This window comes from Streptomyces sp. NPDC048442 (genome assembly GCF_040651475.1).
Taxonomy (GTDB): Bacteria; Actinomycetota; Actinomycetes; order Streptomycetales; family Streptomycetaceae; genus Streptomyces.
On record NZ_JBEZKB010000006.1, the window covers coordinates 56,643 to 281,230 of the forward strand.

At 71.4% G+C, this 224,588-nt stretch carries 194 protein-coding genes, 3 pseudogenes and 1 riboswitch (1 of these 198 only partly in view); of the genes and pseudogenes, 97 read left to right on the forward strand and 100 right to left on the reverse strand.

The features are described from left to right. A protein-coding gene (locus tag AB0D18_RS11415; protein ID WP_362415932.1) for a helix-turn-helix domain-containing protein crosses the window boundary here: on the reverse strand, positions 1-749 show its 5' portion. 52 nt of this gene lie to the left of the window's left edge; the window shows 749 of its 801 coding nt (coding positions 1-749); the start codon lies at positions 747-749; its stop codon lies beyond the left edge, outside the window. A gap of 247 nt (positions 750-996) precedes the next feature. On the opposite strand from AB0D18_RS11415, the gene AB0D18_RS11420 reads away from it, so the two are divergent. Beyond that, positions 997-1,776, forward strand: coding sequence for an alpha/beta fold hydrolase (locus AB0D18_RS11420; protein ID WP_362415432.1), 780 nt, complete (start codon positions 997-999; stop codon positions 1,774-1,776). 71 nt (positions 1,777-1,847) lie between these two features. Here AB0D18_RS11420 and AB0D18_RS11425 read toward each other — a convergent pair whose 3' ends face one another. The 4 genes from AB0D18_RS11425 to AB0D18_RS11440 form a co-directional block, all read right to left on the reverse strand. Further along, positions 1,848-3,032, reverse strand: a complete 1,185-nt coding sequence (locus tag AB0D18_RS11425; protein ID WP_362415434.1) for a thiolase domain-containing protein — start codon at positions 3,030-3,032, stop codon at positions 1,848-1,850. Then, a complete protein-coding gene (locus AB0D18_RS11430) occupies positions 3,025-4,107 on the reverse strand; it encodes a thiolase domain-containing protein (protein ID WP_362415436.1) in 1,083 nt (360 codons plus the stop codon). Before AB0D18_RS11430 ends, AB0D18_RS11425 begins: the two co-directional genes overlap by 8 nt. 1 nt (position 4,108) lies before the next feature. After that, complete coding sequence (locus tag AB0D18_RS11435) at positions 4,109-5,071, reverse strand: OB-fold domain-containing protein (RefSeq protein WP_362415438.1); 963 nt, start codon at positions 5,069-5,071, stop codon at positions 4,109-4,111. Between the two features lie 319 nt (positions 5,072-5,390). Continuing rightward, positions 5,391-6,218, reverse strand: a complete 828-nt coding sequence (locus AB0D18_RS11440; protein ID WP_362415440.1) for a crotonase/enoyl-CoA hydratase family protein — start codon at positions 6,216-6,218, stop codon at positions 5,391-5,393. 175 nt (positions 6,219-6,393) lie between these two features. Between AB0D18_RS11440 and AB0D18_RS11445 the strand changes: the two genes are divergently transcribed. Continuing rightward, positions 6,394-8,010, forward strand: a complete 1,617-nt coding sequence (locus AB0D18_RS11445; RefSeq protein WP_362415442.1) for an acyl-CoA synthetase — start codon at positions 6,394-6,396, stop codon at positions 8,008-8,010. 159 nt (positions 8,011-8,169) lie between these two features. Here the strand turns inward: AB0D18_RS11445 and aroQ are convergent, their stop codons facing one another. Then, the gene (aroQ, locus tag AB0D18_RS11450; RefSeq protein ID WP_362415444.1) at positions 8,170-8,784 is read right to left on the reverse strand and encodes a gamma subclass chorismate mutase AroQ; all 615 of its coding nucleotides are present in this window, start codon (positions 8,782-8,784) and stop codon (positions 8,170-8,172) included. A gap of 35 nt (positions 8,785-8,819) precedes the next feature. Then, positions 8,820-9,260, reverse strand: a complete 441-nt coding sequence (locus AB0D18_RS11455; protein WP_362415446.1) for an SRPBCC family protein — start codon at positions 9,258-9,260, stop codon at positions 8,820-8,822. 86 nt (positions 9,261-9,346) lie between these two features. Between AB0D18_RS11455 and AB0D18_RS11460 the strand changes: the two genes are divergently transcribed. Both AB0D18_RS11460 and AB0D18_RS11465 read left to right on the forward strand, forming a co-directional pair. After that, positions 9,347-10,894, forward strand: coding sequence for an ATP-dependent DNA ligase (locus tag AB0D18_RS11460; RefSeq protein ID WP_362415448.1), 1,548 nt, complete (start codon positions 9,347-9,349; stop codon positions 10,892-10,894). A 4-nt stretch (positions 10,895-10,898) separates the two neighbouring features. After that, on the forward strand, positions 10,899-11,438 hold the full coding sequence (locus AB0D18_RS11465) for a DUF4232 domain-containing protein (protein WP_362415450.1): 540 nt from the start codon (positions 10,899-10,901) through the stop codon (positions 11,436-11,438). Here AB0D18_RS11465 and AB0D18_RS11470 read toward each other — a convergent pair. From AB0D18_RS11470 to AB0D18_RS11485, 4 genes are all read right to left on the reverse strand, one after another. Continuing rightward, positions 11,435-12,397, reverse strand: coding sequence for a 2-dehydropantoate 2-reductase (locus AB0D18_RS11470; protein ID WP_362415452.1), 963 nt, complete (start codon positions 12,395-12,397; stop codon positions 11,435-11,437). The two genes, AB0D18_RS11465 and AB0D18_RS11470, sit on opposite strands and share 4 nt — an antisense overlap. Before the next feature lie 72 nt (positions 12,398-12,469). Then, positions 12,470-12,844, reverse strand: a complete 375-nt coding sequence (locus AB0D18_RS11475; protein ID WP_362415454.1) for a hypothetical protein — start codon at positions 12,842-12,844, stop codon at positions 12,470-12,472. Positions 12,845-12,894: 50 nt separating this feature from the next. Further along, complete coding sequence (locus tag AB0D18_RS11480; RefSeq protein ID WP_362415934.1) at positions 12,895-14,424, reverse strand: alpha/beta fold hydrolase; 1,530 nt, start codon at positions 14,422-14,424, stop codon at positions 12,895-12,897. Between the two features lie 70 nt (positions 14,425-14,494). Then, the gene (locus AB0D18_RS11485) at positions 14,495-14,941 is read right to left on the reverse strand and encodes a hypothetical protein (RefSeq protein WP_362415455.1); all 447 of its coding nucleotides are present in this window, start codon (positions 14,939-14,941) and stop codon (positions 14,495-14,497) included. Positions 14,942-15,192: 251 nt separating this feature from the next. Here AB0D18_RS11485 and paaK point away from each other — a divergent pair, with 251 nt between their 5' ends. Beyond that, positions 15,193-16,479, forward strand: a complete 1,287-nt coding sequence (paaK, locus tag AB0D18_RS11490; RefSeq protein ID WP_362415457.1) for a phenylacetate--CoA ligase PaaK — start codon at positions 15,193-15,195, stop codon at positions 16,477-16,479. A gap of 132 nt (positions 16,480-16,611) precedes the next feature. Here the strand turns inward: paaK and AB0D18_RS11495 are convergent, their stop codons facing one another. Continuing rightward, a complete protein-coding gene (locus AB0D18_RS11495; protein ID WP_362415459.1) occupies positions 16,612-18,132 on the reverse strand; it encodes a fatty acyl-CoA synthetase in 1,521 nt (506 codons plus the stop codon). A 151-nt stretch (positions 18,133-18,283) separates the two neighbouring features. Here AB0D18_RS11495 and AB0D18_RS11500 point away from each other — a divergent pair, with 151 nt between their 5' ends. Together AB0D18_RS11500 and AB0D18_RS11505 are read left to right on the forward strand one after the other, a co-directional pair. Beyond that, complete coding sequence (locus AB0D18_RS11500) at positions 18,284-20,668, forward strand: penicillin acylase family protein (protein WP_362415461.1); 2,385 nt, start codon at positions 18,284-18,286, stop codon at positions 20,666-20,668. A 175-nt stretch (positions 20,669-20,843) separates the two neighbouring features. Beyond that, positions 20,844-23,114 carry a terpene synthase family protein gene (locus AB0D18_RS11505; protein ID WP_362415463.1) on the forward strand — a complete coding sequence of 757 codons (2,271 nt, stop codon included), beginning with the start codon at positions 20,844-20,846 and terminating at the stop codon, positions 23,112-23,114. A 193-nt stretch (positions 23,115-23,307) separates the two neighbouring features. On the opposite strand, the gene AB0D18_RS11510 is transcribed toward AB0D18_RS11505, so the two are convergent. Continuing rightward, positions 23,308-24,864 (reverse strand): acyl-CoA synthetase, encoded by a 1,557-nt coding sequence (locus tag AB0D18_RS11510; RefSeq protein ID WP_362415465.1) that lies wholly within the window; start codon positions 24,862-24,864, stop codon positions 23,308-23,310. Continuing rightward, positions 24,861-25,973: a nitronate monooxygenase family protein gene (locus AB0D18_RS11515; protein WP_362415467.1), complete on the reverse strand. Its 1,113-nt coding sequence runs from the start codon at positions 25,971-25,973 to the stop codon at positions 24,861-24,863. Before AB0D18_RS11515 ends, AB0D18_RS11510 begins: the two co-directional genes overlap by 4 nt. Before the next feature lie 118 nt (positions 25,974-26,091). Here AB0D18_RS11515 and AB0D18_RS11520 point away from each other — a divergent pair, with 118 nt between their 5' ends. Further along, entirely contained in the window at positions 26,092-27,939 is a 1,848-nt protein-coding gene (locus tag AB0D18_RS11520) for a serine hydrolase (RefSeq protein WP_362415469.1), read from the forward strand. Between the two features lie 15 nt (positions 27,940-27,954). On the opposite strand, the gene AB0D18_RS11525 is transcribed toward AB0D18_RS11520, so the two are convergent. Together AB0D18_RS11525 and AB0D18_RS11530 are read right to left on the reverse strand one after the other, a co-directional pair. After that, positions 27,955-28,425 (reverse strand): hypothetical protein, encoded by a 471-nt coding sequence (locus AB0D18_RS11525; RefSeq protein ID WP_362415471.1) that lies wholly within the window; start codon positions 28,423-28,425, stop codon positions 27,955-27,957. A 26-nt stretch (positions 28,426-28,451) separates the two neighbouring features. Next, positions 28,452-29,996, reverse strand: coding sequence for an NAD(P)/FAD-dependent oxidoreductase (locus AB0D18_RS11530; protein WP_362415472.1), 1,545 nt, complete (start codon positions 29,994-29,996; stop codon positions 28,452-28,454). A gap of 189 nt (positions 29,997-30,185) precedes the next feature. Between AB0D18_RS11530 and AB0D18_RS11535 the strand changes: the two genes are divergently transcribed. Further along, positions 30,186-31,283, forward strand: coding sequence for a CopD family protein (locus tag AB0D18_RS11535; protein WP_362415474.1), 1,098 nt, complete (start codon positions 30,186-30,188; stop codon positions 31,281-31,283). A gap of 111 nt (positions 31,284-31,394) precedes the next feature. Here the strand turns inward: AB0D18_RS11535 and AB0D18_RS11540 are convergent, their stop codons facing one another. Genes AB0D18_RS11540 through AB0D18_RS11550 form a run of 3 tightly spaced genes read right to left on the reverse strand, consistent with a single transcriptional unit; the run spans position 31,395 to position 35,744 of the window. Then, positions 31,395-33,671, reverse strand: a complete 2,277-nt coding sequence (locus tag AB0D18_RS11540; protein ID WP_362415476.1) for a tetratricopeptide repeat protein — start codon at positions 33,669-33,671, stop codon at positions 31,395-31,397. Further along, complete coding sequence (locus AB0D18_RS11545; protein WP_362415478.1) at positions 33,653-34,555, reverse strand: oxygenase MpaB family protein; 903 nt, start codon at positions 34,553-34,555, stop codon at positions 33,653-33,655. The genes AB0D18_RS11540 and AB0D18_RS11545 overlap by 19 nt, the downstream gene beginning before the upstream one ends. A gap of 10 nt (positions 34,556-34,565) precedes the next feature. After that, positions 34,566-35,744, reverse strand: a complete 1,179-nt coding sequence (locus AB0D18_RS11550; RefSeq protein WP_362415480.1) for an acyl-CoA dehydrogenase family protein — start codon at positions 35,742-35,744, stop codon at positions 34,566-34,568. Between the two features lie 1,103 nt (positions 35,745-36,847). On the opposite strand from AB0D18_RS11550, the gene AB0D18_RS11555 reads away from it, so the two are divergent. Beyond that, positions 36,848-37,267 (forward strand): CBS domain-containing protein, encoded by a 420-nt coding sequence (locus AB0D18_RS11555; protein ID WP_362415482.1) that lies wholly within the window; start codon positions 36,848-36,850, stop codon positions 37,265-37,267. A gap of 88 nt (positions 37,268-37,355) precedes the next feature. Here AB0D18_RS11555 and AB0D18_RS11560 read toward each other — a convergent pair whose 3' ends face one another. Continuing rightward, on the reverse strand, positions 37,356-37,547 hold the full coding sequence (locus tag AB0D18_RS11560) for a hypothetical protein (protein ID WP_362415484.1): 192 nt from the start codon (positions 37,545-37,547) through the stop codon (positions 37,356-37,358). A gap of 126 nt (positions 37,548-37,673) precedes the next feature. Between AB0D18_RS11560 and AB0D18_RS11565 the strand changes: the two genes are divergently transcribed. Then, positions 37,674-37,970: a hypothetical protein gene (locus AB0D18_RS11565; protein WP_362415486.1), complete on the forward strand. Its 297-nt coding sequence runs from the start codon at positions 37,674-37,676 to the stop codon at positions 37,968-37,970. Between the two features lie 153 nt (positions 37,971-38,123). Here the strand turns inward: AB0D18_RS11565 and metE are convergent, their stop codons facing one another. Continuing rightward, a complete protein-coding gene (gene metE, locus AB0D18_RS11570) occupies positions 38,124-40,481 on the reverse strand; it encodes a 5-methyltetrahydropteroyltriglutamate--homocysteine S-methyltransferase (protein ID WP_362415488.1) in 2,358 nt (785 codons plus the stop codon). A 176-nt stretch (positions 40,482-40,657) separates the two neighbouring features. Continuing rightward, positions 40,658-40,892: riboswitch (cobalamin riboswitch) on the reverse strand. 183 nt (positions 40,893-41,075) lie between these two features. Between metE and AB0D18_RS11575 the strand changes: the two genes are divergently transcribed. Next, a complete protein-coding gene (locus AB0D18_RS11575) occupies positions 41,076-41,477 on the forward strand; it encodes a hypothetical protein (protein ID WP_362415490.1) in 402 nt (133 codons plus the stop codon). A 95-nt stretch (positions 41,478-41,572) separates the two neighbouring features. Beyond that, complete coding sequence (locus AB0D18_RS11580; protein ID WP_362415492.1) at positions 41,573-41,761, forward strand: hypothetical protein; 189 nt, start codon at positions 41,573-41,575, stop codon at positions 41,759-41,761. A gap of 51 nt (positions 41,762-41,812) precedes the next feature. Here the strand turns inward: AB0D18_RS11580 and AB0D18_RS11585 are convergent, their stop codons facing one another. After that, a complete protein-coding gene (locus AB0D18_RS11585; RefSeq protein ID WP_362415494.1) occupies positions 41,813-44,299 on the reverse strand; it encodes an FtsX-like permease family protein in 2,487 nt (828 codons plus the stop codon). A 224-nt stretch (positions 44,300-44,523) separates the two neighbouring features. Then, positions 44,524-45,012 carry a GNAT family N-acetyltransferase gene (locus AB0D18_RS11590; RefSeq protein WP_362415496.1) on the reverse strand — a complete coding sequence of 163 codons (489 nt, stop codon included), beginning with the start codon at positions 45,010-45,012 and terminating at the stop codon, positions 44,524-44,526. Between the two features lie 146 nt (positions 45,013-45,158). Here AB0D18_RS11590 and AB0D18_RS11595 point away from each other — a divergent pair, with 146 nt between their 5' ends. Together AB0D18_RS11595 and AB0D18_RS11600 are read left to right on the forward strand one after the other, a co-directional pair. Beyond that, complete coding sequence (locus tag AB0D18_RS11595; protein ID WP_362415498.1) at positions 45,159-46,718, forward strand: MFS transporter; 1,560 nt, start codon at positions 45,159-45,161, stop codon at positions 46,716-46,718. A gap of 213 nt (positions 46,719-46,931) precedes the next feature. After that, positions 46,932-48,107 carry an enoyl-CoA hydratase/isomerase family protein gene (locus tag AB0D18_RS11600; RefSeq protein ID WP_362415500.1) on the forward strand — a complete coding sequence of 392 codons (1,176 nt, stop codon included), beginning with the start codon at positions 46,932-46,934 and terminating at the stop codon, positions 48,105-48,107. On the opposite strand, the gene AB0D18_RS11605 is transcribed toward AB0D18_RS11600, so the two are convergent. Next, on the reverse strand, positions 48,092-49,021 hold the full coding sequence (locus AB0D18_RS11605; RefSeq protein ID WP_362415502.1) for a LysR substrate-binding domain-containing protein: 930 nt from the start codon (positions 49,019-49,021) through the stop codon (positions 48,092-48,094). The two genes, AB0D18_RS11600 and AB0D18_RS11605, sit on opposite strands and share 16 nt — an antisense overlap. Positions 49,022-49,092: 71 nt before the next feature. Between AB0D18_RS11605 and AB0D18_RS11610 the strand changes: the two genes are divergently transcribed. Together AB0D18_RS11610 and AB0D18_RS11615 are read left to right on the forward strand one after the other, a co-directional pair. Continuing rightward, positions 49,093-49,740, forward strand: coding sequence for a maleylpyruvate isomerase family mycothiol-dependent enzyme (locus tag AB0D18_RS11610; RefSeq protein WP_362415504.1), 648 nt, complete (start codon positions 49,093-49,095; stop codon positions 49,738-49,740). 156 nt (positions 49,741-49,896) lie between these two features. Next, positions 49,897-50,325 (forward strand): VOC family protein, encoded by a 429-nt coding sequence (locus tag AB0D18_RS11615; RefSeq protein WP_362415506.1) that lies wholly within the window; start codon positions 49,897-49,899, stop codon positions 50,323-50,325. A gap of 121 nt (positions 50,326-50,446) precedes the next feature. Here AB0D18_RS11615 and AB0D18_RS11620 read toward each other — a convergent pair whose 3' ends face one another. Continuing rightward, on the reverse strand, positions 50,447-51,049 hold the full coding sequence (locus AB0D18_RS11620) for a hypothetical protein (protein ID WP_362415508.1): 603 nt from the start codon (positions 51,047-51,049) through the stop codon (positions 50,447-50,449). 157 nt (positions 51,050-51,206) lie between these two features. On the opposite strand from AB0D18_RS11620, the gene mutA reads away from it, so the two are divergent. Genes mutA through meaB form a run of 3 tightly spaced genes read left to right on the forward strand, consistent with a single transcriptional unit; the run spans position 51,207 to position 56,389 of the window. Beyond that, complete coding sequence (gene mutA / locus AB0D18_RS11625; protein WP_362415510.1) at positions 51,207-53,090, forward strand: methylmalonyl-CoA mutase small subunit; 1,884 nt, start codon at positions 51,207-51,209, stop codon at positions 53,088-53,090. After that, entirely contained in the window at positions 53,090-55,399 is a 2,310-nt protein-coding gene (scpA, locus tag AB0D18_RS11630) for a methylmalonyl-CoA mutase (protein ID WP_362415512.1), read from the forward strand. The genes mutA and scpA overlap by 1 nt, the downstream gene beginning before the upstream one ends. 6 nt (positions 55,400-55,405) lie before the next feature. Beyond that, positions 55,406-56,389 carry a methylmalonyl Co-A mutase-associated GTPase MeaB gene (meaB, locus tag AB0D18_RS11635; protein ID WP_362415514.1) on the forward strand — a complete coding sequence of 328 codons (984 nt, stop codon included), beginning with the start codon at positions 55,406-55,408 and terminating at the stop codon, positions 56,387-56,389. 211 nt (positions 56,390-56,600) lie between these two features. Here the strand turns inward: meaB and AB0D18_RS11640 are convergent, their stop codons facing one another. Together AB0D18_RS11640 and AB0D18_RS11645 are read right to left on the reverse strand one after the other, a co-directional pair. Then, positions 56,601-57,059, reverse strand: a complete 459-nt coding sequence (locus AB0D18_RS11640) for a PPOX class F420-dependent oxidoreductase (protein ID WP_362415516.1) — start codon at positions 57,057-57,059, stop codon at positions 56,601-56,603. A 137-nt stretch (positions 57,060-57,196) separates the two neighbouring features. Next, positions 57,197-58,207, reverse strand: coding sequence for an alpha/beta hydrolase (locus AB0D18_RS11645; protein ID WP_362415518.1), 1,011 nt, complete (start codon positions 58,205-58,207; stop codon positions 57,197-57,199). A gap of 263 nt (positions 58,208-58,470) precedes the next feature. On the opposite strand from AB0D18_RS11645, the gene AB0D18_RS11650 reads away from it, so the two are divergent. After that, positions 58,471-58,764 carry a hypothetical protein gene (locus AB0D18_RS11650; RefSeq protein WP_362415520.1) on the forward strand — a complete coding sequence of 98 codons (294 nt, stop codon included), beginning with the start codon at positions 58,471-58,473 and terminating at the stop codon, positions 58,762-58,764. Positions 58,765-58,862: 98 nt separating this feature from the next. Here AB0D18_RS11650 and xdhC read toward each other — a convergent pair whose 3' ends face one another. From xdhC to AB0D18_RS11665, 3 genes are read right to left on the reverse strand one after another with little or no spacing between them, the layout of a single operon-like run. Beyond that, positions 58,863-59,672, reverse strand: coding sequence for a xanthine dehydrogenase accessory protein XdhC (gene xdhC, locus AB0D18_RS11655; RefSeq protein WP_362415522.1), 810 nt, complete (start codon positions 59,670-59,672; stop codon positions 58,863-58,865). Between the two features lies 1 nt (position 59,673). Then, complete coding sequence (gene xdhB, locus AB0D18_RS11660; protein WP_362415524.1) at positions 59,674-62,115, reverse strand: xanthine dehydrogenase molybdopterin binding subunit; 2,442 nt, start codon at positions 62,113-62,115, stop codon at positions 59,674-59,676. Then, entirely contained in the window at positions 62,112-63,593 is a 1,482-nt protein-coding gene (locus AB0D18_RS11665) for an FAD binding domain-containing protein (RefSeq protein WP_362415526.1), read from the reverse strand. Before AB0D18_RS11665 ends, xdhB begins: the two co-directional genes overlap by 4 nt. Before the next feature lie 502 nt (positions 63,594-64,095). On the opposite strand from AB0D18_RS11665, the gene dhaK reads away from it, so the two are divergent. The 3 genes from dhaK to AB0D18_RS11680 all read left to right on the forward strand — a co-directional run bounded on the left by dhaK (position 64,096) and on the right by AB0D18_RS11680 (position 66,240). Beyond that, on the forward strand, positions 64,096-65,088 hold the full coding sequence (gene dhaK, locus AB0D18_RS11670) for a dihydroxyacetone kinase subunit DhaK (protein ID WP_362415528.1): 993 nt from the start codon (positions 64,096-64,098) through the stop codon (positions 65,086-65,088). 79 nt (positions 65,089-65,167) lie between these two features. After that, complete coding sequence (dhaL, locus tag AB0D18_RS11675; RefSeq protein WP_362415530.1) at positions 65,168-65,779, forward strand: dihydroxyacetone kinase subunit DhaL; 612 nt, start codon at positions 65,168-65,170, stop codon at positions 65,777-65,779. Next, a complete protein-coding gene (locus AB0D18_RS11680; protein ID WP_362415532.1) occupies positions 65,776-66,240 on the forward strand; it encodes a PTS fructose transporter subunit IIA in 465 nt (154 codons plus the stop codon). The genes dhaL and AB0D18_RS11680 overlap by 4 nt, the downstream gene beginning before the upstream one ends. Positions 66,241-66,303: 63 nt before the next feature. On the opposite strand, the gene AB0D18_RS11685 is transcribed toward AB0D18_RS11680, so the two are convergent. Both AB0D18_RS11685 and lnt read right to left on the reverse strand, forming a co-directional pair. Then, entirely contained in the window at positions 66,304-66,825 is a 522-nt protein-coding gene (locus AB0D18_RS11685; RefSeq protein WP_362415534.1) for an NUDIX domain-containing protein, read from the reverse strand. Between the two features lie 17 nt (positions 66,826-66,842). Continuing rightward, positions 66,843-68,447, reverse strand: coding sequence for an apolipoprotein N-acyltransferase (gene lnt, locus AB0D18_RS11690; protein WP_362415536.1), 1,605 nt, complete (start codon positions 68,445-68,447; stop codon positions 66,843-66,845). 272 nt (positions 68,448-68,719) lie between these two features. Between lnt and AB0D18_RS11695 the strand changes: the two genes are divergently transcribed. Further along, positions 68,720-69,799, forward strand: a complete 1,080-nt coding sequence (locus tag AB0D18_RS11695) for an O-antigen ligase family protein (protein ID WP_362415538.1) — start codon at positions 68,720-68,722, stop codon at positions 69,797-69,799. 223 nt (positions 69,800-70,022) lie between these two features. Here the strand turns inward: AB0D18_RS11695 and AB0D18_RS11700 are convergent, their stop codons facing one another. Both AB0D18_RS11700 and AB0D18_RS11705 read right to left on the reverse strand, forming a co-directional pair. After that, positions 70,023-70,589 carry a hypothetical protein gene (locus tag AB0D18_RS11700; RefSeq protein WP_362415540.1) on the reverse strand — a complete coding sequence of 189 codons (567 nt, stop codon included), beginning with the start codon at positions 70,587-70,589 and terminating at the stop codon, positions 70,023-70,025. Further along, the gene (locus tag AB0D18_RS11705) at positions 70,567-71,394 is read right to left on the reverse strand and encodes an aspartate/glutamate racemase family protein (RefSeq protein ID WP_362415542.1); all 828 of its coding nucleotides are present in this window, start codon (positions 71,392-71,394) and stop codon (positions 70,567-70,569) included. The genes AB0D18_RS11700 and AB0D18_RS11705 overlap by 23 nt, the downstream gene beginning before the upstream one ends. Before the next feature lie 75 nt (positions 71,395-71,469). Between AB0D18_RS11705 and AB0D18_RS11710 the strand changes: the two genes are divergently transcribed. Next, positions 71,470-72,648, forward strand: a complete 1,179-nt coding sequence (locus tag AB0D18_RS11710) for a glycosyltransferase (RefSeq protein WP_362415544.1) — start codon at positions 71,470-71,472, stop codon at positions 72,646-72,648. 7 nt (positions 72,649-72,655) lie between these two features. Here the strand turns inward: AB0D18_RS11710 and AB0D18_RS11715 are convergent, their stop codons facing one another. Then, positions 72,656-74,029 (reverse strand): TerD family protein, encoded by a 1,374-nt coding sequence (locus AB0D18_RS11715; RefSeq protein WP_362415936.1) that lies wholly within the window; start codon positions 74,027-74,029, stop codon positions 72,656-72,658. A gap of 161 nt (positions 74,030-74,190) precedes the next feature. Between AB0D18_RS11715 and AB0D18_RS11720 the strand changes: the two genes are divergently transcribed. The 4 genes from AB0D18_RS11720 (at position 74,191) to AB0D18_RS11735 (ending at position 78,928) form a co-directional block, all read left to right on the forward strand. After that, the gene (locus AB0D18_RS11720; protein WP_362415546.1) at positions 74,191-74,739 is read left to right on the forward strand and encodes a DUF6643 family protein; all 549 of its coding nucleotides are present in this window, start codon (positions 74,191-74,193) and stop codon (positions 74,737-74,739) included. A gap of 89 nt (positions 74,740-74,828) precedes the next feature. Beyond that, positions 74,829-75,665, forward strand: a complete 837-nt coding sequence (locus AB0D18_RS11725) for an MOSC N-terminal beta barrel domain-containing protein (RefSeq protein WP_362415548.1) — start codon at positions 74,829-74,831, stop codon at positions 75,663-75,665. Between the two features lie 95 nt (positions 75,666-75,760). Beyond that, positions 75,761-76,417, forward strand: a complete 657-nt coding sequence (locus AB0D18_RS11730; RefSeq protein ID WP_362415550.1) for a hypothetical protein — start codon at positions 75,761-75,763, stop codon at positions 76,415-76,417. 102 nt (positions 76,418-76,519) lie between these two features. Next, positions 76,520-78,928, forward strand: coding sequence for a right-handed parallel beta-helix repeat-containing protein (locus AB0D18_RS11735; RefSeq protein ID WP_362415552.1), 2,409 nt, complete (start codon positions 76,520-76,522; stop codon positions 78,926-78,928). Here the strand turns inward: AB0D18_RS11735 and AB0D18_RS11740 are convergent. Further along, complete coding sequence (locus AB0D18_RS11740) at positions 78,898-81,228, reverse strand: hypothetical protein (protein WP_362415938.1); 2,331 nt, start codon at positions 81,226-81,228, stop codon at positions 78,898-78,900. The two genes, AB0D18_RS11735 and AB0D18_RS11740, sit on opposite strands and share 31 nt — an antisense overlap. Before the next feature lie 424 nt (positions 81,229-81,652). On the opposite strand from AB0D18_RS11740, the gene AB0D18_RS11745 reads away from it, so the two are divergent. Beyond that, entirely contained in the window at positions 81,653-82,492 is an 840-nt protein-coding gene (locus AB0D18_RS11745; protein WP_362415553.1) for a DeoR/GlpR family DNA-binding transcription regulator, read from the forward strand. A 58-nt stretch (positions 82,493-82,550) separates the two neighbouring features. Then, positions 82,551-83,027, forward strand: a complete 477-nt coding sequence (locus AB0D18_RS11750; protein WP_362415554.1) for an SRPBCC family protein — start codon at positions 82,551-82,553, stop codon at positions 83,025-83,027. A gap of 79 nt (positions 83,028-83,106) precedes the next feature. Here the strand turns inward: AB0D18_RS11750 and AB0D18_RS11755 are convergent, their stop codons facing one another. Continuing rightward, positions 83,107-84,261: a PLP-dependent cysteine synthase family protein gene (locus AB0D18_RS11755; protein ID WP_362415556.1), complete on the reverse strand. Its 1,155-nt coding sequence runs from the start codon at positions 84,259-84,261 to the stop codon at positions 83,107-83,109. 320 nt (positions 84,262-84,581) lie between these two features. Here AB0D18_RS11755 and AB0D18_RS11760 point away from each other — a divergent pair, with 320 nt between their 5' ends. Further along, positions 84,582-84,863, forward strand: a complete 282-nt coding sequence (locus AB0D18_RS11760) for a hypothetical protein (RefSeq protein WP_362415558.1) — start codon at positions 84,582-84,584, stop codon at positions 84,861-84,863. 160 nt (positions 84,864-85,023) lie between these two features. Further along, complete coding sequence (locus tag AB0D18_RS11765; RefSeq protein ID WP_362415560.1) at positions 85,024-85,500, forward strand: ATP-binding protein; 477 nt, start codon at positions 85,024-85,026, stop codon at positions 85,498-85,500. A 96-nt stretch (positions 85,501-85,596) separates the two neighbouring features. Here AB0D18_RS11765 and AB0D18_RS11770 read toward each other — a convergent pair whose 3' ends face one another. From AB0D18_RS11770 to AB0D18_RS11780, 3 genes are all read right to left on the reverse strand, one after another. Beyond that, positions 85,597-85,908, reverse strand: coding sequence for an SHOCT domain-containing protein (locus AB0D18_RS11770; RefSeq protein ID WP_362415562.1), 312 nt, complete (start codon positions 85,906-85,908; stop codon positions 85,597-85,599). 175 nt (positions 85,909-86,083) lie between these two features. Further along, positions 86,084-86,701, reverse strand: a complete 618-nt coding sequence (locus tag AB0D18_RS11775) for a hypothetical protein (RefSeq protein ID WP_362415564.1) — start codon at positions 86,699-86,701, stop codon at positions 86,084-86,086. Between the two features lie 37 nt (positions 86,702-86,738). Continuing rightward, positions 86,739-87,977 (reverse strand): ROK family protein, encoded by a 1,239-nt coding sequence (locus tag AB0D18_RS11780; protein WP_362415566.1) that lies wholly within the window; start codon positions 87,975-87,977, stop codon positions 86,739-86,741. A gap of 66 nt (positions 87,978-88,043) precedes the next feature. On the opposite strand from AB0D18_RS11780, the gene AB0D18_RS11785 reads away from it, so the two are divergent. The 3 genes from AB0D18_RS11785 to AB0D18_RS11795 all read left to right on the forward strand — a co-directional run bounded on the left by AB0D18_RS11785 (position 88,044) and on the right by AB0D18_RS11795 (position 90,625). Beyond that, entirely contained in the window at positions 88,044-89,405 is a 1,362-nt protein-coding gene (locus AB0D18_RS11785) for an MFS transporter (protein ID WP_362415568.1), read from the forward strand. 81 nt (positions 89,406-89,486) lie between these two features. Beyond that, positions 89,487-89,846 carry a hypothetical protein gene (locus tag AB0D18_RS11790; RefSeq protein ID WP_362415570.1) on the forward strand — a complete coding sequence of 120 codons (360 nt, stop codon included), beginning with the start codon at positions 89,487-89,489 and terminating at the stop codon, positions 89,844-89,846. After that, complete coding sequence (locus AB0D18_RS11795; protein ID WP_362415572.1) at positions 89,843-90,625, forward strand: maleylpyruvate isomerase family mycothiol-dependent enzyme; 783 nt, start codon at positions 89,843-89,845, stop codon at positions 90,623-90,625. Before AB0D18_RS11790 ends, AB0D18_RS11795 begins: the two co-directional genes overlap by 4 nt. 32 nt (positions 90,626-90,657) lie before the next feature. Here AB0D18_RS11795 and AB0D18_RS11800 read toward each other — a convergent pair whose 3' ends face one another. Next, positions 90,658-91,110, reverse strand: coding sequence for a MarR family transcriptional regulator (locus AB0D18_RS11800; RefSeq protein ID WP_362415574.1), 453 nt, complete (start codon positions 91,108-91,110; stop codon positions 90,658-90,660). 88 nt (positions 91,111-91,198) lie between these two features. Between AB0D18_RS11800 and AB0D18_RS11805 the strand changes: the two genes are divergently transcribed. Both AB0D18_RS11805 and AB0D18_RS11810 read left to right on the forward strand, forming a co-directional pair. After that, positions 91,199-92,737, forward strand: coding sequence for an MFS transporter (locus tag AB0D18_RS11805; protein WP_362415576.1), 1,539 nt, complete (start codon positions 91,199-91,201; stop codon positions 92,735-92,737). A 154-nt stretch (positions 92,738-92,891) separates the two neighbouring features. Beyond that, positions 92,892-93,137, forward strand: a complete 246-nt coding sequence (locus AB0D18_RS11810) for a DUF6332 family protein (RefSeq protein WP_362415578.1) — start codon at positions 92,892-92,894, stop codon at positions 93,135-93,137. Here the strand turns inward: AB0D18_RS11810 and AB0D18_RS11815 are convergent. From AB0D18_RS11815 to AB0D18_RS11825, 3 genes are all read right to left on the reverse strand, one after another. After that, positions 93,098-93,763 carry a response regulator transcription factor gene (locus AB0D18_RS11815; RefSeq protein WP_362415580.1) on the reverse strand — a complete coding sequence of 222 codons (666 nt, stop codon included), beginning with the start codon at positions 93,761-93,763 and terminating at the stop codon, positions 93,098-93,100. The two genes, AB0D18_RS11810 and AB0D18_RS11815, sit on opposite strands and share 40 nt — an antisense overlap. Beyond that, complete coding sequence (locus AB0D18_RS11820; protein ID WP_362415582.1) at positions 93,760-95,127, reverse strand: sensor histidine kinase; 1,368 nt, start codon at positions 95,125-95,127, stop codon at positions 93,760-93,762. Before AB0D18_RS11820 ends, AB0D18_RS11815 begins: the two co-directional genes overlap by 4 nt. Before the next feature lie 163 nt (positions 95,128-95,290). Next, on the reverse strand, positions 95,291-95,989 hold the full coding sequence (locus AB0D18_RS11825; RefSeq protein WP_362415584.1) for a TetR/AcrR family transcriptional regulator: 699 nt from the start codon (positions 95,987-95,989) through the stop codon (positions 95,291-95,293). Between the two features lie 202 nt (positions 95,990-96,191). Here AB0D18_RS11825 and AB0D18_RS11830 point away from each other — a divergent pair, with 202 nt between their 5' ends. Then, positions 96,192-96,641 (forward strand): nitroreductase family deazaflavin-dependent oxidoreductase, encoded by a 450-nt coding sequence (locus tag AB0D18_RS11830; protein WP_362415586.1) that lies wholly within the window; start codon positions 96,192-96,194, stop codon positions 96,639-96,641. 75 nt (positions 96,642-96,716) lie between these two features. Here AB0D18_RS11830 and AB0D18_RS11835 read toward each other — a convergent pair whose 3' ends face one another. Then, the gene (locus AB0D18_RS11835) at positions 96,717-98,096 is read right to left on the reverse strand and encodes a geranylgeranyl reductase family protein (protein ID WP_362415588.1); all 1,380 of its coding nucleotides are present in this window, start codon (positions 98,094-98,096) and stop codon (positions 96,717-96,719) included. A 180-nt stretch (positions 98,097-98,276) separates the two neighbouring features. Between AB0D18_RS11835 and AB0D18_RS11840 the strand changes: the two genes are divergently transcribed. Continuing rightward, positions 98,277-99,644, forward strand: coding sequence for a dipeptidase (locus AB0D18_RS11840; protein WP_362415590.1), 1,368 nt, complete (start codon positions 98,277-98,279; stop codon positions 99,642-99,644). Between the two features lie 95 nt (positions 99,645-99,739). Further along, complete coding sequence (locus AB0D18_RS11845; RefSeq protein ID WP_362415592.1) at positions 99,740-100,438, forward strand: MBL fold metallo-hydrolase; 699 nt, start codon at positions 99,740-99,742, stop codon at positions 100,436-100,438. Positions 100,439-100,535: 97 nt separating this feature from the next. Here AB0D18_RS11845 and AB0D18_RS11850 read toward each other — a convergent pair whose 3' ends face one another. Further along, positions 100,536-101,576 (reverse strand): NUDIX domain-containing protein, encoded by a 1,041-nt coding sequence (locus AB0D18_RS11850; protein ID WP_362415594.1) that lies wholly within the window; start codon positions 101,574-101,576, stop codon positions 100,536-100,538. Between the two features lie 261 nt (positions 101,577-101,837). Here AB0D18_RS11850 and AB0D18_RS11855 point away from each other — a divergent pair, with 261 nt between their 5' ends. Then, the gene (locus tag AB0D18_RS11855; RefSeq protein ID WP_362415595.1) at positions 101,838-102,020 is read left to right on the forward strand and encodes a hypothetical protein; all 183 of its coding nucleotides are present in this window, start codon (positions 101,838-101,840) and stop codon (positions 102,018-102,020) included. A 105-nt stretch (positions 102,021-102,125) separates the two neighbouring features. Here AB0D18_RS11855 and AB0D18_RS11860 read toward each other — a convergent pair whose 3' ends face one another. Both AB0D18_RS11860 and AB0D18_RS11865 read right to left on the reverse strand, forming a co-directional pair. Beyond that, complete coding sequence (locus AB0D18_RS11860; RefSeq protein ID WP_362415597.1) at positions 102,126-102,944, reverse strand: SDR family NAD(P)-dependent oxidoreductase; 819 nt, start codon at positions 102,942-102,944, stop codon at positions 102,126-102,128. Beyond that, positions 102,937-103,470 carry a cupin domain-containing protein gene (locus AB0D18_RS11865; RefSeq protein WP_362415940.1) on the reverse strand — a complete coding sequence of 178 codons (534 nt, stop codon included), beginning with the start codon at positions 103,468-103,470 and terminating at the stop codon, positions 102,937-102,939. Before AB0D18_RS11865 ends, AB0D18_RS11860 begins: the two co-directional genes overlap by 8 nt. Positions 103,471-103,706: 236 nt before the next feature. On the opposite strand from AB0D18_RS11865, the gene AB0D18_RS11870 reads away from it, so the two are divergent. Then, the gene (locus AB0D18_RS11870) at positions 103,707-105,818 is read left to right on the forward strand and encodes an NPCBM/NEW2 domain-containing protein (protein ID WP_362415599.1); all 2,112 of its coding nucleotides are present in this window, start codon (positions 103,707-103,709) and stop codon (positions 105,816-105,818) included. Positions 105,819-105,940: 122 nt separating this feature from the next. Here AB0D18_RS11870 and AB0D18_RS11875 read toward each other — a convergent pair whose 3' ends face one another. Then, positions 105,941-106,912, reverse strand: a complete 972-nt coding sequence (locus AB0D18_RS11875) for an ROK family protein (protein ID WP_362415601.1) — start codon at positions 106,910-106,912, stop codon at positions 105,941-105,943. Between the two features lie 270 nt (positions 106,913-107,182). Here AB0D18_RS11875 and AB0D18_RS11880 point away from each other — a divergent pair, with 270 nt between their 5' ends. Continuing rightward, positions 107,183-108,187 carry a LacI family DNA-binding transcriptional regulator gene (locus AB0D18_RS11880; protein WP_362415942.1) on the forward strand — a complete coding sequence of 335 codons (1,005 nt, stop codon included), beginning with the start codon at positions 107,183-107,185 and terminating at the stop codon, positions 108,185-108,187. A 6-nt stretch (positions 108,188-108,193) separates the two neighbouring features. Here the strand turns inward: AB0D18_RS11880 and AB0D18_RS11885 are convergent, their stop codons facing one another. From AB0D18_RS11885 to AB0D18_RS11910, 6 genes are all read right to left on the reverse strand, one after another. Next, a complete protein-coding gene (locus AB0D18_RS11885) occupies positions 108,194-110,095 on the reverse strand; it encodes a protein kinase (protein WP_362415603.1) in 1,902 nt (633 codons plus the stop codon). A 128-nt stretch (positions 110,096-110,223) separates the two neighbouring features. Further along, positions 110,224-111,522, reverse strand: coding sequence for an aldolase/citrate lyase family protein (locus tag AB0D18_RS11890; RefSeq protein WP_362415605.1), 1,299 nt, complete (start codon positions 111,520-111,522; stop codon positions 110,224-110,226). A 163-nt stretch (positions 111,523-111,685) separates the two neighbouring features. After that, the gene (locus tag AB0D18_RS11895; RefSeq protein WP_362415607.1) at positions 111,686-112,648 is read right to left on the reverse strand and encodes an electron transfer flavoprotein subunit alpha/FixB family protein; all 963 of its coding nucleotides are present in this window, start codon (positions 112,646-112,648) and stop codon (positions 111,686-111,688) included. Positions 112,649-112,745: 97 nt separating this feature from the next. After that, a complete protein-coding gene (locus tag AB0D18_RS11900) occupies positions 112,746-113,531 on the reverse strand; it encodes an electron transfer flavoprotein subunit beta/FixA family protein (RefSeq protein WP_362415609.1) in 786 nt (261 codons plus the stop codon). 211 nt (positions 113,532-113,742) lie between these two features. Further along, complete coding sequence (locus tag AB0D18_RS11905; protein ID WP_362415611.1) at positions 113,743-114,255, reverse strand: flavin reductase family protein; 513 nt, start codon at positions 114,253-114,255, stop codon at positions 113,743-113,745. Positions 114,256-114,467: 212 nt separating this feature from the next. Further along, complete coding sequence (locus AB0D18_RS11910) at positions 114,468-114,797, reverse strand: thioredoxin family protein (RefSeq protein WP_362415613.1); 330 nt, start codon at positions 114,795-114,797, stop codon at positions 114,468-114,470. 282 nt (positions 114,798-115,079) lie between these two features. Between AB0D18_RS11910 and AB0D18_RS11915 the strand changes: the two genes are divergently transcribed. Further along, positions 115,080-115,802 carry a lysophospholipid acyltransferase family protein gene (locus AB0D18_RS11915; RefSeq protein WP_362415615.1) on the forward strand — a complete coding sequence of 241 codons (723 nt, stop codon included), beginning with the start codon at positions 115,080-115,082 and terminating at the stop codon, positions 115,800-115,802. Between the two features lie 9 nt (positions 115,803-115,811). Here AB0D18_RS11915 and AB0D18_RS11920 read toward each other — a convergent pair whose 3' ends face one another. The 6 genes from AB0D18_RS11920 to AB0D18_RS11945 form a co-directional block, all read right to left on the reverse strand. Continuing rightward, positions 115,812-116,405 carry a transglutaminase domain-containing protein gene (locus AB0D18_RS11920; protein ID WP_362415617.1) on the reverse strand — a complete coding sequence of 198 codons (594 nt, stop codon included), beginning with the start codon at positions 116,403-116,405 and terminating at the stop codon, positions 115,812-115,814. A gap of 84 nt (positions 116,406-116,489) precedes the next feature. Then, a complete protein-coding gene (locus tag AB0D18_RS11925) occupies positions 116,490-117,578 on the reverse strand; it encodes a low specificity L-threonine aldolase (protein WP_362415944.1) in 1,089 nt (362 codons plus the stop codon). Between the two features lie 137 nt (positions 117,579-117,715). Continuing rightward, on the reverse strand, positions 117,716-118,477 hold the full coding sequence (locus AB0D18_RS11930) for an SDR family NAD(P)-dependent oxidoreductase (RefSeq protein WP_362415619.1): 762 nt from the start codon (positions 118,475-118,477) through the stop codon (positions 117,716-117,718). A gap of 26 nt (positions 118,478-118,503) precedes the next feature. Beyond that, positions 118,504-119,901, reverse strand: a complete 1,398-nt coding sequence (locus AB0D18_RS11935) for a DUF6421 family protein (RefSeq protein WP_362415621.1) — start codon at positions 119,899-119,901, stop codon at positions 118,504-118,506. Between the two features lie 81 nt (positions 119,902-119,982). Next, positions 119,983-120,993 carry an alpha/beta hydrolase gene (locus AB0D18_RS11940; protein WP_362415623.1) on the reverse strand — a complete coding sequence of 337 codons (1,011 nt, stop codon included), beginning with the start codon at positions 120,991-120,993 and terminating at the stop codon, positions 119,983-119,985. Positions 120,994-121,005: 12 nt separating this feature from the next. Next, positions 121,006-122,127, reverse strand: coding sequence for an LLM class flavin-dependent oxidoreductase (locus AB0D18_RS11945; RefSeq protein ID WP_362415625.1), 1,122 nt, complete (start codon positions 122,125-122,127; stop codon positions 121,006-121,008). Between the two features lie 52 nt (positions 122,128-122,179). Here AB0D18_RS11945 and AB0D18_RS11950 point away from each other — a divergent pair, with 52 nt between their 5' ends. From AB0D18_RS11950 to AB0D18_RS11960, 3 genes are all read left to right on the forward strand, one after another. Beyond that, the gene (locus AB0D18_RS11950) at positions 122,180-122,920 is read left to right on the forward strand and encodes a PadR family transcriptional regulator (RefSeq protein ID WP_362415627.1); all 741 of its coding nucleotides are present in this window, start codon (positions 122,180-122,182) and stop codon (positions 122,918-122,920) included. Between the two features lie 105 nt (positions 122,921-123,025). Next, positions 123,026-123,151: a hypothetical protein gene (locus tag AB0D18_RS11955; protein ID WP_362415629.1), complete on the forward strand. Its 126-nt coding sequence runs from the start codon at positions 123,026-123,028 to the stop codon at positions 123,149-123,151. Between the two features lie 38 nt (positions 123,152-123,189). Continuing rightward, positions 123,190-123,873 carry a glycerophosphodiester phosphodiesterase family protein gene (locus AB0D18_RS11960; RefSeq protein ID WP_362415631.1) on the forward strand — a complete coding sequence of 228 codons (684 nt, stop codon included), beginning with the start codon at positions 123,190-123,192 and terminating at the stop codon, positions 123,871-123,873. A gap of 40 nt (positions 123,874-123,913) precedes the next feature. Here the strand turns inward: AB0D18_RS11960 and AB0D18_RS11965 are convergent, their stop codons facing one another. Beyond that, positions 123,914-124,462 (reverse strand): GNAT family N-acetyltransferase, encoded by a 549-nt coding sequence (locus tag AB0D18_RS11965; RefSeq protein ID WP_362415633.1) that lies wholly within the window; start codon positions 124,460-124,462, stop codon positions 123,914-123,916. 178 nt (positions 124,463-124,640) lie between these two features. Here AB0D18_RS11965 and AB0D18_RS11970 point away from each other — a divergent pair, with 178 nt between their 5' ends. The 5 genes from AB0D18_RS11970 (at position 124,641) to AB0D18_RS11990 (ending at position 128,544) form a co-directional block, all read left to right on the forward strand. Next, complete coding sequence (locus AB0D18_RS11970) at positions 124,641-125,204, forward strand: DUF5134 domain-containing protein (RefSeq protein ID WP_362415635.1); 564 nt, start codon at positions 124,641-124,643, stop codon at positions 125,202-125,204. 170 nt (positions 125,205-125,374) lie between these two features. After that, complete coding sequence (locus tag AB0D18_RS11975) at positions 125,375-126,328, forward strand: M56 family metallopeptidase (RefSeq protein WP_362415637.1); 954 nt, start codon at positions 125,375-125,377, stop codon at positions 126,326-126,328. Positions 126,329-126,361: 33 nt separating this feature from the next. Then, on the forward strand, positions 126,362-127,027 hold the full coding sequence (locus AB0D18_RS11980) for a phosphatase PAP2 family protein (protein WP_362415639.1): 666 nt from the start codon (positions 126,362-126,364) through the stop codon (positions 127,025-127,027). A gap of 7 nt (positions 127,028-127,034) precedes the next feature. Then, positions 127,035-127,730 carry an HAD-IA family hydrolase gene (locus tag AB0D18_RS11985; protein WP_362415641.1) on the forward strand — a complete coding sequence of 232 codons (696 nt, stop codon included), beginning with the start codon at positions 127,035-127,037 and terminating at the stop codon, positions 127,728-127,730. Between the two features lie 190 nt (positions 127,731-127,920). Further along, positions 127,921-128,544 carry a helix-turn-helix domain-containing protein gene (locus AB0D18_RS11990; RefSeq protein WP_362415643.1) on the forward strand — a complete coding sequence of 208 codons (624 nt, stop codon included), beginning with the start codon at positions 127,921-127,923 and terminating at the stop codon, positions 128,542-128,544. 36 nt (positions 128,545-128,580) lie between these two features. Here the strand turns inward: AB0D18_RS11990 and AB0D18_RS11995 are convergent, their stop codons facing one another. Further along, positions 128,581-130,071, reverse strand: a complete 1,491-nt coding sequence (locus AB0D18_RS11995) for a hypothetical protein (protein ID WP_362415645.1) — start codon at positions 130,069-130,071, stop codon at positions 128,581-128,583. Between the two features lie 176 nt (positions 130,072-130,247). On the opposite strand from AB0D18_RS11995, the gene AB0D18_RS12000 reads away from it, so the two are divergent. Next, complete coding sequence (locus AB0D18_RS12000; RefSeq protein WP_362415647.1) at positions 130,248-130,925, forward strand: DUF305 domain-containing protein; 678 nt, start codon at positions 130,248-130,250, stop codon at positions 130,923-130,925. A 151-nt stretch (positions 130,926-131,076) separates the two neighbouring features. Next, on the forward strand, positions 131,077-132,426 hold the full coding sequence (locus AB0D18_RS12005; RefSeq protein WP_362415649.1) for an FAD-dependent oxidoreductase: 1,350 nt from the start codon (positions 131,077-131,079) through the stop codon (positions 132,424-132,426). A 114-nt stretch (positions 132,427-132,540) separates the two neighbouring features. Here the strand turns inward: AB0D18_RS12005 and AB0D18_RS12010 are convergent, their stop codons facing one another. The 3 genes and pseudogenes from AB0D18_RS12010 to AB0D18_RS12020 all read right to left on the reverse strand — a co-directional run bounded on the left by AB0D18_RS12010 (position 132,541) and on the right by AB0D18_RS12020 (position 136,170). Further along, positions 132,541-134,439: a neutral/alkaline non-lysosomal ceramidase N-terminal domain-containing protein gene (locus AB0D18_RS12010; protein ID WP_362415651.1), complete on the reverse strand. Its 1,899-nt coding sequence runs from the start codon at positions 134,437-134,439 to the stop codon at positions 132,541-132,543. Beyond that, positions 134,436-135,341 (reverse strand): annotated as a pseudogene (locus tag AB0D18_RS12015) (bile acid:sodium symporter family protein); the annotation flags it as partial. The pseudogene AB0D18_RS12015 and the gene AB0D18_RS12010, both read right to left, overlap by 4 nt. 16 nt (positions 135,342-135,357) lie before the next feature. Further along, entirely contained in the window at positions 135,358-136,170 is an 813-nt protein-coding gene (locus AB0D18_RS12020; protein ID WP_362415653.1) for a class II aldolase/adducin family protein, read from the reverse strand. Positions 136,171-136,441: 271 nt separating this feature from the next. Between AB0D18_RS12020 and AB0D18_RS12025 the strand changes: the two genes are divergently transcribed. Then, positions 136,442-137,530: an exo-alpha-sialidase gene (locus tag AB0D18_RS12025; protein ID WP_362415655.1), complete on the forward strand. Its 1,089-nt coding sequence runs from the start codon at positions 136,442-136,444 to the stop codon at positions 137,528-137,530. A 63-nt stretch (positions 137,531-137,593) separates the two neighbouring features. Further along, a complete protein-coding gene (locus AB0D18_RS12030) occupies positions 137,594-138,271 on the forward strand; it encodes a uracil-DNA glycosylase (protein WP_362415657.1) in 678 nt (225 codons plus the stop codon). A gap of 673 nt (positions 138,272-138,944) precedes the next feature. Here AB0D18_RS12030 and AB0D18_RS12035 read toward each other — a convergent pair. Further along, positions 138,945-139,358: a recombinase family protein gene (locus tag AB0D18_RS12035; RefSeq protein ID WP_362415659.1), complete on the reverse strand. Its 414-nt coding sequence runs from the start codon at positions 139,356-139,358 to the stop codon at positions 138,945-138,947. Between AB0D18_RS12035 and AB0D18_RS12040 the strand changes: the two genes are divergently transcribed. Further along, the gene (locus tag AB0D18_RS12040) at positions 139,333-139,575 is read left to right on the forward strand and encodes a hypothetical protein (protein WP_362415972.1); all 243 of its coding nucleotides are present in this window, start codon (positions 139,333-139,335) and stop codon (positions 139,573-139,575) included. The two genes, AB0D18_RS12035 and AB0D18_RS12040, sit on opposite strands and share 26 nt — an antisense overlap. Here AB0D18_RS12040 and AB0D18_RS12045 read toward each other — a convergent pair. Beyond that, entirely contained in the window at positions 139,495-139,695 is a 201-nt protein-coding gene (locus AB0D18_RS12045) for a hypothetical protein (RefSeq protein ID WP_362415946.1), read from the reverse strand. The genes AB0D18_RS12040 and AB0D18_RS12045 overlap by 81 nt on opposite strands. Positions 139,696-139,921: 226 nt before the next feature. Between AB0D18_RS12045 and AB0D18_RS12050 the strand changes: the two genes are divergently transcribed. Next, the gene (locus tag AB0D18_RS12050) at positions 139,922-140,572 is read left to right on the forward strand and encodes a class I SAM-dependent methyltransferase (protein ID WP_362415948.1); all 651 of its coding nucleotides are present in this window, start codon (positions 139,922-139,924) and stop codon (positions 140,570-140,572) included. A gap of 8 nt (positions 140,573-140,580) precedes the next feature. Here AB0D18_RS12050 and AB0D18_RS12055 read toward each other — a convergent pair whose 3' ends face one another. Both AB0D18_RS12055 and AB0D18_RS12060 read right to left on the reverse strand, forming a co-directional pair. After that, positions 140,581-141,516, reverse strand: a complete 936-nt coding sequence (locus tag AB0D18_RS12055) for an LnmK family bifunctional acyltransferase/decarboxylase (RefSeq protein WP_362415661.1) — start codon at positions 141,514-141,516, stop codon at positions 140,581-140,583. A 699-nt stretch (positions 141,517-142,215) separates the two neighbouring features. Beyond that, positions 142,216-142,893, reverse strand: coding sequence for a uracil-DNA glycosylase (locus AB0D18_RS12060; protein WP_362415663.1), 678 nt, complete (start codon positions 142,891-142,893; stop codon positions 142,216-142,218). Between the two features lie 222 nt (positions 142,894-143,115). Here AB0D18_RS12060 and AB0D18_RS12065 point away from each other — a divergent pair. The 3 genes and pseudogenes from AB0D18_RS12065 to AB0D18_RS12075 all read left to right on the forward strand — a co-directional run. Next, positions 143,116-143,580 (forward strand): annotated as a pseudogene (locus AB0D18_RS12065) (uracil-DNA glycosylase); the annotation flags it as partial. A gap of 2 nt (positions 143,581-143,582) precedes the next feature. Beyond that, complete coding sequence (locus AB0D18_RS12070; protein ID WP_362415665.1) at positions 143,583-144,623, forward strand: BadF/BadG/BcrA/BcrD ATPase family protein; 1,041 nt, start codon at positions 143,583-143,585, stop codon at positions 144,621-144,623. Between the two features lie 115 nt (positions 144,624-144,738). Continuing rightward, positions 144,739-145,659: a hypothetical protein gene (locus AB0D18_RS12075; protein ID WP_362415667.1), complete on the forward strand. Its 921-nt coding sequence runs from the start codon at positions 144,739-144,741 to the stop codon at positions 145,657-145,659. A gap of 87 nt (positions 145,660-145,746) precedes the next feature. Here the strand turns inward: AB0D18_RS12075 and AB0D18_RS12080 are convergent, their stop codons facing one another. The 3 genes from AB0D18_RS12080 to AB0D18_RS12090 all read right to left on the reverse strand — a co-directional run bounded on the left by AB0D18_RS12080 (position 145,747) and on the right by AB0D18_RS12090 (position 150,471). Further along, the gene (locus AB0D18_RS12080) at positions 145,747-146,760 is read right to left on the reverse strand and encodes a lactonase family protein (protein ID WP_362415950.1); all 1,014 of its coding nucleotides are present in this window, start codon (positions 146,758-146,760) and stop codon (positions 145,747-145,749) included. 146 nt (positions 146,761-146,906) lie between these two features. Next, on the reverse strand, positions 146,907-148,001 hold the full coding sequence (locus tag AB0D18_RS12085) for a nitric oxide synthase oxygenase (protein ID WP_362415952.1): 1,095 nt from the start codon (positions 147,999-148,001) through the stop codon (positions 146,907-146,909). A gap of 952 nt (positions 148,002-148,953) precedes the next feature. Beyond that, positions 148,954-150,471, reverse strand: a complete 1,518-nt coding sequence (locus AB0D18_RS12090) for an FUSC family protein (RefSeq protein ID WP_362415669.1) — start codon at positions 150,469-150,471, stop codon at positions 148,954-148,956. A 484-nt stretch (positions 150,472-150,955) separates the two neighbouring features. Between AB0D18_RS12090 and AB0D18_RS12095 the strand changes: the two genes are divergently transcribed. Continuing rightward, the gene (locus tag AB0D18_RS12095; protein WP_362415954.1) at positions 150,956-151,333 is read left to right on the forward strand and encodes an NUDIX domain-containing protein; all 378 of its coding nucleotides are present in this window, start codon (positions 150,956-150,958) and stop codon (positions 151,331-151,333) included. An 82-nt stretch (positions 151,334-151,415) separates the two neighbouring features. Here the strand turns inward: AB0D18_RS12095 and AB0D18_RS12100 are convergent, their stop codons facing one another. Together AB0D18_RS12100 and AB0D18_RS12105 are read right to left on the reverse strand one after the other, a co-directional pair. After that, the gene (locus AB0D18_RS12100; RefSeq protein WP_362415670.1) at positions 151,416-152,045 is read right to left on the reverse strand and encodes a Fic family protein; all 630 of its coding nucleotides are present in this window, start codon (positions 152,043-152,045) and stop codon (positions 151,416-151,418) included. Beyond that, positions 152,035-152,682, reverse strand: coding sequence for a hypothetical protein (locus AB0D18_RS12105; protein ID WP_362415672.1), 648 nt, complete (start codon positions 152,680-152,682; stop codon positions 152,035-152,037). Before AB0D18_RS12105 ends, AB0D18_RS12100 begins: the two co-directional genes overlap by 11 nt. Positions 152,683-153,119: 437 nt before the next feature. Between AB0D18_RS12105 and AB0D18_RS12110 the strand changes: the two genes are divergently transcribed. The 5 genes from AB0D18_RS12110 (at position 153,120) to AB0D18_RS12130 (ending at position 160,557) form a co-directional block, all read left to right on the forward strand. Continuing rightward, positions 153,120-153,599 carry an Lrp/AsnC family transcriptional regulator gene (locus AB0D18_RS12110; protein WP_362415956.1) on the forward strand — a complete coding sequence of 160 codons (480 nt, stop codon included), beginning with the start codon at positions 153,120-153,122 and terminating at the stop codon, positions 153,597-153,599. 23 nt (positions 153,600-153,622) lie between these two features. Beyond that, the gene (locus AB0D18_RS12115; protein WP_362415674.1) at positions 153,623-154,318 is read left to right on the forward strand and encodes an HAD family phosphatase; all 696 of its coding nucleotides are present in this window, start codon (positions 153,623-153,625) and stop codon (positions 154,316-154,318) included. Positions 154,319-154,507: 189 nt separating this feature from the next. Next, positions 154,508-155,632 carry an alpha/beta hydrolase gene (locus AB0D18_RS12120; RefSeq protein ID WP_362415676.1) on the forward strand — a complete coding sequence of 375 codons (1,125 nt, stop codon included), beginning with the start codon at positions 154,508-154,510 and terminating at the stop codon, positions 155,630-155,632. Positions 155,633-155,837: 205 nt separating this feature from the next. After that, positions 155,838-159,344 (forward strand): M28 family peptidase, encoded by a 3,507-nt coding sequence (locus tag AB0D18_RS12125; protein ID WP_362415678.1) that lies wholly within the window; start codon positions 155,838-155,840, stop codon positions 159,342-159,344. Between the two features lie 157 nt (positions 159,345-159,501). Further along, complete coding sequence (locus tag AB0D18_RS12130; protein ID WP_362415680.1) at positions 159,502-160,557, forward strand: YncE family protein; 1,056 nt, start codon at positions 159,502-159,504, stop codon at positions 160,555-160,557. 257 nt (positions 160,558-160,814) lie between these two features. Here the strand turns inward: AB0D18_RS12130 and AB0D18_RS12135 are convergent, their stop codons facing one another. Continuing rightward, positions 160,815-162,179 (reverse strand): FAD-dependent oxidoreductase, encoded by a 1,365-nt coding sequence (locus AB0D18_RS12135; RefSeq protein WP_362415682.1) that lies wholly within the window; start codon positions 162,177-162,179, stop codon positions 160,815-160,817. 248 nt (positions 162,180-162,427) lie between these two features. On the opposite strand from AB0D18_RS12135, the gene AB0D18_RS12140 reads away from it, so the two are divergent. Together AB0D18_RS12140 and AB0D18_RS12145 are read left to right on the forward strand one after the other, a co-directional pair. Next, positions 162,428-163,420: a hypothetical protein gene (locus AB0D18_RS12140; RefSeq protein WP_362415684.1), complete on the forward strand. Its 993-nt coding sequence runs from the start codon at positions 162,428-162,430 to the stop codon at positions 163,418-163,420. Between the two features lie 310 nt (positions 163,421-163,730). Then, a complete protein-coding gene (locus AB0D18_RS12145) occupies positions 163,731-164,327 on the forward strand; it encodes a maleylpyruvate isomerase family mycothiol-dependent enzyme (protein ID WP_362415958.1) in 597 nt (198 codons plus the stop codon). Between the two features lie 66 nt (positions 164,328-164,393). On the opposite strand, the gene AB0D18_RS12150 is transcribed toward AB0D18_RS12145, so the two are convergent. Continuing rightward, the gene (locus AB0D18_RS12150) at positions 164,394-164,816 is read right to left on the reverse strand and encodes a secondary thiamine-phosphate synthase enzyme YjbQ (protein WP_362415686.1); all 423 of its coding nucleotides are present in this window, start codon (positions 164,814-164,816) and stop codon (positions 164,394-164,396) included. A 110-nt stretch (positions 164,817-164,926) separates the two neighbouring features. Between AB0D18_RS12150 and AB0D18_RS12155 the strand changes: the two genes are divergently transcribed. The 6 genes from AB0D18_RS12155 to AB0D18_RS12180 all read left to right on the forward strand — a co-directional run bounded on the left by AB0D18_RS12155 (position 164,927) and on the right by AB0D18_RS12180 (position 170,282). Further along, a complete protein-coding gene (locus tag AB0D18_RS12155) occupies positions 164,927-165,010 on the forward strand; it encodes a putative leader peptide (protein WP_362415960.1) in 84 nt (27 codons plus the stop codon). Between the two features lie 167 nt (positions 165,011-165,177). Continuing rightward, a complete protein-coding gene (locus tag AB0D18_RS12160; protein ID WP_362415688.1) occupies positions 165,178-166,074 on the forward strand; it encodes an ABC transporter permease in 897 nt (298 codons plus the stop codon). Continuing rightward, on the forward strand, positions 166,047-166,823 hold the full coding sequence (locus AB0D18_RS12165; protein WP_362415690.1) for an ABC transporter ATP-binding protein: 777 nt from the start codon (positions 166,047-166,049) through the stop codon (positions 166,821-166,823). The genes AB0D18_RS12160 and AB0D18_RS12165 overlap by 28 nt, the downstream gene beginning before the upstream one ends. Before the next feature lie 96 nt (positions 166,824-166,919). Further along, positions 166,920-167,957, forward strand: coding sequence for an ABC transporter substrate-binding protein (locus AB0D18_RS12170; RefSeq protein WP_362415691.1), 1,038 nt, complete (start codon positions 166,920-166,922; stop codon positions 167,955-167,957). Next, positions 167,957-169,093 (forward strand): LLM class flavin-dependent oxidoreductase, encoded by a 1,137-nt coding sequence (locus AB0D18_RS12175; RefSeq protein WP_362415693.1) that lies wholly within the window; start codon positions 167,957-167,959, stop codon positions 169,091-169,093. Before AB0D18_RS12170 ends, AB0D18_RS12175 begins: the two co-directional genes overlap by 1 nt. 79 nt (positions 169,094-169,172) lie before the next feature. Beyond that, positions 169,173-170,282 (forward strand): NAD(P)-binding domain-containing protein, encoded by a 1,110-nt coding sequence (locus AB0D18_RS12180; RefSeq protein WP_362415695.1) that lies wholly within the window; start codon positions 169,173-169,175, stop codon positions 170,280-170,282. A gap of 223 nt (positions 170,283-170,505) precedes the next feature. Here AB0D18_RS12180 and mltG read toward each other — a convergent pair whose 3' ends face one another. From mltG to AB0D18_RS12195, 3 genes are all read right to left on the reverse strand, one after another. Beyond that, positions 170,506-171,330, reverse strand: coding sequence for an endolytic transglycosylase MltG (mltG, locus tag AB0D18_RS12185; RefSeq protein WP_362415697.1), 825 nt, complete (start codon positions 171,328-171,330; stop codon positions 170,506-170,508). 386 nt (positions 171,331-171,716) lie between these two features. Beyond that, entirely contained in the window at positions 171,717-172,331 is a 615-nt protein-coding gene (locus AB0D18_RS12190; RefSeq protein WP_362415699.1) for a hypothetical protein, read from the reverse strand. A gap of 39 nt (positions 172,332-172,370) precedes the next feature. After that, on the reverse strand, positions 172,371-174,260 hold the full coding sequence (locus AB0D18_RS12195) for an ABC transporter ATP-binding protein (protein ID WP_362415701.1): 1,890 nt from the start codon (positions 174,258-174,260) through the stop codon (positions 172,371-172,373). Positions 174,261-174,484: 224 nt separating this feature from the next. On the opposite strand from AB0D18_RS12195, the gene AB0D18_RS12200 reads away from it, so the two are divergent. From AB0D18_RS12200 to AB0D18_RS12210, 3 genes are all read left to right on the forward strand, one after another. Then, positions 174,485-174,913, forward strand: a complete 429-nt coding sequence (locus AB0D18_RS12200) for a MarR family transcriptional regulator (RefSeq protein WP_362415962.1) — start codon at positions 174,485-174,487, stop codon at positions 174,911-174,913. A gap of 54 nt (positions 174,914-174,967) precedes the next feature. Beyond that, positions 174,968-177,892 (forward strand): FAD-binding and (Fe-S)-binding domain-containing protein, encoded by a 2,925-nt coding sequence (locus tag AB0D18_RS12205; RefSeq protein ID WP_362415703.1) that lies wholly within the window; start codon positions 174,968-174,970, stop codon positions 177,890-177,892. 162 nt (positions 177,893-178,054) lie between these two features. After that, entirely contained in the window at positions 178,055-179,518 is a 1,464-nt protein-coding gene (locus tag AB0D18_RS12210) for a Gfo/Idh/MocA family oxidoreductase (RefSeq protein WP_362415705.1), read from the forward strand. A 47-nt stretch (positions 179,519-179,565) separates the two neighbouring features. Here the strand turns inward: AB0D18_RS12210 and AB0D18_RS12215 are convergent, their stop codons facing one another. Further along, complete coding sequence (locus AB0D18_RS12215; RefSeq protein ID WP_362415707.1) at positions 179,566-180,330, reverse strand: L,D-transpeptidase family protein; 765 nt, start codon at positions 180,328-180,330, stop codon at positions 179,566-179,568. Between the two features lie 50 nt (positions 180,331-180,380). Next, positions 180,381-182,033 carry a peptide-N4-asparagine amidase gene (locus AB0D18_RS12220; protein ID WP_362415709.1) on the reverse strand — a complete coding sequence of 551 codons (1,653 nt, stop codon included), beginning with the start codon at positions 182,031-182,033 and terminating at the stop codon, positions 180,381-180,383. 183 nt (positions 182,034-182,216) lie between these two features. On the opposite strand from AB0D18_RS12220, the gene AB0D18_RS12225 reads away from it, so the two are divergent. Together AB0D18_RS12225 and AB0D18_RS12230 are read left to right on the forward strand one after the other, a co-directional pair. Beyond that, a complete protein-coding gene (locus tag AB0D18_RS12225; protein WP_362415711.1) occupies positions 182,217-184,061 on the forward strand; it encodes an ABC transporter ATP-binding protein in 1,845 nt (614 codons plus the stop codon). Beyond that, positions 184,058-185,875, forward strand: a complete 1,818-nt coding sequence (locus AB0D18_RS12230) for an ABC transporter ATP-binding protein (RefSeq protein WP_362415713.1) — start codon at positions 184,058-184,060, stop codon at positions 185,873-185,875. Before AB0D18_RS12225 ends, AB0D18_RS12230 begins: the two co-directional genes overlap by 4 nt. A 257-nt stretch (positions 185,876-186,132) precedes the next feature. On the opposite strand, the gene pip is transcribed toward AB0D18_RS12230, so the two are convergent. The 3 genes from pip to AB0D18_RS12245 all read right to left on the reverse strand — a co-directional run bounded on the left by pip (position 186,133) and on the right by AB0D18_RS12245 (position 189,660). Next, the gene (pip, locus tag AB0D18_RS12235; RefSeq protein ID WP_362415715.1) at positions 186,133-187,089 is read right to left on the reverse strand and encodes a prolyl aminopeptidase; all 957 of its coding nucleotides are present in this window, start codon (positions 187,087-187,089) and stop codon (positions 186,133-186,135) included. Between the two features lie 133 nt (positions 187,090-187,222). Then, complete coding sequence (locus AB0D18_RS12240; RefSeq protein ID WP_362415717.1) at positions 187,223-188,764, reverse strand: carboxylesterase family protein; 1,542 nt, start codon at positions 188,762-188,764, stop codon at positions 187,223-187,225. A 104-nt stretch (positions 188,765-188,868) separates the two neighbouring features. Beyond that, on the reverse strand, positions 188,869-189,660 hold the full coding sequence (locus tag AB0D18_RS12245; protein ID WP_362415719.1) for a metal-dependent hydrolase: 792 nt from the start codon (positions 189,658-189,660) through the stop codon (positions 188,869-188,871). Positions 189,661-189,820: 160 nt separating this feature from the next. On the opposite strand from AB0D18_RS12245, the gene AB0D18_RS12250 reads away from it, so the two are divergent. The 4 genes from AB0D18_RS12250 to AB0D18_RS12265 are packed head-to-tail and all read left to right on the forward strand — an operon-like array spanning position 189,821 to position 193,958. Continuing rightward, the gene (locus AB0D18_RS12250; RefSeq protein ID WP_362415721.1) at positions 189,821-192,343 is read left to right on the forward strand and encodes a DUF3516 domain-containing protein; all 2,523 of its coding nucleotides are present in this window, start codon (positions 189,821-189,823) and stop codon (positions 192,341-192,343) included. 33 nt (positions 192,344-192,376) lie between these two features. After that, entirely contained in the window at positions 192,377-193,255 is an 879-nt protein-coding gene (locus AB0D18_RS12255; RefSeq protein ID WP_362415723.1) for an acyl-CoA thioesterase II, read from the forward strand. Further along, positions 193,252-193,548: a hypothetical protein gene (locus tag AB0D18_RS12260; protein ID WP_362415725.1), complete on the forward strand. Its 297-nt coding sequence runs from the start codon at positions 193,252-193,254 to the stop codon at positions 193,546-193,548. The genes AB0D18_RS12255 and AB0D18_RS12260 overlap by 4 nt, the downstream gene beginning before the upstream one ends. After that, complete coding sequence (locus tag AB0D18_RS12265) at positions 193,545-193,958, forward strand: DUF2809 domain-containing protein (protein ID WP_362415727.1); 414 nt, start codon at positions 193,545-193,547, stop codon at positions 193,956-193,958. The genes AB0D18_RS12260 and AB0D18_RS12265 overlap by 4 nt, the downstream gene beginning before the upstream one ends. Before the next feature lie 54 nt (positions 193,959-194,012). On the opposite strand, the gene AB0D18_RS12270 is transcribed toward AB0D18_RS12265, so the two are convergent. After that, positions 194,013-194,519 carry a MarR family winged helix-turn-helix transcriptional regulator gene (locus AB0D18_RS12270; protein ID WP_362415729.1) on the reverse strand — a complete coding sequence of 169 codons (507 nt, stop codon included), beginning with the start codon at positions 194,517-194,519 and terminating at the stop codon, positions 194,013-194,015. A gap of 28 nt (positions 194,520-194,547) precedes the next feature. Then, complete coding sequence (gene asnB / locus AB0D18_RS12275) at positions 194,548-196,392, reverse strand: asparagine synthase (glutamine-hydrolyzing) (RefSeq protein WP_362415731.1); 1,845 nt, start codon at positions 196,390-196,392, stop codon at positions 194,548-194,550. Positions 196,393-196,621: 229 nt separating this feature from the next. Between asnB and AB0D18_RS12280 the strand changes: the two genes are divergently transcribed. Continuing rightward, positions 196,622-197,137: a VOC family protein gene (locus AB0D18_RS12280; RefSeq protein WP_362415733.1), complete on the forward strand. Its 516-nt coding sequence runs from the start codon at positions 196,622-196,624 to the stop codon at positions 197,135-197,137. A 141-nt stretch (positions 197,138-197,278) separates the two neighbouring features. Here AB0D18_RS12280 and AB0D18_RS12285 read toward each other — a convergent pair whose 3' ends face one another. Then, the gene (locus AB0D18_RS12285; RefSeq protein WP_362415735.1) at positions 197,279-198,382 is read right to left on the reverse strand and encodes a hypothetical protein; all 1,104 of its coding nucleotides are present in this window, start codon (positions 198,380-198,382) and stop codon (positions 197,279-197,281) included. 225 nt (positions 198,383-198,607) lie between these two features. Between AB0D18_RS12285 and AB0D18_RS12290 the strand changes: the two are divergent. Beyond that, a pseudogene (locus tag AB0D18_RS12290) lies at positions 198,608-199,144 on the forward strand (SIS domain-containing protein); the annotation flags it as partial. A gap of 110 nt (positions 199,145-199,254) precedes the next feature. Then, the gene (locus AB0D18_RS12295) at positions 199,255-199,743 is read left to right on the forward strand and encodes a glutathione peroxidase (protein WP_362415737.1); all 489 of its coding nucleotides are present in this window, start codon (positions 199,255-199,257) and stop codon (positions 199,741-199,743) included. A 231-nt stretch (positions 199,744-199,974) separates the two neighbouring features. Here the strand turns inward: AB0D18_RS12295 and AB0D18_RS12300 are convergent, their stop codons facing one another. Next, complete coding sequence (locus AB0D18_RS12300; RefSeq protein WP_362415739.1) at positions 199,975-200,634, reverse strand: helix-turn-helix domain-containing protein; 660 nt, start codon at positions 200,632-200,634, stop codon at positions 199,975-199,977. A 155-nt stretch (positions 200,635-200,789) separates the two neighbouring features. Here AB0D18_RS12300 and AB0D18_RS12305 point away from each other — a divergent pair, with 155 nt between their 5' ends. Next, complete coding sequence (locus tag AB0D18_RS12305) at positions 200,790-201,908, forward strand: serine hydrolase domain-containing protein (protein ID WP_362415741.1); 1,119 nt, start codon at positions 200,790-200,792, stop codon at positions 201,906-201,908. A 181-nt stretch (positions 201,909-202,089) separates the two neighbouring features. Here the strand turns inward: AB0D18_RS12305 and AB0D18_RS12310 are convergent, their stop codons facing one another. Next, positions 202,090-203,319 carry an acyl-CoA dehydrogenase family protein gene (locus AB0D18_RS12310; protein ID WP_362415743.1) on the reverse strand — a complete coding sequence of 410 codons (1,230 nt, stop codon included), beginning with the start codon at positions 203,317-203,319 and terminating at the stop codon, positions 202,090-202,092. A 145-nt stretch (positions 203,320-203,464) separates the two neighbouring features. Here AB0D18_RS12310 and AB0D18_RS12315 point away from each other — a divergent pair, with 145 nt between their 5' ends. Further along, positions 203,465-204,118, forward strand: coding sequence for a TetR family transcriptional regulator (locus tag AB0D18_RS12315; protein ID WP_362415745.1), 654 nt, complete (start codon positions 203,465-203,467; stop codon positions 204,116-204,118). Positions 204,119-204,213: 95 nt separating this feature from the next. Here AB0D18_RS12315 and def read toward each other — a convergent pair whose 3' ends face one another. Beyond that, a complete protein-coding gene (gene def / locus AB0D18_RS12320) occupies positions 204,214-204,759 on the reverse strand; it encodes a peptide deformylase (RefSeq protein ID WP_362415747.1) in 546 nt (181 codons plus the stop codon). A 172-nt stretch (positions 204,760-204,931) separates the two neighbouring features. On the opposite strand from def, the gene AB0D18_RS12325 reads away from it, so the two are divergent. The 5 genes from AB0D18_RS12325 to AB0D18_RS12345 all read left to right on the forward strand — a co-directional run bounded on the left by AB0D18_RS12325 (position 204,932) and on the right by AB0D18_RS12345 (position 209,487). Continuing rightward, positions 204,932-206,170 (forward strand): MurT ligase domain-containing protein, encoded by a 1,239-nt coding sequence (locus tag AB0D18_RS12325; protein ID WP_362415749.1) that lies wholly within the window; start codon positions 204,932-204,934, stop codon positions 206,168-206,170. A gap of 26 nt (positions 206,171-206,196) precedes the next feature. Beyond that, a complete protein-coding gene (locus AB0D18_RS12330) occupies positions 206,197-206,925 on the forward strand; it encodes a glutamine amidotransferase (RefSeq protein ID WP_362415751.1) in 729 nt (242 codons plus the stop codon). A 188-nt stretch (positions 206,926-207,113) separates the two neighbouring features. After that, positions 207,114-208,139 (forward strand): 6-phosphofructokinase, encoded by a 1,026-nt coding sequence (locus tag AB0D18_RS12335; protein WP_362415753.1) that lies wholly within the window; start codon positions 207,114-207,116, stop codon positions 208,137-208,139. Positions 208,140-208,254: 115 nt separating this feature from the next. Continuing rightward, the gene (locus AB0D18_RS12340) at positions 208,255-209,220 is read left to right on the forward strand and encodes a cytochrome c oxidase assembly protein (protein WP_362415755.1); all 966 of its coding nucleotides are present in this window, start codon (positions 208,255-208,257) and stop codon (positions 209,218-209,220) included. A gap of 105 nt (positions 209,221-209,325) precedes the next feature. Then, positions 209,326-209,487 (forward strand): hypothetical protein, encoded by a 162-nt coding sequence (locus AB0D18_RS12345; RefSeq protein ID WP_362415757.1) that lies wholly within the window; start codon positions 209,326-209,328, stop codon positions 209,485-209,487. A 41-nt stretch (positions 209,488-209,528) separates the two neighbouring features. On the opposite strand, the gene AB0D18_RS12350 is transcribed toward AB0D18_RS12345, so the two are convergent. Then, positions 209,529-209,921, reverse strand: a complete 393-nt coding sequence (locus tag AB0D18_RS12350) for an SSI family serine proteinase inhibitor (RefSeq protein ID WP_362415759.1) — start codon at positions 209,919-209,921, stop codon at positions 209,529-209,531. A 223-nt stretch (positions 209,922-210,144) separates the two neighbouring features. Here AB0D18_RS12350 and AB0D18_RS12355 point away from each other — a divergent pair, with 223 nt between their 5' ends. Next, a complete protein-coding gene (locus AB0D18_RS12355) occupies positions 210,145-211,143 on the forward strand; it encodes a YdcF family protein (RefSeq protein ID WP_362415761.1) in 999 nt (332 codons plus the stop codon). Positions 211,144-211,263: 120 nt separating this feature from the next. Here the strand turns inward: AB0D18_RS12355 and AB0D18_RS12360 are convergent, their stop codons facing one another. The 8 genes from AB0D18_RS12360 to AB0D18_RS12395 are packed head-to-tail and all read right to left on the reverse strand — an operon-like array spanning position 211,264 to position 223,961. Continuing rightward, positions 211,264-213,792: an ATP-grasp domain-containing protein gene (locus tag AB0D18_RS12360; RefSeq protein ID WP_362415762.1), complete on the reverse strand. Its 2,529-nt coding sequence runs from the start codon at positions 213,790-213,792 to the stop codon at positions 211,264-211,266. Between the two features lie 20 nt (positions 213,793-213,812). Continuing rightward, positions 213,813-214,334, reverse strand: coding sequence for a flavin reductase family protein (locus tag AB0D18_RS12365; protein ID WP_362415764.1), 522 nt, complete (start codon positions 214,332-214,334; stop codon positions 213,813-213,815). Then, positions 214,331-215,758 carry an LLM class flavin-dependent oxidoreductase gene (locus AB0D18_RS12370; protein ID WP_362415766.1) on the reverse strand — a complete coding sequence of 476 codons (1,428 nt, stop codon included), beginning with the start codon at positions 215,756-215,758 and terminating at the stop codon, positions 214,331-214,333. The genes AB0D18_RS12365 and AB0D18_RS12370 overlap by 4 nt, the downstream gene beginning before the upstream one ends. Further along, positions 215,755-216,807 carry a dipeptide epimerase gene (locus AB0D18_RS12375; protein ID WP_362415768.1) on the reverse strand — a complete coding sequence of 351 codons (1,053 nt, stop codon included), beginning with the start codon at positions 216,805-216,807 and terminating at the stop codon, positions 215,755-215,757. Before AB0D18_RS12375 ends, AB0D18_RS12370 begins: the two co-directional genes overlap by 4 nt. Further along, positions 216,804-218,180 carry a DUF6025 family protein gene (locus AB0D18_RS12380; RefSeq protein WP_362415770.1) on the reverse strand — a complete coding sequence of 459 codons (1,377 nt, stop codon included), beginning with the start codon at positions 218,178-218,180 and terminating at the stop codon, positions 216,804-216,806. The genes AB0D18_RS12375 and AB0D18_RS12380 overlap by 4 nt, the downstream gene beginning before the upstream one ends. 14 nt (positions 218,181-218,194) lie before the next feature. Then, positions 218,195-220,834, reverse strand: a complete 2,640-nt coding sequence (gene acnA / locus AB0D18_RS12385) for an aconitate hydratase AcnA (RefSeq protein WP_362415772.1) — start codon at positions 220,832-220,834, stop codon at positions 218,195-218,197. After that, entirely contained in the window at positions 220,831-222,348 is a 1,518-nt protein-coding gene (locus tag AB0D18_RS12390; RefSeq protein ID WP_362415774.1) for a citrate/2-methylcitrate synthase, read from the reverse strand. Before AB0D18_RS12390 ends, acnA begins: the two co-directional genes overlap by 4 nt. Further along, positions 222,345-223,961, reverse strand: coding sequence for an amino acid adenylation domain-containing protein (locus tag AB0D18_RS12395; protein WP_362415776.1), 1,617 nt, complete (start codon positions 223,959-223,961; stop codon positions 222,345-222,347). Before AB0D18_RS12395 ends, AB0D18_RS12390 begins: the two co-directional genes overlap by 4 nt. Between the last annotated feature and the right edge of the window lie 627 nt (positions 223,962-224,588).

Sequence of the window (224,588 nt, forward strand, 5' to 3'; positions counted from 1 at the left end):
GGCCATGCGCGGTCGTCCACCGTCAGGAAGGGCTCGCCCCGCACGGTCGCCGGGGTCGCACCGGTGAACTCCATGACGTCGCGATGCAGATGGGACTGGTCGCAGTAGCCGCCGTCCGCCGCGACCTGGGCTGCGCCTTCACCCGCGACCAGACGGTGCACGGCATGGTCGAAGCGGACCAGCTTCGCGGCGCTCTTCGGCGGAATGCCGAGGTGGGAGTGGAACCGGGACCACAGACGCTTGCGGCTCCATCCGATTTCGGCCGCCAGGTGGTCGACCCGGACGAGGCCCCTGCCGACGAGGATCCGGTTCCATGCCCAGGCCACCGCCGGGTCCACCGGCGACCGCGCCTCAAGCCGGCGGGCGAGCAACGCGTCGATGAACGCGAAGCGGTCCTGCCACAAGGGGATTTCGCCCAGCTGCTCACGTATCCGAGCGGCCTCCCTGCCCCACACCTCGTCGAGCGACACCGGCGAACCGGCCAGATCGGCCGGACTGACGCCCAGCACCGCACCCGCGACCACGGGCGACAGACGCACCTGCACGCACTCCACACGTTCGCCCCACGCCCGAACCCCGCCTCCGGAGCCGAACCCCGGCCCGGCGACGAGACTTCCCCGATGAAGCCGCCCGGTGCCGTCCTCCACGCCGGACGGGTTCTCTCCGAACTCCAGGATCAGCATCACGGCCGGGTGCGGAACCATCCGCAGGCCGCCGACGAGCGGGCCGGGCACCCGGAACCCGGCCATGTCCACACCAGCCACCCGGCTGGGCCGCTGCGGACGTGCGACGTCCCACACAGCTGGATCGTCACGTTCACTCGTGGTGGACCCCATCACCAAAGGCTACGCGCCCAAGGGCGGCCCGAGGAAGGAACATTCGTCCAAGCCACCGGTGCGCACCACCGTCGACAGTGGACTCATGACTCCTCCCAGCAGTCACCCCCCAACAGACGCCGCCTCTGCGGATTCGCCCCTCTCCCTGAAACACGGCGACATGTACGTCCGCCAGGACGGCCCTCGCGACGCCCCCGTACTCCTGCTCCTCCATGGATCCGCCACGTCGAGCCGGTCGTGGGACGCCCTGGTTCCGCTCCTGACCACGCACCATCGGGTCATCCGGATCGACCTGCCGGGCCACGGCCGCTCCGCCGAACCGGCCGACGGCGATTACGCGATCCCGGAGCTGGGACGCAGGATCGGCACGGCACTGGACCGGCTCGGCATCGAGCACGCCGTGGTCGCCGGCCACTCCAGCGGAGGCTACGCCGCCACCGCGCTCGCCGAGCAACGCCCCGACCTGGTGACCGCGCTCGCACTCATCAACACCGGCCCCCACCTGGCAGCCTTCATCCCCTCGGGACCCACCTCGTTCCACCCCGACCAGTGGCCACCGACCGACGAACAGCTCCGCCAGTTCGCGAGCACCGGATTCCGCGCGGGCTTCCAGGTCCCCCAAGAACTCGTCGACGAGCTGCGCCGCATGACCTTCCACGCGGTCACCACAGCGATGCAGGCGTCCACCACCTATCTCAGCCAGCAGTCGCTCCCGGACCGGCTGAAGACCCTCGGCAAACCGCTACAGGTGATCTTCGGCGACCAGGACGGCAGGTGGCACCCCTCGTCCGCGGCGGACTACCGCGTCGTACCGGGCGCGAAGGTCGACTTGCTGCCCGGCTCCGGACACACACCCATCCTGGAGGACCCGCCTCGGACGGCCGCACTGCTCCTGTCCTTCACGGGGGCCCACACCGTGCGGGCACCCAGGGCCACTTGACGATCTCGCCCCACATCGCAGGTCTGCACATCCGACCTCCAGGATGCGGCGCCAATTACCCCCCTCACGGGTCATCCGGTGGGCGGCTGCGCTCCCACCACCCACATCGCGAAGAACTGCGATCCGCCGCCGTAGGCGTGGCCCAGGGCCGTGCGGGCTCCGTCGATTTGATGTTCGCCGGCCTGGCCGCGTACCTGGAGGGCGGCTTCGGCGAAGCGGATCATGCCGGAGGCGCCGATGGGGTTGGTGGAGAGGACGCCGCCGGAGGGGTTGACGGGGAGGTCGCCGTCGAGTTCGGTGACGCCGGACTCGGTGAGTTTCCAGCCTTCGCCCTCGGCGGCGAAGCCCAGGTTCTCCAGCCACATGGGTTCGTACCAGGAGAAGGGGACGTACATCTCGACCGCGTCGATCTCGCGGCGCGGGTCGGTGATGCCGGCCTGGTGGTAGACGTCGGCGGCGCAGTCCTTACCGGCCTGGGGGGAGACGAAGTCCTTGCCCGCGAAGAGGGTGGGTTCGCTGCGCATGGCGCCGCCGTGCACCCAGGCGGGCGTGTGCGGTGAACGGGCAGCGCCGCCGCGGTCGGTGAGGATCATCGCGCAGGCACCGTCGGAGGACGGGCAGGTCTCGGAGTAGCGGATCGGGTCCCAGAGCATGGGGGCCGCCTGGACCTTCTCCAGGGTGAGGGTGGGGTCCTGGAGGTGTGCGTAGGGGTTTTTGAGGGCGTTGCGGCGGTCCTTGTACGCGACCAGGGAGCCGATGGTTTCTGGGGCGCCGGTGCGGCGCATGTACGCGCGGATGTGCGGGGCGAAGAAGCCGCCCGCTCCGGCGAGGAGGGGTTGCTGGAAGGGGACAGGGAGGGAGAGGCCCCACATGGCGTTGGACTCGGACTGCTTCTCGAAGGCCAGGGTGAGGACGGTGGTGTGGACACGGGCGGCGATCAGATTGGCGGCGACCAGGGCGGTGGAGCCGCCGACGGAACCGGCGGTGTGTACCCGGAGCATGGGTTTGCCGACGGCGCCGAGCGCGTCGGCGAGGTAGAGCTCCGGCATCATGACGCCCTCGAAGAAGTCGGGGGCCTTTCCGATGACGACGGCGTCGATGTCCTGCCAGGTCAACTGGGCGTCAGCTAGGGCTCGTTGGGCTGCTTCGCGGACGAGTCCGGCGATCGAGACGTCGTGGCGGGCGGAGACGTGCTTGGTCTGGCCGATGCCGACGACTGCCACGGGCTCCTTGCCGTGCACGGTGCTGCTACTCACTCTGCTCTCCCTCCAGGACTGCTACGAGGTTCTGCTGCAGGCACGGGCCGGACGTGGCGTGCGCCAGTGCCCGGTCCGACTCGCCCCGGTGGATACGGGCGGCCGCCTCACCGATCCTGATCAGCCCGGCGGCCATCATCGGGTTGGCGGCGAGCGCGCCGCCCGACGGGTTGACCGTGACCTCGTCGCCGAGTCGTAGCGCCTTGCGCAGTACGACCTCCTGGGAGGTGAAGGGGGCATGCAACTCGGCGGTGTCGACGGGGAGTTCGTACGCTCCGGCCCGTTCGGCCGCCAGTCGAGCGGACAGGGAGTCGGTGAGGTCGCGTACGCCGAGGGAGTGCGCCTCGATGCGGTGGTCCATGCCGCGGATCCAGGCGGGCCGTGCACAGAGCTCGCGGGCCAGGTCGCCCGCGGCGAGAATCACGGCGGCGGCGCCGTCGCCGATCGGCGGGCAGTCGCCGGTGCGGAGGGGATGCACCAGATAGTTACCTGATGGCACGTCACCTTGTAGCTGTGCGTGGGGATTTGAGGCGGCGCTGGTACGGCTGCGGGCCGCGACTGCGGCGAGTGCGGGCTCGTCCGTGTCGCCCGCGTCGATGAGGGCCTGCGCCTGGAGCGCGGCCAGGGAGACCGAATCGGGCCAGAGCGGGGCGACGTAGTACGGGTCGAGCTGGCGGGTCAGGACGTCGCGGATCTCGCCGGGCGAGGACTTTCCGTACGCGTAGACGAGCGCGGTGTCCGCCTCGCCGGTGAGGATCTTCACCCAGGCCTCGTACAGCGCCCAGGCACCGTCCATCTCGACGTGCGACTCGGAGATCGGCGGCCAGGCACCGACGCCGTCCAGGGCCATGGTGAAAGAGAAGGCGCGGCCCGCGAGGTAGTCGCTGGAGCCCGAGCAGGTGAAGCCGATGTCGCTGGTCTTCAGCCCGGTGTCGGCCAGCACCCGGTGCAGGACGGGCATCAGCATCTCGACCTCGGACAGTTCGTCCGTACGTCGCCGGGTCTCGCTCTGTGCGAAGGCGACGACGGCGATGTCACGGACGGGCCGCACGTGCCGCGAGGGTGGGGGTGCCATGTCAGATCAGCTCCTTGTACACGTCGTAGTCGGCGTCCGGCTCGCCGGTGGGCCGGTAGTGGTCGGGGTAGCGGGCGCTGTCGGTCCACACCGGTTCGACGCGCAGGCCCATCCGGACCTGGTCGTACGGGATGCCCGCGATGCGGCCGTGCAGGGCGAGGTCGGCGCCGTCGAGGGCGATGTGCGCGTAGACGTACGGCACTTCGATGTCCAGGTTCTTCGCCTTGATGTTGACGATGCAGAAGGTGGTGACGGTGCCGCGCGGCCCGACCTCGACCTGTTCGGCGGTGGCGACCCCGCAGGTGGGGCAGGCGCCGCGGGGCGGCACGTACACCTTGCGGCAGGACGGGCAGCGCTCGCCGACGATGCGTTGGCCCGCGAGGGCGGTGAGGTAGTCGGTGGGTGCGCGGCCGGGGGTGTAGGTGTAGTCGAGGCGGGCGGGAGCGGTGAGGGAGGTGACCATGTCGTCGAACTGGCCGGTATGCGGGGTGAGTTCATGCCTGTCGTTGCCTTCGTGCGGTTCAAAGCAGGCGATGTCGGTGATCGCGCCGGTACGTTCCTCGGCCCAGCGGACCCGGACACGCATCCCCGTACGGACGTGGTCGGGGCCAGGGGCGTCGAGGGCGTGCAGGAGGGCGGTGTCGGCGCCGTCGAGTTTGACGAGGACCCAGGCGAAGGGGGTGTCCAGGGGTTGGTACGGGCGGGGGGCGGGGTTCCACGCCCAGGTGGTCACCGTCCCGGTGGACCCGACCTCGACGAGGTCCCGGATTTCTTCGGCGGTGAGGGGGTCGTACTCGGTGGGCGGCACGAGGACCTTGCGGTCGGCGGTCCGGACACCGAGGAGTGTGCGGTGGCGGAGACCAGTGAGAAAGGCGGACTGGACGGGGCCGAGGGAACGGGTGAAGGGGAACTCGACGGTGAGGGGGGCGTGGAGGGTTTCGGGGGTGGGAGAGGGGGTGGGCATGGGTGGGGCTCCTTCTCTTGGGACGGGGTCGAGTTCGGGTCCGGGGGGGGGCAGGGCGGTCGCGAGCGTGGGCCGAGGCGGCGGGGGGTGCACTCCGCGTGGGTCCGCCCCCTTGCCCACCCGTCCCGCCCCCCCGGGGGGGGGCGGCCCCGCTGCCCAAGAGGGCTAGCGGGCTTAAAGGGGCTAGGGGCCAAGGGGCAATCTTTTAGGGGCGCGGGGAACTGCGCGATCAGCCACGACGGACCCGCACGATGCCCACCGCCCCGCACCCCAAGCGGCCCGCACCAGCCCACCCCGCCCCGCGCCCCCAGCGGCCTGCTTACAACCTCCGATAAACTGCCGCCCGCCTCTCGCCGAAGGCCCTCGCCCCCTCTCTCGCGTCCTCCGTGTCGAAAATCGGCCAGCCGCGCTTCAGTTCCGCCGCCAGTCCGTCCTCCTCCGACATCTCCAGGGCTTCGTACACGGACGCCTTCACCGCCTCCACCGCCAACGGCCCACAGGCATTGACCTGTTCGGCGAGCGAGAGCGCCTTCTCCAGGGCCGTGCCGTCCGGCACCACGTGCCCGATCAGCCCGATCCGTGCCGCCTCTTGCGCCCCGTACGCCCGCCCCGTCAACAGCATCTCCAGCGCGTGCGTACGCGCGATCTGCCGCGGCAGCCGTACCGTCGAGCCGCCGATCGGGAAGAGTCCCCGCCGCACCTCGAAGAGCCCGAAGGTCGCCGAGGCGCCGGCCACCCGGATGTCGGTCCCCTGCAGGATCTCCGTACCGCCCGCCACGCAGTGGCCCTCGACCGCCGCGATCACCGGTTTGCGCGGCCGGTGGTGGCGCAGCATCGCCTTCCAGTGCAGGTCGGGGTCGGCCTTCATACGGGCCCGGCAGGCATCCTCCGAACTGCCGCCCATCCCCCGCTCACCGGCCAGAGCCTTGAGGTCCATCCCGGCGCAGAACGACCCGCCCGCCCCGGTCAGCACGACCGAGCGCACCGAATCGTCCGCGTCCGCCGCCAGCCAGCCGTCGTACAGCCCGACCAGCATCGGCAGCGACAGGGCGTTCTTCGCCTCGGGCCTGTTCAGGGTGAGCACCAGCGTGGCGCCCTCGCGCCGCACGGCGAGATGCTCCGTACCCCACTCCGTACCACCGTCCATGACCGTCCTCCCGTCGTCAGACGGGAACAGGTTGCAGGAGAGCCCTCACCACTTCAAGAGTTTTCTGACAGTCAGTCAGATTTCTTCGGCGCGCACCCTTCCCACTTGACGCCACCTTTGCTGTGATGGCCGACACACCAACTGGGGCCCCCGCACCCGAGGTTCAGGAGGAACGGTGGAGTACAACCTTGCCGACCTTTTCGAGTCGGTCGTCGACGCGGTCCCGGACCGCGAGGCGCTCGTGTACATCGACCATCCCGGTACGGGCGCCGAGCGCCGCCTCACCTACTCCGGACTCGACGCGGCCGCCAACCGCATCGCCCACCACCTGATCGACGCCGGACTGAAGCCCGGCGAACACCTGGGCCTGCACCTCTACAACGGCATCGAGTACCTCCAGACGGTGCTGGCCTGTCTGAAGGCACGCATCGTCCCGGTCAATGTGAACTACCGCTACGTGGAAGAGGAGTTGGTCTACCTCTACCGCGACGCAGACCTCGCGGCGCTCGTCTTCGACGCCGAATTCACCGAGCGGGTGGCGGCCGCGCTGCCGCGCACCGAGAAGCTGCGGCACCTGGTGCGGGTGGGCACGCCTCCCGGCCGGGCGCCCGCTCTCGACTGCGTGGAGTTCGCGGACGCGGAGGCCGCCGCTCCGGCCGTCCGGGGTTTCGGCCCCCGGTCCGCCGACGACCTGTTCATCATCTACACCGGTGGCACGACCGGCATGCCCAAGGGTGTGATGTGGCGTCAGGAGGACTTATTCTTCGCGGGGTTGTTCGGTGGCGACCCGGCCGGTCAGCCGGTTCAGCGGCCCGAGGAGCTGGCCGCGCGGGTCGCGGCGGGCGGCGGCGGGCTCACCTTCTTCCCCACTCCCCCACTGATGCACGGCACTTCGACACTAACCTCGTTCATCGCGTTCAACTACGGCCAGCGGGTGGTGATCCACCGCAAGTACGCACCGGAGGAGGTGCTGCGGACGATCGAGAAGGAGAAGGTGTCCAGTGTGTCCCTGGTCGGCGACGCGATGCTCCGGCCACTGGTCGACGCACTGAACGGGCCCCTGAAGGGGACCGACCTCTCCTCCCTGTTCAGTGTCTCCTCGTCGGGCGCGATCATGTCGGAAACGGTGCGCACCCAGTTCCAGGAGCTGGTGCCGAACGTGCTGCTGCTGAACAACTTCGGTTCCTCCGAGTCCGGTTCCAACGGCAAGGCCACCGACGACTCGGGCCCCGAGAAGGGGTTCCGCCTGGAGGTCAACGAGCGCACCCGGGTGGTCGACCCGGCGACGTACGCCCCGGTGGCGGTCGGCGAGATCGGCCGGCTCGCCCAGTGCGGTCACGTACCGCTCGGCTACTACAACGACCCGAAGAAGTCGGCCGAGACCTTCTTCCAGCGCGACGGCCAGCGCTGGGTCCTGCTCGGCGACATGGCGACCGTCGACGAGTTGGGCATCGTCACCGTCCTCGGCCGCGGTTCGCAGTGCATCAACACCGGGGGCGAGAAGGTCTATCCGGAAGAGGTCGAGCAGGCGCTGAAGTCCCACCCCGAGGTGTACGACGCGCTGGTCGCAGGGGTGCCGGACGCCAAGTGGGGCAACCGGGTGGCGGCGGTGGTCCAGGTGCGCGAGGGCGGCACCGCGCCCGATCTGGCCACCGTTCAGGAGCACTGCCGGACCCTGCTCGCGGGCTACAAGATCCCCCGGAAGCTGGTCGTCGCCGACCGGATACGGCGCTCGCCGAGCGGCAAGGCGGACTACCGGTGGGCGAAGGCGACGGCCGCACAGGAGGACTGAGGGCGGGCCGGCAGAATCCCCACAGACCGGCCCGCCCTCACCGCGTACGCCCGAACGGGCTCGTGCTGCCCGTCATCAGCCGCAGACCGTCCGCCACCGACACTCAGCCGCAGACTGTCGGCCACCGACCCTCAGCCGCAGACCGTCCGCCACCGGCCCTCAACCGCAGACCGTCCGTAGCGACCGCGCCAACGCCTTCGTGTGCAGCGCGTCGAGGTGCCGCGCACGGGCGACCCGGGCCGCCGACACCAGGGTTACGGGCGCGCAGTACGCGGCGCCCCGCGCCTGCGCCGAGTCCCTGATGCCCCGCACGAGCCCGGTGTTGATGCGGTTGATCTCCTTACGCACCTCGCCCAGGTCGGGGCTCCCGGCCGGCGCCTCGGCGGGGTGCGCGTCCCAGCGTCGGTGCAGGGCCCGCTGCACGTCCTTGTTGGCCTCGATCTGGTCGCGGAAGATCCGTACCGTCGCCACGGGGTCGGCGCCGGTCTCCTCCGCCTGCTGCTCCACCGCCTCCAGGACGGCCTTCTCGCGGGCCGGGTCGTCGAGGGGACTGCCGGTGCCGTACTTGGCTGCGGCGACCAGGTCGGCGGTGGCCAGTCGCTGCGCGGACCAGTCGGCGAGGGGACCGAGCCGGGCGAGCGGGCCCGAGGCGTGGGCTGTCGAGGCCGGCGACGCGACCGGCGCGGCGCCCGCCGTCCCCGCTCCGGTGCTCAGTACGGCGACGACCGCCGCAGCCGCAAGCAGCCGGCGGCGGGCGGGTGAACCCTGCTGCACAGTGATTCCTTCGATCGATGGTCGGGGCACAGGCTTCAACGCCTCTTCGGCCCCCTCAGCAACGCACGCATCGCCCGCCCGAAGACCAGCCGCCCCGCCGCGGCCAGCACCGGGTCGCACACCCGGGGCAGCCCGCGCAGCCGCAGGTCCTCCGTCCACATCACCTGCGCCCCGCTTCCGCCGCCGGGCTCTTCCCGTACGTCGATCTCGGCCCAGCCCGTCACCACCCGGCCGTGCTTCTCCAGCCTGCAACGGTTCGGCGGCTGCCAGACGGTCACCTCCATCGGGTCGTCGAACCCGAGCCGCCCCAGCCCGGTGCGGGCCACGAACCGGGTGCCCTGCCGGGTCGGCGGCGCGGTGGTGACGTTGATGCGGGTGAACGGGACCTGAGCGGCGTGCCGCTCCCAGGCGGTGAGCCTGCGCCAGGCCTCGGCGGGTGCGAGCGGCGTACGGTCTGCGATACGGAAGAGGGCCACGGGGCCACCGTACGAAACGCCGCACGGTAGGAAGTGGCGCCCCGCATGAAGTGCCGCCCCGCCCCATGCACTGCAAGATGGAACGCATGCTCCTTGACGCCCTCGCCCGCGTGTCGCGGGACGTCGCCGCCACCTCCGCGCGCTCGAAGAAGACGGCCCTGCTCGCGGAGCTGTTCCGGGCCGCCGCCCCCGAGGACGTGCCGATCGTCGTCCCGTACCTCTCCGGCCGCCTCCCGCAGGGCCGGATCGGCATCGGCTGGAACCTGTTGCGCGAGACCGTGCCGCCCGCCGCGCAGCCGACGCTCACCGTGGCGGGGGTCGACGCCGCGCTCACCGCCTTCGCGACGGTCGCCGGGCGCGGTGCGCAGACCGAGCGGGCCGGGCTCGTACGAGAGCTGATGGCCGCCGCCACCGAGGAGGAGCAGCGCTTCCTGAGGGGCCTGCTCACCGGTGAGGTCCGCCAGGGGGCGCTGGACGCCCTGGCCGCGGAGGGGCTCGCCGTGGCGGCGGGCGCCGCGCCCGCGGACGTACGGCGGGCGGTGATGCTCGGGGGTTCGCTGACCGCGGTGGGCCGGGCGCTGCTGGCCGAGGGGCCGGGGGCGCTCACACGGTTCACACTGCGGGTGGGACGGGCGGTGCCGCCGATGCTCGCGAGTCCGGGCAAGTCCCTCGACGAGGCCCTGGCGAAGCTGGGGCCGTGCGCGGTGGAGGAGAAGCTGGACGGCATCCGGGTGCAGGTGCACCGGGACGGGGACGAGGTGCGGGTGTTCACCAGGACGCTGGAGGACATCACCGACCGGATTCCCGAACTCATCGATCTCGCAAGGGAGTTGGAGGGCGACCGGTTTGTTCTTGACGGTGAGGTGATCGCCCTCGGGGCCGACGGGCGGCCGCTGCCGTTCCAGGACGTGGCGGGCCGGGTGGGTTCCCGGCTGGACGTCGCGGCGGCCAGGGAGGCGCTGCCGCTGTCCCCGGTGTTCTTCGACGTACTGGCCGCCGACGGCGAGTCCACTCTCGATCTTCCCTACCGGGAGCGGCGGCTGCGGCTGGAGCGGCTGGTGCCGGGACCCCAGTGCGTACGCCGGGCCGAAGAGGGCACGGACGATACGGAGACCGCGGTGGCCGCGCGGGCGTTCCTCGCGCGGACCCTGGAGCGCGGACACGAGGGCGTCGTGCTCAAGGCCCTGGACGCCCCGTACCAGACGGGGCGGCGTGGTGCCTCGTGGCTGAAGGTGAAGCCGGTGCACACCCTGGACCTGGTGGTGCTCGCCGCCGAGTGGGGGCATGGGCGGCGCACCGGCAAGCTGTCGAACCTGCATCTGGGGGCGCTCAGGCCGGACGGCTCGTTCGCGATGCTCGGCAAGACCTTCAAGGGGCTCACCGACGCGATGCTGGAGTGGCAGACGGAGCGGCTGGGAGCACTGAAGGTGTCCGAGGAGGGGTACGTGGTGCACGTGCGGCCGGAACTGGTGGTGGAGATCGCCTTCGACGGGATCCAGCGGTCCACCCGCTACCCGGAGGGCGTGACGCTGCGGTTCGCGCGGGTGGTGCGTTACCGGGAGGACAAACGTGCGTCGGACGCCAACACGGTCGCCGACGTACTCGCGTCCGGGCCTCTGCGGGCGGACGATTGACCGTATGCACACGCACCGGATGCACACGCACCAGCGTCTCGCCGCCGCGGCAGCCGTCGCCGCCGCGCTCCTGCTCACCGCCTCGACCACCGCCGCCGCCTGTGACCTGCCCGCACCCGGCGGCAGCCCGCTGCCGCGCTGCGCGGAACGGAACCTGTCCGTCAAGGTGACCGCCGCACCGACCCCGGACATCCTCAAGCTCCGGTTCACCAACAACGGGCGGCACGCCTGCACCGTGGACCGCATCCCCACGGTCACCTTCGGCGACCTGGACGGTGCGGCCCGCCCTGAGCCGCCGGTCGGGAGCGCCCCCTACCGGGTGGCGGCGGGTGCCACCGCGTACGCCACGGTGCGTACGGTCCTCGCGCCGCCCACCCCCGGCGACGTACGCACCGTGCGGGACATCGTGGTGGCGGCGGACCCCGCGCACCACGGACTGCGCATCAAGGCCACCGAGCTGGGGCTGCCGAGGGGGGTCAGGGTGTACGACCCGGTGACCTCCCTCTGGCAGCACAAGGCCCCCCGAGCCGACCGAACCATCTAGTTCTTGCTGACCAACTTCCGTTCCTGCACGCGGAGTTGGAGCGCTGCGACATCGAGCAGCGGGGTGGCCACCCCCAGGGTGCGGGCCCGGTCGGTCAGGTCGCCGAAGAGGTGCTCGGCCTCCGACGGGAGCCCTGCCCTCACGTCCCGGTAGAGGGAGGTGGTGAGCGGCGAATCCGCCCCGGTGGCGGTCTCCGTGGCGAAGGCGAGCAGATCGTCCGGCAGCGGATGGCCTGCCGCCGTCGCCACCGCGGCGGCCTCGGCCAGTACGGCGGGGCCCAGTCCGGCGCCGCCGGGTGCGGCGGCGACCTCGCCGACGGTGCCGCGACCGAGGAGGTTCACCGCGCTCACCGTCACGATGAACGCCCACTTGGCCCACATCGCGCCGAGGATGTCCGGCGACACGTCCGCGTCGATGCCCGGGACGCCGTTGAGGAGTGCGCCCATCTCGTCGGCGCGGGGCGAGGTGCCGCCGCCGGTCTCGCCGAGGGTCAGGTCGGCGAACGGGGCCAGCCGGACAATGTCGCCGTCGTCGTTCAGGGCCGTGACGACCTTGGCGACGCCGCCCCACACCCGCTCCGTACCGAAACGCCCGGCGAGGGTGTCGAGGTGGGCGAGGCCGTTGAGGACGGGAACGATCACGGTGCCGGGGCCGACGGCGGGTGCGAAGTCGTCGACGGCGGGCGCGAGGGCGGTGGCCTTCACAGTGAGCAGGATCAGGTCGTACGGAGCCGGGGCGGGCGCGCCGTCAGAGGATCCGGCGGAAGCCAGCTCGGCAGCGGTGACCAGTTGCGGGGCCAGTCGCAGGTCCTCGCCGAGGCCGGTCAGGCGCAGGCCCCGGCGGCGCAGGGCGTCGGCCCGCTGCGGCCGCACCAGGAAGGTGACGTCCTGCCCCGCCAGGGCGAGGCGGGCACCGAAGTAGCCGCCGGTCGCTCCGGCGCCGACTACCAGGATTCTCATGACGGATGGACCTCTCGACGGACGGGCTCGACGTACGGACTTGAAGGAGGGGCTCGAAGGGCTGCCGCCTGCTCAGCGCGCCGCGTCGCGCGCCACCTTCGCCGCCCACAGCACCAGCGGGACCTGCAGCGGAATGCGCGCGTACGCCCCGGCACGCAAAGCGTTCGACTTGTTCCGCCAGTCGTACGCCATCTTCAGGTGCGCCGGGAGGACGCCGGCGAAGAACCCGGCCGCCGCCAGCCCGCCCGCCTTCCTCGTCTGCGGTACGGCGATGGCCGCGGCCAGCAGCAGTTCGGCGACGCCGCTGGCGTGCGTCCAGGTGCGCTGCTTGCCCGGCAGGAACTCGGGAACCAGGCCGTCGAAGAACTTCGGCGCCACGACGTGAGCGGCACCGGCTCCTGCGAGCAGGCCCACGAGAAGGCGGGCAGGACGGTCGTTCGCGGTCAACTCGAACCTCCGGAGAAAGAGTTACGGGAAAACGGTCAACAACTGCGAGGTCAGTAGATCCCGAAGCCCTTGAGCTCCGCCAGGAAACCGTCCAGGTCGTTCCGGTGGATCAGGTGCCCCGCCGGAACCGTCACCGCACGGCCGCCGGGAATCAGCTCCGCCAGCCGCCGCAGGTTCGCCTCGGGCAGGAAGCTCGCGGGCCCGCCCGAGAGCACCAGCGTCGGCGCCGTGACCGCTCCGAGCCGCGAGGTCCACGCCGGGTCGGGGTGGTTGGCGCCCTCGTCGGTCGCCGGGATCACCTCCCAGTCGTAGCCGAGCGCACGCACCTCCTCCGGTGCGGGGCGCACCGCCGGTGGGAGCGGCGGGTCCACCGGGAACGGCGGCAGCGAGTCCTCCAGGAGCAGCCTGCCCACCCGGCCCGGCTCCGCTCCGGCGACCTGGAGCGCGACCGCCCCGCCCATCGAGTGGCCCACCAGGTCGACCCGGTCGAGCCCGAGGGCGTCGAGGAACTCCCGTACGTCCTCGATCAGTTGGCCGTACTCGTAACCGCCGGGCCAGTCGCTCAGCCCGTGCCCCCGGAAGTCCGGTACGTACACCCGGCGGGTGAAGGACAGGGCCTCGGCCACGGCGGTCCAGTCGGTGCTGTCCATGGTGCGCCCGTGCAGCAGGACGACGGGCGGGGCGGCCGGGTCGCCCCAGGTGCGGTACGCGATTCTGTTGCCGCCCGGCAGGCGTACGCCGTGCACCGAGGGGTCGAGGAAGGCGGCGACCGTACGGACGAAGGCGCCCGGGTCGTCGAGCCAGGGGAAGTGTCCGGCGGCGGGCTGGATCGCGACCTCGCCGCGCGGGAAGAGGGCGGCGATCTCGGCGGCCTTCGCCGGAGCGGGCACGCCGTCGAGCGCGCCGGCGAGCACCAGCACGGGGGCGTCGAGCGTGGCCAGTGCGATGCGGACGGCGGGTGCGTCGACCTTGGCGGGGTCGATGTAGCGGGCGGCCGCGGCCTCGTTGATCTGCTCGGCGGCCGGCGCGGCGTGCGCGCGGGCCGTATCGTCCCAACGGCCGTAGAAGAACGGCTCGATGGAGGCCGCGGGCTCCTGGCCGGCGAACACTGCCTCGTAGGCGGCGTACGCCTCCTCGAACCAGGGCTCGCCCTTGCGCAGCCGGGCCGCGGCGAGCCTCTCCGCCCGCTCGATCGGGACGCCCGCCTCCCAGGCGGTCGGGGTGATCAGCGCGAGGCTGCGGATGCGCTCCGGGTGGGCGGCGGCGTACAGCAGGGCCAGATTGCCGCCCGCCGAGTGGGCGAGCACGTCGATGCGGTCCAGTTTGAGGTGGGCGCGCAGCGCCTCGACGTCGGCGACCTGGCGGGCGCAGTGGTAGGAGTCCTCGTCGTCCGGGACAGCGGACTCCCCGGTGCCGCGCAGGTCGAGGAGGACGAGCTGCCGGCGGGCGGTCAGCCCGCCGAGGTCTCCGAGGTACGCACTGGCCCGCATCGCGCCTCCCGGCAGGCAGATCAGCGGTTCGCCCTCCCCCGCCAGGTGGTAGGCGAGTCGGGTTCCGTCGGGCGCGGTGAAGATCGGCATGAGGGTCATCCAAACAGGTGAACGATCCTCATGCACGCCTGCATCGTGGCCCGCCCCGGCTCTGGGCCTCCTAGAGCTCCGGGCCTCCGTTGTTGGCCGCCTCCACCGCCGCCTCGCCTGCCGGGGTCCAGCCGCCGCCCGGGGCGATGTACCCCTTGCCCAGCCACCTGTCGAACTGCTGGAGCGCGGTCACCGGGTCGTCCGCGTACTCGATCTTGTCGGGGTTCCACCAGCCGGTCTTCTTCAGCCGCTGCAGCTCCTTGCCCGCCGCGTCCGGGTCCCCGGTCAGTACGACGTCGGGCCTGCCGGCGCCCTGCGCGGGCGCGGTCGGGGTCGGGGTGGGAGCAGGGGTCGCGGCCAGGGGCGGGCTCGCCGTCACGGTGACGGTCGGGGCGGGTGCGGTCACGGTGGTGGTGACGGCGGGCGCGGGCTCGTCGCCGTTGCACGCGGCCAGCGCCGCCGAGCCGGTCACCGTCAGCAACACGCCCAGTGTGGTCCTGCGGATTCGACGCTGCATTCTGAGGTACTCGCCTTCGATCCGGTTCTTCCTCGATCAACCGATACTCTGCATTTTGGGGTGCTTCTCGGCGTCAGGGCCGCCGGGACACCCTGGAGTCCGTCATTGCGCACCGTCCACCCCTTGTCAGAGACCCGTCCGTCCTGAATTACTGGCCCGGACGCACCACGACCGAATGATCGGTCGTCCGCTTTGGGGGTGCGTCAAGCACCGTGCACGAGTGCTGTGCGCGAGGAACGGGAGAGTGATCCATGACGGCTCTGCTCGACGCGGCGGAGCGGCTCGGCCGCGAGGAGCTCCAGGTCCTGCAACTGGAGCGATTGCAGAGCACCCTGCGGCACGCCTACGCGAACGTGCCGCACTACAGGGCGGCCTTCGACGCGGCGGGCCTGACTCCCGAGGACTGCCGTTCGCTCGACGACCTGGCCCGCTTCCCCTTCACCACCAAGGCGGACCTGCGCGACAACTACCCCTTCGGGATGTTCGCCGTCCCCCAGAGCGACGTCCGCCGCATCCACGCCTCCAGCGGTACCACGGGCCGCCCGACGGTCGTCGGCTACACCGAGAACGACCTCTCGATGTGGGCCGACATGGTGGCCCGCTCGATCCGGGCCGCCGGGGGGCGGCCCGGCCACAAGGTCCATGTGGCGTACGGCTACGGCCTGTTCACCGGCGGACTCGGCGCGCACTACGGCGCCGAGCGGCTCGGCTGCACGGTCATCCCGGCGTCCGGCGGGATGACCGCGCGCCAGGTCCAGCTGATCCAGGACTTCGGGCCCGAGATCATCATGGTGACGCCGACGTACATGCTGACGCTGCTCGACGAATTCGAGCGCCAGGGCATCGACCCGCGCTCCACCTCCCTCAAGGTGGGCATCTTCGGCGCGGAGCCGTGGACGCAGGAGATGCGCGCGGAGATCGAGGAGCGGTTCGCGATCGACGCCGTCGACATATACGGGCTGTCGGAGGTGATCGGCCCCGGCGTCGCCCAGGAGTGCGTGGAGACCAAGGACGGACTGCACATCTGGGAGGACCACTTCTTCCCGGAGGTCGTCGACCCGCTGACCGGCGAGGTGCTGCCGGACGGCGAGGAGGGCGAGCTGGTCTTCACCTCGCTCACCAAGGAGGCGATGCCCGTGATCCGTTACCGGACCCGGGACCTGACCCGCCTGATGCCCGGTACGGCGCGCAACTTCCGCCGTATGGAACGGATCACCGGCCGCAGCGACGACCTGATCATCCTGCGCGGAGTGAACCTCTTCCCCACGCAGGTCGAGGAGATCGTCCTGCGCACCCCCGCGCTGGCCCCGCACTTCCAGCTGCTGCTGACCCGCGAGGGCCGGATGGACGAGCTGACGGTACGGGCGGAGGCGCGCGCGGACGCGACGGCGGAGGCGCGGGCGGCCGCCGCGCAGGCGGTGGCGACGGCCGTGAAGGACGGCATCGGGGTGTCGGTCCACGTGGAGGTGGTGGACCCGGAGACGCTGGAGCGGTCCGTCGGCAAGTTCAAGCGGATCGTGGACCGGCGGCCGAAGTGAGACCGGCCCGCCTCACACCGACCCCTCTCATACCGGCCCGCCTCACACCGATCCGCCTCACGCCGACCCACCTCACACCGACCCGTCTCACACCGGCCCACCTCACACCGGCCCGTCTCACGCCGATCCGCCTCACGCCGAGAACCGGTCCCGCAGCTCCCGCTTGAGGATCTTCCCGCTCGCGTTGCGCGGCAGCTCGTCCACGAAGAGGATCCGCTTGGGCGCCTTGAAGTGGGCGAGCTTCTCGCGTGCGTACGCCAGAAGTTGAGCCTCCGTCAGCTCCTTGTCGCGCGGTACGACGACGGCCGTGACCGCCTCGATCCACCGCTCGTCCGCCAGCCCGACCACGGCCGCCTCGGCGACGCCGGGGTGGGTGTAGAGGGCGTCCTCGACCTGTCGGGACGCGACCAGCACTCCGCCGGAGTTGATGACGTCCTTCACCCGGTCGACGATGGTGAAGTACCCCTCGCCGTCGCGCACCGCCAGGTCGCCGGAGCGGAACCAGCCGTCCTGGAAGACGCCCTCCTCCGGCAGCCCCCAGTAGCCGAGGCACAACTGCGGTGACCGGTAGGCGATTTCGCCCGCCGTGCCGTCCGGTACCTCGCTGCCCTCCTCGTCGACGACGCGCGCCTCGACGTGCCGCACCGGCCGACCGCACGAGTCCATCCGCCCCTCGTGCTCCTCGGGGCGCAGCACAGTGGCGAGCGGGCCGATCTCGCTCTGCCCGAAGCAGTTGTAGAAGGCCAGGGCGGGGAGGCGGGCGCGCAGCCGTTCCAGTACCGGTACGGGCATGATCGACGCGCCGTAGAACGCCTTGCGCAGTCCGCCCAGGTCGCGGGTGGCGAATTCGGGGTGGTCGGCGAGGGAGATCCACACCGTCGGCGGCGCGAAGAAACTGTCGGCCAGGCCCGCCTCCACCAGGTCGAAGAGCGCCCCCGCGTCCGGCCCGTCGAGGAGGGTGCTCTCGGCGCCGACCGCCAGATAGGGCAGCAGGAAGACGTGCATCTGGGCGGAGTGGTAGAGCGGCAGCGCGTGCACGGGCCGGTCGGTCCCGGCGAGGTCAAGGGCCTCGATGGCGCTGGCGTACTCGTGCACCAGGGCGCGGTGCGTCATGATCGCGCCCTTCGGGTCGGCGGTGGCGCCGGAGGTGTAGAGGAGCTGCACGGGCTCGTTCGGGTCGCGCTGCGCCTCGTACGGCACCGGCGTGTCCAGGACCTCCAGGAGTGAGCCCGGTGCGTCGCGCAGCAAGGCCGCCTCGTAGCCCTTCGGCACGCGGTCCGAGAGGTCCGGGTCCGCCAGCACCAGGGACGTACCGGACTGGTCGAGGATGTACGCCAGGTCGTCGCCGGTGAGGTTCTGATTGACGGGGACATGGATCAGTCCGGCGCGGGCGCACGCCAGGTAGGTGATCAGGTACGTGTCGGAGTTGTGGCCGTACGTGGCGACCCGGTCGCCGTCCTCCAGACCCCGGAAGTGACGCAGGTACCCGGCGGCCGTACTGACCGCCTCGTCCAGCCGCGCGTACGTCCAGGTGCGGTCGCGGTAGCGCAGGGCGGTGGAGCCGGGAACGCGCAGGGCGGTGCGGCGCAGGACGCCGTCGACGGTGCCGTCCCGGAGGGCGTCGAGGAGGGCAAAGGCCCCTGGTGTCGTCATGGCGCGATCCTGCGGCCCGGTGCGCGGCAAATCAAGGGCGACGCATACCGCTCGGGATGTTGACAGATACCGGGCGGTAATGACTGAGTGGCACCCGGCATCACGATGCACGCCACAACTAGCTCTTGCTGACGCACAGTTGGGAGGCACGTTGTCCCGCCGGACCCGTACGAGAACGCTCGCCGTCACCGCAATCGCCCTGCTCACCGCCGCCGGTACGCTCGCCCCGGCCTCTGCCGCCGACCCCCGGGGAGCGGAGAAACGTCCCTCGGGCGGCGGTCTGTCGGCCGTCATCAGGTACACCGAGTACGGCATCCCGCACATCCTGGCCAAGGACTACGCCAACCTCGGCTTCGGCAACGGCTGGGCGCAGGCCAACGACCAGGCGTGCAACCTGGCCGAGGGCTTCGCGACCGTACGCGCCGAGCGCTCGCGGTACTTCGGTGCGGACGGGAAGCCGGACGGCTCGCTGTCGTCCGCCTCCACCAACCTGGCCAGCGACCTCTACTTCCAGGGGGTGCGCGACAGCGGGACGGTCGCGAAGCTGGTGGCACGGCCCGCCCCGGTGGGACCGAGCAGGCAGATCAAGGACCTGATGCGCGGCTGGGCAGCCGGGTACAACGCATGGCTGAAGAAGAACAAGGTCAGCGACCCGTCCTGCAAGGGCGCCGACTGGGTGCGCCCGGTGTCGGTCGAGGACGTGCACACGCTGAACTACGCGTTCTCGGTGCTCGGCGGGCAGGGGCGCGGCGTGGACGGCATCACGGCCGCGCAGCCGCCGGCATCTGCGACAGCCCCTCGCGGCACCGCTACCCGGCCCGTGGACCCGGGCGAGGCCGCGAGGAAGTTCTTCGACACCTCGGAAGCGGCGATGGGCTCCAACGCCGTTGCGTTCAGCGGGCGTTCGACGGCGAACGGGCGCGGGCTGCTGCTCGGCAATCCGCACTACCCGTGGTCGGGCGGGCGGCGTTTCTGGCAGTCGCAGCAGACCATCCCCGGCGAGCTCAACGTGATGGGCGGCTCCCTGCTCGGCTCGGCGACGACGTCGATCGGGCACACCTCGCGCATCGCGTGGAGCCACACCGTCGCCACCGGCGTCCCGATGAACCTGCACCAGCTCACCCTCGCACCGGACGACCCGACGGTGTACGTCGTGGACGGCAGGCGGGAGCGGATGACGAAGCGGACCGTGACCGTGCCCGTCAAGGGTGGCGAGCCGGCGACCCGTAACCAGTGGTGGACCCGGTACGGGCCGGTCGTCACCGGTCTCGGGGCGCAGCTCCCGCTGCCCTGGACGGCGACGACGGCTTACGCGCTGAACGACCCCAACGCGACGAACCTGCGCGCCGGTGACACCGCTCTCGGCTTCAGCAGGGCGCGCGACGTCGCCGGGATCCAGGACTCGCTGCGCCGCACCCAGGGCCTGCCATGGGTGAACACGATCGCCGCGGACTCCTCGGGCGGCTCCCTCTTCACCCAGTCGCAGGTGCTGCCACGCATCACCGGCGACCTGGCGCAGCGCTGCTCGACCCCGCTCGGCAGAGCCACGTACCCGTCGTCGGGCCTGGCGGTCCTGGACGGCTCGCGCGGCGACTGCACGCTGGGCCGGGACAAGGACGCGGTGGAGCCGGGGATCTTCGGCCCGTCGAAAATGCCGACGCTGCGGGACGCACCATACGCGGAGAACTCCAACGACAGTGCCTGGCTGGCCAATGCGGACCGGCCGATCACCGGGTACGAGCGGGTCTTCGGCTCCTTCGGCACGCAGCGTTCGATGCGCACCCGGGGCGCGGTCGAGGACGTGGCGGCGATGGCGAAGAAGGGGCGGCTCACCGTCGCCGACCTCCAGAAGCAGCAGTTCGCGAACCGGGCTCCGGCAGCCGATCTGGCACTTCCGGAGATCCTGAAGGCGTGTACGGGCCCCGAACTGGCCGATGCCTGCGCCGTGTTGAAGAAGTGGGACCGGAAGATGGACACCGGGAGCCGGGGCGCTCTGCTCTTCGACCGGTTCTGGCGCAAGCTTCTGGTGGCCGTCCCTGCGGCGCAGCTGTGGAAGGTTCCGTTCGACCCTGCCGACCCGGTGCGCACACCGAACACCTTCAACACCGCTTCTCCCGGTTTCACTTCGGCACTGACGGGCGCGGTCGCCGAGCTGAAGGCGGCGGGGATCGCGCTCGACGCACCCCTGGGCGAGAACCAGTTCGTCGTACGCAACGGGCAGCGCATCCCGATCCACGGCGGCACCGAGTCCCTCGGCGTGTGGAACAAGGTCGAGCCGGTGTGGAACGCGGCGGGCGGGGGCTACCCGGAGGTGACGACCGGGTCCAGCTACATCCAGGCGGTGGGCTGGGACGGCGGGCGCTGCCCGGTGGCGAAGACCCTGCTGACGTACAGCCAGTCCTCGAATCCCTCCTCCCCCCACTACAAGGACCAGACCGAGCTGTACTCGGGCGAGAAGTGGGTGAACTCGCGGTTCTGCGAGCGGGACATCCTCACCTCGCCGAAGCTGAAGGTGGTGTGGGCCAGGGAGCGCTGAGCCGCCCCGCACGCACGGGCGGGCCTCTGAACCACGTACAAGATCGTTAACCGGCCCCGGGCGGAGATTCACCACTTCGGTGGTGATCGCCCGGGGCCGCAGCCATGCGCGGGGCCTTGTGCCTAGCGTGAAGCGGATCAAACGCTGTCGATCAAGAGAGGCGATCCCCTCCGCCATGCCCCAACCTTTCAGGCTGCCCGAGTTCTACATGCCGCATCCGGCCCGGCTCAATCCCCATCTGGAGCATGCGCGGGAGCACTCCAAGGCGTGGGCGCGCGAGATGGCCATGATCGAGGGCTCGGACATCTGGGACGAGCACGACTTCGACAGCCACGACTACGCGCTGCTGTGCGCGTACACCCATCCCGACTGCACGGCCGAGCAGTTGGCGCTGGTCACCGACTGGTACGTATGGGTGTTCTTCTTCGACGACCACTTCGTGGAGCTGTACAAGCGCAGCCCCGACATGAAGGGGGCGAAGGCGTATCTGGACCGGCTGCCGATGTTCATGCCGGTGCGGGCGGGCGCGTCGGCGCCCGAGCCGACGAACGCGGTCGAGGCGGGACTCGCCGACCTGTGGAGCCGGACCTGCCCGTCCATGTCCGAGGACTGGCGGCGGCGCTTCGCCGTCTCCACGGAACACCTCCTCGAAGAGTCGATGTGGGAGCTGATGAACATCAGCGAGGGCCGCGTCTCCAACCCCATCGAGTACATCGAGATGCGCCGCAAGGTGGGCGGTGCACCGTGGTCGGCGGGGCTCGTCGAGTACGCGGCAGGGGCGGAGGTCCCTGCGCAGATCGCGGCGTCACGGCCGATGTGCGTGCTGCGGGACTCCTTCTCGGACGGCGTGCATCTGCGCAACGACCTGTTCAGTTACGAGCGCGAGATCCTCGACGAGGGTGAACTCTCCAACGGTGTCCTGGTGATGGAGACCTTCCTGGGCTGCCCGACGCAGGAGGCGGCCGAGACCGTCAACGACCTGCTGACGTCGCGGCTCCAGCAGTTCGAGACGACGTTCTTCACCGAACTGGAGCCGCTTTTCACCGAGTTCGGATTGGGCCCGCAGGAACGTCTCGCCGTCCTCGCGTACGCGAAGGGCCTGCAGGACTGGCAGGCGGGCGGCCACGAGTGGCACATGCGCTCCAGCCGGTACATGAACGGTGCGGGCGCCGATGCCCACGACCCGGCCTCGTACGCACTGGCCGGGCCGAACGGCCTGGGCACCGCCGCCTCCCAACTCCTCTCCTCTCTGGCCCTCGGCATTCCGGCCCGGTTGAAGAACGTGGCGGTGCGCCGCTTCGAGAAGGTCGGGCATCTCGAACTCCCCGATCTGGGCATGCCGTTCACCGCCCGGCTGAGCCCGCACCTGGACTCCGCCCGGGAGAACGTCGTGGAGTGGGCGCACCGGATGGGCATCCTGGAGGGGGTGCCGGGGATCGAAGGCGCGGGCCTCTGGGACGAGCGGAAACTGCGGGACTACGACCTGCCGCTGTGCGCCGCCGGTCTGCACCCGGACGCCACGCCCGACGACCTGGACATCGGTTCCGGGTGGCTGGCCTGGGGAACGTACGGTGACGATCTCTTCCCGGTGATCTACGGGCGGACCCTGGATCTGGCGGGAGCCAAGGCCGCCAACGACCGGCTGTCACTGTTCATGCCGGTCGAGGGCGAGCCGACGCCAGAGCCGCTCACCCCGCTGGAGCGGGGGCTCGACGACCTGTGGCAGCGGACCGCAGGGCCGATGGCGGTGCCCGCGCGGCGGCAGTTCCGCAAGGCGATCGAGGACATGCAGGCGAGCTGGCTGTGGGAGCTGACCAACCAGGCGCAGGACCGGGTGCCGGACCCGGTCGACTACTTCGAGATGCGCCGCTTCACCTTCGGCTCGGACCTGACGATGAGCCTGTCGCGGCTCTCCCACGGGAACACGTTGCCGCCGGAGATCTACCGGTCGCGCCCGGTCCTGACGATGGAGCGCTCCGCGATGGACTACGCGGCGCTGATGAACGACCTCTTCTCGTACCAGAAGGAGGTCGAGTTCGAGGGCGAGGTGCACAACGGGGTGCTGGTGGTGCAGCACTTCCGCCAGTGCAGCGTGGAGCAGGCCCGGGACGTGGTGGTCGATCTGATGAAGGCGCGCATGGCCGAGTTCCAGCACGTGCTCAGTGGTGAGATCCCGGAACTCTGCGAGGAGTTCGAGCTCGACGCGGAGGCCAGGAAAGTGCTGGCGAACTACGCGGAGGAGCTGAAGAACTGGATGTCCGGCATCCTCACCTGGCACGAGGGCTGCGCCCGCTACAAGGAGTCCGACCTGCTGCGGCACAACGCGCCGCCCGCACCGGCGGTACCCGAGTGGCTGGCACCGACCGGCATCGGCACATCGGCGGCGCGCATCGTCGAACTGTGGCCGCAGCGGTCCGGGGCCGGTTCGACGGCGGTCCTCGGGTAAGAGGTGCGGGCCAGGTAGCGGTCCGGGGTGGCGGGGCGGGAAGCGGCAGACTGCGGTCATGGATTCCGCGCCCCGCTCCCCGCCCTGGACCTACGCATCGAGCGGCTCGGTGCAGCCGGCGGGCGGGGCGCTGGGGATGGGTCGCGCCCAGTGAACTACACGCACAGACCGCCGAGTTCCTGGACCGGGAGAGCTAGAGGGGGCGGTCGTGACCCTCCCAGTAGGGCTCGCGCAGGCGGCGTTTGTAGAGCTTGCCGTTGGGGTCGCGGGGCATGGTATCGATGAAGTCGAGGGTCTTGGGCCTCTTGAATCCCGCAAGTTGACGCTCACAGTGGGCAAGTACCTCTGCCGCTAGCTCATCTGACGGTTCGCGACCCTCGGCCGGTTCGATGACGGCCTTGACCTCCTCGCCCCAGTCGGAGTGCGGGATACCGAAGGCCGCGGCGTCGGCGACGGCTGGGTGGGCGAGGAGGGCGGCCTCGATCTCTGCGGGGTAGATGTTGACGCCGCCCGAGATGATCATGTCGATCTTGCGGTCGCGGAGGAAGAGGTAGCCGTCCTCGTCGAGGATGCCGAGGTCGCCGACGGTGAAGAAGCCGCCGATGCGGTTCTTGCGGGTCTTGGCCTCGTCCTTGTGGTAGCTGAACCCGCCGGTGCTCATCTTCAGGTAGACAGTGCCCAGTTGACCGGGCGGGAGCCGGTTTCCTTCGTCGTCGAAGATCGCGAGTTCGCTGATGGGCCAGGCCTTGCCGACGGTGCCGGGCTTCTTGAGCCAGTCCTCGGCGGTGGCGAACGCGCCGCCGCCCTCGCTGGCCGCGTAGTACTCCTCGACGCAGCTCCCCCACCAGTCGATCATCGCCCGCTTGACGTGTTCGGGGCAGGGCGCGGCGCCGTGGATGGCGTGCCGCATGGGAGTCACGTCGTAGAGCTGCTTCGTCTCGTCGGGGAGGGCGAGGAGCCGGTGGAACTGGGTGGGGACCATGTGGGTGTGGGTGCAGCGGTGGCTGTCGATGAGCCGCAGCATGTCCTGCGGCGTCCACTTGTCCATCAGGACCAGGGGGTGCCCGATGTGCAGGGCGGCGCCCGCGAACTGGAGCACGGCCGTGTGGTAGAGCGGCGAGCACACGAGGTGGACGTTGTCGTCGAAGGGCTTGATCCCGAAGATGCCGAGGAAGCCGCCGAGGTAGGACTCCTCGGGCAGCTTGCCGGAGAGTGGGCGGCGGATGCCACGGGGGCGGCCCGTGGTGCCGGAGGTGTAGTTCATGACCCAGCCGAGCGTGCGGTCGGCCGGCACCGACTCGCTCTGCCCTGCGAGGAGTTGGCGGTACGGGCGGAAGCCGGGCACCTCGCCGACGGCGTAGCGGTGGGAGGCAGGGAGGTGGGCCTCGTCGGCGGCGGCCGTGGCCTGGGCGGCGAAGCGTTCGTGGGCGAGCAGGACCTTGGCGGCGGAGTCGGAGACGATCCAGGAAATCTCGGGTCCGGTGAGGTGGTGGTTGACCGGGACCAGGTAGAAGCCGGCCTGGGAGGCGGCGAGGTAGGCGGTGAGGAACTCGACGCCGTTGGGGAGGACCACGGCGAAGGCGTCGCCCCGTTCGAGGCCGGCCGCGCGCAGTCCGTGCACCAACTGGTTGACCTCTGCGTGGAGTTGACCTGCCGACCACTTCTCGCCTTCGGGGGCGATCAGGATCGTACGGTCGGGGTCGGCGGCGGCCTGGGCCCAGAACCCGTTGGGCGGTTGCTGCTCGGTCATGCTCCCTCGCTCCTTCCGGCGATGCGGTTGATGCGGGTCACGGCGCGCTCGAAGCCCCGGGTGAGGTCGTCGAAGACGGCCTGGACGCTGCGTTCGGAGTTCATCCGGCCGACGATCTGACCTACCGGGGTGCCGAGCAGCGGCCCCACTTCGTGCTTCTGGATACGGGAGTTGGCCTCGGCGACCAGCAGGCCCTGGAGCGGCATGGGGAGGGTGCCGGGGCCGCTGGGGTCGTCCCAGGCGTCGGTCCATTCGGTACGTAGCTGGCGGGCGGGCTTGCCGGTGAGGGCACGGGAGCGGACGGTGTCGCCGGAACCGGCGGCGAGGAGCTTCGCGGTGAGGGCGCGCGAGTGGAGTTCGGCCTCCCGGGTGGTGAGCCAGAGGGAGCCGAGCCAGGCGCCCTGCGCACCGAGGGCGAGCGCGGCGGCGATCTGCTCGCCGCTGCCGATTCCCCCGGCGGCGAGTACGGGCAACTCCCCCACCGTGTCGACGACTTCGGGCACCAGGACCATGGTGGCGATCTCGCCGGTGTGGCCGCCCGCCTCGTACCCCTGGGCGACGACGATGTCGATACCGGCCTCGGCGTGCCGCCGCGCGTGCTTGGCGCTTCCGGCGAGGGCGGCGACGAGGACGTCCTGCGCGTGGGCACGGGCGACGACGTCGGCGGGCGGGGAGCCCAGCGCGTTGGCGAGGAGTTTGATCGGGTAGTCGAAGGCGACGTCGAGCTGGTTGCGGGCGACCTGCTCCATCCACCCCGTGATGCGCCAGCCGGACACCTCGCCCTCGGCGAGTTCGGGCACGCCGTGCTTGGCGAGGATCTCCTGCACGTAACTGCGGTGACCGGCCGGGATCATGGCCTCCACCTCGGCCTCGGTGACGCCCTCGACCTTCTTGGCGGGCATCACCACGTCCAGGCCGTACGGTTTGCCGTCGGTGTGCTCCTGCATCCAGTCGAGGTCGCGGGCGAGGTCGTCGGGGGCGGTGTAGCGGACCGCACCCAGGACGCCGAATCCGCCCGCCCTGGTGAGGGCCGCCGCCACCGCCGGAAACGGCGTGAAGCCGAAGATGGCGTGCTCGACTCCCAGTTTCTGGCTCAGCTCCGTCTTCATGGGCGGCAGGATGCCGCAGGGCGGCTGCGAGGGGAAGAGCTTTTCTGATGCTGCGTCAGATTCTTCGGTGCGGGTGGGGTGGTTGACACGGGCGGTGCGCTTTGGCCTGCTGGTGGCCATGACTGAGGATGCCGAGCACAGAGGTACTGGGCACAGAGGTATCGGCCGGCGGAACTTCGCGGGCGGGGTCGTGGCACTGGGAGGTGCGTTGGTACTGGGTCCGATTCCCGCGGCCGGGGCGGCGGAGGCGGCAGGAGGCGCGGAGGCAGCAGGGGCCGGAGAGGCGGCAGGAGCTGCGGGCGGCGGCAGGCCCCGCCCAACCCTGCGGTACGGGTCCGCCGCGCGGGCCGGGCTGCTCCCCGAGCACCTGGACCGCATCGCGACGGAGGCGAAGCGGTTCCTCGCCCCCTCCCCCAAACACCCTTGGTACGCGGGTGCGGTGCTGCTCGCCGGGCGCGGCGGTACGGTCGCGCTGCACGAGCCGATCGGCATGGCCGTGCGCTACGCCGCGTACGACGAGAAGACCGACACGGCGGTGGAATTCCCGCCGGAGCAGCAGATCGCGACGGCCAGGGACACGGTCTTCGACCTGGCGTCGGTGTCGAAACTGTTCACCTCGCTCCTCGCGGTGCAGCAGATCGAGCGGGGGGCGCTGGAGCTGGAGGCGAAGGTCGCCTCCTACCTGCCGGAGTTCGGGGCCGCGGGCAAGGCGGACATCACGGTGCGTCAGCTGCTGACGCACACCTCCGGCTTCCGCGCCTGGATTCCGCTGTACTCGCAGCCGACCCGGGAGGGGAAGCTGAAGATGCTGTGGAACGAGCCACCGGCCAGCCCGCCGGGCACGGCGTACCTCTACTCGGACCTGAATCTGATCTCCCTCCAGCTCGTCCTGGAGAAGATCACCGCTCGCACTCTGGATGCACTGCTCCACGACGAGATCACTGCTCCGCTCGGGATGCACCGCACTCGCTACAACCCGCCCGCCTCCTGGAAGCCGAAGACCGCGGCCACCGAGGACGCCCGCAAGCCGTGGTCGGGGATCGACCGCGGACTGGTCTGGGGCGAGGTGCACGACGAGAACGCGTACGGGTTCGACGGCGTCGCCGGTCACGCCGGGGTCTTCTCCACCGCCTGGGACCTCGCGGTCCTCGCGCGCACCCTGCTCAACGGCGGCGTGTACGGGCGCGCCCGCATCCTGGCCCCGGAGTCGGTGGAGCTGCTGTTCACGGACTTCAACACCGCCTTCCCCGGCGACGAGCACGGTCTCGGCTTCGAGCTCTACCAGCACTGGTACATGGGCGCGATGGCCACGCCGCGCTCCGCGGGCCACACCGGCTTCACCGGCACCAGCCTGGTCATCGACCCTTCGACGGACTCATTCCTGATCGTGCTGGGCAACTCCGTTCACCCGGTGCGGAGTTGGCGCGCCGGGTCCGCGCCGCGCGTGGCGACGGCGGATGCCATGGCGCGGGCGGTCGCGGTGCGGCCCGCCCGGGGCCCTGCCGCGTGGTTCTCCGGCATGGCCTCGGCGACGACGGCGACACTCGCGCTCCCCGCGCTGCCGCTCTCCTCCGACCGGGGTCTGTTCCGCTGCGACCTGTGGTGGGACGTCGAACCGGCGGCGGACACGCTGACACTGGAGGTGTCGGCGGACGCGGGGGCGACCTGGCAGCCGGTGCCGTTCACGACCGTACGCAAGGGTGCGGCGCCGGAGCCGCACCCGGGCGGGACGGTCACCGGGTGGTCCGGGCGGGTCTGGCACCGCGCGGGCGCCGACCTCGCACCGTACGAGGGCAGGAGCGTCGCCCTGCGATGGCGGTACACGACCGATGTGCGCTACGTCGGCCGCGGGGTGTACGTCGACGGGCTCCGGGTGACGGACGGGCACCGGACGCTCTTCGACGAGTCGCGGCCGAAGGACGCGGCCCGCATCGAGGCACGGGGCTGGGCGGCGTCCCGGGACTGATCCCGGTCCCGTCCGTCAGCGGCGGCGGCGGTGCAGGAGCAGCGCAGAGGCTCCGACGACCGCCGCCGCACCCACCGCACCCAGCGCCCCCTTGCCGCCGATCGCCCAGAAGCCGCCCCGGGACTGGATGGCGAGCGCCGCACCGCGCGACTGCACGGACAGCAGCGAGCCGACGCTCTGGTACGAGCCGATGGACAGGCAGGAGAGGGCAGAACCGATCGACCCGACCGACAGCGCGCTGCCGACCGAGCCGATGGACAGTACGGAGCCGACCGACCCGATGGAGAGCAGGGAGCCTTCGGAGCCGATCGACAGCAGTGAATCCCTCGACCAGGCGGAGAGCACGGCGGACTGCGACGGCTTGCGCGTCATCAAAGGCTTGCGCGTCATCGACGGCTTGCGCGTCATCGACGACTTGCACACCTTCGACGGCTTGCGCATCTTCGACGGTTTCGACGGCTTCAGAGTTTTCGACGGTTTCGACATGCCGTCATCCTGCCCCGGAAGCCCGGCTACCGCCCCAGGACTGCCATCGCCGCACTGTGCCCGCCGATCCCGCTGACCCCGCCGCCGCGCACCGAGCCCGCCCCGCACAGCAGGACGTTCGGGTGTCCGGTCGCGACCCCCCAACGCCCGTGCGGGCCCTCCTCGTCCTGGTACGGAAAGGCCAGATCGCCGTGGAAGATGTGGCCGCCTGGCAGCCTCAGCTCGCGCTCCAGGTCGAGCGGGGTCTTGGCCTCGATGCAGGGATCGCCGTCCGCGTCGAGCGCGAGGCAGTCGGCGATCGGCTCCGCGAGGTGGGCGTCCAGGCGGGCGAGGGTGGTGCGCAGGAGTGCGGCGCGCGCGGCGTCGTTGTCGGCGGCGAAGAGCCGGGCCGGGGTGTGCAGGCCGAAGAGGGTGAGGGTGTGGTGGCCGCGCGCGGCGAGGTCGGCCCCGAGGATCGAGGGGTCGGTCAGCGAGTGGCAGTAGATCTCCGAGGGCGGCGCGCCCGGCAGCCGCCCGGCTGCGGCCTCCCGGTAGGCGGTCGCCAGCTCCTGGTACCCCTCGGCCACGTGGAAGGTTCCGGCGAACGCCTGCTCCGGGGTGACGACGCTGTCGCGCAGTCGCGGCAGCCGGCGCAGCAGCATGTTGACCTTGAACTGGGCGCCCTCGGGGGCGGGCGCGGGCGGCTCCTCGCCGAGGAGGGCGGCGAGCGCGTGCGGGGAGGCGTTGACGAGGACGTGGCGGGCCGAGACGGTCCGCTCGCCGCCCGTTTCCGTACGGTACGCAACGTCGGCGCGTGCTCCGTCGGTGTCGATCCGGGTCACCTCGTGGCCGGTGGCGAGGTGTGCGCCCGCCGTGCGGGCGGCGAGGGCGAGGGCGTCGGTGAGGGCGCCCATGCCGCCGACGGGCACGTCCCAGTCACCGGTGGAGCCGCCGATGACGTGGTAGAGGAAGCAGCGGTTGTGGAGCAGTGACGGGTCGTGGGCGTCGGCGAACGTGCCGATCAGGGCGTCGGTGAGGACCACGCCCCGGACGAGGTCGTGGCCGAAGGTCTCCTCGATCGCGACGCCGATCGGCTCCTCGAAGAGCATCCGCCAGGCCGCTTCGTCGTCGATGCGGCGGCGGAGGGCGTCGCGGGTGGGGAGGGGCTCGGTGAGCGTGGGGAAGACGCGTTCCGCGACCTGCCGCAGGGTTCCGTAGAAGCGCTCCCAGGCCCGGAACTCCTTCTCGCCCCCGGTCAGTTCGGCGAAGGAGGCGGCGGTGCCGGGGCCGCCGACGAGCAGACCGCCGGCCCCGTTGGGGGTGTACGAGGAGATTGTCCGCTTCCGTACGGCGAAGGACAGCCCGAGGTCGCGGACAATGGCTCCGGGGAGGAGCGAGACGAGATACGAGTAGCGCGAAAGCCTGGCGTCGGTGCCGGCGAAGGGGCGGGTGGACACCGCGGCCCCTCCGGTGGCGGGGAGCCGTTCGAGCAGGAGCACCGAGCGGCCGGCCCGCGCGAGGTAGGCGGCGGCGACCAGCCCGTTGTGACCGCCGCCGACGATGACCACGTCGTACGAGGAACGTATCGGCATGACGGGACCCTATGCGGTGGGTCGCGTGTCCGACAGGGGGGAGCGAGCGTGACGGTGGATCGGACGGAGCTGAGACGGGAGCGGGAGCCGGACCGGAAGCAGGGTTCGGGCCCGGGTCCTGACCCGGGTCGGGAGTGGCAGGAGGGGGGTCGCTTTGTGCCACCTCGTCCGCATAGGGAAAATCAGGAGGTGACCTACCCGGAGCCTTCGACCCCGACCCGCGCAGACGAGCCCGCCGGCCTGCGGGTCGACATGCCCGCCGACATGCCCGCCGATGCACCCGCCGATGCGGATGCCGGTGCAGCCGCCGGTGCGCCCGATGCCTGGCGGCAGCGTGCAAAAACGTTCGCCCTGCCCGCGGCTGCCGTTGCGGTGCTCGTCGTCGTGGCTCTGCTCGGCATGGGCATCGTGTCCCGCGACACGGGTGAGCTGCACATACCCGGGGCCGGAACCACGACGCTGCTGCGTTCGGTGTTCCTGGCCGCGCTGTTCCTGCACCTCGGCGAGATCGCCGGACACCGGCTGGCGCGTACGGTGCCCGGTGCGCCGGAGATCAGGCCACCCGTGTGGGGGATCGCGCTGTCGCTGGCCGGGGCGGCGGCCTCGTTCGGCCAGATCGTGCAGATGGCCGATCTGGGCGGCATGACCTTCACCGAGACGTACGCGACGGATCCCGGCGGCATGCTCCTCCTCCAGGCCAACGCGTTTCTCGCCGCCGCCGCGTGCGTGTGGCTGAAGCGGCCGGCGTGGGCGGTGCTCCCACTGGTGGCGGTGATCTTCTCGGAGGCGGTACGGGCACACCCCGAACTGGACACTCCGGAGATCGGGATCGCACTGACGACGGTGCATCTGACGGCGTCGGCGCTGTGGACGGGAGGGCTGGTGTACGCGCTGCGGGCGATGCACTTGTGGCGGCAGGGGGCGGGGCCGGATTCTGGAACCGGCGCCGGTCCCGGGCGCACGCTGCTCGGGCGGTACGCGCGCATGGCCGCCTTCCTGTACGTGGCACTGGCCGTCACCGGCACGTTCAGCACACTGCGGCGGCTGCCGCTCGACGACATCTTCAGCACGGCGTACGGGCGGACGCTGCTCGTGAAGCTGGCCCTCTTCGCGGTGGTGAGCGTGCTGGCGCTGGTGGCGAGGGCACGGCTGCACCGTCGGCAGACGGCCCACCGGAAGGTGGACCCGGAGGCGGCGGTGCGGCCCGCGCGGGCGGAGGTCGTGATGCTGGTGGGGGTGGTGGCGGTGTCGGCGCTGCTGACTGTGGTGCCGACTCCCAGTTGGTAGGGGTGGGGATGGAGCCGGGGCCGGTGCGTCGTGCGGGTGCGTCGTGGCTGGTCGCGCCCACGCGGCGGAGCCGCAGATCCGGTACGGCCCCGCACCCCTGAAGGAGCACCCCTAGCCCCGTCCCCTCCTCAGGGCTGCCACTCTTCGGTAGATTTCTGCGGCCTCCGCGCCGCGGCCCAGTTGTTCCAGGCACTGTGCTTCGTCGTTGCGGCTGGCCAGGGCGTCCGGGTGGTCGGCGCCCAGGACCTGTTCGCGGGCCAGGGCCACCTGCCGGTAGACCGCGAGGGCGTCCGACCAGCGGCCCAGCCAGCCCAGGCCCACCGCCACCTCGCGGCGCGAGACCAGCGTGTCGGGGTGGCCGGGGCCGAGCACCCGTTCCCGGATCGCGCACACGTCGCGGGCCTCCGCCAGGGCCTCCTCCCAGCGGGCGAGCCGGCCGAGGTTGACGCCGAGGCCGTGCCGGGCGCGGAGGGTTTCGGCGTCGGCCGGGCCTCCGGTGCGGGTGCGGTCGTCGACCAGGTCCCGGTAGAGCTCCAGGGCCTCCGCGCTTCGGCCGAGGCGGCCCAGGCAGATGCCCACCTCGTAGCGGGCGGAGAGGGTGTCGGGGTGGTCCGCGCCGAGCGCCTGGGCGCGGGCCGCCGCGACTTCCCGGTACGTCTGGAGGGCCTCCGTCCAGCGGCCCAGCTGCCCGAGCGCGTACGCCACTTCGTAGCGGGTGACGAGCGTGTCCGGGTGGGTGGCGCCGAGCACCCGGCCCCGGGCCCCCGCCACGTCGCGGGCCATCCGGTAGGAGTCCTCCAGGCGGCCCAGTCTGCTCAGGTTGAAGGCGAGGTTGTGGCGGCAGCGCAGGGTGTCCACGTGCTCGGCGCCCATGCTGCGTTCGCGGGCCGCGAGGACCGCCGAGTACACCTGGTGGGCGTCGAAGTGCCGGCCGAGCTGGCCCAGTACGTAGGCGGTTTCCTGGCGGGCCGCGAGGGTTTCGGGGTGCTCGGCGCCCATGGTGCGGGAGCGTCCTTCGGCGACCCTGGTGAATTCGCGCAGCGCGTCCGACGCCCGTCCCGTACGGCTGAGGGTGAAGCCGACCTCGTAGTGGCTGGCGAGGGTGTCGGGGTGGTCGGGGCCCAGCGCGTGCTCCCGTTCGGCGGCGACCGCGCGGTGCACCTCGCCCGCCTCCTCCCAGCGGCCGAGCCGGCCGAGGCTGAGGCCCGCGTTGTGCCGGTTGTCGAGTACGTCCAGCACCTCGGGCGGCGGCGTGGGGCGTTCCGCGTGCACGGAGGCGACTCCCGGCGCGGAGGCGCGCAGTCCGCCGCCGCTGGTCCACTCTCCGGTGAGCCCGGCGGCCGGGTCGCCGTGCGCCGGGGTGAGGGTGCCGGTGCCGCCCGCCTTGTGGCCCGTGGTCATGCCGCGGGTCCAGGACGGCAGCCGGGGCGCCCGGGACGGCGGCTGCTCGGGCCGCTTGGCGGGCGGCCGGAGTACGGGTGCGGCGGCCAGCACCGTGGCCGGGTGCCCGGCTGCCCCGAGAGCCGTGCCCGCGGGGGTGAGGCGGCCGTCGGTGAGGCGTCGGCCGAGGTCCTTGGCGTCGGTGGGCCGCCCGTCGGGGGTCTTGGCGAGCAGGTCGAGCACTATCCGGTCGAAGAACTCGGGGAGTTCGGCCCGGTGGGAGCGCGGGGGCTCGGGAGTCGTGTCCCGGTGCCCGACGAGGACCGCCCACGCGTCCTCCAGGTCGAAGGGCGGCACGCCGGTGGCGATTTCGTACAGCACGCAGCCCAGCGAGTAGAGGTCGCTGCGGTGGTCGACGTTGATGCCGCTGATCTGCTCGGGCGACATGTAGTGCGGGGTGCCCATGGCGATGCCGGTGCCCGTGAGCCGGGAGGTGAAGCCGATGTCGTGGCCCAGGCGTGCGATGCCGAAGTCGCAGATCTTCACCGTGCCGTCGCCGAGCCGCATGATGTTGGCGGGCTTCAGGTCGCGGTGGACGATGCCCTGTTCGTGGGTGTAGGCGAGCGCCCAGGCGACCTGTTCGGCGATGTCGACGACGTCGTGGACGGGCAGCGGGTGCTGTTTGTTGTCTTCCAGGAGCTGGCTGAGGTTGCGGCCGTCCAGGAGTTCCATGACCAGGTAGAGCACGCCTTCGTACTCGCCGAAGTCGTGCACGACGGTGACGCCCCGGTGCTGGAGGGCGGCCGCCACCCGCGCCTCGCGCCGGAAGCGCTCGCGCAGCACTCCGGAGATCGCCTGGTCGTGCTGGGTGCCCATCGGCTTGAGGCACTTCACGGCGACCTGCCGGCCCAGCGACTCGTCGCGGGCCCGCCACACCTCGCCCATCCCCCCGCGCCCGATCAGATCGAGCAGCCGGTACCGGCCTTGGATCAGCCTGGTGTCCGCCATCTCGTACTGTCGCCCCCGTCGCTCCGCTGCGCCCTCCCCGGCCCGTCCAGTATGGCCGCCATGCGGTTGAGTTTGTACGGGGCCGGGCGGCTGCCGGGCCCGAGTCGCGCAACTGCTTTCAGAATGTGACCTGGTGGCAGCTGCCAGCGGAGCCGCGAGGGAATGCCGCGCAGGATGTTGCCAGTGGCACGGAGTTGACGGTCCACCGCCTTCGGAGCGGGCGCCGGCCCGCCGTACAGGTCGTGTGCCCAGGGCGGCAGCGAGCCGTACGCGAGGGCGGCGACGCGCCGCCAGACGATCTCCCTGGCCGGTACGAGGGCTGGGTGCACGGGCGGCCTGCGCAGGAAGGCGTACACAGTGCGGGCATCCTCCGCCGCCTCCAGGGCGGGCCGCATCCGGGTGAAGTAGTCCGCCAACTCGCCTGTACCGCACGGGGCTTCGGCCGGGTCGAGGCCGACCAGGCGGGCGCTGACGCGGTGTTCGCCGACGTACCGGTCCGCCTGCCCGTCCGTCATGCGCAGCCCGGAGCGGCGGGCGACGCTCAGATAGGAGTCGATTTCCGCGCAGTGCACCCAGAGCAGCAGTTCGGGGTCGTCGACGCCGAGCAGCCGGTGGATCCTGCGGACCCGGGCGCCTGCCTGCTCGGCGGCCTCGGTGGTGCCGTAGGTGGTGGTGCCGACGAAGCCCGCGGTGCGCATGAGGCGGCCCCAGGCGTCGTCCATGAAGGTGCTGTTGATCATGACGCCGCGGACCGCCCGCGGGTGCAGTGCCTGGAGGTAGAGGGCGCGGACCCCGGCGATCCACATCATCGGGTCACCGTGCACCTGCCAGGTGACGGAGGCGGGCCCGAAGAGGCCGGGGTCGGCGCCGGTGTGGGTGGTCATGTCCTGCACGCTAGCGCCGGACCCTGGGCATCCCCAGTCCGATCCACGCGATGATCTCGCGCTGGATCTCGTTGTTGCCGCCGCCGAAGGTGAAGATGACGGCCGAGCGGTAGCCGCGTTCCAGTTCGCCGTGCAGGACGGCGCCCGCCGAGCCCTCTTTGAGGTGGCCGGCGGCGCCGACGACCTCCATGAGCCAGCCGTAGGCGTCCCGGCGGGCCTCGGAGCCGTACACCTTGACGGCGGAGGCGTCCTGCGGGGTGAGGGTGCCGTGCTGGACGGCGTTCACCATCTGCCAGTTGAGGAGCTTCATCGCGTCGAGTTTGGTGTGGGTACGGGCGAGCCGGCCGCGTACCCAGCCGAGGTCGATGACGCGGCGGCCGTCGGCGAGCTTGGTGTCCATGGCCCAGCGCTGCACGTCGTGCAGGGCGCGTACGGCCATGGTGCCGTGGGCGGCGAGGGTGACGCGCTCGTGGTTGAGCTGGTTGGTGATGAGCCGCCAGCCCTTGTTCTCCTCACCGACACGGCGGGAGACGGGGACCCGGATGTTCTCGTAGTAGCTGGCGGTGGTGTCGTGCGAGGCGAGGGTGTTGATGAGGGTGCAGGAGTATCCGGGGTCGGACGTGGGGACCAGGAGCATGGTGATGCCCTTGTGCGGCGGGGCGTCCGGGTCGGTGCGCACGGCGAGCCAGACCCAGTCGGCGGTGTCGCCGTTGGTGGTCCAGATCTTCTGCCCGTTCACCACGTAGTGGTCGCCGTCGCGGACCGCTTTCGTCTTCAGGGCGGCGAGGTCGGTGCCCGCGTCGGGCTCGCTGTAGCCGATGGCGAAGTCGAGTTCGCCGGAGAGGATCTTCGGCAGGAAGTACGACTTCTGCTCGTCGGTGCCGTACTGCATGATCGTCGGCCCGACGGTGTTGAGCGCCATCAGCGGCAGCGGTACGCCCGCCTGGGCGGCCTCGTCGAAGAAGACGTACTGCTCCATGGGGGTCAGCCCACGCCCGCCGTACTCCTTCGGCCAGCCGACGCCGAGCCAGCCGTCGGCGCCGAGGCGGCGGACGGTCTCGCGGTAGAAGCGCTTCTGGGCGGCCGGGTCGGCGTACCTGGCGTAGACGTGGTCGGGGACGAGCGTGGTGAAGTAGGCGCGCAGCTCGGTGCGCAACTGCTGCTGCTCGGGCGTGTATTCGAGGTGCACGGGCCCTCCAGGCGTCTGGCGGAGCGTCTTGCGTACGGCAGGTCGCTGCGGCGGCGCACACAGTAGAACGTGTTGCAGGAATGCGGAAGGGGTGTGGCCGGGGGCGGGGGGCGTCCCGCAACTCGGTGGGGGCGCCCCGAGACGACGGCCGGGGCGACGTCCCGGCCGGGTGCACCGACTCCGGTCGGTCACCCCCGGGCCGGACACCCGCGCCGGCCGAACGCACACAGCCGGGACGGACACCCCCGGGAACCGGACGCACACCCGGGCCGGACACCCTCGCCACCCGCACCCGCACCCCCGGAACCGACACCCCCGCCGGCCGGACGCACACCCGGGCCGGACACTCCCGCCACCCGGACGGGCACCCCACCAGCCGGACGCGCACCCCCTGGACCGGCACCCCTGGGGACTGGACGCGCGCCCGGGCCGGACACCCCCGCCACCCGCACCCGCACCCCCGGAACCGACACCCCCTCCAGCCGGACGGACACTCCTGGGAACTGGACGCGCACCCGGCCCGGACACCCCCGCCACCCGCACGCGCACCCCCAGGGCGGGCATCCCACCAGCCGAACGGGCACCTCCGGGACCGACACCCTCGGGGCCGGACGCGCTCCTCCCGCCTTCCGGTAGCCCCGTGCCCCGTCCCCACCACCCGCCCCTGACGGCCGCACCCACGGAACTCCAGCCGTCGTACGCACAAGGGCTCCCCCGACAACCGTCCGCACGCGCTCCCTGGTATTCGCCTGCGGACCCCCGGGCTGTCGTCCCGTACTGAGATTCCCGGGCAGCCACCCGCATCCGGCTGTCCGGGAGTCGCCCGCCCGACTCCCGGGCCGCCGCCCCGTACAGGACGCCCCGGGAGCTTTCCCTACGGCACTCCGGCGACCGGTCCGCATGCGGCGCCCCCGGACAGTCGCCTATGCGGAACCCCGGCAGCCACCCGCAGCGGGGCATCGCACGGCACCTCTGCGACCGTCCGTGCCGTCTCTGCGGCCAGTCACCCGTACGACTCACCCGTACGACGGCTTGCGGTCGCCGAGCGGGCCGGGCGCGGACAGCATGACGGTGGCTGCATCCGTCGATACCGGAGGACCCCCATGACCACCGTCCGTGACCTGATGACCCCCGACGTCCGCTCCATCCCGGCGACCGAGACCCTCGACCGGGCCGCCCAGCTGATGCGCGAGCACCACATCGGTGCCCTGCCGGTGACGGGCAGCGACGGCGCCCTGGCCGGCATCGTCACCGACCGCGACATCGTCGTGAAGTGCATCGCCGCCGGTCACGACCCGTCCAAGGCCACCGCAGGCGACCTGGCCGAGGGCACGCCGCTGTCGGTCGACGTGACCGCCGACTCCGACGAGGCCGTTCGCGTGATGAGCGACGCCCGCATCCGCCGCCTGCTGGTGCTCGACGACGGCGCACCGGTCGGCATGGTCACCGAGGCCGACCTGGCACGGGCGCTGCCCGCCGACCAGCTGGTGACGTTCGTGAGCGCCGTGTACGCGGGCCGCTGAGCCCCCGGGCCCGCAGACGGCAACACAGGGGTGTGCCCCGCGCGAGACGCGGGGCACACCCATGTTTCGTACGGCGTCGCGCAGGGGTTCAGGGCAGCGACGACTCGATCGCCGCGCGCCCTTCCTTCTCCAGCCGCTTGCGCGCCCACTCCAGGTTCCCCGGTGTGAGGTCGCGGCCCGAGGCGAGCACCAGGTCCTCGGGGGTCGCGTCGTCGCTGCCGCCACTGTGCAGCAGACTGTCGGGGGTCACTTCCGACGGATCCGGTCCCTGCTCGCTCATGCCGCCTCCTGGGGAATCGTGCGGACACATCCAGCGCATGTCCCTCTTGTCACGCATTCTTCTGCCCTCGCGCGCGGTCCGCACCTCCGGGATGCGTACACCTTCCGAGTGGGGCAGCGTGTGGTCATGAGCGACATGACCGACGACACCGGCGGCCTGCCCGAGGACGACGGCGTCCTGGACGCCCAGGACACGCTGATCAGCGACGACCTCGACTACGACCCCCTGGACGCGGGCATCGATCCACCGGACCGCTGGTCGCCCGCCGAGTCCTTCGGAACGACGGCGGAGGAGGCGCGGCGCGGCGAATCACTGGACCAGCTGCTCGCCGAGGAGGAACCGGACACTCCGCAGCCGGCCGGGGACGAGATCGGCGACGAGTACGCCGACGATCTGGATCTGGATCCGTCGGACGGCCCGTGACACCCGTGGCGCCACCGGGACACCAGTGGTGCCACCGGGACACCAGTGGTCCCGGCGGGACACCCGTGACTCCCGTGTGCCGCCCCCCGACGGGGAGGGCGGCACACGAGCCGCAGGCCGCCGGCAGGCGGACCTGTCAGCGCCCTGTGCCCGTCACCGCGCGGCGTCCGGCGGGAGCTCCGCCCGTACCCGTCGTGCCGCCGCCGTCATCCGCTCCAGTGCCGGGCGCACCTCGTCCCAGCCGCGGGTCTTCAGACCGCAGTCGGGGTTGATCCACAGCCGCTGCGACGGTACGGCGCGCAGCGCGCGGTCGACCAGGTCGGAGACCTCCCGTTCGGCCGGGACGCGCGGCGAGTGGATGTCGTACACGCCGGGTCCGACCTCGCGCGGGTAGCCCACCCGGGCGAGTTCGTCGGCGATCTGCATGTGCGAGCGGGCCGCCTCCAGGCTGATCACGTCGGCGTCGAGGTCGTCGATGGCGCCGATGATCTCGCCGAACTCGGCGTAGCACATGTGGGTGTGGATCTGGGTGGCCGCCCGCACCCCGGAGGTGCTGAGCCGGAACGACTCGGTGGCCCATTCCAGGTAGGCCGCCCGGTCGGCGGCCCGCAGCGGCAGCGTCTCGCGCAGTGCGGGCTCGTCCACCTGGATGACCGAACTGCCCGCCGCCTCAAGGTCGTTGACCTCGTCACGCAGGGCGAGTGCGACCTGCCGGGCGGTGTCGCCGAGCGGCTGGTCGTCCCGTACGAACGACCAGGCGAGCATGGTCACGGGCCCGGTGAGCATGCCCTTGACGGGCTTCGCGGTCAGCGACTGGGCGTACGAGGTCCACGCCACGGTCATCGGCGCGGGCCGCGACACGTCGCCCGCCAGGATCGGCGGCCGGACGTAGCGGGTGCCGTATGACTGGACCCAGCCGTGCCGGGTGGCGAGATAGCCGGTGAGCTGTTCGGCGAAGTACTGGACCATGTCGTTGCGTTCGGGCTCGCCGTGCACCAGTACGTCGAGGCCGGCCTTCTCCTGGAAGGAGATCACCTCGCGGATCTCGGTGGCGATCCGTTCGTCGTACGCGGCCCTGTCGATCCGTCCCGACCTCAAATCCGCGCGGGCGGTGCGCAGTTCGCGGGTCTGCGGGAAGGAGCCGATGGTGGTCGTCGGCAACTGCGGCAGTCCGAGTGCGGCCTGCTGGAGGGCGGCCCGTTCGGGGTACGGGAGGTCGCGGCGGGCGTCGGTGGCGGTGACGGCGGCGGTACGGGCGCGCACCGCCGGGTCGCGGGTCAGCGCGGAGGCCGCCCGGGACTCCCACGCCGCCTTGTTCGCATCGAGTTGGGGGGCGATGGCGTCGGTGCCTTCGCGCAGGGCGCGGGCCAGGGTGACGACCTCGCCGGTCTTCTGGCGGGCGAATGCCAGCCAGCGGGCGATCTCGGGGTCCACCTCGGTTTCGGCGTCCGCGTCGAGCGGGACGTGCAGCAGGGAGCAGGACGGGGCAACGTCGACCCGGTCGGCGAGGCCGAGGAGGGTGGCGAGGGTGGTGAGCGAACGGGCGAGGTCGTTGATCCACACATTGCGCCCGTCGACGACGCCCGCGACGAGCCGCTTGCCGGGCAGTCCGCCCACGGCGGCGAGCGCTTCGACATGGGCGGCGGCGGGCCCGGTGAAGTCCAGCGCCAGCCCTTCCACCGGGCTCTGGGCGAGCACCGGCAGTGCGTCGCCGAGCCGGTCGAAGTACGAGGCGAGAAGGAGCTGCGGCCGGTCGGTGAGCGCACCGAGGTCGCGGTAGACGCGGGCGACGGTGTTCAGGACCGCGGGCGACTGGTCCTGTACGAGGGCGGGTTCGTCGAGCTGCACCCAACTCGCCCCGGCCGCCCGGAGATCGGCGAGCACCTCCGCGTACACGGGCAGCAGCCGGTCCACGAGCGTGAGGGGTTCGAAGCCGTCGGCGACGCCGGGGGCGGGCTTGGCGAGCAGCAGGAAGGTGACCGGGCCGACGAGCACGGGCCGTGGTTCGGCGAGGCCCAGCGCGAGCGCCTCGCGCAGCTGGTCCACGAGCCGCGTCGAGTCGGCGGCGAAGACGGTGTCGGGCCCCAACTCGGGCACCAAATAGTGGTAGTTGGTGTCGAACCACTTGGTCATTTCGAGCGGTGCGACCTCGGCGGTGCCGCGCGCCATGGCGAAGTAGCCGTCGAGCGGGTCGGCGGCGAAGGCGTCCCGGTGCCGTTCGGGAATCGCGCCGAGGGTGACGGCGGCGTCCAGGACGTGGTCGTACAACGAGAAGTCGCCGACGGGGACTTCGGTGATTCCGGCGTCGGCAAGCTGCTGCCAGACGTCGCGGCGCAGGGCTGCCGCGGTGTCGCGCAGCTCGTCCGCGCCGGCGCGGCCGGCCCAGTACGCCTCGGTGGCCTTCTTCAGTTCGCGGTGCGGGCCCTGCCGGGGGTAGCCGTGCACGGTGGCGCAGGCGGGCTGCGGGGTGACGGCACCGGGGGTTGCGGGGGTGGCGGTTCGGTCTGCCACGGAACTCTCCTTCGCGAGTCGCGGGGGATCCCGGGCGGCTCGCGTGAGGAGGATCAAGTCGGCGCAGAAACAGCGGAGTCGGGGATCTGGGGTGCCCTGAGCACCTGGACCCGTACACGTAGCCCGCCTGCTTCCCACCGGCCCTCCCACGAGGCCGCCGAGATCGCCGTACGCACGGGTGGCGTACGGGCAGTGGCAGGTCTTCGGACTCGCGGACACGCCAGGGATCACTCCCCGGCACCTACCGGCCGCCGCTTCCCGGACCGCGAGGTACTCGTTCGTACCGGTCCAGTGCGTATGACGGCTTTCGTTCCCACTCACCGCTGCGGGGCAGTCCCGGATTCACACCGGGTTCCCTCTTGCGACGCTTCCGCCTGGCGGGCGGAGCGAACCAGCTGCGCCGCCACACTAACCCCTCGCGGGGCGGCGGCGCACGTGACGTCCGCCTCCCGGTCCGCCCGGCGTCCCTCCCCCGGTCCGCCCGGCGTCCCTCCCCCGGTGCGCCCGGCCTCCACCGCCAACCGGCCTACCCCGGTGGGGGGAATTCCGGCTCCGCGGGCTGAACCCGGCCCTCCCGTGGGGCACCTGTGCCCCATGGCTGACGCGCCCCGCTCCCACCGGCCGCCGCACCGGCGCCGTGCGCGCGCGGTGCTGCCCGCATGCGTCGCGGCGACCGCCGCGGTGTTCGTCGTGTGCGCCGTGCTTGCCGCGCTGGCGATGTCGGGGCTGCCCGGGGCCGATGCCGCGCCGGACGCGCGTCCGCTGTCCGCCGCCGAGTCCGAGGGCATGTCGGACGGCACGGACACCGAACTGCGGGTGCTCGCCGGGACTCCGCGCAGGAGCACCGGCCGCAGTCCGGTGCTCCGGCCCGTCCGTACGGTACGAACCGCCTTCCGTGCACGCCCTGTTGGGCGGGCGGGAGCGGTTGCCTGGACCTGGGCGCACACCCGGGTTCCGGAGCCGTGTCCGGTGCGCTGCGTGGTGCTGCGCTGCTGAGGAGGCCCCCGCCCGCACACCCGCGCGGGCGACCCGCAGGCCCCCTGGCAATCAGCGCAAATCACCGCAATCACTGCACGAGAGAAGGCTTTGCCATGCCCATCGACCCGTTCCTCGCCCTCAACGCCATGATCCGCGCCGAAGTGACCCGGACCGCCGAACCCGCGGCCGAGCACACGGGCAGGCCCACGGCCGAGCCCACCGCCCGGCCCACCGCCCGGCCCGCCGCACCGCGCGACACCCGTACCGGTGAGGCCGACTCCCCTACCGGCGACGTGGGTTGATCCACCCGGCCGGGGGCGCCGCTCTGCCCCCGGCCCGTACGGGCGGTCGTGTCACTCCGCGTGCAGCGCGTCCACGACCGCCATCCGCCGCACCCGCCTGGCGGGCAGGACCGCGGCGGCCAGGCCGATCAGGACGGTGACCGCCAGGAGTCCGGCGATCATGAGGCCCGGGGTGTGCTGGATTCCGTACTCCTGGGTCACCGAACGGCCCGCGAGCCATCCGTAGACCAGGCCCAGCACGGTTCCGGCGACCGCGCCGGTGAGCGACAGCAGGACGGCCTCCAGGGTGAGCATCCCGCGCAACTGGCCGCCGCTGAGGCCGATCGCGCGCAGCATGCCGATCTCGCGGGTGCGTTCGTCGACGCCGAGCATGAGGGTCGCGGCGACGCCCAGGGCGGCGATCGCCATCGTGAAGGCGAGCAGCACCGCCGCGATCATGACCATGCGGTCGAGCATCGTACGGAAGAACTCGGCCTCGGCTCCCGCGTCGTGGACCCGTACCGTCGGCTGGTCGAGCAGTGCCTTGTCCAGGAGCTTGCGGGCCTCCTCGTGCGAGAGGCCGTCGGCGGGGCTGATCCAGGCGGTGGTGACGGGGGCGCGGGGGGCGATGCGGTCCATGGTGCGGGGGGTGACGAAGTACGAGGCCTCGGGGACGACCGCGAACGGGTAGCCCGAGGCGCCGGGGGCGACGTCCAGGCCGGCCGGGTGGGCGGTGCGGGCGCTGCCGTAGGAGGCCAGGGCCTGGCCGTCGCCGAGCTTGCGGGCCTGGTCGGCGCCCTCCATGCCCGTGTTGAGGAGGGCGGGGTCGGCGCTCGCGACGATCATCTTCCGGCCGGCGCGGGCGCCCGCGTCGATCGTGGCGGTGCGGACCGGGACCGTCCGCAGCCCCTTCTCCTTGCCGAGCACGGCCAGTGCCGCCCCGGGAACCTGCTTCTTGTCGGTGACCAGCGAGAACGATCCCGGCTGCCGGGAGGTGAGCATGTCGCCGAGCGAGCCGCCGGTGGTGGAGACGACGGTCGAGGCGGCGACCATCACGGTCACGCCGACCAGCAGCGCCGAGGCGGCGGCTCCGGTACGGCCCGGGTTGCCCCGCAGCTGCTGGGCGGCGAGCTTCCCCGTCGTACCGGAGAAGCGGCGGGTCGGCAGCGCGAGCAGGGAGACGACGGGCGGCAGCAGCCAGCGGGCGAGGCGCAGCACGCCGAAGAAGCTGAGGATCGCTCCGGCGGTGACCGTAAGGACGCTGAGCGGGACCGGGGCGTACGCGCCGCCGACCAGCAGCAGGGCGCCGAGGCCGAGCAGCAGCACGGAGAAGGTGGTGCGCACGGCCCGGCTGCCGGTGCTGTCGGGGGTCGCGGTGTGCGCGCCACCGAGGGCCGCGACGGGCGGGACCGCGGAAGCGCTCCTGGCCGGTGCGCGGACCGCGAGGACGGTGAGCAGCACGCCGAACAGGAGCGCCAGGAGGAAGACGATCCAGCCGGGCATCAGGTCGACCGACACCGGGCCGAGGTCGAACGTGCCGAGCAGCAGGGTTCCCAGGGCGCTCGCGCCCGCGCCGAGGAGGAGCCCGGTGAGCGAGGCGCCGATGCCGAGCAGCAGGCCCTGGCGGCGGACGTGGGTGCGGATCTCGCCGCGGGTCGCGCCGATGCAGCGCAGCAGGGCGAGCTGGCGGACCTGCTGGGCGAGGACGACCGAGAAGGTGTTGCTGACGACCATGCGGGCCACGGCCATGGCGATCAGTACGAAGCACAGTGCGGCGACGAGCACCAGCACGTACAGGTTTCCGCTGTCCTTCTTCGCCGCGTCGACGGATTCCTCGTGGGTACGGACCCGCGCGTGGTCGCCGAGCGCGGTGCGCACCGCGCCGGCGACGGCGCGCTCGTCGCCCGCCCGGACGGCGAGGTCGAGCTGGGTGGTGTGCGGCTCGGCGGCGTACCTGGCGAGCTGCCCGTCGGGGGCGCCGATCACGGGCTGTCCGGCGAAGCTGGGCGCACCCCTGGTGTCGAGGGTGCCGGTGAGGAGGGCCGTGGTGCGGCCGCCGTCCGCAGTCAGGAGGGCGACCCGTCCGCCGGGACGTACACCGATGCGGTCGGCGGTGCGGCTGTCGAGCATGACCTCGTCGGGGGCGACGGCCCACTTCCCGCCGTCGGCGAGCTGCCAGCGCAGGGCGGGGGCCGCGGCGAGGGAGGTGACGACGGCGGGCTCGTCGAGGGGCCGTCCGGCGGGGGTGAGGACGGTGCCACGCCCGGTCTGCCGGGCCGCGACGGCGTCGACGCCGGGGACCCGGGCGGCTTTCGCAGCGGTGTCCCGGGCCAGTCCCGGATCCTTCGGGGTGCCCGCGTCGCGTGCGCCGGGCGTGACCTGGAGGGCGGCCGGGCCGACCTCGGCGGCGGCGAGCTGGCCGAAGGAGCTGACGAGGGCGTTGCTGCCGCCGACCGCGAGGACGAGGAAGGCGACACCGACGGCCACCGCCGCCCCGGTGAGCAGCAACTGCCGTGCCTGGCCCCGGAATTCCTTCAGTGTGTACTTCAGCGTGGCCATGTCCCCAACTCACCCTCGGCAGTGCCCGGATCTTCTCCGTATGACGCTAAGGGCGGCCCGGGGCCCGGCAGTCAGCTCACCGGACGGACTGCTTCTCCTCCGTCGGGGCTACGGCTGGCGGCGCCGTACGCCCCAGGTCTGATGCTTCACCCCGAGGGTGCCCCGAGAGAGCCCCGAGGCCCTCAAGAAGCCCCGGAGTCCGACGTTCCACTCCGCGGGCCCGCTCAGAGCGGCCGGTGCATGATGTGCAGCCCGACGTACCCCTGCTCCGGGTGCCGGAAGCCCTCCGGGACGGTGCCGATGATGCGGAAACCGAGCTGCTCGTAGAGCCGTACGGCGTGGGTGTTGCTGGCTGCGACCGCGTTGAACTGCATGGACCGGAAGCCCTCGGCGCGCGCCCAGTCGAGGGTGTGCCCGACGAGGGCGCGGCCCACGCCCCGGCCGCCGTGGGCGGGGTCGACCATGTAGCTGGCGCTGGCGACATGGGCGCCGTTGCCGCGCTGGTTGCTGTTCATCTTCGCGGTGCCGAGGATCTCCCCGGTGTCGTCGACGGCGACGACCGTACGGTTCGGGGCGTCCAGCATCCACCAGCCGCGGCCGGTCTCCCTGTCGAGGTCGACGGGGAAGGTGAAGGTGTCACCGGCGGCGGTGATCTTGTGGAAGAAGGGCCAGATCGCGGCCCAGTCGTCGGCGGTGGCTTCTCTGATCAACATCCGGACAGAGTGCGGCTTTCAGCCGTTCCCCACCAGTCCTTTTCGTCGGCCCTTACCGCCCCCTCCCCCCTCAACTGGGACACCAGACATCCGTGTGAGACACTAATGTCTCACTTGAGTCTCACTAGTCTCGGAACGGATGTCCCATGTCCTCCCCCGCCGCCGCCCGGCCCGACACCGGGTCCGCTGCCCCGCACCTGGACCCCCGGCGCTGGGCCGTCCTCGCGATCCTGTCGGGCAGCCTCCTGCTGATCGCCATGGACACCACGATCCTCAACGTGGCGTTCCCCTCGCTGGTCGCCGACCTCCAGCCCGGCTCGGTCGAGCAGCTGTGGATCATCGACGTCTACGCGCTGATCCTGTCCGGGCTGCTGGTGACGGCGGGTGCGCTGGGCGACCGGCTCGGCCGCAAGCGGATGCTGCTGACCGGCTTCGCGATCTTCGCGCTGGCCTCGCTGCTCGCGGTCTTCGCCACCGAGGCGTGGCACGTGATCGCGGCCCGCGCCCTGCTCGGCGTCGGCGGAGCGGCGATCATGCCGTCCACGCTGTCGATCCTGCGGAACGTCTTCCTCGACGCCCGCGAGCGGGCCTTCGCGTACGCCGTGTGGGCGGCCGTCTTCGGTGCCGGCATGGCGCTGGGCCCGGTGGTCGGCGGACTCCTCGTCGAGGACTTCGGCTGGCAGTCCGCGTTCCTGCTCAACCTGCCCGTCGCCGCCCTGGTGATCGCACTGGGCGCCTGGATCCTGCCCGAGTCGCACTCGCCGCGCAGCGGCCGCTGGGACTGGTGGGGCGTGGGTCAGTCGATCGTCGGCATGCTCGCCCTCGCGGGCGGCATCAAGCAGCTCGGCAAGAGCGGCTTCGCGGACCCGCTGCCGTGGGCGCTGCTGGCCCTGGCCGCGGTCGCACTGACGGTGTTCGTACGCCGCCAGCTCCGACTGGAGAGCCCGCTGCTCCAGGTGCGTCTGTTCACCAACAGGTCGTTCTCCATCGCCGCCGTGTCGATCTTCCTCGGCATGGTCGGCATGGGCGCGGTGCTCTTCCTGGTGACGCAGTGGTTCCAGTACGGGCAGGGGTACACGCCTCTTGAGGCGGGCATCCGCCTGCTGCCCGCCTCGCTCGGCCTGGTGCTCACCTCGATGGTGACGCCGTCGCTGATGCAGCGCTTCCAGATCCGGCACATTCTCGGCTCGGGACTGGTCGTCATGACGGTGGGCCTCGCCCTGCCGTGGACGGTGCAGCAGTTCGCCGAGATCGGCTACCCGGCGGTCGCCGTCGCGCTCGCCGTCCTCGGCATGGGCGTCGGCATCGCGACCACGGTCGCCTCGGTGACGCTGATGGCGGCCACCCCGGCCCACGAGGTCGGCGGCGCGGCGGCCGTCGAGGAGACCTGCTACGAGCTGGGCGCCGCGCTCGGCGTCGCCATCCTCGGCAGCCTGGCCACCGCCCTGTACCGCACGAACCTGCCGTCCCTGGACCTGGAAGGACCGACGGCGCAGTCGGTACGGGACTCGGTCGGCGAGGCCGCGCACGTCGCCCAGGGCATCGGCGGCGACGCCGGCCGCACCCTTCTGGACGCGGTCTCGGCGGCGTACACGACGGCCATCACCCCGGCGTTCCTGGTCGGCGCGGTCCTGACACTGGGCGCCGCGGCGGTGGCCTGGGCGTGGATCCCGCGCGACCTGCGGCCGACGGAGAACGAGCACTGATCCGAGCACTGGTACGAGCGCCGATACGAGCACTGAGCGAGCGCCCGCAGTACTGACAGCGCGTTCAGCACCTCGATTAGCCTGTCGATCATGTGGACCGACGAGGTGACCGGCACCCTGCACGAGGCAGCCGCCGGGGCGATCCAGCCCCGGCGGGCCGTACGACAGCTCCCGCTCCCCGCATCCCACGACCCGTCCCCGAAGGGCTGACCCATGCACGCACAGAACGCGGACGATCCCGTCCTCGTACACATCGAGGGCCGCGCCGGACACCTCGTCCTCAACCGTCCCAAGGCCCTCAACTCCCTCACCCACCCCATGGTCCTCACCCTCGACGCGGCCCTCGCCTCCTGGGAGTCCGATCCGGCCGTCGAGACCGTCGTGATCTCCGGTGCGGGCGGGCGCGGGCTGTGTGCGGGCGGTGACATCCGGGCCATTCACGACGACGCACGCGACGGTGACGGCCGGGCGACCGAGACGTTCTGGTGGGACGAGTACCGGCTCAATGCACGCATCGCCCGCTTCCCGAAGCCGTACGTCGCCCTGATGGACGGCATCGTGATGGGCGGCGGCGTCGGGGTGAGCGCACACGGCAGCGTGCGGGTCGTCACGGAGCGCTCCCGGGTCGCCATGCCGGAGACCGGCATCGGCTTCGTCCCCGACGTCGGCGGTACGCACCTCCTCGCGCAGGCACCCGGCGAGCTGGGCACGCACCTCGCGCTGACCGGCTCGGCGGTGGGCGCGGCCGACGCACTGCTGTGCGGCCTCGCCGACCACTTCGTACCGTCGGAGCGCCTCGACGCGCTGATCGCGGATCTCGCCACCGTGCCTGCCGATGAGGCGGTACGGCACTGCGCGACGCAGCCGCCCGGCGGTGAACTCGCGGACGCCCGCGAGTGGATCGACCACTGTTACGCGGCAGCCAGTGTCGAGGAGATCCTGGAGCGGCTGACCGGCAGCGGGGTGCAGGCGGCGAAGGAGGCCGCCGAGACGATCCTCGCCAAGTCGCCCACCTCGGTGAAGGTGACCCTGGAGGCGGTGCGCCGGGCACGTGAACTCGGCTCCCTGGAGCGGGTGTTGGTGCAGGAGTACCGGGTGTCGTGCACGGCACTGCACGAGAGCGACCTGGTGGAGGGGGTACGCGCGCAGATCGTCGACAAGGACCGGAACCCGCGGTGGTCCCCGGCGACTCCGGGCGAGGTGTCCGCCGAGTCGGTGGCCCGGTTCTTCGCACCGCGCGGGGACGGCCGCGAGCTGTCTTTCGCACACTCATCCGACACCGCGCCCTCCTCCGATACCGTGCTCTCCCCCGATACAGCGCTCTCCCCCGACACAGCGCTCTCCCCCGGCATCACGCCCCCGCACGGGCAGGATCACCTGGGCGACTGAGCCTCCGCCAGCCACTCCGGCAATGCGCGGGCGAGGTGTCGCAGGAAGGCGCGGGCCGCCGATCCCGTGGGGCCGCCCGCCCGGCGGGCGAGGGCGATGCGGGCGCGCGGGCAGGGGCCGGCGAGCGCGAGCACGCGCAGGTGCGGGCCGGCCCGTGCCACCGTTCCGGCCGGGAGCACCGCGACGCCGAGGCCGCGCGAGGCCAGTTGGAGGAGGACTTGCGGGGCCGATGCCTCGAAGGCGACGACGGGGCGGAAACCCGCTTCCGTACAGCTGCGTTCGAGCACGCCGCGCACTCCGGTGCCCGCCGGAAGGCTGATCAGCGGGCGGTCGCACAGGGCTGCCAGGGGGATGACGGTGCGTTCCGGCGGCAGGGCCAGGGGGTCGTCTGGGGTCATGACGGCCCTCAGCGGTTCGTCCAGCAGGATCTGGAAGGCGACGCCCGGCGGGGGCTGTTCGTCGGCGACCGAGGCCAGCACCATGTCGAGTTCGCCCCGGTGCAGGGCGGCGAGCAGCCGCTCGGAGGTGTCCTCGGTGAGGGAGAACTCGACTCCCGGGTGCGCGTCGTGGAAGTCGGCGAGCACTCCCGCCAGGTCGAACACGCCGGCCGGGACGCCCAGCAGCGATCCGACCCTGACCCTGCCGCGCAGGAGTCCGGTGAGTTCGTCGGCTGCGGTGTGCACCGCGTCGGCGGCGGCGAGCACCGCGCGGGCGTGCGGCAGGATCGCCTCGCCCGCTTCGGTGGGGGTGACGGTGCGGCCGGTGCGGTCGAGGAGCGCCTGCCCGAGTTCCCGCTCCAGCCGGCGTATCTGCGCGCTGACGCCGGGCTGGGCGACGTGGAGGCGGGCGGCGGCCCGGGTGAAGTTCGCCTCCTCCACCACCGCGACGAGGTACCGGAGCTGTCGGAGTTCCATAACTGATCATGCTAGTGGCGAGACAGAACCCTTCTTGGACTTCTGATGACCGTTCCAACACCCTTGTGACCATGGGGAATACGAAGCAGGGCACCGATGTCGGCGAGATCAGGGAAGCGATCGCGGCCGAGCGCCGCGAGCTGGCGGACCTGCTGGACCGGCTGCCCGCCGAGCGGTGGGAGGAGCCCACCCTGTGCGCCGGGTGGCGGGTGCGCGAGGTGGCGGCCCACATGTCGCTCGGGTTCCGCTACCCGCTCCGCAAGGTGCTGGCCGAGCTGGTCGGGGCGCGGGGCAGCATGGACCGGATGACCGACCGGGTCGCACGCCGGGACGCGGCACGGATGTCGGAGCGGGAGATGGCGGCGGCGCTGCGGGAGAACGCGCACCACCCGTGGAAGCCGCCGGTGGGCGGCTTCGCGTCGGCGCTCGGACACGACCTGGTGCACGGCCTGGACATCGCGATCCCGCTCGGCCTGGACCGCCGGGTCCCCGACGACAGGCTGCGGATCGTCCTGGGGACCGCGAGCCCCAGGGGCACCAGGTTCTTCGGGGCGAAGCTGGACGGCGTGCGGCTGCAGGCCGACGACCTGGACTGGGCGTACGGCAGCGGGAGCGTGGTCACGGGGGCCGCACAGGACCTGGTGGTGCTGCTGTTCGGACGGAAGGTGCCGGCGGGGCGGCTGAGCGGCGAGGCGAGCGGGCGCTTCACCACCGTGTGAGCCCGCTGGGTGAGCCCCGCCTCGTCAACACCGCTGTGCAAGCCCCGCCGTGTGAGCCCCGGCCGCCGTGTCGGCGTTTCCTCGCCCGCCCGGGGTACGCGCAGACCGTAGGGGCAGCCATCGGCCACGGCGGATCAGCAGAGGCGGGACGGGAACATGACGGTGCAGAAGCGGACAGTACTCGTACTGGACTGTGCGGACGCGGACGAACTGGCGGCGTTCTACGCCAGGCTTTTCGACGCGGAGACCCGCCGGGGCGAGGACATGGACTTCGTGGAGATCGTCGGCCACGACGGCGTCCACCTCGCGATCCGGCGCGACCACGGCTACGCGCCGCCGAGCTGGCCACGCCCCGACGACTCCCAGCAGGCACACCTGCGCATCCTGGTGGCGGGCGAGGACATGGACGAGGCGGAGCGCGAGGTCGTCGGCCTCGGCGCCCGCCCCCTGGAGACCCCGAACAACACCGGTCTCAGCCGGGACGTGCGCCGCTACTCCGACCCGGCCGGCCACCCCTTCTCCCTGGTGTCCTCCCCGACGGGCCCCGGCAAGGAGCAGCCGGAGGGCGAACTCCGGCTGGTCTGAACACAGTGGGGACCGTCGGGTCAGCGGGACCAGCGGAGCCAGTGGAAACCAGACGGATCAACGGGACCAGTGGAGCCAGTGGAAACCAGACGGATCAGCGGGACCAGTGGAACCAGCCGGATCAGTGGGAGAAGCCGACCACCCCGGCGCCCTCCTTCGCCCCGGCCTGCCGGAGCCACTCCACGATCGACTCGATCGACTCCAGCACCTCGGAGTCCAGCGCCGCACGCCGCTCGGGGGTGCTCGCCTCCCACTGGACGAGTGCGTCGCGGCACTGCCCGGCGCTCCACTCCCCGTAACCGGGCAGGTCGTCCGGCCTGGGGAGCCCCTCGGGCAGGGAGCCGTAGGAGAACTCCGATATCTCGACTGCCTTGATCCCCAGGTCCTTCAGCCCCTTGTCGACCTCCTCCAGCCAGTCCCCGCGGTACGGCGAGAAGTGGTTGTTGAAGAGGCTCCGGCCGTAGAACTCGCAGACCAGCTTGTACGCGTAGCCGTATTGGAAGGCGAACTCCTCGTCGTACGGGCCGCCGTCGAGGACCGCGCGCACCGCGTCGGAGCGGGTGGGCGCGCCCCTTTCGATCTCGCTCGCGAACCAGTCGTCGTCGTGCTGGATCCGGGCCTTGAAGCGGCCGCCGATCATGCGGCGCAACTTGTCGTCCCCGGAGCCGACGGCGGCCCGGACCGTAGCGGGATCGACCAGGTACAGACTCAGTGAGTAGCTCATGATCCAACACTAGGGGGCGGCACTGACAATGCTCCGCGACCCTCAAGCTACTTCCCAGTAGGGCATTCGGCCGAACGGATCAAGGCAGGTCAGGAGAGGTCAAGGTCACAGCGGTTACCCCTGCTGCACCTTTGGCGCACTGCCCTAGCATCTGAGCATGACGGTCCTGCCTGACGACGGGCTTTCCCTGGCCGCCGAGTTCCCTGATGCGACCCATGAGCAGTGGCAGCGCCTGGTGGAAGGCGTGCTGCGCAAATCGGGTAAAGACGTCACGGGGACTGCGGCCGAAGAAGCCCTCTCCACTTCCCTCGACGACGGGCTCCGCACGCGCCCGCTGTACACCGCCGACGACACCCGCGAAGCCGACTCGCCCGGACTGCCCGGTTTCGCCCCGTTCACCCGGGGTGGATCCGCTGCGGGGACGACGGCCACCGGCGGGTGGGACGTACGGCAGCGGCACGAACGGCCCGATCCCGCACGCGCCAACGAGGCCGTACTGGCCGACTTGGAGAACGGGGTCTCCTCGCTGTGGCTCGCGGTCGGCGACGCCGGACTGCCGGTGTCCGGTCTGGAGCAGGCACTGGACGGGGTGTACCTCGACCTCGCACCGGTGGCACTCGACGCGGGGGCCGAATTCGACGCCGCCGCACGCGAGTTGCTCCGCATCTTCGAGGCACGCGGAGTGACCGCCGAGGAGGCGCGCGGCAGCCTGGGCGCGGACCCGCTGGGCCTCGCCGCCCGCACCGGGACGTACGAGCCGGAGCTCGCCGGACAGGCCGCCGCGCTCGCCCAATTGACTTCACGTCAGTACCCGGGGCTGCGCGCCCTGGTGGTGGAAGCCCTGCCGTACCACGAGGCCGGGGCTTCCGCGGCGCAGGAGCTGGGCTGTTCCCTCGCGACCGGCGTCGCCTACCTCCGTACCCTCACCGAAGCCGGTCTCGACGTCGAAGCGGCCTGCGGGCAGCTCGACTTCCGGTACGCGGCGACCGCCGACCAGTTCCTCACCATCGCCAAGTTCCGTGCGGCGCGCCGCCTGTGGGCCCGGGTCGCCGAGGTGTGCGGTGCGCCGGGCGCAGGGGCGCAGCGGCAGCACGCGGTGACGTCGTCGGTGATGATGACGCGCCGCGACCCGTGGGTGAACATGCTGCGCACCACGATCGCCTGCATGGCGGCCGGGGTGGGCGGCGCCGACTCGGTGACGGTGCTGCCGTTCGACCAGGCGATCGGCCTGCCGGACGCGTTCGCGCGCCGTATCGCCCGTAACACCTCCACCATCCTCGTCGAGGAGTCGCACCTGTCGAGGGTCGTCGACCCGGCGGGCGGCTCCTGGTACGTCGAACAGCTGACGGACGAGCTGGCGGCGGCGGCGTGGGAGTGGTTTCAGGAGATCGAGCAGGCGGGCGGCCAGCAGCAGGCTCTGGCCTCGGGTCTGGTGGGTGAGCGGATCGCCGCCACCTGGGAGCGCCGTACGAAGGCGCTCGCCAAGCGGCGCGAACCGATCACCGGCGTCAGCGAGTTCCCGAACCTCGCCGAGCGCCAGGTCGACCGTGACCCGGCGCCCGCGAAGCCGTCCGGGGGGCTCCCCCGGGTCCGTCGCGACGAGACGTACGAGGCGCTGCGCGCCCGCTCCGACGCCCACCTGGCGGCGACCGGGGCCAGGCCCCGCGTCTTCCTCGCCGCCCTCGGCCCGGCCGCGGCGCACACCGGCCGGGTCACCTTCGCCGCGAACCTCTTCCAGGCGGGAGGCGTCGAGCCGGTGCACGACCCGGTGACGGTGGACCCGGGCTCGGTCGCCGGGGCGTTCGCCGCGAGCGGTGCGGGCGTCGCCTGCATCTGCTCCAGTGACGCCCTGTACGCGGAGCAGGCGGCGGACGTCGCCGCCGCCCTCAAAGAGGCGGGGGCGCGGACGGTGTTCCTCGCGGGCCGTCCCGGGGAAGCCGAAGACACGTACCGCAGTGCCGGCGTCGACGCGTTCGTCTTCGCGGGCTCGGACGCGGTGGCCATCCTCACCTCCGTCCTCGACCGTATGGAAGTGAAGTAATGGGCAGCATCCCCCACTCCGCCGGGATTCCCGACTTCTCGCAGATCCCGATCGGCTCGGCGGACGCACCCGCCGGCTCCGAGGAGCAGTGGCGTGCGGCCGTCAAGGAGTCGACCGGCCACGGCGTCGAGGACCTCGTCTGGAACACGCCCGAGGGCATCCCCGTCAAGCCGCTGTACACGGCCAGGGACACCGAGGGCCTGGACTTCCTGAACACGTACCCGGGGGTGGCCCCGTACCTGCGCGGCCCCTACCCGACGATGTACGTCAACCAGCCGTGGACAATCCGCCAGTACGCGGGCTTCTCCACCGCCGAGGAGTCCAACGCCTTCTACCGGCGCAACCTGGCGGCCGGTCAGAAGGGCCTGTCCGTCGCCTTCGACCTGCCCACCCACCGCGGCTACGACAGCGACCACCCCCGGGTGACCGGCGACGTCGGCATGGCGGGCGTGGCGATCGACTCGATCTACGACATGCGCCAGCTCTTCGACGGTATTCCGCTGGACAAGATGTCGGTGTCGATGACGATGAACGGCGCCGTGCTGCCGGTGCTCGCGCTCTACATCGTGGCGGCGGAGGAGCAGGGGGTGCCGCCGGAGAAACTGGCCGGGACCATCCAGAACGACATCCTCAAAGAGTTCATGGTCCGCAACACCTACATCTATCCGCCGAAGCCCTCGATGCGGATCATCTCCGACATCTTCGCGTTCACCTCGCAGAAGATGCCGCGCTACAACTCCATCTCCATCTCCGGGTACCACATCCAGGAGGCGGGGGCGACGGCCGACCTGGAGCTGGCGTACACCCTCGCGGACGGTGTGGAGTATCTGCGGGCCGGGCTCGAAGTCGGCCTGGACGTCGACGCGTTCGCACCTCGCCTCTCCTTCTTCTGGGCGATCGGCATGAACTTCTTCATGGAGATCGCGAAGATGCGGGCGGCGCGTCTGCTGTGGGCCAAGCTGGTCAAGCAGTTCGACCCGAAGAACGCCAAGTCCCTTTCGCTGCGCACCCATTCGCAGACCTCCGGCTGGTCGTTGACCGCGCAGGACGTCTTCAACAATGTGCCGCGCACCTGCATCGAGGCGATGGCCGCGACCCAGGGCCACACCCAGTCGCTGCACACCAACGCCCTCGACGAGGCGCTCGCGCTGCCCACCGACTTCTCGGCGCGCATCGCCCGCAACACGCAGCTGCTGCTCCAGCAGGAGTCCGGCACCGGCCGGGTCATCGACCCGTGGGGCGGCTCCGCGTACGTCGAGAAGCTGACGTACGACCTGGCGCGGCGTGCCTGGCAGCACATCGAGGAGGTGGAGGCGGCCGGCGGCATGGCGAAGGCCATCGACGCGGGCATCCCCAAGCTCCGCATCGAGGAGGCGGCGGCGCGCACCCAGGCCCGTATCGACTCGGGCCGCCAGCCGGTGATCGGCGTCAACAAGTACCGGGTGGCCACCGACGAGCAGATCGACGTCCTCAAGGTCGACAACTCCTCCGTCCGTACGCAGCAGATCGCCAAGCTGAAGCGACTGCGCGAGGAGCGCGACGAGGCGGCCTGCCAGGACGCGCTGCGTGCGCTGACGGCGTCCGCCGAGCGGGGTTCCTCCCAGAGTCTCGACGACAACCTGCTCGCCCTCGCCGTGAACGCCGCCCGTGCGAAGGCGACCGTCGGTGAGATCTCGGACGCGCTGGAGAAGGTCTACGGGCGGCACGCGGGTCAGATCCGTACGATCGCCGGTGTGTACCGCAACGAGGCAGGAGAGTCCCCTTCGGTGGAGCGCACCCGTGCCCTGGTCGACTCCTTCGCACAGGCGGAGGGCCGCCGTCCGCGCATCCTGGTCGCCAAGATGGGCCAGGACGGCCACGACCGCGGCCAGAAGGTGATCGCCACGGCCTTCGCCGACCTGGGCTTCGACGTGGACGTCGGCCCGCTGTTCCAGACGCCGGCGGAGGTGGCGCGCCAGGCCGTCGAGGCGGACGTGCACATCGTCGGGGTTTCCTCCCTCGCGGCCGGGCACCTCACGCTCGTACCGGCGCTGCGGGAGGAGCTGGCGGCGGAGGGCCGTGAGGACGTGATGATCGTCGTCGGCGGCGTGATCCCGCCCCAGGACATCCCGACGCTGCACGAGGCGGGTGCGGCCGCGGTCTTCCCGCCGGGGACGGTGATCCCGGACGCCGCGTACGACCTGGTGCAGCGGCTGGCCGCGGATCTGGGGCACGAGCTGGCCGAGCCGGCCGGCACCGCACCAACCGGCACCGCACCAACCGGCACCACACCGACCGGCACCGCACCGGCCGACGCCACGGAGGGCTGACGGCCGATGCCCCCGAAGATCGACATCGAGGCGTACGCCAAGGGCGTGCTGGACGGGAAGCGGGCGTTCGTGGCCCGAGCGATCACTCTCGTCGAGTCGTCCCGGGCGGATCACCGGGTGCTCGCCCAGCAACTGCTGACCGCGCTGCTGCCGCATTCGGGTCATGCGCGGCGGATCGGCATCAGCGGTGTTCCCGGTGTCGGCAAGTCGACCTTCATCGACGCGTTCGGCACGATGCTGACGGGGCTCGGGCACCGGGTCGCGGTGCTCGCCGTGGACCCGTCGTCGACCCGTACGGGCGGCTCCATCCTGGGTGACAAGACCCGGATGGAGCGCCTCGCCGTCGACCCGGCCGCCTATGTCCGCCCGTCGCCTTCGGCGGGGACGCTGGGCGGGGTTGCGCGGGCGACGCGTGAGGCGATGGTGGTGGTGGAAGCCGCCGGGTACGACGTGGTGCTGGTGGAGACGGTGGGCGTCGGCCAGTCCGAGACGGCCGTGGCGAACATGGTCGACTCGTTCCTGCTCCTCACCCTGGCCCGTACGGGCGATCAGCTGCAGGGCATCAAGAAGGGCGTCCTGGAGCTGGCGGACATCGTCGCGGTCAACAAGGCGGACGGCCCGCACGAGCGCGACGCGCGGTCCGCGGCGAGGGAGCTGGCGGGCGCCCTGCGTCTGATGCACCCGGCCGACGCCAACTGGACTCCCCCGGTGCTGAGTTGCAGCGCCCGCGAGAACGCCGGGCTCGACGAGGTGTGGGACCGCCTGGAGCAGCACCGTACGCTCCTGGACTCCTCCGGCCGGCTGGCCGCGAAGCGGGCGGGCCAGCAGGTCGACTGGGCGTGGGCGATGGTCCGCGACGAGCTGCTCGGCCGGCTGCACTCCCATCCGGCGGTACGCCGCGCGGCACCCGGCATCGAACAGGCCCTGCGCGACGGCGAGTTGACGCCCACACTGGCGGCGGAGCGGATCCTGAGGGCGTTCGAGGAGTAGCCGGACGGGTAAGTGTCCGGGGGCATCCAGACGGGGAGCGCCCCGCACTGGCCGGACGCGGCGGAGGCCAGGTCGTACAGGGGGCGCAGTGGCGGGGCCGTGCCGGATGCACACCGGCTTCGCTGCACCGCGGACCTTGTGTCACGGACACATGGCTGGACCTCCTGGTAAGTCCCCCCTCACTCCTGCCCGTTGCCTCCGCCCCGCCGGATCATTCGGCGATGCCGCCGAAGGCCACGACCCGGTCGACCCTGGCGCGCACCAGGTACTCGCCGGGCACGGAGTTCCGCTCCCCGTAGGCGGCGCCGCTCGAAGACCCCATGTATCGGCTGCCGATGCGGGTGGCCCAGGTGCGGAGTTCGTCCGGGTCCTCGGTGAACTCGGCCGCGCATTCCAGCATCACGTAGCTGTAGGGCGGTTCCTGGTCGTCGACGCACAGCGAGAAGCGCGGCTCGCGGAGCAGCGACTTGCACTTCAGCGACTCGTGCCAGGTGGTGAAGACGACGCGGGGTCCACTGCCGCTTCTACCGCTGCCGTCGCCGCCTTCGTCACCGTCGTCGATCAGGAACCACACCGGGGTGACGTGCGGGCGGCCGTCCTTGCGATGGGTCGCCAGCTTGCCGGTCCGCGTGCCAGTGAGCACGAACGTACGCCACTCTTCCTCGGTCATGGGGTGCATCGGGCGCTCCGATCAGTGGCAGGGGCATCGACTTTCTTCGAGGATATGGGTCAGGCCGGGTGCGGGCGCGTGGTGGCCACCGGGTAGGGGGCGAAGGTGCTGCTGACCAGCTGTCCGACCTGGACCGGTCAACGGCCCGACTGGGCGAGGAGGCGCCGGAGCCAGCGGGTGCGGGCCTCGCGGGCATCCCGGCTGAGGGCCGCCTGCGGGGCCAGGCCGTCGAAGCCGTGGCAGGCACCGGGCCACACGTGCAGTTCGGCACGGCCGCCGGCCTGCCAGATCGCGTTCGCGTACGCCATGTCCTCGTCCCGGAACATCTCGGCCGACCCGACCTCGATGTACGCCGGGGGAAGCCCGGAGAGGTCCGTGGCACGGGAGGGCGCCGCGTAGCACGGCAGGTCCGCAGCGCCGTAACGGTCACCGAGCAGTGCCTTCCAGACGGTCTCGTGGGAGGTGAGGTCCCACCCGCCGAGGCCCGACAGCCGGCGGCTGGAGAAGGTGCTGCCACGGTCGTCGAGCATCGGGCAGAGCAGCAGCTGCCCCAGCACCCCGGGGCCGCCCCGGTCGCGGGACAGCAGGGCGAGGGCCGCGGCGAGCCCGCCGCCGGCGCTCTTGCCTGCGACGATGATGCGGTCCGGGTCGATGCCCAGCTCGGCCGCGTGCCCGGCGGACCAGAGGAGCCCGGCGTAGCAGTCCTCCAGCGGCGCCGGGTACTGCGCCTGCGGCGCCAGCCGGTACTCGACGGAGAGGACGGCCATTTCCAGCGGGAGGGCCCACTCGCGGAGGATCCGCGGCAGCACGGACCACGCGTTGCCCATGATCATCGCGCCGCCGTGCAGGTAGTACAGGAGGGGCAGCGGCCCGGCGGGCCCGGCCGGCCGCGCGCTCACGAGCGTGACGTCAGGACCGCCCGGCGGCCCCGGCACACAGAGTTCCGCCACCTCGAAACGGCCGCCGTCACGGAGGTCGTCGGCGGTCGGCCTGGGCCGGGCCGAAGCGTCCCGCTCCTGCATCGCGGCAAGGTTGTCCGGGGTGATCGACTCCCTCGACTCCTTGCCCAACGCCTCCAGTACGACGGCCAGTTCGGGGTCGAAAGGGGGTGTTGCGTCCAGCGGGGAGAACTCTCGGCTGCGACCCATGCGGCGTAGCCAATCACACCACCGGGCGCGGGACCGAGGGCGAGCGAACCTCGGCCGCACCTTGCGTCACGTGGGCACCGGCCACAGGCGAGAAGTCAATCTCGCGGCGGCTCGCACCCCATCGGTTCACCGCGCCTCCCTGCAGGGCCCGCAGGGCAGACGATCCCCACCGGGGGGCGAGGTCTTGAGTAATCGGTCACCTACTTTGGGTGATCAGCGCGGGGTGCGTCGGTGCAGCCCGCCACACTGAAAGAGGTACGCCCATGATGCGACGTCTGGCAACGGTTCTCGGGGCCTGCGCGACGGCCGCGACGCTCGCGCTCACTGCTGCGACGAGCGCGTACGCGGCCCACGGATCCCTGGTCATCAACGGTGTGGCCCACCAGGAGCCGAGCGGCTGCTTCCCGCTGAGCGACTTCGGCACGTCCACGGTGTCGAACCAGACGGACCAGGTGGTGGTGGTCTGGTCGGGGCCGGGCTGCACAGGTGGTGTCGACCAACTGCTCAACCCCGGCGTGACCTTCATTCTGACGGGCAGCAAGAGCGTCTTCATCTGACACCCCCGTCCGGCCATCGGTCTGGACCGACAGGGTGCCCCGCGCATGTGCGTGCGCACGCGCGCGGGGCACCCTGTCGGTTCTGTGGGAGCGGAGAGTCAGTGCTCCTCGGTTTCGAAGGTGCGCAGCAGATCTGCGGCGACACTGACGGCGATCGTCGCGGGTTCCTTGCCGGTGACGTCGGCCAGCCCGATCGGGGTCTTGATCCGATCGATGGTGGCGTCGTCGTGGCCGCCCTCGGTGGAGAGGCGTTTGCGGAACCGCACCCACTTGGCCGACGACCCGATCAGCCCGATGGAGCCGAGATGGGCGGTGCGCAGGGCCGCGTCGCACAGTGCGGCGTCCTCGGCATGATCATGGGTCATGATCAGGACGTGGGTGCCGCGCGGCAGCTCCTCGAAGACCTCCTCGGGCAGCAGCGGCGTGTGATGCAGGTGCACCTGTGCCACCGAGTCCGCGAGGACGTCGAGCCGTTCCTCTGCGAGCATGTCGGCGCGGCTGTCGACCAGATGGAGGTCGAGGTCTTGGCGGGCCAGGATGCGGGCCAGTTCGAGCCCGACGTGCCCGACGCCGAAGACCGCGACCGCCCGTACCACCGGCAGCGGTTCGAGCAGTACCGAGACCGTGCCGCCGCAGCACTGCACGCCGTGCTGGTTGGTGACCTTGTCGTTCAGGGCGAAGTCCATCAGCTCCGGCTCCGCCTTGCCCGCGGTGATCATCTCCCGGGCCCGGTCGATGGCGACGGCTTCGACGTTGCCGCCGCCGATCGAGCCCCACGTCTCGCTCTGCCCGACGACGAGTTTCGCACCGGCGTCGCGCGGAGCGTGGCCGCGCACGGTCGCGACGGTCACCAGCACGCCGGACTCCCGGCGTGCCCGCAACCGCGCGACCGCGGCGATCCAGGTCATGTCAGGCACCGCTCAACGCACTCGCCTGGGAGCGGTTCTCGCCGTCCCCGGCGTACCCGTTCACCGCGTGCCCGTTCACCACGTGTCCGTTCGCGACGTGCCCGTTCTGGGAGGCCTTGCCCTCGCGTGCCGCTTCGATGGCCCAGAACACCGCCTCCGGTGTCGCGGGCGAGGCCAGCTCGACGCCGACGCCGCTCGGCCCGAACTCGGCGGCGGCCTGCCGCAGCGCCTCTCGTACCGAGAACGCCAGCATCAGCGGAGGCTCGCCCACCGCCTTGGAGCCGTAGACGGCGCCCTCTTCGGTGGCGTTCTCCATGAGCGTGACGTGGAACTCCTCGGGCATCTCCGAGAAGCTCGGCAGCTTGTACGTGCTCGCTGCCTGGGTCAGCAGCCGGCCCCGGTTCGGCCCGTCGGTGCCGTCCCAGCGCATGTCCTCCAGCGTCAGCCAGCCCGCGCCCTGCACGAAGCCGCCCTCGACCTGACCGATGTCGATCATCGGGGAGAGGCTGTCGCCGACGTCCTGCACGATGTCGACCCGGCGGATGCGGTACGCGCCGGTGAAGCCGTCCACCTCCACCTCGGCCGCGGCCGCGCCGTGCGAGAAGTACTTGAACGGCGAGCCCCGGAAGGCCTTCGCGTCCCAGTGCAGCCCCTCGGTGCGGTAGTAGCCGGCCGCCGAGAGCTGGACCCGCTGGAAGTACGCGGTGCGCACCAGGTCGTCCCAGTCCAGCTCCTTGTCGCTGCCCAGGCCGCGTGCGACGCCCTCGACGATGCGTACGTCCGAGGCGTTCGACCCCAGCTGGGTGGCTGCCACCTGCACCAGCCGCTCGCGCAGCTGCTCGCAGGCGTTCTTCACCGCCCCGCCGTTGAGGTCCGCACCCGAACTGGCCGCGGTGGCAGAGGTGTTGGGCACCTTGTCCGTACGGGTGGGGGCGAGGCGGACCTTGTGCAGCGGGATGCCCAGGGTGGTCGCTGCCACCTGGAGCATCTTGGTGTGGAGGCCCTGGCCCATCTCGGTGCCGCCGTGGTTGATCAGGACGGAGCCGTCCTTGTAGATCAGTACCAGCGCGCCGCCCTGGTTGAAGGCGGTGAGGTTGAACGAGATGCCGAACTTGATGCCGGTGATCGCCAGCGCCCGCTTGGTGTCCGGGTGCGCGGCGTTGAACGCGGCGATCTCGCGCTTGCGGTCGGCGACGCCGCCGTTCTCCTTGACCTTCTCCCAGACGGTGGCGATCCGCTCGTGCTGGGTGACCGGCTGGCCGTACGGCGTGCTCTGGCCCGCCTGGTAGAAGTTGCGCTCCCGCAACTCCATCGGATCCAGGCCGAGTTGGGGTGCGACCCGGCCGAGGATGTCCTCGATGACGAGCATGCCCTGCGGTCCGCCGAAGCCGCGGAACGCGGTGTTGGAGACCTTGTTGGTCTTGGCGATCCGGCCGGCGATGTGCGCGTTGGGGATCCAGTACGTGTTGTCGATGTGACACAGCGCACGGGCCAGCACCGGCTCGGAGAGGTCCAGGCTCCAGCCGCCGTCCGCGGTCAGGGTGGCGTCCAGGGCCCGGATGCGGCCGTCGGCGTCGAAGCCGATCTTCCACGTGGCGTTGAAGCCGTGCCGCTTGCCGGACATGGTCAGGTCCTGCGTCCGGTTCAGCCGCAGCCGGACCGGGCGGCCGGTCAGCTTGGCGCCGAGCGCGGCGACGGCCGCGAAGCCGTGCGGCTGCATCTCCTTGCCGCCGAAGCCGCCGCCCATCCGCAGACACTGCACGGTCACCTCGTGACTGTGCAGGCCGAGCACGTGCGCGACGATTTCCTGGGTCTCCGAGGGGTGCTGGCTGCTGCTCTGGATGAACACCTGCTCGTTCTCGTCGATGAGAGCGAGCGCGGCGTGCGTCTCCAGGTAGAAGTGCTCCTGGTCGGAGAACTGGAACTCGCCGGTGAAGACGTGCGCGGAGTCGGCGAAGCCGGATTCGACGTCACCGGTCACCATCAGGGGGCGAGCGCCGTGGAAGCTCTCGGCCGCGATGGCGTCCTGCAGTGTGATCACGGAGGGCAGCTCTTCGAGCTCCACCTCGACGGCCTGGGCACCGAGCCTGGCCGCCTCCAGGGTCTCGCCGAGAACCCAGGCGACCGCGTGGCCGTAGAACATGACCTCGTCGGGGAACAGCGGCTCGTCGTGCTTCATCCCGGCGTCGTTGACGCCGGGCACGTCGGCACCGGTCAGTACGCGGACCACACCGGGCACGGCGAGCGCGGGCTCGGTGCGCAGCGCGGTGATCCTGCCGTGGGCCTTCATGACCTGGACCGGGTGGGCGTGCAGTACGTCCTTGGTGCGGTACACCAGGTCGTCGGTGTAGAGCGCGGTGCCGGTGACGTGGAGGGTGGCGCTCTCGTGCGGCATCGAAACACCGACGACGGGCTTTTCAGGGCGCTCGGACAGATGACTCATGACTTCGCCGCCTCGGTGTTTGTCGCGGGTCGCGCGTACAGCTTCCGCAGGCTCTGGCCGAGCATCGCGGAACGGTAGAGGGAACTGGCACGGTGATCGCTCATCGGCGTGCCCTCGCCCCGCAGCTCCCGGGCCGCGGCCTCGACGGTCTCCGCCGTCCACGGCTTGCCCTCCAGGGCGGCCTCGGTGGCGAGGGCGCGGATCGGGGTGGCGGCCACGCCGCCCAGGCCGATGCGCGCCTTGCGGACGATCCCGTCCTCGATGTCGAGCGCGAAACCGACGGCCACGCTGGAGATGTCGTCGAAGCGCCGCTTGGCGATCTTGTGGAAGGCCGTGACCGGCGCCAGCGGCAGCGGGATGCGCACCGCACGGATCAGCTCGCCGGGACGGCGCACGCTCTGCCGGTAGCCGGTGAAGTAGTCCGCCAGGGGAACCACGCGCTCACCGTCGACGTCGGCGAGGACCAACGACGCTTCGAGTGCGAGCAGCACCGGCGGGCTGTCGCCGATGGGCGAACCGGTGCCCAGGTTGCCACCGAGGGTCGCACCGTTACGGATGAGCCGGGAGGCGAACTGCGGGAACAGCTCTGCCAGCAACGGGACTTCGCCGTCGAGACGGCGCTCGATCTCGGTGAGCGTCAGCGCCGCCCCGATCTCGATGTGGTCGGACTCGACGCGAAGCTCGCGCAGTTCGGGCAGCCGGTCGATGGCGACCACGCAATCCGCCCTGCGGGAACGGATGTTGACCTCGACACCGTAGTCGGTGGAGCCGGCGACGACCACCGCTTCGGGACGCTCGCGCAGCAGCTGCAGCGTCTCGGCGAGGGTGTTCTTGCGCAGGAACGTGCTCTCGTCCTGGGTGTACTCGGTGGCGACCGGCGCCGGCGGGGCCTGCTCCCGGCGCTGCGCGAGGGGGTCCTCGTCGGTGGGCTCACCGACGGCGAACGCGGCATCGCGAATGGGGCGGTAGCCGGTGCAGCGGCACAGGTTTCCGCTCAGCGCGTGCAGATCAAAACCGTTCGGACCGTGCTCGGCGTCATGGCCGGCTCCGCCGTCGACCGATTCCCCGTGCGCGCAGCGGTCGGGCCGGTAGTACTCGGAGGCCATGCTGCAGATGAATCCCGGAGTGCAGTATCCGCACTGGGAGCCGCCGCGGACGGCCATTTCCTCCTGCACCGGGTGCAGGGTGGGGGCCGTACCGGGGTCACCGACCGTGGCGAGGCCTTCGGAGGTGATGACCTCCTGACCGTCGAGCGCCGCAGCCGGGACCAGGCAGGCGTTGACCGCCACCCAGTCGGTGGGCTTGTTCACCCCGGGCCGGGCCACCAGGACCGAACAGGCACCGCACTCACCCTCGGCGCAGCCCTCCTTGGTCCCGGTGAGACCACGCTCACGCAGGAGGTCCAGCACTGTGGTGTGGGGTGCAGCGGGTGAAATCTGTGTTTCTTTCCCGTTGACCGTGATCCGCGCCGCTACCATGACAGGCCCTCGTTCTGGTGCGCGATGTATGGATTCATCATATTCGCCAATTTCAGGCAGCTCTCTGTGCTCAGACGCGCCACGCGAGAAAAACGGGCGCAAAACGGCACGCAACAGCGACGTGCCGGAGGGTCATGAAGGAAACCTGGAATGTGCCACGACAGGGCACATCAGAAGGGCGTACTCAGCAGCCGTGCGCGATCCGACCCGGAGCCCAGGCGGTGCACTGGGCGAGGCGACCAAGATCAGAGCTGGTGTTCATCTGCGGGTCGCCTCCTCTCGGGATCTGTGGGTCTACGTTCTTCGCAAAATAGTGGCTGGGACCAGAGCGGTCAAGAGGTTGACGGCGGCCTCTCGAATACCGAACGAATATCGAGAGCAGAGCGACCGGGGAACGGCCGGAGACCGTCCGCCGGCCGACCGGATTCCGTGCCGGGCCCCCACCGCTCACCGACTGGTGCTTACCTGGTGGCGACTGTGTTCATCACTGCCGGAGGTGCCCATGAGGATGCTCATCAATGTGCCCGAGACCGTCGTGTCGGACGCGCTGCGCGGGATGGCTGCCGCGCATCCCGAGCTCGCCGTCGATGTGGAGAACCGGGTCGTGGTGCGGCGGGATGCTCCCGTCGAGGGGAAGGTGGGGCTCGTCTCGGGCGGTGGGAGTGGGCATGAACCGCTGCACGCGGGTTTCGTGGGGCCGGGGATGCTGTCGGCCGCCTGTCCGGGGGAGGTCTTCACGTCGCCGGTGCCCGATCAGATGGTGCGGGCGGCGGCCGCCGTCGATGCGGGGCAGGGGGTTCTGTTCGTCGTCAAGAACTACACCGGGGACGTGCTGAACTTCGACATGGCCGCGGAGTTGGCCGAGGAGGAGGGCATCCGGGTCGACAAGGTACTCGTCAACGACGACGTCGCGGTGACCGACAGCCTGTTCACCGCGGGGCGGCGCGGCACCGGGGCGACCCTGTTCGTGGAGAAGATCGCCGGAGCCGCGGCGGAGGAGGGCGCCCCGCTGGAGCGGGTGGCGGAAGTGGCGCGGCGGGTGAACGGTTCCACGCGGAGTTTCGGGGTGGCGCTCAGCGCCTGCTCCACGCCGGCCAAGGGGAGTCCCACCTTTGAACTGCCGCCCGGTGAGCTTGAGTTGGGGGTCGGTATCCATGGCGAGCCGGGGCGTGAGCGGCGGGCGATGATGACCTCGCGGGAGATCGCGGACTACGCGGTGGAGGCGGTGCTCGACGATCTGCGGCCGACCGGCCCGGTGCTGGCCCTGGTGAACGGGATGGGCGCCACTCCCCTGCTGGAGCTGTACGGGTTCAACGCCGAGGTGCAGCGGGTCCTTCGCGAGCGCGGCGTACCGGTGGCCCGTACCCTCGTCGGGAACTACGTCACGTCCCTCGACATGGCGGGCTGCTCGGTGACGCTGTGTCAGGTCGACGAGGAACTGCTGCGGTGGTGGGACGCGCCCGTGCAGACCGCTGCGCTGCGCTGGGGCCGCTGAGACGGCCCCAGTGGTGGACCGGGAAGTGGACCGGCAAGTGGTCCGGGTGGACCAAGAGGCAGGCAGGGAAGGGGAATTGGTGCTGAGTTCTTCGTTCTTCCAGCGATGGATGAGTGGCATGGCCGCGGCCGTGGAGGAGGAGGCAGACCGGCTGACGGAGCTGGACTCCGCGATCGGCGACGCGGACCACGGGAGCAATCTGCGGCGCGGTTTCACGGCCGTCGCCGCCGCTCTGGAGAAGGAGCCGCCGGACACCCCCGGCGGTGTACTGGCCCTGGCCGGGCGGCAGTTGATCTCGACGGTGGGCGGTGCTTCGGGGCCGTTGTACGGGACGCTGCTGCGGCGTACGGGCAAGGGGCTCCCAGACGCGGAGGAGGTGTCCGTGGCGGAGCTCGCGCAGGCGCTGCGGGCCGGTGTCGACGCCGTGGCGAAGCTGGGCGGGGCCGCCGCCGGGGACAAGACGATGCTGGACGCGCTGTTTCCGGGAGTGGAGGCGATGGAGCAGGCCCCGGCTGCCGGGGCTTTCGCCGCCGCCCGCGATGCCGCCGAGAGCGGTGCGCTGGCCACCGTGCCGCTCCAGGCACGCAAGGGGCGGGCCAGTTACCTCGGTGAGCGCAGCATCGGCCATCAGGATCCCGGGGCCACTTCGGCCGCACTGCTGCTCCGTACGCTCGCCGAGGTGACCGTATGAGCGCCGCGGAGGACAAGAACAGCCTGGTCGGGGTCGTGCTCGTGTCGCACAGTGCGGCGGTGGCCACCGCCGTCGCCGAGCTCGCGCAGGGGCTGGCGGGCGGCGGCCCGACCGCTCCGGTCGCCGCCGCCGGCGGGGACACGGACGGCGGTCTCGGCACCAGCTCCGAACTGATCGCCAAGGCGGCCAGGGCGGTGGACCGCGGGGCGGGCGTGGCTGTACTCGTCGACCTGGGCAGTGCCGTACTGACCGTGAAGGCGATGCTCGCCGGCGGAGACGACGACATGGCCGACGACGATGAGGACGGGGGCGGGGTGGCTGAACTGCCGCCCGGAACCCGGCTGTTGGACGCACCCTTCGTCGAGGGTGCGGTCGCCGCCGTCGTCACCGCGTCGGCGGGGGCGCCGCTGGACGCCGTCGAGTCGGCGGCCTCCGAGGCGTACACCTACCGGAAGGTCTGACGGGCTCCGGCGGTGCGGGGCGCGCGCCCCGTACCGCCGGGCGCACCCGGCGTTTCCGTACCGTCAGTGGCCCTCGGGGGTGACGCCCGCACCCGCCATGCCCGGCATCGAACCCTCGGCGGGCGCGAACCAGGTGGGCTCGTTCGCGAGGGCCTGCTTGATCCGGAAGGTGGCGAACTCCCGCATCTCGGGGAGCGCGTCGACGGGGAACCAGCCGACCTCCAGGGACTCCTCGTCATTGACCCGGGCCTCGCCGCCGGTCGCCCGGCAGACCACCGTGACGTCCATGAACTGGCAGATGTCGCCGTTCTCGTACTGCACCGGCCTGAGCGTCTGGACGAGGGCGATGCGCTCCACCTCGCACTCGACGCCGGTCTCCTCGAACACCTCGCGCACCGCGGTCTGCGCCGGCTGCTCGCCCGGGTCGGAGATGCCGCCGACGACCGACCACTCGCCGTTGTCGGCGCGCCGGCCGAGCAGCACCCGGCCCTCGTCGTCGAAGACGACGGCCGTCACGCCGGGGAGGTAGAGCAGCTGGTGACCTGCGGTGGTGCGGATGTTCTTGATGAAATCGGGAGTAGCCATGAAAAACCCCAAGGGAACTATGTGGTGCGTCGTGCACGTACGGATCGGGTGACGGCCCACGCGAGAGAGGCCGCGCCGAGCAGCGCGACGACGATCTCCGGCGCGATGCCGACACGGGTGGCGGGGGTCAGCGAGGAGCGCAGCGGGACCTCGGCGACGAGAGCGTCAGGGGTGAACATCTTCGTCTGCTGGACGACCTTGCCGTCGGGCTGGATGACCGCGCTGACGCCGCTGGTGACGGGCACCAGCACGGCCCGGCCGTGCTCGGCGGCGCGCACCCGGCTCATGGCGAGCTGCTGGTAGGTCATCTCGCTGCGGCCGAAGGTGGCGTTGTTGCTGGGTACGGCGATGACCTGGCCGCCATGCACGACGGTGTCCCGTACCGCGTCGTCGAAGGCGGCCTCGTAACAGGTGACCAGGCCGACCTTGGTTCCCGCCATGTCGAAGACGCCGACCTTCTTGCCCGGCCCGAAGTCGCGGCGCACCCGGTCCACGTCGGAGCTGAAGATGCGGGCGAAGTCACGCATCGGCATGTACTCGCCGAACGGCTGTATGTGCCGCTTGTCGTACGTGTCGACGGGCCCGCGCTTCGGGTCCCACTGGATGAGGGTGTTGCGCAGGTTGCCGGTGTCCGGGGCGAGGACGGCGCCGATCGCGACGGGGACGCCGATCTTCCTGACGGCCTGATCGATGACGCCGCGGGCGTCGTAGTTGCGGTACGGGTCGAGGTCGGAGGAGTTCTCCGGCCACAGGACGAAGTCGGGCTGGGGTTCCTTGCGCGCCTTCACGTCCGCGGCGAGCTGCTCGGTGCGGCGGGCGTGGTTGTCGAGGACGGCGCGCCGCTGGTCGTTGAAGTCCAGCCCCAGGCGCGGCACGTTGCCCTGGATGAGGGCGACGGTGGCGGTGCCGTCCTCGGCGGAGTCGTCGAGGAGGGGGCGGGCGGCGAGCGACGCCACCAGGGGGACGAGAACGGCGAGTGCCGCTGTCACCAGGCCTGCCCGCGGGACGGCCCCCACCCGGCGGGGGGTGAGGCTGCGGTAGGTGACGAACTGGCGCACCGCCTCATAGAGGCCGAACCCGCACAGGGCGACGGCGAAGCCCAGCAGTGGCGTGCCGCCGAGCGCGGCCAGCGGCAGGAACACCCCGTCGGCCTGCCCGAAGGCGATCTTCCCCCAGGAGAAGCCCTCGAAGGGCAACCGGGCGCGCAGCCCCTCCCCCACGACCCACAGTCCGGCCGCCCACACCGGCCAGGCCGGCAGCTTCGACGTCGCGGCGACGCCCATGCCGACGAAGCCGAGGAACAGCGCCTCCAGGAGGGCGAGCGCGAGCCACGGCACGGGGCCGACCTCTTCACCCGTCCAGGACAGCAGCGGTACGAGGAAGGCGAGCCCGGACAGCAGGCCGAGCCCGAACCCGGCGCGCAGCCGCCGCCCGTGCATGGCCCAGCCGAGCAGGGCGAACGCGGGCAGTGCCAGCCACCACAGGGGTCGGGGCGGGAAGCTCGCGTAGAGCATCAGCCCGGCCAGGACGGCTGCGGCGGACCGCACCAGCCAGAGCCCTGGGCGGGGTGCGGCCGGGGCAGGTTCCGGCGGGGCTGCTGCGGGGGTGATGGTGGCGCTCACCCGGCGGAGTCTACGGTGGCGCTCCGGGGCGGGAGCAGGGCGGTCCCGTCATGCGGACGGCGGCAGTGGCGCTTGGTGCGGGTGCATGGCGACGCTTGCTGTGGGTGTGTGGCGACAGCTGTTGTCCCGTAAGCGATGCATCGTTTCTGCACGATGTTGTGAGATACGTCCACAAACCCCCGTCACTCCCGTTACCGTGTGCGCCGGTCCCTGCTGCACAGCCTGTCCCGGCCGGTGCGGGCAGGGCCGGTCACAGGTCGGGGGCGGCGGGGATGAACGTGCTGAGCGGCAGGCCCGCACCGGAGGGCGTGCGGGAGCCCCAGGACCGGAGCGGACTGACCGAGGTCGGGGGCGCCGTCGTGCTGGGCGGGTGCGCCGCCTGGTCGCTGATCTGCGCGGCCGGGCGGGACGCGCGCCCGGAGGGAGTGCTGCTCGCGGTGCTCGCGGTCGCCGCCGGGTACGCGTGCGGCCGGATTTTCGGCACGCTGCTCCCGGTGCTCGCAGCGACCGGGCTCTCGCTCGGCGCCCTCGGACTCGCGCTGGCGTCCCGGGAGGGCATGCCGGGTGCGATCGCCTCTCCGGCGCCGGGACACACGGGTGCCGCGGCGGCGCTGCTGGTGCTGGCCGCGGGTGCGGCGTGCATCGCGGCCGGGGCGGCGCGGGCTCCGCTGGTGCGGGTACTGCTGCGGCTGGTGGCTCTCGCCGTGGCCGCGGTGGCGCTCGCGCTGGGATCGGTGGCCGGGTTCGCGGCGGCGCTGGGGGTGCTGCTGTGCTCGCTCGCCGCGGTACGGATGCGGCGGAGACTGCTCGGCCTGGCGGGGCTCGTGGTGGCGGCGATGCTGGTCGCCGGGGCGTCGTGGGCGGTCGCGGAGGACGTACTTCCGGAGGGGCTGACCGTGTCCCTGCAGGGTCAGCTCACCCCGAACCGGGTGGGACTGTGGCAGGACGCGCTCGGCATGGCCAGGGAGAACCCGTTGCTCGGCGTGGGTCCCGACCGGTTCGGCGGGCTGAGCCGGGTCGCCCGCCAGAGCGTCAACTCGGACGGCAAGCCGCACTCGGCGCCGCTGCAGCAGGCGGCCGAGCAGGGGGTGGTCGGTGTGCTGCTGCTGGGCACGGCCTACTGCTGGCTGATGTACGGCCTGTGGCGCTCGCCCCGGGCCACCCCCGTCGTACTGACGGCGGGCGCCGCGCTGACGGCCCTGGCAGCCCTGGCGAGCATCGGCAACGCGCTGAGCTTCACCCCGGTGACGGCGGGCGCGGCACTGCTTGCGGGACTGGCCACGGCCAGACTCCAGCCCGGCGGCGTACCGGGCCCAGGTGTGCCGGACGCCAGGCGCCGGGCGAGCGGCTAGGGCCTGCCCGGCGGATCAGGCCGCATGGGGGAGTGACCTTGCGCTTTCACTACCGCTGAGCGGGGCATGGTGCGTGCAGCTGCAAGGCGGAGGATTGAGGCGACGCGGAGCGGATGGGGTCTCCCCTGCTCGAGCGAAGCCGAGAGCTTGGGGAAGATTGACGACAACGCCGTAGATGTGCGTGCCAGGGCACGCGACCGCGGCAAGATCCGCCGGACAGGCCCTAGGTGCCGGGCCTGCCGCCCGTCGTGTCGAGGCGGAGTCGGTCCCTGACCGCTCGGACCGCGCCGGCCGCGTCGTCGACGGTGACCGTGAACGTACGCCCGTCGCCCAGCCTCAGTACCAGGGCCTCGCCGCGGCGGACCACCACCGCCATACCCTGCTCGGGCCGCCAGCGGTAGCCCCAGCCGCCCCACTGGCGCGGGGTGACGCGCGGGGCGAACTCGGCGCCGATCACGTGCGAGAGCGGGATGCGGCGGCGCGGCAGTCCGATGTGACCGCAGCGCACCTCCAGGGCGTGGTCGTCGACCTTCACCGCGACGTGGACGAAGGCGAGCGTCCCGAAGATGATCAGCACGCCGGCGGCGACACAGCCGACGACCGCCATCAGGAGCGGAATGATGCCGGAAACCCACGAGGAGTCGACGGCCAGTTCGATGCCGAGCGCCAGGAATGCCGCGCCCGAGGCCGAGAGCAGCCACTGCACACGGTTCGTCGCGCGGCCGGTCCAGGTCTTCGCGGTGGGGGCGGGCTCACTCGGGAGACCGTCAGCCCTGGGGGGTTCCCTCATGCATAGCAGCGTACTCACGATCGGCTGTCATGGCAGCCAGCAGTCGGCCCTCGCTGTAGGCGAGGGCCGGGGCCGTGAGGCCTGCCGACAGCCGTCCGCTGAGGAGAACGGTGAGGTGGGAGGAGGGATCGGCGGCCGGGGCGGGCTCCGCGCCGGCCCGGCGAAGTGCCTGTGCCGCGACCGCATCCGCGGAGCCGAGCAGTACCAACGGAGTCGGGGCGTCCGGTTGCTGGAGAGCGGCCCGGATACGGTCCTCGACCAGTTCGTAATGGGTGCACCCCAGGACGACGGTCCTTACATCGGGCGGCGTGAGGGCGGCGGCGGCAGCCACCGCCCGGTCGATCCCCTCCTCGTCGGCGATCTCCAGGGCGTCCGCGAGACCGGGGCAGGGCACCTCGGTGACCTCGACGCCCGCCGCGAAGTCGCGGATCAGGCCGCGCTGGTAGGGGCTGCCGGTGGTGGCCGGGGTCGCCCAGATCGCGAAGGGGCCGCCGCCCACGGCTGCGGGCTTGATCGCGGGGACGGTGCCGATGACCGGGATCTGCGGCTCCAGCTCGGCGCGGATCGCGTCCAGCGCGTGCACGGTGGCGGTGTTGCAGCCGATGATCAGTGCGTCCGGCTTGTGCGCCGCGGCGGCCCTGGCGACGGCGAGGGCGTGCTCCGTGATGTCTTGGGGGGTACGTGGTCCCCAGGGCATCCCGTCGGGGTCGGAGGCGACGACCAGGTCTGCGTCGGGCCGCAGCCGGTGCACCGCTGCCGCCGCTGCCAGCAGGCCGATTCCGGAGTCCATGAGCGCGATCTTCACCCGGTCACCTTAGCCCGCGGCTCGAACACCCCGGCATCCTCCCGCCGGGCCCCCTCCTGCGGCAGACTGCGACGGGTGAGCGTCGTCGCGTGGATCGCTGTGGGATCGCTGACCGTCTGGCTGTGGCTGCTCCTCGGCCAGGGCTTCTTCTGGCGCACCGACCAGCGCCTGCCGCACCGGGCCGAGCCGCCCGAGGGGAAGTGGCCGTACGTCGCCGTCGTCGTGCCCGCGCGCGACGAGGCGGCGGTGCTGCCGGAGAGCCTGCCGTCGCTGCTCACCCAGGACTATCCGGGCGGCGCCGAGGTGATCCTGGTGGACGACGGGAGCAGCGACGGCACCGGGAAGCTGGCGCGCGCCCTGTCGGGGCGGTACGGCGGGCTGCCGCTGACGGTGGTCTCCCCCGGCGAGCCGGGCCCCGGCTGGACGGGGAAGCTGTGGGCGGTGCGGTACGGGATCGAGCTGGCTCGGGCCAGCAGCCCGGAGTACCTGCTGCTGACCGACGCCGACATCGCCCACGAGCCGGACAGCCTGCGGGAGCTGGTGGCCTCGGCCCGCGGCGGCGGCTTCGACATGGTGTCGCAGATGGCCCGGCTGCGCGTCGAGAGCTCCTGGGAGCGGCTCGTCGTCCCGGCCTTCGTGTACTTCTTCGCGCAGCTGTATCCGTTCCGGTGGATCAACCGCAAAGGGGCGCGGACGGCTGCGGCGGCGGGCGGGTGCGTACTGCTGCGCACGGAGACCGCGGAGCGTGCGCGGGTGCCGGAGTCGATCCGGGGTGCGGTGATCGACGACGTGGCGCTGGCCCGGGTCGTGCGGCGCGGCGGCGGGCGGATCTGGCTGGGGCTTGCCGAACGGGTGGACAGCGTGCGCCCCTACCCGGGGCTCGGTGATCTGTGGCGGATGGTGTCGCGCAGTGCGTACGCCCAGCTGCGGCACAACCCGTTGCTGCTGCTCGGGACGGTGGCCGGGATCGCGCTGGTGTACCTGGTGCCGCCGTACGCGCTGGGCGCCGGGCTGCTTACCGGTGACGCGGCGGCAGGGCGGGCGGGGCTCGCGGCGTGGGCGGTGATGACGGGGACGTATCTCCCGATGCTGCGCTACTACCGGCTCTCGCTCGCGACGGCGCCGCTGCTGCCGTTCACGGCGCTGCTGTACGCGCTGATGACGGTGGACTCGGCCGTGCAGCACTACCGGGGCCGGGGCGCGGCCTGGAAGGGGCGTACCTACGCCCGTCCCGAGGCCGCGCCGGACCGCTGAGCGACCCTCACTTCCGGCCGGGGGTCCAGTTCATGCCCCACCCGTAGGCCTGGTCGACCGTGCGCTGCGGGCTCACCCCGCGCTGCGGCACCAGGTACTGGGCCTCCCTGCGGACCGTGAGGTCGCCGTTCTCGTAGCTGATCAGGGCGAGGGCCGCGACGGTCGAGGGCACGGTGCACTCGTCGAGCGAGAAGTCGATCGGGGCGCCGTTGTGCGGGGTGAGGGTCACCGTGGCGTGCAGGTCGGCGAAGGAGCGCGCACCCTCATAGATGGTCACGAAGATGAGCACCCTGCGCAGTTGGGCCTTGTGGTCGAGGTTGACGGTGAGGTTCTCGCCCGAGGTGAGCGATCCGGTGCGGTCGTCGCCGTCGAGGTGGATGTACGGCGGCTGGTTGAGCGAGCCGAACGAGTTGCCCAGCGCCTGCACCACGCCCTTGCGGCCGTCGGTGAGTTCGTACAGGGCGCACAGGTCGAGGTCGAGGTCGGAGTGCTGGGCCATCGCCCGGCCGAGCTTGCTGCCCCAGCCCTTGAACTGCTTGCGGGACTCCCAGTTGAGGTTGACGCGCATCGCGCCGCCGGTGCCGCCCTGCTTGGCGAGGGAGACGGTCGGCGAGGCCTTGGTGAGCGTGACCTTGGTCAGCCGTACGGGGGCGGGCGCGGGGGCCGCCGGAGCGGGGGGCGGCGGCGCGGCCTGGGACGGCGCCGGCGCGGACGGCCAGGTGGGGGCCTGCGGGGCGACGTGAGTCGTCGGGGCCGCGGGCCACACTGGCGCGGAAGCAGGGGCCGGAGCGGGAGCGGGGGCAGGAGCCGGCGCGGGGGCAGATGCGGGGGCCGCCTGCTGCGGCTCGTCGACCGTGATGCCGTAGTCCGTCGCGAGCCCTTCGAGGCCGCTGCTGTAGCCCTGCCCCACCGCCCGGAACTTCCAGGCGCCCTGGCGCCGGTAGAGCTCACCGAGCACGAACGCCGTCTCGACGGTGGCGTCCTGACTGTCGAAGCGGGCGATCTCCACCCCGCTCGCCGCGTCCAGCACGCGTACGTACAGGCCGGGCACCTGTCCGAAGCTGCCGCTGTCGGCGGACGCGGCGAGCACCACGGTCTCGACGACGCCCTCCACACCCGCGAGGTCGACGGAAAGGGTGTCGGTCACCACCCCGTCACCGCCCGGCTTCTTGCCGTCGTGATGGACCGCTCCCGAGGCGTGCGCGGGCTGGTTGTAGAACACGAAGTCGGCGTCCGAGCGCACCCGGCCGCCGGTGAGCAGCAGCGCCGACGCGTCGACGTCGGGCACTCCGGGCCCGGACCTGCGGCCGACCTCGACCCTCACGGACTGTGCCGACACCGGCACATTGGTTCCCTTAAGCATGGACATGCTCGCCCCCATCACGAGTCGAAATAGACCGTTCCTTACACGATCCGAACGCTACAAGACGACCGATTTTCCCAAGTTCGCTCTGATTAGTGACCCGGAGCCACTCACAACCCGTAAAACAACCCTCTTATCGGGCTCCCCAACCAGAACATCTTGGGCTTAACTTATGTGCCATGACCTCCCCCCGCGCCACCTATGGCGGCGGCTACTATTCCGCCCCGTCCTTCCCGGACACCCCGATCTACGACTCCCTGGTCGCCGAGCGGGGTACGCCTCAGATCGCTCCGATCCGGGTGCCCGCCATGTACGACACCGGCAACAGCTATCTGCCCGCCCTGGCGTCCGCTCTTCCCGCGCTGCCGGCCGCGCCTTCGCACCCTCAGCCCGCGTACGGCTATCCCCAGCCCGCGCAGCAGCAGATGCCCGCGCAGTACCAGCAGGCGCCGCACCTCCAGCAGGCTCCCGTTCCGCAGCTGCAGAACGCGCCCGCGCCGTACATTCCGCAGCAGGCGGGCCCGCCGCGCGGCTACCCGGGCGCCCAGCCCCAGCAGATGCAGCGCCCCCAGCCGCAGCGCCCGGTCGCGCCGCAGGGGCAGCAGCCGCAGCGGCCCGTCGCCCCCGCCGGGTACGAGGCGATGCGTCCGGTCGCTCCCGCACCTGCCGCGGCGCCGTACGAGGACCCGTACAACCGCCAGTACCAGCAGGGCGGTCGGGGCTACTAGATACCGGCCGGGGGCTGCTGGAGGCACGAGCGCCGGAGGCGCACGGTGGGCTCGGACAGATGTCCGAGCCCACTGGCAGGATGGACCGCATGGCGAACTCTGTTCAGGCGTCGGTGCACTCGCTGCACGTCTATCCGGTGAAGGCGACGCGGGGCGCCGCACCCCGCGAGATGACGGTCGAGCCCTGGGGGCCTGCGGGGGACCGCAGATGGCTGCTGACCGATGCGTCGGGGAAGGGGATCACTCAGCGCGAGCACCCGAGGCTGGCGCTCGCCGCGTCCGAGCCGCTGCCGGACGGCGCAGTCCGGCTGTCCGCTCCCGGCCTCGTCCCACTGGAGGTGGCCGTCCCGGATCCCGTGCGGACCATGCCGGTGACGCTGTTCGGCGAGAAGTACGAGGCGGTGCCCGCCGGTTCGGCGGCCGACGCGTGGTGGAGCGCGTACCTGGGCACCGAGGCACGGCTGATGCACATGGACGACCCGGCGCACCGCCGCCCCGTCGAGCCCGACTTCGCACGCGAGGGCGAGACGGTGAGTTTCGCGGACGCCTTCCCGCTGCTCGTCACCACGCTGTCCTCGCTGGAAGCCCTCAACTCCCTGATCGCCCAGGGCGACATGCCGGACGAGGGTCCCCTTCCGATGAACCGGTTCCGGCCGAATGTGGTGCTGGACGGGACCGCCTCCTGGGCCGAGGACGGCTGGCGCCGGATCACCGTGGGCGAGGTCTCCTTCCGGGTGGCGAAACCGTGCGGACGCTGCGTCGTCACCACCACGGACCAGGCCACCTCCGCGCGCGGCAAGGAGCCGCTGCGCGCGCTCGCGAAGCACCGCAGGTTCGGCAGCCGGCTGGTCTTCGGCCAGTACCTGGTGCCGGAGGGTGCCGGAGTGCTGCGGATCGGTGACCCGGCGGTCTTCGAAGGCGCATAGAGTTCTGTCCCGATTCGGCCGAATGAGCACGCTCCTTCACGGGAACTCGCTGATGCGGCAGTCGCGTTGATCTGACGCGGAAGGGGCACGGGACTGTGCGGGCAGCAAAGGGGCCGTCGCGGGCGGCGCAGCGGACGCGGTCCGCCCGGAGGCGCGGGACGGCTTCGGGCGTGTGGCGCTGGCGGGACAGTCCGCTGTGCCGGAGCACCGATCTGGCGGAGGCCTGGGTGGCGCTGGCCGCGCTCCTGCTGATCGCCGTCGCCGCCCCGGCGGCCGGTCTGGCGGCCGGGTTGCGCGCGAACGCCTCCCTCCAGCACGCGGTGCGCGTCCAGCAGCAGGAGCGGCACAAGACGACGGGCGTGGTGCTGCGTCCGCTGCGCGAACAGCTCACCGAGGCCAAGGCGGGCGCCGCTTACCCGGGCCCCGTCGGTGTACTGGCCCGCTGGACCGCGCACGACGGCAGCAGGCACACCGGGCGGGCGACGACGCTCCGCAAAGCGGCGGCCCCCGGGGACACGTTCCCGCTGTGGACCGACGGCCGCGGCCGGATCGTCAACCGTCCCGTGGACGCTTCCACGGCCGCCGTCCAGGCCGCGCTCACGGGCCTCGGCGCGGCGGCCCTGACCGGGGGCCTCGCGCACTGCGCCGGGCTCCTGGTCGTACGGCGTCTCGTGCAACGGCGGTACGAGCGGCTCGACCGGGCGTGGGCGAAGGTCGGCCCCGAATGGGGCCGCACCGGCGCGGGCGGCTGACGCCGCCCGGACCGGTCAACTGCCGCTCCCCCCGCGCGCTACGGTGGTGCTGCGAGATCGACGCGAACAGCCGGACGTACGAGGTGGGGGCACGGCAACGCCATGGCACAGGGCACGGTCCAGGTGACGCACTCCGGCACTTCGAGGTGGCGGCGCCGCACGGGTGAGTACGACTCCCTCGCCGCCGCCCTGGAGGCCGCGGGGGACGGCGACGTCCTCACCATCGCCCCGGGTACGTACCGGGAGAACCTCGTCGTACGGCGCGCGGTGACGCTGCGCGCCCCCGAGGGCGGAGCCGGGTCGGTGCGGATCGCCCCGGTCGACGGCGTCGCGCTGACGGTGCGCGCCTCCGCCGTCGTCCAGGACCTGTGCCTGGAGGGCCAGGACTCGGCCGCGCCCACCCTGCTGATCGAGGACGGCACCCCGGAGCTGGAGGGCCTGCGCATCGTGACGCGCTCGGCCGTCGGCATCGAGGTGCGCGGCGGCGCCCGGCCGACGGTGCGGCGCTGCACGATCGACAACCCCGGCGGCGTCGGCATCGGCGTACTGGAGAACGCGGGCGGCCTCTTCGAGGACTGCGAGGTCGTCGCAGCGGGTCAGGCCGGCGTCTCGGTCAGCGGGGGTGCGCACCCCCGTCTGGAGCGGTGCAGGATCCATCACACCTCGGGCTCGGGGCTCACGGTGAGCGGCGAGGGCTCCGCCGTCGAGGCGATCGGCTGCGAGGTGTACGAGGTGCGGGGCACCGGCGTGCAGGTCACCTCGCGCGGCGCCGGGCACCTCAAGGAGTGTGCGGTGCACCGGACTTCGGCGGACGGTGTCACGCTCGACACGGACGCGGTGCTGACGCTGTCCGACTGCGACATCCACGACATCCCGGAGAACGCCGTCGATCTGCGCGGGCGCGCGGTGCTGACGCTGACGCGCTCGACGGTACGGCGCTTCGGCCGCAACGGCCTCTCGGTGTGGGACCCGGGCACCCGTGTGGACGCCAACGGCTGTGAGATCCACGACAGTACGGGCGACTACCCGGCGGTGTGGGTCAGTGACGGCGCCACCGTCGTCCTGGACTCCTGTCGCGTCCACGACGTACCGGACGCCGTCTTCGTCCTGGACCGGGGCTCGCGCGCCGACATCGTCGACAGCGACCTCTCCCAGGTGCGCAACACCGCCGTGTCGGTGAGCGACGGGGCGACCGCGCAGCTCGACGACTGCCGCATCAAAGAGGCGTCGACGGGTGCCTGGTTCCGCGACCACGGCAGCGGCGGCACCCTCGCGGGCTGCACGATCGACGCCGTGCAGACGGGCGTCATCGTCACCAAGGGCGCCGACCCCCGCATAGAACGGTGCACGGTCGTCTCCCCCGCCGAGTCCGGCTTCTACGTCTCCGCGGAGGGCCGCGGCACCTTCCACAACTGCCGGGTGACCGGCAGCAGCGGCTACGGCTTCCACGTGATGGACGGCTGCCGCACGACGCTGACGCGGTGCCGCACCGAGCGGTGTGCGCGCGGCGGTTACGAGTTCGCCGAGGACGGTCCCGTCGTCGAGGACTGCACCAGCGACGAGAGCGGCGCGAAGGCTTCTGCCGCGGCTGCCGCGCCGCCGCCGGTGGTCCTGACCGCCACCCAGTCCCCCGGCCTGCTCTCGAACATTCCCTCGCAGCCCGCGACGGCCGCCGCGCCCGAGCCTGCCAAGGAGCAGGCCCGTGCCTCGCAGGACGTGCTCGGTGAACTCGACGCGCTGGTGGGCCTGGAGAGCGTCAAGCGGGAGGTGCGCGCCCTCACGGACATGATCGAGGTCGGGCGCAGGCGGCAGGAGGCCGGCCTCAAGGCGGCGTCGGTGCGCCGGCACCTGGTGTTCACCGGGTCCCCCGGCACCGGCAAGACGACGGTGGCCCGGCTGTACGGCGAGATCCTGGCCTCCCTCGGGGTGCTGGAGCGCGGCCATCTCGTCGAGGTGTCCCGGGTGGACCTGGTGGGCGAGCACATCGGGTCGACGGCGATCCGCACCCAGGAGGCGTTCGACAGGGCACGCGGCGGGGTGCTGTTCATCGACGAGGCGTACGCGCTCTCTCCCGAGGACTCCGGCCGGGACTTCGGCAAGGAGGCCATCGACACCCTGGTGAAGCTGATGGAGGACCACCGGGAGGCGGTGGTGGTGATCGTGGCGGGCTACACCGTGGAAATGGAACGCTTCCTCACCGTCAACCCCGGTGTGGCGTCCCGTTTCTCACGGACCATCACCTTCTCCGACTACGAGCCGGACGAGCTGCTGCGGATCGTCGAGCAGCAGGCCGACGACCACGAGTACCGGCTCGGCACGGGCACGCCCGAGGCACTGTTGAAGTACTTCACGGCGCTGCCCAAGGGTCCCGCCTTCGGCAACGGCCGTACCGCCAGGCAGACTTTCGAGTCGATGGTGGAGCGGCACGCGGGCCGGGTCGCCCAGTTCACCGAGGTGTCCACGGACGACCTGACCCTGCTCTACCCGGACGACCTGCCCGAACTGCCCTGATCCGGCGCGTCATTGCTCTGCTGCCGGGGTAGCAACGGCTCCGGCAGCCGCTCCAGGAGCTTGTCGCGCTCGGCCGTGAACACCGGGTCCGCCTGGTAGTCGGAGTGGCCCAGGATCGGTGCGGGAAGCGGGTGTTCATGGGTGCGGCCGTACGCGAGCGGGTCGAGCAGTGCGTCGTGGTCCACCGGATGGAGGTCCTCGTCGGGCACGACGCGGACCGGGCCTCCTATCGGGTCGGTGTGCCGCCAGAGGTTGCGCCAGCAGTCCACCTCGTCGTGCAGCCCGCGCAGGCAGGAAGGCCCGAAGTAGGCCGGGAACCAGCGCCCGTACAGCCGCTCCAGCGGGGCGCCGTAGGTGAGCAGGGCGACCCGGCGGCGAGTGTGCTGCGGGAGCTGCCAGACGGCGGCCGCGGACAGGACGCTGCCCTGTGAGTGGCCGGAGATGACGAGGCGGCCCCGGGTGCGTTCGGTCCAGGTGGCCATCCGCCAGGTGAGATCGGGGACGGCGCGTTCCGCGTAGCAGGGCGGGGCGAAGGGATGGGCTGCGCGCGGCCAGAAGGTGCCGACGTCCCACAGGATGCCGATGGTGCGGCGGGCCTTGGGGTCGCGGTAGGCGCGCCGCCCCCAGGTGACGAAGAGCAGGAACCCGAAGCCGATCAGCCAGGAGCCGAGGGCCTGCGAGGTGTGTGCGACGGCTTCGACGGGCGTGGGCGTGCCCTTGGCGGCGCGGCCCGGCACCTCGTCGTACAGGTAGGCGCCGAGGAGCGCGACGGCGCCGAGCACCAGCGTCGCGCCGGACAGGGTGGCGATCATGCGGGGAGCATGGTCGGTGAGGGCGGCCGCGGCGCGAGTGAGGGCGATGCGGCCGGTGCGGACCGGATCGGGGTTCTCGCCCGGGTAGTCGGCTTCGACGCGGGCGGTCAGGGCACCGCGGGTGCGCCAGGTGCGGACGCCGTAGTGGAGGGCCAGCAGGAGCAGTACGAGCAGCAACGGCGGGATGACGGAGGCCTGCCAGGTCAGCAGGACGGGCGGGCCGATCACCGCTTCGCCGGGGCCGGTGGCCATGCCGGGGGTGCCGGGGCCGTCGAGCCAGTCGGCGACGCGCTGGGCGACGCCGCCGGACATGACGCCGCCGAGCTCGCAGGCCAGCATGGCGACTGCGGGTCCGGCGAGTCCGCGCATGGCGGTACGTGCGACGGGCGCGCGGCGGTGCAGGGCGAGCGCGACGACGGCGAGCCCCAGGACCAGTACCAGCTGAGCGAGCGTCAGCAGTCCGAACGCGCGCGGCCCGCCGGTGAGTTGGCCGTACGACTTCCAGCCGGGCCGGGACCAGCCGGCGTACAGCACGGCCAGGACGAGTGCGGTGAGCGCGGCGGCGGGCAGCAGGGCGACCAGGGCGCGGTCGAGGACCAGGTCGAAGCGGGACTCGCTGCGTCCGCGCCGGCAGATCACCCAGACGACCACGACGAAGCCGGCCGCGAGGATGCCCTGGAGTGCCCAACCGCACGCGTCCAGGGCCCAGTTGGCGGCCGACCGGTCGTAGCACGCGGTGGTCACGGTGAGGGCGGCGGCCACCACGATGAATCCGGCGGCGGTGTGCGCGGCCCGCAGCCGGGCGACGAGCCTGCGCCCGTACCAGAAGCCGGGCCGCCCGAGGGCCGGGACGACGCCGCCCTCGGGGTCGGCGGAGGCTTCGGCGGAGGCGGGCAGCGGCTGCTGGGACTCGTAGGCGCTCCAGGTGCGGTGCGAGAGGTACCAGAGCAGTCCGGTGAGGGCGGCGGGCACCAGGGCGGCCAGCGCGATGCGGCGTCCCGGCTGGCTCCACCAGCCGCCGTTGGCGGTGGACAGGAACCCGAGCCAGGACTTCTTCCCCGAGCAGGCGGCCGAGCCCGCGCACTGCCAGGCGGTGAGGTCCATGGCGACCTCGCAGGCGGCGGCGACCAGCAGGAAGGTGAGAGTGAGGGCCACGAGGCGGACCAGGACGCCGTAGATCCTTATGGTGCGGGCGTGGCCCTCGGTAGTGGGGCGCATCCAGTGGGCGAGGTTGACGACCATGAAGGGGAGCAGCAGGAGCCAGAGCGCCCGGATGCCGTTGCCCGAGGTGAGGTTGGACCAGACGTACGCCTCGGGAATCGGCTTGTCGCGGTAGTCGGCGGGCCGGTCCTCGGCGTCGGCGTCCACGGCGCGGCGGAAGACCGCGGCGGTGTTGTCGCCGGTGACGCGGACAGTGCGGGGGTCGCCGAGCATGTCCTGCGGGGTGGCACCGCCGACGCCGTGGACGAGGAGTTCGAGTGCGGGCACGGGGCCGTCGGCGAGGGGGCCTTCGGGGGCGTGCCGCTCCGGGGAGAGGGTGGCGAGGGTGTCCGGAGGGGGGCCGTCCGGAGCGGCGGGGACAGGGGGCACTGCGGACTCGCTCTCGTGCGGGTGCGAGGAGGTGGGGACGCGAGGGGTCGCCGTGGCGCACGGTGGGTTGGCGTGGGCTTCCCGGAGGGGCCGGCGGAGGTGCTTTCCGGTGGGACATTCAGCTTCCAGGAAGCTGCCCCCGCTGCCCACCCCCGACGCACATTCTTCGCGAGTCGCCCCCACTAAATGGGCACCGAAATGTGCAGCGAAATGCGCACTGAAATGCGCACGGCACCGTGCGGCCCACCGGCAGTGGAGGCGGGTTGCCGCCCGTGCGAGGATGAGCAGCCCTTACGGCGCGTGGAAAGGACCGGGGCCCGCAGTGACCGAGAATCAGAACCTGCTCGCCGAACAGCGCCGCGCCCTCATCCTCGACGAGGTCAGGCGACGCGGCGGTGTGCGGGTCAACGAGCTGACCCGGCGCCTGAACGTGTCCGACATGACGGTGCGCCGCGATCTCGACGCACTCGCCCGGCAGGGCGTCGTGGAGAAGGTGCACGGCGGTGCGGTGCCGGTGGTCGAGGCGAGCGCCCACGAGCCCGGTTTCGAGGCGAAGTCGGCGCTGGAGCTGTCCGCGAAGGAGGACATCGCGCGGGCGGCCGCCGCGATGGCGGTACCGGGCAGTGCCATCGCACTGTCCGGCGGCACCACGACGTACGCCCTGGCCCGGCACCTGCTCGACGTGCCGGACCTGACGGTGGTGACCAACTCGGTGCGAGTGGCCGACGTGTTCCACACGGCGCGGCAGGCGGGCGGCGACAGCGCCGGGGCCGCGACGGTGGTACTCACCGGCGGTGTACGCACCCCCTCGGACTCGCTCGTCGGCCCGGTCGCGGACCGGGCGATCGCCTCGCTCCACTTCGACGTGCTGTTCCTCGGGGTGCACGGCATATCCGTGGAGGCGGGGCTCTCCACGCCGAACCTCGCCGAGGCGGAGACGAACCGGCGGCTAGTGGGCTCGGCGCGCCGCGTGGTGGTGGTCGCGGACCACACCAAGTGGGGGACAGTGGGCCTGAGTTCCTTCGCGACGCTGGACCAGGTGGACGCGTTCGTCACGGACCAGGGGCTTGACCCGGCAGCGCGCGAGGAGATGGCGGAGCATCTGCCGGGGCTGGTCGTGGCCGGCGAGGACGCGACAACCGCCGATCCCGGCGACAGCTGACGGTCCGCCAACTACCTTTGCGCGTACACAGTTCCCTCGCGCCGGAGGTTCACCCCGCATGGTCAGCCAACTCCGGGGCGTCGGCCTCGACTTCACCGAGACCGCGCCCGTACGCCTGGTCTTCGCCGCCGAGATCTCCGCACTGCCCGAGGACGTGCACCGGGCGCTGGCGGAGGAGACCGCCCAGTGGCCCCGCTGGTTCTCGGCGGTGACGTTCGCCCGGCCGACGGCGGAGGGCCGCGAGGTACATCTCAGGGGCGGCATCAAGTTCATGGAGACGGTCCTGGCCGCGGAGCCGTCGAAGCGCTACGCGTACCGGGTCGACCGCTCCAACGCGCCCGGTGTGCGGGCCATGCTGGAGGAGTGGCTGATCCAGCCGACGGGCGTCGCGACCAGGGTGCAGTGGACGATGGCGGCCGACGGCCCGGCGCCGCTGCGGCTCGCACTGCGGGCGGCGCGCCCCGGGGTGGGGCGCGCGTTCCGCGACGCGGTCCGCGCGCTGGACGTACGACTGACCGCACAGCGGACCAACTGACTTTCGACGTACGGGACTTGATACCGGGACTTGATACCGGGAGTCGATGCTGGAGTCGGTACTGAGTCGGTACCGGGGCCTACGGCCAGACGCCGGTCTTCAGGAACTGCTCGATGGTCGCCGCGTACGGGGCGATGTCGAGCCCCTGCTCGGCGAGCCAGTCGTCCGAGTAGTACTTGTCGAGGTAGCGGTCGCCCGGGTCGCAGATCAGGGTGACCACGCTGCCCGTGCGCCCCTGCTCCACCATCTCGGCGACGATCTTCAGTGCGCTCCACAGTCCGGTACCGGTGGAGCCGCCCGCCTTGCGGCCGAGTGCCGCGTCCAGGGCGCGTACGGCCGCGACGCTCGCCGCGTCGGGGACCTTCATCATCCGGTCGACGGCGCCGGTCACGAACGACGGCTCCATGCGGGGGCGTCCGATGCCCTCGATGCGCGAGCCGCAGTCGCTCGTGGCGAGCGGGTCGCCCCGCGTCCAGCCGTCGAAGAAGCAGGAGTTCTCCGGGTCGGGGACGCAGATGAAGGTGTCGTACTGCATGTAGTGCACATAGCGGGCGATGGTCGCGGAGGTGCCGCCGGTGCCTGCGGTGGCGACGATCCAGCTCGGCTCCGGGTAGCGCTCCAGCTTCATCTGCTGGTAGATCGACTCGGCGATGTTGTTGTTGCCCCGCCAGTCGGTCGCCCGCTCGGCGTAGGTGAACTGGTCCATGTAGTGGCCGCCGGTCTCCGCCGCGAGGCGGGCGGACTCCTCGTACATCTTCCGCGAGTCGTCCACGAAGTGGCACCGGCCGCCGTGGAACTCGATGAGCCGGATCTTCTCCGCGCTCGTCGTGCGGGGCATCACCGCGATGAACGGCACCCCGATCAGCTTCGCGAAGTACGCCTCGGAGACGGCGGTGGAGCCGCTGGACGCCTCGATGACGGGGCGGCCCGGCCGGATCCAGCCATTGCACAGCCCGTACAGGAACAGCGAGCGGGCGAGCCGGTGCTTGAGGCTGCCGGTCGGATGCGTCGACTCGTCCTTGAGGTACAGGTCGATGCCCCAGTGCTCGGGCAACGGGAAGCGCACCAGGTGGGTGTCGGCGGACCGGTTGGCGTCGGCCTGGACCTTGCGCACGGCCTCTTTGAGCCAGGCCCGGTACTCCGGGTCGCTGTGATCCACGTCGACGGTCGGTACGGCGACGGGTACGCCGGCCGCCCGGGGGCCGTCGTGCTCTGCCGGGTCGATGGTGCTCATCCGCGCCACTCCTCGTGCTCTTCCGTGCGGTTCCGTACGGTTGCGTCGGGATGCTGTGCCTGCGGCATGGGCGTGGGGCACAGCGGGTTCCCACTTGCACTTTAAGCCGTCTACCTGCACAAACGTTCACTTTGGGCATCCATAGGGCTCCCTACTGCGACCGATCCGCCGCTTGCGGGCGGGCCAGTACGGGGGGAGGGATCCGGGCACGCTACTGCCGGTGGCCCGCCTGCCCTGGTGCACGCGCCCGCCCCCGTGCAGACTGCGCAGCAGCAGGGACCGGCAGGGCATGGGGACTCACGGAAGGGGGCGAACACACCATGGCTGAGCCCGACTTCAGCGCACTGGGCGTACGGATAGAACGGTGGCCGCGCTCGCTCACCAGGGCGGGACAGGTCCTGGTGAGGGACGGCACTCTGGCGCTGCTGAGGAGCGACGGCGGCACCATCGACAGCGCACCGCTGGAGTCGGTCACCGCCGGCCGGCCGTGGTTCGCCGGACACGGCCGGATGGTGGCCCGGCTGAACGGAACCCGCTACCTCCTGACGATGGCCGACTCGGGCGGGCGCCTCCTCGAAACGCTGCGTGGTGCGCGTGGCTGAGGCGGCGCGAGTTGCGTGGGGGTACGTACTGGGTCACTCTGGCGGTATCTCACTCAGGGTGTCTCGGCGGTGACGCTGTGATCCAGTCCGCCGCCCGGCCGGACCCCGGCACCCGGATCGTCTTCGACCGTCTTCCGACCTGAATCGGGGAGTCGCAGCCGTGATCAGCCATCCCAGCAGGCACTGTGCGGTGGAGCTTCAAGCTCTGCCGTCGCGGATCGGCCAAGTCCGCAGGATCGTATCGGCGCAACTGCGCTATTGGCATCTGGACCCGTTGATAGACCAGGCCTCGCTCGGAGTGACCGAACTTCTGAGCAACGTCCACCGGCACGCCCAGCCGGACAAGATCTGCACCGTGGAGATCGAGCTGCTGCTCGGCCGGCTCACGGTGTCCGTCCACGACCACGACCCGACGCTTCCGACGCTCCGTGACGCCGACCCGCTCGAGACTGGTGGGCGCGGTCTCGCGCTGATCGAGGCGGTCAGCGAGAGCTGGGGCGTACGTCCACAGGGCTCTTCGGGCAAAACCGTCTGGTTCGCCCTGCCCGCGCCCATGGCCACGGTGGCACTGCCGCCGCACCCGGGGCGCGAGCGCAAGAAACGCAGCGCGCAGGCCCGGTCCGCCGCAGTGGGCTGACCTGGCGATGCGGCGGGGCCGGCCGGACCTGGTCCGGCCGGACCCGCCGCCGTCACGTCGTCCCGCCGTCCCGCTACGGCATGGCGGTGGTGGCCATCAGGCCATGCCGCCCTTGCCCTTGAGCGGGCCCTCGGTGCTGCCGAACTGCTCGTCCAGGACGGACAGCCTGCGCCAGTACTCGTCCTCGTCGATCTCGCCGGTGGCGAAGCGCCGGCCGAGGACGGTGATCGGTGACTGCTCGCCGTGACCGCGCGGGCGGGCGCCGCTCCACGGTCCGCGGCCCCGGCCCCTGTTGCGCCACACGGTGCGGCGGAGCACGGTGACGACACCGATGACGACGGCCGCCCAGACGAGCGGGAAGAGCAGCATCCAGGGGTGGGGTCCGTCTGCGAATGCAAGGGTGTTCATGGGGGTTCAGCTCCTCGGTGGCGGTGCAGCGTCCTTCTTGTCGCTGTCTTTCCTGTCGCTACCGAGAGTGGCCCCGGGAGGGGGTCCGGGTCGTCGTACGTCCAGCGGCTTTGCGCGTACCCCCGCGGGAGTACGGGGGCGGCGCACGGCTGCTTCCTCTATGAGGCCGCGGCGGTCAGCGGGGCTCGCCGTACCAGCGCCACTTGTCGAGGCGGGGGCGGCCCGGGAGTTCGCCGCGGCCGGTGGCCCAGAGGAGGGTGGGCCAGGGCGGGGTGTCGGCGGGGGCGTCGGGGAACAGCCGGTGCAGGGTGCGGGCGCAGAGGTCGGCCGGCGGCTCCCAGCCGTCGATGCCGAGCCCGGTCGTCAGGTCGTGGGTGTGGACGAGGGTCTCGACGACGCCCATCGCGGCGAAGCCCTCGGGGTCGGCCACGCCAAAGGTGTGGTGGGCCCTGGCCCCGGGGGGCTTGGTGGCGGTGACGGCGTGGAGCAGTCCGGCTGCGGAGTCGAGCGCGACGAGCAGCCCGTCCACGCCGGCCTCCTTGTCGGCGCGGACGGCGTTGTACGGGGAACCCGGGGCTTCCTGCGTGTAGCGGAACGGTACGTCGATGTCGGTGCGCTCGGACGCGAGTTGGACGGCGTACGAGAAGAGGTCGTCGATCAGGTGCTCGGCGGTCTCCCAGCAGTCCCACTCCAGCGCACCGGCCCGCACGCTCCAGTCGGCGTCGCGGGCGGGGCGCAGGGCACTGGCGGTGAGCGCGGCGGCCAGCCGTATGTCGGCGGGGGTGACAGTCATGCGCGGACAGTAGCAAGCCGGTTATGTGCCTGCGGTGTCAGACCGCCGCCCCCGCACCCAGCGCCGCCGGCGGGTCGTCCAGTACCGGCTGCCAGGCCAACTCCGCCGCGCCCACCAGGGAGTTGTGGTCCAGCGTGCACGGCAGGATCGGCACGCCGCCGCTGCGGCCCCACAGGCTGCGGTCGGCCACGACGGCGCGCAGCCGGTCGGGTTCGGCCGCGAGGAGGGCCTGGTGCAGGCCGCCCAGGATGATCCGGTCCGGATTGAGGATGTTGACCAGCCCGGCGAGGCCGAGGCCGAGCCGGTCGACGAGGGCCTGGGCCGCGCCCCGTACCGCCACGTCCGCGTACTCCTCGCGGAGCAGGTCGCGCGACTGCTGGAGCAGGGAGACCTCGGGGCCCGGTGTGCGGCCCGCCTCCGCGAGGAAGGCGAGGGGGTCCGTCTCGACGTCGAGGCAGCCGCGGCTGCCGCAGTGGCAGGGGCGGCCGGCCGGGTTCACCGTGAGGTGGCCGACCTCCAGCGCGAGACCCGAACTCCCGCTGTGCAGGCGGCCGTCGAGGACGAGGGCGCCACCGACGCCGCGGTGGCCCGTGGCGACGCACAGGAGGTGCTGGGCGCCCCGCCCTGCGCCGTGCCGGTGCTCGGCCAGGGCGGCGAGGTTGACGTCGTTGCCGGTGAAGGCGGGGCCCTCGATGCCTGCCGCGGCGACGCGCTCGGCGAAGATCTGGCGGACGGGGGATCCCGCGGGCCAGGCCAGGTGCAGCGGGTTGAGGGCGGTGCCCTCGGGTTCGGCGACCGCCGAGGGGACGGCGAGCCCCGCTCCGGCGCACCTGCGTCCGCTCTCCCGCAGCAGCTGTGCGCCCGCGTCCACGACCGAGCCGATGACCTGCGCCGGGTCGGCGTCGATCACCTCGCAGCCGGGCGCCGTCGCGACGATCCGGCCGCCGAGACCGACCAGTGCGGCGCGGTAGCCGTCGGCGTGCACCTGGGCGGCGAGCACGACCGGTCCCTTGTCGTCGACGGTCAGCCGGTGCGAGGGGCGACCCTGCGATCCGGCTGCGGCGCCGGGCCTGGAGTCGACGCGGATCAGTCCGAGCGCTTCGAGTTCGGCGGCGACCGCTCCGGCGGTGGCCCGGGTGACGCCGAGCTCGGCGGTAAGCACGGCGCGCGTGGGCGCGCGTCCGGTGTGCACGAGTTCCAGTGCGGGGCCGAGCGCTCCGCGGCCCCTCTCCAACTTCGTTCTGGTGCTGGTCACCCTGGTCCCCTTGCCGTTCATGAAGTGGAGTCTGCCACGACCCGGGAGCGTCTTGCCCCGTACGGGGGCTCCCCCTATGCTGACTTTGTGCCGAACCTAAACAAAGTCCGGACGGCCGCATCGGGGGGACCGGACGGAACCACCGCCGCGCCCTCCCTCTCCCGTCTCCGCACCGCACTGACCTTGTTCTTCGCCCTCGACGGCTTCATCTTCGCCGGGTGGGTGGTCAGAATCCCGGCCATCAAGGAGCAGACCTCCGCATCGCCCAGCGCACTCGGGCTCGCGCTGCTCGGGGTTTCGGCGGGGGCCGTGATCACGATGACCCTGACGGGGCGGCTGTGCAGCCGCTTCGGGAGCGCGCGGGTCACGGTCTTCTGCGGGGCGCTGCTCTCACTGAGCATCGCGCTGCCGCCGCTGACGCATTCGCCGCTCGCGCTCGGCCTCGTACTGCTGGTGTTCGGTGCGCTGTACGGCGGCATCAGCGTCGCCATGAACAGCGCGGCCGTCGATCTGGTGACCGCGCTCCGCCGCCCGGTGATGCCGAGTTTCCACGCGGCGTTCAGCCTGGGAGGCATGGTCGGCGCCGGGCTCGGCGGGCTGGTCGCGGGCAGCCTCTCCCCCACCGTGCACCTGACGACGCTGACCGCACTGGGCCTGCTGCTCACGGTGGCGGCCGGTCCCACGCTGCTGCGGGAGTCCCGGCAGCTGCCGGACCGTACACCGGCCCCCGTGCCGGGACATTCGGACAACCTGTCCCGCCGTACGTCCGGCGACCTTCCGCGCCGTACGTCCGGCGACCTCCCGCGCCGTACGTCCGGCGACCTCCCGCGCCGTACAGCCGACAGCCCGTCCCGCCGTACGTCCCACAACCCGCCTCGCCGTACGTCTGGACGCACCCACCGGCGCACCGTCCTCCTGTTCGGCGTCATCGCCCTGTGCACCGCGTACGGCGAGGGCGCCATCGCCGACTGGGGGCCGCTGCACCTGCAGGAGGACCTGGACGCCCACCCGGGCGTGGCCGCCGCCGGGTACTCGCTCTTCGCACTGGCCATGACCATCGGCCGGCTGACCGGCACGACCCTCCTGGAGCGTCTCGGACAGACCAGGACCCTGATGGCGGGCGGTGCGTCCGCCGCCGTCGGCATGCTCCTGGGCTCCCTCGCACCCACCCTGTGGCTCGCCCTGCTCGGCTTCGCCGTGACCGGGCTCGGCCTGGCGAACATCTTCCCCGTCGCCGTGTCCCGGGCAGGCGAACTGGCTGGTCCGAGCGGTGTCGCCACAGCCTCGACGCTCGGCTACAGCGGGATGCTGCTTGGCCCGCCCGCCATCGGGTTCCTGGCCGACTGGTTCTCGCTGCCGGTCGCGCTGACCACGGTGGCGGTACTGGCCGCGGCCGCCTCCTGCCTCGGCATGGCCGCCCGCAACGCCACGTCACGGGTGGCCGAATAGGGAGCCCCCGGGTAGTAATACTCAGGCGGAACCGCCGGCTCGGGGGCACGATGAAGGCCGGCGATCCATCTGGGGGACGAGATGAAGGCACACCGCACGTACGGTTTCGCACAGCTCACCTTCCGCAATCCGGCGTCCCTGGCCTATCTGGCCCTGGTCACCGTGGCCGCGCTGTTCGTCACCGTCGACATGCTCTTCGTCACGCACGACGACGCCTCCCTGGCCGGCGTCTGGCTGTTCCTGCTCTCCGCGCCGACCGTCTTCCTGTTCCTCATCGGCGGCGATCTGCTGGCGAGCAGCGTGGCCGACTCCGCCGCCTTCCTCTACCCGGCGCTCGTCCTGTCCGTACTGATCCAGGCGTACGCGCTCGGGCTCCTCGTGCGGCTGCTGCGCGGGGAACGCCGTACGGCGGCGCGGGGCGTGACAGGATCGGCCGTATGAGAATCGATGCGTACGTCAACTCCCTTGTCGAGGAAGGGGTGTTGCTGGCATCGGCCGCCGAGGCCGCCGGTACCGGCGCCGACGTCCCCACCTGCCCCGGCCTGCAGGTGCGCGGCCTGCTGCGGCACACCGGGATGGTGCACCGCTGGGCCACCGTGCACGTGGTCCACGGCCACCGGGACCCCCAGCCCGACGGCGGGGAGCCGGACCTCGACGGGGCGGAGCTGCTGGCCTGGTTCAGGGAGGGGCACACCGCGCTGGTGGCGGCCCTGCGCGCCGCCCCTGCGGACCTGGAGTGCTGGACGTTCCTGCCCGCGCCGTCCCCGCTCGCGTTCTGGGCACGGCGGCAGGCGCACGAGACGGCGGTACACCGGATGGACGCGGAGGCCGCGACGGGCGCCCAACTCAGCGGAGTGAGCGCGGAGTTCGCGCTGGACGGGATCGACGAACTGCTGACCGGGTTCCACGGACGCGCGCGCAGCCGGGTCAGGACCGACCACGCGAGCGTCCTGCGGATCCGGGCGACGGACACCACTGCCGGGCCCGGCCTTGCCGCCCCGGCCACCCCGGCCGCCGTCTGGACCGTGCACCTGTCGAAGGACGCCCCGCCCCGGACCGTACGCAATGACGAAGGGCCGGCCGACACCGAACTGAGCGGGCCGCCCGAGCTGCTCTACGCGACTCTGTGGAACCGGCTGCCGACGGAGGCCGTCACGCTCACCGGCGACCCCGGGCCGGCCGCCGCCTGGCGGGAGCTGTCCGGCATCACCTGGAATTAGCGCCCGGCATCACCGGTAACAGCCGCCCCGCATCACCCGGCCGCACCCGACTGCGGCAGTGCGTCCCTTCCCGCCAGCGTCCGCGCCAGTACGCCCCTCTGCAGCGGACGCACCTCGGCGTACTTCGCCCGGCCCGCGTCGGTCAGCACCACCCGCACCCCGCGCCGGTCGCTCTCGCACATACCCCGGGTCACAAGACCGTCCCGCTCCAGCCGTCCGACCAGGCGCGACAGCGCACTCTGACTCAGATGCACGCGGTCGGCGATCTCCTGCACGCGGTACGCACACTCACCGCCCCCCGCCGGAGCTTCCCCTCCGGCCCCCGGATCACCCCCGCCCGCCAGCACTTCGAGCACTTCGAAGTCGCTGGCACCGAGCCCGAACGGATGCAGTTCCCGGTCGAGTTCGCACACCGTGCGGGCATGCCGGGCGAGCACGTCCCGCCACTCCTCCACGAGTTCACACTCGGGCTTCATCGCTGCCATGGCCGCACGCTAGCAGAGCTGAACCATCTTGTTGCACGAGCATTAAATGCACTTGCATCTCATGCGTATGCATGTACCTTTCCTGTCCATGACCCCTGAGCCACCCTCCGCACCCAACACCCCTGATTCCCGGGCACGTTGGAGCCCCCGCCTGTGGGGCACCCTGCTCGTGCTCTGTGCCGCGATGTTCCTGGACGCCCTCGACGTCTCGATGGTCGGCGTCTCGCTCCCCTCGATCGCCGCCGATCTGCACCTGTCCACCGCATCCCTCCAGTGGATCGTCAGCGGCTACATCCTCGGCTACGGCGGACTGCTGATGCTGGGCGGCCGGGCCGCCGACCTGCTCGGCCGGCGCCGTGTCTTCCTGATCGCCCTGGCCGTCTTCGCCCTCGCCTCGCTGCTCGGCGGACTCGTCGACTCCGGGCCGCTGCTCATCGCGAGCCGCTTCATCAAGGGGCTGAGCGCGGCGTTCACCGCGCCCGCCGGCCTCTCGATCATCACGACGACGTTCCCGGAGGGCCCGCAGCGCAACCGGGCCCTGTCCATCTACACCACCTGCGCCGCCACCGGCTTCTCCATGGGCCTGGTGCTGTCCGGCCTGCTCACGCAGCTGAGCTGGCGGTGGACGATGCTGATGCCCGCGCCGATCGCGCTGCTCGCCCTGTTCGTCGGACTGCGCCTCATCCCCAAGAGCGCCCGCGACGACGCGAAGCGCGGATACGACCTGCCGGGCGCCTTCACCGGCACCGCCACGATGCTGCTGCTCGTCTTCACCGTCGTACAGGCTCCGGAAGTCGGCTGGGGCTCCACCCGAACTCTCCTCTCCTTCCTGGCAGTTGCCCTCCTCTTCACCCTCTTCGTACGCATCGAGAAGCGCAGCGCCAGTCCGCTGATCCGACTCGGCGTACTGCGCTCCGGCGCCCAGATCAGGGCGCAGCTCGGGGCGGCCGCGTTCTTCGGCAGCTACGTCGGGTTCCAGTTCATCGTCGTCCAGTACATGCAGTCGCTGCTCGGCTGGTCCGCGCTGCAGACGGCGCTGGCCTTCCTTCCCGCGGGCCTGCTCGTGGCGCTGTCCTCCACGAAGATCGGCGACGTGGTCGACCGGTTCGGGACGCCGCGCATCGTGGCGGCCGGGTTCCTCGCCCTGGTGATCGGCTACGCGCTGTTCCTGCGGATCAGCCTCAGCCCGAGTTACGCGGGGGTGATCCTGCCGTCGATGCTGCTGCTCGGCGCGGCCTGCGCCCTGGCCATCCCGTCGCTCAACATCCAGGCCACCAACGGCGTCCACGACGACGAGCAGGGCATGGTGTCCGGCCTGCTGAACACCTCCTTCCAGGTCGGCGGGGCGCTCTTCCTCGCCGTCGTCACCGCCGTCATCACGGCGGGCGGCGAGGCGGGAGCGGCCTCGCCGCAGCAGGTGCTGGACAGCTTCCGGCCGGGGCTGATCGTGGTCACGGCGATCGCCGTCGTCGGCCTGCTGATCACGTCGACGGGGCTGCGGACGCGGCGGCCCACCGGGTCCCTGGTGCTCATGGCCTCGTCCGCCGACAACGCCCGCAGCGCCGACACCGTCGATGGGGCGGGCGTACGGAAGGACGCCGGCGAGCCCGTCGCCGTACGCGACTGAACGAGCCACTGCGAAGGGGGAGTTCGCGGCCGGAGGGAAAGGGGAGCTCTTCCCTCCGGCCGCGACCCTTGCCACACTCCTGCACATGGAAATGGACCGGGGAACGGACATCGGAGCGGACACGGGCACCAGAACACAGGCTCAGCGTGACGCCATGACCGTCGAAATCGGGTACGCCCTGCTCAGCGCCTTCGTCCTGGCCTTCCTCACCTTCCTCGCACTGACCGCCCCCGCCGACTTCCTCGACCTTTCCGCCTCCTTCACGAAGGTCCTGCGGATCGCGGGCGCCGTACTCGCCGGCCTGGTCTTCGTCGTACGCGTCGGGTACGTGCTGTGGCGTTACAAGGGCGCGCCCGGGACTCAGCCCAGCCAGCCGGGCCGCACCAGCCCGGACTCGTAGGCCAGCACGACCAGTTGGGCCCGGTCGCGGGCGCCGAGCTTGACCATGGTGCGGCTGACGTGGGTCTTGGCGGTGAGCGGGCTGACGACCAGACGCCGTGCGATCTCCTCGTTGGAGAGGCCGATGCCGACCAGAGCCATCACCTCCCGCTCCCGGTCGGTGAGTTCGCGCAGTGCGCCCGCTTCGGCGGGTTCCTTCGAGCGGGCGGCGAACTCGGCGATCAGCCGACGGGTCACCCCGGGCGAGAGCAGCGCGTCGCCGGCCACCACCGCCCGCACCGCACGCAGGAGTTCCTCGGGTTCGGTGTCCTTGACGAGGAACCCGGAGGCCCCGGAGCGGATCGCCTCGAAGACGTACTCGTCGAGTTCGAAGGTGGTGAGCATCACGACCTTGGTGCCGTCGAGCGCGGCGTCCTCGGTGAGGAGCCGGGTGGCGGCCAGTCCGTCGAGCCGCGGCATCCGGATGTCCATCAGGACGACGTCCGGGCGCAGTTCGCGCACCAGCCGCAGGGCTTCCTCCCCGTCGGCGGCCTCGCCCGCCACCTCGATGTCGGGCTGCGCGCCCAGCAGGGCCCGGAATCCGGCCCTCACCAGCGCCTGGTCGTCGGCGAGCAGCACCCTGATCACAGCGTTCCCTCTTTCCCGGTGGCTTCCCCGGCGGCTCTCCGCGTGGCTTCCCCTGCGGCTCTCCGCGTGGCTTCCCCTGCGGCATTCCCCGTGACTCCCCCGGCAGCCGCCAGCGGAATGTCGGCCTCGACCCGGAAGCCGCCGTCCGGGCGCGGGCCCGCCTCGATCGTGCCACCCAGGGCCGCCGCCCGCTCCCGCATTCCGGCGAGTCCGTTGCCGCTGCCGCCCGCGTCGCCGCCGGTGGCCGGTCCCGCGTCGTCGATACGAAGCCGGAGTCCGCCCGGAGCGAGGGTGACGAGGACCTCGGCGGTACGCGAACCGGAATGCCGCACGACGTTGGTCAGCGCCTCCTGGACGATGCGGAAGGCCGCGAGGTCGGCGCCCGGCGGAATGCGCCTTCGCGCTTCTCCCGCCGATTGCGTACGGACCGTGAGGCCTGCCGCGGCGGCCTGTTCGACCAGTTCCGGGAGCCGGTCGAGGCCGGGGGCGGGGGCCCGGGGTGCGTCGCCGGGGGTGCGCAGGGTGTCGAGGACCTGACGGACCTCGCCGAGCGCCTCCTTGCTGGCGGCCTTGATGGTGGTGAGTGCCGTACGGGCCTGCTCGGGGTCGGTGTCGAGGAGGGCCAGGCCCATGCTCGCCTGGACGTTGATGACGGAAATGCTGTGTGCGAGGACGTCGTGGAGTTCGCGTGCCATCCGCAGGCGTTCCTCGTCGGCGCGGCGCTTCTCGGCGGCGGCCCGCTCGCCACGGGCGTGCGCCCACTGCTGACGCTTGGCCCGGAGCAGCTCGGAGGCGGCGAGGATCGCGGCCATCCAGGCGGCCATGGCCGCTTCCGAGCCCCACGAGGTGGGTCCGTCACCCGCCGGCGGCAGCCACCGGTACAACCAGTGCCCGATGAGCAGATGCCCGCCCCACAGCGCACCGAGCGCACTCCAGGCAGCGACGCGGTGACCCTTCACCACGGCGGTGAAGGACGCGAGGGCGACAGTGAGGAAGACCGGCCCGTACGCATACCCTGCGCCCAGGTAGACCAGCACGCTCGCGGCGGCCCCGAACACCACCGGAACCGGAACGCGGTGCCGCCACAGCAGGACCGCGGGACCGAGGAGGAGCAGCAGGCGCCCGAACCCGTCCAGCGACTCGCGCGCCGGCTGGCCGCCCTCGGCCAGCCGGGAGCCGACGAGGACGAACGCGGCGAGGGCGAGGGTCGAGGCCCAGGGCAGCCCCGCGATCCCCGGCCGGCGCTGGGCGGGGCCTGCGTCCCAGTGCCTGGCCCAGCGGGGCGGGGCGAACGGGGGGCCACCGGTCCGGCCACCCGTCGAGTGCGGATGCGGTCGGCCTCGGCGTGTGTGGTCTCGCGGCATGCCTGCCACGCTAGACCGGGACGGCGCCGCGGGCGTCGGCCCGACGGGGTGATCACTCGTACTCCCGGTGGAGTACGGGGCGGGCGCCGGCCGCGCACCGGCACCGCGCCGACCGCGCGCCGACCGCTTACGGCCACGCACCGTCCACGCACCGGCCGCGTGCTCAGGCCTGCGGGAGCACTCCGGCCGTACGCGCCAGCTCCCCCGCCGCATGGGCGAAGAACGCGTCCCGGTCCTCGACCACCCGGTGGTAGTGCCCGAACACCTCGAAGGAGATCAGCCCGAACAGCTGTGCCCACACCGCGGCGAACGCCACCGCCGCCTCCGGCGGAAGGTCCGGGGCGATGTCCGCCGCGAGCCGTTCCGCCTCGGGACGCAGTTCCGCGGGAATGCGCACCAGGGCGAGGCCCCGGGAACGGTGAGCGTCCCGTGCCACCGACATGAGCGCCAGAGCCACCCTGGCGGCCGGCTCCACGGTGGTCTGCGGGGCGCTGTAGCCGGGCACGGGCGAGCCGTAGAGAAGGGCGTACTCGTGGGGGTGGTCGAGCGCCCAGCGCCGCACCGCCACGCACACCGCGAGCCACCGCGCCGGGTGGTCCGTGTCGTCCGGGGCCACCGCCAGGGCCGCCTCCGCCGCCGCGCCCGCCGCGTCGTACGCGTCGGTGATGAGGGCGGTCAGGAGGTCGTCGCGGCTGGGGAAGTAGCGGTACAGGGCGGAGGAGGCCATGCCCAGTTCGCGTGCAACGGCGCGCAGCGAGAGCTTCGCGGCGCCTTCGGCCGCAAGCTGTCTGCGCGCCTCTTCCTTGATGGCGGCAGTGACTTCGGTCCTGGCCCGTTCCCTGGCCCCGCGCATGGTGCTCATAGGGAGGAGTGTGCCACCGATGGAGAGCACTGCACAACGACGAGATCAGCGCACCGCGACGAGATCAGCGCACACCAACAAGAGCACAGCTCAATAACGAGAGCACTGCTCTTGCTTTGGATCACCGATCCATTGCAGACTGGTGCTCACAAACGAGATCAGTGCTCTCGCAACGACAGATCCAGCGACAGGGGACCCCGCCATGAGCGCCACCCACTACATCAAGCCCGGCCGCCTCGACAACGTCCTCAACGGCGCCGTCGGCTGGCTCGCCCGGCACGGCGTCAGCTTCCTCGGCACCGCCGAGCTGTCCGTCATCGGCCGCAAGAGCGGCGAGTGGCGCCGCATCCCGGTCAACCCGCTTCCGTACGAGGGCGGCCCCTACCTGGTCTCGGCCCGCGGCCACTCCGAGTGGGTCCGCAACATGCGTGCCGCAGGCGGCGGGAAGCTCCAAGTCGGCCGCAGGACACAGCAGTTCACCGCAGTGGAGGTGACCGACTCCGAGAAGCCCGTGATCCTGCGCACGTACCTCAAGAAGTGGGGCTGGGAGGTGGGCCGCTTCTTCGGCGACATCACCGCGGACTCCACGGACGCGGAACTGCTCGCCGCCGCCCCCAAGCACCCGGTCTTCCGCATCACCGTCACGAAGTGACCCCCGGCACAGAGCGACCCGCCGGACCGCTGGGGTCCGACGGGTCAGGTACAGCCTCCACATGACGGCGCGGGCTCAGGTCGCGTCGGTCTTGCCCTCGTCCGTCTTGCCCTCGTCCGCCTTGCCCGCACCAGCCTTGCCCGCGTCGGCCTTGTCCGCGTCGGCCGCGCCCGCGGCCTTCGCCTCTGTGGGCTTGTGCACCGCGTTCAGGACCCGCTGCGCCATCGGGTGCATCCGCACCAGTTCGGCCAGCGTCGTCGAGCCGCGGGTGATCCGCGCGAACGCCTTCCAGGCCGGCCGCAGCCCGGTGAGCGCGGTGTGCAGCAGCGCCGGGTGGCGTTCGAACTGCGTGAGCATGCGCTTGCCCACGCCCATCTCCACGCCCAGGCCCGCCTTGACGGCGAAGGCGTAGTTCAGCGCCTGGCGCCGGGCGTCGACCGCGTCCTGTGCCTCCGAGATCCGTACCGCCCACTCCCCCGCGAGCCGTCCGGACCGCAGCGCGAAGGAGATCCCCTCCCGGGTCCACGGCTCAAGAAGGCCCGCCGCGTCCCCGCACACCAGCACCCGGCCCCGCGACAGCGGAGAGCCGGCTGCCCGGCAGCGGGTCAAGTGCCCGGAGGAGACGGAGGGTTCGAACCCGGCGAGGCCGAGGCGGGCGATGAAGTCCGTCAAGTACTGCTTGGTGGCGGCCCCTTCGCCCTTGGCGGCGATCACGCCGACCGTCAGCGTGTCCCCCTTGGGGAACACCCACCCGTAACTGCCGGGAATGGGGCCCCAGTCGATGAGCACCCGGCCCGCCCAGTCCTCGGCGACCGTCTTCGGCACCGGGATCTCCGCCTCCAGGCCGAGGTCGACCTGGTCCATCTCCACTCCGACGTGTGCCCCTATCCGGCTGGCACTGCCGTCGGCGCCGACGACCGCCCGTGCCAGCACGGTCTCGCCGTCCGAGAGCACGACCGCGGCCGTGCGCCGGTCGGGCACCGCCGCACCGTGCTGCTCGACGCGGGCGACCGTCGCACCCGTACGGAGGACCGCGCCCGCCTTCGTCGCCGTCTCGACCAGCGCCTGGTCGAACTCGGACCGGTTGACCAGTCCGAAGAGCATCGTCCTCGACTTCCTGGTGCGCGTCATCTTCCCGTCGAGGGAGAAGGTGACCGCATGGATCCGGTCCCGCAGCGGCAGCACGAAGCCGGGCGGCAGGCTGTCGCGGGAGGGGCCGATAATGCCGCCCCCGCACGTCTTGTACCGGGGCAGTTCCGCCTTCTCCAGCAGGAGGACACGCCGGCCGGCGCTCGCCGCCGCGTACGCCGCGGAGGCTCCGGCCGGTCCTGCCCCGACCACGACGACGTCCCACACGGGCCCGTCCTCGCCCCGCTCGTGTCCGGCGTCTGCTGCGGCGTCTGCGTTCTCGCTGCTCACGATGTGCTTCTGCTCCTGATCCGACCCGTGCCCCATGCTTTCCTGCGGCATCCTACGGCGCGGCGCGAGCGCGGCCCGCTGTGGGAGGATCGGTCGTGTCTTCGCCGTACACACAACTGTTCGCGAAGCACCCACCGCAAGCACGCGACGCACGCCGGTCGGCCTGCGTCGCGGACGGAATCTTGATTCACCGTCGCACCCACGAGGAGCGTGCCCATGACCGCCACCCACCCGATCGCCGCGACCGTCGCCGAGCTGATGCCCCGCGCCAAGTCGGAGCTTGCCGAGCTGGTCGCCTTCCAGTCGGTGGCGGACCCCGCACAGTTCCCCAAGAGCGAGTGCGAGGCCGCCGCGAACTGGTGCGCCGACGCGCTGCGCGCCGAGGGCTTCCAGGACGTCGCGCTGCTCGACACCCCCGACGGCACGCAGTCGGTGTACGGCTTCCTGCCCGGTCCCGAGGGCGCGCCGACCGTACTGCTGTATGCGCACTACGACGTACAGCCGCCGCTCGGAGTGGACAAGTGGGTGTCCCCGCCGTTCGAGCTGACCGAGCGCGACGGCCGCTGGTACGGACGCGGTGCGGCCGACTGCAAGGGCGGGTTCATCATGCACCTGCTCGCGCTGCGCGCCCTCAAGGCGAACGGCGGCGTCCCCGTCTCCGTCAAGGTCATCGCCGAGGGCTCCGAGGAGCAGGGCACCGGCGGCCTGGAGCGGTACGCCGAGGCGCACCCCGACCTGCTGGCCGCGGACACGATCGTCATCGGCGACACCGGCAACTTCCGCGTCGGCCTGCCCACCGTGACGGCCACCCTGCGCGGCATGACGATGCTGCGGGTCACCCTCGACACCCTCGAAGGCAACCTGCACTCGGGCCAGTTCGGCGGCGCCGCCCCGGACGCGCTCGCCGCGATGATCCACCTCCTTGCCTCGCTGCGCGACGCGGAAGGCTCGACGACCGTCGACGGCCTGGTGGCGGACGGCACCTGGACCGGTCTCCAGTACCCCGAGGACGAGTTCCGCACCGACGCGAAGGTCCGGGAAGGCGTCGAGCTGATCGGCACCGGCACGGTCGCCGACCGCATCTGGGCGCGCCCCGCCGTCACCGTGATCGGCATCGACTGCCCGCCGGTCGTCGGCGCCACCCCGTCCCTCCAGGCCGGCGCACGCGCGCAGATCAGCCTGCGGGTGCCGCCGGGCCAGGACGCCGCCGAGGCGACGAAGCTGCTCACCGCGCACCTGCAGGCGCACGCCCCGTGGGGCGCGCGGGTCGAGGTCGAACAGATCGGCCAGGGCCAGCCGTTCCAGGCGGACACCTCCAGCCCGGCGTACACCTCGATGGCGGACGCGATGCGCGTCGCGTACCCCGGCGAGGAGATGCAGACGTCCGGCATGGGCGGCTCCATCCCGCTGTGCAACACCCTCGCCGCGCTCTACCCGGAGGCGGAGATCCTCCTCATCGGCCTGAGCGAGCCGGAGGCACAGATCCACGCGGTGAACGAGAGCGTCTCCCCCCAGGAGCTGGAGCGCCTGTCGGTGGCCGAGGCGGTCTTCCTCACCAACTACGCGGAGTCCAAGAAGGTCTGAAACTCCCTGCCCGGAAGCTCTGATCAGCGCTGAGCGAACTATGCGCTGAGCGAAGGTCCCTGCGGCGGGCGTACGTCTTCTCGTACGTTCGCCGCATGGACCTCGTAGCGGTACTTCCGCAGCTGCACATGCTCCGCTTCCCCATCGGCCAGGCCTACCTCTGGCGCGACGGAGCCGAGTTGACCCTGATCGACGCCGGTCACCGTGATGCCGCCGCCGACATCGAGGAGGCGATACGGAGCGTGGGCGCCGACCCCCTCCAACTGCGCCGCATCGTCCTCACCCACTGCCACCGCGACCACGTGGGCGCCGCCGAGGAGCTGGCGGAGCGGTACGGCGCCGAGGTGCTCGCGCACCGGCTCGACGCCCCTGTGGTGCGCGGCACCGCCCCCACCCCGGAGCCTCAACTCCTCGACTGGGAGCTCCCGTTGTTCGAGCACGGGCTGACCGTGCCCCCGGCACCGCCCACCCGGGTCGACCGGGAGCTGGAGGACGGCGACCTGCTCGGCTTCGGCGGCGGCGCGCGCATCGTGCACGCGCCCGGCCACACGGACGGTTCCCTCGCCGTCCATCTCCCGCACCACGGCGTGCTGTTCACCGGCGACGCCGTCGCGGCCGTCGGCGAGGTGATGCTGGGGGTGTTCAACGTGGACCGTGAGCAGGCCCTCGCCACCATGCGCAGGCTGGCGTCCCTCGCGCCGTCCGTCGCCTGCTTCGGACACGGCGACCCGCTCACGCAGGACGCGGGGACCACCCTCCTCGCCGCGTCGGAACGGGCGTCGGCGGCCGGGTGAACCCTGCAGCACCTCCCGCACCCCCTCTCCCTCACCCGCCTTCCCGCCACGCACCCACGCACCCACGCACCTGCGCACCTGCGCACCTGCGCCACCCTCAGCCGACCGGAACCCCGTCCTCCAGGTTGAGCACCGTCCCGCGCTCCCGGGCCCGCAGCGCCCAGCGCAGCCGCGCGTACCGGTCGGGCGGAAGCAGCCCTGCTGCCTCCTCCTCGGTGACGAACCGCCACCCACGCAGCTCGGGCCCCGGCAGCAGCACCCGCTGTGCCCCGCCGTCCTCCAGCCGCCCGCCGTCGAACAGCATCCGTATCCCGCCGAAGCCGGGCGGCCGGGGCGGTTCCCAGTCGACCACCAGCAGCGCGGGGACCTGTCCGAGTCGTATCCCGGTCTCCTCGGCGACCTCCCGCATCCCGGCCCGCGCGGGCGCCTCGCCGCTCTCCACCACTCCGCCGGGGAACTCCCAGCCCGGTTTGTACGTCGGGTCGACGAGCAGCACCCGGTCGTCGGCGTCGAAGAGCAGCACCCCCGCCGCGAGGGTCTCGGCGGCCGGCGGGGGCGTCTGCACGATGTCGCAGGGCTCGGCCGCGCCGGACCGTACCGCCCGCGCGATCTGCTCGGCGGCCTCGTACGGCGTGCTCCGGCCGCCGTCGACGACATGTGCGTCCCCGGTGATCCAGCCGAGCGCGGCCCGGTAGGGCTCGATGTGGTCGTACGCCCACTGCCGCACCCGTACCTCTGCGTCGGCGGCGGACATCCCCGGCTCCTCTCGGGCCGCGATCCGCTCCCGCAGGATCGTTTCCTCGACCTGGAGCAGCACATGCCGTACGGGGATGCGGCGCGATGCCAGCCCGCCGAATATCTCGTCCCGGTACTCCTGCCTCAGCAGTGTCATCGGCACCACGAGCACCCCGCCCACCTCGGCGAGCAGCGCCGCCGCGGTGTCCACGACCATCCGCCGCCAGATCGGCAGGTCCTGATAGTCGCTCACCTCGGCGAGCCGCTTGGGCGGCAGCAGACGGCCAAGCCCGGCGCCGGTCACCTCCGGGTCGTAGAAGGTGCTGTTCGGGATCAGATCGATCAGTTCGCGCGCGGTACTGGTCTTGCCCGCTCCGAACGCACCGTTGATCCAGACGATCACGGGTCCCCCTCTGCCGTAGCCCCCAGTGGACTGCCCGCAACACCCTGCCACGAACCCAGGGCCCGACGGCATGGTGCCTGGAGCCGTTCCCGCACACAACCGTGGTCGCCCGGTGGCAGGATCCGGGCAACGCTTCAGGCCGTGTACCGCGTCGGTGCAGATACGGGGGTGCCTGCGGGACTACTGGGACCGTGACCCGTCGTCACGGAGTCTCGTTGGGCGCACAGAAGTACAGCAGGAGCACGGACGAGAGGGGTGCGAATGAAGCGCACTGTTTTACGGCGTTTCCCGGCAGGCGGCCCGCGCGGCAGCTGGCCCGCGGAGGAGTACGCGCACGCCCGCCGCGCCGAGGGGTGTCCGGCGGAGGTCGTGATGGACCTGGACGCGGACGTCTTCCTGGTGGTGGTGGCCCAGGCGGTACCCGCCGATGCCGCAGCACTCTGACCCGCCGGCGGGCCCCGCACGCTGAACCGCCGTACGGGCCCGGCCGCCACGCCGGGGATCGCAGGGCGGCCCGGACCACCGCACTCCGGGCCGCCCTGCTCCGCCCTACCAGGTGGGGCGTGCGCTGACCCCGCCGTCCACCACCAGGTTCGTACCGGTGATCCACCCGGCGGCGCCGGAGGCGAGGAAGACGCAGGCGTTGCCGATGTCCTCGGGCCGGCCGAGCCGGGTCAGGGGTGCGGCCTCCGTCCAGCGGCGGACGCCGTCGGGCCAGTCGTCGACGAGGCCGGGGCGTTCGATCAGCCCCGGCGAGACAGTGTTGACGCGGACGGCGTAACTGCCGTACTCCAGGGCGGCCGAGCGGGCGAACATGATCAGAGCGGCCTTGGACGCGCAGTAGTGCGCATGGCCCGGGGTCGCCTGACTCCCCTCGATCGAGGCGATATGGATGATGCTGCCGCCACCGCGGGCGGCGAGGAATGGGACGGAGGCACGGGTGCAGGAGAAGGCGCTGGTGGTGTTGGTGTCGTACATCTGCCGCCAGTCGTCGGCGGTCATGTCCGCGAGGTCCTGGACCGGCTGGATGCCCGCGTTGTGCACCAGCGCGTCCAGTCCGCCCCGCCAGTCGGCCGCCACTTCGACGAGCCGCTGGCACTCGGACTCGCGGGTCAGATCCGCCTGTACGGAGAGGGCCTGCCCGCCTGCGTCGACGATCCTGGCCACGAGCGCATGGGCCGACTTCTCGTCGTGCCGGAAGTGGGCGACGACCCCGGCGCCCGCGGCTGCGAACCGTTCGGCGATTCCCCCGCCGACGAGGCCGCTGGCCCCGGTGACCAGGGCGATGCGTCCGGTGAGGTCGGGCAGGGTGGTATCGCGCCCGGCCCCTCCACGCCCGGCCGCCCCGCGTGCGGTCGGCTCACTCATCGCCGGCCCCCGCGGTCATGCTGAGCGGGGCATCGGGGCGGCACAACTCGCGGATGCGTACGGCCTGTTGGGGATGGCGGGCGGCGAGCAGCTCCGGGTCGCCGCCCTCGTAGTCGGCGGGGTGGAAACCGGGGGCCATCGTGGTCCCGAAGAGCGACCAGCTGCCGCCCTTCGCGACCCGCGCGCCCATCCACGTTCCGGCCGGTACGACGTACTGCACGGGGCCGCCCCGCGCGAAGTCGCCGAACGGTACGAGGCGGTCGGTGCCGTCCGGGGCGAGGAGCAGCAGTTCCAGCGGGTCGCCCCGGTAGAAGTGCCACACCTCGTCACCGGTCAGCCGGTGCAGGGCCGAGAAGTCGCCGGGCGCGGAGGTCAGCAGCATCATGATCGCCGACCCGGACGGCCGGCCGGCCGCGCCGGGCGGCCCCGCCCAGGTCCGGCGGAACAATCCGCCCTCCACGGGCAGCGGTTGGAGCTCGTAGCACTCCGCGAGGCGGTGGGCCTCGGCGAGCGGGTCCTCGTACATGGTCACCGGCTGCACCTACCCGCCGCCGGGGACGGTGATGCGCGAGGCGGCCGGGGGCCGGACCTGCGCCACTCCCGTCACACCAGCACAACCCCACACAACCGCACCCATCCGGCCCTCTTTTCGACAGTGTCGAACACGCTCTACCGTGAGCGCGCATCGATGCATCAGTGACACGCACATGTCATGTCATTCCACCCTCGTCCGTGAATGCCACGAGTACGGAGGAATTCCTCATGCGTCGCACGCCCACCCGCCCCACCGCCTGCCCGGCACCGCCAACCCGCCTGCGTGGCCGAAGAGTTGCGGGCGCCTTCACCGCCGCGCTGCTGTGTGCCGCGGGCCTCGCCGCACCGGCCGCGGTCGCCGCACCCGCTCCCGCCCCCGCCCCGGCTCCCGCCCCCGGACCAGGGCCCGCGCCTGCGCCCGCCGCCCAGCCCCGGCTGCCCGGCGGCCTCGCTCTCACCCCTCCGATGGGCTTCAACAACTGGAACTCCACCTACTGCCGGGCCGAGTTCAACGAGGCCATGGTCAAGGGCATCGCCGACATCTTCGTCGAGAAGGGGCTCAAGGCCGCCGGGTACCAGTACGTCAACCTGGACGACTGCTGGGCGCAGCCGGAGCGCAACGCGGCGGGCAAGCTGGTGCCGGACCCGGTCCGCTTCCCCCACGGCATCAAGGCGGTCGCGGACTACGTCCACTCCAAGGGCCTGAAGTTCGGCCTCTACAGCAGCGCGGGCACGCGGACCTGCGACCCGGTCGGTATGCCGGGCGGGCTGAACCACGAGTACAGCGACGCGAAGCAGTTCGCCGAGTGGGGTGTCGACTACCTCAAATACGACAACTGCAACAACCAGGGCGTGGACTTCATGCTCCGGTACACCACCATGCGCGACGCTCTGAAGGCCGCGTCCGCCGAGACCGGCCGCCCCATCCTCTACAGCCTCTGCGAGTGGGGTTCGTACAAGCCGTGGGAGTGGGGGAAGGCCGTCGGCCACATGTGGCGGACCACCTTCGACATCAGGGACAACTGGGCCAGCATGCTGGGGATCATGAAGCAGAACCTGCCGCTGGCGAAGTACGCGGGCCCCGGCGGCTGGAACGACCCGGACATGCTGGAGGTCGGCAACGGCGGCATGACCGGCACCGAGTACCGCACCCACTTCTCCATGTGGTCGATCATGGCGGCCCCGCTGCTCATCGGCTCCGACCTGCGCAAGGTCACCCCGGAGACCTTCGACATCCTGCGGAACAAGGAAGTCATCGCCGTCGACCAGGACAAGCTCGGCAAGCAGGGCAGCGTGGTGACCTCCGAGGGCGGCCGCTGGGTCGTCGCCAAGGAGATGGCGGACGGCAGCCGCGCCGTCGCGCTCTTCAACGAGACCGGCAGCCCGCAGCGCATCGCGACCACCGCGAAGGCCGTCGGCCTGCCCGCCGCCACCGGCTACCGAGTGCGCGACCTGTGGCGCAAGACGGACGGTCACACCGCGGGCACCCTCGCGGCGACGGTGCCCGCGCACGGCACCGTCCTGCTGCGGGTGTCGGCCGACAAAAAGTGGGCGCAGCTGCCGCCGATGCTCGAACTCGCCACTTACGGATCCCCGTTGACCGAGGCGGGGCGGACCACGAAGCTCAGCTCCACGGTCACCGATCTGGGCCGTACACCCGCACTCGACCTTTCCGTGAAGCTGACGGGACCCGCCGGGTGGAAGATCCGCGCGACCTCGGGCAGCACCGTTGCGCAGCTCCCGGGCGGCAAGCGGCTGCGGACCGGCTGGACGGTTGTCGCACCGGCCGGCACCGGGCCGGGGAGTTATGACCTGACGCTCACGGCCTCCTACCGTTCGGTCACCGGACAGCGGCTGAGCACGGCCGCCGCGGCCGGGGTACGGATCGTGGTGGCGCCGCCCGGCGGAGACTCGTACGCCAGTGACCTGCCCATGCTGAGCTCCGCCAACGGGTGGGGCCCGATCGAGAAGGACCTCAGCAACGGCGAGGCCAAGGCGGGCGACGGCAAGCCGCTCACCGTCGGCGGCCAGGTCTTCGCCAAGGGGCTCGGCGTCCACGCGGCAAGCGAGGCCGAGTACTACACGGGCGGGAAGTGCACCACCTTCACTGCGCAGGCGGGCCTCGACGACGAGTCGGGCAGCAGGGGCACGGCCGCGTTCGAGGTGTGGGCCGACGGCAAGAAGGCGACCTCGACCGGGGTACTCGACAACTCCCTTGCCCCGCAGCCCGTTTCGGCCGACATAAGCGGTGCGCAGACGGAGCGATTGGTGGTCACCGACGGCGGGGACGGGACCACGTACGACCACGCCGACTGGGCGGACGCCAAGCTGAGCTGCTGAGCCCCCGATCCGGTACGCGCTGAGCTGCCGAGCCCTCGATCCGGTGCACGCTGAGCTGCCGAGCCCTCGATCCGGTACGCGCTGAGCTGCCGAGCCCTCGATTCAGCTCCTGAACCCCCGGTTCAGTGCGTATGACGGCCGCCGCCCTCGCTCCGCCCCGCGCCGAGCAGGGCGGCGGCCGCCGCGCCGACCAGGCCCGCGTCGGTGCCCATCTGGGCCGGAACCACCTGCAGCTCCTGTACGAAGGACAGCGCCGCGTAGTCCTTGAGCGCGCGCCGCAGCGGGTCGAAGAGCACGCCGCCCGCTCCCGCCACTCCCCCGCCGATCACCGCGATGTCCACCTCCACCAGAGTCGCAGTGGCCGCGATCCCCGCCGCCAGGGCCTGGCCGGCCCGCTCGAACGAGGCGAGTGCGATCCGGTCCCCGGCCCCGGCCGCCGCGGCCACGGCGGCTGCCGTGGTGTCGCCGTCGGGGCCGGGGCGCCAGCCCTGCTCGGCGGCGCGCCGGGCGATGTTGGGGCCGCTGGCGATGCGCTCGACGCAGCCGCGCGAACCGCACGGGCAGGGGTCGCCGTCCAATTCGACGCTGATGTGGCCGATGTGGCCCGCGTTGCCGGTGGGGCCGGGGTGCAGGGCACCGTTCAGGACGAGGCCGCCGCCGACGCCGGTGGAGACGACCAGACAGAGGGCGTTGTCGTGGCCGCGGGCCGCGCCCTGCCAGTGTTCGGCGGCGGTCATGGCGACGCCGTCGCCGACGAGTTCGACCGGAAGTCCGCCGACTGCCTTCCGTACCCGTGCGACCAGCGGGAACCCGCGCCAGCCGGAGACGTTGACCGGGCTGACCGTACCGGCGGACGCGTCGACGGGGCCCGCGCTGCCGATGCCCACGGCGCGCACCTCCGGCCAGAGCGGCGACTGCTTCAGCTCGGCGAGGACCGCTTCCACCGCGCCCATGACCGTGTCCCCGTCCGCGTGCGCGGGCGTCGGCCGCTGGGTCCTGATGCAGATCCGGCCGGTGTCGTCCACCAGCGCACCCGCGATCTTGGTGCCGCCGATGTCGAGCGCGGCGACGAGGTCGGTGAACTCGGTGTGCATCGGCGTACATCTCCAGGAGGAAGAGGAAGAGAAAAGATCAAAGGACTGAGCCAGTCTCCATTTACCTGACAACGTTGTCCAGGCATCGGGGCCCTATGCTCGGTGCCGGACCCCCGCACCGCCGCATCCCCGCATACCCGCACCGCCGCATCCCCACGCCGACGACCGACAGGACAGCGCACCGTGGCCGACACCGCACCTCCTCCTTCCGCCGCAGCGAGGTCCCAGCGCCCCGTGCCGCCCCAGCGCCGCTACGGCAACCGGCCGACCATGAAGGACGTGGCCGCCCGCGCGGGCGTCGGCCTCAAGACCGTCTCGCGGGTCGTCAACGCCGAGGCCGGTGTGACGCCCGACACCGAACGGCGCGTCAGGGAAGCCATCGACGCCCTGGGTTTCCGCCGCAACGACAGCGCCCGGGTCCTGCGCAAGGGCCGTACCGCCAGCATCGGCCTGGTGCTGGAAGACCTCGCCGACCCCTTCTACGGTCCGCTGAACCGTGCCGTGGAGGAGGTCGCCCGCTCCCACGGCGCCCTGCTCATCAACGGCTCCAGCGCCGAAGACCCGGACCGCGAGCAGGAGTTGGTGCTCGCGCTGTGCGCACGCCGGGTGGACGGGCTGATCGTGATTCCGGCCGGGGACGACCACCGCTATCTGGAGCCGGAGATGGCGGCGGGCGTCGCCACGGTGTTCGTGGACCGTCCGCCGGGGCGGATCGACGCCGACGTCGTACGGTCGGACAGCTTCGGCGGCGCCCGCGACGGGGTGGCGCACCTGATCGCGCACGGCCACCGCAGGATCGGGTTCATCGGCGACCAGCCCCGCATCCACACCGCGACCGAGCGGCTGCGCGGCTACCACGCGGCGATGGAGGACGCGGGGCTGCCGGTGGCCGAGGGGTGGGTGGCGCTCGGCTCCACGGACCCCGAGCGGGTGCGGGACGCGGCCGGGGCGATGCTGGACGCGGCGGACGAGCCGGTGACGGCGGTCTTCACGGGCAACAACCGGGTGACCGTCACGGTCGTGAGGGTCCTTGCGGGGCGCGAACGCCCGGTGGCCCTGGTCGGGTTCGACGACTTCGAGCTGGCCGATCTGCTCGACCCCGGCGTCACGGTCGTCGCCCAGGACGCGGCGACCCTCGGCCGCACCGCCGCGGATCTGCTGTTCAGCCGCCTCGACGGGGCGGCCGGGGCACCGTCCCAGGTGGTGCTGGAGACCCGTCTCGTCGCACGGGGCTCGGGCGAGATCCCGCCGTGGGACTCCGTGGGCCGTTCGTAAGGACGGTCAGCAGACGGGCAGGCCCGGCAGCGCCTTGTCGTTGTCCCCGCCCTTGAGGTAGACGACGCTGACGTACACATTGGTGTTGCCGCTGTCGTCGTCGGTCTTGGCCCACCAGACGTTCGTCCAGTTGCCGTAGGTGACGCGGCGGCCCAGGTTGGCCTGGCAGTAGAAGTAGTTGGTGCCCGCGTTGAGCTTGCCCGCGTGGTCACCATTGGCCCGGATCGAGTCCGAGGTGCGCCAGACCTCGCAGTTGTACTTTCCGGCGCCGATGCCGTGGCAGACCGGTGCCGGGGGCGGAGGCTGCGGGGGCGGGTTGCCGCCGGCGCCGCCCGAACCGCCGGAGCCGCCGCCGTTCGCCGCCGTACCGCCTGAACCGGCCGGTCCTCCGCCGGAGTTGGCACCTGCCGAGCCGCCGCCCGCGGCGCTGCCACCCTTACCGCCCGCGGTCTTTCCTCCGGTGGCCGGTGCACCGCTGTTCCTACCGCCCGGGGCGGGCGTGGACTTCTTCTTGCCGTCGCCCTTGTCCTTGCCCTTCGGGTCGGGCGCGGGGGCCTTGGTCTTCATGCCCGCGTCGGTGGGCAGCGCGGCGGGCGGCAGGGGTCCGTCGGCGGTCGGCGATCCGGCCACGTCGGAGCTGTCGGCGGCGGGGCTGCCGGTCACCTGCTCGTCGCCGCCCCGGTTGCTGAGCGTGTACGTCACACCGGCGCCGACCAGCAGCACCGCGGCGACGCCCGCCGCGACCACGGCCCTGCGGCGTCCACCCGATGCCCCGGCTACGGAATCGGGCATGGGCCCGGTCCCGTAGCCGGGCTGCTGCTGCACGGCAGGCGTCGGACCCGTCCCGTAGGGTGCCGGGCCCGACCCGTAGCCGGGCTGCTGGGCGGGCGGGGTGTGCGGGGTGTGCTGGACGGGCGGGGTGTGCTGGGCCGGCGGGGTGTGCGGGCCGAAGCCCGGCGAGGGCTGTACGTACGGGGCGGGCGCGGGGCCCGCGGGGCCGAATCCCTGCTGCTGGGGCGGCAGTTGCTCCCGCTCCGTCGCCGCGTGCGGGGTCTCGGCGGCCTTCGCGGCGGGTCCGTCGGCCACTTCTGCGAGCAGTCGGGCCGCTTCGGCCGCGTCGGGCCGCTGTGCCGGGTCCTTGCTCATGAGGCGCTGGAGTACGGGCCCCAGCGGCCCGGAGCGCACCGGCTCGGGCAGCGGTTCCACGACGATCGCGGTGAGCGTCGACCAGGTCGACGTACGGCGGAAGGGCGAGCCGCCCTCGACGGCCGCGTACAGCGTGGCGCCCAGCGCCCAGATGTCGGACGCGGGACCCGGCTCCTGGCCCTGGGCGCGCTCGGGCGCCAGGTAGTCGAGAGAGCCGACCAGTTCGCCGCTGCGGGTGAGGTGGGTGGTGGAGCCGTCGCCCGGGTCCTCCATGGCGGCGATGCCGAAGTCGGTGAGGACGACGCGGCCGCCGCGGTCGAGCAGGATGTTGCCCGGCTTGACGTCCCGGTGCAGTACGCCGGCCCGGTGCGCGGCGGCGAGCGCCTCCAGCACCCGGGCGCCCATCGCGGCGGCCTCGCGCGGGTCGAGGAGCCCCCGCTCGGTCAGCACGTCGTCCAGCGAAGGACCGTCGACGAGCTCCATCACGATGACCGGGCGGCCATCGTGCTCGGTGACGTCGTGGATGGCGACGACTCCGGAGTGCCGGATCCGGGCGGCGGCGCGGGCCTCGCGCTGCATCCGGACCCGCAGATCGGCCAGTTCCGGTCCCGACGAGTCGTTGTACGCGCGCAGTTCCTTGACGGCGACCTCGCGGCCGAGCACCTCGTCGACGGCGCGCCAGACGACGCCCATGCCGCCCCGGCCGAGCTGCTCGATCACCCGGTAGCGGCCGGCCAGCCGCTCGTTCTCCCCCGTAGCCACCACTGCCCCGTTCCGTTACGCCAAATGTGGTTGCGAACAGAGTACGGGGCAGCAGTGACAGCCGGGTTCGGGGTCGCCGCGCCGGGGTGACGCGGCGGGAGGTGCGCGGCCGGGTTTACGGAGCGGCGTTACGAAGCCGTGGCCGTGAGGTCCCCGCGGCGCGGCGACGCGAAGCCTTCGAGGTCCGCGCGGGTGAGACCACTGAGCTTCGCGACCTCGGCGGTGTCGAGGGCACCGCAGTCGATGCCGCGCAGCAGGTACCCGGCGAGCGCCTTCGCGGACGCGGGCTCGTCGGCGATGTCGCCGCCGCTGAGCTGGTTGGCGTACGCGGCGAGGCGGGCGGCGGCCTGCTCGAAGCCCTCGCGGTAGTACGTGAAGACGGCCGCGTACCGGGTCGGCAGGTGGCCGGGGTGCATGTCCCAGCCCTGGTAGTAGGCACGGGCCAGGGCGCGGCGGGTGAGGCCGTAGTGCAGCCGCCAGGCGTCGTGCACCTTCTCGGTGGAGCCGACGGGCAGGACGTTCGTGGAGCCGTCGGAGACGCGGACACCCGTACCCGCGGCGGCGACCTGCATGACCGCCTTGGCGTGGTCGGCTGCCGGGTGGTCGCTGGCCTGGTAGGCGGCGCTGACGCCGACGCAGGCGCTGTAGTCGAAGGTGCCGTAGTGCAGCCCGGTTGCCCGGCCCTCGGCGGCGTCGATCATGCGGGCGACGGTGGCGGTGCCGTCGGCGCCCAGGATGGACTGGCTGGTCTCGATCTGGATCTCGAAGCCGATCCGGCCCGCTTCCAGGCCGTGCGCCTTCTCGAACGCCTCAAGGAGGCGCACCATCGCGGTGACCTGCTCGCAGTACGTCACCTTCGGCAGCGTCAGGACGAGCCCTTCGGGGAGGCCGCCGTTCTCCATGAGGCCGGTGAGGAAGACGTCCAGGGTGCGGATGGCCCGCTCGCGGACGGGGGCTTCGAAGCACTTCATGCGGATGCCGGTGTACGGGGCGGCGGTGCCGTTCTCGTAGGACTCTGCGACCAGGCGTGCGGCGCGGGCGACGTACTCGTCCTCGTCGGCGGCCGAGCCGCCGTAGCCGTCCTCGAAGTCGACGCGCAGGTCCTCGATGGGCTCGCGCTCCAGCTTGGCGCGCACCCGGTCGTACACGGCGTCGGCGAGGGACGCGTCGAGGCCGAGGACCTCGGCGAACGCGGCGGCGTCAGGGGCGTGTTCGTCGAGCATCTTCAGCGCCGTCTCGCCCCAGGAGCGGATGGTGCCCGCCTCATAGAGGTTGCCGGGAACGTAGACGGTGTGGACGGGCTGCCGGGTTCCTGGGTCTCCGGGGTAACGGCGCTCGAGCTCCGCGTCGATCGGTACGAGGGAGGCACTGATCCCCTCGCTGACCGCGCCGGCGAGGCTCGTTGCCACCTTCTCCTGCTGACCCATTCCAACCCTCCATGTTTCCGCTTCACGGAATCAACAATCCGCATAGTGAAGTTAATAGCTGGTCGTGATCCACGTCAATGGGTGCCGGACACGGGCCGCAAACGGCTCGGGGCCGTGCGGTGAGAACACCGCACGGCCCCGAGTTCGTACAAGAAGATGCAGGTCAGCCCTTGCGGGACTCGACCTCGTCGGTCAGCTGCGGGACGACGGCGAACAGGTCGCCGACGACGCCGTAGTCGACCAGGTCGAAGATCGGAGCCTCGGCGTCCTTGTTGATGGCGACGATGGTCTTCGAGGTCTGCATACCGGCGCGGTGCTGGATCGCACCGGAGATGCCGGAGGCGATGTACAGCTGCGGCGAGACCGACTTGCCGGTCTGGCCGACCTGGTTGGTGTGCGGGTACCAGCCGGCGTCGACGGCGGCGCGGGAGGCGCCGACGGCGGCACCGAGGCTGTCGGCGAGCTTCTCGATGATCGAGAAGTTCTCGGCACCGTTGACGCCGCGGCCGCCGGAGACCACGATCGCGGCCTCGGTCAGCTCGGGGCGGCCGGTGGCCTCGCGCGGGGTGCGCGAGACGACCTTGGTGCCGGTGGCGGCCGCGGAGAAGGTCACGTTCAGGGCCTCGACGGCGCCGGCGGCCTGAGCGGCCTCGACCGGGGCCGAGTTCGGCTTGACGGTGATGACCGGGGTGCCCTTGGAGACGCGGGACTTGGTGGTGTACGAGGCGGCGAACGCTGCCTGCGTGGCCACCGGACCCTCGTCGCCGGCCTCCAGGTCGACGGCGTCGGTGATGATGCCGGAGCCGATGCGGACCGCGAGGCGGGCCGCGATCTCCTTGCCCTCGGCGGAGGACGGGACCAGCACGGCGGCCGGGGAGACGGCGTCGTACGCGGCCTGCAGGGCGTCCACCTTCGGGACGACGAGGTAGTCGCCGAACTCCGGGGCGTCCGCGGTCAGTACGCGGGTCGCGCCGTGCTCGCCGAGCACGGCGGCAGCGGCGTCGCCACCGGCGCCGAGGAAGACCGCGACGGGCTCGCCGATGCGGCGGGCGAGCGTCAGCAGCTCCAGGGTGGGCTTGCGGACGGCACCGTCCACGTGGTCGACGTAGACGAGAACTTCAGCCATGGGAATGCTCTCCTGCGAGTGCGAAGAAACGGGGGCGGGGGAAGGGGGCGCTGACTAGATGCTGTGCTGATCCGGGGATGACCCCGGACCCCAGCCGCTAGATGAACTTCTGGCCCGCGAGGAACTCGGCCAGCTGCTTGCCGCCCTCGCCCTCGTCCTTGACGATCGTGCCCGCGGTGCGCTCCGGGCGCTTGTCCGCGGAGTCGACCTTGGTCCAGGAGCCCTCGAGGCCGACCTCTTCGGCGTCCAGGTCCAGGTCGTCCAGGTCCAGGGACTCCACCGGCTTCTTCTTGGCGGCCATGATGCCCTTGAAGGACGGGTAGCGGGCCTCGCCCGACTGGTCCGTCACCGAGACGAGCGCCGGGAGGGAGGCCTCCAGCTGCTCGGTGGCCGAGTCGCCGTCGCGGCGGCCCTTGACGACACCGTCCTCGACCTTGACCTCGGAGAGCAGCGTGACCTGCGGGACGCCCAGGCGCTCGGCCAGGATCGCCGGCAGGACACCCATGGTGCCGTCCGTCGACGCCATGCCGGTGATGACCAGGTCGTAACCGGTCTTCTCGACGGCCTTGGCGAGCACCAGGGACGTCGCCATGACGTCGCTGCCGTGCAGGTCGTCGTCCTCGACGTGGACGGCCTTGTGGGCACCCATCGACAGCGCCTTGCGGAGCGCGTCCTTGGCGTCCTCGGGGCCCACCGTCAGGACGGTGATCTCCGCGTCGTCGGCCTCGTCGGCGATCTGCAGCGCCTGCTCGACGGCGTACTCGTCGAGCTCCGACAGCAGACCGTCGACATCGTCGCGGTCGACCGTCAGGTCATCGGCGAAGTGCCGGTCGCCGGTGGCGTCGGGCACGTACTTCACACAGACAACGATCCTCAAGCTCACGCCGGCTCTCCTACTGCATCGTCTATTTGTCGGCTGCCTCGTTGCAGGCAGCATAGGCGCCTGAAGGGGCGGTTTCCGGTCGGGGCCCGTTGCGCCCCGACCGGAATATTACTCGTCAGTACATCCAGAGGGTTCCCCGTAAGCAAGCGCTTTGCACTGTGACCTTGCCAACGCTGTGTAATCGCCGACAAAACCGCGCTTTCGGGAACTCCTAGTCGCGCAGAGCGTTGAAGCGCCCCTGGTGGTAGAGGAGCGGCCGCCCCTCTCCTGACGGATCCCCCGCGACGGCCTGGGCGAGCACGACGCGGTGGTCCCCGGCGGGCACCCGCGCCACCACGCGGCACACCAGCCACGCCAGCACGCCGTCGAGCAGGGGGACGCCCTCGGGTCCGGTGTGCCACCGGGTGGGCGCACCGAAACGGTCGGCGCCGCTGCGCGCGAACGTCGCGGCGAGCGCCTCTTGGTGTTCGCCCAGTATGTGTACGCCGATGTGCTCGGCGTCCGCGATGGCGGGCCAGCTGGAGGACCCCGTGCCCACCCCGAAGGAGACCAACGGAGGCTCGGCGGCGACGGAGTTGAGGGACGTGGCGGTGAACCCGACGGGGCGGGACCCGCGGTCGGCCGCGGTGATCACGGCGACTCCGGCGGCATGCTGCCGGAAGACCGAGCGGAACAGTTCGGGGGTGGCCTGCCGGTTGACGGCAAGGGCGGGCTGGAGCGTCATGGAGTTGTCCTTCGGCGGGAACGGGAGGCGTGGCCCTGGGGGCGGTGGCTGCTCAGGCACCCGGACAGCGCGCGCTCGCGTGACGGACCAGGTCCACGTGGACCCGCCCGTAGAGAAGGAGTTCCGACGGCATGACGTCACCCTGACGATTCGGGGTCGACGGCGTCAAGTACACACGGGACCCCGGGCAGTGGGAGATTGATCACGTTGCGTCACGCGACGGCCCGCCCCAGTGCGGCGATGACGTCCGCCCGGCGCGGCTGTCCCGTCGCACGCCGCACGATCCGGCCGTCCGCGTCCAGGACGAGTACGGTCGGCGTCTGCCGGACGCCCAGCTCCCGTACGAGGGGGAGGTGGTCCTCGGCGTCGATCTCGACGTGGGTGACCCCGTCCACCATCGCGGCCACTTCGGAGAGGGTCCTGCGGGTGGCCCGGCAGGGCTGGCAGAACGCGCTGGAGAACTGCACGAGGGTGGCCCGCTCCCCCGGTTCGACGCCGAGCTCTCCGGCGCCCAGCCTTTTCCCACCGTCGTGTTCCGGCATATTTCACCCTCCCCTTACGCGCTGCTTGACACAGTGTGCAGCGTGCGGCCCGGTGCTGCGATTCCCGGCCGTTCGACGCCTCTTTCGCCGCTTCCGGAGAACCCGCAGCAGGTCAGGGCATGAGTGGACATCGCCGGACGTGATGAGAATCTCGCGTTCTGGGTACCCGGGGACTGGCTACTCGGCCGTACATGGGGCACGATCTGCCCAACGCCGAAAACCTACGGCAGCGTAACTTTCGCACCGGGAGAGCCCTCCCCGGTCACAGAAGGGTCCCCCGTCATGGCAGAACTCGTCTATCGGCCGGTCATCGGCGCCGCTCGCACCCTTTTCAAGGCGCTCGACCTCAAGATCGACACTCAGGGTTCTGAGAACATTCCCCGCTCCGGCGGGGCAGTACTGGTCAGCAACCACATCAGTTACCTCGACTTCATCTTCAACGGCTTCGCCGCCCTGCCGCAGAAGCGCCTGGTGCGCTTCATGGCGAAGGAGTCGGTGTTCCGGCACAAGGTCTCCGGGCCGCTGATGCGCGGCATGAAGCACATCCCGGTGGACCGCAAGCAGGGCGAGAACGCGTACAAGCACGCGCTGGACTCGCTGCGCTCCGGCGAGATCATCGGGGTGTTCCCGGAGGCGACGATCTCCGAGTCGTTCACGCTGAAGAGCTTCAAGTCGGGTGCGGCCCGGCTCGCCCAGGAGGCCGGCGTGCCGCTGATCCCGATGGCCGTCTGGGGCACCCAGCGCATCTGGACCAAGGGCAAGCCGCGCAACTTCGGCCGCAATCACATCCCGGTCACCATCCGCGTGGGCAAGCCCGTGGAGGCCCCGACGGAGGAGTACGCGGGCGCCATCACCCGGCGGCTGCGCGAGCGCGTCCAGGAGCTGCTGGAGGCCGCCCAGCGCGCCTACCCGGTGCGCCCGAAGGACGACAAGGACACCTGGTGGGTCCCGGCCCACCTCGGCGGCACGGCCCCGACCCCGGCGCAGCTGCGCGAAGCGGGCTGACCGACCGCTTCACAGCGCGTTCGGCAGGGCGTCCCACAGGTGTGGCCGGTCCGGCGCCTCTTTGAGGACGCGGAGCACGGCCGGGTGGGGTGCGGCGTACAGGACCGGATAGTCCGCTTCGCCGCGCTCCCCCACCGGTACCCAGGCCAGCCGCTCGCCGTCGAGCGAGAACTGCGCGTCCACGCCTTCCTTGTTGCCCCGGCAGTCCTGCCGGTGCCATGCGCCGTGGAACCGTACGGCCACCAGCCCGTGCACACAGTGGCCGCTCGCCCCGTCGTACTCCAGGCGCTGGTAGCAGAGCGCGGTGGGGATGTCCTCCGCCCGCAGCAGGGCCGCCAGGGCGTGGGCCTTGGCGTGGCAGATTCCGGTGCTCTGCGCCAGGACGTCCGAGGCGCGCCAGGTGACGCGCAGGTCCCCCGAGTCGGCCGAGTGCGGGACGGTGTCCCGTACGTACTCGAAGGCCGCCCGGGCGTATGCATATGAATCGGCGGCCTGCCCGGCGAGGCGTGCGGCCGTCTTCCGTACGACCGGGTGGTGATGGTCGACGGCCTCGTCGGCCGCCAAAAAGGCGGACAGGTCCGGGGTCTCCTGGATCAGTTCCATGGCTGGTGAGCATAGGAATGCGACCGACCGAGAGTCAATATCTTTTCGGTCGGTCGCATATCTATGCAGTTCTACGGGTGCTGCTCAGCGGGACATTTCCTCCTTGAGCGCCTGTACGAACGCGTCCACGTCGTCCTCCGTGGTGTCGTACGCGCACATCCAGCGCACGTCGCCGGCCGCCTCGTCCCAGAAGTAGAACCGGAAGCGCTTCTGCAGCCGCTCGCTCACGTCGTGCGGCAGCCGTGCGAACACCGCGTTCGCCTGCACCTCATAGAGGATCTCCACGCCGTCGACGCCACGGACACCCGCGGCGAGCCGCTGTGCCATCTCGTTGGAGTGCCGGGCGTTGCGCAGCCACAGGTCACGGGCGAGCAGCGCCTCCAGCTGCACCGACACGAAGCGCATCTTCGAGGCGAGCTGCATTGACGACTTGCGCAGCCGCTTCATCGCCATCGGCCGGACCGCGTCCGGGTTGAGGACGATCACGGCCTCGCCGAAGAGCATGCCGTTCTTGGTGCCGCCGTACGACAGGATGTCGACGCCGACCGCGTTGGTGAACGTGCGCATCGGGACGTCGAGGGAGGCCGCCGCGTTGGCGATCCGCGCGCCGTCGAGGTGGACCTTCATGCCGTGCTGGTGGGCGTGGTCGCAGATCGCGCGTATCTCGTCCGGTGTGTAGACCGTGCCGAGCTCGGTGTTCTGGGTGATCGAGACGACCTGGGGCATCGCCCGGTGCTCGTCGTCGAAGCCCCACGCCTGCCGGTCGATCAGCTCGGGGGTGAGCTTGCCGTCCGGGGTCGGCACGGTGAGCAGCTTCAGCCCGCCCATCCGCTCGGGGGCACCGCCCTCGTCGACGTTGATGTGGGCGCTCTCGGCGGCGATCACCGCGCCCCAGCGGTCGGTGAGTGCCTGGAGCGAGACGACGTTGGCGCCGGTGCCGTTGAACACCGGGAACGCCTCGGCGGACGCGCCGAAGTGGCCGCGCACCACCTGCTGGAGGTGCGCGGTGTAGTCGTCCTCGCCGTACGCGATCTGGTGCCCGCCGTTGGCGAGGGCCAGGGCGGCCAGGACCTCGGGGTGGGCGCCCGCGTAGTTGTCGCTGGCGAAGCCCCGTACGGACGGGTCGTGGTGGCGGCGGGCGTCGGTCCTGGGCGGGTTCGCGGGACCGGCCACGGAGGTGGTGGTCGTGGTCGTCGTCACGGTCGTCGTCGTGGTCACTGAATCCGTCGCTGCGTTCGTCACTGCATCCGTCACTGTGCTCGTCACGGCGTTCGCCGCTGCGTCGGTCGCGGAACCGGTCGCGGAATCCGTCACGGCTTGGGGGTCAGCCACAGGCGCTGTCCATTCACTTCGGCGGCGGGCCGCTCCCAGACCCCGGCGATGGCCTCGGCCAGCTCCGTGACGTCCGTGAAGCCCGCGAACTTCGCATTCGGGCGCTCGGCGCGCATCGCGTCGTGCACCAGAGCCTTGATCACCAGGATGGCAGCAGCGGTACGCGGCCCCTCCTCGCCCCCCTCCTTGCGGAAGGCGTCCGCGAGGGCGAGCGTCCACGCCTCGGCGGCGGCCTTGGACGCGGCGTAGGCGGCGTTGCCCGCGGTCGGCTTGGACGCACCGGCCGCACTGATCAGCAGGTACCGGCCCCGGTCGCTGCGCTGCAGCCCGTCGTGGAAGGCGAGCGAGGTGTGCTGCACGGTGCGGATCAGCAGCTTCTCGAGCAGGTCCCAGTCGGCCAGGTCGGTCTCCGCGAAGGTCGCGGAACCGCGCCAGCCGCCGACGAGGTGGACCATGCCGTCGATCCGGCCGAACTCCTTCTCGGTCTTCTCCGCCCACGCACGGGTCGCGTCGAGGTCGAGCAGGTCGACGGTGTCGCCCGTGACGGTCGCGCCGCCGTGTGCGTAACGGGCCGCGTCCACGGCCTCCGCGAGACGGGCCGCGTCGGCGTCCGCGCCGACGACCGTGGCACCGGCCTCCGCGAGCCGCAGCAAAGTGGCGCGCCCTGCGGGCCCCGCCGCCCCTGCCACCGCGATGACGGCCCCGTCCAGCGGGCCCTCGGGAGTGTTGACAGCGTTCATGTCGGTCGCCTCCTGGGCGCGGGAGCTCACGCGGCCACCCGCTCGGCGCCCGCCGCGGTGATCCCCTTGGTGGAGGCGATCACGGACTTCAGTTTCTTGGAAAGCGCCTCATAGAACATGCTCAACGGAAACTCGTCGGGAAGCACGTCGTCGACCAGTTTCCGCGGCGGCAGCGACAGGTCCAGGGCGTCCGGACCCTTCGCCCAGCGCGACCCCGGGTGCGGGGCGAGATAGCCCGCCACCAGGTCGTACGCGGCGAACCAGTGCACCAGCTTCGGGCGGTCGATGCCCGCCCGGTACAGGTCCTCGATCTCGGCGCAGAGCTGGTTGGTGACCTGCGGCGCCCGCTCCCAGTCGATCTTGAGGGTGTTGTCGGTCCAGCGCACCACGTCGTGCTTGTGCAGGTACGCGAAGAGCAGCTGGCCGCCGAGGCCGTCGTAGTTGCGCACCCGCTCGCCGGAGACCGGGAAGCGGAACATCCGGTCGAAGAGCACCGCGAACTGTACGTCGCGGCCCTGCGGCACGCCGTCGGCCTCCAGCTTCACGGCCTCCTTGAAGGCGGTGAGGTCGCAGCGCAGCTCCTCCAGGCCGTACATCCAGAACGGCTGCCGCTGCTTGATCATGAAGGGGTCGAAGGGCAGGTCGCCGTGGCTGTGCGTGCGGTCGTGGACCATGTCCCACAGCACGAAGGCCTCCTGGCAGCGGTCCTGGTCGCCGACCATCGCGCGGATGTCGTCGGGCAGGTCGAGGCCGAGGATGTCCACGGCGGCCTCCGTGACGGCACGGAAGCGGGCCGCCTCGCGGTCGCAGAAGATGCCACCCCAGGTGAATCGTTCCGGCGCCTGGCGCACGGCGATCGTCTCGGGGAAGAGCACGGCGGAGTTGGTGTCGTACCCGGAGGTGAAGTCCTCGAAGGTGATGCCGCAGAACAGCGGGTTGTCGTAGCGGGTGCGCTCCAGCTCCGCCAGCCACTCGGGCCACACCATGCGCAGCACGACCGCTTCGAGGTTGCGGTCCGGGTTGCCGTTCTGGGTGTACATCGGGAAGACGACGAGGTGCTGGAGGCCGTCGGCGCGCGACTGGGCGGGCTGGAAGGCGAGCAGCGAGTCCAGGAAGTCCGGGACGGCGAAGGCGGAGTCCGCCCAGGCCCGGAGGTCGGCGACGAGCGCCCGGTGGTAGGCGGCGTCGTGCGGCAGCATCGGGGAGAGTTCCTCCACCGCGGTGATCACCCGGCCGCACACCGCTTCCACGGCCGTACGGGCCGGGGCGCCGTCGGCGTCGAAGTCGATGGAGCCGTCGGCGGACTGCCAGGGCCGGATCTCCTCGACCGCGCCCCTGAGCACGCCCCAGGCCGGGTGATCGATCACCCGCGAGGCCTCGGCTATGCCTCCACCAGCAATGTCCTGCACCAGAATTTGCGTCATGTCACTTCCTCCACGGGAGAACCTCGCGTCAAGAAACCGTATCCACGCGTGGTTCCTCCGCACAAGAGGTGCCAGAAGAAATTATCCTGCCCCACCCCCCAGATCACCGAAATTCTTCCTGCCGGACACCCCGACGGCGGCGATGGCTGCGGTGACGGCGGCCATGGCGGTACGGGAATCGGCGAGGAGCCCGGTGAATCCGAGGAACCCGTGGAACATCGCCGGGAAGTGCTGCTCCCCGACCTCTACCCCTGCTGCCCGCAGAGCCGCGGCGTACTCCCTGCCTTCGTCGCACAGCGGGTCGCAGCCCGCCGTCAGGACGTGCGCGGGCGGCAGCCCGGAGAGGTCGGCGGCGCGCAGCGGGGAGACGTCCGGGTGGCGTGCCGCAGCACTCCCGGGGCCCTCGGGGCCGAGGTACTGCTCCCAGAACCACCGCATGTGGGCCGCCGTCAGGAAGTAGCCGGAGGCGTTGCGACGGTACGAATCGGTGTCCTGGGCGGCGTCGAGCGCCGGGTAGAGCAGCACCTGGAGCGCGAGGTCCGGGCCGCCGCGCTCGCGTGCGAGCCGTGCGGTGACCGCGGCGAGCGCACCGCCGGAGCTGTCGCCTGCGACGACCAGGGCGCCGGGGTCGCCGCCCGCCTCTTTGATGTGCTCGGCGACCCACCGCACGGCGGCGTACGCGTCCTCGACGGCCGCCGGAAAGGGCGCCTCGGGGGCGAGCCGGTAGTCCACCGAGACGACCGCCGCGCCCGCGCCCCGGCAGATCCTGCGCACCGTGCCGTCGTGGGAGTCGAGACCGCAGATGCTGAACCCGCCTCCGTGGAAGAAGACGACGGTGGGGTACGGGGCGGGGCGGTCCGGCAGATAGACGCGTACGGGGATCCCGGGCGCCCCGGCGGGCCCGGGGACCGTGCGGTCCGCCACGGAACCCACCGCCGGGGGCTCGGCCGCCGGTGCGGGCCTGGCTGCGAGGATGCGCCGCGCTTCGGCCGCGTCGGTGACGGCGCCGCCGAGGTCGGGGAAAGCGCTGCTCAAGAGGTCGACGAGGGGACGGGCCGCGGGGTCGAGCCGGTCGTTCTCAGGTGCCGCCACCGTCGGGCCTCCTCACGCCTCACGGAAGTGCGGGATGACCTTGTCCCCCCACTGACGGAGGGTCTCCAGGCATGCCTCTTGAGGCACCGTGCCCATCTGGATCAGGCACATGATCTCGTCGGCGCCCGCTTCGCGCAGCCGCTCCACGTACGCGATGGCGTCGTCGGCGGTGCCGTACGCGTGGTCGGCGTGGAAGGTGGCGGTCGCGGTGGGGCGTACCGGAATCCGCTGCTCGTGCAGCCGGGCGACCACCTGCTCGGCGGCCCTGCGCATCTCGGCGCCCTCGTCGGCGCCCGCCACGACCGCTTCGTCGGGGATGCCGGCGCCGCCGTACCAGTGGCCGATCGACTGCGCGAAGAAGCGCTGGCCGCGCACGCCGATGCTCCGGGCCCGCTCGCCGTCGTCGAGGACGATGGTCGGGCAGAGCACCGAGAAGTGGTCGTTGACGACGCTCGACACGAAGCGGGCGTCGCTGCGGGCTGCGCGCGCCGAGTCGTACGCCGCCCGCATCTCGGTGATCGCCCCGGGGCCCGCGAAGCCCATCGCGAGGGCTCCGACGCCGAGTTCGGCGGCCTGGATGAGCGTCTCGGTGCGGCTGCACGCGAGGAACAGCGGGGGGTGCGGCAGCTGCCGGGGACGCGGCAGGATCGGGTGCGGGTCGATGTCGATGAGCTCGCCGTGGTACTCCAGCTCCTCCTCCTGCCAGGCCCGGCCGATGATGCGCAGCGCCTCCTCGACCTCCCGGGTCGTACGGTCCGGGTCCACGCCGCACAGCGAGGTCTCCTGCTTCGTACCGCCGCGCCCCGCTCCGAGGTCGAGCCGCCCGCCGGACAACAGGTCGAGCATGGCGGCGCGTTCGGCCACCCGCGCGGGGTGGTTGAAGGCGAACGGCATGCAGACGACGCCGTGTCCTATCCGGATGGTCGTGGTCTTCGCGGCCACCCAGGTCAGGAAGATCTCCGGGGCAGACATGTGCGCGTACCACTTGAGGGAGTGGTGCTCGACGGCCCAGATCCGGTCGAACCCCATCTGCTCGGCCAGGACGGCCTGTTCGACGCTGTCGCGGATGACCTGGTGCTCGCGCTCGGGAGTGGGGTCGGCCAGTTGGGCCTCGAAGACGACTGAGAATTTCACGGCCCCTCCAGGGGGTTGATTTCCGTGCTCCACCCTTACTTCAATTCGCCATATGACTAGTCGTCAGGTCTCGAAGAAGCAAGACGCACGACAGGACGGTCTTCCCCAACTCCCGCCCACCGCCTGGGCGGTGCTCGGCCTGCTGTCCTTCCCCGGCGAGCGCACCGGGTACGAGCTGAAGAAGTGGGCGGACTCCTCGCTGCGCTTCTTCTACTGGGCGCCCGCGATCAGCCAGATCTACGCGGAGCTGCGCCGTCTGGAGGCGCTGGGATACGTCACGTCGAGCCGCTCAGGGCCCGAGGAGCCGCGCACCAAGCGGCGTTACGCGATCACCACCGCGGGCCGCGACGCGCTCACCGGATGGGCGGACGGCACCGGGGAGACGGGCCCCGCCGTGCTGAAGCACCCGCTCGTGCTGCGCGTCTGGCTGGGCCACCTCGCCGACCCGGTGCGGCTGCGTGCCCGCGTACGGGAGCATGTCGCGCGCACGGAGCGGGAGTTGGCGGACGTACGGGAGGCACTGGAGCGGGCCGAGGGGGTGGCGGACTGGGCGCACCCGCAGGTGGCGCTGCGCTGGGCCGAGCGGCAGCAGCTGGCCGAACTGGAGCTGGCGCGGGCGATGCTGGCCGATCTCGCGGAAATCGGCCCGCCGGGAGCGGCCGGTCGGCTCCCGGCGGATGCAGCCGGTCAGCGCCCTCCGGGAGCGGTCGGTCAGCTCCCGGCGGATGCAGCCGGTCAGCGCCCTCCGGGAGCGGCCGGTCAACGCCCGTCGGGCGCGCCCACGGACGGGTGAAGTAGCGCAGACCGGGCCACGGAAGGCGGTAGGACGGTCGCACCCTGTCCTCGTCGCGACCGTACGGCCCGACGTCACCCCCCGATGCGCCTGGAGCCGTCCCCCATGAACATGCGTGCCCTCCTTCTCGCCGCCCTCGCCACCGGTCTGATCCTGGGAATCGCGGGTACCCAGTTCGAAGATTCCACTTCCTCGCGCCAGGTGGGTTCCGTTGCCGAGGCGGGCCGTTAATCTCGCTTTGAGCCGCCGTCGACGGAAGCGAGATCGCCTTGTCTTTCCTCACCATCGGTCATCGCGGAGTCATGGGTGTCGAACCTGAGAACACCCTGAGCTCCTTCCTCCACGCCCAGCAGGCGGGCATGGACGTCATCGAACTCGATCTGCATCTGAGCAAGGACGGCGGGCTCGTCGTCATGCACGACGCCGACGTCGACCGCACCACGGACGGCCACGGCCCCATCTGCGACATGTCGCTCGCCGAGCTGCGCACCCTGGACGCGGGCGGCGGACAGCAAGTCCCCCTCTTCGAGGAGGTGCTGGACGCCGTCTCCGCGCCGCTCCAGGCGGAGATCAAGGACGTGGCCGCCGCGCGGGCGCTCGCCGAGGTGATGCAGCGGCGCGGCCTGGTGGAGCGCGTCGAGGTGCTGTCGTTCCACGACGAGGCCCTCGCCCGGATCTCGGCCCTGCTGCCCGGGGTGCGGACGGCGCTGGTCGCGCAGTTCTACGGGCCGGAGGTGGTGGACCGTGCGCTGGGCGTGGGGGCCGGCGCCGTCGTGGTCGATCTGCAGCGGCTCACCCTGGAGACCGTACGGCGCGCGCACGCGGAGAAGCTGCGGGTGATCGGCTGGGTGGTGAACACCCCCGACGAGCTGCGGCTGGCCCACGCGCTGGAACTGGACGGGGTGACCACCGACTTCCCGGAGATCCGCAGGACCGGCCGCTTCATGGCCTGACCCCGCGGGACCGCGGGGCTGTGCAGCGGCCGGGCCCGGCTCAGAGCTCCTTGAGCAGGAGCTCGAACTGGAGGTCGTCGCGCTGCGGAATGCCGAAGCGCTCGTCGCCGTACGGGAAGGGCGTCATCCTTCCCGTACGGCGGTAGCCCCGGCGCTCGTACCAGGCGACGAGGTCGTCGCGTACGGAGATCACGGTCATGTGCATCTCGCGCACCTTCCACATCTCCCGCGCCAGGCGCTCCGCCTCCGCGATGATCACCTTGCCGAGGCCGCCGCCCTGGGCCCCCGGGCGTACGGCGAACATCCCGAAGTAGGCGGCGTCGCCCCGGTGTTCGAGCTGGCAGCAGGCGACCAGTTCCCCGTCGCGCTCGACGGTGAGCAGCCGGCTGTCCGGGTCGGTGACGACGGCCAGGACGCCCTCGGAGTCGGTCCGCCGGCCTTCGAGGATGTCGGCCTCGGTGGTCCATCCCGCACGGCTGCTGTCACCGCGGTAGGCCGACTCGATGAGCGCGACGAGTGCCTCCGCGTCGCTCTCGACGGCGTCACGGAAGACGAGTTCCCCGGGGGCCGGGCGCGAAGTGGTGTCCATGGTGGGTCTGTCCCTCGTGTCGTTCGGTTCGACGGCGAATCCGACCCTAACGCGGCCCGTGCTCCCCCCGTGTGCCGTTGCGCGTGCGTGCGCCCCGGTCATAGCGGGCATCGACTCCTCGACCTGTCGACAAGTCGTGGTGGACCCGAACGGGAGGTACGCCGTGCACGGAGCGGCGATGTCCGGCTGGCTGCTGGTGGCGCTGTGCGGGGTGACGAGTGCGTACTGCCTGCTGCGGATGCGCAGCGGGCCGCGGGCGGATCGCGGGGTCGCCGGGGGCGAGGCGCTGATGGGCCTGGGGATGGCGGTGATGGCGGTGCCCGCCGCCGTGTTCGCCCCGCCGGACTGGAGTTGGGCGGTGTACGCGGCGGTGTTCGGAGCCGCGGCGCTGCGGGCCCTGTGGTGGGTCCGCGGCGGCGTCCGGGGCTCCCACCATCTGCACCATCTGATCGGTTCCGCGGCGATGGTGTACATGGCGGTGGCCATGGCACCCGGCCCCGGCGCCGGTGGTGGTCATGCGGAGCACGGGTCTGTGGCGGCGGGCGGGGTGCCGCTGCTGACCGGGGTGCTGCTGGCGTACTACGTGGGGTACGTGCTGCGGGCGGGGGCACGGCTGATCCCGCTGCCGGCCGCCGCGACGCCGTCGGGCACCACCCTCACCTGGGGCGCCCGTCCCGAACTGGCGCTCGCCTGCCGCCTGTCCATGGCGCTGGGCATGTTCACCATGCTGCTGGCCCTGTGAGGGCTGCTGGCCCTGTGAGGCACCGGCATACGGCCGGCCCGGTACGGCCCCGGCATGCTGTCGGCCTTGTGCCGCCCCGGCGAACCCGCCTCGACGACCGGTGAGTCGTACGTCACTTCCCCGACCGCTCCCGTACCCGGGGACGGGGCCGCCCTCATAGGCTGGGCCTCATGATGGTCTCCCTGGCTCTGCTGCTGCTCGGCCTGCTGACCGCCGTGACGGCTCCGCGTCTGCTCGCGGCCACCGACTGGCGGGAACGGGAACCCGTGGTCGCGCTGTGGATGTGGCAGTGCGTGGTGGGTGCGGTGCTGCTGTGCTTCGCGCTCGCCATGACGTTCAGTGCGGCCGCCGCCTGGCAGTTGGTGCGGGGACACGTCTTCGCGTCCGCGCCGCACGGGGTCGTCGAGGCGTACGCCCTCGGTGCGTACGGCCCGTGGTCGGCGGTCCTCGCGGTCGTCCTGGCCGGCTGCGGGGTGTGGACGGGCGCGATGCTGACCCGGGAGGTCCACCGGGCACGCACCGGGCGCAGGCAGCGCCGTGCGGAGCTGCTCGTGCGGGCGCCGGTGCTGCCGGGCGAGGAGGAGCAGGCCACGGCGCAGCAGGGCGGGGACCGTCTCGTCGTGCTGGAGGAGGAGCGGCCGGACGCCTGGTGGCTTCCCGGGACCGAGTCCCGGCTGGTCATCACCACGGCGGCCCTGCGCCGTCTCAAGGGCCGTCAGCTGGACGCGGTGGTGGCCCACGAGCAGGGACACGCCAGGGCCAGGCACGACTGGCTGCTGCACTGCTCGGGCGCGCTGGCGAACGGCTTCCCGCAGATTCCGGTGTTCGCCGCGTTCCGGGACGAGATGCACCGGCTGGTGGAGCTGGCCGCCGACGACATGGCGTCCCGGCGGTTCGGCCGGCTGACGACGGCGCTCGCACTGGTCGAACTCAACGAGCACCGCGGGGTGTTCGGCCCCTGCCCGACTCCGGACGCCGGTCTTCCGCAGCGGGTGAACCGGTTGCTGGCCCCGGTGCCCAGGCTCAGCCCGGCCCGCCGGCTGCGGCTGACGGCGGCGTCGGCGCTGGTGCCCGTCGTACCGCTCGTGGTGGCGTTCGTGCCGGGTCTCAGCGCGCTCGGATAGCTTGATCCGCCACAGGTCGGCAAGGATCACCCCATGCGCTCCCCCGCTCCCGCCCCGTACTCCCGCCCTCCGGTGCTCCTCGCGGGTGCCCTGTTCACCGCCGCCTTCGCGGTGCTGCTGGTCCTGGTGGCCGCCGGGTGGGGGCCGCTGCTCTCGCTCGACGGCGATCTCGCGAACGGGCTGCACCGCTGGGCGGTGGATGCTCCGGGGGCCACCCGGGCCAACCGGATCCTCTCCGACTGGGTGTGGGACCCGTGGGCGATGCGGGCGGTGGTGGCGGTGGTCTTCGGCTGGCTGCTGCTGCGCGGCGACCGGCTGCTCGCCCTGTGGATCGTGGCGACGAGCGCGGTCGGCGCACTCCTGCAGCAGACGCTGAAGGCCGCTGTCGGGCGCGAGCGTCCACAGTGGCCCGACCCGGTCGATTCCGCTCATTACGCTGCCTTCCCTTCCGGTCACGAGATGACAGCAACGGTCACTTTCGGCCTTCTCCTGTGGCTGCTGCGGCTGTACGGAGCGCCGCGCGCGGCGCGGACGGGACTTCTGGTGGCGGGGATGGTGTCGGTCGTCGGCGTCGGGTTCACCCGCCTGTATCTCGGCGTGCACTGGTTCTCCGACGTCCTCGGGGGCTGGCTGCTCGGGGTGGCGGTGGTGCTGTTCTCGGCCGCCCTTTACACGCAGCGGACCGCGCCACGGGGATGATCTCCGCATGACGATCAAAGCCGTGCTCTTCGACTTCTCCGGCACGCTGCTGCGCATCGAACCGACCCGCTCCTGGGTGGACGCCGTACTCGGCGGCCCCGCCCCGGCCGCGCCGGACGAGGACCTGCAGCGGTACGCCGCGCTGCTGGAGGAGGCCGGAGCACAGCCCGGCGGGCCGCCACCGCGTCAAGTGCCGCCCGCGCTGGCCGGGTTGTGGGCAACCCGGGACGAGAGCACGGAGCTCCACCGCGCGGCCTTCACGGGCCTCTCCCGCCAGGTGCGGCTCCCCCACGACGCACTGCACGACGCACTGTACGAACGCCACATGCTCCCGGCCGCCTGGCAGCCGTACCCGGACGCCCTGGAGGTCCTGCGGGAGCTGCACGCGCGCGGTGTCGCGGTGGGGGTGGTGAGCAACATCGGCTGGGACCTGCGTCCGGTGTTCCGGGCCCACGGCCTGGACCCGTTCGTCGACGCCTACGTCCTGTCGTACGAGCACGGTGTGCAGAAGCCCGATCCCCGGCTGTTCCGTACGGCACTCGAAACCCTGGGCCAGGATCCGGCCCGGGTGCTGATGGTGGGCGACGACAGGACCGCGGACGGCGGGGCCGCCGCGCTGGGCTGTGCGGTGCACTTCGTGGACCATCTGCCCGCACCGGAGCGCCCGGACGGACTGCGCCCGGTGCTGGAGATGCTCGACTGAGCCCGGCCGGCGTCGTGGCGACGGGCGGGCCCCGGGAGTGTCTCCCGGGGCCCGCCCGCGCCGTCCGCTTTGGGCGATCCCCCGCGTCGCCCAAAGCGGAGAGCGTTCCCGCAGGACCGCTTCAAAGAAACGGGTGCGAAACGCCCACTGAGTATACTGGCTCTCAGCCAGTCAACGCAGGAGTTACAGCATGGCCCCGCGCAGCGCATCGGTCAACGAAGAATTGCGGCGCCGTTCCCGCGAGCGGATCCTGCAGGCGACGGTGGAGCTCGTCGGCGAGCGCGGGTACGAGGCGACGACGCTGGCGGACATCGCGGACCGGGCCGGTTCCGCGCGGGGCCTGGTGTCGTACTACTTCCCCGGCAAGCGGCAGCTGCTGCAGTCCGCGGTGCACCGGCTGATGCACCGTACGATCCGGTCCGCGATCGAGCGGGAGCCGGCCGCGGCGGACGGGCGGGAGGTCCTGGCGCGTGCGGTGGACGCCGTACTGGGGATGGCCCTGGCGCACCCGGTGCTGATGCGCACGCACATGGCGGGCATTCTTCAGGCCGAGGGCTTCGTGCAGTGCCCCGAGCAGCAGCAGCTGGCCGAGGTGTTGCGGGGCACGATGGTCCGGTACGGGGCGGCGGAGCCGGAGACGGAGTACACGTTGCTGCGGGCGCTGCTGATGGGCACGGTGTTCGCGCTGCTGCTGCCCGGGGCGCCGACGCCGCTGGCGCGGCTGCGGGCGGAGCTGTTCCAGCGGTACGGGCTGGCCTGGGAGCTCGGAGTGCCGCCGGACGGGGATCCGCCCGGCGGCACGAGAACCGGCTGATCAGAGGCGGTCGGGCCGTGGCCCGAGTGGATCGGATCAGAGGTAGTCGGGCTGGGTCTGCACGTTGAGCTCGCGCTGGCGGACCTGCTTCGCCGGGTCGGTGAGCGGGTCGTTGATCTTCAGGACGTCGAAGCCCTTGGCGATGTCGTTCGAGTAGACGTGGCCGTTGTAGTAGTACGCGGACCAGGAGCCGCCCGTGGTCAGGGCGTCCGTGGAGATCGGGCCGCGCTCGAAGTAGCCGATCTCCCTGGGCTTCGAGGAGTCGGTGAAGTCCCAGAAGGAGACCCCGCCCTGGTACCAGGCCTGGACCATGATGTCGCGGCCGGGGACCGGGATGAGGGAGCCGTTGTGGGCGACGCAGTTCTCGGTGTCGGCCTGGTGGCGCGAGATCTTGAAGTAGCTCTTGAAGACGAGCTTGCGCTTGTCGCCGTGGCCCTTGATCTCATAGATGCCGTTGGCGCCGCGCTTGGGGCCGATCCTCGCGTTGCAGGTCGGACCGCCGCCACCGCCGAGCTCGTCGGTGAAGACGACCTTGTCGGCGCGCTCGTTGAAGGTCGCCGAGTGCCAGAACGCGAAGTTGGTGTTGTCCTGGACGCGGTCGATGACCTTCGGCTTCTCCGGATCCTTGAGGGAGAAGAGGATGCCGTCGCCCATGCAGGCGCCGGCCGCCAGGTCCTTCGAGGGCAGCACGGTGATGTCGTGGCAGCCGGTGGTCTCGGCGAGGTCCGGGTTGGTGGATCCGCCGCCGGGGTTGCCACCGTCGGGGAAGAGCACCGGGAAGTCGATGACCGCGGACTTCTGCGGGGCCTGCCGCGGCACCTTGATGATCGAGATGCCGTCGTGCGGAGGCTTGCAGTCCGGGTAGGCGTCGCTCGGCGAGTACGAGGAGACGTACACGTACACGTTGCGGCGCTCCGGCACCAGGGTGTGGGTGTGCGAGCCGCAGGCGGTCTCGACGGCGGCGACGTACCGGGGATTCCGGATGTCGCTGATGTCGAAGATCTTCATGCCCTCCCAGGAGGACTTCTCCGTCGCGGGCTGCGTGGCGCTGGTGCAGGAGTTGTCACTGCGCGAGGAGTCGGTGGAGAGGAAGAGCAGGTTGCCGGAGACGGAGATGTCGTTCTGCGATCCGGGACACAGGACCTGGGTGACGGTCCTCGGCTTCTTCGGGTCGCTGATGTCGAAGATCCGGAAGCCGTCGAAGTTGCCCGCGAAGGCGTACTTGCCCTGGAACGCCAGGTCCGTGTTGAGGCTCTTGAGGGCGTCCTTCGGGACGTTGGCAAGGTGCTCGACGTTCTTGCTGTGGACGATCTCGTCCACGCCGGGTATCTCGCCGCCCTGGATGGCCCTGCGGGCCTCCTCCTGCTGCGAGGTGGTGACGGACTGCCGCTGGGCGGGAGTGTCACCCGGCTCGGGGCTCGCGGTGGCGGAGCCCGTCGTGAGGAGCGTCGCCAGCAGGCCGGCCGCGGCTGCTGCCACGCCCAGGCGTCTGCGTCTGCGGACGTGGGGATCGGTCAACGAGGTCACTGCGTACTCCCTTGATCTGGTTCGCAGTTGAAGGACTGAGGGACCTCGTGAGTATCTTCCTTCGCATGTACATCTCAACAGACGGCAACGGAGATGTAATGAAGCTTTCTGATCGCCCGTGCGCAAAATCGTGCTAAGACGGTCCCCAATCGACCCTCGCACCCCAGGAGTTCGCTGTGCGTTCCCCTCAACAGGGCGGCCCGTCCCGTACGTTCGCCGTGCCGGTCTCGCTCGCCTTCGCCGCCCTCCTCGCCCTGTCCGCCTGCAGCGGCGCGCCGGAGGAGAGCGGGAGGGCCGAGGCGGCAGGCGACGCCGTGGTGGTGGCGCCGGGGAAGCCGGGCGAACCGGCCAGGACCCTGTCGGCCGACGAGGCACGGAAGGCCGCCCCGGTGGACAGACCCAACTCCGCGGACTTCGCCTACGCGGAGATGATGATCGCGCACCATGGCCAGGCCCTGGTGATGACCGACCTCGTACCCTCGCGCGCCGCATCGGCGAGCGTGAAGCAGATCGCGGACCGGATCGCGGCGTCCCAGCGCCCGGAGATCGACGCCATGAAGGGCTGGCAGCAGCGCAGCGGCGCGGACAAGCGGCCGAAGGCCCCGCACGACCACGGGGCGATGGCGGGCATGGCCACCGAGAAGCAGCTGGCGGACCTCAGGGCGGCCCGGGGAGAGGCGTTCGACAAGCTGTTCCTGCAGCTGATGATCACGCACCACAAAGGGGCGCTGACCATGGCGGGCGACGCCCTGTCCGAAGGCAATGACCAGACGGTCGAGGAGTGGGCGACGGAGCTGGTCGCCCAGCAGACGACGGAGATCCACCGGATGGCGGGGATGCTGAAGGGGCGGTAGCCCGGGGCTGCTCCGGGGGCGGGTTCCGGGGCGGACTTCGGCGGCGGTCCGGCCCAGGAGCGCGGCAATGGGTACTCCGGTGGCGCAGCCCCCTGCCGCTGCCGCGCCACCGGTGCGATGCTGGAGGGACCCTGCGGGAGGGAGTTCCGCCGTGCTTCGCGTCGCAGTCGTCGGGTCGGGCCCCAGCGGGGTCTACACGGCCCAGGCCCTTGTCCAGCAGACCGCCGTGCCCGACGTGTGGGTGGACGTACTGGACCGGCTGCCGTGTCCGTACGGGCTGGTGCGGTACGGGGTCGCACCCGACCACGAGAAGATCAAGTCCCTGCAGGGCACCCTGCGCACCGTCCTGGAGCACGAACGGATCGCCTTCGTCGGCAACATCGAGGCGGGGACGCCCGAACTGCCGCCGCAGCGGCTGCTGGAGCTGTACCACGCGGTGGTCTACTGCGTCGGCGCGGCCACCGACCGCCGGCTCGGCATCCCCGGCGAGGACCTGCCCGGCAGCTTCTCCGCCACCGAGTTCGTCTCCTGGTACAGCGCGCACCCGGACGCCGATCCCGGCGGGTTCGCGCTGGGCGTGCGGTCCGCGGTGGTCGTCGGGGTGGGCAACGTGGCGGTGGATGTGGCGCGCGTATTGGCGCGCGGGGCGCGGGAGTTGCTGCCCACGGACGTACCGAAGGGCGCACTCGACCTGCTGTCGGGGTCCACCGTGCGCGAGGTGCACATGGTGGGCCGGCGCGGTCCCTCGCAGGCCAAGTTCACCACCAAGGAGCTGCGGGAGCTGGGCGGACTGCCGGACGCCTCGGTCCGGGTGGACCCCGCTGAGCTGGCCCTGGACCCGGCGTACGGCGATCCGTCGGGGCTGCCCACGGCGCTGCGCCGCAATGTGGAGGTGCTGCGCGGCTGGGCGGACGCGCCACCCGCCGTACGGGGGCGGACACTTCGGCTGCGCTTCCATCTCCGCCCTGTCGAACTGCTCGCCGAGGCGGGCCGGGTGGCCGCCGTACGGTTCGAACGCACCGTGCCGGACGGGCTGGGCGGGGTGCGCGGCACCGGTGCGTACGAGGACATCGAGGCGCAGTTGGTGCTGCGCTCGGTCGGCTACCAGGGGATGCCGCTGCCGGGACTTCCGTTCGACCCCGCGCGCGCAACGGTGCCGCACGCGGGCGGACGGGTGCTGCGGGACGGACGCCCGTCCGCCGGGGAGTACGTCGCCGGGTGGATCAAGCGGGGGCCGACGGGAGTGATCGGAACCAACCGGCCCTGCGCCAAGGAGACGGTGGGCTCGCTGCTCGCCGACGCGGCGGCACTGGCGCGGCGGGAGGTGGCCGACGACCCCCTGGGCGCCCTGCGGGAGTCGGGGCTGCGCCCGGTGGAGTGGCCGGGATGGCTGGCGATCGAGGCGGCGGAAGCGGCGCTCGGGGCATCACTGGGGCGGCGGTCGGTGAAAATCGCCGACTGGACGGGACTGCTGGACGCGGCCCGGGACGTACGCAGCTGAACTCCGGCGCCCGGGAGGTCGGCGGGCTCTCGTCGTACGCCTGCGGGCTCTCACCGCACATCTGCGGGATTTCACCGTACGTAGGCGAGATTTCACCGTACGTAGGCGCGGTTTTCACCGTACGTCGAAGACTTCCGTCGTGCCGGTGAAGGCCCCCCGGTCCGTGCTGTTGCCGAAATAGCGCAGACGGTACGCGCCCGGGGCCGTGCGGTCGGGGACGGTCCAGGTCACGGTGGCGGTGGAGGTGGTGCGGCCGGTGCGGGACCAGCGGAAGGTCGTCGACCAGTCGCCGTCGTCCGCGATACGGGTCCAGCCGCCGCCTACCTCGCGCTCCACCGCGAGGTAGGTGTCGCCCCTGCGGAGGTCGTTGTTGGGGTGCGCCGCCACAAAGGAAGCCGTGACGTGGCCGCCGATACGGGCGAAGGAGAGCACGTCGCCGTAGGCGCGGCCGGGGTGCGGCTCGTCGGGCGCCGGGGTGCGGCGGTTCGGCCGGGCGGTGGGCAGCGGTTCGGGGGTGCCGCGGTGGACGGGCCGGCCGTCGCGCATGGCGGTGGCGAGAACGGCCGCCGTCTGGCACAGCGCGGGGAGCTGCCAGCGGCCGAAGAGGGTGCTGCCACCCTCGTACTCCTGGGCGTCGTACTCCTCGGGGGTGGTGACGTAGTGGAAGTAGCCGTTGCTGTAGCTCGCGACGAGCACCTCTTTGAGGCATGCGCCGACGATGCCCGCGACGGTGCGGCGCAGGCGCAGACCCGCCACGATGGTGACTTCGCCGGGGATGCCGATGAGGTACAGGCGGCCGATGCGCAGGAGCTGGACGGGGACGCGCTCCTGGACCATGGGGCGCAGCCGGTTCAGCGGGCCCGCGGGCAGGACGAGCGCCTTGGGCGAGTGGGCGTCGCGCAGGGCGGGCGAGAGGGCGTAGATCACCCGCTGCGAGAGGGCGTCCCAGAGGGGGTTGCGGCCTTCGCGGAAGCCCGCGAACCCCTTGCCGTCGGCCCAGGCTCCCGCGAGGGCCGCGGCGCCGCCCACGGGCGCGCCCGTACGGTGTGCGCGGCCGTCGCCGGTGAACTCGGGGCCCACTTCGGTGCCGGAGAGGTCGAGGTGGGTGATCCGGTGGTCGAGCGGGCCGGTGAGCGGGGTGGCGGCGGCGAGGAGTCCGGTGGCGGACTCCTGCTGGCGGGTGCCGGTGATCCTGGTGTTCTCGTACTCGTCCTCGGTGGGGCCGCTGCCGGGGCGGAGGTTGAGGTTCGGCGACATGTCGCCGGCGTTGGTCTGGGCGAACGCGGTGACCGGGGCGCTCTGTTCGGGCGCCAGGTAGTCCGCGCCGTGGTCCAGGCGCTCCCACTTGTAGGCGGCGTAACCCTTGTTGTCGCTGCTGATGAGCGTGTTCGTGTTGGTCATGCTGGTGTTGTGGACGGGGAACCAGTGCACCGCGCCTGCGAGTTCGCCGTCGCGGGCGATGCACAGCAGGGTGGTGTGCGGGTCGATGGCCTTGGGGAAGTACGCGCGGTCGTGCTCGGGGTTGCGGTCGAAGGCGCGGCGGGAGCGGTTGACGCTGGTGTCGTGGAGTTCGCCGTGGGCGAGGGAGAGTTCGGCGGGCGCGAGGTCGGCGAGGGCCGCGAGGGCGGCCTCGGTGATGCCGTCGACGATCGCCGCGTACGTCTTGGGGCGGAAGCCGCCCGTGTTGCTGTTGTAGAGCGCGTGGTGAAAGTAGCCGCCGGGGCCGCAGTGGGTGTGCGTCGCGGTGATCATCACGTTGGACTCGGTCCAGCCTGCGGGCAGCCGCCGTACGACTTCCTGGACCAGGCCGCCGGAGACCAGCGGGAGGTCGCAGACCACCGTCATCAGCCGCCGGTCGGCGTCCGCGGTGCCCTCGGCGAAGGCGAAGGCACGCGCGCGCAGCCGCGTGCGGATGCCCGTGGTCCGCTGTCCGGCCTTGCCGTAGCCGAGCATTCCGCACTCGGCGGCCTCCCCGGTGATGTCGGCGATGCCTCGGCCGGCCAGGTGACTCATGGACACTCGCTCTCGGGTGCGACAGGTGCGGGAGGTACGGGAGGTGCGGTGCGGGCGGCGCGGCGGAGGAACAGCCCGGCGACCGCGGCGGCGAAGAACATCAATACCCCGTACGTCGCGCCGGGGACGGCCATTTCGGTGTTCTGCAGGATTCCCATGGCGATGGTGATCGCGAGGGTGGTGTTGTGCAGGCCGATCTCCATGCACGAGGCGATGGCCTGGCCGCGTTCGACCTTGGCCAGGCGCGGCACCCAGTAGCCGACGCCCAGGCTCAGGACGAGCAGGGCGAGCGCGACGGGGCCGGTGGAGCGGAGGTAGTCGAGCAGGTTCCCCCTCTCCTGGAGGGCGGCCCCGGCGATGATCAGCACCAGGATGACCACCGAGGCGATCTTCACCGGGCGGTCCGCACGCCGTGCGAAGTGCGGGGCGCGCGCCCGGACGTACATCCCGACGGCGACCGGGATCAGGACGATCGCGAACATCTGGAGGGTCTTGGTGAACTGGAGGCCCAGTTCGGTGCCTTCGCCGAGGAAGTACTGCGCCGAGAGGTTGAAGACGATCGGCAGGGTGACGACGGAGAGCACCGAATTGACGGCGGTGAGCGTCACGTTGAGGGCCACGTCACCGCCGTAGAGGTGGCTGAAGAGGTTGGCCGCCGTGCCTCCCGGGGACGCGACGACGAGCATCATGCCGACGGCGAGAACCGGCGTGAGCCCGAAGGCGAGGACCAGAACGAAACAGAGGGCAGGGAGCAGCAGCATCTGGCAGCACAGGGCGACGACCGTGGCCTTGGGACGGGCGAGCACCCGGCGGAAGTCGGCCGGGGTGAGGCCGAGTCCGAGGCCGAGCATGATGACGGCGAGGGCGAGGGGCAGGGTGACGGCGGCGAGGTCCATGGCAGCGGCCCGCGCTGCCCGCTCAGCCGAACAGGTCGGGGTCGGAGACGGTGATCTGGTCCAGCAGCGGCTGCGCCTGGAACCAGCCGGAGAAGGAGCCGCCGAGCTGGGCGCGGGTGTGCAGCGCGGTCTCGCGGTCGATGAGTTTGGGGGTGCCCGCCGCCATGGCGAGGAGCTGCGCCTGGCAGGAACGTTCCATCGTGATGAACCACCAGACGGCCTCGGCGACGGTGCCCCCGACGGTGAGCAGGCCGTGGTTCTGGAGGATCACCGCCTTGTACGAGGCGAGGGCCCTGCCTATCCGCTTGCCCTCCTCGGCGTCGCTGACCACTCCCGAGTAGTCGGCGTAGAGGCCGTGGTCCTCGAAGAACGCGCAGGCGTCCTGGGTGATCGGGTCGAGCGGGACGCCGAGGCTGGAGAACGCCTTGCCGTGCAGGGAGTGCGCGTGTGCGGCGGCTGTCGCATCGGGGCGGGCCTCGTGGACGGCGGCGTGGATGACGAACGCGGCGCGGTTCACCGGCCGGTTTCCGTGCAGCAGCTTGCCCTCGTGGTCGACCAGGATCAGATCGGAGGCCTTGATCAGGGAGAAGGCCATGCCGAAGGGGTTCACCCAGAAGTGTTCGGGGTGCTCGGGATCGCGGACGGTGATGTGGCCCGCGACGCCCTCGGAGAAGCCGAACCGGCCGAACAGGCGGAATCCGGCTGCCAGTTGTTCCTTGCGGTACTGCCGCTCCTCCTCGACGGTGTCGAAGGCGGGCGGCATCGGCATGGAAACGCCGGGCGGCATGGGGCCCGCGGCCGCTGCGATGACCTGCTGCACGGTGGGGGACGTCATGGACTGACTCTCCTCGTCGGTCGGGCCGTTCGGGGCGTACCGACTGGATGGTTTCCAAGAGGAGGGAGGCTGTCAAGGAATCCGTCCGGAAACGGGGCCCGGCCGCGTCCGACGCCCCTGTGGGGCGGGGCCGGGCCGTGCCCGACGACCCTGCGGACATTCCCGGCTTACCGCACTGACCTGGGCGAACGCCCTGTCCCGGGGCCATTGTCAGTGCTGGGGTGCAGACTGGCCGATACCTGGAGACAACGACGTCTGGGAGGTGTCGGCCATGTCCGACGTACTGCTCGCTGTAGGCACACGCAAGGGACTCTTCCTCGGCCGCAAACGCGGCGGGGAGTGGGAGTTCGACGGCCCGCACTTCAACGCGCAGGCCGTGTATTCGGTGGGGATCGACCAGAGCGGGGACTCGCCCCGGCTGCTGGTCGGCGGGGACAGCGCGCACTGGGGTCCTTCGGTGTTCCACTCCGACGATCTCGGTGCGACCTGGACGGAACCGAAGGAGCCCGCCGTCAAGTTCCCGAAGGACACCGGGACTTCGCTGGAGCGGGTGTGGCAGCTCCATCCGGCGGGGCCCGCGGCGCCGGGGGTGGTGTACGCGGGGACGGAGCCCGCGGCGCTGTTCCGCTCGACGGACCGGGGCGAGAGCTTCGAGCTCGTACGGCCACTGTGGGAGCATCCGACCCGCTCGCAGTGGGTGCCGGGCGGAGGCGGCGAGGCCGTGCACACGGTGGTGACCCATCCGCGCGACCCGGACCTGGTGACGGTGGCGGTGTCGACGGCCGGGGTGTTCCGGTCCCGGGACGGCGGAGCGAGCTGGGCGCCGGCCAACAAGGGCGTGTCGGCGGTCTTCCTGCCTGACCCGAATCCGGAGTTCGGCCAGTGCGTGCACAAGGTCGCGCAGGACGCGGTCGACGCGGACCGGCTCTATCTGCAGAACCACTGGGGGGTGTTCCGCAGTGACGACGCGGGGGCGAACTGGACGGACATCGGCGCGGGGCTGCCGTCCACCTTCGGCTTCGCGGTGGCCGCCCACCCGCACCGCGGGGACACGGCGTACGTCTTCCCGATCACCGCGGACTCGGACCGGGTGCCGGCGGACCGCAGGTGCCGGGTCTACCGGACTCAGGACGCGGGCAAGAACTGGGAGCCGCTGACGGCCGGGCTGCCGCAGGAGGAGCACTACGGGACGGTACTGCGCGACGCGATGCGCACGGACGACAACGCCCCCGCGGCAGGGGTGTACTTCGGCAATCGCAACGGCGAGGTGTTCGCGAGCGCGGACGACGGCGACACCTGGCAGCAGATCGCCTCGCACCTGCCGGACGTGCTGTGCGTGCGGGCGGCGGTGATCGATTGAGGGCATACCGAGGGCACGCCGGGGTGAGGAGCCGCCGGAATGGGGCCAGTAGAGTGACGCTCTGTGGCAGCAAGACCGTTGAAAGAGAGCGTTGAGCCCGGCTGGGCGGACGCACTGGAACCCGTGGCAGGGCAGATCGCCGCGATGGGCGACTTCCTCCGTGCCGAGATCGCCGCAGGACGCACCTACGTGCCCGCGGGCGCCAACGTATTGCGCGCGTTCCAGCAGCCGTTCGACGAGGTCCGGGTCCTGATCGTGGGTCAGGACCCCTATCCGACACCGGGGCAGGCCATCGGGCTCAGCTTCGCCGTCGCGCCCGATGTGCGTCAGTTGCCGGGCAGCCTGGAAAACATCTACCGGGAACTGCACACCGACCTCGGAGCACCCCGGCCCTCCAACGGCGACCTCACCCCGTGGACCCGCCAGGGTGTGCTGCTCCTCAACAGGGCGCTCACCACCGCCCCCCGCAAGCCCGGCGCCCACCGGGGCAAGGGTTGGGAGGAGGTGACCGAGCAGGCCATCCGCGCCCTGGTCGCGCGCGGCACGCCGCTGGTCGCGGTGCTGTGGGGCAGTGATGCACGCAGGCTGAAGCCACTGTTGGGCGAGGTGCCGTGCGTGGAATCGGTGCACCCGTCCCCGATGTCCGCCGACCGCGGGTTCTTCGGCTCGCGGCCGTTCAGCCGTGCCAACGAGCTCCTTGCCGGCCAGGGGGTGCAGCCGGTGGACTGGCGACTGCCGTAGAGCAGAGTACGGCGTGGTGCGGCGAGCCCGTCACGCTCCTGTATGAGGACGGCCAGCTCCCGGCACTCGTCAAGGCCGACCTGGGTACGTACGTCATGAAGTCCTCAGGTAAGTGGAGCTGACCTGGGCTTCTAGGCAGCTTTACTGCCCTGGCCTGGGAGGGAACACCTTTCGGCGGCTTTCAGCTTCGTGCGACTTTGTGTAGCTGGTTCTCCGCGGGGACTCCCCAGGAGGGCTGAAACTCCCCAGATTCTCCCCCAGCCGACTGCTGGGAGGAGGGGCTGGGAGTGGGTGGTGCACGTTACTGAATGTCATCGTGGGGTCCGACGTTGGGCAGGTGCGGTTGCGCGGGCTTACTCCGGGCAGGGTGTTGTTCCGCGACGTCCGAGCTGCTCAAGCCCGCCGTACCAGCAGGTTCTTCGTCTGCTGGTGGTACACGGGCCATTGTGGTGTTGACCAGGTAAAACGGCCTCCTGACGGTCGTGTTGGGAAGCATTGGCCCGCGTACGGTCCGGATCTTGTTCTGCCGGGGGCCAGTTGTTGGACAGGGCGGTCTGTTCGTGAGAGGGGGAAGCCTGGCTCTCTGTCCCAAATGGCACAAGTAGGCGAAAGCGTCTTCTGGCGTCTACGTGGTCCAAGTTGGGAGCTTTTGGCCTGGTCAGGGCCTTGTGGTTCAGGTGCGTCGACGCAGTTGGTGACATCTGCGTGATCGTGGCGACTGATGTGGACCCCCGTCGGCTTGTTCCTGCGGCGGTCCCTCGTATCTCGGCCTGGGCCAGGGTGCCAGTTCACTCGACACGCTCGGCCTGGATCCTGGCGAGGTCGCTGTATGTACCCGTGGCCGGGCACTGCCCCTGATCGATTGCCCGAACTCCTCCGACCCGAACCGGCCCGAGACGCCCAGGTCCTTGTCGATGACCAGGATGTTCTCCACCATCCAGCCCAACGCGAGCGCCAGATCCACCAGCGCGTACTGCCGTGTGGGCGACTCCGTATGCTCGCGGACCTGCAGCATTGTCGACTGCCGCAGGTAGATGATCGCGAGGCCGGAGCGGTGCGACGTGGTGATCTTTCCCTCGACGTTCACGACCGTCACCTTCCGCCCGCAGCGACGCCTCGACCATGTTCGCCACCGCCATCACGGCGTCCTCGCGCTGTCAGCCCTTGATGCGCATCCGGCCTCGCTCCCGGCCGCCGGCCACCGCTCGTACCGTGTCGGCGCCTCACGGCGACTCTCCACTTCGCCGCTGGTCGGCACAACGTTTGGCCAACGCATCCAGAAGCACCCCCAGTTCAACGAGTGACTCCTGCGAAACCCGTACATCCTCGGCAGCCGGCCCACGGTCGGTCCACGTCACGGGCAGCGTCATCCTCGCCCCGGTCCCGGTATCGACCACGAACATCCGCCCGCCGCCCCGCTTCATCGAGTACAGAACCTCGACCCGATGCCCGGACAGCGGATGAAACGGGTGCGTCACCGTCAACCAACCCAAATACTTCTTGGACGCTGCGGCCGTATGCCGCCTCCGTCACGACCCGCCGTCCGGACGCCGGCGCCGAACCGCACCGCGCACCCGCGCGGTGCGGCGCCTTCGGACAGAGCCGGCCGTCACGCCGACCGATGACCTGTGTAACCTGCGGCCGGTGGAAATGGGACTCAACGCAGATGACTGGCTGGCGGATACACGGACGTCTTACGACACCGTCGCGGCAAGTTACAGAGAACTGACGCGACACATCTTGGACGAAGCACCTGAAGAACGTGAGGCCCTGGCCGTGTTCGCGGGCCTGGTGCGTGCCCGGGGCGGCGGGCCGGTCGCGGACGTGGGGTGCGGGACAGGCAGGATCACGGCCCACCTGCGGGAGCTGGGCCTGGACGTGTTCGGCATCGATCTGTCACCCGGAATGATCGAGGTGGCCCGCCGCGACCACCCCGGGGTGCGGTTCGATCTCGGTTCTATGACGGACCTCGCCCTGGCCGATGCCTCGGTCACCGGTTTGGTCGCCTGGTACTCGCTGATCCACATCCCTGACGACGAGATCAGCTCCGTACTCGCGCACTTCCGCCGAGTGCTCGTGCCCGGTGGGCCCTTGCTGCTCAGCTTCCACGTCGGAGACGCGTCGCATCTGAAGACCGAGGGCTATGGAGGGCACCCGATGAAGGTCCATGTCCATCGCCGGCAGCACGACCGGATGATCGCGTGGCTTGAGCAAGCCGGCTTCGATGTCGAGACGCACAAGACTCTCACCTCGGCCGAGAGCAAGCTGGGAGGGATCATCCTCGCGTGTCGTCGCCCCTGAGAACGGGCTCAGGGGCCGGTCTCGATCTCCACACCGGTGACGGCGATCAGGCGGCCTGAATCCGCCTCGTGCATTGCCATGTCTGCGATCTCCGTACCCGGGCGTTTCGTGCTGCGCCATCGGCGGACGGCGATCGTGAACACCGCGCCGAGGTCCGCGTTGCCGAAGTAGCCGATTTCCTGATCGGTCACCTTGCGCCGCAGGAACTGCTCGTCGGTGCGGCCGAGCGAGCGCCACAGTCGCAGCAACGCCGTGTCGAAAATGGAGAAATAGGACGCGAAGTACATCAGGCCGGCGGCGTTGAGGTCACGCACGACGTCGAGGGTGTATTCGACGGTGAAGGACGGATCGGCCTCGACGAAGCCGGGTGGTCCTGCAGGGTGGAAGCTGTCCGCTGTGCGGGCCCTGCCGACCAAGGCGCGGGGCGAGTACTTGTTCGGGAGACGTGGTAGGTCGGCGTACGCGAAATCCGCCGGGCTGACCTGGGCCAGGCTCTTGTTGCTGCCGGCGCTCGTGCGGGCGATCCAGCGGTTGAAGTTCTCGGCGTAGAGGCAGTCCGGGTGCCGTCGTTCGTACACCTCGACGGGGTCGAGCGGCACGTCGTCGAGCTCCAGGTCCGCGGGCGCCAGCCGGTGAAGGGTCATCACAGACCGGCTTCCCAGCTGAAACGCTCTGGAGCTGACCCGGAGTTCGTCCCCGAAGGCGAGGCCGTGGGGGTGGATAGTCCGTCCTCCGCGGACGCGGAAGTAGTAGAAGGAGAGATAGGCGGGCTCGCCGTCGGGGGTGCGGGCGGAGTGCACCTTCATGCGGCAGGCGTTCGCGACCGTGTCCCAGGTCCAGTCGCCGATCCGGCCGAAGAGCAGCGATCCGCCGCTGCACATGCCGGGAGCGACGACCACGTGGCGGGACCGAAGCTCAGCCGTGGCGGAGTCGAGCATGTTCATTCCTCCACCGCCCCTTGCCCCGCGTGCTCTTGATCAGTGACTGCCGAGGGCCTGGCCACGCGCCAAGTCTCGGCGGATGCCCCTGATGCCTCCACCGTCGCCCTGAGAGTCCACCAGCCGAGCCGGCCAGCTGCGCGGACATCACCAACGCCGGGAAGCCGGGCCTGGTGCGGCTCCTGGCCGACGGGCCCGCAGTCGAGATCTTGGCCGATGCCGGCTATCAGGGACTGGGTTCCCAGACCGGCGGGCACGTGGTGACACCACCGCACCGGAAGTTCAAGAAGAACCCGCCCGAGTGGTACGAGGAGATGCACGAGCGTCAGCGCAAGCCCACTCCTCGCGTCGCATCCGGGTCGAGCACGGTATCGGCCATATGAAGAACTGGCGATCCCTCGCCCGACACCGCGGCCGACGCGAGCACATGAGCGACACCATCCAAGCCGTCGCCAGACTGCTGTCCCATCAGCAGGCCGCCTCGGCAGCAGGCGGTTCGCACCGGTGAACACAAGGGGCTGACCGCGGCCTTCGACGCGCCATCGCCGACTGTGCACGAGCTCGTTAGAAGCCCAGGTCAGCCCTACTTACCTGAGGACTTCGTGACGTACGTACCCAGGTCGTCGGCCTTGACGAGTGCCGCGAGCTGGCCGTCTTCATACAAGGGGCGTGACTGGCCCGCCGCACTCCAAGCCGCACCCTGCTCTAGGGCAGTCGCCAGTCCACCGGCTGCACCCCCTGGCCGGCAAGGAGCTCGTTGGCACGGCTGAACGGCCGCGAGCCGAAGAACCCACGGTCCGCCGACATCGGCGACGGATGCACCGACTCCACGCACGGCACGTCACCCAGCAGCGGCCGGAGCCTGCGCGCATCACTGCCCCACAACACCGCCACCAACGGCTTGCCCCGCGCCGCCAGCGCCCGGATCGCCTGCTCCGTGATCTCCTCCCAGCCCTTGCCCCGATGCGCACCAGGCTTGCGCGGCGCCGTGGTGAGCGCCCTGTTGAGCAGCAGCACACCCTGCTGCGTCCATGGAGTGAGGTCACCGTTGGAAGGCCTCGGGGCGCCGATGTCGGTGTGCAGTTCCCGGTAGATGTTCTCCAGGCTGCCCGGGAGGTTCCGCACCTCGGGCGCGACGGCGAAGCTGAGCCCGATGGCCATGCCCGGCGTGGGGTACGGGTCCTGGCCGACGATCAGGACCCGTACCTCGTCGAAGGGCTGCTGAAAAGCGCGGAGCACGTGCGCGCCGGCCGGCAGGTACGTCCGCCCGGCCGCGATCTCGGCCCGAAGGAAGTCCCCCATGGCGGCGACGCGTTCAGCCACGGGTTCGAGAGCTTTCGCCCACCCGGGCTCGATAAGCTCGTGCAAAGGTCGTGGTGCCATGATCAGTCACTTCTACTCGGCTGCGGGAGAGGAGAGGCACCTCTCGAACAGGGCCGCTCCGAGGCGCTATTCTTCCTCGTCGTCGAGATCATCACACTGTTCGAGGAGATCTCGCAGCCGCTCGGAAGGAAGGAGGGGAGCCCGATGCAACCAGTAGTCGATCCACTCACTCATCGTCATCGTCCCTGGCCAGCCCCTCATCCGGAAAACCGAGATCCTGGAACTCCCGCACACGCGGTGGGACTGAGCTTCTCGGTCGCACCCGACGTGCAGCCGGTGCCGCCCAGCCTGGACAACATCTTCTGGGAGATGCACACCGATCTCGGTCATCCCCGCCCCTCCAACGGGGACCTCACCCCGTGGACGAAGCAGGGGGTGCTGCTGCTCAACAGGGCACTCACCACCGCGCCGCGCAAGCCCAACGCCCACCAGGGCAAGGGCTGGGAGCAGGTCACCGAGCAGGCCATCCAGGCTCTGGCGGCGCGCGAGAAGCCGCTGGTGGCGGTGTTGTGGGGCAGTAACGCCCGCAGCCTGCGACGGCTGCTCGGCACCGTGCCCTGCGTGGAGTCGGTGCACCCCTCGCCGAGGTCGGCGGACCGGGGGTTCTTTGGCTCGCGCCCGTTCAGCCGGACCAATGAACTGCTGGTCCAGCAGGGCGCGGCACCGGTGGACTGGCAGCTTCCGTAACCATGGACGGCCACGGCGGGAGCGGGTACGTCCTCGGGGTCGACTCCGGTGGTTCGGGCGTGCGGTTCGCCCTCGCCCGGGTCGGCACTCGCACACCGGTGACACCCCCTGTGGTGTCCCGCGAACCGGTGCGCACGGGGCCCGGGGGGATCGACACCGCTCATCTGGCCGCCCAACTGGTCCCGGCTGCCCGGCGGTTGCTGGCCGGGGTCGACGGCGGCGAGCCGGTGGCGGTGTGTGTCGGCGCCGCCGGGATGGCCACGCTCGGGGACGGGCTGCGGGCCGAGCTGCCCGGGTTGCTGGCCAGGGAGTTCGGTGTACGGAGGGTGGCGCTCGCCGCCGACGGGGTCACCGCGTACGCCGGGGCCCTCGGGCAGCGGCCGGGGGCCGTGGTCGCCGCGGGCACCGGTCTGATCGCCCTGGGCACGGACCTGCGCGGGTGGCGGCGGGCCGACGGCTGGGGGCATCTGCTGGGCGACTGCGGCGGCGGGGCGTGGATCGGCCGGGCCGGTCTCGAGGCGGCGATGCGCGCCCACGACGGGCGGCGCGGCGGATCGGCCGCCCTGCTCGGGCGCCTTGAGGCCGTGTTCGGGCCCGCGGCGGGGCTGCCGGGGCGACTGTACCCGCGTACCGACCGACCCGCCGTGCTCGCCTCGTTCGCCCCTGAGGTGGCCGCGTGCGCGCCGCGGGACCCGGTGGCGGAGGGCATCCTGCGGGAGGCCGCCCGGCACATCGCGGACACGGCGGCCGCGGTGTGCCCGCGGCCGGACGGCGCGAACGGGGCACCCCCGGCCTGCGAGGCGGCAGAGGTGGCCGAGGTCGCAGAGGTGGCGCTCACCGGCGGACTGCTGAAGCTGGGCGAGCCCCTCCTCGTACCGCTGCGCGAAGAGATCGCGAAGGAGCTGCCGCACGTCCGATTCGTACCCGCGGCGGGGGATCCGCTCGACGGGGCGCTGGAAATTGCCACGGCGCTCGCGACCGACACCCTGGCATTTCCGTACGATCCGCACATGTTTCACGTATCGGGACATCGATCCCGTTGATTTGCCGCGCATTCACCGTCATTCACCGTCATGCACCGGATAAAACGGGACAGATACCGCTCGAATGCACCCTCCCCGAACGGCCGCACCCGCAAAGCCAGTAGCATGCGGCGCCATGAGCTCCCCCACTGGGCCCGCTTCCGGCCTGCCTGTACGAATGCCGCGCCCCCGCCAGTCCGGACGCCATCGCCGTCCGGAGCCCGTAGCGGCTCCCGAGGGCGCGCCCGCACTTGTTCTCGCCGTTCCCGGCGAGCCGTCCACCGCCACGCGCAGCCTGGCGGAAGAACTTCTGAGCATCGCCCGTTCCGAGCTGCCGGGCCTCGACGCCCGCATCGGTTACCTCGACGGTGACGACCAGGGCGAGTACCCGACGCTGGACGCCGTGCTCGCGCACGCGGCCGCCGAGCGCACTTCCCGCTACGAGCTGGCCCTGGCCGTCGGCCGCGAGGTTTCGGCGCCCGAGGGCCCCGTCGCCGTCGTCGTGCCGCTGCTGGCCGGGCCCGAGGCCTCCACGATGCGCCGCATACGGCAGGCACTCGTGGACAGCCACGCGGCCGCCGAGCTGACCGACGTCCTCGGCCCGCACCCGCTGCTCGCAGAAGCCCTGCACGTACGGCTCTCGGAGGCCGGTCTGTCGCGCGCGGACCGCGCCCGGCTGTTCACGGTCGCCACGGCGGCCGACGGCATCGTGCTGGCCACGGTCGGCGGCGAGGAGGCCGTGCAGGCGGCCGGGATCACCGGCATGCTGCTGGCCGCGCGCCTCGCGGTGCCGGTGATGGCCGCCGCGCTCGACGAGGAGGGCTCGATCGCCTCGATCGCCGAGCAGCTCCGCGGTTCGGGATCCGCGAACCTGGCGCTCGCGCCGTACCTGATCGGCCCGGAGGTGGCGGGCGACCTGCTGGAGACGGCCGCGAAGGAGGCGGGCTGCGCGTTCGCCGAGCCTCTCGGCGCGTACCCGGCGATCGGCAAGCTGGTGCTGGGGCAGTACGCGACGGCGCTGGGCATCACGCCGCAGCAGACGGCGCAGGTCCACTGACGGGCCGCGCACACGTAGGTACGAGAAGGGCCCGCACCCGGTCGCAGGGGGTGCGGGCCCTTCTCGTGCCTACGGAAACGACGTGCGTCAGCCGAAGACCACGCAGGACGCCGCCGGCGCCTCGACCGAGCCCGCCCGCTGCGGAACCCCGGTCTCCGGGTCGATGTCGAACCAGGTGACGTCCCCGGAGCGCTCGTTGGCCGCGTACAGGCGCCGGCCGGCCGGGTCCAGGGCCAGGTCGCGCGGCCAGTGGCCGCCGCACGGCACCGTGGTGCGCAGTTCGGGGCGCGCGCCGCCGTCGGAGAGGGCGAACACGGAAATACTGTCGTGGCCGCGGTTGGCGACCCACAGGAAGCGCCCGTCGGGGGCGACGACGACCTCTGACGCGTAGCTGGGGCCCTCGGGCGGGTCCGGGAGCAGGGAGACCTCCGAGAGCGGCGTGAGGGCGCCTGTGGCCGCTTTCCAGCGGCAGACGGTGAGGGTCGGCATCAGCTCGTTGACGATGTACGCGTACGTGCCCGCCGGGTGGAAGGCCAGGTGGCGCGGGCCGGTGCCGGGCCGCAGCGCGACCTCGGCGCGCACGCTCAGGGTGCCGGTGTCCGCGGCGAGCGCGCAGACCCGCACCGAGTCGGTGCCGAGGTCGACGCTCAGCACCCAGCGGCCGGTCGGGTCCGGCAGCACCTGGTGGGCGTGGGGGCCCTCCTGTCGGCTCTCGTCGGGGCCGCTGCCGTGGTGGTGCAGGACGCAGGACGGCTGGTCGGGGGTGCCGTCGGCGCGCAGCGGCAGGACGGTGACGCTGCCGGAACCGTAGTTCGCGGCGACCAGGTGGCCGCCGACGAGTGTGAGGTGGGTGGGCGAGCCGCCTCCGACCGGCACCGGCTCCCCCAGCGGGCGGGGCAGCGCGTCGGCTGTGTCGAACGCGGCGGCCGCACCCCTGTCGGTCTCGCTCACCGCGTACAGGAACTGCCCGCCGGGCGCGAGGGCCAGGTATGACGGGTCGGCGACGGCGTCGGTCGCGCCGAGCACGGTGAGCGCTCCCGTCGCCGGGTCCACCGCGGCGGTGACGAGACCGCGCCCGCCCGCGGAGGTGAAAGAGCCGATGAAGGCGCGGGCCTGCTCGGGGCGGGCCTGCCCGGGAGGGGCCTGCCGGGGGTTCTCCGGGTGTGCTCCCGATGCCGTGCTGCTGCTCACCGTGCAGCCCCTTTCCGCGAGTTCGTGTGTGCCGGGGCCGACGGTAGCAGGACGGTCTAGACCACCCCTCTGGCTCGTACGAGCGCGTCGTCGTGGTGCGTGAACAGCGGTGTGAGCTCGGTGTTGTCGTACGTCCGGTGGAAGACCGGCGTCGCGGCACCCGACATCGGCGGCACGATCCACGACCAGTCGGCGCCCACCTCCCGGCCCTTGGCGTCCTCCCGGTCGAGGTGGGTGAGGAAACGTTCCGACTCGGTGTGATGGTCGGTGATGGTGATGCCCGCGCGGTCGAAGGAGTGCAGGACGGCCCGGTTGAGCTCGACCAGCGCCCGGTCCTTCCACAGCGAACGGTCGGTGGTGACGTCGAGTCCGAGGCGCTCCGCGACCGGTGGCAGCAGGTTGTAGCGGTCGGCGTCGGCGAGGTCGCGGGCGCCGATCTCCGTGCCCATGTACCAGCCGTTGAAGGGCGCGCAGGGGTAGCAGATGCCGCCGATCTCCAGGCACATGTGGGAGATCGCGGGGACCGCGTGCCAGCGCAGTCCCCACTCCTCGGCCCACGTGTCCTCCGGGTGCTGGAGCGGCACTTCGAGTACGGCGTCGGCGGGCAGCTCGTACAGCTGCGGCTTGTCGTCGCTGCCCTGCACGATCAGCGGCAGTACGTCGAAGGGGCTGCCGGGACCGCCGCGCCACCCGAGCCGCACGGCGAGTTCGGTGAGGCCGGTGTTGCGCGGGTCGCCGACGACGGCGCCGCCGGCGGCGGTGTAACCGGCGTACCTGACCAGCTGTTCGTTCCAGATGCGGGGGCCGGGGCGGGCCGGGGTGTCGGGGGCGAAGACGGTGATCAGGGGGCGGATCCGGCCGCCGTTGCCCGCCTCGCGGAGGTGGTCGGCGCACTCGCGGGCGACGGTGTCGGCGTCGCTGATGTGCCGGCGGTCGCGGACGCGGAGGGAGTTCCAATAGAGGCGGCCGATGCAGCGGTTGCTGTTGCGCCAGGCGACGCGGGCGCCGAAGGCGAGTTCGCCGGGGGTGTGGCGGTACGTGCCGGTGGCGTCGATCTCCGCGTGCACGGCGGCGAGCCGGGGCCCGGGGTCGCCGTGTGCGGGCATCTCGCGGTGGTGGAGACGGACGAAGTCCTCGGCGAGGCGGTGCAGGGCGGGGAGGTCGGTGGCGTACGCACGGTTGTCGGGCTGTCCGGCGGTCGGACCGGCCGGGAGGTCCGGCGGAGGCCCGCCGCCATGAGCGATCGGGCACCGGGCGGCGGAGTCGACGACCGGGGCGGCCCGGTCGTGCTGCACCGGGGCGGGAGCGGGAGTGTGGGCGGCGCCTGTGGGAGGAGTGCCGCCTGTGGGAGGAGTGCCGCCTGTGCGGTCGTGCTGCTCGGGGATGCCCGGGACGGCGACGCCATCGGGGTCGGCCGGGACGGGGGCGAGGAGCCCGGTCGGGCCGGTCGGGCCCGGGACGGGGGCCCCTGGCCGGCCGGTCGGGACAGCCTGGCCCGGATCGAAGGCCCCGGCAGGGACAGCCGGGACGGGGGCGGCGGTCCCGGCCTGGCCGGGCCGGCCGAACCATCCGGGGGAACCTGTGGGACGTACAGGACCAGCGTGCGCCGGAACCTCGCCCGCTGCCGGGCCGCTCGCTGTCGTGGAGCCTGCCACGGGGGGCCCGAACCACGCGAGGGGGCCCGCCGGTTCGGGCCGGTCCGGTTCAGGCCCACCATCTGCCCCGGGGGCTGACCCCGGGGCCGGCCCCCTGACCGATCCAGAAGCCGACCCGCGGTCCGCCGTTCCACGCTCCGGGCCGGGGATCAGTCCGGCTATCGGGCCAGGTGCCGGCCCGGACATCGGCCCCGGCATCGGCCCGGGCATCGGCCCCGGTATCGGTCCAGCGGCTCGCTCAAGGTCATCGCGCATCCTGCTCGCATCCCCAGGCATCGAAGATTCACGCCCCGGAATTCCGTCCCGCCGGAGCGTCCCTCCGCATGATGCCGCCGGGTTTACCCCCGATGTACGCCGATCAGCCGGTTGGGCACCGGCCAAAGGGGAGCGCGGAGAAGTGCGCAGGGGCGCGTCGAGCTCAACGAGCGCCCCTCACCACCTGAAGCGCTCAGCAATTGCCCGCGGAGGAAGCGCGCGGTTGCCCGCTGAGGGGTGCGGCCAGCTGCGCCAGCGCGTGCTCGATGGCATGCAGGTGGCCGAGTGCCGGCGCGCCGGCGGCGTGCTCCACACCGGGAGCGGCCTCCGTCCCCGCCTCCACATGATCGGGGTTGACGAGCGCCTCGACCGCCCTCTCCACCCGCCAGCAGGCCGCGGTGAGGCGTGCGTCGTGGGACGCCTCCTGGTCGGCGGCGATCCCTGCGAGCGCGCGCACCTCCCGGACACAGTCGTCGAGCAGGGCGAGCACCTGGCGCGCGCGGGCCTTGCGCCCCCGCAGCGGGCTCAGGGGGTGTACGAGCGGGGCGAGCGAGAGCCGGACACGTCCCAGCAGGAGTTCCAGTTCCGCCACGCTCAGGGCGGGGTTCGCGTCCGGCTTTCCCGCGAGCCGGGCCGCGGCCTCGGCCGTACAGGTGTGCACGCACTGCACGGCGCGATGGATCCAGGCGTTGGTGGTCGAGTGGGTGGTGATGGGCAGCACGAACAGCACCGCGAGTACCACCCCGGCGGCACCCGCAGCCGTCTCGGCGAGGCGCAGTACGAGCAGGCCGTGGTCCAGGACACCCAGGAGTCCGTAGAGCAGGCCAGCCATCAGGGTCACCGCCAGCATCATCCACGTGTACGAAACGGCGGCGGTGTAGAAGATCCCGAAGACGCAGACCGCCACCAGGATCGCGGTGGGGACGGGGGCGCCGTCCAGTTCCACCGCCACGATCAGGCCGAGGGAGATGCCCGTGAGGGTGCCCGCCACCCGGCGGAAGCCGCGTACGAGGGTCTCGCCGCGCGAGGCGGTGTTGACGAAGATCCACCAGACGGTGCCAACGGCCCAGTACCAGCGGTCCTCGGAGAGGTACTGGCCCACCCCCAGGGCGAACGCCGAGGCCGCCGTCGCCTGAATCGCCTGCCGGGTGGTCACCCGGGACAGACGCCGCCCCGGTGCCGCGACCGGAAGCACTGGCGGCTCCATGCGCCTCTCGTAGCACCAGAAGCCGAAACGCACCGTCGAGGAAGCGACCAGCGCGAGGGCAACGGCTGCGTACAGCTCGGGCAGCTGTGCCGGCACGGCATGCAGGAACTGCGTCATGAAGAAGGCCATGAACGCAAAGATCCCCAGGGCGTGCCCCCGCGGCCCCCACTTCCTGGCGTACACCCCCGCACCCACCACGGCGAGGAACGCCGCGTCCCGCAGCAGGGAATGGTCGTGCAGCGAAGTCGCCAGTGCCAGGACCGGGAACCCGACGACCGGAAGCAGCGCGGTCGTGACGGCCTGTTTCCGGACGGTGGAGTCGGCAACCGTGAAGAGCGCGAGCAGCGCGGCAAGCCCTGCGGTGATCGCCGCGACCAGCGAATGACCGACCAGCCCCGAGAGGGACACGGCCAGCCCAATGCCCAGAACGGCCCGGAGCCCGCTGCGCAGCCGCACCCTGCCCGGGTCCGGTGCCACGAACACCTTCTTCAACGCCGTTGCCACTCCCTGGCCTCCCGAAATGTTCTCCCGCACAGAAATGGCGCCGCGAGATCCGCAGCGCCATCGACTCGGTCATTTCAACATCAGGACACCCCTTGGCTCAACTTGACCCGTTCAGACTGTGCCATTGGCACAGCCAGACGCAGACAACGACTACCGAATGGGTACCAGCGACCCAGTCCGCCGGGAACGTGCCCCTACGAGCAGCACCACACACTGCGGTTGGACGGACCCCAGGTTCATCTGCTGGATGCAGTCGGCCAGGTCGGTGTGATCCTTCTCGTCGGTACAACCGCACTGGAGATCGATCTCGCTCTGGTGCGCCGTACCAGCAGGACGTCACTCACGGCGGGGGACCATCGCGGCCGGGGTGGAGGTCGATGATGTCGTGAGCCGAAGCACGATGGTTGTCACATAGGCAGGCTGGTTGTCACCGACAGTGTTGTGGGTGGTTGAGCCTGAGCGCGACAGGTCGACAACTGTGGTCATCCATCTCCGGCCTCCCAGTTCTGGTTCTCCTGGGTCAGCCTCTGCGGGCTCAGAGAAGGTCGAGGTCGGGGGTGCCGCAAATGTCGGCGAGTCCTATGAACAGGCCGCTGCGAGGGAGCTGGCCGAAGAGCTGGGTATTCGTGCGTTGCCGCGCCTGCTGTTCACGTTCATCAACCGCAGCGGCCTGAGCCCTCACTGGCTCGGCGTGCACGAAGCCGTGGTGGCGGACGCCGTGGTCCCCGATCCCGATGAGGTTGCCTGGCATGACTGGCTGATCGAGCCGGAGCTGCGGTCGGCCCTGCGGGAGTGGCGCTTCACCCCCGACAGCCGCGAAGTCTTCAGTCGGTATTTGGCGTTCCGGACCACGCGTTCCTGACCTTGTGTCGGCGTACACGGGTAAGTGCTCGGCCGCGTACTGCCGGACGTGCTCGCCCGTTCGCTTCAGCGGGGGCCTTTTCTCACCGCGCGGTTGCCCGACGGTGGGTGGCGCGGATCAGCACGGCGACCAGGGCCGCCAGGTCGAGGGCGCCGTCCGGGTCATCCGCGTAGCGGGTGGTCTGCAGCGGCCCCACTTCATCCAGGCGTACTCCTTCCGTTTCCAGGACGTGGGCGAGGACCAGTAGTGCCAGCCGGGCGTTGCCGTCCGGGTAGGGGTGGAAGAAGGCGATGTCCAGGTACGCTCTGGCCGCGCGGGCGGGCAGAGGAACCGACGGGTCGGCGCTCTGGTACAGGCAGGCGGCGAAGTCCTGCCAAGTGTGGGGCGTCAGCCCATATCGTTCCCGGCCATCTTTGGCGAAGGCGTCGCTCTGACGCAGACGCACCTCGTTCACACCGAGGACCAGTTGCTGCCAGCCGGTGAGCAGGGCCGGGGTGAGCGGTTCTCCCCGTGAGGCCGCGGCGCGGTACAGGGTCATCGCGGCAAGCAGTCGGCCAGCGCGGTCCGGGTCGCGGCGGCGGACCGGACCGTCGAACCAGGCGGCGAGTCCGTCCACGACCGGGCGTACCGGGGCCAGGCCCACGCTCGCGGCCGAGGACCAGTCGACCTGCTCCCTGACCTTGCACCACACGGCCAGCGAGTCATCGCTCACGGTAGAAACCCTGGCCGGTCAGGCGGATCGCCAGGTCCTCTCCCACCGTGTCGACCAGGGTCGGGGCGGGTGCGACGTGGCTCTTGAACCGGCCGCCGATCGCGGCTTCCACCGCTTTCTGGGCCTCTTTCTGTCCCAGGCCGGTGGAGGTGAGGAACCAGGTCAGCGTCGTCTCGCAGATCCCGTACCAGGACGACTCGGCGTGGGTGCTGTTGACGACCGCGGTGACCAGGCGGGTCACCGCGCGTTCCAGATGCCAGCTGCGGTCCTCGGCGTCCGCGCAGGGAAGCGGTGCGAGTTGCTCGAACCGCTCGGCCATGTCCTCCAGCCAGTCACGCCACTCCAGCAGACAGGTCACGACGCGTTCGGCGGTCTCCTCCGCCTCCCCGACCGAGTGCGCATCGCAGCACCATGCCTCGACGGGCCCACCGAAATGGGTCGAGTGATCCCATCCGCAGGCCCACCGGCCGTAACGGGACACCAGGAACACGGTGACCTCGTCGATGAATCGAAAGCCCGCCATCTGCTCGGCACCGATGGGAGGCACCATCGGCATGATCAGCGCCGTCAGCTGCGCCGCCTCATCCTCGTCCCAGTCGAAGGCGTGCCGGCCGGGGTCAGCGGCGGACCACGGCAAGTCCCGGGCTTGTTCGCGGTGGATGGACGTGGTGTACCCCCGAAGTCAGACATGACGGAACAACTGACCGATCATGCCGACCGGGTCGAGACCTGTCACCCCAATTACATGACCACCGGCCTGCGTCTCCTGCCGCCATCACGCTCAGGCTCAGCGTCTGTCGATCGCCTTGGTCAGGTGTTTGGCGTGCGTCTTCTAGGTACCGCCAAGTCAGATTCCCACGTGTTCACCGGCTCCGGTTCTTTCACAGTTCGTTCACCGTCGACGAGGCGCACCGCCGTACTCGATGTGCTGTCCGGCGGACGCCTCACCAGTGGCCGACAGAAGGCGTTCAGTGGGACAGTGGCTTCGATCATGCTGCGGCAACCGCGCCAATGGCACAGCTTCAGGACCTGCCGCAGCGCCGCGAGGAGGCCAACGGACCATGGTGGTGCCACATGTCGGTGGATGAGCTCGACACCCGGATTCTGCGGTTGCTGATCGAGCAGCCGCGCACGAGCGTGCGTGAGTACGCGCGGATCCTGGGCATCGCGCGGGGCACCCTGCAGGCGCGGCTCGACCGGCTGGAGCGGGACGGGGTGATCACCGGCACGGGGCCGGCCCTCTCCCCCGCCGCGCTGGGGCATCCGGTGCTGGCGTTCGTGCACGTCGAGGTCATGCAGGGGCACCTGGACGAGGTCGGGGACGCGCTCGCCGGGGTGCCGGAGATCGTCGAGGCGTTCTCGATCACGGGCGGCGGGGACCTGATGACCCGGGTGGTGGCACGCGATGCCGGGCACCTGGAGGACGTCATCCAGCGGCTGATCCAGGTGCCGGGGGTGGTCAGGACGCGTACGGAGGTGGCGTTGCGGGAGCGGGTGCCGCACCGGCTGCTGCCGTTGGTGGAGGCGATCGGGAGGGCCGCCAGAGCCCGCTGATTCCGATGCTTCATGCTGGGCCCATGAGCACTCCGCGCCCCCTCTCGGTCATCTTCGATCTCGACGGCACTCTGGTGGACAGCGAGCCGAACTATTACGAGGCGGGGCGCAGGCTCCTGGCGGCGCACGGCGTGCCGGAGTTCACCTGGGAGGAGAACTCCCGCTTCGTCGGGATCGGCACGCGCGAGACGCTGCAGATCCTGCGGGAGAGGTACCAGATCGCGGGGGACCTCGACGAGTTGCTGGCCGAGTACAACCGGCTGTACCTGGAGCTGGCCCGTGCCTCGACCGAGGTCTTTCCGGAGATGCGGAAGCTGGTGGAGCGGCTGCACACGGAGGGGGTACCGATGGCCGTGGCGTCCGGGTCGTCGCGGACCGCCATCGAGGCGGTGCTGGCGGGGACGGGCCTCGACGGGTACCTGGGCGAGGCGGCGGGCACGGTGGTCGTCTCCGCGGACGAGGTGGCGCACGGCAAGCCCGCCCCGGACATCTTCCTGCGGACCGCTGCCCGGCTGGCGGCCGAGCCCGGCTACTGCGCGGTGTTCGAGGACACGGTGCCGGGAGTGACGGCGGCGTTCGCGGCGGGGATGCGGTGCGCGGCGATTCCGTACGTACGGGGAAGCGAGAGCGATCCGGCGTTCTCCACGGCCGATCTGCTCTTCCGGGGCGGGCACGCCGACTTCACCGCGCAGGCGGCGTACGTCTGGCTGGGGCTCTGAGTTCTCGGATCCCCAGCCGGACGGCCTGAAGGCGTTTCAGAGGGTCGATCCGCGCCCTCGCAACTGTCAAGACACTGCGCCGGATTGAGCGGGGTCACCCCGGGGATGTAGTCCCCGGGATGCATCGCCCCTCCCCCGTACACCCTTGGGTCGATGGCACCGGCTCCCGCGCTTCGTAACGTTCCCCTCATGAACCGACGCACCTTCCTGACCAGCGCCGCAGCGACCGCGACCGTCTTCGCCGGACTCGGCGCAGGTACCGCTTCGGCGGACCGCGCGCCCACCCAAATGGCGGCCCAGGGGCTGGAGTTGCCTCGCCCGACCGGCACCGCCCCGATCGGAATGACCACGCTCCACCTGACGGACGAGAGCCGCCAGGACCCCTGGGTGCCCGCCGGGAAACGGGAGTTGATGGTCTCGCTCTGGTATCCGGCGCAGCGCCCGTCGGGCACCCCCGCCCCGTATATGGCCGCCGCCGAGTCCACGGCGTACATCACGGCCATCGGCTACCCCCTGGAGCCGCAGATCCTGAGTACGGTCACCACGCACGCCACCGTCGACGCGCAGGCCGTGCCCACCCTCAACGGGCTCCCCCTCGTGGTCCTCTCACCCGGCTTCGGCATGCCCCGGGCGACCCTCTCCGGACTGGCCGAGGAGCTGGCGAGCCGGGGTTACGCCGTCGCGGGCATCGGCCACAACTACGAGGCCGACGGCATCACCTTCCCCGACGGACACACCACCACCAGCGTGGCGAAGAACACCGAGTTCCCGAAGCTCGGCGGCGTACGCGCCGAGGACGTCTCCTTCGTGCTCGATCAACTCTGCGGCAGACGGGGCGAGTTCCGCAGCGGCGTACGGATCGACGGCTCCCGCATCGCGATGGCCGGGCACTCGGCGGGCGGCTTCAGCACGGTCCCCGCCATGCTGGGCGATTCGCGCATCCGGGCCGGGCTGAACATCGACGGGAACTTCCACTTCGTCAACGACACCCCACTGAACCGCCCGTACCTGATGCTCGGCAAGCAGGACCACACCCCCGGGGCCGAGCCCACCTGGGACGAGACGTGGCCCGAACTCACCGGCTGGAAGCGCTGGTTGAGCGTGGATGGAATGCAGCACCTCTCGTTCTCCGACGTGGCCTCACTGGGCAAGCAGCTCGGCTTCCCGCTCCAGGACCTCGACGGCGACCGTGCGGCCGCCCTGACCCGCGCGTACGTCGCCGCCTTCGCCGACACCCACCTGCGCGGACGGCCCGCACCGCTGCTCGACGGACCGTCGGCGCTCTACCCGGAGGTGCGCTTTCACCGGCCGTAGGCGCATTTCAACCGACGGGACGCGCACCGGGCGCCGGACCCATAACGCCCGTCGTATGCCCTTCCGGGATGCCCCAAGTCGTCATGTCCACGCTCATACTCGCGACGTACGTGTGAAGCACGTGTGACGCACGAGTAAGCGACGCACACATCTGCACGTGCGGCAACGAACAGCTTCCTACCCCCACCCACGATCGGAGTGGACGTTGCAGCCCACCAGATTGACGGCGACCGTGGCAGCGCTGGCGCTGACCGCGGGACTCGCGAGCACGCTCGCGAGTCCCGCGTCCGCCGCGCAGCAGCCCCCGCCGACCCCGAAGGCCAAGTCCGCGGCGCGTGCGATCGCCGCAGCCGACCAGGCCGTGCGCAGCGGCTTCGACACCGCGGTCAACGCCGCGCAGGAGACGTACGAGAGACGCCAGGTCACGCCCTGGGTGAAGGACCTGTACTCGGTGGCGTACGAGCGAAGATACCGGGGCCTTCCGGTGGTCGGCGGCGACGCGGTCGTGCTCGCGGACGGCGCGGGCAACGTACGCGCCCTGCAGTCGGCGTCGCAGACGCGCATCGACGTGGCGATCCGGCCCTCGGTCAGCGCCGAGCGTGCCAAGGCCGTCTCGCGCACCAAGCAGGCGAAGACCGACCGGTCGGGCGACAGCCGGCTGGTCGTCAAGATCAAGGACGGCAAGCAGGTCCTGGCCTGGGAAACGGTGTTGACGGGCCGTCAGGCGAAGGCGCCGAGCAAGCTGCACGTCTTCGTCGACGCACGGACCGGCAAGGTCGTCGACAGTTACGACGAGGTGGCCGCGGGCACCGGCAACAGCAAGTGGAACGGGCCCAACCCGCTCACGATCAGCACCACCGCGTCCGGCTCCACGTACTCCCTGCGCGACCCGAACCGCGCCGGGCTGAGCTGCGCGGACTACAGCACGGGCACGGTTCTTTCGAAGTCGACGGACTCCTGGGGCACGGGCAACCCCACCTCCAAGGAGACCGGCTGCGTGGACCTGATGTTCGGCGCGCAGAAGCAGTGGGACATGCTCGGCCAGTGGCTGGGCCGCAACGGGGTCAGCGGCACCGGCCGCACCTTCCCCGCCAAGGTCGGGCTGAACGACCAGAACGCGTACTGGGACGGCAGCTCCGTCACCATCGGCCACAACAGCGCCAACGAGTGGATATCCGGCGTCGACGTCGTCGCCCACGAGTACGGGCACGCCATCGACTCCAACACCCCCGGCGGCACCGGCGGCCAGGAGTCCGGGCTCGGCGAGTCGACCGGTGACATCTTCGGCGCGCTCACCGAGGCGTACATCAACGAGCCCGCTCCGTACGACACTCCGGACTACACCGTCGGCGAGATGATCAACCTCGTCGGCCGCGGACCGATCCGGAACATGTACAACCCGCCCGCCGTCAACAACGACCCGGCCTGCTACAGCTCCTCGATCCCCGGCACCGAGACGCACGCCGCCGCGGGCCCGATGAACCACTGGTTCTACCTGCTCGCCGAGGGCACCAACCCTGGCGGCGGCAAGCCGAACTCCAGCACCTGCAACCAGTCCACGCTGACCGGCGTCGGCATCCAGAACGCGGGCAAGATCTTCTACGGCGGGATGCTGCTCAAGACCAGCAGCATGTCCTACAAGAAGTACCGCACGGCGACGCTGAATTCGGCCAAGAGCCTGGACCTGGCGACCTGCAACCTGTTCAACAAGACGAAGGCCGCATGGGACGCGATCAGCGTGCCCGCCCAGAGCGCCGACCCGACCTGCACGCCGGACGGCCAGAACAGCGACTTCTCGATGGCGCTGAACCCGGCGTCGGGCACCGTCCAGCAGGGCGCCTCAGTCACCACGTCGGTGGTCACCAACACCACCACCGGCACCGCCCAGTCGGTGGCGCTGACCGCGAGCGGCCTGCCCGCCGGGGTCACCGCGTCCTTCAACCCGGCGACCGTGCAGTCCGGCCAGTCCTCCGTGCTGACGCTGAGCGCCACCGCGAACGCGGCGCCCGGCACGTCCACGATCACCGTCAAGGGCCAGGGCACCACGCTCTCCCACACGGTCGACTACGCGCTCAACGTCGGCGGCACCGTCCCCTCGGACGACCCGCCGAACATCAGCGTCGACAACGTCCGCGCACACCTCGCCCAGTTCGGCACGATCGCCTCGCAGAACGGCGGCAACCGCCGTGCGGGAAGCGCCGGTTACACCCAGTCCCTGGCCTACGTGAAGGGCAAGCTGCAGGCCGCCGGATACACGGTGACCGAGCAGACCTGCACCACCTGCACGTACCCCTCGAACAACCTGATCGCCGACTGGCCGGGCGGCCCTGCCGACCAGACGGTCATGTTCGGCGCGCACCTGGACGGCGTCTCCGCGGGCCCCGGCATCAACGACAACGCCTCCGGCTCGGCGACCCTCCTGGAGAACGCGCTCGTTCTCGCGCAGAAGAACCCGACGATGACCAAGCACGTCCGCTTCGCCTGGTGGACGGACGAGGAGCAGGGCCTCAACGGCTCCGAGTTCTACGCCAACCGGCTCACCGCGACAGAGCGTGCGGCCGTCAAGGGCTACTACAACTTCGACATGGTCGGCTCGACCAACGCCGGCTACTTCATCAACAACGTCAACTCCACGACCGCCGCACCCCTGAAGGCCTACTGGGCCTCGCTGAACCTCGCCCCCGAGGAGAACGTCGAGGGCCAGGGCCGCAGTGACGACGCCTCCTTCCAGGCGGTCGGCATCCCGACGTCCGGTTACGCGGCCGGGGCGAGCGCCCGCAAGACCGCCGCGCAGGCCCAGAAGTGGGGCGGCACCGCGAACGCCGCGTACGACTCCTGCTACCACAGCGCCTGCGACACCACGAACAACATCAACGCCACGGTCCTGGACCGCAGCGCCGACGGTGTCGCATACGGCATCTGGAAGACGTCGGTCGGCACCGGTACTCCGACGCAGGACTTCTCGATCGGTGTCAGCCCGGCCGCCGGCAGCGCCAACCCGGGCGGCTCCACCACCGCGACGGTCAACACCCAGACGGTGAGCGGCAGTCCGCAGCAGGTCGCGCTGACGGTCTCCGGCGCCCCCGCGGGCGTGACCGCCACCCTCAGCCCGACCTCGGTCCAGTCCGGCAGCTCCTCGACGCTGTCCGTGCAGGTCGGCGCAAGCACGGCTGCGGGTACGTACACCCTGACCGTCACGGGCACCGGTACGGCCTCCCACAGCACCACGTACACGCTGACCGTCGGCGGCGGCACCGGCTGCACGCCGCGCCAGCTCGTCACCAACGGCGGGTTCGAGAGCGGGAATTCCGGCTGGACGGCGTCCGAGGGCGTCATCACCACCCAGGCGGGCCAGCCGCCGCACGGCGGCAGCTACAAGGCGTGGCTGAACGGCTGGGGCTCCACCCACACCGACAGCGCCGCCCAGACGCTGACGATCCCGGCGGGCTGCGCCTCGTACAAGCTCTCCTTCTTCCTCCACATCGACACGGACGAGAACGAGAACGTCGTGTACGACCGCTTCACCGTGCAGGTCGGCAACCAGACGCTGGAGACCCTCTCCAACCTGGACGCCAACTCCGGCTACACGCAGAAGACATATGACCTCGCGCAGTTCGCGGGTCAGACCGTCACGCTGAAGTTCAACGGCACGGAGGACCAGTCCCTCCAGACGTCGTACGTGGTGGACGACGTGACGGTGCAGGTGAACTGACCTGAACTGACACCGGCCCGGCGTCTCGCCCGAGCGGTTTCCCTCCCGGCTTCGCAGCCGGGAGGGGGGCCGCTTTTCACTTAGGCAAGCCTAAGCTAAGTTAACTCCTGTCCGCCTCCCACCCGGAGGCACTTGACGTATCGGAGTCTGACTCGGCATGACCACCCTCACCCGCCGCTTCCGTCGCACCGCCGCCACCACCGTCGCCCTCGCCGCGGGCTGCTCCCTCGCGCTGACCGGCACGGCGTCCGCGCAGGGCAAGCCCGCCGCCGGTTCGACCGTCACCTCCGCCCAGCTCACCGCGGGCCTCTACCAGTCCTCGTACTCCGAGCGGAACCACGTCCTGTGGGCGACCGCCGCCGTGGGCCGCCCGCCGGTCACCAAGTCCTCGCTGCTGAAGGTCGATCCGACCTCGCTGAAGGTGCGGGCCACGTACACCCCGCCGGTCACCGACGCCGCCACGGGCGCCGTGGAGGCCGTGTACGGCGTCGCCGTGGACGACGAGCACAACACCGTCTGGACGACCAACACCCGCAACAACTCGGTGTCCGTCTACAGCCAGCGCGACGGCAAGCACCTGGCGAGCCTGCCGGGCGTCAACCACGCCCGCGAGATCGTCGTCGACGAGCGGCGCGACACCGTGTGGGCGAGCGGCTTCGGCGACGGCACGCTGGTGGCCTTCGACAGCCGTACGTTCAAGGAGAAGAAGCGCGTCACCGTCGCGGGCACCCAGCCCACCGGTCTCGCCGTGAACGAGCGCACCGGCACCGTCTACGCCGCCGACCTGGGCGGCGACCGCATCGTCGAGGTCTCCCCGTACGCCGAGGAGCCGCGCTTCATCCCGGCCGGTGACGGCCCGATCTCCGTCTCGCTCTCCGCGGACGGCCGCACCGCCTACACGGCCGACCAGGCCACGGGCACCCTCTCGGTCATCGACGTCCGCAAGGGCGCCGTCACGAAGACCGTCCCGACCGGGGCCGGCGCGCTGTCCGTCGCCACGGACACCCGCACGGGGCGCGTGCTGGTGGCCAACCGTACGGCCGGCAACGTCACGGTCGTCGACCCGCGCAAGGGTGCGGTCGTCGAGACCGTGGCCACCGGCGCCAACCCGAACCACATCACGGTGGCGCGCGGCACCGCGTACGTGGTGGACAAGTCCGCCGTCGGCGCCGAGCGCCAGGACCAGGCGCACCGGATCCGCATCGGCCGCTGAGCCACCGGCGGCCGAACCTGCTGAACCTGCCGAACCTGCTGAACCTGCTGTACGGGAGCCGGGGCCGTGGCCCCGGCCTCCCCGCTCCGGCTCATGTCCCGGCTTCCGTACGGCACACATGCCACTGGGCCCGACACGCACTCGCGTGTCGGGCCCAGTGGCGGGCCCCACAAGGGCGCGGGGAACTGCGCGACTAGCCACGACGGCGCCGCAGACGAGCAACGGAACGGCACCGCGCAGCGCAGCCGGCGGAGCGCTCAGGCGCCGCTGGCGCCCAGCATGTCCTCGCGCTCGACGAGCTTCACGCGGGCGCGGCCCTGCGGTTCGCCGAGCGCCTTCTCCGCGGCGTCCAGCTTGTACCAGCCCTCCCAGGTGGTGAAGCGGACGTTCCGCTCGGCGAGGAAGGCGTCCACGTCCGCCGGGGCGGGCGAAGTGGGCTCGTGCAGGCGGCCATGGGCGAAGTCGTCCAGGAGGTGGGAGACCGTCTCGTTGGCGTCGCCCTTGGTGTGGCCGATCAGGCCGACCGGACCGCGCCGGATCCACCCGGTCACGTACGTCGACCGCAGGTGCTCGCCGGACTCCTCGACGACCCGGCCGCCCTCGTCGGGAACGGTGCCCGACTCGACGTCCCAGGGCAGCTTGGGCAGCTCGTCGGAGAGGTAGCCGACGGCGCGGTAGACGGCCCCGAGGTCCCAGTCCTTGAACTCTCCGGTGCCCTTGACGTTGCCGGTGCCGTCGAGGGCGGTGCGCTCGGTGCGCAGTGCGACGACCCTGCCGTCCTCGCCGAGGATCTCCACCGGGGACTCGAAGAAGTGCAGGAACAGCTTGTGCGGGCGGTCACCGATGTCGCGGATCGCCCAGTTCTCCAGGGTCTTGGCGACCATGTCGGCCTGCTTGTTGCCGCGCCGGGTGGCGATCGAGCCCTCGTCGTAGTCGATGTCCTCGGGGTCGACGATGACCTCGATGTTCGGCGAGTGGTCGAGCTCGCGCAGCTCCATCGGGCTGAATTTGGCCTGCGCGGGGCCGCGGCGGCCGAAGACGTGGACCTCCAGGGCCTTGTTGGCCTTGAGGCCCTCGTGGACGTTCGGCGGGATCTCGGTCGGCAGCAGCTCCTCGGCGGTCTTGGCGAGGATGCGCGCGACGTCGAGGGCCACGTTGCCGACGCCGAGGACGGCGACCTTCTCGGCCTCCAGGGGCCAGGTGCGCGGTACGTCGGGGTGGCCGTCGTACCAGGAGACGAAGTCCGCCGCACCGTACGAGCCGTCGAGGTCGATGCCCGGGATGTCCAGCGCCCGGTCGGCCGTCGCGCCGGTGGAGAAGATCACCGCGTCGTAGAAGGAGTGCAGGTCGTCCAGGCTGATGTCGCCCGGGTAGTCGACGTTGCCGAAGAGCCGGATCTGCGGCTTGTCGAGCACCTGGTGGAGGGCCGTGATGATGCCCTTGATCCGCGGGTGGTCGGGGGCCACGCCGTAACGGATCAGGCCGAACGGGGCGGGCATCCGCTCGAAGAGGTCGATGGAGACTCCGGGCTCGGCCGCCACGGCGGATTTCAGCAGTGCGTCGGCAGCGTAGATCCCGGCGGGGCCGGCTCCGACTATTGCTACCCGCAGGGGGCGAGGCATGTTCAGGTTCCCTTCGAGGGGGGCAAGCGAATCACCGCGAAGCCTAAACTAAGGCAAACCTAAGTCAGTAGCCGGGTCCGGTCTATGACCCCATAAGGCTGGCTTATGGCATCCCAAAGGAACGCGAAAGCCTTTCCTCTCCATTCCCTGGTGGCCGAACTCTCTTGACTGGATACCCCCTAGGGGTATGGTGAAGTTCATAGAGCAGCCGCCGCCCCGCAAGCGGCTCGTGTCTTCAGGGGAGCGTCATGAACACAGGACTCAAGATCACAGCCTTCGCCGGAGCCGTCGCCGCGACGTTCGGCGCGGCCTACGGGGTGGGCACGGCGGTCGGCGGGGCGGACGAGCGGCCTGCGGCACGGGCCCCGCAGCACGACGATCCCGCGGACGGCGGCGGGCACGAGGCGGCGGACGGCGGTCACGGGGCCACCGGCGGCGGAGCAGGCCCCGCCGCCGGTGGCCTGCAGATCTCCGAAGGCGGCTACACCCTCGCCCTCGACACTCCGCGGGTCACCGCGGGCGAACGTACCCGGCTCAGCTTCTCCGTCCTCGACGAAAACGGCCGCAAGGTCACCGCGTACCAGCGCGAGCACGAGAAGGAGCTGCACTTCATCGTCGCCTCGCGCGATCTGACCGTCTACCGGCACCTGCACCCGACCCGGGCCGCCGACGGCACCTGGAGCACGACCGCCGATCTGCCGGCGGCGGGCGGCTACCGGGCGTTCGCCGACTTCAAGCCCGCGAAGAAGGGCGCCGAGGCGCTCACCCTCGGCGCCGATCTGGCCGTCTCGGGCACCTACAACCCCGCCGTCCTGCCCGCCCCCGCCCGCACCGCCCGGGTCGACGGTTACGAAGTGACCCTGGCCGGCGGTCTGAAGCCGGGCAAGAGCAGCGAACTCGGGCTGAGTGTCGCCAAGAACGGCAAGCCCGTCACCGACCTCCAGCCCTACCTCGGCGCGTACGGCCACCTCGTCGCCCTGCGCTCCGGCGACCTCGCCTACCTGCACGTCCACCCAGGCGGCGAACCCGGCGACGGCACCACGAAGCCCGGCCCCGGGGTCTCCTTCTCCGCCACCGCACCGAGCCCCGGAACGTACCGCCTCTTCCTGGACTTCCAGCACGACGGCAAGGTCCGCACGGCCGCGTTCACGGTCCGGGCGGGCCAGGGCACAGCGGCCGGGAGCACGACCACGCCCGCCGACCGGCCGGAGCAGGAAGAGGCGCCGGGCCACGGGCACTGACCTGGGGAACGGCACGTACCCGTCCCGCACGGCCCCGGACCGCGTCGGCCGGATCGCCTTTCGTACGCCCCGGCCGTCGGCCGGCTCGCCTTTCGTACGCCCCGGGTACGTCGCAGCCTGCCGCGCCGCGCTCGGCGACAGGCTGACCGTCGCCGAGGTGGACGGCTCCGGCACCCTCGGGGACCACGGCGCCCGTGCACGGACATGAGAACCGGCGTCGAACGATGAGTTCCCGGCTTGCGGCAGGTCCTCCTTGCAGAGACCGTGATCAAGCGAAGGAGCGGCTGTGAACAACGACGACGTCTGGTCGATGGTGCACGCGGAACGTACGGCGCTGATCCAGGACCTCGCGCCACTCGGTGACGAGCAGTGGAACACACCGTCGCTCTGTGACGGATGGACCGTGCACGACGTGGCCGCCCACCTGGTCGACACCGCGCGCACGACACGCCTCGGTTTCGTGTCCGGCATGGTCCGGGCCCGGTTCGACTTCGACCGTCAGAACGCGCGCGGAGTGGCACGGGAGCGTGCTGCCTCGCCGCAGGAGACCCTGGAGCGGCTTCGCCGGGTGGCATCGCGCAGGTCGACGCCTCCGGCTCCGCTCGACAGCCGACTCGTCGAGGAGATCGTGCACGGTGAGGACATCCGCCGGCCCCTGGGCCTCTCCCGCTCCTATCCGCAGGAGGCCGTCGTCCGGGCGCTCCGCCTGCAGACGCGTACCCCGGCGTCCTTCGGCGGAGCCAAGGAACTGGTGTCCCGAGTCCGGCTCTCGGCAACGGACACCGACCTGTCGATCGGCCGGGGCCCGGAGGTCAGGGGAACCGCGCTCGCACTCCTCCTGACTGTCTCCGGGCGCCGGATCTCACCGGACGAGGTCGCCGGACCAGGAGTCCCCCTCACCCGGTAGGAAACCCACGTACACCGACGGCTCCCCCGACTCCAGGGCCTTGCGGCAAGGCCCCCTGAGAACCACTCAGCCGAGGAAGCTCAACCGGACCTTGCGGTCCGGGTTGTCCACGTTCGTGTCGACCAGGCAGACCGACTGCCACGTGCCCAGTTCCAGGCGGCCGGCGACGACCGGCAGGGTGGCGTGTGGGGGGACCAGGGCGGGGAGGACGTGGTCGCGGCCGTGGCCGGGGGTGCCGTGGCGGTGTTGCCAGCGGTCGTCGGCGGGGAGCAGCGTGTGGAGGGTGGCGAGGAGGTCGTCGTCGCTGCCCGAGCCGGTTTCCAGGACGGCGATGCCGGCGGTGGCGTGCGGGACGAAGATGTTGAGGAGGCCGTCGCGGCCGGCTGCGGCTTCGGTGAGGAAGTGTTCGCAGGCTGAGGTGAGGTCGGTGACGGTCTCGGTCGAGCCCGTGGTGAGGTGCAGGACGCGGGTGGTGAATGTGTCGGCCATATTTCCATGTTCGCCTACGGGGGCGGAAAGTGGCCGCCAGGTGGGATTCGGCATCCGGATGATGGGACGGCTGTTGACCGTGTCCGGGGGTGGTGGCTACGTTCTGCGCCATGTTGCGTTCAGCTCACCTCACCACGCGCGGTCACATCGACCTGCTGCGGGTGGCTTCTGCCGCTTGTCGACGCGGCTGCTGACGCTCGTCCTCTCTGCTTCGCCCGCTGCTGTTCCTGGCGCGGGTTCTCCCGTTCCTTTCCCCTTCCCGGGCGTGTGCTCCGTCGTGTCGTGATGCTGTCGGTCAACTTCCTTCGGCTGCGCGGGCGTTGAGTCGCGTCTTGGGTTGCGTTCTTCGTGGAGTTGATTCATGACTGTCAGTCATGCGCCGCCGGATATTTCGCCTTTGTCAGTAGAGGAAGAGCGGGAGGAGGGGGCGTCGTCGAGTGCGGGGCCCGCACTGGAGGCCGTGGAGCCTCGGGGGTCGGGCAAGGGATGGCTGCGGGCGGCGCCCCGGTGGGTGCGGCGGACCGTCGGGCCGTTGCTGCTGCTCGCGCTGTGGCAGGTGTTCAGCGCGACCGGAGTACTGCATCCTGATGTGCTCGCTTCGCCCGGCACCATCGCCCGTGCGGGCGGTGGGCTGATCGCGGACGGGACACTGCCCGACGCGATGCTCACTTCGCTCCAACGCGTCGCGGTGGGGTTGGTGTGGGGGGTCGTCGTGGGCGTGAGCCTCGCGCTCGTGTCGGGGCTTTCGCGGCTCGGTGAGGATCTCGTCGACCCGAGCGTGCAGATGCTGCGGACCGTGCCGTGGGTCGGGCTGATTCCGCTGTTCATCATCTGGCTGGGGATCGGGGAAGCGCCGAAGGTGGCGCTCATCGCGCTCGGAGTCGCCTTCCATCTGTATCTGAATGTGTATGCCGGGATCCGCGGCGTGGATGCCCAACTCGTCGAGGCCGGTGAGGCGTTGGGGCTCGGCAGGTGGGCTCTGGTGCGGCATGTGGTGCTGCCGGGGGCGCTTCCCGGGGCGATGACCGGCTTGCGGTACTCGCTCGCCACGGCGTGGCTGGCGCTGGTCTTCGGCGAGTCGATCAATGCCGATGCCGGGATCGGGTTCCTGATGAACCAGGCGCGGGAGTTCTTCCGTACCGACGTGATCGTGGTCTGCCTGGTCGTGTACGCATTCCTCGGCCTGATCGCCGATGCCGTCGTCCGTCTCCTCGAAAGGCTGCTGCTGCAATGGCGACCGACCTTCACCGGGCAGTGAGTCCGAGTCCGAGTCCGAGTCCGAATCCGGCTCCGAATCCGGCTCCGGCCGATGCCGCTGCGGCCGTGCGGGTGGCGGGGTTGACCCGTTCATTCGATGGACGGCCGGTTATCGATGACCTTGAACTGACCTTGCGGCCGGGGGAGTTCACCGTGCTTCTCGGGCGGAGCGGGTGCGGGAAGTCCACCTTGTTGCGGGTGCTTGCCGGGCTCGACCGGGAGATCGAAGGGACCGTACTCGTGCCCAAGCGGCGGGCCGTCGCCTTTCAGGCGCCGCGGCTGATGCCGTGGAAGCGGGTCTGGCGCAATGTGCTGCTGGGGCTGCCGGGGGATCCGGGGCGCGAGGTCGCCGAGGCCGCACTCAAGGAGGTCGGGCTGGAGCACCGGGCCGCCGCATGGCCCAGGACTTTGTCGGGTGGGGAGGCTCAACGGGCTTCCCTGGCACGGGCGTTGGTGCGGGAGCCTGATCTGTTGTTGCTCGACGAGCCGTTCGGCGCCTTGGATGCGCTGACGCGGATCAAGGCACAGCGGCTGGTCGCGGAGCTGTGGCAACGGCGCGGCTGCGCGGTGCTGCTGGTCACCCACGACGTGGACGAGGCGCTGCTGCTCGCGGACCGTGCGCTGGTCATGCGGGACGGAGTCATCGCGTACGAGACCGAGGTCGGGCTCGACCGGCCCCGGACCGTCGGAACACCGGAGTTCGCGGCACTGCGGTCCCGGCTGTTGTCGGAGCTTGGTGTAGACGCCTGAACAGAGCCCGGACGCCTGAGCAGACCCCGGACGCCCGAGCAGACCCCGCGCACCCGGCCCGTATCAAGCCCGTACCCAGAGAGAGATTGATCTGCCATGAAACGGCCACTCCTGTCCGTCGCCCTGCTGCTCCCCCTGGCCTCCTCCCTCCTGCTCACCGGCTGCGGTGGCTCCCCGTCCGCCGACGCCTCGGGCGAGAGTGACGGATCCGGGTCCGTCACCCTCAACGTCGGTGATCAGAAAGGCGGTTCGGAGGCGATCCTGCGGGCCGCCGGTGAGCTCGACGACCTCACGTACCGGATCAAGTGGTCGACCTTCACCTCCGGTCCACCGCTCCTCGAAGCGATCAATGCCAAGGCCGTGGACGTGGGAGGGGTCGGCAACACTCCACCCGTCTTCGCGGCGGGCTCCGGCTCGAAGATCGCGGTGGTGGGTGCTTCGCACGGCTCCTCCGCGGGCGAGGCGATCGTCGTGCCGAAGGACTCGCCGCTGAAGAAGCCGGCGGACCTGAAGGGCAGGGCGGTCGCCGTCGCCCAGGGCAGTTCGGCGCACTACCAGTTGATCGCCTCGCTGAAGAAGGCCGGACTCGGCATCGGTGACGTCCAGTTGAAGTACCTCCAGCCCGCGGATGCGCTGGCCGCGTTCAGCCGGGGGAAGGTCGACGCGTGGGCGGTGTGGGATCCGTACACCTCGCAGGTCCTGCGCACCTCGGGCGCACGGGTTCTGACGACTGGTCAAGGGGTGACCAACGGGCTCTCGTTCCAGGTGGCTTCGCCCGGCACGCTCAAGGATTCCGCGAAGTCGCGGGCCATCGGTGACTACATCGACCGGCTGGAGCGGGCCCAGGCCTGGGTGTTCAAGCACCCGGAGGCCTGGGCGAAGGCCTGGGCGAAGGAGACCGGGCTGCCGTACGAGGTGGCGCTCGACGCGGTGAAGCGGACGAACGGGACGCGGGTGCCGGTCGCGGTCGACGACGCGGCGATCGCTTCGGAGCAGGCCATCGCGGACACCTTCGCCGAACTGGGGCTGATTCCGGGAAGGTTCACCTTCAAGGACTTCGTCGACACACGGTTCAACAAGTCGCGGCCCGCTTCCGGTACCGCTCCCCTCTCGTACGGAAAGGCGTCCTCCTGATGAGCGTCCAACTGCACTGGTTCCTGCCGACGGGCGGCGACGGGCGTACGCTCGTCGACCGGCACGCCTACACCGACGGCGGCATCAGCCGTTCGCGGATCGCTTCGGTGAGCGGGGTGCGGCCGCCCGACATCGGGTATCTGACCCAAATAGCCAAGGCTGCCGAGCAGTTGGGCTTCGAGGCGGTACTGACGCCGACCGGGACGTGGTGCGAGGACGCCTGGCTGACGACGGTGGCGCTCGCCCAGCACACGGAGCGGCTGAAGTTCCTGGTGGCGTTCCGGCCGGGGGTGATCTCGCCGACACTGGCCGCACACATGGCGGCGACGTACCAGCGGATGACCGGCGGGCGGCTGCTGCTGAACGTGGTGACGGGCGGCGACTCCGTCGAGCAGCGGCGGTTCGGTGACCCTCTCGACCACGACCGGCGGTACGCCCGCACCTCGGAGTTCCTGGAGGTGGTGCGCGGGGCGTGGGGCGGCAAGCCGTACGACTTCGAGGGCGAGCACTACCAAATCGAGGGCGCTCTGACCGCGCTGCCGCCCGACCCGCTGCCGGAGATCTTCTTCGGCGGGTCGTCTCCGGCGGCCGGGCCGGTGGCGGCCGATCACGCCGATGTGTATCTGACCTGGGGCGAACCGCCTGCCCAGGTCAAGCAGAAGATCGACTGGATTCGGGGGCTCGCGGAGGAGCGGGGGCGCAAGGTCCGGTTCGGGATCCGGCTGCACACCATTTCGCGCGATGCGGCACGGGAGGCGTGGGCGACGGCGGACCGGCTGCTCGACGATCTGAGCCCGGACGCGATCGCCACCGCGCAGGAGGCGCTCGGCAGGAGCGAGTCCGTGGGGCAGCAGCGGATGCTGGCGCTGCACGGCGGTTCGCGGGAGGGCCTGTCGCGCAAGGGGCTGGAGATCTCGCCGAACCTGTGGGCCGGTGTCGGTCTCGTACGGGGCGGGGCCGGGACCGCGCTGGTGGGCAGCCACGCGGACGTCGCGGACCGGATCGAGGAGTACCACTCGCTCGGTGTCGAGCACTTCGTACTGTCCGGGTATCCGCATCTGGAGGAGGCGTACTGGTTCGGGGAGGGGGTGCGGCCGGAGCTGGTGCGGAGGGGGCTGGTGGTGCCGCAGGGGTAGGCGGGAGGAGTTGCGCGGCGCAGGAAGATCTTCTGCGTACGACGGGAAGATCCACGGCCCGCACCCTGTTGGTAGAAACATGAACAACATCGGGGTGCGGGACGTGGCCGTCGTCGTCATCGGTGCGGGGCAGGCCGGACTGTCGGCCGCCTACCATCTGCGCAGGTCGGGGCTGGTTCCCGACCGTGACTTCGTCGTACTCGACCATGCCCCGGAGGCGGGCGGCGCGTGGCAGTTCCGCTGGCCCTCGCTGACGTACGGGAAGGTGCACGGCATGCACTCGCTTCCCGGGATGGAACTGACGGACGCCGACCCCCGGCGCCCTTCGTCGGAGGTCATCCAGGAGTACTTCGCGCAGTACGAGGAGAAATTCGCGCTGCACGTCCACCGGCCGGTGGACGTGCACGCCGTACGGGAGGGCGAAGACGGACGGCTGCGGGTCGAGACCTCGGAGGGGGTGTGGGCCGCTCGGGCGCTGATCAGCGCGACGGGGACCTGGGGCCGGCCGTTCTGGCCACGCTACCCGGGCCAGGACACCTTCCGCGGGCGGCAGCTGCACACCTCGAACTACCCCGGTCCCGAAGAGTTCGCCGGGCAGCGGGTAGTGGTGGTGGGCGGAGGCGCATCCGGTACGCAGCACCTGATGGAGCTCGCGCCGCTCGCCGCGGAGACGACCTGGGTGACACGGCGGCCGCCGGTGTTCCGGGAGGGCGAGTTCACCGAGGAGTGGGGGCGGGCGGCCGTCGCACGGGTCGAGGAGAGGGTACGGCGCGGGCTGCCGCCGGAGAGCGTCGTGTCGGTGACGGCCCTGCCGGTGAACGAGGCGATCCGGACGGCGCGGGACAGCGGGGTGCTGGAGCGGCTGCCGATGTTCGACCGGATCACGGAGGACGGGGTGGCGTGGGACGACGGCCGCTCCGTGGCGGCGGACGTCATCCTCTGGGCGACGGGATTCAGGGCGGCCGTCGACCACTTGGCGCCGCTGCGGCTGCGGGAGACCGGGGGCGGAATCCGGATGGACGGGACACGGGTCGCGCGGGACGAACGGATCCACCTGGTGGGATACGGGCCATCGGCCAGCACGATCGGGGCGAACCGGGCGGGTCGGCAGGCCGTGCGGGAGGTTCTGCGGGTGGTGGGCGGTGAGGTGGGGCCGAGTGCGGGGCCGGTGGCTGTGGCGGCCGGGTGAGGTGCCGGCATCACGGCCGGCGATGGTGGGGGCTGATGTCCGGGGCTGCGCCCCGTGCCCGGCTGCGCCGCGCGTCCTCAAACGCCGGACGGGCTGAAGGGGCCTGCTTTAGGGGCGCGGGGAACTGCGCGGCCGGCCACAACGCCCCCGCAGACCAACAGCCCGCCCGGACGGGCAACAGCCCCGGTGCGAGGGCCGGGCACGAGCGGCCGACAGGATCCGCTCACCCCTCCCCCTTCGCCCCGCGCCGGACCTCGTTGAATTCCGCGACGTTCCGCTTCTGGACCTCGTAGTCGTCCGTGAAGCGGGTGTCGCCCGGCTTCACCGTGACGAAGTACAGCCAGTTGCCGGGCGGTGGCGTCCGGGTCGCCCGGAGGGCCTCCAGGCCCGGGTTGCCGATCGGGGTCGGGGGCAGGCCCTTGCGTTCGTACGTGTTGTACGGGCTGTCGATCCGGGTGTCCTCGTGCGTGGTGTCCAGCGTGCTGCGGTTCATCGCGTAGTTGAGGGTGGAGTCCATCTGGAGCGGCATGCCGCGGTTCAGGCGGTTCTGGATGACCCGGGCCACCTTGCCCATGTCGGCGGGCGTGTCCGCCTCCGCCTGGACGATGCTGGCGACGACGAGGTCCCGGCGGACCTCGGGTCCTGTGCCGAAGCGTTCGTTCGCCGTTTTGACCATGTAGGCGAGCAGGCTGGACGCCGTCGTCGTGTCCTTGACCGGGTACGTCGCCGGGAACAGATAGCCCTCCGGATTTCCGCCGGCCGCGGCGGGCAGCGCCAGGTCCGTCGACGCGGCGGCCTTCTTCGCTGTGCCGGGCTCGGCCCCGACGGCCTTGTCCACCGCCGCGTACACCTGGGAGGAGCGCCAGCCCTCCGGAACGGTGAGGGACTTGGCCTGGCCGCCTTCCTCCTCCTTCCAGAGGAGGAGGAGCACCACTCCGGCACCGAGGACGGCAAGGACGCACACCAGCAGGAACAGCCGACCGCGCCGGGACCTGCGTCGCTTCGGCGGGGGCATGACTTCCGGGGACCCGTAGGACTCGTACTCCATACCGGAACGCTAACCGCCCATGTGCACGGTTGTCCGAACCCCCCGCGCACTTTTCGGCCCGGCGGGAACGTGCGAACAGGGGATCGGGTGTTCGCTGGAACGCGTGATCGTACCGGATCTCCTTGCCCAACTCCCTTGTGGCGCCCGATGCTTACGGTGCGCAAGCGACGGGCTGCAGACCGCGATTGCGCAGTCCCACACATGCATCAGTACGCACGTTCGTGCGTACGCAGCACAAGGAGAAACCGAGATCATGAACCTCATCACCGACCTTCTCGCCGGCGCCTTCCACTTCCTGGGCTGGCTGGTCTGACCGAGGTCTCGCCACGGCGCCGCTCCTCCCCCGTCCCAGGGGAGGGGTGGCGCCGCCGCGTGTGCGGGGAGTCTCAGCCGGGGTGCGGACCCTCGAACGGCGGCAGCGCCGCGAACCCGGGCGCGACCCGCACCCGGGCGGCGAGCACGTCGAGGGTGCGGCGGACCTTCGACAGCGGGTGGTCGGGGAACTCGGCGTCGTAGCCCTGGTGGTCGGCGACGTGGAACGGCAGGCCGCCCTGGACGTCAGGGGCGTACGGGTGGGGGCGGAAGTACTGCTCGTGCCCGACCTTGGCCATCACCATCGCCTCGCGCATCCCGGTCGTGCCCCGCTCGGCGGACATGAACGTGACGGCCGTGCTGCACGTGGCGCGCGGCACCGTGAAGCTGCCGACGAAGCCCTGGCCGTGCTGCCGGCCGGGCAGCGGAACCTTGACGATCTGACGGAGCGCCGGGAGTCCGCCGAGCGGCTTGACCGATGCCTCGATCAGTCCGGCGCCGGAGCGGGCCATGTGGTGGGCGAGCCCGGCCCGCAGCGCGGGGCCGTCGTCGAGCCCGGCGGGCAGATCGGGCACCAGGCCGAAGAACTGCACCCCCAGCACATCCCCGTGGTCATTGGTCCAGGTGTCCTGGGTGTCGTCGTCGACGGGCCGGAATCCGGGGAGAGTTACGTCCATGAGTGCGCGCATGGCCCGTGATCATGCCGTACGGTCCGGGGCCGGCCGCGCTCAGGGTGCGGACGCCGGGACAGCCTCGGCGGACGCAGACGCAGTAGTTGCAGACGCAGTAGTCACGGACGGGGCCGTACCGGACGGAGTCAGCCGGGCGTCCCTGCGTACCAGGGCGGCGTAGCGGCCGTCCTTCGCCAGCAGTTCCTCGTGCGTGCCGCGTTCCGCTATTCGGCCCGCGTCCAGGACCACGATCTGGTCGGCGTCGCGGACGGTGGACAGGCGGTGGGCGATGGTGATGGTGGTACGGCCGGCCGAGAGGGAGTCGATGGCCTGCTGCACTGCGTGCTCGGTGCGGGTGTCGAGGGCGCTGGTGGCTTCGTCCAGGATGAGGACGGGCGGGTCGCGCAGGATGGTGCGGGCGATGGCCAGGCGCTGCTTCTCGCCGCCGGAGAACCGGTAGCCGCGCTCGCCGACGAGGGTGTCGTACCCGTCGGGCAGCGAGTCGATGTGGTCGTGGATCTGGGCGGCCTCGGCGGCGGCGCGCAGCTCGTCGTCGGTGGCGTCGGGCTTGGCGAAGCGCAGGTTGTCGGCGACGGAGGCGTGGAAGAGGTACGTCTCCTGGGAGACGACGCCCACCGCTCGGGCGAGGGAGTCGAAGTCCAGATCGCGGACGTCCGTGCCGTCCAGGGTGACCCGGCCGCCCGTGACGTCGTACAGCCGCGGCACCAGGTAGCTCAGGGTGCTCTTGCCGGAGCCGGTCGGGCCGACGACGGCGAGGCTGCCGCCTGCCGGGACCGTGACGTCGACGCCGGTGAGGGTGGGTCCCGACTTCTCGTCGTACGCGAAGTCGACGCCCTCGAAGCGCACTTCGCCCTTGGGGGCGGGGAGGCGGACCGGCTCGTCGGGTTCGGTGATGTCGACGGGGAGGTCGAGGTACTCGAAGATCCGCTGGAAGAGGGCGAGCGAGGTCTGCATCTGGACGCCGGTCGACAGGAGGCTGACGGCGGGGCGGAGCAGGCCCTGCTGGAGGGAGACGAACGCGACGAGCGTGCCGAGGGAGACGACCGGGGCCCCCGCGTTCATGGTGAGGCCGGCCGCCCAGTAGATGACGGCGGGCATGGCGGCCATGACGATGCCGATGGTCGACATCCGCCAGCGGCCGGCCATGTTGGACCGGACTTCGAGGTCGACGAGGCGCTCGGACTCCTCGGTGAAGTTCTTGGTGAGGGAGTCGGAGCGGCCCATGGTGCGGCCGAGAAGAATGCCGCTGACCGACAGGGACTCGGTGACCGTGGCGGACATGGAGGCCATCTGCTTCTGCCGCTGGGTGGTGATCTTCTTGCGTTCGCGGCCGACCTTGCGGCTGATCCAGACGAAGAGTGGGAGCAGGAGCAGCGAGACGACGGTGAGCCGCCAGTCGAGGGCGAGCATCGCGACGACGGTGGCGACGACGGCCGTCAGGTTGGAGACGAGGGACGTCGCGGTGGAGGTGACGGTCGCCTGCATGCCGCCGATGTCGTTGGCTATCCGCGACTGGACCTCGCCCGTGCGGGTCCTGGTGAAGAAGGCCAGTGGCATCCGCTGGAGCTGGGTGTACACGGCGGTGCGCAGGTCGTGCATGACGCGCTGGCCGACCGTGGTCGAGATCAGGGTCTGCAGGACGCCGAAGACGCTGGTGACGACGGCCGTGGCGATCATGCCGGCGGCGAGCAGCGTCAGCAGGCCCGTGCGGCCCTGCGGGATGGCGACGTCGAGGATCTCGCGCAGCAGGAACGGCGAGGCCACGCCGACCAGCGACGAGGCGCCGACGAGCAGGCCGACCAGGGCGAGCCGGGCGCGGTAGGGACGGAACAGGCGCAGGATGCGGCGGACCTCGGCGGGCGGCTGCTCCTTGCCCGGTTCGGGGTCGGGGGGCGTCCAGGGGTTCGCGTGGCGTTCGGGGTTCATGGGCTCCCTCGGGGATGTGCGGGCGGAAGGCGTACGGGCGGAGGGTGCACGGGAAGCGGGCTTCCAGAGCGTAGTTCATTGTTACCTATACTCACAATGCATGGGGTCCTGTTATTGTTCCCGGTATGAGCAACACTGCGGAAACCCGTTCGGAGAAGTCGGAGAAGGCAGAGAAGGCAGAGAAGCCGGACACCCGTGCCGGCGACACCCGTGCCGACGACGGCATGCTCGCCGAGCAGCTGCTGCGGCTGACCCGGCGCCTGCACCGCGCGCAGAAGCGCCAGATGGAGCCGATCGGCATCACGCCCGGCCAGGCCCGGCTGCTGCGCGTCGTCGCGCGCTTCTCGCTGCCCGACGGCACCTCGCCGCGGATGACCGACCTCGCCCGCAGTCTGGAGGTCGTACCGCGCGCCGTGACCACCCTGGTGGACGCCCTGGAGGAGCAGGGCCGGGTGCGCCGGGTGCCGGATCCGGCCAGTCGCCGGGTGATCCGGATCGAGCTCACCGAAGCCGGCCGCACCACCCTCGGCGACCTGCGCAACGCGCGCCGCGACGCGGTAGAGGACATCCTGGCTCCATTGACCGCCGTGCAGCGCAAGCAGCTCGGCGGCCTGCTGTCCACCCTGATCGACGGGGGTACATACCCCTGCTGAGCCGGGCGCGACCGGGCCGTCGGGCGCGACCCAGCCCGTGAGAGGACGCCCCTCATGCCGCTCCTGGAGCCGAAGCCGGAGGCCCTGCGCCCGACCCTGCCGCAGGACCCCGCCCCCGACCGGGTGCCCGCCGCACTGGCCGAGGGCACGCCGGGGCCGCTGCGCCGGGAGCTGACCGCGGTCCTCGGGGCGGAGAAGGTCCTGTGGAAGGTCTCCGACCTGGTGCGGTACGCGGCGGACGCCAGCCCGTACCGGTTCGTGCCGCAGGTCGTGGTGGTGGCCGAGGACATCGACGACATCTCCGCGATCCTCTCGTACGCGCACGGCAAGGGCCGCGAGGTGGTGTTCCGGGCCGCCGGGACCTCGCTGAACGGCCAGGCCCAGGGGGAGGACGTCCTGGTGGACGTCCGCCGCCACTGGTCGGGCGTCGAGGTCCTCGACGGCGGCGCCAGGGCCCGGATCCAGCCGGGCACCACGGTGGTCCGCGCCAATGCCGCGCTCGCCCCGTACGGGCGGGTGCTCGGCCCCGACCCGGCGAGCGCCATCGCCTGCACCATCGGCGGAGTCGTCGCCAACAACGCCTCGGGGATGGCGGCCGGCACCACCCGCAACAGCTACCGCACGGTCGCCTCGCTCACCTTCGTCCTCCCGACCGGCACCGTCGTCGACACCGGCGACCCGCGCGCCGACGAGGAGCTCGCCCATGCCGAACCCGCCCTCTGCGCCGGCCTGTTGGCGATCAAGCAGGAGATCGAGGCGGACCAGCGGCTCACCAGCCGGATCCGCGCCAAGTACGAGATCAAGAACACCAACGGCTACCGCCTCGACGCGTTCCTCGACGGCGCGACGCCCGTGCAGATCCTGCGCGGGCTGATGGTCGGCTCCGAGGGCACTTTCGGGTTCATCTCGGAGGTCGTCTTCGACACCCTCCCCCTCGACCGCCGGCTCTCCTGCGCCCTGCTGTTCTTCCCGACCCTGTCGGCCGCGGCGGCTGCCGTGCCCCTCTTCAACGAGGCGGGCGCGCTCGCCGTCGAGCTGATGGACGGCAACACCCTGCGCGCGTCGGTGAGCGTGCCGGGCGTACCGCAGGACTGGGCGGAGCTGCCGAAGGAGACGACGGCCCTGCTGGTGGAGTTCCGGGCGCCGGACGAGGCCGCGCAGGAGGCGTTCGAGCGGGCCGCGGCCGAGACCCTGACGAAGCTGGACCTGGTGGCGCCCGTGCCGTCGGTGACCAACGAGTTCACCCGGGACGCCAAGACCATCGGCGGGTACTGGCAGGCCCGCAAGGCGTTCGTCACCGCCGTCGGCGGCGCCCGCCCGTCCGGTACGACGCTGATCACCGAGGACTTCGCGGTGCCGCCGTCCCGGCTGGCCGAGGCCTGCGAGGCCCTGCTGGAACTCCAGGAGACGCACGGCTTTGACGCCGCCGTCGCCGGACACGCCGCACACGGCAACCTGCACTACCTGCTCACCTTCGACGCGGGCAGCCAGGCCGATGTGCGCAGGTACGCGGCCTTCATGGACGACTTCTGCCGGATGACGGTCGAGCGGTTCGACGGCTCACTGAAGGCGGAGCACGCCACGGGCCGCAACATCACCCCGTACTTGGAGCTGGAGTGGGGGCCGCAGGCCACCGAGCTGATGTGGCGCACCAAGCAGCTCATCGACCCCGACGGGGTGCTCGCCCCGCGCATCGTCCTCAACCGCGACCCCGAGGGACATCTGCGCGGCCTCAAGACGATCCCGCGCGTGGAGGCCGAGGCCGATCCGTGCATCGAGTGCGGCTTCTGCGAACCCACCTGTCCCAGCGGTGACTTGACTACCACTCCCCGTCAACGGATCGTGCTGCGAAGGGAGATGATGCGCCAGCCCGCCGGTTCACCGGTCGGCGAGAACCTCCTCGATGCGTACGGGTACGACGCCGTGGACACCTGCGCGGGCGACTCCACCTGCCGGATCGCCTGCCCGGTCGGCATCGACACGGGCGCCCTGATGAAGGAGTTCCGCCGCCGCCGCCACACTCCGCGCGAGGAGCGCGTCGCCGCCCTGGCCGCCCAGAATTTCAAGGCGGTCGAGATCTCGGCCCGGCTGGCCGTGGCCGCCGCCGACAAGATCTCCGACCGGCTGCTCTCCACCGTGACGGGCCTCGCCCGCAAGGCGGTACGCCCCGACCTCGTGCCGCGGTGGCTGCCGGAGATCCCGGGCGCGGCGGCCCGTACGCTCCCCCGCACCTCCCGCACCGGCGCCCTCGCCGTGTACTACCCGGCGTGCGTCAACCGGATCTTCGGCGAGAGCGCGGGACACCAGGGCCCCTCGCTCCCCGAGGCCGTCGTCGCGGTGTCCGCACGCGCCGGAAAGCCGGTGTGGATCCCGGGCGACGTCACCGGCACCTGCTGCGCCACCATCTGGCACTCCAAGGGCTACGACGTCGGCAACACGGTGATGGCGAACCGCATCGTCGAGGCCGCCTGGGGCTGGACGGCGGGCGGGCGGCTCCCTCTCGTCGTCGACGCGTCGTCCTGCACGCTGGGCATCGCGCACGAGGTGGTGCCGTATCTCACCGACGACAACCAGGAGTTGCACGCCGAGCTGACCGTCGTCGACTCGATCGTCTGGGCGGCGGACGAGCTACTGCCCGGCCTGACCGTGCACCGCCGGGCAGGCTCCGCCGTCCTGCACCCGACCTGCTCGATGCAGCACCTGGGCGACGAGGCGCAGCTGCGCACGGTCGCCGAGGCGTGCGCGGACGAGGTGGTCGTGCCGGAGGACCTGCGGTGCTGCGCGTTCGCCGGGGACCGGGGCATGCTGCACCAGGAGCTGACGGAGTCGGCCACCGCACGGGAGGCCGCCGAGGTCGGACGGCGCGAGTACGACACGTACCTCTCGGCGAACCGGATGTGCGAGGTCGGCATGGACCACGCGACGGGCCGCCCCTACCACTCCGTGCTCCTCGACCTGGAGCGGGCGACCCGGCCCTGAGCACGAAGAGAGCGGGCGACCGGGCTCCGGCCTGCGCGCTGCGGGGAGTCCATGCTCCCGCATCGATTAGTCCAACTCCCTTTGCCCACGGGCCCCTTGCGCCCCAGGCGAACCTCCGTGACCCTGATCGGTCGGTACCCGATCACCTTTCACGGAGGTCAGATGTACGACGACAAGGCGACACCGACCCCTGACGAGAACATCCCCGGCGAGAACGCCCCCGACGGCTCCCCCGACGGCGTCTCCCGTCGTTCCGCCCTGCGCGCCGCGGGTGCGGCGGGCGCCGGAATCGGCCTCGGCACGGTGGGCGCGCTCGGCACCGCCGGCAGCGCGAGCGCCGCGGAGAGAGCCGGGGTCGACGCCGCCGTGCCGAGGCGCCAGGGCAAGACCATGGCGGGGGTGCCCTTCGAGCGGCGTTCCACCGTCCGGGTGGGAATGATCGGCCTCGGCAACCGCGGCGACAGCATGATCGACCTCTTCCTCGCCCTCCCGAACGTCAAGGTCGTCGCCGTCTGCGACCCGGTACGGGCGAAGGCCGAGAAGGCCGCCGCGAAGGTCGTCAAGGCCGGGCAGCCCGCCCCCGCCCTCTACACCAAGAACGAGGACGACTACCGCCAGCTCTGCAAGCGCAACGATGTCGACTTCGTGTACGTCGCCACCCCGTGGGACTTCCACTACGACATGTGCAAGACCGCCATGCTGAACGGCAAGCACGTCGGTGTGGAGTGTCCGCTCGCGATGCGCCTGGAAGAGCTCTGGGACCTGGTCGACACCTCCGAGCGCACCAGGCGCCACTGCATGCAGTTGGAGAACTGCTGCTACGGCAAGAACGAGATGCGGGTCCTGCGGATGGCGCACGCGGGCCTGTTCGGTGATCTGCTGCACGGCGCGGGCGCGTACAACCACGACCTGCGCGGCCTGATGTTCGACCCCGACTACTACGAGGGCCCGTGGCGCCGTCTGTGGCACACCCGGCTGCGCGGCGACCTCTACCCCAACCACGGCTTCGGCCCGGTCGGCAACTACATGGACGTCAACCGCGGCGACCGCGCGGTGAGCGTCGTCAGCGTCGGCTCTCCCGCACTCGGCCTGGCCGCGTACCGCAAGCTGCACATGCCGGCCGGCGACCCGAGCTGGAAGGAGTCGTACATCGAGAGCGACCGTACGATCAGTCTCGTCCAGACCGCCAAGGGCCGCGTCATCCGCCTGGAACACGATGTGTCGACCCCGCACCCGTACAGCAGGATCAACAGCCTCGGCGGCACCCTCGGCGTCTTCGAGGACTACCCGGAGCGCATCTATCTGGAGCCCACCAATACCGATGACCGGTGGGACGACTTCAAGAAGTACGCCGAGTGGGACCACTGGCTGTGGAAGGAGCACTCCAACCCGCCGGGCGGCCACGGCGGCATGGACTATCTGATGCTCTTCCGGCTGATGCAGTGCATGCAGCTGGGCCTGGTCCCGGACTTCGACGTGTACGACGCGGCGACGTGGACGGCGCCGGTGCCGCTGAGCCACCTGTCGATCCGGGCGAAGGGCGCGCCGCAGCAGATCCCGGACTTCACCCGGGGCGAGTGGAAGAAGGCACGGCCGGGAGTCGACTCCCAGAAGCCGACTGCCTGATTGTGTAAGGGAGTTGAGCGGGTGCGGCGCGGCGGCGCCGGACCCGCTCAGCTCTTCAGGTACTGCTTGTCGCCCATCACCACGACCGGTTTGCGCGCCGGGTCGACGCTCCGCAGCAGGGTCTCCATCGCCGCCTTCGAGACGCTCACGCATGCGGAGGTGCCGCTGCCGTGGTCCATGTGCAGCCAGATCCCGCCGCCCTTCTTCTGGCCCTGCGGGCGCGTCGGGTCGTTCGGCGGGGTGCCCTCGACACGGTTGTAGTCGATGGCGATGACGTAGTCGAAGTCGTGCCAGTGGGTCTTCGCCCAGGAGCGCGGGGCGGCGAGGGACGAGGACCTGGTGTACGGCAGCTTGGCGCCCGGGTCGGGGAGCACGCCGCCCGCGTCGGACAGCGTGAACACTCCGGCCGGGCTGCGCTTGTCGTCCTCGCGGTGGTCGGCGGTCCACCCCTTGACGCCGTTGTGCGCGGGCCAGCGGCCCACCCGGTCCCAGGTCGCGCCCTGCTTGTCGCCCCGCTTGTTGCTTGCCTTGTTGTAGAGAACGACCGTGGCGTCCGCCGAGTTCCTGGATTCCCCGTAGACCGCGACGACCTGCCGCGAGTCCGCCGGGATCTCCGCGCGGAGCCGGTCGCCCACGTCGGGGATGCGCGCCAGGCCGTGGGCAGGGGATTCGGCCGGGGCGGGCACGGAGGCGGGCGAAGCCTTGTCCGTACCGCCTCCGCCGCCTCCGCCGCCTCCGCAAGCCGTCAGGAGCAGCAGACCGGCCACCGCACCCGCGACGGCCGGACCAGGTCGCATGTTCGATATCGGCATGTGACCCATGCTGCCACTGGTGCCGCATCGACGGCGGCACCGGTATCACCTCAGCAGTGCCTCCGGTCCTCCACCAGCGTGCCCTGCACCGAGGTCACGCTCCGGTCGTAGCACGTGCCGTCGGAGTCGTACAGCCGGTAGCGCTCGCCGGTCGTGCCGACCGCGTGCCGCTGCTCGCGCGGAGCGTTCGAGTGGTAGGCCGCGTCGCCCTTGTAGACGTCGTCGAGCTGGGAGAACGCGGTGCGCCTGCCGTCCACCAGGGTCTCCGTGTCCGCCTTGTCGCCGAGGGTGAGCACAGTGCGCAGCCGCGCGTCGGGGTCAGGGCCGACCGTGGTCGTGCCGTCCATCGTGTACGTACGCAGCGCCTGCGTGGCCCGCTCGGGGCCGACCGTGCCCTTGACCGATGTGCTCTTGACCGCGACCGTCTCCTCGTCCGTCCATTCACCCTTGAGCGCGTCCAGCTTCTCCCCCTCCGTCCAGCGGTGCACGGAGGTGTTGGCGAGGCTGCGGGCGATGCGGGTGTCGACGCGCCCACGCGAGGTGTTGACGTATCCGGCCACGGTCAGCCGGTGGCCGCCCCGGGTGTCGAGCCGGTGCTCCGAACCCGGCGTGTACTTGGTGGAGTTGACCGGTGTGCCCTCGGCGTGCCGGGTCAGGGCGCCGGTGACGACGCGGCTGCCGTGGTCCTGCCAGACGAGCACGTTGACCGGTGTGTTCCAGCCGCTCTGCCCCTCCGGTACGCCGACGACGCCGACCTCGACCTTGTGCGGGCGGCCGTCGTTGAGCAGCCCCGCGAACGGCGTGAGGTCGTACTGGATGGGCTTGATGTCGAAGGCGCGCGGGCCCGGGACGACGTACCAGAGGAAGGGGTTGGACCAGCCGCCGGTCCACACGGTCGGGAACGGTGCGGCGATCCCGGCGAGTTTCCCGTCGACCTTGATCTGCACCTCGCGGTAGGGGCCGGCGGCCGCCTTGCAGGAGTACGGGGCGTTCTCGGGCACCGAGAGGTACCAGTACTCCTCGCAGCCGCCGCCGGATCCGGTGGCGTACACCTCGGCGAGGATGCGCTGTGAATTGCGGGGCGTGGTGAGGGAGTTGGCGTCCGGGCCGCCGAGAGTGAGGACCCGGTCGGGTGTCTCGGCGGGCTTCGTGCGGCCCTCGGCGGCGTAGAAGGTCAGGGTCGCCTTGACGTCGATGACACCGGTGTACGTCTCGTTGACGACGTTGCCGATGAGCATCTCGACGCTCTGGTCGCGGCGGAAGGTGTCGCTGTAGCGGGTGACGTCCTTCTCGACGGACCAGGTGATGCCGTCGACGGAGGGCTCGGGCGTGGAGGTCTTCAACACCTCGACGCCGCCGACGTGGAGGTAGCCGAGGCGGTCGTACTGGCGGCCCTTGACCTTGCCGTCGAGGCGCAGCACCACCTTGCTCCAGCGGTCGCCGCACTTCTTCGGCGGGGTGTAACTCCCCTTGTACGGGGTGAAGTCGCGGAACTGGGCCTCGCCGAGAGTGACTTGGCAGGACCGGGTGTGCGGCTTGGCCACGGGCGGCCCGGCGGTCAGCGGATCGTGCCAGTCGTTGCCGAACTCGGCGGGCGGGGTGGGGCCGTTGGTGACCGCGGCGCCGGCCGGGGACGCACCGAACAGCGCCCCGGCGGCAAGCACCAGACCGCTCACCATGCTGATGACTCGTCGTTGTCTCATGCGACAGGAGTGAAGCGTGGGACGGGCCGAAGCGCCAGGGCCCGGCCGGCGGACATTGGCGCGTTCCGGGCGGTCGCGGACATAAATCAATTGCTCCGGTGGGGCCCGGAGGGTGAACCTTGCACGGTTTGCGCCACTCGACCGTTCCGATGCCAGAGCCTTCACACCGAGCCGTAGGGCCTCATGCACATTCGCGATCTTCCGTATTCAGACCCCGGCGAACCCGATGTCCGCTCCGGGGGCCGTTTCCTGCTGTGGCTGGGCCTCGGCCAACTGGGCGGGCAGCTCAAGGCCATGGGCTGGGGGCTGCTCCACCAGATCGGGGTGGCCGGGCTGCCGCTGGGCGTCGGCCTCGCCGTCCAGGCCGTGGTGGACCGCTCCGGCGGTCGCCTCGCGCTGGCCGCCGGCCTGCTCGCACTGATGGGTACGGCCGTCGCGGTCGGCGACACCATGCTGCACCGTACGGCCATCACCAACTGGATCACCGCTGCCGCCCGCGTCCAGCAGCTGCTGGCCCGCAGGACGGCCGAGCTGGGGGCGGCGCTCACCCGCCGGGTCGCGGCGGGCGAAGTGGTGGCCGTGTCGACGGGCGACGTCGAGAAGATCGGCTGGTTCGTGGAGGCGCTGTCGCGGTTCGCGGCGGCCCTGCTCGCGCTGGTGATCGTCTGCGTCGGCCTGGTGGTCTACCAGCCCGCGCTCGGCGTGATCGTCGCGATCGGCGTCCCCGCGCTGGCCCTCGCCGTACTGCCGCTGCTGCCGAAGGCCACCAAGCGGGCCGACGAGCAGCGCGAGAAGGCGGGCAGGGCGACGGAGCTGGCCTCCGACACCGTCGCGGGCCTGCGCGTACTGCGCGGCATCGGCGGCGAGGAGCTGTTCCTGGGCCGCTACCGCGAGGCCTCTCAGCAGGTCAGGAAGGCCGCCGTGCGCAGTGCCCGCATGTGGGCGCTGATCGCGGCCGTGCAGGTGCTGCTGCCGGGACTGCTCCTGGTGGGTGTGGTCTGGTACGGGGCGACGCTCGCGCGGCAGGGCACGGTGACGGTCGGCGAACTGGTCACGGTCTACAGCGCGGTGACGCTCCTGATGTACCCTCTGCGGCACTTCGAGGAGATCGCGATGGCGTACTCCTTCTCCAAGCCGTCCGCGAAGCGTGCGGCCCGGGTTCTCGCCCTGCGCCGCACCGCGCCCGGCGACGGGCAGGACGCCGCGCAGTCCCCCACAGGCGATCTGTACGACCCGGTGACGGGGCTGCTCGCCCCGGCCGGTGTGTTCACGGCCGTCGTGTGCGGCGACCCGGACGTGGCGGGCCGGCTGGCCGACCGGCTGGGCGGGCATCCGACGGACGAGCCGTCGGCGTCCGACGACGGGGCGCGGAAGGTGCGTTCCGTGCAGCTCGGCGGGGTCGAACTGGACGGGCTGCCGCTGGCCGCCGCGCGCGCCTCGGTCCTCGTACAGGACAAGGATCCGGTGCTGCTCTCGGGGACGCTGCGCGAGCTGCTCGACGTACCGGCGTCGGGGAACGTGTCCGCCGAGGACGCCCTGGAGGCGGCGCAGTGCACGGACGTGCTCGCGGCGCTCGCCCAGGCCTCGGTCGCCGCCGACGGCGATCCGATGGAGACCCGGATCACCGAGCGCGGCCGGTCGCTCTCCGGCGGTCAGCGCCAACGCCTCGCGCTGGCAAGGTCGTTGGTGACCGACCCCGAGGTGCTGGTCCTGGACGAGCCGACGTCGGCCGTCGACTCGCACACCGAAGCCCGGGTGGCAGCGGGTGTCAAACGGCTCAGGGCCGGCTCTACGACCGTGGTCCTGGCCTCCTCCCCGCTGCTGCTCGACCAAGCGGAACGTGTCGTCTTCGTCCACGAGGGAGAGGTCGTAGCGGTGGGCGAACACCGCGAGCTGCTGCACACCGAACCCCGCTACCGGGCGGTCGTCACGCGCGAGACGGACGAAGAGGCGTCGGCTGCCGCAGAGGTGCACCGGCTGAACGTACGGAAAGACAACGTACGAGAAGAGATCGAGGAACCGGCATGAGCACCACTGCCCGCAAGGGCGCACCCGCACCCAGGATCGGGGTGGCGCCTCCGTCGTACGACCCGGCGGCCCCCGAGTCGGCGACGACGCTGCCCGTCGGCAGTCCGGCGACCGTGCGCGCGTATGTGCGCACGCTGCTGCGCCGGCACCGCACGGCGTTCGTCGCCCTGATCACCCTGAACACCCTCGCGGTGATCGCCTCCATGGTGGGCCCCTACCTGCTCGGCGACGTGATCGAAGACCTGACGACGGGCGCGCGGGATCTGCGGCTCGGGCTGATCGCGGGCCTGTTCGCCGCGGCCCTGCTCGTCCAGGCGGTCTTCGTGGGGCAGACCAGGCTGCGCGGTGCGATGCTCGGCGAGGAGATGCTCGCCGACCTGCGCGAGGACTTTCTCGTACGGGCGGTGGGCCTGCCCCCGGGCGTACTGGAACGGGCCGGCACCGGCGATCTGCTCTCCCGCATCACCACCGACATCGACCGCCTCGCCAACGCGATGCGCGAGGCGGTGCCGCAGCTCGCGATCGGCGTGGTGTGGGCGCTGCTGCTGATCGGCGGCCTGACGGTGACGGCTCCGCCGCTGGCGCTGGCGGTCCTGGTGGCGCTCCCCGTCCTGATCACGGGCTGCCGCTGGTACTTCAAGCGGGCGCCCTCCGCCTACCGGTCGGAGGCGGCGGGGTACGCGGCGGTCGCGGCGATGCTCGCCGAGACGGTCGACGCGGGCCGCACCATCGAGGCACACCGCCTCGGCACACGGCGGGTGGCGCTCTCCGAGAAGCGGATCAAGGAGTGGACGGCGTGGGAGAACTACACGATGTGGCTGCGCACCGTGCTCTTCCCCGTCATCAACGCCACCCACATCACCATCCTCTGCTCGTCGGTCGTCATCGGCGGCATCTTCGTGCTGCAGGGCTGGCTCACCGTCGGACAGCTGACGACGGGGGCGCTGCTCGCGCAGATGCTGGTCGACCCGGTGAACCTGATCCTGCGCTGGTACGACGAACTCCAGGTCGCCCAGGTGTCGTTGGCGCGACTGGTGGGCGTGCGGGACATCGAGCCGGACGCGGGCGACGAGTCGGTGACGCCGGACGGCCGGCACCTGCGCTCGGACGACGTGCACTTCGGCTACCGCGAGGGCGTCGACGTCCTGCACCAGGTGTCGCTCGACGTGGCACCCGGCACCAGGGTCGCGCTGGTCGGCCCCTCGGGTGCGGGCAAGTCGACGCTGGGCCGCCTCATGGCCGGGATCTACGCACCGCGTACGGGTGAACTCACTCTGGGCGGAGCCGAGTTGTCCCGCATGCAGGCGGAGCGGGTCCGTTCGCACGTGGCGCTGGTCAACCAGGAGCACCACGTCTTCGTGGGCTCGCTCCGGGACAATCTGCGGCTCGCCCGCACCGCCGCCGAGGACGCCGAACTGTGGGCGGCGCTGGGTGCGGTGGACGCGGACGGGTGGGCACAGGGTCTGCCGGACGGACTGGACACGGAGGTCGGCTCGGGGTCGCTCGCGCTGACCCCGGCGCAGGCGCAGCAGGTCGCGCTGGCCCGGCTGGTCCTGGCGGACCCGCACACGCTGGTGCTCGACGAGGCGACGTCACTGCTCGACCCGCGCGCGGCACGGCACCTGGAACGGTCCCTGGCGCGAGTCCTCGACGGCCGCACGGTCATCGCCATCGCCCACCGCTTGCACACCGCGCACGACGCGGACGTGATCGCGGTCGTGGAGGACGGCCGGATCGCGGAGCTGGGCAGCCACGAGGAGCTGGTGGCGGCGGGTGGGGCTTATGCGGGGCTGTGGAGGTCGTGGCACGGGTAGCCTGCCGGCGGGGTACGGGGGCGGGGGCGTGCGGCCGCGAGGGGGCGTGCTCCGCGTAGGGGCCGCCCCCTTGCCCACCCGTCCCGCCCCCCGGGGGCGGCCCCGCTGCCCAAGGAGGCTAGCGGGGTAAGGGGCAGGCAGTTAGGGGCGCGGGGAACTGCGCGACCAGCCACGACGCACCCGCACGACGCGCACCGCACCCGCACGACGCCCACCCGACCCACGGCACCGCTCCCCCACCCCGCGGCAGCGCCCCCTCACCGCGCGAACCGCTCCAATGCCTCCGCCAGAGACTCCCGCATCCCCGACCCTCCCATGTGGCCCGAGTCCGCGAAGATCGTCAGTTCCGCGTCCGGCCACGCCTGTGCCAGTTCCCACGCGGTGTGCGGTGGGCCCGCCAGGTCGTGGCGGCCCTGGAGCAGGACCGCCGGGATCCCCGCCAGCTTCCCCGCCCCACGCAGCAGTTCGCCTTCCTCCAGCCATGCCCCGTGCGAAAAGTAGTGGGAGGCGATCCGCACCAGCGAGATCCGGCCTTCGGAGGGCCGGCCGCTGTACGGATTCGCCCGCGGGGCGTCCGGTTCGAGCCCCAGCACCGCGTCCTCCCACGCACACCAGTGGGCCACCGCCCGGTCCCGTACCGCCAGGTCGTGACTGGACGCCCGCCGCGCGTAGGCGGCGACCAGGTCGTCCCGCTCCTCCTCCGGCACCCCGGTCCTGAACCTCTCGTACGCCTCCGGGAAGAAGCGCCCCGCTCCCCCGTACAGCCAGTCGGTCTCCGAGCGGCGCGTCATGGTCACCCCCGCCAGGACGACCTCGCCGACCCGCTCCGGATGCGCCTGCGCGTACGCCAGGATCAGCGTCGATCCCCAGGACCCGCCGAACAGCAACCACTGCTCGATTCCCAGGTGTTGGCGCAGCTTCTCCATGTCGGCGACCAGGTGGGCCGTGGTGTTGTGCTCCAGGCTCGTCGCCGGGTCCGCGACGTGCGGGGTGCTGCGGCCGCAGCCGCGCTGGTCGAAGAGGACGAGGCGGTAGCGGTCGGGGTCGAAGGACTTCCGGTTGCCCGGCGAGCTCCCCGAACCGGGCCCGCCGTGCACGACGACGGCGGGCTTGCCGTCGGGGTTTCCGGAGACCTCCCAGTGGATCCGGTTGCCGTCACCGACGTCGAGCAGGCCGTGGTCGTACGGTTCGGCGAGCGGGTACGGGTAGGACATCGGGCAGCCTCCTGGGGTGCGTCGCAGCGGGCCGGGAGTCCAGAACCAAACCCCCGGCCCACCGTAACGGCGCCCTCACCCGCCGCACCTCACCGAAGCAGACGCAGACGCAGCCACGGCACTGCCGCTGCACTCAGCCCAGCCGCACCCCCTCCCACGCCTCGCGCCGCGCGCCCATCGGGTCCAGGGCCAGCTCCGGCGACGCCTTGATCAGCATCTGGGCGCGCGACTTCTCGTCGTACGCGGGCCACTGGGGCCCCTGCGGAAGGCTCGGCCGGCCCTCGCGCACCAGCGACAGCACGGCGTCCTGCAGTGCCGCCGACGCTGCCTTGTCCGCCTCGCTCATGTCCATGAAGCCGTCCGCCGGATTTCCGCTCAGCGAGGCCAGGTCGAAGGACGGCTCGCGGCTCCACAGGCAGGGGATGTCCGCGGCGTGGGTGGGGCCGAGGATGTCGTACGGCGCCATGGGCGGCTGATGGTCGAAGCGGTGCATCCACGCGTGGCCACCGGCGCGTACCTGCGCCTCGGCGACCCGTATCGACGGCATCGCGAACATCGCGTCGCCGAGGAGCGTCTTGCGCGCGTTGCCGCCGACGGACGCCCCTTCGGGCTCCCACTGCGCATAACGGCCGAGGAGTTCGGCCCACGCCTGTTCGCCGGTCGCCGCCTCCAGGGACCTGGTGAAGGTGTTGTCGTCGCCCATGAACGTGAAGATCGCCATCTCGTCGCGGCAGTACGCGACGAGCAGCGGGACGTCGGCGACCGCGCCGTCCGCGACGGCGGCCAGCGGCACGTACGGGATGTAGTCGCCGTCGACGACCGGCAGGAACGGGATGCCCTGCTTGCCGTCGTGGCCGCCCTTCCCCGCGAACTCCCCGACAACGGCGCGGAGTTCGTCCACCGGCACGTCGCGCAGCCGGCCCGCCTCCGACTCCGGGATGCCCAGGCGCGCCAGCAGCGCCCGCGCGGCGGCCGCGGCGGTCTCCGCGTCCTGCTGCTCGGCGGCGCTGCCGCTGAGCAGCGCCGCGCCGTGGAAGAGGCCGCGCGCGGCGGGCACACCGAGCAGGGTGCCGACGCTCATGCCGCCCGCCGACTCGCCGACGATCGTGACGCGGGAGGGGTCGCCGCCGAAGGCCGCGATGTTGTTCCGCACCCACTCCAGGGCCGCGACCTGGTCCCGTACGCCCACGTTGGAGTCGGCCACCGCCGGGTCGACGCCCGCGAGGTGCAGGAAGCCCCAGGAGCTGAGCCGGTAGTTCAGGGTCACCACGACCACGTCGCCGCGCTCCGCGAGGACCGAGCCGTCGTAGTCCTTGCCGGTGCCGAACATGAAGCCGCCGCCGTGGATCCAGACCAGGACCGGGCGGCGGGCGTCGTCGGCGGCCGGAGAGAAGACGTTCAGGTACAGGCAGTCCTCGCTGTCCCCCTCGTACGGCGGCTCCGTCGGGTCGAAGCGCGGCAGCTGTACGGCGGCGGGGCCGAACTCCGTCGCCTCGCGCACGCCCTCCCAGGGCAGCGCGGGACGCGGCGCCCGCCACTTCAGCCCGCCCACCGGCGGCTGCGCGAACGGGACGCCGAGCCAGGCGTGGCTCTCGTGGCGGACGGTGCCGCGCACGGCCCCCGCGGTGGTCCGGACGACGAGCCCGTCAGTGGTGGCCACATCGATTATTGACACGTGTCACTGCCTCTCAGGAAAGGTGCACTGGGCCGAACGTACACCCGCCCCCCACACGCGAAAAGGGCGGACCGCACGCCCGCGGCCCGCCCCCTGCGCACAGCTCAGATGAACCCCAGCGCCGCCGCCCCGCCCGCTCCCCCGAGCAGCATGAACACCGGCATCAGCACCTTCAGCTCCACCCAGCTCCCGGCCCGGAAGCGCATCGCCTTCGGCGGCCCGATCGGGTACCAGCGCTTGCGGCCGATCGGGATGGGCCACAGGATCGGGCAGCCGGAGACGGTCAGCGCGTCCCCGATGTCGTGCACCAGCGCCCCGAGCACGACCGGCAGGCCGAGCCACAGGTACTCCTGGCCGGGCCCGGTGAACAGCCAGTCCGCGCCGTTGCCCGGCTTGTCGAGCACCCCGGCCAGGATCCACGCGCCGGTCGCGCCGAGCAGCCACACCAGTACGTCGCTGGAGACCCGGGCGGCCCGCCACAACAGGCCTTCCACCGCGAGCACCAGGTGGACGAAGAGGATGGCGAGCACCGCCCAGCGGCCGCCCCAGATCGCCGCAGCCGAGCAGCCCGCCCCTATCGCCACCGCCCACACCCAGGTGTGGGTGAGGGTGCGGTGGCCGCCGTTCCTGCGCGGGTCGCCCTTGCCGCGGGTCGCCTTGTACACGGCGGCCGACAGCTTGTCGACGATCTCGCACAGCAGCCGCGAGACCGGGCCGAAGGCCCGCGAGATCGTGGCCGCCTTGTGGTCGAGGTCGGGGGCGAGTGCCGCGCCCGCGCAGATCAGTGCGCCGACGACGAGCACCGGCCACGGCATCGGGTGTCCCCAGGCGGCGGTCGCCGCACCGACCCCCAGCCAGGCCGCTGCTCCCGACAGAGAGTGCGCCGGTCCCATCATGGTCGTACCCGCCCCATTTGCTTCTGTGCCCCCATCTCTTCCCTGGCGCGGCCGAGTTGTGCCCCGGCCGCCGATGGGCTGACCCGCCACCCTATCCGTGATGATCTTGTAGGTACCCTCCGGTTCCCCGATCGGTACCGATGCCAGGCAAGATGGGGGCGTGACCCTTATCGATCAGCTCCCGCCGACCGCCGACCCCGACGCACTCTTCGAGGCCTTCTCGACCTGGGCGGAGGGCCAGGGCATCGCCCTCTATCCGGCGCAGGAGGAGGCGCTGATGGAGGTGGTCACCGGCGCGAACGTGATCCTTTCCACGCCGACCGGCTCCGGGAAGAGCCTGGTCGCGGCGGGTGCGCACTTCGCCGCGCTGGCCCAGGACAAGGTCACCTTCTACACGGCGCCGATCAAGGCCCTGGTCTCGGAGAAGTTCTTCGACCTGTGCAAGCTGTTCGGCACGGAGAACGTCGGCATGCTGACCGGCGACGCCTCGGTGAACGCGGACGCCCCGGTCATCGCCTGCACCGCCGAGATCCTCGCCTCGATCGCGCTGCGCGACGGCAAGCACGCCGACATCGGCCAGGTCGTGATGGACGAGTTCCACTTCTACGCGGAGGCGGACCGCGGCTGGGCGTGGCAGATCCCGATCCTGGAGCTGCCGCAGGCGCAGTTCATCCTGATGTCGGCGACGCTCGGCGACGTCGCGATGTTCGAGAAGGACCTGACCCGCAGGACGGGCCGCCCGACGGCGGTCGTGCGTTCCGCGACGCGGCCGGTCCCCCTGTCGTACGAGTACCGGATGACGCCGATCACCGAGACGCTGACCGAGCTGCTCGACACCCGGCAGTCGCCGGTCTACATCGTGCACTTCACGCAGGCGGCGGCCGTCGAGCGGGCGCAGTCGCTGATGAGCATCAACATGTGCACCAAGGAGGAGAAGGAGAAGATCGCCGATCTGATCGGCAGCTTCCGCTTCACCACCAAGTTCGGCCAGAACCTCTCCCGGTACGTCCGGCACGGCATCGGCGTGCACCACGCGGGCATGCTGCCGAAGTACCGCCGTCTGGTGGAGAAGCTGGCGCAGGCCGGTCTGCTGAAGGTCATCTGCGGTACGGACACGCTCGGCGTCGGCGTCAACGTGCCGATCCGCACGGTGCTGTTCACGGCGCTGACGAAGTACGACGGGACGCGGGTGCGCACCCTGCGCGCCCGTGAGTTCCACCAGATCGCGGGCCGGGCGGGCCGGGCCGGCTTCGACACGGCCGGTTTCGTCGTCGCGCAGGCGCCCGAGCACGTCGTGGAGAACGAGAAGGCGCTCGCCAAGGCGGGCGACGACCCGAAGAAGCGCCGCAAGGTGGTCCGCAAGAAGGCCCCCGACGGCTTCATCGCCTGGTCCGAGTCCACCTTCGACAAGCTGATCGGCTCCGATCCCGAGCCGCTGACCAGCCGTTTCCGGGTCACGCACACCATGCTGCTGTCGATCATCGCCCGGCCGGGCAATGCCTTCGACGCGATGCGCCACCTCCTGGAGGACAACCACGAGCCGCGCAAGGCGCAGCTGCGGCACATCCGCCGGGCGATCGCCATCTACCGTTCGCTGCTCGACGGCGGTGTGGTGGAGCAGCTGGACACCCCGGACGCGGACGGCCGGATCGTACGGCTGACGGTGGACCTCCAGCAGGACTTCGCGCTGAACCAGCCGCTGTCGACGTTCGCGCTCGCCGCGTTCGACCTGCTGGACCCCGAGTCGCCCTCGTACGCGCTCGACATGGTGTCCGTCGTCGAGTCGACGCTGGACGACCCGCGCCAGATCCTGGGCGCGCAGCAGAACAAGGCGCGCGGCGAGGCCGTCGGCCAGATGAAGGCGGACGGCATCGAGTACGAGGAGCGGATGGAGCTCCTCCAGGACGTCTCGTACCCGAAGCCCCTCGACGAGCTGCTGTGGCACGCGTACGACGTGTACCGCAAGAGCCACCCGTGGGTCGGCGACCACCCGGTGTCGCCGAAGTCGGTCGTCCGTGACATGTACGAACGGGCCATGAACTTCGCCGAGTTCACCTCGCACTACGAGCTGGCGCGCACCGAGGGCATCGTGCTGCGCTATCTCGCCGGCGCGTACAAGGCCCTGGAGCACACCATCCCCGACGACCTCAAGTCGGAGGACCTCCAGGACCTGATCGCCTGGCTCGGCGAGCTGGTGCGCCAGGTCGACTCCTCGCTGCTCGACGAGTGGGAGCAGCTGGCCAACCCCGAGGTCGAGACGGCGGAGCAGGCGCAGGAGAAGGCCGACCAGGTCAAGCCGGTCACGGCGAACGCGCGGGCCTTCCGGGTTCTCGTACGCAACGCCATGTTCCGCCGCGTAGAGCTGGCCGCCCTGGACAACGTCCACGCGCTCGGCGAGCTGGACGCCGAGTCCGGCTGGGACGAGGACCGGTGGGGCGAGGCGATGGACGACTACTGGGACGAGCACGAGGAGCTCGGCACAGGTCCTGACGCGCGCGGCCCCAAGCTGCTGATCATCGAGGAGGACGCCGCGCACGGGCTGTGGCGGGTCCGGCAGATCTTCGACGACCCGAGCGACGACCACGACTGGGGCATCAGCGCCGAGGTCGACCTGGCGGCATCGGACGAGGAGGCGCGGGCAGTCGTCCGGGTCACCTCGGTCGGCCAGCTCGGTCAGCTCTAGAGAGACCCGGAAGAACGGAAGAGGAGAACAGTCATGACGAACCCCGCCGAGAGACTCGTCGATCTGCTCGACCTGGAGCAGATCGAGGTCAACATCTTCCGTGGCCGCAGCCCGCAGGAGCACCTCCAGCGGGTCTTCGGCGGGCAGGTCGCGGGCCAGGCGCTGGTCGCCGCGGGACGCACCACGGACGGCGACCGTCCGGTGCACTCGCTGCACGCGTACTTCCTGCGTCCCGGCCGCCCCGGGGTGCCGATCGTCTACCAGGTGGAGCGGGTGCGCGACGGGCGTTCCTTCACCACCCGGCGGGTCACGGCCGTCCAGCAGGGCCGCACGATCTTCAACCTGACGGCGTCCTTCCACAAGCCGGAGGAGGGCGGCATCGAGCACCAGCTGCCGCCGCGCCGCGAGGTCCCCGACCCGGAGTCGCTGCCGACGGTCGCCGACGAGATCCGCGACCACCTGGGGGCGCTGCCGGAGGCCCTGGAGCGCATCGCACGCCGCCAGCCGTTCGACATCCGGTACGTGGACGGGCTGCGCTGGACGCGCGAGGAGATCGAGGGCGCCGAGCCGCGCAGCGCGGTGTGGATGCGCGCGGTCGGCCCGCTCGGCGACGACCAGTTGGTGCACACCTGCGCGCTGGCGTACGCGAGCGACACGACGCTGCTCGACGCGGTGCGGCTGCCGGTGGAGCCGCTGTGGGGTTCGCGCAACTTCGACATCGCGTCGCTGGACCACGCGATGTGGTTCCACCGCCCCTTCCGGGCCGACGAGTGGTTCCTGTACGACCAGGAGTCGCCGATCGCGACCGGCGGACGGGGTCTGGCGCGGGGCCGGATCTACGACCGGGAGGGGCAGTTGCTGGTGTCGGTGGTGCAGGAGGGGCTGTTCCGGAAGCTGGGCGACGAGGGATGACCGAGCGGCGGTCCCAGGTCCAGTACACGGTCGAGGCGAAGGCGGTCCACGACAGTCTGTCCACCGAGCGGCAGGCCAAGGTGGACCACGCCGTGCGCGTGCTGGCCCGGGACCCGTTCCACAAGCTCGCCACGGCGCAGATCGGGCCCAACGAGACGTACCGCAAGGCGTATGTCGCGCCGGGGATCGTGCTGGAGTACGTGGTCGTGCGCGAGGCGTTCGTCGTCGTGCTCCTGGAGCTGTTCGACGAGTCGTCGTACCTGATCGACGAGTCCGAGGCCGACTTCGGATGATCCGGACACGGTTGGTCCGGACACGGTTGTACGCGCTCGGAGCGGCAGCGGTCGCGATCGCCGCCGCTCTCGGTATCCGGGCGGTCGGCAGCGGCGGCTTCGCGAAGTACTCGGGGGACGCGCTGTACACGGTGCTGCTGTACGCGCTCGTGGTCGCGGTGGCGCCCCGGGTGCGGCCGGTGGTCGCGGCGGGGGTCGCGCTCGGGGTGAGCTGGGCGTTGGAGTTCTTCCAACTCACCTCCGTCCCGTCGGAGTTGAGTGCCCGCAGCTGGCTGCTGCGGCAGGTGTTCGGGTCGACGTTCAACGCGCCCGATCTCTTCTGGTACGTCGTCGGGGCGGCCGGTGCGTGGGGGGTGCACCGGTGGTGCGGGCGGGCCGGGCCGTCAATCCGGCCGACTTCGCCGATGTGATCGGCGAGTTCACCGAGTCCGGCGTGAGAGGCCCGGTCCGCCGAGCCCCCGGCTTTACGGGGACCCCGGCCCCGGTCCTGGCACCGCTTCCGCTTCCGCTTCCGCGAGCCTGCGCAGCAGCGGGGCCAGGGACACCACGGCACGGGCCTGCTCCGCGTCGAGGGTGCCGAGCCGGGCTGCCAGCACCTCGGCCTCGTCGCGGGCCACCTCGGTCAGGGCCTCGGCGCCGCGCTCGGTGAGCAGTACCGAGGAGGCCCGGCCGTCGGTGGGGTCGGGCTCGCGGCGCACCAGGCCCCTGGCCTCCATGGCGGTGATCGCGGCGGTGGCCGTGGGCTGCGAGCAGGGCACCTTCGCGGCGAGTTCGCCGATCCGGGCCGGGCTCTTCTCGTACAGCAGGGACAGGACGATGAGCTGGGTGGGCTGGAGGCGGCCGGCCGGGGCGGCCCGGCGCAGGCTGCGCAGGAGGCGGTGCAGGGAGACCACCAGGTCCCGAACGTCCGCATCCCGTACGCCCGCATCCCGTACGCCTTCGCCCCGTACGCCCGCGTCCTCTGTACCCACGTCAACCCGCCCCCGTGCCACGATCAGGTCAAGAGAGTGTCAGGGTCGGCTTGTACATGTCCAGCCAAAGGGCCAGGTCGAGGGTGAGTTCCAGGCTCCGCCGGGAGGCCATGGTGATCTGCGGCGATTGCACTTCGGCGGCCTGCCTGAGCCGGTCGCGGTCCACGACGTCGAAGACCCGGTGACCGGGGTCGGCGAGAAGGCCCTTGGCGTGGTCCTGGAGGGCGAGGGCGTACTTGGGGTCCTGGGTGGAGGGGTACGGGCTCTTGACCCTGTCGTACACCGAGCGCGGCAGGACGTCGGCGGTGGCCTCGCGCAGCAGGCTCTTCTCGCGGCCGTCGAAGGACTTCAGGGCCCACGGCGCGTTGTACACGTACTCGACGAGCCGGTGGTCGCAGAAGGGGACGCGCACCTCAAGCCCCGTGGCCATGCTGGCCCGGTCCTTGCGGTCCAGCAGGATGCGGACGAAGCGGGTGAGGTGGAGGTGGCTCATGCGGCGCATGCGGTACTCGACGTCGCTGTCCCCGTCGAGGCGTTGGATGCCGCAGACGGCGCCCGCGTAGTTGTCCTCGATGTACGTGCCGAGGTCGAGCGAGCCGACGAGGGCGGGGTTCAGGACGGAGTCGTCGCCGGTGCCGAAGTGCCGGCCGGTCTGCCCCAGCCAGGGGAAGGTGGTGCCCTTGCGGGCCTCTTCGTCGAAGAACTGCTTGTAGCCGCCGAAGACTTCGTCCGCGGACTCCCCCGACAGGGCGACCGTGGAGCGTTCGCGTATCGCCTTGAAGAGGAGGTAGAGCGAGGCGTCCATGTCGCCGAAGCCCATCGGCAGATCGCGGGCGCGGATCACCTTGGCGCGCACCTCGGGGTCGGCGAGGGCGTCCGAGTCCAGGACGATGTCCTGGTGGTCGGTGCCGGAGGCGCGCGCCACGTCGTGGACGAACGGGGTGTCGGGAGTACCGCGCAGTTCGTCGGCGACGAAGTTCTCACTCTGGCCGACGAAGTCGACGGCGAAGCTGCGCACCCGCTCCCCCGCCGGGGCGAGCTGCTGGGCGGCCAGTGCGGTCATCGCAGAGGAGTCGAGTCCGCCGGAGAGCAAGGTGCACAGGGGTACGTCGGCGACGAGCTGGCGCCGAACGATGTCGTCCATCAGCGTCCTGACGTGCGCGATCGTGGTGTCGCGGTCGTCGGTGTGCTCGGTGGAGCCCAACTCCCAGTAGACGTGGCGGCGCAGGCCGGCCCGGTCCACCGTGACGACTGTGCCGGGCTCGACCTCGCGCATGCCCTCCCAGACGGCGTGGCCGGGCGTCTTGATGAAGGCGAGCAGTTCGCGCAGCCCGTCGAGGCCGACCTCGCGGCGGGACAGCGGGTTGGCGAGGATGGCCTTGGGCTCGGAGCCGAAGAGGACGCCGTCGGGAGTCTCGTAGTAGTAGAAGGGCTTGATGCCCATCCGGTCGCGGATCATGACGAGCCGCTGCTTGTGCTCGTCCCAGATGGCGAAGGCGTACATGCCGTTGAGGCGGGAGGCTACGTCCTCGCCCCATTCGACGTAGCCGTGCAGCACGACCTCGGTGTCGGAGTGGGTGGTGAACCGGTGTCCGCGTGCGGTGAGTTCGGCGCGGAGTTCGGTGAAGTTGTACGTCTCGCCCGAGTAGACGATCGCGACCGTGCCGCGCGGGGTGTCGACGGTCATGGGCTGCCGGCCGCCGGGCAGGTCGATGATGGCGAGCCTGCGGTGGCCGAGGGCGGCGGGGCCGGATATCCAGGTGCCGCGGTCGTCGGGGCCTCGGCAGTCCATGGTTTCGGTCATCGCGTCGACGGTGTGCTGCTCGGCGCGCAGATCACGGTCGTACGAGATCCATCCGCTGATTCCGCACATGGGGGCTCCTCCTGACATCCGGGCGGGCCCGGATCCGGGCCAACCAGTTGTATCGGGCACCTATGTTTTGAGGGTGTGTCAGAGGGAGGGGGCACGTCAACCTGTCGGTCACAAATGAAGGGGCGTGCGGGCGGAACTCGGCCGACTTTCGACCCGGGTCCAGCGGGGGAGAAGGTCTGGGTCCCCCGACGGATCACGGACCCCACGGGCCTCATCCATAATTCTGTGCATGACTGCTACTTGGCCGAAACACCTCGACGTGGGCGCCGTGCGCTTCGCCCGCCCCACCGCCCACTACGACGCGGTCCTCGCCTTCTACCGGGACGACCTGCAGCTTCCGGTGCTGGCCGACTGGCGGGGCCACGGCGGATACGACGGCGTGGTGTTCGGGCTGCCCGGCACGCCCGTCCACATGGAGATCACCCAGCACGGCAACCCGCCGCGGATACCGGAGCCGCACCCGGAGAACCAGCTCGTGCTGTACGTGCGCGGGCCCGAGGCCGTCGAGGCCGCCGTGGCCAGGATGCGCGAGCGCGGGCACAAGCCGGTGGAGGCGGCCAACGCGTACTGGCCGGAGCGCGGCGCGGTGCTCTTCGCCGACCCGGACGGCTGGCTGGTCGTGCTGGCGCCATGGGTGTTCGGCGAGGACCCGGTGCCGGTACCGGCAGTAGAGCTACGCCCGAGCCTGGTGGTACGGGCGACGTGCGGTGCACGACAGAACACCCTTACTCCGCCCGGTGCTTGAGGGTGCAACTTCAGCCCGTCCGGCGTTTGAGGACGCGCGGGCGCAGCCCGTGCAGGGGTCCGGGGCGTAGCCCCGGCATGGACCGCAACCACTCCCCAGCCCCGCGGCCAGCGGTTTGGGGAAGGGGCGGGGAGGGGCCCATCACTCCCCACCCAACGCGGCAGCGATCCTGCGTGCGACCCCCCGGTGGGTGACCCGGCAGGCAAGGTCCGCCAGTTCATCGCGTGCGTCCTCACCATCCAGCAACGACAGCCCCACAACAGCCGCCTCCGCCACCTTGGGCGCAGCGGCCACCCCACTCGGCAGCGGCCGCAGCGCAGTATCCGCAAGCCCGGCCAGGGCAACGGCCGTGGCCGGCTCGGGCGGCAACAGACCCAGCAGCCAGGCGAGGCCGCGCAGGGCCTGACAGTTGTACGGATCGGGCCGCTGGACCGCATCGATGTCGCCGTACCGGTGCCCGCGCAACGGCGGCGCCGCACGATCCAGCCCCACCAGGCCGAACCAGCTGTGGAGGCGAGGACGGACCTCTTCCGCCCCCGCCGCCTCCAGCAACGCCCGGCCGGTTCGGGCCCACTTCGCGGAAGGCGCACGGGCAGTGAGCGGCGCGGCATGCGCCAGCAACCTCTGCCAGGGCTCACCGCCGGCTGCCTCGTCCTTGAGTGCCTGATCCGCCCAGGGCTCCCCGGGGTTCAGCACCGGCCCGGGGAACACGGCAAGCAGTTCCCGCAGGGCAGGCTCGGCATGGTGTTCCAGGGCGGTCCGGCGAAAGACCGCGAGGACGGCCGGGCCGGGGATCCGCCCGGCGGCCAGCTCGGCCGTCACCAGCTCCCAGTCCCGGTTGCCGGAGACGATCGTGTACCGCGCCCCCAACTCGGCCAGCCGGCACTGCCGTTCGGCGGCGAGCAGGTCGCCGTCGAGGCCGCGCGCCACACCACTGGCCACCGCCAGGAGTTCGGCGCGCAAGTAGTGAGGACTGCGGCCGAAGTCCTCGAAGACGTACGGCCCTTCGTCGCCGACCTTGGGCAGCCAGTCGGCCCAGGTCCGCGCGAGTGCCATCCGGTCGGCGTCCGGGAGCGAGCGCAGCAGTTCCAGGTTGTCGGCGCCGGGGCCGGTCATGGAGCCGTTGTGGCAGGCGGCCCGGATCACCGCGAGGGCGAGTCCTGGCAGGTCGCCGCGCGCGGCGAGGTCCCGGTACCGGTCCGCCTGCTCCACCAGCAACTGCGGATTGCTCAGCCATCTGCTCATGGTCACGAGCGTAGAAGCTGCCACTGACAACGCACCGGCGGGAGGGAAGTGAGACCGGTGCGTGGACTGACGGTGGGGTCCTGGGGGTGCCCGGCCCGGTAGTCGGCGGCCGGCCGGACAGCCCGCTCGGCCGCGAGGCGGATCGCGGCGACGGTGCAGTCGGCCCGCAGCCGGGGTGCGCCCGCCGGCACCGTCGTATCCACGACCACGCAAATTGCTCCCCCATTGCTCACTGACTGCTCATTGCGAGCTCCTCGCCCCAAGCCCGGCGAGCTGGTCGCCGTCGTCGGCTGCGGCACGTCGTTCTACATGGCCCGCGCGTACGCGGCGCTCCGCGAGCACGCGGGCCAGGGCGAGACCGACGCGTACGCCGCGTCGGAAGCGGCCTTGGGCCGCCCGTACGACCGGATCGTCGCCCTCACCCGCTCCGGTACGTCGACGGAGGTGCTCGCCCTCCTCGAAGAGGTGTCCGGCCGCATCCTCACCGTCGCCCTGACCGGTGTCCCGGACGGCCCGGTCGCCGGCCACGCGGACGCCTCGTCGACCTGTCCTTCGCCGACGAGAGGTCCGTGGTCCAGACCCGTTTCGCGACGACCGCCCTCCAACTCCTGCGCGCAGGGCCCGGGGTTCGACCTCTCCCCCTCGCTCACGGACGGCGAGCTCGCCGTCGAAGAGCCCCTCCCCCGCCCCTGGGTGCACCGCACCCGGTTCACCTTCCTGGGCCACGGCTGGACGGTCGGCCTGGCCGACGAAGTGGCCGTTGCCGGCCCCGGCCGGTGATCCTCACGGGGGCCGCGGCGTGACTGTCACCGCCAAGGGTTAGCCTGCGTTTTTCGGACGAAATTCGCAGAGCAACCGAGGAGGACACGCACATGAGCCTGTACGACATCCCGCTGCACACCCTTGACGGCGAGCCGACGAGCCTGGCCGCGCACAAGGGCAAGGCGGTTCTGGTCGTCAACGTCGCGTCGAAGTGCGGTCTGACGCCGCAGTACGCGGGTCTGGAGCAGCTGCAGAAGACGTACGCGGACCGCGGCTTCACGGTCCTGGGCGTGCCGTGCAACCAGTTCGCGGGGCAGGAGCCGGGGAGCGCGGAGGAGATCGCCACGTTCTGCGCCAGCGGCTACGGAGTGACGTTCCCGCTCCTGGAGAAGATCGAGGTCAACGGAGAGCACCGGCACCCGCTCTACACCGCGCTTACCGAGGTGGCGGACGCGGAGGGCGAGGCCGGGGACGTGCAGTGGAACTTCGAAAAGTTCCTGCTCTCGCCGTCGGGCGAGGTCGTGGGCCGCTTCCGCCCCCGCACCGAGCCCGGTGACACGGTGGTCGTCGCAGCGGTCGAGGCCCACCTGCCGGCCTGACCCGACCTGCTGGGAGGGGGCGCCCCGGATTTCCGGGGCGCCCCCTCACCTTGCCCGCAGGAGGGGCGGATGCGCTGGCCCGCCCGGCTGACGGGCTGTCCCGCCCTTGGGCTCCCTCCACAGCACCTGCCCGCTCTCCGCATGACACGCGTTCTCGTCGAGGTGGCCCTCGAAGCGGACAGTGGCCGTGCTGTCGCAGGTGGTCTCTCCCCCGGTCCCCGAGCCGGCCTGCTAGCTCGGGAGGATCGCCGCCTCGATGTGCGCGAGTTGGGCCGCGAGGAGCTCTTCGAACGCGGCGCGGCGGTCTGCTCCGAGGGGGCGGACGTCGCGGGCGAAGTGGGTGAGGGCCGGGAAGTTTTCGGGGTCGGCGCCGAGTACCGCGACGCGGAACAGTTCCATGCCCTGTTCGTACTCGACGGGGGTGAGGGTGCTTACCCCGGCCTCGGCGGCGATCAGCGCGGCGATGAGGACCGCGAGCCGGTGGTAACGCGCCGGGATCTCCTCGTCGGGCAGTCCTGATGTGCGCAGGGCTTGCAGTACTTCTTCCATGACCAGCCGGGAACCGGTGCCGCCCGACGCGTAGCGTCCCCAGGTCGCGGCGAGTTGGGGGTGCCGGCCGAAGGCCTCTCGTACGCGCAGGGCCACGGTCGTGATGCGCTGCTTCCAGTCTCCCTCGGGGCGGTGGCCGTCCATGGCTGCCAGGAGGGTCCGGTCGGCGACCGCGCGCAGCAGTTCGGTCTTGCTGCGGAAGTGCCGGTAGAGGCTGGACGAATCAGTGCCGAGCACCGCGGCGAGCTTGCGCACGCTGAACGAATCGGCGTCGCCCGTGCGCAGCAACTCCGCCGCCGCGTCCAGGATCTCCTCGGTCGACCAGCGCCTTCTGCCTGCCATTTCGTTCCTCTCGTCGGGAATCAGCCTAACCCATGCACTTGGTGTTGCACGCACCGCGTGCATAATGAGGGCACAGGCATGCCGAGCCACCCAACTGTGGGCAGCCGGCGTGCAGTTCACCCGGGGAACCCGAGGAATACGAAAGGACGCATGCCGTGAGGAAACCGCTGGATCCCGCACAGCTGAACGCCGCCCTGGAGAACGTCCACCGCGCCGGGATGCCGGGCCTGTTCGCCGAGGTGCGTGACGGCGACCAGCTCTGGAGCGGCGCCGCCGGGGTCGCCGATGTCGACACCGGCCGTCCCGTCACCGCCGACATGCGGCACCGCGTCGGCAGCATCACCAAGACCTTCACCACCGCCGCGGTTCTGCAGCAGGTCGAGAGCGGTCTGATCGGTCTTGACCTGCCGATCGGCCGGTATCTTCCGGGGCTGGTCCCCGGGGAACGGGGCAAGGCGATCACGGTCCGGATGCTGATCAACCACACCAGCGGCCTCGCCGAGTACCTCCCGTACGCCTATCCCTCTCTGAAGTCGTTCCCCGACCTCGCGGACACTGGGCCCCAGAGCCTGGACGACCACCGGTTCACCCGGTTTCACCGCACCGAACTCATCGAGATGGGGGTCACCGCGCCTGCCGCCGGCACCCCCGGCGGCACTCCGGGGGTGTACTCCAACACCAACTACCTGCTCCTCGGCGAACTCCTGGAACAGGTGACCGGCACTACGGCCGAGCGGTACATCACCCAGAACGTCATCGAGCGCGCCGGGCTCGACGACACCGAACTCCCGGCCGGAACGTGCATCGACGGGCCGCATTCGCAGCACTACGAGGCGTGGTTCGGCATGATCGACCCGCCCCGCGACTACAGCGTCTTCGACATGTCATGGGTGGGGCCTGCGGCCTCGCTGATATCGACCGTCTCGGACCTCAACCGCTTCTTCCGCCTGCTCCTTGCCGGTGAGATCGTCAGCCCCTCGTCGCTGGCGCAGATGCAGCGGACCGTCCCGGTCGTCTCCCAGGAGATGAAGACGATCGGCTACGGCCTCGGCCTGTATCCGATGGAGGCTCCCGGCCGGGACACCTTCTGGGGCCATGGCGGCTCGGCCTGGGGGGCTGGGGCGCTGGCCATGATCCGTGCCGACGGGAAGCGGCAGATGGCGGTCGCGGTGAACCTGCAGAGGTGGAACGGGCTCGACGCTTCGGGCAGGCCGCAGCCCCATCCGATCGATGAGGCGCTGGCGGCTCTGTATCGCGTGGCGATGTACGGCTGAGCGGGGCAGGGGCGTTTTCGCCGGTGGCTGGGGCGGCGGTCGCGGTGCGGGGTGCCGGGTGGTGCGGGGTGCCTGCGGCGCTTGCCCCTCCCCGCCCCTTCCCGTGGGGGCGGGGGTCCCGGGCTGCGCCCGGTGCACCGCTGCGCCGCGCGTCCTCGAACGCCGGACGGGCTGAAGGTACCTAGCGGATCGGCATGCCCGACAGTGTTCGTGCGATCACCAGGCGCTGGATCTCGCTCGTGCCCTCGAAGATTGTGTAGATCGCCGCGTCCCGGTGCATCCGCTCCACCGGGTACTCCCGCGTGTAACCGTTGCCGCCCAGGATCTGGATCGCCTGCGCGGTCACCTTCTTCGAGACCTCGCTCGCGTACAGCTTCGACATCGAGCCCTCCGCCGCCGTGAACGGCTTGCCCGAGACCGCCATCCAGGAGGCGCGCCAGACCAGCAGGCGGGCGGCGTCGATCTGGGTGCGCATGTCCGCCAGTTGGAAGGCGACGCCCTGGTTGTCGATGATCGGGCGGCCGAACTGTTCGCGGGTCTTGGCGTAGTCGAGGGCGACCTCGTAGGCGGCTCGGGCCGTGCCGACGGCCATCGCGCCGACCGCGGGGCGGGATGCCTCGAAGGTGGCCATGGCCGCGTTCTTCACGCGTTCGCCGCCGCCCTTGGCCGCCCGCTCACGGGCCCTGGCCAGGCGCTCGTCGAGCTTTTCCTTGCCGCCGAGCAGGCAGCTGCCGGGGACGCGGGCGTCCTCCAGGACGACCTCCGCCGTGTGCGAGGCGCGGATGCCGTGCTTCTTGAACTTCTGGCCCTGGGAGAGGCCGGGAGTCGCAGGCGGGACGATGAAGGAGGCGTGGCCCTTGGAGCCGAGGGAGGGGTCCACGCAGGCCACGACCACGTGGACGTTGGCGATGCCGCCGTTGGTGGCCCAGGTCTTCGTGCCGTTGAGGACCCACTCGTCCTTCGCCTCGTCATAGACCGCGCGGGTGCGCATCGACGCGACGTCGGAGCCCGCGTCGGGCTCCGAGGAGCAGAAGGCGGCCACCTTCACGTCGTTCGCGTCGCCGTACATCTGGGGTATCCAGGTGCCGATCTGCTCCTCGGTGCCGTTGGCGAGGACACCGACCGCGGCCAGGCCCGTTCCGACGATGGAGAGCCCGATACCTGCATCGCCCCAGAACAATTCCTCCATAGCCATGGGGATACCGAGACCCGTAGGGTCGAAGTACTGCTGGGCGTAGAAGTCGAGCGAGTAGAGACCGACCTTGGCCGCCTCCTGGATCACCGGCCACGGCGTTTCTTCGCGCTCGTCCCACTCCGCTGCGGCCGGGCGCATCACATCTGCGGCGAAGCCGTGGATCCAGTCCCGGACCTGCTTCTGGTCGTCATTGAGATCGAGCGTGAACTCGGCCATGTCCCCTCCAGCGCGTGCAAGTTACTTGCGGTAACCCCGAGTGTGTTACCCGCGAGTAGCCCCTGTCAACAGCTCACGGCCGACGGGCAGTGTTACGTTGCGCGGGCGTCACGGAACGGAATCACCTGGGCGGGGAGAGCACACGATGGAGACCACACAGCAGGCCGGATCGCAGCGGTCGGGCGCCGAGACCCGGCGGCGCGAGCTGCTCGAAGCCGCGGACCGGGTGGTCCTGCGGGACGGCCCGCAGGCCTCCATGAACGCGATAGCGGCCGAGGCCGGCATCACCAAGCCGATCCTCTACCGGCACTTCGGCGACAAGGGCGGCCTCTACCGCGCCCTCGCCAAGCGGCACACCGACGCCCTGCTCGACGCCCTGCGCGCCGCCCTGGACGCCCCGGCGGAGCGGCGCGAGCGGGTGGAGCGGACCCTCGACACCTACCTCGCGGCGATCGAGGCGCGCCCGCAGGTCTACCGGTTCCTGATGCACCCGGCGGAGGACTCCGCCACCCCGCAGCCCGAGCAGGGTTTCGACGTGGGCCGCCACTCGGCGCCGCTGCTGCGGCGGATGGGCGAGGAGCTGGCCGACGTGATCGCCGAACGCGTCGACCTCGGCCCGAACAGCGAGCAGCTGGCCCGCGTCTGGGGCCACGGCATCGTCGGCATGATGCACGCGGCCGGCGACTGGTGGCTCGGTGAACGCCCTTGCTCCCGCGCCGAGTTGGTGGGCAGCCTGGCCGACCTGCTGTGGGGACGGCTCGCGGCCGCGGGCGACCGCCCGGGCGGCCCGGGGTTCTGACGCGGCGCCACCGCGCGCCCCCGGGATGCGTACCGTACGAACCCTTGAGACGTACGAACCCTTGAGGCGTAAGCATCCCTGAGAGGTACGCATCCTTAAGACGTACGTCCCCACGGCGCCCTACGCACCGCCCGCCGTGCCTTCGCCCTGCGCCAGCCGGTGAGCCGGTCCTGGTAGACCAGCCCGTCGAGGTGGTCGCACTCGTGCTGGAGGCAGCGGGCGAAGAACCCGGTGCCGGCGATCGTGACCGGCTCGCCCGTCATGGTGAAGCCCTCGACGACCGCGTGGTCGAAGCGCTCGGTGCCCGCCTCCAGGCCCGGCAGGGAGAGGCAGCCCTCCGGGCCGCGCACTCTCTCACCGTCGGCCTCGACCAGGCGGGGGTTGACGACGTGGCCGAGGTGGCGGACGTCCTCGTCGTCGGGGCAGTCGTAGACGAAGACCTGCAGGGACTCCCCCACCTGGTTCGCGGCGAGGCCGACGCCCTCGGCCGCGTACATCGTCGCGAACATGTCCTCGACGAGCCGGGCGAGGTCCTGGCCGAAGTCGGTGACCGGCTCGCAGGCGGTGTGCAGCACGGGGTCACCGAGCAGTGTCAGCGGGCGTACGGTGCCTGAACTGCCGGGAATGGGGCGAAGTCGCATGGCCGCAAGCGTACGTTCCGCCACGCGTCACGTACCGTCGAGCCTGGTCCGCGCCCTTCCCCACGGGTGCCGCGGTTCGGGCACACGGCGGGATCTCGATAGGCTGAGCCCCGACTGTTGACCGGTGGACCTGGGGCAAGTGCGGCGCCGGATGCAAGGAGGATCAGTGACGATGGCAGGCAACACGGAGCCGTTGTCGCCGCGGGCCAAGCTGGCCGTGACGGCAGGCAAGGCCGCGGCGGCGGTGTCCCGCGCCGCGGGGCGCGGAAGCGGCTCGGTGATCGGCGGAAAGGTCGCGCTCAGGCTCGACCCGGACCTGCTGGGACGACTCGCAAACCACCTCGACGTGGTGCTTGTCTCGGCGACCAACGGCAAGACGACGACGACCCGGCTGATCGCGGAGGCCCTGCGGGCCAGCGGCCCGGTCGTCTCCAACGCGCTCGGCGCCAACATGCCGGCGGGCATCACGTCCGCCCTGGCGGGCGGCTCGGACGCGAAGTACGGCGTGATCGAGGTCGACGAGAAGTACCTCGCGGGGGTCGCCCGCGACGTGACGCCGAAGGCGATCGCGCTGCTGAACCTCTCCCGCGACCAGCTCGACCGGGCCGCGGAGACGCGGATGCTGGCGGAGAAGTGGCGCGAGGGCCTTGCGGGTTCGAAGGCCGTCGTCATCGCCAACGCCGACGACCCGCTGATCGTGTGGGCGGCGTCCTCGTCCCCCAACGTGGTGTGGGTGGCGGCCGGGCAGGAGTGGAAGGACGACGCCTGGTCGTGCCCCTCCTGCGGCGGTGTGATGCAGCGTCCCGGCGACGACTGGTTCTGCGGCGACTGCGGTTTCCGCCGTCCGACGCCGAGCTGGGTGCTCTCCGGCGACCACGTCCTGGACCCGCACGGCTCCGCGTGGCCGATCCACCTCCAGCTGCCGGGCCGCGCCAACAAGGCGAACGCGGCCACGTCCGCCGCCGTCGCGGCGACCTTCGGCGTACCGCCGCAGGTGGCGCTCGAGCGGATGTACCAGGTGCAGGCGGTGGCCGGGCGGTACGACATCGTCCAGTTCCAGAACCGTGAACTGCGGCTGCTGCTCGCGAAGAACCCGGCCGGCTGGCTGGAGACGTTCTCGCTGATCAACCCGCCGCCGACGCCGGTGATCCTGGCCGTCAACGCCCGTGGCGCCGACGGCACCGACACCTCCTGGCTGTGGGACGTCGACTACACCCGCCTCGCCGGTCACCCGATCTTCGTGCTCGGCGACCGCAAGCTGGACCTGGCGGTACGGCTCGAAGTCGCGAACCTGGACTTCCGGGTGTGCGAGACCCTCGACGAGGCCGTGCAGCTCGCGCCGCCCGGTCTGATCGAGACGATCGCCAACTACACCGCCTTCCAGGACCTCCGCCGCCGCGTCGGCAACTGACAGGAGCCGCAGGGACCATGACTCGAATGAACGACAGCAGTCTGCGACTGGTCTGGATCTACCCGGACCTCCTCAGCACGTACGGCGACCAGGGCAACGCCCTCGTCGTCGAGCGCCGGGCCCGTCAGCGCGGCCTGGACGTGCAGCGCGTGGACGTCCGCAGTGACCAGCCCATCCCCACCTCGGGCGACATCTACCTGATCGGCGGCGGTGAGGACCGGCCGCAGCGCCTCGCCGCCGAGCGGCTGCGCAAGGACGGCGGCCTCAGCCGTGCCGTGTCCAACGGTGCGATCGTCTTCTCCGTCTGCGCCGGGTACCAGATCCTGGGGCACGAGTTCATCAACGACCTCGGCCAGCGCGAGCAGGGCCTCGGTCTGCTCGACGTGGTCTCCACCCGCGGCGAGGGCGAGCGCTGCGTCGGCGACGTGCTCGGCGACATCGACGCCCCGCTGAACCTCCCGCAGCTCACCGGCTTCGAGAACCACCAGGGCATCACCCACCTCGGCCCCACCGCGCGCCCCTTCGCCCGGGTCCGCTTCGGCAAGGGCAACGGCACGGGGGACGGCACCGAGGGCGCGTACAACGACACCGTCTTCGGTACGTACATGCACGGCCCGGTGCTCGCCCGCAACCCGCAGATCGCGGACCTGCTGCTGAAGCTGGCCCTCGATGTGAACGCGCTGCCGCCGACGGACGACCGGTGGTACGAGGCGCTGCGCGCCGAGCGCATCGCCAGCGCCACGCAGCCCGCCTGACAGTCCCCTGACAGTCCGGCTGACAAGTCCGGCTGACAGCCCGGCTGACAGCCCCTCGGACGCTCCCCGTGAGCGTCCACCCGTTGGACGCCCGGTTCGGTCCCGTCACCCTGCGCTTGTAGGGTGACGGGACCCGCCCGGACGACGTGGTCCGGTCACTCGGCCCACGTTGCAAAGGTTTTCGCGCCATGCGCATTGGTGTCCTCACCTCCGGCGGCGACTGCCCCGGCCTGAACGCCGTCATCCGCTCCGTCGTCCACCGTGCCGTCGTCGACCACGGCGACGAGGTCATCGGCTTCCACGACGGCTGGCGGGGCCTCCTCGACTGCGACTACCGCCCCCTCGACCTGGACGCCGTCAACGGCATCCTGGCCCGCGGCGGCACCATCCTCGGCTCCTCCCGGGTCCAGCCCGCACACCTGCGCGGCGGCGTCGAGACCGCCCGTGGCCATGTGGCCGACCTGGGTCTCGACGCGATCATCCCGATCGGCGGCGAAGGCACCCTGAAGGCGGCGCACCTGCTCTCCGAGGCGGGGCTGCCCATCGTCGGCGTACCGAAGACCATCGACAACGACATCGCGTCGACGGACGTCACCTTCGGCTTCGACACCGCGGTGGGCGTCGCCACCGAGGCGCTGGACCGGCTGAAGACCACCGCCGAGTCCCACCAGCGCGTACTGATCGTCGAGGTCATGGGCCGGCACACCGGCTGGATCGCGCTGCACTCCGGGATGGCGGCGGGCGCGCACGCCATCGTCGTCCCCGAGCGGCCCTTCGACATCGGGGAGCTGACCGAGCTGGTCGGCAAGCGGTTCTCGGCGGGCAAGAAGTTCGCGATCGTCGTCGTCGCGGAGGGTGCGAAGCCGCGCGAGGGGTCGATGGAGTTCGACGTCGGCAAGAAGGACCAGTACGGGCACGAGCGTTTCGCGGGCGTCGCCAACCAGCTCGCGATCGAGCTGGAGGAGCGCCTCGGCAAGGAGGCCCGCGCGGTGATCCTCGGCCACGTCCAGCGCGGCGGGACCCCCACCGCGTACGACCGCGTGCTGGCGACCCGCTTCGGGTGGCACGCGGTGGAGGCGGCGCACCGCGGCGAGTTCGGCATGATGACGGCTTTGCGCGGCACGGACATCGAGATGGTGCCCCTCGCCAGCGCGGTCGAGGAGCTGAAGACGGTTCCGGTGGAGCGGTACGCGGAAGCGGAGTGCGTGCTCTGATCCCGCGCACTCGCCCGATCCGGTTGAGTGCTTGACGAACTGCCCCCGGTCGCCGAAGCGGCCGGGGGCAGATCTACTCTGGACCGGACAACCGGCACTAATCAGGAGTCAGCGGATGGACCACAGCGGGCACGGCATGAACATGGATCTGCCGCCGTTCACGCTGGGACGGGGCCTTGAGCTCTCCCCCGATCCCTTCTTCCTGATCGGCTGCCTGGCGGCGCTGGCCCTGTACGGGTGGGGCGTGGTGCGGCTGCGGCGGCGCGGCGACGGCTGGCCGGTCGGCCGTACGGTCTTCTTCGTCGTCGGCGTGCTGACCGTGCTCCTGGTGATGTGCACCAAGCTCAACGACTACGGCATGGTCATGTTTAGCGTGCACATGGTGCAGCACATGATCGTCAGCATGCTGTCACCGATCCTGTTGCTGCTCGGCGCCCCGGTGACCCTGGCGCTGCGGGCGCTGCCCGTGTCCGGGCGCGGGCGCAAGGGCCGCAAGGGTCCGCGCGAGCTGCTCCTGGCCCTGCTGCACAGCCGGTACATGAAGATCATCACGCACCCGGCGTTCACGATCCCGCTGTTCATCGCGAGCCTGTACGGCTTCTACTTCACCCCGCTCTTCGACCTGCTCATGGGCAATACGGTCGGCCACGTGGCGATGATGGTGCACTTCCTCGCCGTCGGCCTGATCTTCTTCTGGCCGATCATGGGCGTCGACCCGGGGCCGCACCGGCCCGGTTATGTGATGCGGATGCTGGAGCTGTTCGCGGGCATGCCCTTCCACGCGTTCTTCGGGATCGCGCTGATGATGGCGACGCAGCCGATGGTGGAGGCGTACAAGAATCCGCCCGCCTCACTGGGCATCGACGCGCTCGCCGACCAGAACGCGGCGGGCGGCATCGCCTGGGCGTTCAGCGAGATCCCGTCCGTGCTGGTGCTGATCGCGCTGGTCTTCCAGTGGTACCGGTCCGAGCAGCGGGTGGCGCGGCGATCGGACCGGGCGGCGGACCGGGACGGCGACAAGGAGCTGGAGGCGTACAACGCGTACCTGGCCTCGCTGCGGACGCGCGGCGGCGAGTCGTAGGGGCGCAGCGGCGAGTCGTAGGGGCGCGGCCGATCGGGTCCCAGCTGTAGCGGTGGTACGCCCCGGCGGGTGACGATGGCCCTCCACTCGGAGTGAGGGGCGCACATGTCCGGTTCACCGAAGTCGATGGGAATGCTCACCGTCGGAACGCTGGTGGTCATCAGCGCGTACACGGCCGCGATGGGCAGCAACGGCTGGCTGTGGTTCGGCTGGGTGGTGCTGCTGCTGGCCACCGTGGGAACGGCGGCGACGACGCGGGGCCGCTGAACGGGGGCGCGGCCGCGCGTCGTAGAAGCGGTCAGAAGCGGTCAGAAGCGGAACACCGGTCCGGTCTCCGCGTCGAGCATGCACGCGTTGCCGAAGGTCTTCGCCCAGTGGACGGTACGTCCGTGCCAGGTGCCGTCCGCCGTCGCCGTCACCGGGTCGTACTGCTTGGTGCACACGTGCGGGTCGCCGGGCAGCGCGTCGAAGTCGCCGCGTGCCCAGGTCAGGGCGTTGCACGCGGCCCGCGCCTCGGGGTGGCGGCCGCCCGAGCGCGGCGGGCACTGCAGGCCGACGCCGCGGATCCAGGTGCTGTCCGCGTGGGAGACGGTGAGCAGCAGGCCCCGCTCGGGGGTGGGGTGGCTGCCCGCGACCGCCGTGGCCGCCGGGGTGAGAGTGAGCAGGGCGACTGCCGCGACGGCGGCGGAACGGATGCGCATGGGGCCTCCGGATCGGGAACGGGAGTGTCGGGAGAGAGCGCACCCGCCACGGCCAGGACCCGGCAACCGGCCACGCCGCCCGCCGCCCGGCCTTCACCCGCCCGAGGGTTCTGCATTGCCCCACTTGGTCCCGGCTTGAGCGCCACTCGGGTCCCTGCTCAAAGCGTTCCGGGGGCGGCTCAAAGCGTTCCGGGGGCCGCCGGAAGTGACGTACCGTACACGCATGATCGTATTCGCGCCGGCCGGAGTCTTCCTTCTGGCCCTCGCCGTCAGCATGCTGCGCGACCGACGACGTCTGCGCAACGGCGTCTACCTGGTCTTCGCGCTCTTCTTCGCGGTGCTCGGCCTGATGCTGAAGACGGGGCAGTCGCATCCCGCCGTCGCGGGTGCCCTGGCCGCCACCCTCCTCCTGCTGGCCGTCCTGTCCGCGCTGACCCTGGCCGTGTTCCTGATCAGGAACGGTCTGACGATGGTCCGCAAGGAGGGCCGGCGCCCGGCCAATCTCCTGTCCCTGCTGGCGGGCCTGGGCATCGTCGGACTCTCCGTGATGCTCGTCGCGACGCTCTCGACCGGCTCGCGCGCGCTGGGCACGGTGACCGTGATCGCGGTCCTGGTCGTGGGGTACGTGTCCTTCCTCTTCACCTGTTTCCTGCTGTACTCGCTGCTGTACGGCTCGTTCAAGCCCCGGGGCCGCCTCGACTTCGTCGTCGTACTGGGATCGGGACTGATCCGCAACAAGGTGCCGCCGCTGCTCGCCAGCCGGCTGGACAAGGGCCGTGCGCTGTACGACGCGCAGGTCGCGGCCGGCGGGAACCCGATGATGGTCACCTCGGGCGGGCAGGGCCCGGACGAGGACCGCCCGGAGGCGCAGGCCATGGCGGAGTACCTGGTCGAGGCGGGCGTACCGGAGGACCGGATCCTGCAGGAGGGGAAGTCCCGCACCACGGAGGAGAACCTGACCCTCAGCGGCGCCATGATGCGCGAGGTGGATCCCGGGTACCGGTGCGTGGTCGTCACCAACAACTACCACGCCTTCCGGGCCGCCCTGATGGCCCGCAAGACACTCATCAACGGCCAGGTGATCGGCTCTCCCACGGCCCGCTACTTCTGGCCGAGCGCGGTCATCCGGGAGTTCGTCGCGGTCTTCATGGGGCACAAGGTGATCAACTTCGGGATGTGCGCACTGCTGGTCTTCATGGGCTCGCTCTCCGGACTCGCCTGATCCACCCGCGGGGCCCGGCCACGGTGTGCGTACGTGGCCGGGCCCTGCGGCGTGTGTGCGTGGCCGGGCCGCGCGGCGTGTGCGCGTGGCCGGGCCGCGCTCGGCTCTCTCCCGACCGCCTCAGACCGTGTCCGTCTCCCGCCCGCTCACCCGCAGTTGGAACTCCAGGGCCGAGACCGCGGCGCGGGCTGCCCGTACCGCTTGTTCCTGGGTCGGGGCCGAGGCCCTCGCGTACGCCACCCGGGAGACCGAGCTCTCCAGCGTGCCCACCTTCGCGCCGGGGCGGAGCATGAGGTCCACCTCCGTGACGCCGGGCAGGGCGCGGGCCTCCGTGAGGCCGTGGACCTCCTCGAGCGTGCCGGGGGCGTCCAGCGCGGCGAACCAGATGGCCGAGCAGTCCCGCCCGGTCTCCTCCTCCAGGGTGGCCCTGATCGCCGGGAGAACCTGTTCGCCGAGGGTCTGACGGGCGGTGCAGTCGTCGATGTCCACACCGGTCGCCTCCAGGGCGAGCGTCGGGATCATGTCGCCGCCCATCCGGACGTGCGTCTCGATCAGGCGCGGGCCCTTCGGGGTGAGGATGACCTCCGTGTGGGTGGGGCCGAAGGTGATGCCGAGGGCGTCCAGGATCCCCGGTACGTAGTCGTGGATCGCCTTCGTGTCGACGTCCGACAGGTCGGCCGGGGCGACGTGGCCGAGCTCGACGAAGCTCTGCGGGTCCGAGTACTTCCGGGTGATCGCCACCATCACGTGCTCGCCCGCCTCCGAGAAGGCCTCGACGCTGAACTGCGGGCCCTCCAGGAACTCCTCCACCAGGACCCCCGTGTTGGACAGGCCCAGATAGCTGTCGGCGGCCCGCGCGAAGGCCTCGGCCAGCTCGCTCTCGTCCGAGACCTTCGTGACGCCCGCGCTGCCCGAGCTGGAGACCGGTTTCACCACGCACGGGGTGCCGTGCGCGCGGACGAACTCCCGCAGCCGGTCGACGTCTTCGACGCGTGCGCAGGCCGTCGTGTCGACGCCCGCCTCCCGCAGCCGTACCCGCATGGCCTCCTTGTCGTGGACCAGCGTCACGGTCCGCGGGGTGTGCGCGGGCAGGCCCAGGGCGTCGGCGATCACCGCGTAGTGGTCCTGGTCGCGCTCGCCGAACGTGCCGATCCGGGTGAACGGGTCCCTGGCGTGCGCGGCCGCCGCCAGGTCGATCCACTCCTGGTCGGGGGAGTCGCTGCGCAGGCCGAGCACGCGCGCGTTGTCGCCCGGCTCGCGGACCCTGCCGAGGTAGTCGAGCTGGCAGATCACCGTGGTCCTGGTGCCGGGCCGCGCGCTGCGGATCCGGGCCGGGAAGTCGCGGCCGGGACCGACGACGAGTATGTGCTCGGACGATTCCATGGGGGCCTTCTCTCTCTCGGCCACGTCGGCCGGTTCCTTCCACGCCGTGTTCTCGCGCCACCAGTCCATCGCCTCGGCCAGCAGCTTCTGCACCGTCTGCGCACTGTCCGCCGTCACGAACACCGAGGCCGCCGCGTCCGAGACGTGCTCCACTCCGCTGCACCGCGCGCCCGCCTCAAGCAACAGCGTCACCTCGGCGCCCGGTACCGGGCAGGGCCCGGCCGGTGGTACGAACGTGCCGTGGCCGGGCGGCAGCAGCACCCAGCCGACCGCCACCGAGGGCGACGCGGGCTGTGCGTCGAGCGTCAGCTCCGCCCCGCACTGGGCGCGCAGCCCCTCCTTCGCCAACTGGACGCCGAAGGCACGCTCGTACGCCTCCGCGATGAGCGCGCCGCCCGCCCGGCTCGCGATCTCGCACAACACCGGCTCGCCCGAGGAGTCGATCCACGCCTCCAGGTGGAAGGCGAGCGGATGCGGCGCGGCGGGCAGTGCCGCGACCACGTCGGCCGCCATGCGCCGCAGTACGGCCACCTCCGGGTCGTCGGGGGCCAACAGGACGCTGCCGATGTGCAGTTGGTCGTGGATGCGCTCGGCGAGGCCGCCGCTGTACCGGGCGGGCCAGGCGTGCACGATCCGGCCGCCCCGCATGATGCCGTCGACGTGGAAGAACTCCCCCGTCTGGAAGGCCTCCGCCATCCACTGGCCCGGGAGGTACGGCACGTCCGACGAGCGCTCCCGGTCGAGGAAGGCCGTCACGTCGGCCGGTCCCCGCAGGATCGACACGTCCTGCGCGCCCGCACCGAGGCGCGGCTTCACCACGACCGGATACCCCTCGGCTGCGACGAAGCCCAGCAGGTCGGCCGGGCTGTCGACGGGCGTGAACGCGGGCACCTTGAGGCCGGCCCCGCGTACCTGCTCCTTCATCACGACCTTGTCCCGGTACGCGAGCGCCGAGGCGACGCCCTGGCCCGGCAGTCCGAGCCGCTCGCGCAGCCGGGCCGCCCGCAGCACATCGCTCTCGCTGGTACTGGCCACGAGCCCGGCCCCGTACTCCCTGGCCGCTTCCTCAGCGGCCTGCTCCGTGGACCAGGCGTGGTAGTCGTCGACGAGCCGGTGCTGGGGGAAGTGCGCGGCGAGCGCGGCCTCGGCGCCGGCGACGGCCTTCGGAGTCGTCAGCAGGACGATCTCCTCGGCCGTGCCGTCCAGCCAGTCCTGGAGGGGGCGTGCGGTCAGCGGCTGGCGGGAGAGCAGTAGGGCTTTCGGCATGGTTTCAGGTCCTCATGGTTTCAGGTCCTCGCGGGGGTGGGAGCGGTGACGGGGCGCAGGCTCCCGTGCAGATGCACCAGGCTGTCGCCGCCGGCCCCGTGCCGTACCTGCTGTACGGCGCCCACCAGCAGGTGGTGGTCGCCGAGCCGGAGCCGCTCGTACGGGGAACAGACCAGCCAGCTCAGGCAGTCGTCGAGCAGCGGAACCCCGTGGGGGCCCGCCTGCCAGCCGGTGGGCGGCGCGAAGCGGTCGGCGCCTGGCGTGGCGAAGCGCCGTGCCAGGCCGGCCTGGTGGGCCCCGAGCAGTTGGACGCCGAAGTGCGTGCAGTGCCGCAGCCGCGCCCAGGTGGTGGAGACGTCGGCGAGGGTGACGGACACCAGGGCGGGGGCGGCGCTCACCGAGGTGAAGGAGGTCACCGTCACGCCCAGCGGCCCGGTCGCGTCGGCGGCGGTGAGCACCGCGACGCCGGCGGCGTGGGTCCGCAGCACGGAGCGCAGCTCGCCGCCGTCCACGGTCGTCGCGGTGGCCACGTCGACGCTCACCTGCCCGCACCTGCCGCCGCGCCGGAGCCCGCCGGCTTGCGGAAGCCCGCTGCCGCACCGGGGCCTGCCGCCGCACCGAACCCCGCTGCCGCGCCGAATCCGGGGCGCGGCAGGCCCAGGTTCTCGCGCAGTGTCGTGCCCTCGTACTCGGTGCGGACCAGGCCGCGCCGCTGGAGCTCGGGCACGAGCAGGTCGACGATCGCGTCGAGGCCGTCGGGGTGGTAGTCCGGCATGATGTTGAAGCCGTCGGCCGCCTCGTTCACGAACCACTCCTCCAGCTGGTCCGCGACGGTCTCGGGGGTGCCGAGCAGGAAGCGGTGGCCGCGGCCCGCGGCGACGGACAGGTACAGCTCGCGGAGGGTGAGCCCCTGCCGCCTGGCCTGTTCGTAGATCATCTGCTGCTTGCTGGTGCTGCCCTCGGTGGCGGGCAGTTCGGGCAGCGGCCCGTCCAGCGGGTAGCCGGAGATGTCGACCATGCCGAGCTGGTACGAGAGCATGCCGAGGCCCACCACCGGGTCGACGAGGGCCTGCAGCGTCTCGTACTTGTCCTCGGCCTCGGCCTGGGTGCGGCCGACGACGATGAAGGCGCCGGGCAGGATCAACACGTCGTCGGGGTCGCGGCCGTAGTCGGCGACCTGCTTCTTCAGGCCGCGGTAGTAGACCTGCGCCTGGTCCAGGGTCTGCTGCACGGTGAAGACGACCTCGGCCCAGCGGGCGGCGAAGTCCTGGCCGTCCGGGGAGGATCCGGCCTGCACGATCACCGGGTAACCCTGCGGCGGCCGGGCCACGTTGAGCGGGCCGCGCACCGAGAAGTGCTCGCCGCGGTGGCCGAGGATGTGCAGCTTCTCCGGGTCGAAGAAGCGGCCCGACTCCTTGTCGTAGAGGAAGGCGTCGTCCTCCCAGCTGTCCCAGAGGCCGGTGACGACCTCCATGAACTCGCGCGCCCTGTGGTAGCGCGCCGCGTGCTCGGGCTGCTTGTCGAGGTGGTAGTTGCGGGCCTCGGCGTCGGTGGCGGAGGTGACGACGTTCCAGCCGGAGCGGCCCGCGCTGAGGTGGTCGAGGGAGGCGAACTGCCGTGCCACGGTGAAGGGTTCGTTGTACGTCGTGGAGGAGGTCGCCGTCAGTCCGATGTGCGTGGTGTGCACGGCGAGCGCGGACAGCAGCGTCATCGGCTCGAAGTGGACCATGCGGCCCTGCCTGCTGAGTTCGTCGGCGTCCTTGTACTTGGTGCGTACGCCGGCCCCGTCCGACAGGAAGATCATGTCGAACTTGCCGCGCTCCGCGGTCTGTACGAGCGAGCGGTAGTAGTCGAAGTCGAGGCCGCCGTCGGGGCGGGCGTTCGGGTGCCGCCAGGCGGCGACGTGGTGACCGGGCGCGGGAAGGAAGGCGCCGAGCTTCATCATGCGGCGCTGCGGGCTGCTCACCGGTGGATCTCCAAAGGGCTTGGGGCAGAGGGTGTGCCCGGGGGAACGGGGAAGGTGCGCTCGTCGGTGGGGACGGCGCCGATGCCGGGTGCCGTGGGCAGGATCAGGGCGCCACGGTCGATGCGCATGCCGGTGAACGGGTCGCCGAGCAGGCCGACCGGTCCGTCCAGGTCGAGCTGGTCGGCGAGGCCGGCGAGCTGTGCCATGGCGGTGGTGCCGAGGCTGCTCTCCACCTTGCAGCCGAGCATGACCTGCAGGTCACAGGCGTGCGCGAGTGTGATCATCCGGTGGGCGCGGGCGAGGCCGCCGCAGGTGAGCAGCTTGATGTTGACTCCGGTGACGCTGCCGCGCAGCCGCAGGATGTCCTCGGGTCCTGCGCAGTCCTCGTCGGCGAAGACCGGTACCGGGGAGCGCTCGTGCACCTGGCGGAGGCCGTCCAAGTTCCCTGGTGCGACGGGCTGTTCGAGGAGCTCGACGTCGTGCCGGTGGAGCTCGTCGGCGACCTTGAGCGCCTGTTCGGGGGTCCAGGAGCCGTTGCCGTCGACCCGGATGCGGCCGCCGTAGACGGACCGGAGCACCCCGGCCCGGCTGCCGTCGTCCTCGGGGGTGAGCTTCAGCTTGAGGACCGGCCAGTCGGCCAACTCCTTTGCGCGTACGACGAGTTCCTCGTCCGAGCAGGCTCCGATGGACAGGGCCGTGGGCTGCACCGGCAGGCCTTCGAGGCCGAGCAGGCGGTGCAGTGGCTGCCCGCAGGCCTTGCCCAGCAGGTCGTGCAGCGCCATGTCGAGGGCGGCCCTGGCGGCGGGGCCGATACGGTCGAGGCTGTCGACGTCCTGCAGGACGCGCTGGATCTCGAGAGGTGACGCCCCGTCAAGGGCAGTGGTGCAGGCGTCCAGTTCGTCTGCGTCGGCGCCGCGGGCGGTGCCGTAGCCCGTGTGGCCCTCCCAGTCGAGCTCGACGATCCGCTGGCGGACCTCGGTGGTGACGCCGGTGTTGCTGGCGAACGGCTCCCGGAGGGGGATGACGACCTCGCGGTGGGCGATCCTCATCCCAGTACCTCCTCGAAGGCCGCGACGGCGCCGCAGGCCTGACGGAAGCTCAGCTCACGGAAACCCTCGGGTTCCACCGGCACGGCGGGCTCGCGCGGTGTCCCGTCCGCGGGTACGCCGCTGCCGCTCCTGAAGCGGCTGCGCAGGTACCCGGAGAGCCGCTCGCCGTTGCCGTCGAGCCAGCCCAGGGTCGTCTCGTACGCGGCTGAGGGTCCGGCGGCCCGTACGGTGGCGAACAGACCGGCGAGGATCTCGGTGTCGTCGGGCGACGTACTGGGCGGGCAGAGCATGAACGCCTGCGCGGGCAGCAGCACGAACGCCATCGGGGCGGCCTCGTCGAAGTGCGCGGTCAGCGGGTCGGTGAGGGCGCGCAGGGACCGCACCGTGGAGCGGCGCGAGAGGTAGCCGCCGCGCCGGGGCGGGCAGCCCGCCATGGCCCGCGCACCCCAGTGCAGGTGCGTGATGAACGGCGACTCCCGCGTGCCCGGCGGGGCGTCCGGATGGTGCATGTCGAGCAGTGCGAACAGTACGTTGGTGAGCTGCAGCGACATCACCGGGAGCACCGGCGGCAGTTCGGGCAGCCGGGTGAAGAACTCGGCGGGCTCCACGAGGGCGCGCACGGTCAGCAGTACGGTCTCGGCGAGTGCGCGCGCCGACGGGTAGCGGTGGCCGTCGAGCAGATAGCCGGCGTTGTCCGGTCGCAGGTCGCAGCGCGCCACCTCGCCGTCGAGCCGTACCGCCTGGCTGATCAGTTCGGCGAAGGCCTGGTTGCGGCCCTGCGCCGCCGCCTGTTCCAGGAGCAGCGTCAGCATGTCGGTGACGAGCGCGGCGTGGTCGGTGAGGGCGGCCGCCCACTGCTTGAAGGGGTAGCCGAGGTCCTGCATCCGCTGCCAGTGCAGGTCCACCAGGGGATGCAGCTCGCCGTCCACTTCTGCCTGTACGAGCGGGCAGAACAGGGCCCGCGAGCGGTCCCGGCGTACGAAGCCGGTGCCGTCCCAGGAGTGCAGGGCGAGGGTGTGCCGCTTGCCCCCCTCGATCAGCGAGCCCGGCTGGTAGGCCTCGTCCCCGCCCTCCATATCGGCTTCGGTGCGGGTGAATCCGTAGATCAGCGGATAGCCGTGGCCGCCGCCGCAGATCGCGGTGTTGAAGTCCATCGGCCCCGAACGGCCGGCCGCGATGTCCTCCCAGTTGCCGAGGTGGCCGGTGCGTGGCGGCAGCAGGGTGGGGTCGGCGGCGATCTCGTCCAGGACGGTGGCGATGGTCACGTCGTGGTTGCCGAGGTGGACGGGTACGAACGTCTTCCTGCCGGTGGTGAGCGCGTCGGCGCCGGCGGCCTCGCGCAGCCCGAGCCGGTCCAGGAGGTGGGTGCTCACGGTACTCACGGTGTTCACCGGGCGGCCTCCGCGGGGCACGGGCTCTCGGCCGCCGCCTCCTGCGCGTGCGCGGGGCACGGGCTCTCGGCTGCCGCCTCCTGCGCGTGCAGCCGTCCCAGCAGGTACGGCAGGGTGCCGCCCGCGAGGACCACGTCCCACTCCCCCGCCGAATGCACGTCGGCCCGGACGGTGAAGGCGGCGGAGCCGGCGGTGACCGGTACGCGGCCGGTGTCCCGCACCCGGTCGAGGTCGAGTGCGTACTCCTCGTGCCCGGTCAGCCCCAGCTCGGCCCAGCTCTTGGGGAGCAGCAGCGGCAGGATGCCCATCGCGCACAGGTTGGCACGGTGGATCCGCTCGAAGCTCTCCGCGAGCACCGCGCGCACCCCCAGCAGCCAGGGGCCCTTGGCGGCCCAGTCGCGGGAGGAGCCCATGCCGTAGCTGTGGCCTGCCAGGACGACGAGGGGGGTGGCTTCGGCTGCGTAGCGTTCGGCTGCTTCGAAGACCGGCAGCCGTTCGCCGGACGGCAGGTGCAGTGTCGTACCGCCGCTGTCGCCGTCGCCTGCCAGGGCGTTGCGCAGTCGCGGGTTGCTGAAGGTGCCGCGGGCCATCACCTCGTGGTTGCCGCGCCGGGAGCCGTAGGAGTTGAAGTCCCGTACGCCTCTCTCCAGTAGGTGCCGTCCGGCGGGTGAGGTCGCCGGGATGGCGCCGACGGGTGAGATGTGGTCGGTGCTGATGTCGTCGCCGAGCGCCAGCAGCGCACGGGCGCCGGTCAGGGAGCCGGTCAGCGGGCCGCGGGCGGTCACCGGGTCCACGTAGGCGGGTGGGCGGATGTACGTGGAGTTCTCGTCCCAGGCAAACACGGCGCCCTGCGGTGCGGGGATCGCCTGCCAGGCAGGGCCTGGGGTTTCCTCACGCGTGAAGACGGCGGGGGTGACGAACTCGTCCTCCAGATCCTGCAGTTCACCGCTGTGCGGCCACAGGTCCCGCAGGTGGACGGGGTTGCCTTCGCGGTCGGTGCCGAGCGGCTCGCTCGCCAGGTCGGCGCGGACGGTGCCGGACAGGGCGAGGGCCACGACCAGGGCCGGGGAGGCGAGGTAACCGGCCCGGACCTGGGAGTGCACCCGGGACTCGAAGTTGCGGTTGCCGCTGAGGACGGCGGCGACAGTGAGGCCCGCCCGGTCGACGGCCCCGCCGACTCCCGTGTTGAGCGGGCCGCTGCCGCCGTTGCAGGTCATGCAGCCGTATCCGGCGACGTGGAAGCCGAGCGTCTCCAGGTCGGCGAGGAGGCCCGAGTCGCGCAGATAGCGGGTGACGGCGCGGGAGCCCGGCGAGAGGCTGGTCTTGACGTGTCCCGGCACGGTGAGTCCGCGCTCGACGGCCCGGCGGGCCAGGAGTCCGGCGGCCAGCATCGCCTTGGGGTTGGAGGTGCTGGTGCAGGAGGTGATGGCGGCGATCACGAGGTCGCCGTCGGTGATGCCGTCCTCGGTGCGTATCTCTGCCCGGTGGAGCGCCTCGAAGGAAGCGGGCAGTTCGCCCAGCGAGATCCGCTGGTCGGGGCGGCTGGGCCCGGCCAGGCTCGGCCCGACCTCGCCGAGGTCGAAGTCGATGACGCGCCCGAACACGGGGTCGGGGCCCTCGCGCAGCAGTCCCTGGGTGCGGCAGTAGGCCCGCACCCGTGCCACCTCGGCCTCGGAGCGGCCGGTGCGCCGCAGGTAGTCGAGGGTTTCCCCGTCGACCGGGAAGAACGCGGACATGGCACCGTATTCGGGGGCCATGTTGGCAATGGTGCAGCGGTCGGGTGCGCTGAGCACGTCGAGCCCAGGACCGGTGAACTCCAGCATCAGCGCCCGTACGTTCTCCTCGCGCAGCCGCTTGGTCAGCGCGAGCACCACGTCGGTGGGCGAGGTGCCCTGGCTGACGGCACCGGTGAGGCGGACGCCGACGATCTGCGGGATGCGCAGGGGCTGGGCGAGGCCGAGCACCTGGGCCTCCGCCTCCAGGCCGCCGACACCCCAGCCGAGCACGCCGAGTCCGTTGACCATGGTGGTATGGCTGTCGGTGCCGATGACGGTGTCGGGGAACAGCTCCCCGTCCGGTCCTTCGGCCACGACGGTGGCGAGCTGTTCCAGGTTGACCTGGTGGACGATGCCGCGTCCCGGCGGGATGGCCCGCAGCCCGTCGAAGGCTCCTTCGGCCCACTTCAGGAAGGCGTAGCGCTCCTTGTTGCGGGACATCTCCAGGGCTTCGTTGAGGCTGAGCGCGTCGGGCCGGCCCGCCCAGTCGGCCTGCACGGAATGGTCGACGACGACGTCGACGGGCAGCGCCGGGTTGACCCGGCCGGGCTCGGCGACCCGGTCGCGCAGCGCCGCCAGGTCGACGAGCAGCGGAATGCCGGTGTAGTCCTGCACGAGGATGCGGGCGGGACGGAACGGCAGCTCCAGGTCCGGTTCCTCGCCGGCTGCGAGGCGCTTGCCCAGTACGGCGGCCCGGTCCAGGTCACCGTCCCTGAGCAGCGCCTCGATCAGGACGCGTCCGGTGTACGGGACGGCGTCGAGCGCGAAGCCGTGCGCGGCGGCGAAGCCGGGCAGGGAGGGGGCACGGGTCGGGGTAGGGGTAGCGGCCGGGACAGGGGTCGAGTTCGGGGTACGGGTCATCGCTCGGCCGTCCTCGGGTAGGCGCGCTCCTGGTCGCCGACGTAGTCGAGCAGCGGCCGGATCAGTACGTTGTTGGACTGCTGCTCCAGGGCCTGGGCGACCCAGCCCGCGGTGCGTCCCACCACGAAGAGCGGCACGGCGAGGTCGTCGGGCAGACCGAGCAGCCGGTAGGCGAGCCCCGCGTACAGGTCGACGTTGGCGGCGACGCCGTGCCGGTGGTACGGGGCCATCGCCGCGGCCACGGCGTCGAGGATCTCCAGCCCGGTGCCGTCGCCGCACTCCTTGCTCAACTCCACGACGGTGGCCCGCAGATGGCGTACGCGCGGGTCCTCGGTCCGGTAGACGCGGTGGCCGAATCCCATCACGGGCTCGCCCCGTCCCTGCAGCGCGGCGACGTACGCCTCGGCGTGCTCCGGGGCACCGACCCGGTCGATGAGGCCGACGACGCGTTCGGCTGCGCCGCCGTGCACGGAACCGGCGAAGGCGGCGATCGCGGCGGTGACTGCCGCGGTCATGCCGGCCCGGCAGCCGATGGCGACCCTGGCGGTGAACGCGGACGCGTTGGAGCTGTGGTCGGCGTGCACGATGAAGCCCTTGTCGAGGAACCGCACGGCGGCCGGGCCCGGCGTCTCGCCGAGCAGGACGGTGAGGAAGGCTTCGGCGTGCGTGGCGTCCTCGGCGGGCCGCAGCGGCTCCCGGCCGTCGCGGAACGCGTGGTGGGCGGCGACCAGCATCGGGATCTGCGCGATCAGCGCGATGCCGTTCTCGCGGGCCTCTTCGAGGGTTTCGTCGGTGCCGTGCGGGCGGCGCGGCGCGTGGGCGCCGAGCGCGGAGACGCAGGTGCGCAGCGCGTCCATGGGGTGGGCGTGCGCGAGGGAGCGGGCGAGGTCGAGCACGGGGGCGGGCAGTTCGCGGGCCGCGGTCAGCTTCTTCGTGAAGTTCTCCCGGGCGGCCGCCTCGGGCAGTTCACCGTGTACGAGGAGGTGGGCGACCTCTTCGAAGGAGGCCTGCCCGGCGAGGTCGTGGATGCTGTAGCCGCGGTATTCGAGGGTGCCGGCGGTGCCGTCGATACGGGTGATGGTGGTGCGGTCGAAGGCGATGCCTTCCAGGCCCCGGTGGACGGGGCGGCCGCCCTCGGAGGCCCTGGTGGCGGCTTCCGCTGCGGGACGGGCCGCCTGGACGGCGGCCCGGGTGGAGGTCCCGGTGTCGGTCCTGGTGGCGGTCCTGGTGGCGGTCCCGGTCCCGTCTGCGGTCCCTTCTGTGGTCCCTTCTGTGGTCCCGGTGGCGGGGCCTGCGGCCAGGCTGGCGGCGTACTCGCGGATGTCGGCCACGGAACGCAGGCTCAGCACGAGTTCGTCGTCGATCTCGACGCCGTACTCCTTCTCGATCGCGACCATCAGCGAGACGTGGCGGAGCGAGTCCCACTGCTTGATCGACTGGTATTCGAGTGCATCCGTGACGCGCTCCTCGGGGATGCCGAGGGTGACGGCGACGAGCTGGTCGACGTTGCTCACGCGAGGCCCTTTCTGCGGGTCGGGGGCGGGGTGGGGGCCCGGTCGGCGTCGGCCGGGCTGTCGAGCAGGCGCCGGAGCGCGGCGCGGTCGACCTTGCCGTTGGCGTTGACCGGCATCTCGTCGACGAGACGCACGGAACGCGGCGTCATGTAGACGGGCAGGGCGGCTTCGCAGGCCGCGGCGAGTGGGCCCGGGTTCGGGACGCCGGAGACCACGGCGGTGAGGGTGTCCGGGTCGGGCCAGAGCAGGGCGACGGCCTCGACGGCGCCGGCCCGCCGCAGTACGGCCTCGATCTCGCCGAGTTCGACGCGGTGCCCGCCGACCTTGACCTGCTGGTCGTTGCGCCCGAGGCAGACGTACTCACCGTCCTGCAGCCGGACCAGGTCGCCGGTGCGGTAGTACGTCCTGCCTCCGTGGCGGAAGTAGCGTTCGGCGGTGAGGTCGGGGGCCTGCCAGTAGCCCGGGGTGGTCTGGGCCCCGGCCATGCAGAGCTCGCCGCTCTCCCCCGCTGCCACCGGGTTCAACTCCTCGTCCACGACGAGGGGTTGGAGGCCCTGGTAGGGGCGCCCGATGGGTACGTTCTCGTGGACGCAGGCGGCTGGGCTGGTCGCCGGGTCCCAGCGGTGGACCGTGCAGGCGACGGTGAGCTCGGTGGGCCCGTACAGGTTCTCGACCGTCGAGCGGGGTGCGGCGGCCTGCCATGCCTCGGCGGTGGCCCGGGGCAGCGGTTCACCGCAGAAGAGGCTCCACCGCAGGGTGGGCATGGATCCCGGCTTGAGCGCTCCGCGCTTGCGCAGTACGGCGCCGACGGAGGGCACGGAGAACCACACGGTGATTGCGTTGCGCTCAAGGTATTTGGCGGGCGCGATGATCTCCAGGGGGTCCATCGCGCAGAGCCGCGCACCGTTCTCCCAGGCCATGAAGAGATCAAAGACCGACAGGTCGAAGGTCTGGTCGAAGGTCTGGGTGAGCCGGTCGTCGGCGGTGATCCGGTAGCGCTCCTGGTTGGCGTCGAGGAACGCCCGCACGTTCCCGTGTGTCACCGGGACGCCCTTGGGGGTGCCGGTGCTGCCGGAGGTGAAGAGCAGGTAGGCGATGTCGTCGGCGGCCACCGCGGGGAGTTGCAGCAGGGGCTGGGCGATGGCGAGGTCCATGGCGTCCAGCACCCGTACGTCCGGGCCGAGTTCCCCGGCCTCGCTCCGTACGACGTCGGCGAGCAGCACGACGGGTTTGCGGCGCAGCCCCCGGAGCACGTCGGGGAGGGCGGGCAGGGAGGCGGCGTCGACGATCAGCGCGTCGACCTGGGCGCGCTCCAGCATGGAGCGGGTGCGCTCGACGGGGAACTTCCGGTTGAGCGGCACGAAGGCGGCGCCGGCGAAGAGGGCGGCGGCCACACCGAGGTAGGAGGCTTCGCTGCGGTAGGCAAAGACGCCGACGCGCCCCGGCCGGCCACCGGCGGCCTCGACGAGCAGGGAGGCCCAGCGGCGGGCGGTGTCGACGGCCTCTTCGTAGCTGTAGTCGCGGCGGCCGACGGTCAGGGCCGTCCGCGCCGGCTGCAGGCGGGCGTGTTCGAGAAGTCCGGCGCCCAGGCGCGGGTTCAGTGCTGTGGTCATGTCGATCCGAACGCATCGGGAACGGGACGTGCAGGACGCTATCGACGGCGGCCGAAAAGGCTCCCTATTGCGCGCGCTGAACCTCTAAACATTCTTGAGCCGAGTAAATCCCGTTGTGCTCATGACTGTTCGGACGGTCAACTCCGCTGCACGCAGGGGCTGTTCAGACGGTCAACTCCACTGCGTGCAGGGCCTGCTCGGGCAGTCAACTCCGCTGCGCGCAGGGGCTGCTCGCGCGCTTGACTCCGTCGCGCTCGCGGACTGCCCAGGCACTGGAACCCGTCACGATCGCGGACCTTCCCTGCCCTCGGAGCCCGGCCGGCACATGAACTCCTCCGGTACCCGGACCCCACCCCATCACCCAGGGCGGGCCCCGCCCGGCGCCGCACTCGCGCACCATCCGGGCACTCCACCCCCGCCGGATCCCGCACTGTCCAGGCGTTGCGGGCCGACGGACACACGGACCGTCCACACCCGCAGCCTCGCAGGCACACAGCCCGTCCCGGCGTCCCGGCCGGTCGGCGCACAGACTGTCCGCGCACCTCGGGCCGGTCGGCGCACAGACTGTCCGCGCGCCCCGGGCCGGTCGGCGCACAGCGAACGGGCGGCCGGTGGGGTTCTCTCCAC

What these genes read in the sequence shown, in the direction of transcription:
- AB0D18_RS11420 (WP_362415432.1), top strand. Translation starts at nt 997, where the DNA reads ATGTACGTCCGCCAGGACGGCCCTCGCGACGCCCCCGTACTCCTGCTC.
- AB0D18_RS11430 (WP_362415436.1), bottom strand. Translation starts at nt 4,107, where the DNA reads ATGGCACCCCCACCCTCGCGGCACGTGCGGCCCGTCCGTGACATCGCC.
- AB0D18_RS11435 (WP_362415438.1), bottom strand. Translation starts at nt 5,071, where the DNA reads ATGCCCACCCCCTCTCCCACCCCCGAAACCCTCCACGCCCCCCTCACC.
- AB0D18_RS11440 (WP_362415440.1), bottom strand. Translation starts at nt 6,218, where the DNA reads ATGGACGGTGGTACGGAGTGGGGTACGGAGCATCTCGCCGTGCGGCGC.
- AB0D18_RS11460 (WP_362415448.1), top strand. Translation starts at nt 9,347, where the DNA reads ATGCTCCTTGACGCCCTCGCCCGCGTGTCGCGGGACGTCGCCGCCACC.
- AB0D18_RS11465 (WP_362415450.1), top strand. Translation starts at nt 10,899, where the DNA reads ATGCACACGCACCGGATGCACACGCACCAGCGTCTCGCCGCCGCGGCA.
- AB0D18_RS11470 (WP_362415452.1), bottom strand. Translation starts at nt 12,397, where the DNA reads ATGAGAATCCTGGTAGTCGGCGCCGGAGCGACCGGCGGCTACTTCGGT.
- AB0D18_RS11480 (WP_362415934.1), bottom strand. Translation starts at nt 14,424, where the DNA reads ATGCCGATCTTCACCGCGCCCGACGGAACCCGACTCGCCTACCACCTG.
- AB0D18_RS11485 (WP_362415455.1), bottom strand. Translation starts at nt 14,941, where the DNA reads ATGCAGCGTCGAATCCGCAGGACCACACTGGGCGTGTTGCTGACGGTG.
- paaK (WP_362415457.1), top strand. Translation starts at nt 15,193, where the DNA reads ATGACGGCTCTGCTCGACGCGGCGGAGCGGCTCGGCCGCGAGGAGCTC.
- AB0D18_RS11495 (WP_362415459.1), bottom strand. Translation starts at nt 18,132, where the DNA reads ATGACGACACCAGGGGCCTTTGCCCTCCTCGACGCCCTCCGGGACGGC.
- AB0D18_RS11505 (WP_362415463.1), top strand. Translation starts at nt 20,844, where the DNA reads ATGCCCCAACCTTTCAGGCTGCCCGAGTTCTACATGCCGCATCCGGCC.
- AB0D18_RS11510 (WP_362415465.1), bottom strand. Translation starts at nt 24,864, where the DNA reads ATGACCGAGCAGCAACCGCCCAACGGGTTCTGGGCCCAGGCCGCCGCC.
- AB0D18_RS11515 (WP_362415467.1), bottom strand. Translation starts at nt 25,973, where the DNA reads ATGAAGACGGAGCTGAGCCAGAAACTGGGAGTCGAGCACGCCATCTTC.
- AB0D18_RS11520 (WP_362415469.1), top strand. Translation starts at nt 26,092, where the DNA reads ATGACTGAGGATGCCGAGCACAGAGGTACTGGGCACAGAGGTATCGGC.
- AB0D18_RS11525 (WP_362415471.1), bottom strand. Translation starts at nt 28,425, where the DNA reads ATGTCGAAACCGTCGAAAACTCTGAAGCCGTCGAAACCGTCGAAGATG.
- AB0D18_RS11530 (WP_362415472.1), bottom strand. Translation starts at nt 29,996, where the DNA reads ATGCCGATACGTTCCTCGTACGACGTGGTCATCGTCGGCGGCGGTCAC.
- AB0D18_RS11540 (WP_362415476.1), bottom strand. Translation starts at nt 33,671, where the DNA reads ATGGCGGACACCAGGCTGATCCAAGGCCGGTACCGGCTGCTCGATCTG.
- AB0D18_RS11545 (WP_362415478.1), bottom strand. Translation starts at nt 34,555, where the DNA reads ATGACCACCCACACCGGCGCCGACCCCGGCCTCTTCGGGCCCGCCTCC.
- AB0D18_RS11555 (WP_362415482.1), top strand. Translation starts at nt 36,848, where the DNA reads ATGACCACCGTCCGTGACCTGATGACCCCCGACGTCCGCTCCATCCCG.
- AB0D18_RS11560 (WP_362415484.1), bottom strand. Translation starts at nt 37,547, where the DNA reads ATGAGCGAGCAGGGACCGGATCCGTCGGAAGTGACCCCCGACAGTCTG.
- AB0D18_RS11565 (WP_362415486.1), top strand. Translation starts at nt 37,674, where the DNA reads ATGAGCGACATGACCGACGACACCGGCGGCCTGCCCGAGGACGACGGC.
- AB0D18_RS11575 (WP_362415490.1), top strand. Translation starts at nt 41,076, where the DNA reads ATGGCTGACGCGCCCCGCTCCCACCGGCCGCCGCACCGGCGCCGTGCG.
- AB0D18_RS11580 (WP_362415492.1), top strand. Translation starts at nt 41,573, where the DNA reads ATGCCCATCGACCCGTTCCTCGCCCTCAACGCCATGATCCGCGCCGAA.
- AB0D18_RS11585 (WP_362415494.1), bottom strand. Translation starts at nt 44,299, where the DNA reads ATGGCCACGCTGAAGTACACACTGAAGGAATTCCGGGGCCAGGCACGG.
- AB0D18_RS11590 (WP_362415496.1), bottom strand. Translation starts at nt 45,012, where the DNA reads ATGTTGATCAGAGAAGCCACCGCCGACGACTGGGCCGCGATCTGGCCC.
- AB0D18_RS11595 (WP_362415498.1), top strand. Translation starts at nt 45,159, where the DNA reads ATGTCCTCCCCCGCCGCCGCCCGGCCCGACACCGGGTCCGCTGCCCCG.
- AB0D18_RS11600 (WP_362415500.1), top strand. Translation starts at nt 46,932, where the DNA reads ATGCACGCACAGAACGCGGACGATCCCGTCCTCGTACACATCGAGGGC.
- AB0D18_RS11605 (WP_362415502.1), bottom strand. Translation starts at nt 49,021, where the DNA reads ATGGAACTCCGACAGCTCCGGTACCTCGTCGCGGTGGTGGAGGAGGCG.
- AB0D18_RS11610 (WP_362415504.1), top strand. Translation starts at nt 49,093, where the DNA reads ATGGGGAATACGAAGCAGGGCACCGATGTCGGCGAGATCAGGGAAGCG.
- AB0D18_RS11615 (WP_362415506.1), top strand. Translation starts at nt 49,897, where the DNA reads ATGACGGTGCAGAAGCGGACAGTACTCGTACTGGACTGTGCGGACGCG.
- AB0D18_RS11620 (WP_362415508.1), bottom strand. Translation starts at nt 51,049, where the DNA reads ATGAGCTACTCACTGAGTCTGTACCTGGTCGATCCCGCTACGGTCCGG.
- mutA (WP_362415510.1), top strand. Translation starts at nt 51,207, where the DNA reads ATGACGGTCCTGCCTGACGACGGGCTTTCCCTGGCCGCCGAGTTCCCT.
- scpA (WP_362415512.1), top strand. Translation starts at nt 53,090, where the DNA reads ATGGGCAGCATCCCCCACTCCGCCGGGATTCCCGACTTCTCGCAGATC.
- meaB (WP_362415514.1), top strand. Translation starts at nt 55,406, where the DNA reads ATGCCCCCGAAGATCGACATCGAGGCGTACGCCAAGGGCGTGCTGGAC.
- AB0D18_RS11640 (WP_362415516.1), bottom strand. Translation starts at nt 57,059, where the DNA reads ATGACCGAGGAAGAGTGGCGTACGTTCGTGCTCACTGGCACGCGGACC.
- AB0D18_RS11645 (WP_362415518.1), bottom strand. Translation starts at nt 58,207, where the DNA reads ATGGGTCGCAGCCGAGAGTTCTCCCCGCTGGACGCAACACCCCCTTTC.
- AB0D18_RS11650 (WP_362415520.1), top strand. Translation starts at nt 58,471, where the DNA reads ATGATGCGACGTCTGGCAACGGTTCTCGGGGCCTGCGCGACGGCCGCG.
- xdhC (WP_362415522.1), bottom strand. Translation starts at nt 59,672, where the DNA reads ATGACCTGGATCGCCGCGGTCGCGCGGTTGCGGGCACGCCGGGAGTCC.
- xdhB (WP_362415524.1), bottom strand. Translation starts at nt 62,115, where the DNA reads ATGAGTCATCTGTCCGAGCGCCCTGAAAAGCCCGTCGTCGGTGTTTCG.
- AB0D18_RS11665 (WP_362415526.1), bottom strand. Translation starts at nt 63,593, where the DNA reads ATGGTAGCGGCGCGGATCACGGTCAACGGGAAAGAAACACAGATTTCA.
- dhaK (WP_362415528.1), top strand. Translation starts at nt 64,096, where the DNA reads ATGAGGATGCTCATCAATGTGCCCGAGACCGTCGTGTCGGACGCGCTG.
- AB0D18_RS11680 (WP_362415532.1), top strand. Translation starts at nt 65,776, where the DNA reads ATGAGCGCCGCGGAGGACAAGAACAGCCTGGTCGGGGTCGTGCTCGTG.
- AB0D18_RS11685 (WP_362415534.1), bottom strand. Translation starts at nt 66,825, where the DNA reads ATGGCTACTCCCGATTTCATCAAGAACATCCGCACCACCGCAGGTCAC.
- AB0D18_RS11695 (WP_362415538.1), top strand. Translation starts at nt 68,720, where the DNA reads ATGAACGTGCTGAGCGGCAGGCCCGCACCGGAGGGCGTGCGGGAGCCC.
- AB0D18_RS11700 (WP_362415540.1), bottom strand. Translation starts at nt 70,589, where the DNA reads ATGAGGGAACCCCCCAGGGCTGACGGTCTCCCGAGTGAGCCCGCCCCC.
- AB0D18_RS11715 (WP_362415936.1), bottom strand. Translation starts at nt 74,029, where the DNA reads ATGGGGGCGAGCATGTCCATGCTTAAGGGAACCAATGTGCCGGTGTCG.
- AB0D18_RS11720 (WP_362415546.1), top strand. Translation starts at nt 74,191, where the DNA reads ATGACCTCCCCCCGCGCCACCTATGGCGGCGGCTACTATTCCGCCCCG.
- AB0D18_RS11725 (WP_362415548.1), top strand. Translation starts at nt 74,829, where the DNA reads ATGGCGAACTCTGTTCAGGCGTCGGTGCACTCGCTGCACGTCTATCCG.
- AB0D18_RS11735 (WP_362415552.1), top strand. Translation starts at nt 76,520, where the DNA reads ATGGCACAGGGCACGGTCCAGGTGACGCACTCCGGCACTTCGAGGTGG.
- AB0D18_RS11750 (WP_362415554.1), top strand. Translation starts at nt 82,551, where the DNA reads ATGGTCAGCCAACTCCGGGGCGTCGGCCTCGACTTCACCGAGACCGCG.
- AB0D18_RS11755 (WP_362415556.1), bottom strand. Translation starts at nt 84,261, where the DNA reads ATGAGCACCATCGACCCGGCAGAGCACGACGGCCCCCGGGCGGCCGGC.
- AB0D18_RS11760 (WP_362415558.1), top strand. Translation starts at nt 84,582, where the DNA reads ATGGCTGAGCCCGACTTCAGCGCACTGGGCGTACGGATAGAACGGTGG.
- AB0D18_RS11770 (WP_362415562.1), bottom strand. Translation starts at nt 85,908, where the DNA reads ATGAACACCCTTGCATTCGCAGACGGACCCCACCCCTGGATGCTGCTC.
- AB0D18_RS11775 (WP_362415564.1), bottom strand. Translation starts at nt 86,701, where the DNA reads ATGACTGTCACCCCCGCCGACATACGGCTGGCCGCCGCGCTCACCGCC.
- AB0D18_RS11780 (WP_362415566.1), bottom strand. Translation starts at nt 87,977, where the DNA reads ATGAACGGCAAGGGGACCAGGGTGACCAGCACCAGAACGAAGTTGGAG.
- AB0D18_RS11790 (WP_362415570.1), top strand. Translation starts at nt 89,487, where the DNA reads ATGAAGGCACACCGCACGTACGGTTTCGCACAGCTCACCTTCCGCAAT.
- AB0D18_RS11795 (WP_362415572.1), top strand. Translation starts at nt 89,843, where the DNA reads ATGAGAATCGATGCGTACGTCAACTCCCTTGTCGAGGAAGGGGTGTTG.
- AB0D18_RS11800 (WP_362415574.1), bottom strand. Translation starts at nt 91,110, where the DNA reads ATGGCAGCGATGAAGCCCGAGTGTGAACTCGTGGAGGAGTGGCGGGAC.
- AB0D18_RS11805 (WP_362415576.1), top strand. Translation starts at nt 91,199, where the DNA reads ATGACCCCTGAGCCACCCTCCGCACCCAACACCCCTGATTCCCGGGCA.
- AB0D18_RS11810 (WP_362415578.1), top strand. Translation starts at nt 92,892, where the DNA reads ATGACCGTCGAAATCGGGTACGCCCTGCTCAGCGCCTTCGTCCTGGCC.
- AB0D18_RS11820 (WP_362415582.1), bottom strand. Translation starts at nt 95,127, where the DNA reads ATGCCGCGAGACCACACACGCCGAGGCCGACCGCATCCGCACTCGACG.
- AB0D18_RS11825 (WP_362415584.1), bottom strand. Translation starts at nt 95,989, where the DNA reads ATGAGCACCATGCGCGGGGCCAGGGAACGGGCCAGGACCGAAGTCACT.
- AB0D18_RS11830 (WP_362415586.1), top strand. Translation starts at nt 96,192, where the DNA reads ATGAGCGCCACCCACTACATCAAGCCCGGCCGCCTCGACAACGTCCTC.
- AB0D18_RS11835 (WP_362415588.1), bottom strand. Translation starts at nt 98,096, where the DNA reads ATGGGGCACGGGTCGGATCAGGAGCAGAAGCACATCGTGAGCAGCGAG.
- AB0D18_RS11840 (WP_362415590.1), top strand. Translation starts at nt 98,277, where the DNA reads ATGACCGCCACCCACCCGATCGCCGCGACCGTCGCCGAGCTGATGCCC.
- AB0D18_RS11845 (WP_362415592.1), top strand. Translation starts at nt 99,740, where the DNA reads ATGGACCTCGTAGCGGTACTTCCGCAGCTGCACATGCTCCGCTTCCCC.
- AB0D18_RS11855 (WP_362415595.1), top strand. Translation starts at nt 101,838, where the DNA reads ATGAAGCGCACTGTTTTACGGCGTTTCCCGGCAGGCGGCCCGCGCGGC.
- AB0D18_RS11860 (WP_362415597.1), bottom strand. Translation starts at nt 102,944, where the DNA reads ATGAGTGAGCCGACCGCACGCGGGGCGGCCGGGCGTGGAGGGGCCGGG.
- AB0D18_RS11865 (WP_362415940.1), bottom strand. Translation starts at nt 103,470, where the DNA reads ATGTACGAGGACCCGCTCGCCGAGGCCCACCGCCTCGCGGAGTGCTAC.
- AB0D18_RS11870 (WP_362415599.1), top strand. Translation starts at nt 103,707, where the DNA reads ATGCGTCGCACGCCCACCCGCCCCACCGCCTGCCCGGCACCGCCAACC.
- AB0D18_RS11875 (WP_362415601.1), bottom strand. Translation starts at nt 106,912, where the DNA reads ATGCACACCGAGTTCACCGACCTCGTCGCCGCGCTCGACATCGGCGGC.
- AB0D18_RS11880 (WP_362415942.1), top strand. Translation starts at nt 107,183, where the DNA reads ATGAAGGACGTGGCCGCCCGCGCGGGCGTCGGCCTCAAGACCGTCTCG.
- AB0D18_RS11890 (WP_362415605.1), bottom strand. Translation starts at nt 111,522, where the DNA reads ATGGGTCAGCAGGAGAAGGTGGCAACGAGCCTCGCCGGCGCGGTCAGC.
- AB0D18_RS11895 (WP_362415607.1), bottom strand. Translation starts at nt 112,648, where the DNA reads ATGGCTGAAGTTCTCGTCTACGTCGACCACGTGGACGGTGCCGTCCGC.
- AB0D18_RS11905 (WP_362415611.1), bottom strand. Translation starts at nt 114,255, where the DNA reads ATGACGCTCCAGCCCGCCCTTGCCGTCAACCGGCAGGCCACCCCCGAA.
- AB0D18_RS11910 (WP_362415613.1), bottom strand. Translation starts at nt 114,797, where the DNA reads ATGCCGGAACACGACGGTGGGAAAAGGCTGGGCGCCGGAGAGCTCGGC.
- AB0D18_RS11915 (WP_362415615.1), top strand. Translation starts at nt 115,080, where the DNA reads ATGGCAGAACTCGTCTATCGGCCGGTCATCGGCGCCGCTCGCACCCTT.
- AB0D18_RS11920 (WP_362415617.1), bottom strand. Translation starts at nt 116,405, where the DNA reads ATGGAACTGATCCAGGAGACCCCGGACCTGTCCGCCTTTTTGGCGGCC.
- AB0D18_RS11930 (WP_362415619.1), bottom strand. Translation starts at nt 118,477, where the DNA reads ATGAACGCTGTCAACACTCCCGAGGGCCCGCTGGACGGGGCCGTCATC.
- AB0D18_RS11935 (WP_362415621.1), bottom strand. Translation starts at nt 119,901, where the DNA reads ATGACGCAAATTCTGGTGCAGGACATTGCTGGTGGAGGCATAGCCGAG.
- AB0D18_RS11950 (WP_362415627.1), top strand. Translation starts at nt 122,180, where the DNA reads ATGACTAGTCGTCAGGTCTCGAAGAAGCAAGACGCACGACAGGACGGT.
- AB0D18_RS11955 (WP_362415629.1), top strand. Translation starts at nt 123,026, where the DNA reads ATGAACATGCGTGCCCTCCTTCTCGCCGCCCTCGCCACCGGTCTGATC.
- AB0D18_RS11965 (WP_362415633.1), bottom strand. Translation starts at nt 124,462, where the DNA reads ATGGACACCACTTCGCGCCCGGCCCCCGGGGAACTCGTCTTCCGTGAC.
- AB0D18_RS11970 (WP_362415635.1), top strand. Translation starts at nt 124,641, where the DNA reads ATGTCCGGCTGGCTGCTGGTGGCGCTGTGCGGGGTGACGAGTGCGTAC.
- AB0D18_RS11975 (WP_362415637.1), top strand. Translation starts at nt 125,375, where the DNA reads ATGATGGTCTCCCTGGCTCTGCTGCTGCTCGGCCTGCTGACCGCCGTG.
- AB0D18_RS11980 (WP_362415639.1), top strand. Translation starts at nt 126,362, where the DNA reads ATGCGCTCCCCCGCTCCCGCCCCGTACTCCCGCCCTCCGGTGCTCCTC.
- AB0D18_RS11985 (WP_362415641.1), top strand. Translation starts at nt 127,035, where the DNA reads ATGACGATCAAAGCCGTGCTCTTCGACTTCTCCGGCACGCTGCTGCGC.
- AB0D18_RS11990 (WP_362415643.1), top strand. Translation starts at nt 127,921, where the DNA reads ATGGCCCCGCGCAGCGCATCGGTCAACGAAGAATTGCGGCGCCGTTCC.
- AB0D18_RS12010 (WP_362415651.1), bottom strand. Translation starts at nt 134,439, where the DNA reads ATGAGTCACCTGGCCGGCCGAGGCATCGCCGACATCACCGGGGAGGCC.
- AB0D18_RS12020 (WP_362415653.1), bottom strand. Translation starts at nt 136,170, where the DNA reads ATGACGTCCCCCACCGTGCAGCAGGTCATCGCAGCGGCCGCGGGCCCC.
- AB0D18_RS12025 (WP_362415655.1), top strand. Translation starts at nt 136,442, where the DNA reads ATGTCCGACGTACTGCTCGCTGTAGGCACACGCAAGGGACTCTTCCTC.
- AB0D18_RS12045 (WP_362415946.1), bottom strand. Translation starts at nt 139,695, where the DNA reads ATGAAGCGGGGCGGCGGGCGGATGTTCGTGGTCGATACCGGGACCGGG.
- AB0D18_RS12050 (WP_362415948.1), top strand. Translation starts at nt 139,922, where the DNA reads ATGGGACTCAACGCAGATGACTGGCTGGCGGATACACGGACGTCTTAC.
- AB0D18_RS12055 (WP_362415661.1), bottom strand. Translation starts at nt 141,516, where the DNA reads ATGAACATGCTCGACTCCGCCACGGCTGAGCTTCGGTCCCGCCACGTG.
- AB0D18_RS12060 (WP_362415663.1), bottom strand. Translation starts at nt 142,893, where the DNA reads ATGGCACCACGACCTTTGCACGAGCTTATCGAGCCCGGGTGGGCGAAA.
- AB0D18_RS12070 (WP_362415665.1), top strand. Translation starts at nt 143,583, where the DNA reads ATGGACGGCCACGGCGGGAGCGGGTACGTCCTCGGGGTCGACTCCGGT.
- AB0D18_RS12075 (WP_362415667.1), top strand. Translation starts at nt 144,739, where the DNA reads ATGAGCTCCCCCACTGGGCCCGCTTCCGGCCTGCCTGTACGAATGCCG.
- AB0D18_RS12110 (WP_362415956.1), top strand. Translation starts at nt 153,120, where the DNA reads ATGTCGGTGGATGAGCTCGACACCCGGATTCTGCGGTTGCTGATCGAG.
- AB0D18_RS12115 (WP_362415674.1), top strand. Translation starts at nt 153,623, where the DNA reads ATGAGCACTCCGCGCCCCCTCTCGGTCATCTTCGATCTCGACGGCACT.
- AB0D18_RS12120 (WP_362415676.1), top strand. Translation starts at nt 154,508, where the DNA reads ATGAACCGACGCACCTTCCTGACCAGCGCCGCAGCGACCGCGACCGTC.
- AB0D18_RS12130 (WP_362415680.1), top strand. Translation starts at nt 159,502, where the DNA reads ATGACCACCCTCACCCGCCGCTTCCGTCGCACCGCCGCCACCACCGTC.
- AB0D18_RS12135 (WP_362415682.1), bottom strand. Translation starts at nt 162,179, where the DNA reads ATGCCTCGCCCCCTGCGGGTAGCAATAGTCGGAGCCGGCCCCGCCGGG.
- AB0D18_RS12140 (WP_362415684.1), top strand. Translation starts at nt 162,428, where the DNA reads ATGAACACAGGACTCAAGATCACAGCCTTCGCCGGAGCCGTCGCCGCG.
- AB0D18_RS12145 (WP_362415958.1), top strand. Translation starts at nt 163,731, where the DNA reads ATGGTGCACGCGGAACGTACGGCGCTGATCCAGGACCTCGCGCCACTC.
- AB0D18_RS12150 (WP_362415686.1), bottom strand. Translation starts at nt 164,816, where the DNA reads ATGGCCGACACATTCACCACCCGCGTCCTGCACCTCACCACGGGCTCG.
- AB0D18_RS12155 (WP_362415960.1), top strand. Translation starts at nt 164,927, where the DNA reads ATGTTGCGTTCAGCTCACCTCACCACGCGCGGTCACATCGACCTGCTG.
- AB0D18_RS12160 (WP_362415688.1), top strand. Translation starts at nt 165,178, where the DNA reads ATGACTGTCAGTCATGCGCCGCCGGATATTTCGCCTTTGTCAGTAGAG.
- AB0D18_RS12165 (WP_362415690.1), top strand. Translation starts at nt 166,047, where the DNA reads ATGGCGACCGACCTTCACCGGGCAGTGAGTCCGAGTCCGAGTCCGAGT.
- AB0D18_RS12170 (WP_362415691.1), top strand. Translation starts at nt 166,920, where the DNA reads ATGAAACGGCCACTCCTGTCCGTCGCCCTGCTGCTCCCCCTGGCCTCC.
- AB0D18_RS12175 (WP_362415693.1), top strand. Translation starts at nt 167,957, where the DNA reads ATGAGCGTCCAACTGCACTGGTTCCTGCCGACGGGCGGCGACGGGCGT.
- AB0D18_RS12180 (WP_362415695.1), top strand. Translation starts at nt 169,173, where the DNA reads ATGAACAACATCGGGGTGCGGGACGTGGCCGTCGTCGTCATCGGTGCG.
- mltG (WP_362415697.1), bottom strand. Translation starts at nt 171,330, where the DNA reads ATGGAGTACGAGTCCTACGGGTCCCCGGAAGTCATGCCCCCGCCGAAG.
- AB0D18_RS12190 (WP_362415699.1), bottom strand. Translation starts at nt 172,331, where the DNA reads ATGCGCGCACTCATGGACGTAACTCTCCCCGGATTCCGGCCCGTCGAC.
- AB0D18_RS12195 (WP_362415701.1), bottom strand. Translation starts at nt 174,260, where the DNA reads ATGAACCCCGAACGCCACGCGAACCCCTGGACGCCCCCCGACCCCGAA.
- AB0D18_RS12200 (WP_362415962.1), top strand. Translation starts at nt 174,485, where the DNA reads ATGCTCGCCGAGCAGCTGCTGCGGCTGACCCGGCGCCTGCACCGCGCG.
- AB0D18_RS12205 (WP_362415703.1), top strand. Translation starts at nt 174,968, where the DNA reads ATGCCGCTCCTGGAGCCGAAGCCGGAGGCCCTGCGCCCGACCCTGCCG.
- AB0D18_RS12210 (WP_362415705.1), top strand. Translation starts at nt 178,055, where the DNA reads ATGTACGACGACAAGGCGACACCGACCCCTGACGAGAACATCCCCGGC.
- AB0D18_RS12215 (WP_362415707.1), bottom strand. Translation starts at nt 180,330, where the DNA reads ATGCCGATATCGAACATGCGACCTGGTCCGGCCGTCGCGGGTGCGGTG.
- AB0D18_RS12220 (WP_362415709.1), bottom strand. Translation starts at nt 182,033, where the DNA reads ATGAGACAACGACGAGTCATCAGCATGGTGAGCGGTCTGGTGCTTGCC.
- AB0D18_RS12225 (WP_362415711.1), top strand. Translation starts at nt 182,217, where the DNA reads ATGCACATTCGCGATCTTCCGTATTCAGACCCCGGCGAACCCGATGTC.
- AB0D18_RS12230 (WP_362415713.1), top strand. Translation starts at nt 184,058, where the DNA reads ATGAGCACCACTGCCCGCAAGGGCGCACCCGCACCCAGGATCGGGGTG.
- pip (WP_362415715.1), bottom strand. Translation starts at nt 187,089, where the DNA reads ATGTCCTACCCGTACCCGCTCGCCGAACCGTACGACCACGGCCTGCTC.
- AB0D18_RS12245 (WP_362415719.1), bottom strand. Translation starts at nt 189,660, where the DNA reads ATGATGGGACCGGCGCACTCTCTGTCGGGAGCAGCGGCCTGGCTGGGG.
- AB0D18_RS12255 (WP_362415723.1), top strand. Translation starts at nt 192,377, where the DNA reads ATGACGAACCCCGCCGAGAGACTCGTCGATCTGCTCGACCTGGAGCAG.
- AB0D18_RS12260 (WP_362415725.1), top strand. Translation starts at nt 193,252, where the DNA reads ATGACCGAGCGGCGGTCCCAGGTCCAGTACACGGTCGAGGCGAAGGCG.
- AB0D18_RS12265 (WP_362415727.1), top strand. Translation starts at nt 193,545, where the DNA reads ATGATCCGGACACGGTTGGTCCGGACACGGTTGTACGCGCTCGGAGCG.
- asnB (WP_362415731.1), bottom strand. Translation starts at nt 196,392, where the DNA reads ATGTGCGGAATCAGCGGATGGATCTCGTACGACCGTGATCTGCGCGCC.
- AB0D18_RS12280 (WP_362415733.1), top strand. Translation starts at nt 196,622, where the DNA reads ATGACTGCTACTTGGCCGAAACACCTCGACGTGGGCGCCGTGCGCTTC.
- AB0D18_RS12285 (WP_362415735.1), bottom strand. Translation starts at nt 198,382, where the DNA reads ATGAGCAGATGGCTGAGCAATCCGCAGTTGCTGGTGGAGCAGGCGGAC.
- AB0D18_RS12295 (WP_362415737.1), top strand. Translation starts at nt 199,255, where the DNA reads ATGAGCCTGTACGACATCCCGCTGCACACCCTTGACGGCGAGCCGACG.
- AB0D18_RS12300 (WP_362415739.1), bottom strand. Translation starts at nt 200,634, where the DNA reads ATGGCAGGCAGAAGGCGCTGGTCGACCGAGGAGATCCTGGACGCGGCG.
- AB0D18_RS12310 (WP_362415743.1), bottom strand. Translation starts at nt 203,319, where the DNA reads ATGGCCGAGTTCACGCTCGATCTCAATGACGACCAGAAGCAGGTCCGG.
- AB0D18_RS12315 (WP_362415745.1), top strand. Translation starts at nt 203,465, where the DNA reads ATGGAGACCACACAGCAGGCCGGATCGCAGCGGTCGGGCGCCGAGACC.
- def (WP_362415747.1), bottom strand. Translation starts at nt 204,759, where the DNA reads ATGCGACTTCGCCCCATTCCCGGCAGTTCAGGCACCGTACGCCCGCTG.
- AB0D18_RS12325 (WP_362415749.1), top strand. Translation starts at nt 204,932, where the DNA reads ATGGCAGGCAACACGGAGCCGTTGTCGCCGCGGGCCAAGCTGGCCGTG.
- AB0D18_RS12330 (WP_362415751.1), top strand. Translation starts at nt 206,197, where the DNA reads ATGAACGACAGCAGTCTGCGACTGGTCTGGATCTACCCGGACCTCCTC.
- AB0D18_RS12335 (WP_362415753.1), top strand. Translation starts at nt 207,114, where the DNA reads ATGCGCATTGGTGTCCTCACCTCCGGCGGCGACTGCCCCGGCCTGAAC.
- AB0D18_RS12340 (WP_362415755.1), top strand. Translation starts at nt 208,255, where the DNA reads ATGGACCACAGCGGGCACGGCATGAACATGGATCTGCCGCCGTTCACG.
- AB0D18_RS12345 (WP_362415757.1), top strand. Translation starts at nt 209,326, where the DNA reads ATGTCCGGTTCACCGAAGTCGATGGGAATGCTCACCGTCGGAACGCTG.
- AB0D18_RS12350 (WP_362415759.1), bottom strand. Translation starts at nt 209,921, where the DNA reads ATGCGCATCCGTTCCGCCGCCGTCGCGGCAGTCGCCCTGCTCACTCTC.
- AB0D18_RS12355 (WP_362415761.1), top strand. Translation starts at nt 210,145, where the DNA reads ATGATCGTATTCGCGCCGGCCGGAGTCTTCCTTCTGGCCCTCGCCGTC.
- AB0D18_RS12360 (WP_362415762.1), bottom strand. Translation starts at nt 213,792, where the DNA reads ATGCCGAAAGCCCTACTGCTCTCCCGCCAGCCGCTGACCGCACGCCCC.
- AB0D18_RS12375 (WP_362415768.1), bottom strand. Translation starts at nt 216,807, where the DNA reads ATGAGGATCGCCCACCGCGAGGTCGTCATCCCCCTCCGGGAGCCGTTC.
- acnA (WP_362415772.1), bottom strand. Translation starts at nt 220,834, where the DNA reads ATGACCCGTACCCCGAACTCGACCCCTGTCCCGGCCGCTACCCCTACC.
- AB0D18_RS12395 (WP_362415776.1), bottom strand. Translation starts at nt 223,961, where the DNA reads ATGACCACAGCACTGAACCCGCGCCTGGGCGCCGGACTTCTCGAACAC.